At 60.2% G+C, this 230686-nt stretch carries 217 protein-coding genes, 6 tRNA genes and 1 pseudogene (2 of these 224 cut by a window edge); 110 read left to right on the top strand and 114 right to left on the bottom strand.

Going from position 1 to position 230686, the window contains the following annotated elements; translation table 11 throughout:
• Window positions 1-3335: the 3' portion of an Ig-like domain repeat protein gene (locus ACIX9_RS05635; protein ID WP_013579512.1), read on the top strand. Its footprint begins 3331 nt before the window's first position; 3335 of the gene's 6666 nt are visible here — the last part of the coding sequence; its start codon lies off the left edge, out of view; its stop codon occupies window positions 3333-3335.
• Window positions 3336-3356: 21 nt separating this feature from the next.
• On the opposite strand, the gene ACIX9_RS05630 is transcribed toward ACIX9_RS05635, so the two are convergent.
• The 3 genes from ACIX9_RS05630 to ACIX9_RS27885 form a co-directional block, all read right to left on the bottom strand.
• Window positions 3357-4460: a phosphatidylinositol-specific phospholipase C1-like protein gene (locus ACIX9_RS05630; RefSeq protein ID WP_013579511.1), complete on the bottom strand. Its 1104-nt coding sequence runs from the start codon at window positions 4458-4460 to the stop codon at window positions 3357-3359.
• 25 nt (window positions 4461-4485) lie between these two features.
• Window positions 4486-5421, bottom strand: a complete 936-nt coding sequence (locus tag ACIX9_RS05625; RefSeq protein ID WP_013579510.1) for a metallophosphoesterase family protein — start codon at window positions 5419-5421, stop codon at window positions 4486-4488.
• Between the two features lie 98 nt (window positions 5422-5519).
• A complete protein-coding gene (locus ACIX9_RS27885; protein ID WP_041597463.1) occupies window positions 5520-9047 on the bottom strand; it encodes a TonB-dependent receptor in 3528 nt (1175 codons plus the stop codon).
• A 251-nt stretch (window positions 9048-9298) separates the two neighbouring features.
• Between ACIX9_RS27885 and ACIX9_RS05615 the strand changes: the two genes are divergently transcribed.
• The 4 genes from ACIX9_RS05615 (at window position 9299) to ACIX9_RS05600 (ending at window position 12381) form a co-directional block, all read left to right on the top strand.
• The gene (locus tag ACIX9_RS05615) at window positions 9299-10771 is read left to right on the top strand and encodes a hypothetical protein (protein ID WP_198152162.1); all 1473 of its coding nucleotides are present in this window, start codon (window positions 9299-9301) and stop codon (window positions 10769-10771) included.
• Between the two features lie 209 nt (window positions 10772-10980).
• Window positions 10981-11055: transfer RNA gene (locus ACIX9_RS05610), tRNA-Gly, on the top strand.
• A gap of 82 nt (window positions 11056-11137) precedes the next feature.
• The gene (locus ACIX9_RS05605; RefSeq protein WP_198152161.1) at window positions 11138-11707 is read left to right on the top strand and encodes a TetR/AcrR family transcriptional regulator; all 570 of its coding nucleotides are present in this window, start codon (window positions 11138-11140) and stop codon (window positions 11705-11707) included.
• 89 nt (window positions 11708-11796) lie between these two features.
• Window positions 11797-12381: a hypothetical protein gene (locus ACIX9_RS05600; RefSeq protein WP_013579506.1), complete on the top strand. Its 585-nt coding sequence runs from the start codon at window positions 11797-11799 to the stop codon at window positions 12379-12381.
• Window positions 12382-12452: 71 nt separating this feature from the next.
• On the opposite strand, the gene ACIX9_RS05595 is transcribed toward ACIX9_RS05600, so the two are convergent.
• On the bottom strand, window positions 12453-14075 hold the full coding sequence (locus ACIX9_RS05595; RefSeq protein WP_041597461.1) for a S41 family peptidase: 1623 nt from the start codon (window positions 14073-14075) through the stop codon (window positions 12453-12455).
• A 359-nt stretch (window positions 14076-14434) separates the two neighbouring features.
• Between ACIX9_RS05595 and ACIX9_RS05590 the strand changes: the two genes are divergently transcribed.
• On the top strand, window positions 14435-16411 hold the full coding sequence (locus tag ACIX9_RS05590; protein WP_157477335.1) for a peptidylprolyl isomerase: 1977 nt from the start codon (window positions 14435-14437) through the stop codon (window positions 16409-16411).
• A gap of 99 nt (window positions 16412-16510) precedes the next feature.
• On the top strand, window positions 16511-17548 hold the full coding sequence (locus ACIX9_RS05585) for a 3'-5' exoribonuclease YhaM family protein (RefSeq protein WP_013579503.1): 1038 nt from the start codon (window positions 16511-16513) through the stop codon (window positions 17546-17548).
• Between the two features lie 178 nt (window positions 17549-17726).
• On the opposite strand, the gene ACIX9_RS05580 is transcribed toward ACIX9_RS05585, so the two are convergent.
• A complete protein-coding gene (locus ACIX9_RS05580; RefSeq protein ID WP_232298796.1) occupies window positions 17727-18356 on the bottom strand; it encodes a TetR/AcrR family transcriptional regulator in 630 nt (209 codons plus the stop codon).
• 144 nt (window positions 18357-18500) lie between these two features.
• Between ACIX9_RS05580 and ACIX9_RS05575 the strand changes: the two genes are divergently transcribed.
• Both ACIX9_RS05575 and ACIX9_RS05570 read left to right on the top strand, forming a co-directional pair.
• The gene (locus ACIX9_RS05575; protein ID WP_013579501.1) at window positions 18501-19301 is read left to right on the top strand and encodes an SDR family oxidoreductase; all 801 of its coding nucleotides are present in this window, start codon (window positions 18501-18503) and stop codon (window positions 19299-19301) included.
• 45 nt (window positions 19302-19346) lie between these two features.
• A complete protein-coding gene (locus tag ACIX9_RS05570; protein WP_013579500.1) occupies window positions 19347-19790 on the top strand; it encodes a hypothetical protein in 444 nt (147 codons plus the stop codon).
• 19 nt (window positions 19791-19809) lie between these two features.
• Here ACIX9_RS05570 and ACIX9_RS05565 read toward each other — a convergent pair whose 3' ends face one another.
• Window positions 19810-20808: a KpsF/GutQ family sugar-phosphate isomerase gene (locus tag ACIX9_RS05565; RefSeq protein WP_232298795.1), complete on the bottom strand. Its 999-nt coding sequence runs from the start codon at window positions 20806-20808 to the stop codon at window positions 19810-19812.
• A gap of 629 nt (window positions 20809-21437) precedes the next feature.
• On the opposite strand from ACIX9_RS05565, the gene ACIX9_RS05560 reads away from it, so the two are divergent.
• A complete protein-coding gene (locus tag ACIX9_RS05560) occupies window positions 21438-22109 on the top strand; it encodes a TlpA disulfide reductase family protein (protein ID WP_232298794.1) in 672 nt (223 codons plus the stop codon).
• Between the two features lie 2 nt (window positions 22110-22111).
• On the top strand, window positions 22112-22615 hold the full coding sequence (locus ACIX9_RS05555) for a protein-disulfide reductase DsbD N-terminal domain-containing protein (protein ID WP_013579497.1): 504 nt from the start codon (window positions 22112-22114) through the stop codon (window positions 22613-22615).
• Window positions 22616-22709: 94 nt separating this feature from the next.
• On the opposite strand, the gene gltX is transcribed toward ACIX9_RS05555, so the two are convergent.
• The 4 genes from gltX to ACIX9_RS05535 form a co-directional block, all read right to left on the bottom strand.
• On the bottom strand, window positions 22710-24194 hold the full coding sequence (gene gltX / locus ACIX9_RS05550) for a glutamate--tRNA ligase (protein WP_013579496.1): 1485 nt from the start codon (window positions 24192-24194) through the stop codon (window positions 22710-22712).
• Window positions 24195-24243: 49 nt separating this feature from the next.
• The gene (locus tag ACIX9_RS05545; protein WP_013579495.1) at window positions 24244-25095 is read right to left on the bottom strand and encodes an enoyl-CoA hydratase/isomerase family protein; all 852 of its coding nucleotides are present in this window, start codon (window positions 25093-25095) and stop codon (window positions 24244-24246) included.
• Entirely contained in the window at window positions 25095-25958 is an 864-nt protein-coding gene (locus ACIX9_RS05540) for a hydroxymethylglutaryl-CoA lyase (protein ID WP_013579494.1), read from the bottom strand. The genes ACIX9_RS05545 and ACIX9_RS05540 overlap by 1 nt, the downstream gene beginning before the upstream one ends.
• 183 nt (window positions 25959-26141) lie before the next feature.
• On the bottom strand, window positions 26142-27887 hold the full coding sequence (locus ACIX9_RS05535) for an acyl-CoA carboxylase subunit beta (protein WP_013579493.1): 1746 nt from the start codon (window positions 27885-27887) through the stop codon (window positions 26142-26144).
• Between the two features lie 82 nt (window positions 27888-27969).
• Between ACIX9_RS05535 and ACIX9_RS05530 the strand changes: the two genes are divergently transcribed.
• From ACIX9_RS05530 to ACIX9_RS05510, 5 genes are read left to right on the top strand one after another with little or no spacing between them, the layout of a single operon-like run.
• Complete coding sequence (locus tag ACIX9_RS05530) at window positions 27970-29532, top strand: glycoside hydrolase family 32 protein (protein WP_013579492.1); 1563 nt, start codon at window positions 27970-27972, stop codon at window positions 29530-29532.
• Window positions 29533-29575: 43 nt separating this feature from the next.
• Window positions 29576-29833: a ribbon-helix-helix domain-containing protein gene (locus tag ACIX9_RS05525; RefSeq protein ID WP_013579491.1), complete on the top strand. Its 258-nt coding sequence runs from the start codon at window positions 29576-29578 to the stop codon at window positions 29831-29833.
• Window positions 29830-30186 carry a type II toxin-antitoxin system RelE/ParE family toxin gene (locus tag ACIX9_RS24600; protein WP_083808395.1) on the top strand — a complete coding sequence of 119 codons (357 nt, stop codon included), beginning with the start codon at window positions 29830-29832 and terminating at the stop codon, window positions 30184-30186. The genes ACIX9_RS05525 and ACIX9_RS24600 overlap by 4 nt, the downstream gene beginning before the upstream one ends.
• Window positions 30183-30809 carry a bifunctional nicotinamidase/pyrazinamidase gene (gene pncA / locus ACIX9_RS05515; RefSeq protein WP_013579490.1) on the top strand — a complete coding sequence of 209 codons (627 nt, stop codon included), beginning with the start codon at window positions 30183-30185 and terminating at the stop codon, window positions 30807-30809. The genes ACIX9_RS24600 and pncA overlap by 4 nt, the downstream gene beginning before the upstream one ends.
• Complete coding sequence (locus tag ACIX9_RS05510; RefSeq protein ID WP_013579489.1) at window positions 30806-31165, top strand: hypothetical protein; 360 nt, start codon at window positions 30806-30808, stop codon at window positions 31163-31165. Before pncA ends, ACIX9_RS05510 begins: the two co-directional genes overlap by 4 nt.
• Window positions 31166-31240: 75 nt before the next feature.
• Here ACIX9_RS05510 and ACIX9_RS05505 read toward each other — a convergent pair whose 3' ends face one another.
• A complete protein-coding gene (locus ACIX9_RS05505) occupies window positions 31241-31840 on the bottom strand; it encodes an HD domain-containing protein (protein ID WP_232298793.1) in 600 nt (199 codons plus the stop codon).
• A gap of 220 nt (window positions 31841-32060) precedes the next feature.
• Here ACIX9_RS05505 and ACIX9_RS05500 point away from each other — a divergent pair, with 220 nt between their 5' ends.
• Window positions 32061-32594, top strand: a complete 534-nt coding sequence (locus tag ACIX9_RS05500) for a helix-turn-helix domain-containing protein (protein WP_013579487.1) — start codon at window positions 32061-32063, stop codon at window positions 32592-32594.
• A gap of 149 nt (window positions 32595-32743) precedes the next feature.
• The gene (gene uppS, locus ACIX9_RS05495; protein ID WP_013579486.1) at window positions 32744-33649 is read left to right on the top strand and encodes a polyprenyl diphosphate synthase; all 906 of its coding nucleotides are present in this window, start codon (window positions 32744-32746) and stop codon (window positions 33647-33649) included.
• Between the two features lie 137 nt (window positions 33650-33786).
• On the opposite strand, the gene ACIX9_RS05490 is transcribed toward uppS, so the two are convergent.
• Window positions 33787-34761 (bottom strand): aldo/keto reductase, encoded by a 975-nt coding sequence (locus tag ACIX9_RS05490; protein WP_232298792.1) that lies wholly within the window; start codon window positions 34759-34761, stop codon window positions 33787-33789.
• A gap of 94 nt (window positions 34762-34855) precedes the next feature.
• Between ACIX9_RS05490 and ACIX9_RS05485 the strand changes: the two genes are divergently transcribed.
• The 5 genes from ACIX9_RS05485 (at window position 34856) to ACIX9_RS05460 (ending at window position 40024) form a co-directional block, all read left to right on the top strand.
• Window positions 34856-35701, top strand: coding sequence for a phosphatidate cytidylyltransferase (locus tag ACIX9_RS05485; protein ID WP_013579484.1), 846 nt, complete (start codon window positions 34856-34858; stop codon window positions 35699-35701).
• 143 nt (window positions 35702-35844) lie between these two features.
• Entirely contained in the window at window positions 35845-36543 is a 699-nt protein-coding gene (locus ACIX9_RS05480) for a DUF3800 domain-containing protein (RefSeq protein WP_013579483.1), read from the top strand.
• Between the two features lie 13 nt (window positions 36544-36556).
• Window positions 36557-37717, top strand: coding sequence for a 1-deoxy-D-xylulose-5-phosphate reductoisomerase (gene dxr / locus ACIX9_RS05475; RefSeq protein WP_041596959.1), 1161 nt, complete (start codon window positions 36557-36559; stop codon window positions 37715-37717).
• Window positions 37718-37750: 33 nt separating this feature from the next.
• On the top strand, window positions 37751-39133 hold the full coding sequence (gene rseP / locus ACIX9_RS05470) for an RIP metalloprotease RseP (protein WP_013579481.1): 1383 nt from the start codon (window positions 37751-37753) through the stop codon (window positions 39131-39133).
• A gap of 357 nt (window positions 39134-39490) precedes the next feature.
• On the top strand, window positions 39491-40024 hold the full coding sequence (locus ACIX9_RS05460; RefSeq protein WP_013579479.1) for a dihydrofolate reductase family protein: 534 nt from the start codon (window positions 39491-39493) through the stop codon (window positions 40022-40024).
• 138 nt (window positions 40025-40162) lie between these two features.
• Here ACIX9_RS05460 and ACIX9_RS27650 read toward each other — a convergent pair whose 3' ends face one another.
• Window positions 40163-40498 (bottom strand): DUF3592 domain-containing protein, encoded by a 336-nt coding sequence (locus ACIX9_RS27650; RefSeq protein ID WP_083808394.1) that lies wholly within the window; start codon window positions 40496-40498, stop codon window positions 40163-40165.
• The gene (locus ACIX9_RS05455) at window positions 40495-41475 is read right to left on the bottom strand and encodes a hypothetical protein (protein ID WP_013579478.1); all 981 of its coding nucleotides are present in this window, start codon (window positions 41473-41475) and stop codon (window positions 40495-40497) included. The genes ACIX9_RS27650 and ACIX9_RS05455 overlap by 4 nt, the downstream gene beginning before the upstream one ends.
• Window positions 41476-41511: 36 nt before the next feature.
• On the opposite strand from ACIX9_RS05455, the gene ACIX9_RS05450 reads away from it, so the two are divergent.
• From ACIX9_RS05450 to ispF, 5 genes are all read left to right on the top strand, one after another.
• Entirely contained in the window at window positions 41512-42528 is a 1017-nt protein-coding gene (locus tag ACIX9_RS05450) for a CPBP family intramembrane glutamic endopeptidase (RefSeq protein ID WP_013579477.1), read from the top strand.
• 142 nt (window positions 42529-42670) lie between these two features.
• Window positions 42671-45481, top strand: coding sequence for a penicillin acylase family protein (locus tag ACIX9_RS05445; RefSeq protein WP_013579476.1), 2811 nt, complete (start codon window positions 42671-42673; stop codon window positions 45479-45481).
• Between the two features lie 156 nt (window positions 45482-45637).
• On the top strand, window positions 45638-47440 hold the full coding sequence (locus tag ACIX9_RS27310; protein ID WP_013579475.1) for a hypothetical protein: 1803 nt from the start codon (window positions 45638-45640) through the stop codon (window positions 47438-47440).
• A 135-nt stretch (window positions 47441-47575) separates the two neighbouring features.
• Window positions 47576-48310, top strand: coding sequence for a 2-C-methyl-D-erythritol 4-phosphate cytidylyltransferase (gene ispD / locus ACIX9_RS05435; RefSeq protein ID WP_013579474.1), 735 nt, complete (start codon window positions 47576-47578; stop codon window positions 48308-48310).
• Window positions 48307-48921, top strand: a complete 615-nt coding sequence (gene ispF, locus ACIX9_RS05430) for a 2-C-methyl-D-erythritol 2,4-cyclodiphosphate synthase (protein ID WP_013579473.1) — start codon at window positions 48307-48309, stop codon at window positions 48919-48921. Before ispD ends, ispF begins: the two co-directional genes overlap by 4 nt.
• Before the next feature lie 105 nt (window positions 48922-49026).
• On the opposite strand, the gene ACIX9_RS05425 is transcribed toward ispF, so the two are convergent.
• Window positions 49027-49905: an aldo/keto reductase family oxidoreductase gene (locus tag ACIX9_RS05425; protein WP_013579472.1), complete on the bottom strand. Its 879-nt coding sequence runs from the start codon at window positions 49903-49905 to the stop codon at window positions 49027-49029.
• A gap of 81 nt (window positions 49906-49986) precedes the next feature.
• On the opposite strand from ACIX9_RS05425, the gene ACIX9_RS05420 reads away from it, so the two are divergent.
• From ACIX9_RS05420 to ACIX9_RS05390, 7 genes are all read left to right on the top strand, one after another.
• Window positions 49987-50619, top strand: a complete 633-nt coding sequence (locus ACIX9_RS05420; RefSeq protein WP_013579471.1) for a TetR/AcrR family transcriptional regulator — start codon at window positions 49987-49989, stop codon at window positions 50617-50619.
• Between the two features lie 131 nt (window positions 50620-50750).
• Window positions 50751-51200 (top strand): MarR family winged helix-turn-helix transcriptional regulator, encoded by a 450-nt coding sequence (locus ACIX9_RS05415; RefSeq protein ID WP_013579470.1) that lies wholly within the window; start codon window positions 50751-50753, stop codon window positions 51198-51200.
• The gene (locus ACIX9_RS05410) at window positions 51197-52456 is read left to right on the top strand and encodes an MFS transporter (protein ID WP_013579469.1); all 1260 of its coding nucleotides are present in this window, start codon (window positions 51197-51199) and stop codon (window positions 52454-52456) included. Before ACIX9_RS05415 ends, ACIX9_RS05410 begins: the two co-directional genes overlap by 4 nt.
• A 121-nt stretch (window positions 52457-52577) precedes the next feature.
• Complete coding sequence (locus tag ACIX9_RS05405; RefSeq protein WP_013579468.1) at window positions 52578-52886, top strand: hypothetical protein; 309 nt, start codon at window positions 52578-52580, stop codon at window positions 52884-52886.
• Window positions 52887-52995: 109 nt separating this feature from the next.
• A complete protein-coding gene (locus tag ACIX9_RS05400; RefSeq protein WP_232298791.1) occupies window positions 52996-53640 on the top strand; it encodes an isochorismatase family cysteine hydrolase in 645 nt (214 codons plus the stop codon).
• A 253-nt stretch (window positions 53641-53893) separates the two neighbouring features.
• On the top strand, window positions 53894-55084 hold the full coding sequence (gene fdhA / locus ACIX9_RS05395; protein ID WP_041597452.1) for a formaldehyde dehydrogenase, glutathione-independent: 1191 nt from the start codon (window positions 53894-53896) through the stop codon (window positions 55082-55084).
• Between the two features lie 116 nt (window positions 55085-55200).
• Window positions 55201-56118, top strand: a complete 918-nt coding sequence (locus tag ACIX9_RS05390) for a bestrophin family protein (protein ID WP_013579465.1) — start codon at window positions 55201-55203, stop codon at window positions 56116-56118.
• A gap of 98 nt (window positions 56119-56216) precedes the next feature.
• On the opposite strand, the gene ACIX9_RS05385 is transcribed toward ACIX9_RS05390, so the two are convergent.
• Genes ACIX9_RS05385 through ACIX9_RS05360 form a run of 6 tightly spaced genes read right to left on the bottom strand, consistent with a single transcriptional unit; the run spans window position 56217 to window position 65526 of the window.
• Window positions 56217-61046 carry an Lhr family helicase gene (locus ACIX9_RS05385; RefSeq protein WP_013579464.1) on the bottom strand — a complete coding sequence of 1610 codons (4830 nt, stop codon included), beginning with the start codon at window positions 61044-61046 and terminating at the stop codon, window positions 56217-56219.
• A gap of 54 nt (window positions 61047-61100) precedes the next feature.
• A complete protein-coding gene (locus ACIX9_RS05380; RefSeq protein ID WP_013579463.1) occupies window positions 61101-61928 on the bottom strand; it encodes a CheR family methyltransferase in 828 nt (275 codons plus the stop codon).
• Window positions 61918-62592, bottom strand: coding sequence for a CheB methylesterase domain-containing protein (locus ACIX9_RS05375; RefSeq protein ID WP_013579462.1), 675 nt, complete (start codon window positions 62590-62592; stop codon window positions 61918-61920). Before ACIX9_RS05375 ends, ACIX9_RS05380 begins: the two co-directional genes overlap by 11 nt.
• The gene (locus ACIX9_RS05370; RefSeq protein WP_013579461.1) at window positions 62589-62963 is read right to left on the bottom strand and encodes a response regulator; all 375 of its coding nucleotides are present in this window, start codon (window positions 62961-62963) and stop codon (window positions 62589-62591) included. Before ACIX9_RS05370 ends, ACIX9_RS05375 begins: the two co-directional genes overlap by 4 nt.
• The gene (locus tag ACIX9_RS05365; protein WP_013579460.1) at window positions 62951-63448 is read right to left on the bottom strand and encodes a chemotaxis protein CheW; all 498 of its coding nucleotides are present in this window, start codon (window positions 63446-63448) and stop codon (window positions 62951-62953) included. The genes ACIX9_RS05370 and ACIX9_RS05365 overlap by 13 nt, the downstream gene beginning before the upstream one ends.
• Complete coding sequence (locus ACIX9_RS05360) at window positions 63445-65526, bottom strand: chemotaxis protein CheA (protein ID WP_157477332.1); 2082 nt, start codon at window positions 65524-65526, stop codon at window positions 63445-63447. The genes ACIX9_RS05365 and ACIX9_RS05360 overlap by 4 nt, the downstream gene beginning before the upstream one ends.
• Before the next feature lie 107 nt (window positions 65527-65633).
• Between ACIX9_RS05360 and ACIX9_RS05355 the strand changes: the two genes are divergently transcribed.
• Both ACIX9_RS05355 and ACIX9_RS05350 read left to right on the top strand, forming a co-directional pair.
• Window positions 65634-66056, top strand: coding sequence for a cytidine deaminase (locus tag ACIX9_RS05355; protein ID WP_013579458.1), 423 nt, complete (start codon window positions 65634-65636; stop codon window positions 66054-66056).
• A gap of 39 nt (window positions 66057-66095) precedes the next feature.
• Complete coding sequence (locus ACIX9_RS05350; protein WP_013579457.1) at window positions 66096-67451, top strand: thymidine phosphorylase; 1356 nt, start codon at window positions 66096-66098, stop codon at window positions 67449-67451.
• A gap of 200 nt (window positions 67452-67651) precedes the next feature.
• Here ACIX9_RS05350 and ACIX9_RS05345 read toward each other — a convergent pair whose 3' ends face one another.
• Genes ACIX9_RS05345 through ACIX9_RS05335 form a run of 3 tightly spaced genes read right to left on the bottom strand, consistent with a single transcriptional unit; the run spans window position 67652 to window position 69836 of the window.
• The gene (locus tag ACIX9_RS05345; RefSeq protein WP_041596958.1) at window positions 67652-68068 is read right to left on the bottom strand and encodes a hypothetical protein; all 417 of its coding nucleotides are present in this window, start codon (window positions 68066-68068) and stop codon (window positions 67652-67654) included.
• Window positions 68069-68093: 25 nt separating this feature from the next.
• Window positions 68094-68834 carry an SDR family oxidoreductase gene (locus ACIX9_RS05340; protein WP_157477330.1) on the bottom strand — a complete coding sequence of 247 codons (741 nt, stop codon included), beginning with the start codon at window positions 68832-68834 and terminating at the stop codon, window positions 68094-68096.
• A gap of 48 nt (window positions 68835-68882) precedes the next feature.
• Window positions 68883-69836 carry a catalase family peroxidase gene (locus ACIX9_RS05335; RefSeq protein WP_013579454.1) on the bottom strand — a complete coding sequence of 318 codons (954 nt, stop codon included), beginning with the start codon at window positions 69834-69836 and terminating at the stop codon, window positions 68883-68885.
• A gap of 154 nt (window positions 69837-69990) precedes the next feature.
• On the opposite strand from ACIX9_RS05335, the gene ACIX9_RS05330 reads away from it, so the two are divergent.
• Window positions 69991-71229: a NupC/NupG family nucleoside CNT transporter gene (locus ACIX9_RS05330; RefSeq protein WP_013579453.1), complete on the top strand. Its 1239-nt coding sequence runs from the start codon at window positions 69991-69993 to the stop codon at window positions 71227-71229.
• Between the two features lie 101 nt (window positions 71230-71330).
• Entirely contained in the window at window positions 71331-73253 is a 1923-nt protein-coding gene (locus ACIX9_RS05325) for a Vgb family protein (protein ID WP_013579452.1), read from the top strand.
• A 49-nt stretch (window positions 73254-73302) separates the two neighbouring features.
• On the opposite strand, the gene ACIX9_RS05320 is transcribed toward ACIX9_RS05325, so the two are convergent.
• The 4 genes from ACIX9_RS05320 to ACIX9_RS23565 all read right to left on the bottom strand — a co-directional run bounded on the left by ACIX9_RS05320 (window position 73303) and on the right by ACIX9_RS23565 (window position 76608).
• Complete coding sequence (locus ACIX9_RS05320) at window positions 73303-74067, bottom strand: SDR family oxidoreductase (RefSeq protein WP_013579451.1); 765 nt, start codon at window positions 74065-74067, stop codon at window positions 73303-73305.
• Between the two features lie 80 nt (window positions 74068-74147).
• Window positions 74148-74444: a ubiquitin family protein gene (locus tag ACIX9_RS05315; protein ID WP_013579450.1), complete on the bottom strand. Its 297-nt coding sequence runs from the start codon at window positions 74442-74444 to the stop codon at window positions 74148-74150.
• Window positions 74441-75556, bottom strand: a complete 1116-nt coding sequence (locus tag ACIX9_RS05310) for a WD40/YVTN/BNR-like repeat-containing protein (protein ID WP_013579449.1) — start codon at window positions 75554-75556, stop codon at window positions 74441-74443. The genes ACIX9_RS05315 and ACIX9_RS05310 overlap by 4 nt, the downstream gene beginning before the upstream one ends.
• Before the next feature lie 284 nt (window positions 75557-75840).
• Window positions 75841-76608: a hypothetical protein gene (locus ACIX9_RS23565; protein ID WP_198152160.1), complete on the bottom strand. Its 768-nt coding sequence runs from the start codon at window positions 76606-76608 to the stop codon at window positions 75841-75843.
• 362 nt (window positions 76609-76970) lie between these two features.
• Here ACIX9_RS23565 and ACIX9_RS05300 point away from each other — a divergent pair, with 362 nt between their 5' ends.
• The 3 genes from ACIX9_RS05300 (at window position 76971) to udk (ending at window position 79229) form a co-directional block, all read left to right on the top strand.
• A complete protein-coding gene (locus ACIX9_RS05300) occupies window positions 76971-77609 on the top strand; it encodes an NAD(P)H-dependent oxidoreductase (RefSeq protein ID WP_013579447.1) in 639 nt (212 codons plus the stop codon).
• A gap of 37 nt (window positions 77610-77646) precedes the next feature.
• Complete coding sequence (locus ACIX9_RS05295) at window positions 77647-78495, top strand: purine-nucleoside phosphorylase (protein ID WP_013579446.1); 849 nt, start codon at window positions 77647-77649, stop codon at window positions 78493-78495.
• A gap of 74 nt (window positions 78496-78569) precedes the next feature.
• On the top strand, window positions 78570-79229 hold the full coding sequence (udk, locus tag ACIX9_RS05290; RefSeq protein ID WP_013579445.1) for a uridine kinase: 660 nt from the start codon (window positions 78570-78572) through the stop codon (window positions 79227-79229).
• On the opposite strand, the gene ACIX9_RS05285 is transcribed toward udk, so the two are convergent.
• Window positions 79222-79989 carry a lysophospholipid acyltransferase family protein gene (locus ACIX9_RS05285; protein WP_013579444.1) on the bottom strand — a complete coding sequence of 256 codons (768 nt, stop codon included), beginning with the start codon at window positions 79987-79989 and terminating at the stop codon, window positions 79222-79224. The two genes, udk and ACIX9_RS05285, sit on opposite strands and share 8 nt — an antisense overlap.
• Window positions 79990-80094: 105 nt before the next feature.
• Here ACIX9_RS05285 and ACIX9_RS05280 point away from each other — a divergent pair, with 105 nt between their 5' ends.
• Window positions 80095-80598 carry a DUF2062 domain-containing protein gene (locus ACIX9_RS05280; RefSeq protein WP_041596956.1) on the top strand — a complete coding sequence of 168 codons (504 nt, stop codon included), beginning with the start codon at window positions 80095-80097 and terminating at the stop codon, window positions 80596-80598.
• A 64-nt stretch (window positions 80599-80662) separates the two neighbouring features.
• Here the strand turns inward: ACIX9_RS05280 and ACIX9_RS05275 are convergent, their stop codons facing one another.
• Together ACIX9_RS05275 and pncB are read right to left on the bottom strand one after the other, a co-directional pair.
• Window positions 80663-81601: a S1/P1 nuclease gene (locus ACIX9_RS05275; protein ID WP_013579442.1), complete on the bottom strand. Its 939-nt coding sequence runs from the start codon at window positions 81599-81601 to the stop codon at window positions 80663-80665.
• 45 nt (window positions 81602-81646) lie between these two features.
• Entirely contained in the window at window positions 81647-82978 is a 1332-nt protein-coding gene (pncB, locus tag ACIX9_RS05270; protein ID WP_013579441.1) for a nicotinate phosphoribosyltransferase, read from the bottom strand.
• Between the two features lie 97 nt (window positions 82979-83075).
• Between pncB and ACIX9_RS05265 the strand changes: the two genes are divergently transcribed.
• The 6 genes from ACIX9_RS05265 (at window position 83076) to ACIX9_RS05240 (ending at window position 87751) form a co-directional block, all read left to right on the top strand.
• Entirely contained in the window at window positions 83076-83486 is a 411-nt protein-coding gene (locus ACIX9_RS05265) for a hypothetical protein (protein WP_013579440.1), read from the top strand.
• Entirely contained in the window at window positions 83479-83673 is a 195-nt protein-coding gene (locus ACIX9_RS05260) for a helix-turn-helix transcriptional regulator (protein ID WP_013579439.1), read from the top strand. The genes ACIX9_RS05265 and ACIX9_RS05260 overlap by 8 nt, the downstream gene beginning before the upstream one ends.
• A gap of 247 nt (window positions 83674-83920) precedes the next feature.
• Window positions 83921-84988, top strand: a complete 1068-nt coding sequence (locus ACIX9_RS05255) for a 1,9-bis(guanidino)-5-aza-nonane synthase (RefSeq protein WP_013579437.1) — start codon at window positions 83921-83923, stop codon at window positions 84986-84988.
• 201 nt (window positions 84989-85189) lie between these two features.
• The gene (locus tag ACIX9_RS05250) at window positions 85190-86923 is read left to right on the top strand and encodes an ATP-binding response regulator (protein WP_013579436.1); all 1734 of its coding nucleotides are present in this window, start codon (window positions 85190-85192) and stop codon (window positions 86921-86923) included.
• 42 nt (window positions 86924-86965) lie between these two features.
• On the top strand, window positions 86966-87340 hold the full coding sequence (locus ACIX9_RS05245) for a response regulator (RefSeq protein ID WP_013579435.1): 375 nt from the start codon (window positions 86966-86968) through the stop codon (window positions 87338-87340).
• 90 nt (window positions 87341-87430) lie between these two features.
• Complete coding sequence (locus ACIX9_RS05240; RefSeq protein WP_013579434.1) at window positions 87431-87751, top strand: Hpt domain-containing protein; 321 nt, start codon at window positions 87431-87433, stop codon at window positions 87749-87751.
• A gap of 44 nt (window positions 87752-87795) precedes the next feature.
• On the opposite strand, the gene ACIX9_RS05235 is transcribed toward ACIX9_RS05240, so the two are convergent.
• The 3 genes from ACIX9_RS05235 to ACIX9_RS27305 form a co-directional block, all read right to left on the bottom strand.
• A complete protein-coding gene (locus tag ACIX9_RS05235) occupies window positions 87796-89016 on the bottom strand; it encodes a glycoside hydrolase family 88/105 protein (RefSeq protein WP_157477328.1) in 1221 nt (406 codons plus the stop codon).
• A gap of 63 nt (window positions 89017-89079) precedes the next feature.
• Window positions 89080-90849 (bottom strand): collagen-like protein, encoded by a 1770-nt coding sequence (locus tag ACIX9_RS25385; RefSeq protein ID WP_013579432.1) that lies wholly within the window; start codon window positions 90847-90849, stop codon window positions 89080-89082.
• On the bottom strand, window positions 90819-91703 hold the full coding sequence (locus tag ACIX9_RS27305) for a DNRLRE domain-containing protein (RefSeq protein WP_013579431.1): 885 nt from the start codon (window positions 91701-91703) through the stop codon (window positions 90819-90821). Before ACIX9_RS27305 ends, ACIX9_RS25385 begins: the two co-directional genes overlap by 31 nt.
• A gap of 131 nt (window positions 91704-91834) precedes the next feature.
• Between ACIX9_RS27305 and ACIX9_RS05225 the strand changes: the two genes are divergently transcribed.
• The 3 genes from ACIX9_RS05225 to glgA all read left to right on the top strand — a co-directional run bounded on the left by ACIX9_RS05225 (window position 91835) and on the right by glgA (window position 94466).
• Window positions 91835-92797, top strand: a complete 963-nt coding sequence (locus ACIX9_RS05225) for a polyprenyl synthetase family protein (protein ID WP_013579430.1) — start codon at window positions 91835-91837, stop codon at window positions 92795-92797.
• A 143-nt stretch (window positions 92798-92940) separates the two neighbouring features.
• A complete protein-coding gene (locus ACIX9_RS24565) occupies window positions 92941-93084 on the top strand; it encodes a DUF3309 family protein (protein ID WP_013579429.1) in 144 nt (47 codons plus the stop codon).
• Between the two features lie 74 nt (window positions 93085-93158).
• A complete protein-coding gene (gene glgA / locus ACIX9_RS05220; RefSeq protein WP_013579428.1) occupies window positions 93159-94466 on the top strand; it encodes a glycogen synthase in 1308 nt (435 codons plus the stop codon).
• Between the two features lie 9 nt (window positions 94467-94475).
• Here glgA and ACIX9_RS05215 read toward each other — a convergent pair whose 3' ends face one another.
• Window positions 94476-95345: a cyanophycinase gene (locus ACIX9_RS05215; RefSeq protein WP_013579427.1), complete on the bottom strand. Its 870-nt coding sequence runs from the start codon at window positions 95343-95345 to the stop codon at window positions 94476-94478.
• A 204-nt stretch (window positions 95346-95549) separates the two neighbouring features.
• On the opposite strand from ACIX9_RS05215, the gene ACIX9_RS05210 reads away from it, so the two are divergent.
• The 5 genes from ACIX9_RS05210 (at window position 95550) to ACIX9_RS05190 (ending at window position 101065) form a co-directional block, all read left to right on the top strand.
• Window positions 95550-96749: an FUSC family protein gene (locus tag ACIX9_RS05210; protein ID WP_013579426.1), complete on the top strand. Its 1200-nt coding sequence runs from the start codon at window positions 95550-95552 to the stop codon at window positions 96747-96749.
• Between the two features lie 776 nt (window positions 96750-97525).
• Entirely contained in the window at window positions 97526-99271 is a 1746-nt protein-coding gene (gene rimO / locus ACIX9_RS05205) for a 30S ribosomal protein S12 methylthiotransferase RimO (protein WP_013579425.1), read from the top strand.
• Between the two features lie 4 nt (window positions 99272-99275).
• Window positions 99276-99503: a DNA gyrase inhibitor YacG gene (locus tag ACIX9_RS05200; RefSeq protein ID WP_013579424.1), complete on the top strand. Its 228-nt coding sequence runs from the start codon at window positions 99276-99278 to the stop codon at window positions 99501-99503.
• A gap of 17 nt (window positions 99504-99520) precedes the next feature.
• Window positions 99521-100018, top strand: coding sequence for a phosphatidylglycerophosphatase A family protein (locus ACIX9_RS05195; RefSeq protein WP_013579423.1), 498 nt, complete (start codon window positions 99521-99523; stop codon window positions 100016-100018).
• An 18-nt stretch (window positions 100019-100036) separates the two neighbouring features.
• Entirely contained in the window at window positions 100037-101065 is a 1029-nt protein-coding gene (locus ACIX9_RS05190) for a cell surface receptor IPT/TIG domain protein (protein ID WP_013579422.1), read from the top strand.
• Here ACIX9_RS05190 and ACIX9_RS05185 read toward each other — a convergent pair.
• Window positions 101048-101563, bottom strand: coding sequence for a hypothetical protein (locus tag ACIX9_RS05185; protein WP_198152159.1), 516 nt, complete (start codon window positions 101561-101563; stop codon window positions 101048-101050). The genes ACIX9_RS05190 and ACIX9_RS05185 overlap by 18 nt on opposite strands.
• A gap of 99 nt (window positions 101564-101662) precedes the next feature.
• Here ACIX9_RS05185 and ACIX9_RS05180 point away from each other — a divergent pair, with 99 nt between their 5' ends.
• The 3 genes from ACIX9_RS05180 to ACIX9_RS05170 are packed head-to-tail and all read left to right on the top strand — an operon-like array spanning window position 101663 to window position 104559.
• A complete protein-coding gene (locus ACIX9_RS05180; RefSeq protein ID WP_013579420.1) occupies window positions 101663-102931 on the top strand; it encodes a competence/damage-inducible protein A in 1269 nt (422 codons plus the stop codon).
• Between the two features lie 27 nt (window positions 102932-102958).
• Window positions 102959-103570: a glycerol-3-phosphate 1-O-acyltransferase PlsY gene (plsY, locus tag ACIX9_RS05175; RefSeq protein ID WP_013579419.1), complete on the top strand. Its 612-nt coding sequence runs from the start codon at window positions 102959-102961 to the stop codon at window positions 103568-103570.
• A complete protein-coding gene (locus ACIX9_RS05170; RefSeq protein ID WP_013579418.1) occupies window positions 103567-104559 on the top strand; it encodes an NAD(P)H-dependent glycerol-3-phosphate dehydrogenase in 993 nt (330 codons plus the stop codon). The genes plsY and ACIX9_RS05170 overlap by 4 nt, the downstream gene beginning before the upstream one ends.
• Before the next feature lie 23 nt (window positions 104560-104582).
• Here the strand turns inward: ACIX9_RS05170 and ACIX9_RS05165 are convergent, their stop codons facing one another.
• Window positions 104583-105128: a Uma2 family endonuclease gene (locus tag ACIX9_RS05165; RefSeq protein WP_013579417.1), complete on the bottom strand. Its 546-nt coding sequence runs from the start codon at window positions 105126-105128 to the stop codon at window positions 104583-104585.
• Window positions 105129-105203: 75 nt separating this feature from the next.
• Between ACIX9_RS05165 and ACIX9_RS05160 the strand changes: the two genes are divergently transcribed.
• A complete protein-coding gene (locus ACIX9_RS05160) occupies window positions 105204-105425 on the top strand; it encodes a hypothetical protein (protein ID WP_041596954.1) in 222 nt (73 codons plus the stop codon).
• A 15-nt stretch (window positions 105426-105440) separates the two neighbouring features.
• Window positions 105441-106457, top strand: coding sequence for a signal recognition particle-docking protein FtsY (gene ftsY, locus ACIX9_RS05155; protein WP_013579416.1), 1017 nt, complete (start codon window positions 105441-105443; stop codon window positions 106455-106457).
• A gap of 11 nt (window positions 106458-106468) precedes the next feature.
• On the opposite strand, the gene ACIX9_RS05150 is transcribed toward ftsY, so the two are convergent.
• Window positions 106469-106897, bottom strand: a complete 429-nt coding sequence (locus ACIX9_RS05150) for a DUF6249 domain-containing protein (RefSeq protein ID WP_013579415.1) — start codon at window positions 106895-106897, stop codon at window positions 106469-106471.
• Window positions 106898-107004: 107 nt separating this feature from the next.
• On the opposite strand from ACIX9_RS05150, the gene ACIX9_RS05145 reads away from it, so the two are divergent.
• Together ACIX9_RS05145 and ACIX9_RS05140 are read left to right on the top strand one after the other, a co-directional pair.
• Window positions 107005-107550: an RNA polymerase sigma factor gene (locus ACIX9_RS05145; protein WP_013579414.1), complete on the top strand. Its 546-nt coding sequence runs from the start codon at window positions 107005-107007 to the stop codon at window positions 107548-107550.
• A complete protein-coding gene (locus ACIX9_RS05140) occupies window positions 107547-107885 on the top strand; it encodes a hypothetical protein (protein WP_013579413.1) in 339 nt (112 codons plus the stop codon). Before ACIX9_RS05145 ends, ACIX9_RS05140 begins: the two co-directional genes overlap by 4 nt.
• 17 nt (window positions 107886-107902) lie before the next feature.
• Here ACIX9_RS05140 and ACIX9_RS05135 read toward each other — a convergent pair whose 3' ends face one another.
• The 3 genes from ACIX9_RS05135 to ACIX9_RS05125 form a co-directional block, all read right to left on the bottom strand.
• Window positions 107903-108679, bottom strand: coding sequence for a hypothetical protein (locus ACIX9_RS05135; RefSeq protein ID WP_013579412.1), 777 nt, complete (start codon window positions 108677-108679; stop codon window positions 107903-107905).
• A 316-nt stretch (window positions 108680-108995) separates the two neighbouring features.
• Window positions 108996-110129 carry a citrate synthase gene (locus tag ACIX9_RS05130; protein ID WP_013579411.1) on the bottom strand — a complete coding sequence of 378 codons (1134 nt, stop codon included), beginning with the start codon at window positions 110127-110129 and terminating at the stop codon, window positions 108996-108998.
• A gap of 127 nt (window positions 110130-110256) precedes the next feature.
• Window positions 110257-111297 (bottom strand): NAD(P)/FAD-dependent oxidoreductase, encoded by a 1041-nt coding sequence (locus tag ACIX9_RS05125; protein ID WP_013579410.1) that lies wholly within the window; start codon window positions 111295-111297, stop codon window positions 110257-110259.
• 143 nt (window positions 111298-111440) lie between these two features.
• On the opposite strand from ACIX9_RS05125, the gene ACIX9_RS05120 reads away from it, so the two are divergent.
• Window positions 111441-112283, top strand: a complete 843-nt coding sequence (locus tag ACIX9_RS05120) for a hypothetical protein (RefSeq protein ID WP_013579409.1) — start codon at window positions 111441-111443, stop codon at window positions 112281-112283.
• A 276-nt stretch (window positions 112284-112559) separates the two neighbouring features.
• On the opposite strand, the gene ACIX9_RS05115 is transcribed toward ACIX9_RS05120, so the two are convergent.
• Window positions 112560-113330: a CPBP family intramembrane glutamic endopeptidase gene (locus tag ACIX9_RS05115; RefSeq protein ID WP_083808390.1), complete on the bottom strand. Its 771-nt coding sequence runs from the start codon at window positions 113328-113330 to the stop codon at window positions 112560-112562.
• Window positions 113331-113364: 34 nt separating this feature from the next.
• Between ACIX9_RS05115 and ACIX9_RS05110 the strand changes: the two genes are divergently transcribed.
• Together ACIX9_RS05110 and ACIX9_RS27300 are read left to right on the top strand one after the other, a co-directional pair.
• Entirely contained in the window at window positions 113365-114543 is a 1179-nt protein-coding gene (locus ACIX9_RS05110; protein ID WP_013579407.1) for an acetyl-CoA C-acetyltransferase, read from the top strand.
• Window positions 114498-115340 (top strand): class I SAM-dependent methyltransferase, encoded by an 843-nt coding sequence (locus ACIX9_RS27300; protein ID WP_332308625.1) that lies wholly within the window; start codon window positions 114498-114500, stop codon window positions 115338-115340. Before ACIX9_RS05110 ends, ACIX9_RS27300 begins: the two co-directional genes overlap by 46 nt.
• Here ACIX9_RS27300 and ACIX9_RS05100 read toward each other — a convergent pair.
• Together ACIX9_RS05100 and ACIX9_RS05095 are read right to left on the bottom strand one after the other, a co-directional pair.
• Complete coding sequence (locus tag ACIX9_RS05100; RefSeq protein ID WP_013579405.1) at window positions 115337-116836, bottom strand: L-serine ammonia-lyase; 1500 nt, start codon at window positions 116834-116836, stop codon at window positions 115337-115339. The genes ACIX9_RS27300 and ACIX9_RS05100 overlap by 4 nt on opposite strands.
• Before the next feature lie 75 nt (window positions 116837-116911).
• The gene (locus ACIX9_RS05095) at window positions 116912-117847 is read right to left on the bottom strand and encodes a HEAT repeat domain-containing protein (protein WP_013579404.1); all 936 of its coding nucleotides are present in this window, start codon (window positions 117845-117847) and stop codon (window positions 116912-116914) included.
• Window positions 117848-117940: 93 nt separating this feature from the next.
• Between ACIX9_RS05095 and ACIX9_RS05090 the strand changes: the two genes are divergently transcribed.
• Window positions 117941-118888, top strand: a complete 948-nt coding sequence (locus ACIX9_RS05090) for a YifB family Mg chelatase-like AAA ATPase (RefSeq protein WP_013579403.1) — start codon at window positions 117941-117943, stop codon at window positions 118886-118888.
• 68 nt (window positions 118889-118956) lie between these two features.
• Here the strand turns inward: ACIX9_RS05090 and ACIX9_RS27645 are convergent, their stop codons facing one another.
• Both ACIX9_RS27645 and ACIX9_RS27295 read right to left on the bottom strand, forming a co-directional pair.
• Window positions 118957-120171: a TniQ family protein gene (locus ACIX9_RS27645; protein WP_083808389.1), complete on the bottom strand. Its 1215-nt coding sequence runs from the start codon at window positions 120169-120171 to the stop codon at window positions 118957-118959.
• A 169-nt stretch (window positions 120172-120340) separates the two neighbouring features.
• Complete coding sequence (locus tag ACIX9_RS27295; protein ID WP_083808388.1) at window positions 120341-120559, bottom strand: helix-turn-helix domain-containing protein; 219 nt, start codon at window positions 120557-120559, stop codon at window positions 120341-120343.
• A 179-nt stretch (window positions 120560-120738) separates the two neighbouring features.
• Between ACIX9_RS27295 and ACIX9_RS05080 the strand changes: the two genes are divergently transcribed.
• Genes ACIX9_RS05080 through ACIX9_RS05070 form a run of 3 tightly spaced genes read left to right on the top strand, consistent with a single transcriptional unit; the run spans window position 120739 to window position 124063 of the window.
• The gene (locus ACIX9_RS05080) at window positions 120739-122280 is read left to right on the top strand and encodes a recombinase family protein (RefSeq protein WP_013579401.1); all 1542 of its coding nucleotides are present in this window, start codon (window positions 120739-120741) and stop codon (window positions 122278-122280) included.
• Window positions 122277-123143, top strand: coding sequence for a plasmid partitioning protein RepB C-terminal domain-containing protein (locus tag ACIX9_RS05075; RefSeq protein WP_013579400.1), 867 nt, complete (start codon window positions 122277-122279; stop codon window positions 123141-123143). Before ACIX9_RS05080 ends, ACIX9_RS05075 begins: the two co-directional genes overlap by 4 nt.
• 2 nt (window positions 123144-123145) lie before the next feature.
• Window positions 123146-124063 carry a plasmid partitioning protein RepB C-terminal domain-containing protein gene (locus tag ACIX9_RS05070; protein WP_013579399.1) on the top strand — a complete coding sequence of 306 codons (918 nt, stop codon included), beginning with the start codon at window positions 123146-123148 and terminating at the stop codon, window positions 124061-124063.
• Window positions 124064-124097: 34 nt separating this feature from the next.
• Here the strand turns inward: ACIX9_RS05070 and ACIX9_RS05065 are convergent, their stop codons facing one another.
• The 5 genes from ACIX9_RS05065 to ACIX9_RS05050 all read right to left on the bottom strand — a co-directional run bounded on the left by ACIX9_RS05065 (window position 124098) and on the right by ACIX9_RS05050 (window position 128850).
• On the bottom strand, window positions 124098-125108 hold the full coding sequence (locus ACIX9_RS05065) for an HNH endonuclease (RefSeq protein ID WP_013579398.1): 1011 nt from the start codon (window positions 125106-125108) through the stop codon (window positions 124098-124100).
• Window positions 125109-125319: 211 nt separating this feature from the next.
• Entirely contained in the window at window positions 125320-125676 is a 357-nt protein-coding gene (locus ACIX9_RS27640; protein WP_083808387.1) for a DUF3761 domain-containing protein, read from the bottom strand.
• A gap of 53 nt (window positions 125677-125729) precedes the next feature.
• Complete coding sequence (locus ACIX9_RS05060; RefSeq protein ID WP_013579397.1) at window positions 125730-126806, bottom strand: HNH endonuclease; 1077 nt, start codon at window positions 126804-126806, stop codon at window positions 125730-125732.
• Between the two features lie 51 nt (window positions 126807-126857).
• A complete protein-coding gene (locus ACIX9_RS05055; protein WP_013579396.1) occupies window positions 126858-127799 on the bottom strand; it encodes an HNH endonuclease in 942 nt (313 codons plus the stop codon).
• Between the two features lie 250 nt (window positions 127800-128049).
• Entirely contained in the window at window positions 128050-128850 is an 801-nt protein-coding gene (locus ACIX9_RS05050) for a hypothetical protein (protein WP_013579395.1), read from the bottom strand.
• Window positions 128851-129038: 188 nt separating this feature from the next.
• On the opposite strand from ACIX9_RS05050, the gene ACIX9_RS05045 reads away from it, so the two are divergent.
• The 4 genes from ACIX9_RS05045 to ACIX9_RS05030 all read left to right on the top strand — a co-directional run bounded on the left by ACIX9_RS05045 (window position 129039) and on the right by ACIX9_RS05030 (window position 135607).
• On the top strand, window positions 129039-130280 hold the full coding sequence (locus ACIX9_RS05045) for an SIR2 family protein (RefSeq protein WP_041596952.1): 1242 nt from the start codon (window positions 129039-129041) through the stop codon (window positions 130278-130280).
• On the top strand, window positions 130241-132595 hold the full coding sequence (locus ACIX9_RS05040; RefSeq protein WP_083808386.1) for a DUF4020 domain-containing protein: 2355 nt from the start codon (window positions 130241-130243) through the stop codon (window positions 132593-132595). The genes ACIX9_RS05045 and ACIX9_RS05040 overlap by 40 nt, the downstream gene beginning before the upstream one ends.
• A gap of 55 nt (window positions 132596-132650) precedes the next feature.
• The gene (locus ACIX9_RS05035) at window positions 132651-134693 is read left to right on the top strand and encodes a tetratricopeptide repeat protein (protein ID WP_013579394.1); all 2043 of its coding nucleotides are present in this window, start codon (window positions 132651-132653) and stop codon (window positions 134691-134693) included.
• Window positions 134694-135043: 350 nt separating this feature from the next.
• On the top strand, window positions 135044-135607 hold the full coding sequence (locus ACIX9_RS05030) for a recombinase family protein (RefSeq protein ID WP_013579393.1): 564 nt from the start codon (window positions 135044-135046) through the stop codon (window positions 135605-135607).
• A 468-nt stretch (window positions 135608-136075) separates the two neighbouring features.
• Here the strand turns inward: ACIX9_RS05030 and ACIX9_RS27635 are convergent, their stop codons facing one another.
• From ACIX9_RS27635 to ACIX9_RS05010, 3 genes are read right to left on the bottom strand one after another with little or no spacing between them, the layout of a single operon-like run.
• Window positions 136076-137143, bottom strand: coding sequence for a TniQ family protein (locus tag ACIX9_RS27635; protein ID WP_157477322.1), 1068 nt, complete (start codon window positions 137141-137143; stop codon window positions 136076-136078).
• Window positions 137133-138023 (bottom strand): TniB family NTP-binding protein, encoded by an 891-nt coding sequence (locus tag ACIX9_RS05015; RefSeq protein ID WP_013579390.1) that lies wholly within the window; start codon window positions 138021-138023, stop codon window positions 137133-137135. Before ACIX9_RS05015 ends, ACIX9_RS27635 begins: the two co-directional genes overlap by 11 nt.
• A complete protein-coding gene (locus tag ACIX9_RS05010) occupies window positions 138020-139891 on the bottom strand; it encodes a DDE-type integrase/transposase/recombinase (RefSeq protein WP_013579389.1) in 1872 nt (623 codons plus the stop codon). Before ACIX9_RS05010 ends, ACIX9_RS05015 begins: the two co-directional genes overlap by 4 nt.
• A gap of 147 nt (window positions 139892-140038) precedes the next feature.
• Between ACIX9_RS05010 and ACIX9_RS25380 the strand changes: the two are divergent.
• Window positions 140039-140365: pseudogene (locus ACIX9_RS25380) on the top strand (ATP-binding protein); the annotation flags it as partial.
• 46 nt (window positions 140366-140411) lie between these two features.
• On the opposite strand, the gene ACIX9_RS24540 reads toward ACIX9_RS25380, so the two are convergent.
• Window positions 140412-141995 (bottom strand): ISL3 family transposase, encoded by a 1584-nt coding sequence (locus tag ACIX9_RS24540; RefSeq protein WP_013572755.1) that lies wholly within the window; start codon window positions 141993-141995, stop codon window positions 140412-140414.
• Window positions 141996-142059: 64 nt separating this feature from the next.
• Here ACIX9_RS24540 and ACIX9_RS05000 point away from each other — a divergent pair, with 64 nt between their 5' ends.
• The 3 genes from ACIX9_RS05000 to rho all read left to right on the top strand — a co-directional run bounded on the left by ACIX9_RS05000 (window position 142060) and on the right by rho (window position 144580).
• On the top strand, window positions 142060-142491 hold the full coding sequence (locus ACIX9_RS05000) for a magnesium chelatase subunit ChlI family protein (protein WP_041596949.1): 432 nt from the start codon (window positions 142060-142062) through the stop codon (window positions 142489-142491).
• Window positions 142492-142910: 419 nt separating this feature from the next.
• Window positions 142911-143141, top strand: coding sequence for a hypothetical protein (locus tag ACIX9_RS04995; RefSeq protein WP_013579388.1), 231 nt, complete (start codon window positions 142911-142913; stop codon window positions 143139-143141).
• A 188-nt stretch (window positions 143142-143329) separates the two neighbouring features.
• Window positions 143330-144580, top strand: coding sequence for a transcription termination factor Rho (gene rho, locus ACIX9_RS04990; RefSeq protein ID WP_013579387.1), 1251 nt, complete (start codon window positions 143330-143332; stop codon window positions 144578-144580).
• A gap of 75 nt (window positions 144581-144655) precedes the next feature.
• Here the strand turns inward: rho and ACIX9_RS04985 are convergent, their stop codons facing one another.
• The 4 genes from ACIX9_RS04985 to ACIX9_RS04970 form a co-directional block, all read right to left on the bottom strand.
• The gene (locus tag ACIX9_RS04985; RefSeq protein ID WP_013579386.1) at window positions 144656-145318 is read right to left on the bottom strand and encodes a riboflavin synthase; all 663 of its coding nucleotides are present in this window, start codon (window positions 145316-145318) and stop codon (window positions 144656-144658) included.
• Between the two features lie 14 nt (window positions 145319-145332).
• Window positions 145333-146454: a bifunctional diaminohydroxyphosphoribosylaminopyrimidine deaminase/5-amino-6-(5-phosphoribosylamino)uracil reductase RibD gene (ribD, locus tag ACIX9_RS04980; RefSeq protein ID WP_013579385.1), complete on the bottom strand. Its 1122-nt coding sequence runs from the start codon at window positions 146452-146454 to the stop codon at window positions 145333-145335.
• A gap of 176 nt (window positions 146455-146630) precedes the next feature.
• Window positions 146631-147368: a hypothetical protein gene (locus ACIX9_RS26320; protein ID WP_013579384.1), complete on the bottom strand. Its 738-nt coding sequence runs from the start codon at window positions 147366-147368 to the stop codon at window positions 146631-146633.
• Window positions 147369-147525: 157 nt separating this feature from the next.
• Complete coding sequence (locus ACIX9_RS04970) at window positions 147526-147969, bottom strand: MarR family winged helix-turn-helix transcriptional regulator (protein WP_013579383.1); 444 nt, start codon at window positions 147967-147969, stop codon at window positions 147526-147528.
• Window positions 147970-148042: 73 nt separating this feature from the next.
• Between ACIX9_RS04970 and ACIX9_RS04965 the strand changes: the two genes are divergently transcribed.
• Window positions 148043-149158: an FAD-dependent oxidoreductase gene (locus tag ACIX9_RS04965; RefSeq protein WP_041597437.1), complete on the top strand. Its 1116-nt coding sequence runs from the start codon at window positions 148043-148045 to the stop codon at window positions 149156-149158.
• 12 nt (window positions 149159-149170) lie between these two features.
• Here ACIX9_RS04965 and ACIX9_RS04960 read toward each other — a convergent pair whose 3' ends face one another.
• Complete coding sequence (locus tag ACIX9_RS04960) at window positions 149171-149494, bottom strand: hypothetical protein (RefSeq protein WP_013579381.1); 324 nt, start codon at window positions 149492-149494, stop codon at window positions 149171-149173.
• Window positions 149495-149709: 215 nt separating this feature from the next.
• Window positions 149710-150285 carry a DinB family protein gene (locus ACIX9_RS04955; RefSeq protein WP_013579379.1) on the bottom strand — a complete coding sequence of 192 codons (576 nt, stop codon included), beginning with the start codon at window positions 150283-150285 and terminating at the stop codon, window positions 149710-149712.
• A 75-nt stretch (window positions 150286-150360) separates the two neighbouring features.
• Here ACIX9_RS04955 and ACIX9_RS04950 point away from each other — a divergent pair, with 75 nt between their 5' ends.
• Together ACIX9_RS04950 and ACIX9_RS04945 are read left to right on the top strand one after the other, a co-directional pair.
• The gene (locus tag ACIX9_RS04950; protein WP_041596948.1) at window positions 150361-151569 is read left to right on the top strand and encodes a cysteine desulfurase family protein; all 1209 of its coding nucleotides are present in this window, start codon (window positions 150361-150363) and stop codon (window positions 151567-151569) included.
• Between the two features lie 42 nt (window positions 151570-151611).
• Window positions 151612-152646, top strand: coding sequence for an LLM class flavin-dependent oxidoreductase (locus ACIX9_RS04945; RefSeq protein ID WP_013579377.1), 1035 nt, complete (start codon window positions 151612-151614; stop codon window positions 152644-152646).
• A gap of 6 nt (window positions 152647-152652) precedes the next feature.
• Here ACIX9_RS04945 and ACIX9_RS04940 read toward each other — a convergent pair whose 3' ends face one another.
• The 3 genes from ACIX9_RS04940 to ACIX9_RS04930 form a co-directional block, all read right to left on the bottom strand.
• Window positions 152653-153309 carry an alpha/beta hydrolase gene (locus ACIX9_RS04940; protein WP_013579376.1) on the bottom strand — a complete coding sequence of 219 codons (657 nt, stop codon included), beginning with the start codon at window positions 153307-153309 and terminating at the stop codon, window positions 152653-152655.
• On the bottom strand, window positions 153306-154271 hold the full coding sequence (locus ACIX9_RS04935) for a ring-cleaving dioxygenase (protein WP_013579375.1): 966 nt from the start codon (window positions 154269-154271) through the stop codon (window positions 153306-153308). The genes ACIX9_RS04940 and ACIX9_RS04935 overlap by 4 nt, the downstream gene beginning before the upstream one ends.
• Window positions 154272-154345: 74 nt before the next feature.
• The gene (locus tag ACIX9_RS04930) at window positions 154346-156226 is read right to left on the bottom strand and encodes an APC family permease (RefSeq protein ID WP_013579374.1); all 1881 of its coding nucleotides are present in this window, start codon (window positions 156224-156226) and stop codon (window positions 154346-154348) included.
• Between ACIX9_RS04930 and ACIX9_RS26315 the strand changes: the two genes are divergently transcribed.
• The 7 genes from ACIX9_RS26315 to mnmA all read left to right on the top strand — a co-directional run bounded on the left by ACIX9_RS26315 (window position 156164) and on the right by mnmA (window position 162283).
• The gene (locus ACIX9_RS26315; RefSeq protein WP_198152230.1) at window positions 156164-156343 is read left to right on the top strand and encodes a hypothetical protein; all 180 of its coding nucleotides are present in this window, start codon (window positions 156164-156166) and stop codon (window positions 156341-156343) included. The genes ACIX9_RS04930 and ACIX9_RS26315 overlap by 63 nt on opposite strands.
• Before the next feature lie 22 nt (window positions 156344-156365).
• On the top strand, window positions 156366-156917 hold the full coding sequence (locus ACIX9_RS04925; RefSeq protein WP_013579373.1) for a glutathione peroxidase: 552 nt from the start codon (window positions 156366-156368) through the stop codon (window positions 156915-156917).
• A 137-nt stretch (window positions 156918-157054) separates the two neighbouring features.
• Entirely contained in the window at window positions 157055-159025 is a 1971-nt protein-coding gene (locus ACIX9_RS04920; RefSeq protein WP_013579372.1) for a M61 family metallopeptidase, read from the top strand.
• Between the two features lie 110 nt (window positions 159026-159135).
• Window positions 159136-160242 carry an alpha/beta fold hydrolase gene (locus ACIX9_RS04915; RefSeq protein ID WP_013579371.1) on the top strand — a complete coding sequence of 369 codons (1107 nt, stop codon included), beginning with the start codon at window positions 159136-159138 and terminating at the stop codon, window positions 160240-160242.
• A gap of 146 nt (window positions 160243-160388) precedes the next feature.
• Complete coding sequence (locus ACIX9_RS04910; RefSeq protein ID WP_232298787.1) at window positions 160389-160760, top strand: type II toxin-antitoxin system RelE/ParE family toxin; 372 nt, start codon at window positions 160389-160391, stop codon at window positions 160758-160760.
• Window positions 160761-160768: 8 nt separating this feature from the next.
• A complete protein-coding gene (locus ACIX9_RS04905) occupies window positions 160769-161125 on the top strand; it encodes an XRE family transcriptional regulator (protein WP_157477318.1) in 357 nt (118 codons plus the stop codon).
• A gap of 18 nt (window positions 161126-161143) precedes the next feature.
• Window positions 161144-162283: a tRNA 2-thiouridine(34) synthase MnmA gene (mnmA, locus tag ACIX9_RS04900; protein WP_013579368.1), complete on the top strand. Its 1140-nt coding sequence runs from the start codon at window positions 161144-161146 to the stop codon at window positions 162281-162283.
• A gap of 13 nt (window positions 162284-162296) precedes the next feature.
• Here the strand turns inward: mnmA and ACIX9_RS04895 are convergent, their stop codons facing one another.
• Window positions 162297-163013: a hypothetical protein gene (locus ACIX9_RS04895; protein WP_013579367.1), complete on the bottom strand. Its 717-nt coding sequence runs from the start codon at window positions 163011-163013 to the stop codon at window positions 162297-162299.
• Between the two features lie 206 nt (window positions 163014-163219).
• The gene (locus ACIX9_RS04890; protein ID WP_013579366.1) at window positions 163220-163606 is read right to left on the bottom strand and encodes a YtxH domain-containing protein; all 387 of its coding nucleotides are present in this window, start codon (window positions 163604-163606) and stop codon (window positions 163220-163222) included.
• Between the two features lie 307 nt (window positions 163607-163913).
• Here ACIX9_RS04890 and ACIX9_RS04885 point away from each other — a divergent pair, with 307 nt between their 5' ends.
• The 7 genes from ACIX9_RS04885 (at window position 163914) to ACIX9_RS04855 (ending at window position 172416) form a co-directional block, all read left to right on the top strand.
• Window positions 163914-165044 carry a BON domain-containing protein gene (locus ACIX9_RS04885; protein WP_013579365.1) on the top strand — a complete coding sequence of 377 codons (1131 nt, stop codon included), beginning with the start codon at window positions 163914-163916 and terminating at the stop codon, window positions 165042-165044.
• 116 nt (window positions 165045-165160) lie between these two features.
• Window positions 165161-166921 (top strand): 1,4-alpha-glucan branching protein domain-containing protein, encoded by a 1761-nt coding sequence (locus tag ACIX9_RS04880; protein WP_013579364.1) that lies wholly within the window; start codon window positions 165161-165163, stop codon window positions 166919-166921.
• A gap of 19 nt (window positions 166922-166940) precedes the next feature.
• Window positions 166941-167834: a hypothetical protein gene (locus ACIX9_RS04875; RefSeq protein WP_013579363.1), complete on the top strand. Its 894-nt coding sequence runs from the start codon at window positions 166941-166943 to the stop codon at window positions 167832-167834.
• Window positions 167831-168466, top strand: coding sequence for a class I SAM-dependent methyltransferase (locus ACIX9_RS04870; protein ID WP_013579362.1), 636 nt, complete (start codon window positions 167831-167833; stop codon window positions 168464-168466). Before ACIX9_RS04875 ends, ACIX9_RS04870 begins: the two co-directional genes overlap by 4 nt.
• A gap of 124 nt (window positions 168467-168590) precedes the next feature.
• The gene (locus tag ACIX9_RS04865; protein ID WP_013579361.1) at window positions 168591-170714 is read left to right on the top strand and encodes a M1 family metallopeptidase; all 2124 of its coding nucleotides are present in this window, start codon (window positions 168591-168593) and stop codon (window positions 170712-170714) included.
• 23 nt (window positions 170715-170737) lie between these two features.
• The gene (locus tag ACIX9_RS04860) at window positions 170738-171811 is read left to right on the top strand and encodes a hypothetical protein (protein WP_013579360.1); all 1074 of its coding nucleotides are present in this window, start codon (window positions 170738-170740) and stop codon (window positions 171809-171811) included.
• A gap of 50 nt (window positions 171812-171861) precedes the next feature.
• Entirely contained in the window at window positions 171862-172416 is a 555-nt protein-coding gene (locus ACIX9_RS04855; RefSeq protein WP_013579359.1) for a SixA phosphatase family protein, read from the top strand.
• Here ACIX9_RS04855 and ppx read toward each other — a convergent pair.
• On the bottom strand, window positions 172368-173930 hold the full coding sequence (gene ppx, locus ACIX9_RS04850) for an exopolyphosphatase (RefSeq protein ID WP_013579358.1): 1563 nt from the start codon (window positions 173928-173930) through the stop codon (window positions 172368-172370). The two genes, ACIX9_RS04855 and ppx, sit on opposite strands and share 49 nt — an antisense overlap.
• A gap of 257 nt (window positions 173931-174187) precedes the next feature.
• On the opposite strand from ppx, the gene ACIX9_RS26310 reads away from it, so the two are divergent.
• Window positions 174188-176371: a glycosyltransferase family 39 protein gene (locus ACIX9_RS26310; RefSeq protein WP_013579357.1), complete on the top strand. Its 2184-nt coding sequence runs from the start codon at window positions 174188-174190 to the stop codon at window positions 176369-176371.
• 133 nt (window positions 176372-176504) lie between these two features.
• The gene (locus tag ACIX9_RS04840; protein ID WP_013579356.1) at window positions 176505-178322 is read left to right on the top strand and encodes an ArnT family glycosyltransferase; all 1818 of its coding nucleotides are present in this window, start codon (window positions 176505-176507) and stop codon (window positions 178320-178322) included.
• Window positions 178323-178376: 54 nt separating this feature from the next.
• On the opposite strand, the gene ACIX9_RS04835 is transcribed toward ACIX9_RS04840, so the two are convergent.
• Window positions 178377-179564, bottom strand: coding sequence for a glycosyltransferase (locus tag ACIX9_RS04835; RefSeq protein ID WP_013579355.1), 1188 nt, complete (start codon window positions 179562-179564; stop codon window positions 178377-178379).
• A gap of 39 nt (window positions 179565-179603) precedes the next feature.
• Entirely contained in the window at window positions 179604-180026 is a 423-nt protein-coding gene (locus ACIX9_RS04830) for a MerR family transcriptional regulator (RefSeq protein ID WP_013579354.1), read from the bottom strand.
• A gap of 75 nt (window positions 180027-180101) precedes the next feature.
• Here ACIX9_RS04830 and ACIX9_RS04825 point away from each other — a divergent pair, with 75 nt between their 5' ends.
• Entirely contained in the window at window positions 180102-181118 is a 1017-nt protein-coding gene (locus ACIX9_RS04825) for an SDR family NAD(P)-dependent oxidoreductase (protein ID WP_013579353.1), read from the top strand.
• 66 nt (window positions 181119-181184) lie between these two features.
• Here the strand turns inward: ACIX9_RS04825 and ACIX9_RS04820 are convergent, their stop codons facing one another.
• Window positions 181185-182264 carry a YCF48-related protein gene (locus ACIX9_RS04820; protein ID WP_013579352.1) on the bottom strand — a complete coding sequence of 360 codons (1080 nt, stop codon included), beginning with the start codon at window positions 182262-182264 and terminating at the stop codon, window positions 181185-181187.
• Window positions 182265-182443: 179 nt separating this feature from the next.
• A complete protein-coding gene (locus ACIX9_RS04815) occupies window positions 182444-183304 on the bottom strand; it encodes an intradiol ring-cleavage dioxygenase (protein ID WP_013579351.1) in 861 nt (286 codons plus the stop codon).
• Between the two features lie 114 nt (window positions 183305-183418).
• On the opposite strand from ACIX9_RS04815, the gene ACIX9_RS25635 reads away from it, so the two are divergent.
• Complete coding sequence (locus ACIX9_RS25635) at window positions 183419-183715, top strand: hypothetical protein (RefSeq protein ID WP_013579350.1); 297 nt, start codon at window positions 183419-183421, stop codon at window positions 183713-183715.
• Between the two features lie 160 nt (window positions 183716-183875).
• Here ACIX9_RS25635 and ACIX9_RS04805 read toward each other — a convergent pair whose 3' ends face one another.
• Window positions 183876-184727, bottom strand: a complete 852-nt coding sequence (locus tag ACIX9_RS04805; protein ID WP_198152158.1) for a hypothetical protein — start codon at window positions 184725-184727, stop codon at window positions 183876-183878.
• A gap of 306 nt (window positions 184728-185033) precedes the next feature.
• On the opposite strand from ACIX9_RS04805, the gene dnaK reads away from it, so the two are divergent.
• From dnaK to ACIX9_RS04780, 7 genes are all read left to right on the top strand, one after another.
• Window positions 185034-186950, top strand: coding sequence for a molecular chaperone DnaK (gene dnaK / locus ACIX9_RS04800; RefSeq protein WP_013579348.1), 1917 nt, complete (start codon window positions 185034-185036; stop codon window positions 186948-186950).
• Window positions 186951-187256: 306 nt separating this feature from the next.
• Window positions 187257-187427: a hypothetical protein gene (locus ACIX9_RS26305; protein WP_013579347.1), complete on the top strand. Its 171-nt coding sequence runs from the start codon at window positions 187257-187259 to the stop codon at window positions 187425-187427.
• A 3-nt stretch (window positions 187428-187430) separates the two neighbouring features.
• Window positions 187431-188108, top strand: coding sequence for a hypothetical protein (locus ACIX9_RS04795; RefSeq protein ID WP_013579346.1), 678 nt, complete (start codon window positions 187431-187433; stop codon window positions 188106-188108).
• A gap of 5 nt (window positions 188109-188113) precedes the next feature.
• Window positions 188114-188917, top strand: coding sequence for an Fpg/Nei family DNA glycosylase (locus ACIX9_RS04790; RefSeq protein WP_013579345.1), 804 nt, complete (start codon window positions 188114-188116; stop codon window positions 188915-188917).
• A gap of 44 nt (window positions 188918-188961) precedes the next feature.
• Complete coding sequence (locus ACIX9_RS24525) at window positions 188962-189240, top strand: type II toxin-antitoxin system RelE/ParE family toxin (RefSeq protein WP_013579344.1); 279 nt, start codon at window positions 188962-188964, stop codon at window positions 189238-189240.
• Window positions 189206-189589, top strand: coding sequence for a HigA family addiction module antitoxin (locus ACIX9_RS04785; RefSeq protein ID WP_013579343.1), 384 nt, complete (start codon window positions 189206-189208; stop codon window positions 189587-189589). The genes ACIX9_RS24525 and ACIX9_RS04785 overlap by 35 nt, the downstream gene beginning before the upstream one ends.
• Before the next feature lie 12 nt (window positions 189590-189601).
• Window positions 189602-190852, top strand: coding sequence for a DnaJ C-terminal domain-containing protein (locus tag ACIX9_RS04780; protein ID WP_013579342.1), 1251 nt, complete (start codon window positions 189602-189604; stop codon window positions 190850-190852).
• A gap of 19 nt (window positions 190853-190871) precedes the next feature.
• Here ACIX9_RS04780 and ACIX9_RS04775 read toward each other — a convergent pair whose 3' ends face one another.
• From ACIX9_RS04775 to ACIX9_RS04720, 10 genes are all read right to left on the bottom strand, one after another.
• Entirely contained in the window at window positions 190872-191825 is a 954-nt protein-coding gene (locus ACIX9_RS04775) for a type II secretion system protein (RefSeq protein ID WP_013579341.1), read from the bottom strand.
• Between the two features lie 6 nt (window positions 191826-191831).
• The gene (locus ACIX9_RS04770; RefSeq protein ID WP_013579340.1) at window positions 191832-192503 is read right to left on the bottom strand and encodes a hypothetical protein; all 672 of its coding nucleotides are present in this window, start codon (window positions 192501-192503) and stop codon (window positions 191832-191834) included.
• Window positions 192500-193195 carry a hypothetical protein gene (locus ACIX9_RS04765; protein WP_013579339.1) on the bottom strand — a complete coding sequence of 232 codons (696 nt, stop codon included), beginning with the start codon at window positions 193193-193195 and terminating at the stop codon, window positions 192500-192502. Before ACIX9_RS04765 ends, ACIX9_RS04770 begins: the two co-directional genes overlap by 4 nt.
• Complete coding sequence (locus ACIX9_RS04760) at window positions 193192-193986, bottom strand: PilN domain-containing protein (RefSeq protein ID WP_013579338.1); 795 nt, start codon at window positions 193984-193986, stop codon at window positions 193192-193194. Before ACIX9_RS04760 ends, ACIX9_RS04765 begins: the two co-directional genes overlap by 4 nt.
• Window positions 193986-195206, bottom strand: a complete 1221-nt coding sequence (locus tag ACIX9_RS04755; RefSeq protein WP_013579337.1) for a type IV pilus biogenesis protein PilM — start codon at window positions 195204-195206, stop codon at window positions 193986-193988. The genes ACIX9_RS04760 and ACIX9_RS04755 overlap by 1 nt, the downstream gene beginning before the upstream one ends.
• An 8-nt stretch (window positions 195207-195214) precedes the next feature.
• Entirely contained in the window at window positions 195215-195457 is a 243-nt protein-coding gene (locus ACIX9_RS04750; protein WP_013579336.1) for a hypothetical protein, read from the bottom strand.
• Between the two features lie 5 nt (window positions 195458-195462).
• Window positions 195463-197100, bottom strand: coding sequence for a GspE/PulE family protein (locus ACIX9_RS04745; protein ID WP_013579335.1), 1638 nt, complete (start codon window positions 197098-197100; stop codon window positions 195463-195465).
• 314 nt (window positions 197101-197414) lie between these two features.
• Window positions 197415-197858 (bottom strand): hypothetical protein, encoded by a 444-nt coding sequence (locus ACIX9_RS04735; RefSeq protein ID WP_013579333.1) that lies wholly within the window; start codon window positions 197856-197858, stop codon window positions 197415-197417.
• Between the two features lie 324 nt (window positions 197859-198182).
• On the bottom strand, window positions 198183-199382 hold the full coding sequence (locus tag ACIX9_RS04725) for a type II secretion system F family protein (protein ID WP_013579331.1): 1200 nt from the start codon (window positions 199380-199382) through the stop codon (window positions 198183-198185).
• Window positions 199383-199512: 130 nt separating this feature from the next.
• Window positions 199513-199896, bottom strand: coding sequence for a HesB/IscA family protein (locus tag ACIX9_RS04720; protein WP_013579330.1), 384 nt, complete (start codon window positions 199894-199896; stop codon window positions 199513-199515).
• A gap of 181 nt (window positions 199897-200077) precedes the next feature.
• Between ACIX9_RS04720 and ACIX9_RS04715 the strand changes: the two genes are divergently transcribed.
• Together ACIX9_RS04715 and ACIX9_RS04710 are read left to right on the top strand one after the other, a co-directional pair.
• The gene (locus tag ACIX9_RS04715; protein WP_157477311.1) at window positions 200078-200248 is read left to right on the top strand and encodes a hypothetical protein; all 171 of its coding nucleotides are present in this window, start codon (window positions 200078-200080) and stop codon (window positions 200246-200248) included.
• 242 nt (window positions 200249-200490) lie between these two features.
• Window positions 200491-200766 (top strand): hypothetical protein, encoded by a 276-nt coding sequence (locus ACIX9_RS04710; protein ID WP_013579328.1) that lies wholly within the window; start codon window positions 200491-200493, stop codon window positions 200764-200766.
• A 209-nt stretch (window positions 200767-200975) separates the two neighbouring features.
• On the opposite strand, the gene ACIX9_RS04705 is transcribed toward ACIX9_RS04710, so the two are convergent.
• From ACIX9_RS04705 to ACIX9_RS04650, 12 genes are all read right to left on the bottom strand, one after another.
• Window positions 200976-201239, bottom strand: coding sequence for a type II toxin-antitoxin system Phd/YefM family antitoxin (locus tag ACIX9_RS04705; protein WP_013579327.1), 264 nt, complete (start codon window positions 201237-201239; stop codon window positions 200976-200978).
• Window positions 201240-201289: 50 nt separating this feature from the next.
• On the bottom strand, window positions 201290-202249 hold the full coding sequence (locus ACIX9_RS04700; protein ID WP_157477309.1) for a hypothetical protein: 960 nt from the start codon (window positions 202247-202249) through the stop codon (window positions 201290-201292).
• 59 nt (window positions 202250-202308) lie between these two features.
• Window positions 202309-203274 (bottom strand): DGQHR domain-containing protein, encoded by a 966-nt coding sequence (locus tag ACIX9_RS24520; RefSeq protein ID WP_013579325.1) that lies wholly within the window; start codon window positions 203272-203274, stop codon window positions 202309-202311.
• Between the two features lie 212 nt (window positions 203275-203486).
• On the bottom strand, window positions 203487-203747 hold the full coding sequence (locus tag ACIX9_RS25630) for a type II toxin-antitoxin system VapC family toxin (protein WP_157477307.1): 261 nt from the start codon (window positions 203745-203747) through the stop codon (window positions 203487-203489).
• Window positions 203748-203875: 128 nt separating this feature from the next.
• Window positions 203876-204145 (bottom strand): hypothetical protein, encoded by a 270-nt coding sequence (locus tag ACIX9_RS25625; RefSeq protein ID WP_013579322.1) that lies wholly within the window; start codon window positions 204143-204145, stop codon window positions 203876-203878.
• Between the two features lie 96 nt (window positions 204146-204241).
• A complete protein-coding gene (rpoC, locus tag ACIX9_RS04680) occupies window positions 204242-208432 on the bottom strand; it encodes a DNA-directed RNA polymerase subunit beta' (protein WP_013579321.1) in 4191 nt (1396 codons plus the stop codon).
• A 222-nt stretch (window positions 208433-208654) separates the two neighbouring features.
• A complete protein-coding gene (gene rpoB / locus ACIX9_RS04675) occupies window positions 208655-213136 on the bottom strand; it encodes a DNA-directed RNA polymerase subunit beta (protein ID WP_013579320.1) in 4482 nt (1493 codons plus the stop codon).
• Between the two features lie 690 nt (window positions 213137-213826).
• Window positions 213827-214198 carry a 50S ribosomal protein L7/L12 gene (gene rplL / locus ACIX9_RS04670; RefSeq protein WP_013579319.1) on the bottom strand — a complete coding sequence of 124 codons (372 nt, stop codon included), beginning with the start codon at window positions 214196-214198 and terminating at the stop codon, window positions 213827-213829.
• A 149-nt stretch (window positions 214199-214347) separates the two neighbouring features.
• Window positions 214348-215085: a 50S ribosomal protein L10 gene (rplJ, locus tag ACIX9_RS04665; protein ID WP_013579318.1), complete on the bottom strand. Its 738-nt coding sequence runs from the start codon at window positions 215083-215085 to the stop codon at window positions 214348-214350.
• 87 nt (window positions 215086-215172) lie between these two features.
• Window positions 215173-215883: a 50S ribosomal protein L1 gene (rplA, locus tag ACIX9_RS04660; RefSeq protein WP_013579317.1), complete on the bottom strand. Its 711-nt coding sequence runs from the start codon at window positions 215881-215883 to the stop codon at window positions 215173-215175.
• Between the two features lie 121 nt (window positions 215884-216004).
• On the bottom strand, window positions 216005-216613 hold the full coding sequence (locus tag ACIX9_RS04655) for a Uma2 family endonuclease (protein WP_157477305.1): 609 nt from the start codon (window positions 216611-216613) through the stop codon (window positions 216005-216007).
• A 14-nt stretch (window positions 216614-216627) separates the two neighbouring features.
• The gene (locus ACIX9_RS04650) at window positions 216628-217224 is read right to left on the bottom strand and encodes a Uma2 family endonuclease (RefSeq protein ID WP_013579315.1); all 597 of its coding nucleotides are present in this window, start codon (window positions 217222-217224) and stop codon (window positions 216628-216630) included.
• Between the two features lie 72 nt (window positions 217225-217296).
• Between ACIX9_RS04650 and ACIX9_RS04645 the strand changes: the two genes are divergently transcribed.
• Window positions 217297-218376: an SPL family radical SAM protein gene (locus tag ACIX9_RS04645; protein ID WP_013579314.1), complete on the top strand. Its 1080-nt coding sequence runs from the start codon at window positions 217297-217299 to the stop codon at window positions 218374-218376.
• Window positions 218377-218439: 63 nt separating this feature from the next.
• Here ACIX9_RS04645 and rplK read toward each other — a convergent pair whose 3' ends face one another.
• The 20 genes from rplK to ACIX9_RS04545 all read right to left on the bottom strand — a co-directional run.
• Window positions 218440-218874, bottom strand: a complete 435-nt coding sequence (rplK, locus tag ACIX9_RS04640; RefSeq protein ID WP_013579313.1) for a 50S ribosomal protein L11 — start codon at window positions 218872-218874, stop codon at window positions 218440-218442.
• A gap of 157 nt (window positions 218875-219031) precedes the next feature.
• Window positions 219032-219712, bottom strand: coding sequence for a transcription termination/antitermination protein NusG (gene nusG, locus ACIX9_RS04635; RefSeq protein WP_013579312.1), 681 nt, complete (start codon window positions 219710-219712; stop codon window positions 219032-219034).
• Between the two features lie 32 nt (window positions 219713-219744).
• On the bottom strand, window positions 219745-220002 hold the full coding sequence (gene secE, locus ACIX9_RS04630; RefSeq protein WP_013579311.1) for a preprotein translocase subunit SecE: 258 nt from the start codon (window positions 220000-220002) through the stop codon (window positions 219745-219747).
• A 40-nt stretch (window positions 220003-220042) separates the two neighbouring features.
• A tRNA-Trp gene (locus tag ACIX9_RS04625) sits at window positions 220043-220118 on the bottom strand.
• 40 nt (window positions 220119-220158) lie between these two features.
• A complete protein-coding gene (gene rpmG / locus ACIX9_RS04620; protein ID WP_013579310.1) occupies window positions 220159-220308 on the bottom strand; it encodes a 50S ribosomal protein L33 in 150 nt (49 codons plus the stop codon).
• Between the two features lie 205 nt (window positions 220309-220513).
• A complete protein-coding gene (locus tag ACIX9_RS04615) occupies window positions 220514-221140 on the bottom strand; it encodes a Uma2 family endonuclease (RefSeq protein ID WP_013579309.1) in 627 nt (208 codons plus the stop codon).
• Between the two features lie 94 nt (window positions 221141-221234).
• Complete coding sequence (gene tuf / locus ACIX9_RS04610) at window positions 221235-222422, bottom strand: elongation factor Tu (RefSeq protein ID WP_013579308.1); 1188 nt, start codon at window positions 222420-222422, stop codon at window positions 221235-221237.
• Window positions 222423-222524: 102 nt separating this feature from the next.
• A complete protein-coding gene (locus ACIX9_RS04605; RefSeq protein WP_013579307.1) occupies window positions 222525-222857 on the bottom strand; it encodes a hypothetical protein in 333 nt (110 codons plus the stop codon).
• A gap of 49 nt (window positions 222858-222906) precedes the next feature.
• Window positions 222907-222981: transfer RNA gene (locus ACIX9_RS04600), tRNA-Gly, on the bottom strand.
• Between the two features lie 29 nt (window positions 222982-223010).
• Window positions 223011-223085, bottom strand: a tRNA-Thr gene (locus ACIX9_RS04595).
• A gap of 244 nt (window positions 223086-223329) precedes the next feature.
• Window positions 223330-223416 (bottom strand) — tRNA-Tyr (locus ACIX9_RS04590).
• A 183-nt stretch (window positions 223417-223599) separates the two neighbouring features.
• Window positions 223600-223675: transfer RNA gene (locus ACIX9_RS04585), tRNA-Thr, on the bottom strand.
• A gap of 143 nt (window positions 223676-223818) precedes the next feature.
• Window positions 223819-224766 carry a hypothetical protein gene (locus ACIX9_RS04580; protein WP_013579306.1) on the bottom strand — a complete coding sequence of 316 codons (948 nt, stop codon included), beginning with the start codon at window positions 224764-224766 and terminating at the stop codon, window positions 223819-223821.
• A gap of 41 nt (window positions 224767-224807) precedes the next feature.
• Complete coding sequence (locus ACIX9_RS04575) at window positions 224808-225692, bottom strand: hypothetical protein (protein WP_157477303.1); 885 nt, start codon at window positions 225690-225692, stop codon at window positions 224808-224810.
• Between the two features lie 187 nt (window positions 225693-225879).
• Complete coding sequence (locus ACIX9_RS04570; RefSeq protein WP_013579304.1) at window positions 225880-227352, bottom strand: PQQ-dependent sugar dehydrogenase; 1473 nt, start codon at window positions 227350-227352, stop codon at window positions 225880-225882.
• A gap of 157 nt (window positions 227353-227509) precedes the next feature.
• Entirely contained in the window at window positions 227510-227956 is a 447-nt protein-coding gene (locus ACIX9_RS04565; protein WP_013579303.1) for an MmcQ/YjbR family DNA-binding protein, read from the bottom strand.
• A 133-nt stretch (window positions 227957-228089) separates the two neighbouring features.
• The gene (locus tag ACIX9_RS04560) at window positions 228090-228497 is read right to left on the bottom strand and encodes a helix-turn-helix domain-containing protein (protein ID WP_013579302.1); all 408 of its coding nucleotides are present in this window, start codon (window positions 228495-228497) and stop codon (window positions 228090-228092) included.
• Window positions 228498-228680: 183 nt separating this feature from the next.
• The gene (locus ACIX9_RS04555; RefSeq protein ID WP_013579301.1) at window positions 228681-229523 is read right to left on the bottom strand and encodes a rhomboid family intramembrane serine protease; all 843 of its coding nucleotides are present in this window, start codon (window positions 229521-229523) and stop codon (window positions 228681-228683) included.
• Window positions 229524-229542: 19 nt separating this feature from the next.
• Window positions 229543-230043, bottom strand: a complete 501-nt coding sequence (locus ACIX9_RS04550; protein WP_013579300.1) for a hypothetical protein — start codon at window positions 230041-230043, stop codon at window positions 229543-229545.
• A 96-nt stretch (window positions 230044-230139) separates the two neighbouring features.
• Window positions 230140-230686, bottom strand: partial view of an MBL fold metallo-hydrolase gene (locus tag ACIX9_RS04545; protein WP_013579299.1) — the 3' portion only. The gene runs 494 nt beyond the window's last position; 547 of the gene's 1041 nt are visible here — the last part of the coding sequence; the start codon falls outside the window, past its right edge; its stop codon occupies window positions 230140-230142.

Below are 230686 nucleotides of genomic sequence, written 5' to 3'. Positions count from 1 at the left end.
GGCTCGGAACCACAGTCAACATGAGCCCGCAGAAGATTTCGCTTGACCCCAACGGCAACCTCTACATCGCAGACTCCGGCAACAACGTCGTCTGGTTTGAAGATGGACGCACGGGTTACACCAGCCTTCTCGTAGGTGGGGGTACGGCTTTCACATGCACCGGTTCTGCGATCGGCGATGGCTGCGTCGCTACTCAAGGGATCGTCGGTTCAAATGGCGGCAATGGCTTCGGCATCGGGCTGGACGGGAAGGGCAATCTCTACGTCTCAGACTCCACCAATCTCCGCATTCGGAAGGTCTTAAACAACCTCCGCTTCCCAGGCGGTCCTGTCGGCGCGGCCATCGCGCAGACAGTGAAGTTCCACTTCCTGCCCGGCGATACCCCGGCGACGCTGGCCGTCAGTTCTTCAGAGTTCGCCCTCTCCACTGGCAACTGCATCGCCAACAAGACCGACACCACCACAGACTGCACCTACAGCGTCACGTTCACTCCAAAGGTCGCCGGACTTCGTACCAGCAGCCTCGGCGTCGCCACCAGCTTGGGCAACCCAGGAACCCTGGGCCTCTCCGGCAATGGAGTCGGAGCAGGAGCGACGCTCGATCCCGCTACTCAACTTAGCTTCGGTACGAATGTAACGCCGAATGCCATTGCGATCGACAACAGTGGGAACGTCTTCGTCGCAGACTCCGGCAGCGAGACCGTTTTGGAGTATGCAGCGGGCTCTGCGTCGCAGGGTTCCGCGGCAGTCGGCAAGACCGTGCAGTCCTTCATGAATCCCGCCGCACTCGCAACGGACTCCATGGGCAACGTATACGTCGCCGATGCCACGACCGGTTTCATCACGGTCCTATCTCCGAACGGAACCTCCAGGACGCTCAGCACCTCCTTCTCCGCTCCACGTGGCCTCGCCGTCGATGCCCTGGACAACCTGTACGTCGCGGATGCCGGAGCAAAAACGCTAACGGAGATCGGGGTCAACGGAGTTGCTGCACGAACGCTCGTCACTGCGGGCCTGACCGCACCGGGTGCCCTGGCAGTCGATTCAAACTCCAACGTCTTCGTTGCCGATAGCAGCGCCGGAGCGGTCTATCGGATTGACGGACAGACGCTCGCCAGTTCCACCGTCACAACCGCCGCCACCGCCCCTCGCGCGTTAGCAATCGATGCTGCCGGAAATCTGATCATCGCCGACAGCTCCTCCAACCAACTGCTCGCCATCCCCGCGAACACCGCAAGCGCTCCCTTCGCCGTTGCCACTGGCCTTCCTGCCAATGCACTTGCAATGGATGGCGCCGGCAACCTCTACACCGCATCCGCGACCAACCAACTTCTTGAGCTCCTGAGAACCCAGGCAACCACAACCTTCAACGGCACAGCCGCGGCACCCGCCACAGTCTCACTTCTCTCCACTGGAAACGCAATCGCGAACCTCGCACTGACCAGCCCGGATCAGACCAACTTCGCGCTTGCCTTCAGCACTTCAAACGGCTGCAGTGGAACGGCTGCAGCTATCGTCGTCACGACGGGAAGCACCTGCCAGTTCACCTCCACCTTCACCCCGTCTTCCCGCAACAACTTCACCAACACGGCGACCCTGGCCGGCAACGCGGCCAACGCAGCTCTTGCCACGCCGCCCACGCTGGAGATCATTCAGACCGGCAACAATGCGCCCTTTCCAGTCGCACTCACCTTCGGAAGCTCCGTCCCGGCTTCCCCGGTTGTCGGCGATACGATCATGCTGAACGCAAGCATCACTTCCATCTATGGAACGCCCAGTGGGACGGTAGTCTTCTCCGTGGATGGCAACGCGCTGCCAGCCTCGCCAGTCAGCAACGGAGCAGCTTCCACGACGGTGTCGGGCCTGACAGCAGGTAACCACAACGTCGCCGCCACCTTCACGAGCAGTGACCCAGCCTTCGCGAACGCCTCTGCAACAGCGGTCGTTCTCACCGTGCAGAAAGCCTCCGCCAACGTGATGCTCTCCATCGACAACGCCTCGCAGATCTACGGCGCGGCCAACTCTGCCACCGTCACCATCGCCACAAGCTCCGGCACGCCGACAGGCACGGTTCAGTTCCTCATCGACGGAGTCAACTCCGGCACGCCCGTCCCTGTCTCCGGTGGCATCGCAAAATACGCGCTCCCAACCCTGACCGCGGGCAAGCATGTCATCACCGCCGCATACTCCGGAGACAGCTCATTCGCCTCCGCCAACGCTGCCGGAATAACTGTAACGGTCAGCCAGGCGACAGCCGCCGTCGCACTGACAACAAATCCCTCCACGGCCAACACCGGTGCGTCCATCATGCTCACGGCCAACGTGACCTCCTCCGCAGGTGCGCCGAGTGGGACCATCCAGTTCTTCACAGGAAGTACCGCTCTCGGATCACCCGTCCAGTTGACTGCAGGGATCGCAACCCTCTCCACAACAGCTCTCCCCTCCGGCCGCGATAGCGTCACAGCTACCTACTCCGGAGACACCAACTTCGGCACCATCACCTCCCTCGCAACCACGGTGATCGTAAAAACACTTCCAACGCTCGCGCTTACCGTAAGCCCTGCAATCCCCGTCGCTGGCGAGCCACAGGGGCAGAACGAAACCTTCACCGCAACCTTGTCCAGCGCAAGCTCTGCCACTGGAACGGTGACGTTCCTGGACGGAGCTTCACCGCTCGGTGCGGCCGTGGCTTTGACCAATGGCTCGGCAACCTTCAGTACAAATGCCTTTGCTGTCGGCACCCATAGCATCACGGCGCAGTACTCGGGCGACACGCTCAACGCCGGCGCAGCCAGTACTCCTCTGACCTTTACCACCTTGTCGTCACTGCTTCCCGGCTTCGCCGCTTCGTCGGTCTCCTCGCTCACCGTTGCCGCCGGTGGAAGCGCCACCGGCACGCTCACCCTGACACCGGGCACGCTGTACGGCGGAACGATCACCCTCTCCTGCGCCAGCCCTTCGGCGACGCTGACTTGCAGCATGAGCCCCGCGTCGCTGACCTTTTCAACATCCACCTCTATCCCGCAGACTGCAGCGGTCACCGTAACTGCATCCGCCAACCAAGCGCGCCTGGGCTCACCCTTTCCTGGAGACATGGGAATCCGCCTGGCCGCGATCTTTGGCCTGCCCGGTCTCGCCATGTTGGGTCTGCGGCGTCAAAACCGGAGCAGGCTCATGCTCCTTCTCTTACTCGCAGCAGCCACATGCGGCCTGTATAGCGTGACCGGGTGTGCAGGATCAGGAGCCAACGCAAGCGGCAACGTCATTCTCGTCATCACCGCAACCGACGGAAAGAACAGCCAGAACATCCCGGTCTACGTCACTGTGACTCGATAGAATGGCCGACCGCGCAATCCGCTAGTTCTTAGGATCGGCTTCCAGGGATGACTCGCAGTCCTTGGGAGCGTTGATCGGGTTGCAGCGAGCCACAGCGTGGTTCGGCAGAGCGACGCTGAAGTTCCCAGGCCAGCGAGCGGGCTCATTGGCAGGATAGTCAGTGCTGAGAAGCTGCGCTCCGCTGGACATCATGGCATCGCGCAGTGCGGTGTCATTGGTGCGGGCTTGTTTCGTGTCGGCGTCGGTGCGCGCGCGGATGAGGTAGCCCTGCTTCACCAACGCCTCGATCTCCGAAGCCGGACCTTCATTGCGTTCGAGGAAGGCAGCGTCAGGCTGACCGGGATCTGAGTTGGTGAAGATCACACGTCCACGCAGCGATGGATGACCTTCCAGGTAAACGGGCGTGACCGGATGCTGATCCATCAGGAAGACGACCTTGCCCCGTGCGCTGGCGAGCGCAGGCCAGCCACCAGCAAGGACGGCCTCGTTGAGCGTCTTGTGTTTCCCGCGGACATCATCCGGAGTGATGAGCTCCGAAGCCGGAAACACGGAACGAATCTCAGCATCCAGCGCGTCAAAGGTCGCAGAGGTAAAGGTCTCGGGCTCAGTGAGCTTCAGTTCCCCGCGCGGCTTGCCCTGCTTGGTTTCAACCAGAATGAAGATGGGGACGTGCCTGGGGTGAGCATGAGACCACTGACGCACCTGCTCCAGGCATGCGGTAAAGGGCTGGCAGGTGCTGCGGTAGTCGACGTCCTGGACATGCATCACCTTGAAGCCAGGCTTGGCCATGATGCCATTAGGGTCGAACTCCGGATCTGCCGGAAGGTGAGCGGCGGCAGTCATCGTTGGGCCGGACGGGTGCGCATAAAGGCCGCCCTTGGTATCCGCATACACGTCGAGTTCGATCTGGCGTACGCCCGCGTCGAACTGGTCAGGCAGTGGCTTGTGCTGATAGTCGAGACCCTTGTACGCATCAGCGTACTTGGCCTGCCAGATCTTGCTCTCGTTGGGGGCGATACCGGCGTGGTAGCTGTTATGCGTGCCGATCACCTGGATCTGATTGAGCTTCAGCGGTGCCTGAGCGGCGGCGGTGGTTGCAAGGAGGAGGATCAGAGGCAGACGCATGGAGGTGTCCTTTGAATGCTGAAAGTCAGGCGCGATAAGGCTTTGCATAGTGTGTGGACCACTCTACGAGTGACTCGTTCATGAAGCGCCAGGTGTTGGCCTTGGTGTCCACTTCCATGAGCATGTATGCGTTGGGGTCATAACGGGTGGCAGCCATGGTGTAGTGCTGCGGGCCATAGGTATGGGCACTGTCAATCCACTTATGTTTGTGGCCGGAGACAACAAGCTGAATCGTATCCTTGTACTTCTGCAATAGGGGATAGAGTCCATAGTCCGCAAACTCGGTCGGCTGATCGAGGTCCAGCGGATAGTGAATGAAGACGAAGGTCGGCTTATGCTGCTGAAGCTGAGCCTCAAACCAGTGAAGCTGGGTCTCACCAAGCGAGCCGCGGCGCGGATCGAAGTCAGCGGCGGTGTTGTCCTGCGTGCTTCCCAGGAAGTTATTCAGGTGGATGAATTTGTAACCTTTATAGTCCAGAACTGAATAGGGCTCGGCGTTGAACTTGGCCTTGAAGAGGCGATTGCTCATCTCCCGTGGGACGCGGTGTACATCATAGTCATGGTTGCCGAAGCCAAGGTGGACGGGCATCTTGAAGCCGTCAGTGATGGTCTTGGCGTGGTCCAGGCGGGTGGTGTTCTTGAAGTAGAAGTCGTAGTCGGTGGAAGGGTAGTTATGGAAGTAGTCGCCGATGAGGAAGACCTGCTCGATGGCGGGATTGAGCGAGTTGATGAGATCGCGAGCGGAGACAAGGCGCGGAGTGGTGAGGAGGATGCTCTCGTTGTCTTCCACTCCGTTCTCAGAACCCTTCACATAGAAGTCGTCGATGATATGGCTGTCCGCGACAAGAGCGAAGTAAAACTTGTTGGGGTCTTTGCGAGCCTGCTGCGCCCACAGGCGCTGCGTGAGGAGCGAGGCTGCGGTGGCGGTTCCGAGCGTGGCGAACTGGCGGCGGTTGAGCATGATGTTCTCCCTTGGTGCTAACGGCTGAGAAAGAAAAGGTACTCAGGCGTCACCCTCAACGGAGTGACGCCCTTTCGCATCTGGCTAACTGGAGCAGCTTAGAAGATCACCTTGCCTGCGAACTGAAGGATACGCGCGGGGAAGGTGCCGGCGGAGGTAAGAACGCCGAAGGAGGTGGAGCCGGGGCTGTAGGTCGTGCTTGAGGGTGTTGCGTAGTTGACCTTGTTGAAGACGTTGAAGGCCTCTGCCCGGAAGTCAAAGTTCACACGATCACGATACACAGCGAACTGTTTGTGAAGGCCAAGATCCGTCTGATAGAAGGGGTCCAGACGAACCGAGTTTCGGCCCTCGTTGCCATAGGTCTGGTTGACGGTGGGCAATGAGAAGGAGGCAAGGTTGAAGACGTTCAAGCCCTGGTTCCCGGCCGTCTTCGTGCGTTGCGACTTCGGCAGCAGCGCCGGTCCGTTCTGGTTAGGCCGGACATTCAGAATGGTAGACACCTGCTGGGCGCTGTTCGGAGAGTAGATGACGTTGATGGGCAGACCGCTGTTGATGTCGTTGATGAGGGTCAATTGCCAGCCGCCGAGGAGTTCCTGCATAGCGAACGGCGCATTGGCACCAAAGCTGCGTCCCTTGCCATAAGGCAGGTCGTAGACGATGGAGAGGGTCTCACTGAGTGGCTGGTTGTAGCCGGAGACACCGCGCTCACCGAGCGAGTTGGCCAGGTTGATGCGGGAGTTATCGCCGGAGTTAGTGTCGAGGTGACCGCTCGCATTATCGAGCGCACGCGACCAAGTGAAGCTATTCAGGACGTACAGGCCGTGACCGGTGCGATGCTCGAACTTGGTCTGCAGGGCGTTGTACGAAAGGAAGCCCTGAGGCAGGGTCTCTTCAATCGTCGTGAAGCTCTGCACGGGCCGGCGTTGGGCGACCGTAAGGCAGCCACCCGTGGAGCCCGGAAGACCTGAGGCATTGCAGGTTGCAGTAACGGGATTGCTCGGAGCCTGGTTGTAATCAGCCAGAACCTGCAGCTTCACACCATGCTCACCAACGTATGCGACCTCAAGCGAAGTGGAAGGACCAAGCTGACGTTGCACCGTGAGATGGTAGCTCTGCACGTAACCGGTGGGCAGATTCTTCGGCAGATAGCGAGCCTGAGTATTGAGGTTCGAAGCCGCAGTCACATTCGCCGGGTTCGCCAAGTTGGTGGGATAGCCTTGGGTGGAGGTGCGGAAGCACGGCGTAGGGTTCGTGGGATCGTACACAGCGGTGACCTGCGTGGCGTTGCAGACGGCGAGCCTTGCCTGCGAACCGGTAACGCCGGGGTTGGCGTTGATGGGTGCCTGGACGATGTTGGTATTGACCACGGCTGGGAGGTTATAGACCAGAAGGTTCTCGCCGCCTTCACGGTTGAACTGCGCGTAGCCCAGACCGTAGCCGGCGCGGATGACGGTCTTATTGTCCACCGAGTAAGCCAGGCCAAAGCGCGGGGCAAAGTCCAGCTTGGGCATGTTCACTAGGGCGCGGTTATAGATGGAACCGGAGGTCGCCTTGATCAGAGAGTTCGTGCCAGGATCAAAGTTGGCAAGCAGGTTATTGGACTCCCACTGCGGCGTCACAAGCTCATACCGCAGACCGGCATTGATGGTCAGCTTGGACGAGACGCGAATGTCATCCTGTAGATACAGGTAGTGCATGCGCTGGTTGAGGTTGACGATGACGAAGTTGTTGAGCTGATAGGTATCGCGTGCACCGAAGATGAAGTCAGAGAGTGACGCCGCTTCCTTGGTGCCTGTATCGCTGGCAGAGAGAGCGGAGGCGGAGGCGCCGTTGTAGCTGAAGTTGCCGTTGTAGGTGTCCTGACCAAACGACGGGTTGAAGTCATTGATCGTCGTAAAGATGGACTGGTACTCATAACCAGCCTTATACGTGCTGCGACCGTGAATCCACGTGTAGTTGATCTTCGGATCGAACACGTAGGGGTTCTGGAACTGCGGGTTCGAACCCAGGTTGCCGAACTGCGAGTAGTTGGCGACCGACTGAACGTTCAGGCTGCGAACGGTCAGAGGGTTCGTCGGCAGCCCGGGGATACCGGTTTCCAGCGACGGCAGGTTGCCTCCGTATGGGCTCTTGCCACCGTCCGTGCGGGTGAACGCAAAGCGTGCATCCAGGATGGAGTTCTGCGTGAAGGTGTGGGTGACGCCACCGGCAATCTGCTGATTGAAGATCTTGACGAAGCCGTTACTGTTACCACCGGCCGCTCCTTGGATCACGGGCGGCGAGAGGATATTGCCCTGGTGTTGTGAGTAGCGAACAAACGCGGTGGTCTTCGCGCCGAAGACGCCGTCGACACGGGCGTCGCCCTTGTTGTCGTCGAGGGTGCCGGCAGGGAGCGAGGCGTAGTTGTTAGCGACCGGTGAACCGGCGACGTTTGCGTTGGGCAAAGCGCCAAGGATGCCTTTGGCAAATGGGGAGATGCTGGGGTCGGAGAAGGGGATGACGCCGTTGGCGTAAACCTGACCGGTGAGCGGGTTGCGAATAGAGACGGGGTTCCCCGCATCGGCACCGTTGACGGCACTGAGGAAGGTATATCCGCCGTTGCTGACCGCAAGTGCGCTGGTACCGTTCTGGTTGGCGGTGGGCACGGTGGCCTGGTTGATGTTGTGCGTGATCTGACGGGTGCCTTCATAGTCTCCGAAGAAGAAGAGCTTGTCTTTGCGGAGCGGTCCGCCAAGCGTTGCACCGAACTGGTTGCGGATGAGAATCGGCTTCTGCGCCGCGCTGGTCAGCGGGTTGGTGGGCGGCGTGAAGGGTCCGATGGCATTGAAAACCGTGTTGCGGATATAGTCATACGCCTTGCCGTGGAAGGCGTTGGAGCCGGAGCGGATGGAGACGTTGATGACGGCGCCAGCGGAGCGTCCGTACTCGGCGGAGTAGTTATCGGTTTGAACCTTGAACTCGGAGATCGCATCCGGCGACGGAGGAATGGACTGGTTCGAGAAGCCCTGGTTCGAGGTTCCATAGGCGTTGTTATCGAGACCGTCGAGGAGGAAGTTGTTGAACTCGGAGCGCTGGCCGTTGACGTTGAAGGTTGCGTCGCGGCTGGAGTCGCTGCTGTTCTCAAGCAGGTTCCGGCGCACACCCGGGACCAGCGCAGCAAGATCCGCATAGGCGCGGCCGTTCAGCGGAAGGTTCTCGACCTCGCGCGTGCCGATCACCTGACCCCGCTCGTTCGATTCCGTCTCAAGCAGTGCCGCGGAGTCGGTCACGGTCACGGCGTCGGCCGCAGATCCAATCTTGAGCGAGACGTCCACGCGCTGGCGTGCGTTGACCTGGACCGCGAAGGGGGCCGTCGCTCCGTTGCTGAAGCCCTGCGCGTCGGCGTCGACTTCATACTGGCCGATCTTCACGTCCGTGAACTGGTAAGCGCCCTGGGCGTCAGTCTTCACCGTGACGGTCACCTTGGTCGCGACATTGACCAGCGTGACATTGGCACCGGCAAGCGCGGCACCGGAAGAGTCATGAACATAACCAAGAACGGACGCCGTTTCAAACTGCGCGGAGAGCGGCGCGATGCTAAGCGCAAGGAAGCAGACAGTAGCTGCTGAGGCGAGAGAGCGTTTCACAAAGGACTCCAGACATACATAGAGAGGATTGCGGCGACGTGGCTGGGGAGCGACTCGGCCCAGCTCGGAGAAGAAGCCACGTTGGCTGCGTGAAATGATCATGGCGTTGTCTTCGCGAAGAAAGAAAGGGTGCCAGGGCTCGTACCCCGGGTGCATACCCCTGCCTCACCCCTCCGTCTTTCCAGCGTTTCCCCATGTTTTGCTCCTCTCCGATTCACAGAACTTTCATGCATCCCAGCTATGCTGAACCCATGCAAAGCGGTCGTGGAGGGCTGTACTTGGATGTCCCGTCCGGGACGCATGAGGGGTCGATCCTTATTGCGACCCCGGAGATCGCCGATCCAGACCGCGCCTCCCTCCTCCTGCGCGAGCCTTCCTCGATGCTGGAGGATCAGCTACGCTTCAGCGCCGAGTGGCAGCTTGCGTTGCGCATCGCAGCCAGCAAGGGGCTCAGCAAGTCCGAGTTCCTACCGCGCTTTCTCCTCTACGTCTGCGAGCAACTTCTGACCGGCTCCGCCAGGGAGATGACAGAGCAGCACCTGGGCACCCAGGTCTTCAATCGCCCTCCCGGTTATAACCCCGGCGAAGACAATATCGTCCGCAGCTATGCGCGCATGTTGCGCAAACGCCTCGACGAATTCTTTGAGGGCGAAGGCCAGAACGAGCCCCTGCGGCTCCATATCCCGCGTGGCGGCTATGTCCCTGTCTTCCACACGCATCAGGCCATCGAGAGTTACGTCGTGGAAGCCTCTGCCGCAAGCGATGTGGAGCCCCCTGCGCAGATTAAGAACCGGTTGCCCGCCCCAATCGTCATCAGTCCACCTGCTCCAGCCAATCCACCTACGCTGAGACGTACGTTGCTTTTTAGTCTGCTGTCCCTGCTCATAGGGGCTGCAGTGGCATCCGGTGGATGGTTGGCTGCTCATTCCATTGACGCAAAGAAGCAGCATGCAGTAGCTCATGCGCTTTGGCTTCAGCTCTTCAGTAACGATCGCAACACCTTGATCGTCCCCGCGGACAGCGGACTTGGCATCCTGGAGAACCTCACCGGCCATCTGGTCACGCTCGATGAATACACCAACGGCACCTATCTTTCAGAGATCAAGGCTCCGCCCGGCGTCGGTCTGGAGAACTTCAACGATCTCCGTCAGCAGCGTTATACCAGCGTCGTCGATCTCAACATCACATCCACCCTGACCCAACTGCCGGAGTTCAATCCTGTGCGGGCTGAGATTCGCTACGCACGGAGCATCACGACAGAGGACCTCAAGCACTCCAACGCCATCCTGCTGGGTTCCACCCACAGCAACCCCTGGGTCTCCTTGTTCGAAGGCAGGATGAACTTCGTCCTGCAGTACACCCCGGCGATCAATCAATCCTTCGTCGTCAACAGGCAGCCCGAGCGCAGCGAGCAGGCGACCTACAACAATGGAGATGGAACAGCCGCAAACAAGACCTACGGCCTGGTCGACTATCTGCCCAGCCTGGACGGAGAGGGCCACGTCCTGATCATCCAGGGACTCAACATGGCCGCGACCCAGGCTGCGGCAGACACTCTCGCCAATGAAACCATGATGGAACCGATCCTTCAGCAGGCACGCAGGCCGGATGGTTCGCTCTATCCCTTCGAGCTGCTGGTGCAGACCAGGAGCATCGGTGCCAGCGCGCCGGAGTCCCGCATCGTCGGCAGCCGCATCCACCGCGAGGAACAACACCCCGGCTAACACCGGCGCAAAGAATTCCCTTCACCCTGATATACTTCAGCAAGTCGGCGTTACGTTCCATGTTTGCGACCTGCCTGGCATGAGTGGGCTTGGTCGGGTCTCTGTCGAGAGGATTTCAGGTTGTTTACAACCACATCTCCCGATCCTCAAAGTGGAAGGTACTTCGGTCAATACGCCCCGTTCAATCCGACACCGGATTGAACTTATGGGCGGGAGTAGTTCAGTGGCAGAACGTCAGCTTCCCAAGCTGAATGTCGCCGGTTCGATCCCGGTCTCCCGCTCCAATCTTTTTACAAATAAATTCACTTCCCTGCATCCAACCGCCCAACTTGCTCATCTACCAACTAGTCGGTTATACCTATGAAGATGCCAAACTCCACCGCAGATAAAATCCTCGACACCGCTCACGCCCTCATCGCGGACCGAGGCTACGCGGCCTTCAGCTACGCCGACATCTCCAGTGAGGTCAAGGTGAGCAAAGCCACAATCCACCATCACTTCCCCTCAAAGGAGATCCTGGTCGTATCCGTACTGAGGCAGCATCGTCATCGTCTGGGCGAAGGGATTGCTTCGTTGAACGACGCCGTCGCGAACCCCCTGGAAAGACTGAAGGCTTATATGAGCCACTGGGAGTCTTGCATAGAAAAAAAGACGGAGCCATTCTGCATCGCTGCTCTGCTTGGTGCTGAGTTGCCGTCGCTGCCATCGGAGGTCGCGGCGGAGGTCAGGCTGCACTTCGTTGATCTGCACCGCTGGCTTCAGCAAACGTTAGAGGCTGGGGCAAAACAAAAGAGCATCCACCTCACACAGACTGCCTCCGACGAAGCAGAGTTCATGATGGCCACCGTACATGGCGCAATGATCTCTGCCCGTGCCTACCAATCCCCCAAAGTATTCGCGCAGATCGTAAACGCGACACTGCAACGGCTTTCCTGAGGCGAACCAACATCGCCTCAGGTATTTTTTGAACTTGATATCTACCAACTAGTAGATAACTAATAAACCAGAAATGCAGGAGCGCTCTCATGACTACGAACCAAGCCACCTTCAACCCCTCAACCGCAAACCATTTCCTTCGCAACCTTTACCTCAGCCGGACAGTAGTCCAGATCGTGTGGGCCGCCACCGTCCTCGCAACAGCCTCCACCTCGCCTAACCTCGCGGTAGCCCTCGTAGTCCTGTATCCCCTGTGGGACGTCGTATGCACCATCCGAGACATTCGCTCGAATCCCCAGCCGGAATCGCGGTCGCTTCTGCTCACGAACGCCATCCTCGGCACCGCAACCGCGATCGCCGTCGGCATATTGGGCAGCGTGCAGGTGCGGTATGCCGTCGCTCTCTTTGGCCTATGGGCTCTGTTGGCAGGACTTCTGCAGCTTGGCGTCGGCATCGCCCGCCGCCGCTCTGCGAAGGGCCAGTGGGCCATGATTCTGAGCGGCGCTCAATCGACGCTCGCAGGAACGGCATTCCTCATCAGAGGCCTGCAGGAGAAGATCCATGTGAAAGATCTGGGCGGCTATGCCATCTTCGGTGCCGTCTACTTCCTGATCGCGGCCCTGTTACTGAGCCGGAAGGGCTCTACCCCGGACACCGCTCTTCACACCGCATAAAGCTCACTCCAAAAAATAAAAGGGCCGGAAAGGATCTCTCCTCTCCGGCCCTTCTCATGTTTTGAATCGATCTACCGGCTGGCAGTCGTCGTAGCAGCCGCCTTGCCCTTCGGGTTATCGAGCAGTGCCTGCGCCTGCGGCAGGAACCCCAGCGCCTTCTGGATCTGCGGGTCCCACTCCGCCCTCACCTTCAGGCCTTCCATCTGCCCAAACTGTGACGTAAACAGGTCGCTTTTGATCGAGTCCTTGATCCATGAAAGGTTCGCCGTAAAGTCCGCTTCCGTGTAGTCCACATTCTTAGCCTTCAGGAACGCCTTGAAATCCGTCAGCGTCGCGTCATCCACCTCAAAGTCCTTTGCGACCGAGTGCGTCGAAAGGTACTTCTTGGAGAAGTTGAAGAACGCATAGTGCTGCAGCAGGGTGTTCTCAAAGTGATTGCCCTTGATCTGGTCGATGTGATCGTCGGGCGTAATCCCGCCGCCGCCGTAAACCGTACGTCCGGCGTCGGTCAGCTTCACCTCGCGGTTGGCATTGCTCTTCGGGTTCGAAGCATCGCGCACATAGTAGTAGTCGTACAAGCTCATGTTGTCGTACGGCCTCTGAATCAGACGTCCTGACGGCGTGTAGTAGTGGAAGGTCGTCAGCGCCAGCCCGGTGTTCTGGCTCACGTTGAACACCGTCTGCACCAGTCCCTTGCCGAACGTCGTCTCGCCCACAATCAACGCACGGTCATGATCCTGCAGCGCGCCCGAAACGATCTCAGCCGCAGAAGCCGTATTCCGATTCACCAGCACCACGACCGGATACTCAGCTCCCTGCTCACCGCGCGAGACCGTATAAACCTGGTCCTGCGCCACGCGCCCGTGCTGTGACACGACAATCTGCCCCTTCTTCAGAAACTTGTCCGCCATATCGACAGCCTGGTTCAGCAGCCCGCCCGGATTCGCCCGCAGGTCGATCACAAGTCCCTTCAGCGGAGCGCTTGCCTGGAACTTGTCCAGCGCATCGCCAACCTCACGCCCGGTCGTCTCCTGGAAGTTCGTGACGTGCATGTAGCCCACGTTCGGACGGATCAGGAACGCCAGATCGACCGAAGGCCGCGGAATCTCATCCCGCACCAGGTCGAACTGCATCGGCTTATCCTTACCCTCGCGCATCATCGTCACCAGCACATGCGTGCCGCGCGGTCCCTTCAACATATTCGCCACCGCGGTCGAGTCCATCCCGTCCGTCGTCTTCCCGTCGACAGAAAGAATCATGTCGCCCGGCTTGATCCCCGCCTTGAACGACGGCGTCCCCTCAAACGGATACAGCACCAGGATCTTCATGGAGCCGTCGATCAACTGTGGCTGAATCGTCATGCCCACGCCGTAGTAGCGTCCATGCTGATCCTCGCGCATCTGCGCATAAGCCTTTGGATCATAAAAATTCGAGTGCGGGTCCAGCGTATGCAGCATCCCAGGGATCGCGCCGTCGTAGATCGCCTTATCGGTACGGTCCGTATCCATCTTCTCGGCGTAGTTCTGCTCCACCACGGAGTACACGCTGGTAAAGCTCTTCAGCGAGTCGCGCAGTGTGCTCTCGTCCCCCGCAGTCTGCGCTGAAACCTTCTGGCTGATAAACGAGCCCGCAATCCCGCAGGTAGCCAGGAAGACGGTGACGGAAAAGAGAGTGCGGCGTGTCGTTGGAGCCATCAGGTCGGTTTCCTTGAAGTACAGCGTGAAGAACAGAATCCAGGCAAACAAAGAGCGTACAAATCCCGGCGTTTAACCACGTCCGGTGTTGGACGGAGTATAGCAGGCAGGGGTTAGCCGGTACACGCCCACCCGGAACTCGGCACCCGTATTCCACCCACGCGACTTCCACCTCACAACACAGGTAGAATAACGTCACCGGATACCATCCGTAGGCTCCCCTGCGTCTAAGCAGCGGCGACTCAGCGGCCGGACAGCACATCAGCACCACCGCAACACGGGTTTTCCCCATTGAAGGAAGCGAGAGAGCTTTGACCTTGAACGAGAAAAGATTTGATTTCGGCAGGCGCTGCGGCACCTTGCGCATCGCTGTCTTTGCCGCTGCATTCGCAGTATCCAGCCTCACGGCAGCCTCCGCCCAGATCGTCAAGGCTCCCCGCTACCAGGGCAGCGGAGCCGTGGAAGCGCCGGTCAAGCAGATCAACCTTCCGCCGCTTCCCCCAGCCATATCCCCCCACGGCGTCGTCGTGGAAAACGTGGTCGCCCGCGTTAACGACCAGATCATCAGCCGCAGTGACGTCGATCGCTCCGAAGAGCAGCTTGAGCAGGAGTCCGCCCAGCAGAATCTCAGCCCGGCCGATCTCGCCTCCCGCCAGAAAGACATGCTGCGCGACATGATCGACCAGCAGCTCCTCCTCTCCAAGGCCAAGGAGCTAGGCCTCAACGCCGACGCAGAAGTCATCCGCCGCCTCGACGACATCCGCAAGCAAAACAAGCTCGATTCCATGGATGACCTTGAAAAGGCCGCGCGCCAGCAGGGCGTCAGCTTTGAGGACTTCAAGGCTCAGATCCGTAACCAGATCCTCACCCAGCAGGTCGTGCGTGATGAAGTCGGCCGCCGCCTCCAGACCACCCAGGCAGAGCAGGCCAAGTACTACGAGGCCCACAAGAAGGACTTCGAGCAGCCCGAGCAGGTCCGCCTCAGCGAGATCCTCGTTCCCCTTCCAGACACCGCATCCCCTGCAGAGATCGAGCAGGCCGAGACCAAGGCCAACGGCCTCAAGTCCGAACTCATGAAGGGCGGAGACTTCGCTGAAGTCGCCAAGAAGAACTCCGGAGGCCCCACCGCCGCCCAGGGCGGAGAGCTCGGCCTCTTCAAGCGTGGAGCCCTCGCCAAGGTCATTGAAGACCAGACCTTTGCCCTCGCGCCGGGAGAATCCACCCAGCCCATCCGCACCCGCCAGGGCTTCGTCATCCTCAAGGTCAATGAGCACCAGGAGCCCGGTGCCGCCCCCATGAAGGACGTAGAGCCGCAGATCCAGGAAGCGCTCTACATGAACGCCATGCAGCCCGCCCTGCGCGCCTACCTCACCAAGCTTCGTGAGAACGCCTACGTCGACATCCAGCCCGGCTTCATCGACTCCGGCGCCAGTGCCAAGGAGAGCAAGCCCGTCTTCACCGCCTACGCTCCCCCCGTCGTCAAAAAGAAGAAGGTCAAGAACAAGGCCCGCTTTGATCGTCACGGAGCCTTCAGCACCGCGTCTGCCGCCGCTCCCGCAGCTGCTGCCTCCAAGCCTGTCGTCTCGTCCCCTGACACCACCGGCGGCCGCACCCTCACCGGAGCGGAAGCCGCGCCAGTCGACCAGAAGACCGGTCTCGCCGTCATCCCCGCTAGCTCCAAGCCAGGCAAGAAGCAGAAGGGTGCCAAGCGCGAGAAGGTACGCTTCGGACAAGCTCCTCGCACCGCCCTTGCCGGCAACGAGCAGGCGGAGACCACTCCCGCAGCCACCACCCCTGCAACCCCGGGCTCCGGCGCAGGCGGATCGGTAGCTCCCGGCGCCGTCATGGCCTCGGACAGCAACTCTCTCAGCACCAGCGGCCAACCCGCCGACACGGACGCCAATCCGCTCGAAGCCAAGGCAGGCCCCAAGACCAAGACCCGCTTCGCCGCCCGTGCCGTCGAGCACAAGGAGAAGAAGGTAGCCAAGGTCAGCGCCAGGGAGAAGGAAAAGGTAGCCGCCCAGGCAGCTCCCATGACCGACGAGGAAAAGGCCGCAGCCCAGACCCAGGCCACCCCCCTCGGGCTCTCCGGCGACACCGGCCCCAAAAAGAAGGTCAAAAAGGTCAAGGTCAAGAAGGTCAAGGGAGCACCCAAGGAGCCCAGGCAGCCGAAGAAGCGTCTCGAAGAAAAGAAGCCCGAGGCACCTCCACCGCCGCCCGATATCGCTCCCACGGCCAACCCGGCCCTCGCCCCCACCGCCGCAGCCGGCGAAGGCAAGGCCAAGCCAACCCAGCCAACGCCACCCCCAACCACTCCCCCGAACCCGCAGCCCTAAGAGCTACTTCAGCGCAAACAAGGATGCGAGAGCCGCAAAGCTCTCGCATCTGCATTTAACCCGCCTTTTCCACCCAAGCCCCATTGCTATCCTGAAGCGGTGAAAGACTTCTACGTCAAGGACGCCGCCCGCTTCGATAACACCGCCGTCACCACCTACTTCTGCCTCAACCAGATCCAGGTCCGCGACCGCAAAGGCGGTGGCCAGTACCTCGCCCTCACCCTCTCCGACAAGACCGGCACCCTCGAAGCCCGCATGTGGGAGGACTTCGCCGAGGCCTTCCAGACCTGCGGCGAAGGCTGCTACGTCAAGGTCCAGGGCCAGATCTCCAAGTACCAGGGCAAGTTCCAGATCACCCTCACCAAGCTCCGCAACGCCGCAGAAAACGAGATCGAAGCCGCCGACTTCCAGCCCGTCTCCGCCTTCCCCGCAGCAGACATGGACGCCGAACTCCGCGGCTACATCGCCGCCTTCAAAGACCGCGACCTCCAGCGCCTGATCCTCGCCTTCCTCGACGACCCAGAGATCGGCCCAGCCTTCCGCATTGCCCCCGCCGCCAAGCTCCTCCACCACGCCTGGATCAGCGGCCTCCTCGAGCACGTCCTCTGCCTCGTCCGCGTCTGCCTCGCCAACGCCCCCTTCTATCCCGTCAACCCGGACCTCCTCGTCACCGGCGCCATCCTCCACGACATCGGCAAGATCCGCGAGCTCTCCTGGAAGACCAGCTTCAACTACACCCTCGAAGGCCAGATGATCGGCCACATCTCCATCGCCCAGGGCATGCTCCGCGAGAAGGTCCAGCAGCTAGCCCCCTTCCCGGAAAAGCTCCGCATCCTCGTCGAGCACATGATCCTCTCCCACCACGGCAAGTACGAGTACGGCTCCCCCAAGCTCCCCATGACGCCAGAGGCCATGCTCCTCAGCGCCCTGGACGACCTCGAAGCCAAATTCGCCGCCACCCACCGCGAGTTCGCCGCCGCAGAAGACGCCGGTAAGCGCCCAGACGAACTCACAGACTGGGTCCGCAGCATGGAACGCCCCCTCCTCAACTCCGCCCGCTGGCTAGCCGATGGCGTCGCTCAAGAAGAACCAGAACCCACCCAGCAACCCGAGCCAACGACCCTCTTCCCTTCTTAGAAGCAGCCGTCATTCTGACCCTGTAAGGGGAAGAACCCCCGTATTTGCTTTTGCGGTTGCTCTCGCCGTTGCCGTTGCCGTTCGGATTAGAGGGGGGCTTCAGCCCCCCGTCACCAGCCCAAAGTAAAAGGGCTTTAGCCCCGGGCCGCGGCTCTTGCCTTTGCTTGGAAAACCGCACTCAAGCCCGCTTCTCCCCAACCCGATCCAGCCCCAAAACCAGAAGAATCGCCTCATTGATAAATCCCTTACGCAGAGGCCCCTGCACGCTCGTTTCCTGCAGCGAAAGACCAGTCGTCAACCCCATAATGATGTCGGCCAGGTCCTTCGGAGCGCTCGGTGGAGTGCGGGCCAGCTTGGCAAACAATTTGACGACCAGACCGGCCATCGTATCCCGGTGAGTCCGGTGCAGCTTGGCATACGTCTTCGCAAACGTCTTATCGCGGCAGGCCTGCAGTTGAAACTCCGCGGAGAGCAAGCCAATCCGAAAATCGGATCCACGCCCGCTCTCACCGCTGCGGATCAAAGACAGCAGCTCTGAAGCCGGAATATCCTGCGCCAGGAGCGCGGCCAAAGCATCGATCTCCCGCCGCTTATGGATGTCGAGAAGCTCCAGAAAGATCGCTTCCTTGCTCTCAAAATTCGAGTAGAACGCGCCCTTGGAGTAACCCGCACTCTCTGCAATCAGATCGACCGACGCCCCCTCATACCCGCCCCGCGCAAATAACTGAGCCGCCGACTCCAGAAGCTTCGTCCGCGTCTCGAGCCGGCTCTCCTGCCGGGTCAATCTCTGCTTGATCGCTTTAGCCACGTCTTCAGCATAGCGCACGCAAACTATTTGCAACTCAAATACCGATTGGTATATCTATACCATCTAGAATGACGAAAGACCCAGTCGCACATGCCGCAAGCTCGGCGTGACTGAATGAGACAAACAACGAACGCGAGGAGTTTGATGACGAAGACAATTTTGATCACGGGTACTTCCAGCGGCATCGGTCGAGCTACCGCACTTTACTTCGCCGAACAAGGCTGGAACGTAGCCGCAACCATGCGCGATCCGCTCAAGGCAGACCCTGTCCTGAAGCATCCGCAAATCACCCTCTTCGCAATGGATGTGACGAATGCTGACTCCATCGCACAAGCGATCGCCGATACCTTGGATCGCTACAAGAAAATTGACGTGCTGCTGAACAACGCAGGCTACGCCCTGTTCGGCCCCATTGAGGCACTTGCGAGTCAACAGATTCAACAGCAGTTTGCCACGAATCTCTTCGGCCTCATCGGCGTGACCCAGCAGGTTCTTCCCATCATGCGGCAAGCAGGAAGCGGCCTCATCATCAATATCTCGTCCATCATCGGCCGTCTCGCTCTGCCCTACGCCTCGTCCTACATCGCGACAAAATTCGCAGTAGAAGGATTGAGCGAATCCATGCGATATGAGCTGGAGCCGTTTCACATCCGCGTCAAACTCATCGAACCCGGCAGCATCAGCACAGAGTTCGGCAAGGGCAGCATGCAGATGGCGGTCAGCGCCCCCTATCGAAAAAGCATGGATAAATTCCTGGGCGTCTTCAACAAAAGTAACGCCGCAGGAGCCAGCCCGGAGCAGGTTGCGAAGGTCATCTACCGTGCCGCGAACGATTCAAGCAACCGCCTGCGTTACCTCACCAAACCCGGCCCGTTCTTTTGGCTGAATCGAATACTGCCTGATGTACTGTGGCGCCGCCTGCTGATGAAAGCAATGGTCAACTAGTCAGAACGGATAAACCGAAAAAGATCCCCCAACTGGAATAACCCCATGACAAATATCGCCACCGCAATGACTCCGGACACGCTCTACAGACTTGCACCCCCACTCATCGCCCTTCAGTTCGCCGCCTTCGGCTGGCGCGTCAATCGGGAGATCAATCTCGGTGACGCCGCCAGAGCCACCTGGATCCCCATACCGGACGTCCTCAACATCATGAGCCTCTTCGCAACGGTCCTCTGCCTCATCGTCTTGCCCATCGCGACAGACTCGTATCTCTGGCTTTCGCGCATGGTCCTCGGAGCCGGATACATCCTGATTGCCTTCCACCCATTCACCATGGCAGCGCACTACCGCCTCTGGAGCAAAGAAGGCAGAAGCAAATACATCACAGACGGCAAAGCCTATCCCTATGCCACCCGCGAAGAACTCATCTCATCATCGCTCTCCGTCGTCCTCGCAGCCTTGGCTGCCGCCTACATCGGAACCCACTAGACGAGACAGGCCTCCCCACCTACCCCTTCATCTCAAACAGATCATGCAGATGCACCACCCCCACCACATCCTCACCATCCACCACCACCAGCGCAGTGATCTTGCGTTCCTCCATCAGCACCAGAGCATCCGCCGCCATCATCCCGCTCGGAATCGTCACCGGCGACCCGTTCATCACCTCACCCGCAGTCTTCCCAAACGACTCCGCCCCCGCCTTCTCCAGCAACCGCCGCAGATCCCCATCACTCACAATCCCCGCCAGCCCACCGCCCGCACCCAGCACCACCGTCATCCCCAGCCGCTTACGCGACATCTCATGAATCATCTCCGGCATCGACGTCTCCACGGACACGGTAGGAAGCGCCTCCCCGGAATGCATCAACTCCCGTACCCGAGCCAGCCGCCGCCCCAAACGCCCTCCCGGATGCAGCCCCGCAAAGTCCACCGCCGCGAACCCTCGCCGCCTGCTCAACTCCAGCGCCAGCGCATCCCCCAGCGCCAGCATCACGGTCGTTGAAGCCGTAGGAGCCAGGTTCAAGCTGCAGGCCTCCTCAGAAACACTCACATCTAAAACCACTGCCGACCCCCTCGCCAAAGTCGAGCTCGAACACCCACAAAAACTCACTACACCAACCCCCAGCCGCTCAAAAGCCGGCAGCAGCCGCAGCACCTCCTCCGTCTCACCCGAGTACGAAAGTGCCACCACCACATCCCCCTTCGCCGCCATCCCAAGGTCCCCATGCAGCGCCTCCGCCGGGTGCAGATACGCCGCCGCCGTCCCGGTCGAGCACAACGTCGCCGCAATCTTCCTTGCAATAATCCCCGACTTCCCAATCCCCGTACAGATCACCCTTCGCCCGCCCGCAGCGCAACCCTCCAGCAGCCCGAGCGCCCGCTCCACCGCCACCCCCATCTCTCCATCCAGCCGCTCCGCCAGCCCAGCCAGCGCCGCCGCCTCCACCCTTACAAACTCCGCAACCCCAGCCTCGTTCATGAACACCAGATCCTCACGCATCATCTTCGCACCATAAAACTCGAAACTCGAAACTCGCGACTTGAAACTCTTCAATCCCAAGCCCTTGCACTCGCTCAAGCTGATAGCTCATAGCTGACAGCTGACAGCTGACAGCTGGAAGAAAAGTAAAGTAGCCGCACAGCCTCCACCCCGATTACCGTCCCGCCGCTGCACTTACCTCTGGGCAATCAGCCCGCTTCCCAAATCGGAATAAAAAATATCCAACTATTTTCAGAAATTCCACCCAAAACACCCTCAAAAACACCAGCAAATTCACTTGTCAAGCCCCTGCGCGCCTAACTCATAGATTCTAAAAGACATGCACTGCCGGACCACTAATTTCAATCCGATATAATTGAAATAGAGTAAAAAGTTACGAGTCTCCGCACAGGCGGATCGAGTCGAAACCCATAAACCATTTATTTTGAATACTTTACGGATTTCACACCAATAGAATCAAGACCTTGCGCCCTATCTGCGTACGAAGTCCAAACCTAAGTCCTTTGGAATAAAGACTTTGTAACGAAATGGGTGGGGTGGGAGTCCAACCAGTTTCGTAGATTTCAGCTCCGCTGCAATCGCAGGTAAACTTGAACACAGGCCGCCAAGCGCTGCCGAGAATGAGGAACCAAGTGGAAATCCAGACCGCTCCCGCACCCGCAGCCAGCCGCTCCCGTAGCGCCGCCATCCTCGTCGGCCTCGTCGTCGTCGTCACCGTCCTCATCTGGGCAGGAGTCCACAACGCCCGAGAGCGCCGCCTCGCCATGCAGAGCCTCCAGGCCCAGCAAGCCTCCCGTGTCGCCCTCATCCCGGAGGCCGCAGGCAAGGGCGGTGCCGCTGAAAACCCCGACGCCCCCAAGATGCAGGGCAAAGTAGCCCCCGGCTTCTCCCTCGTCGATCTAGACGGCAAAAAGGTCTCCCTCGCCTCCTTCAAGGGCAAGCCCGTCCTCATCAACTTCTGGGCCACCTGGTGCGCCCCCTGCAAGCTTGAAATGCCCTGGTTTGAGGAGTTCCACCAGAAGTACGCCTCCCAGGGACTCGTCATCCTCGGCATCGCCGCAGACGAAGCCGGCAAGGACGTCATCGCCTCCACCGCCAGGAAGCTCGGCGTCACCTACCCCGTCCTCCTCAAGACCGACGAAGTAGAAACCGCCTACGGTGGCGTCGACTACCTCCCTGAATCCTTCTACGTCGATAAAACCGGCAAGGTCTTCCTCGAGACCGCCGGCATGAACGACGACGCAGGCGGCAAGGACGAGATCGAAGCCAACATCAAGAAGCTCATCGCCGCAGGCGGCCAGTAACCATGCGCCTTCTGCTGCTCGCGATGGCCCTCGCTGCCCCACTGCACGCCCAAACCCTAAGCGGCCAGGACTTCAGCAACTTCGACAAGCCCCAGGAGTCCCCCGCCAAGCGCCAGCAGGTCACCTACATCGCCGAGCAGCAGATCGTGCAGGCCAATAAGCCCGCCGTCCTCGAACTCCGCTTCCAGGTCCGCGAGGGCTACCACGTCAACTCCCACAAGCCCCTCTCCGAGCTCCAGATTCCAACCGAGCTCACCCTCGATGCCGCACCCGGCCTCAAGCCCGCCGCACCCGAGTACCCCGCCGGCAAGCCCTACAAGATCGGCTCCGGAGACCTCGCCGAAACCCTCGACGTCTACACCGGAGACTTCACCATCCGCCTCCCGGTCCAATCCACCCCCGGCCCCCACACCGCCGCAGCCACCCTGCGCTACCAGGCCTGCGACCGCGCAGCCTGCTATCCACCCAAAACCCTGAAGCTGGAAGTCCCCTTCACCGCAAAATAGAAAACGGCACCTTGAAAGATGCCGCTATCAATGAAAAGGTCGTCATTCTGAGCGAAGCTCAGAACCTCCGTATTGGTCTTGGCAGTTGCCTGTCTTACCGTCTTCCACCAGCAATCTTCTTCTGCCCATCCACAAACCGCCTCACCCGATCCAAAGACCGAGCCTTACCAAACACCACCAGACTCTCCAGCAGCGGCGGAGAAGAAGTAGAGCCAGTCAGGATAGCCCGCAGCAGCATAAAGCTCTCCTTGACCGACCACTCCTTAGCCGTCCCCACCCCACGCAGCGCCGCATCCAGTGCATCGTGGCTCCACTCACAGCCTTCGAGCACCGCCAGCATCTCACCGGTGAACGCCATCGTCTCCTCCAGCGTCCGCTTCTTCGGCACAAACACCTCCTGCGCCGGAGTCACGTCGTCTCTGAAGAAAAAGTCGGCCAGATCGCCAAACTGACCCAGCGTCTCGATCCGCGTCTGCACCAGCGGAGCGATCGCCCGCAGCACCTCGTCAGAGAACACCACGTTCTTGAGCTGCAGGAAGAACTCCTCGCCGGGAAGCGCCCGCAGATACTCGCCATTCAGCCACTTCAGCTTCACCAGGTCGAACACCGGTCCACCCAGCGCAATCCGGTCGAACTTGAACTCGTCCAGCATCTTCGGCAGCGTAAAGATCTCCGCCTGCACAGCCTTGTCGGTCCCCGCCGGCATACCACCGCCCATCAACCCTAGAAAGTTGAGAACAGCAGCAGGCAGAAACCCAGCCTGTCGGTAATAGATCAGTGAAACCGGATTCTTCCGCTTGGAGATCTTGCTCTTATCCAGGTTCCTCAGCAGAGGCATATGCCAGAACTTCGGCAGCTCCCAGCCAAACGCCTGGTACAGCAGCACATGCTTCGGCGTTGATGAGATCCACTCCTCCGCACGAATCACATCCGTAATCTTCATCAGATGGTCATCGACGACGTTCGCCAGGTGATACGTCGGGAACCCATCCGACTTCATCAGCACCTGATCGTCCACGTTGTTGTGGCTGAACTTGATCTCCCCCCGCAGCTCATCGCGGAACGCAGTCTCACCTTCAACCGGCACCTTCAGCCGCACAACATAGGCCCGGCCCTCAGCCTCAAACGCCGCAATCTGCTCCGCCGTCAGCTCTCGATGCGCGCCGTTATAGCGAGGAGGCAGCTTGGCAGCAAGCTGCGACTTCCGCATCGCCTCCAGCTCCTCGGCATTCTCATAAGCCTTGTAAGCCGTGCCGTTCGCCAGCAGCAGCTCCACATGCTCCCGATAGATCTCCGTCCGCTCCGACTGCCGGTAAGGCCCATACGGCCCACCAACATCGGGCCCCTCATTCCACTCCAACCCGAGCCAATGCAGCGAGTCGAAGATCTCCTGCTCACTCGTAGCCACAAACCGCGCCCGGTCCGTATCCTCGATCCGCAGCACAAACTGCCCACCCCGCTGCCGCGCATAGATGTAGTTCAGCAGCCCGATATAGGCGGTGCCAACGTGAGGATCGCCGGTCGGCGAAGGCGCAATACGTACACGAGTAGGAGCGGAAGCGATCAAGGTATCTGTCATAAGCCAAGCCCCAGTTTACCAGCCCAAACAGCCGGTAGTAATGGGGTCGTCATTCTGGCGAAGCCAGAACCTCCGTATTTGTACTTGCAGTTGCTGTTGCTTGTTCTTGCACTTGCGCGATATCAGAGACACTCCAAACCGGCTTCCGCTTCTCCAGAAAACTGGCGATGCCTTCCTTGAAGTCAGCCGTCTCTCTCACCCGCCCATTCATCAGCACAGCCGCCTCAATCGCCTCATCCAGCCACGCCCTGTTCGACCCCACCAAGAGCTCCTTAGTCCGCGCCATGGAGCCAGGCGAGTTCCCCACCAGCGCCCCACACAACTCCACCACCCTCGCTGCCATATCGGAAGCCGCCACAACCTCCGTCACCAACCCCAGCCGATACCCCTCCTCCGCCCCAAACAGCCGCCCCGTCAGCAGCAACTCCCGAGCCCGCTTCTCCCCCACCTGCAGCGTCAGGTAAGCCGAAACCAGAGCCGGCACAAACCCAATCCGCACCTCCGTATACCCGAACTTCGCCCCCGGCACCGCCAGCGTGAAGTCACATAGCGTAGCCAACCCCGTTCCCCCGGCGACAGCATGACCATTCACCGCCGCAATCGTAGGTACCGACAGCTCATAAAGCACCCGGAACATCCGCGCTATCCGCCGCGCATCCGCCTCATACTCCGCCGCGCTCAGCCCCGCCATCCCCTGCAACACGGAAAGGTCCAAGCCCCCACAGAACCCCTCACCCGCCCCCGTCAGCACCACCACCCGAACGCTATTATCCTTAGCCACCGCCTCCATCGCCGCAATCAACTCCAACTGCATCTCCGGCGTAAGCGCATTCCGCCGCTCCGGCCGATTCAACGTCAGCGTCCTCACCCCACCCGCATCTTCAATCAGCACGGTAGCCATTACTGAACCACCGTTCCATACCGCTTCTCAATCTCCCTCGCAGCCGCCAACAGCCCATCCAGCGGACGCATATCCGGCAACTCCGCCCCCAGCCTCTTCAGCTCCGCAATCAGCACCTCCGTAGGCACATTCCCCACCAGCGCATCCTGTGCAAATGGACACCCGCCCATCCCGCCAATCGCCGCATCGAACCGCCTGCAACCCGCCCCGTAAGCCGCCGCAATCACCTCCGCAGCCATCTCTGGCCTCGCATGCAGATGCACCCCAATCTCGATCCGGTCATGCACCGCCATCACATCGCTCAACACATCCGCCACCATCCTCGGCGTCGCCAACCCCACCGTATCCGCCAGCGAGATCTGCTTCACTCCACAGTCCACCAGCAAGTCGCACGCATCGACGACCTCATCGATCGACCACGCATCTCCATAAGGATTCCCGAACGCCATCGAGAGATAAGCCACCACCTCCAGCCCCCCCTTGTACCCAATCGTCCCCACCGCCTCCAGAGCCTCCAGCGACTCCTCCGGCGTCTGATTCTGGTTCCTCTGCAGGAACCCCGGCGAGATCGAATATGGAAACCCCAGTGTCTGCACCGCACCCGACTTCACGGCACGCTCCGCCCCTTTTTCATTCACCACAATCCCAATGATCTCGACATCATCCGGCGGGTCCAGATACTCCAGCACCAGCTCCGAGTCCGCCATCTGCGGCAGCGCCGTCTTCGAAACAAAGCTCACCGCATCGATATGCTTGAACCCCGCCGCAATCAAAACCCGCAGATAATCCGCCTTCACCTCCGGCGCCATCACCTTCGGCAACCCCTGCCAAGCATCCCGCGGACATTCAATGATCTTTACCATCTAGGAATCCTAAACTGCCTCTCCTAATGTATGAAACCGCTATGCACGGAGCGGTCACTTCGTGACTCGTAACTGCTCCTCATGGTTCTCCTGCTAGTCGAAAATTAGACTGTGCCGAGCAACGCGAGAACCACGCGAAGCCCAATAGAAGTCACGAAGTGACCGCCGTTCGCGAAGGACGCACTAAGTCTGCATCACCCCCACATTCCACTTCGCCACCTCCGGATTCAAAGCACAAGCCTCCAGCGCCACCATCAGCACCTCCCGAGTCTCAACCGGATCAATAATCGCATCCACCCACAACCTTGCAGCCCCATACCGAGGATCAGCCGCCGCATCATACCCCGCCTTGATCTCTGCCCAGAGCTCCTGCCTCCGCTCGTCCGATACAGTCTCCCCCGCCCGCTCCATCTGCTTCGCCTTGATCTCCGCCAACGTATTCGCCGCAGCCGCGCCACCCATCACCGCATACCTCGCAGTCGGCCAAGCAAAGATAAACCGAGGATCATAAGCCTTCCCACACATCGCATAGTGCCCCGCCCCAAAGCTCCCCCCAACGATCACCGTAATCTTGGGCACCACGCTCGTACTCACAGCCGACACCATCTTCGCCCCCGCCCTGATAATCCCACTCCACTCCGCATCCTTCCCCACCATGAACCCATTCACATCATGCAGAAAGATCAGCGGCACCAGGTTCTGATTGCAGTCCATGATGAATCGAGCCGCCTTCTGCGCGGCCTCCGTATAGATCACCCCACCCACCTCAATGCGCTTCGTCCCCGCCATCGGCCCCATCGCGACAGTCTGTGTCTGATTCAGCTTCTGATTCGCCACAATCCCCACCGCCCTCCCGTCAATCCGCCCATACCCACAGATCACCGTCCGCCCAAACTCCACCTTGTACTCATCAAACTCACTCCGATCCAGGACCCGCGCAATCACCTCATGCATGTCATAAACATTACTAGCCCCCGAAGCCGGATCGAGCAGCCCATACAGATCCTCTGCCGCAAACTTCGGCGCATCCGCAACCGCATCGAACTCCGCCCGAGAAAACGGAGCCTCCGCCCGAGCCCCAATCATCCCCACTAGCGACCGCATCCGCTCCAGGCAAGCCGGATCATCCGCCTCCTTGTAATCCACAGTCCCAGAAATCTCCGCATGCATCGCCGCCCCACCCAACTCCTCCGCCGGAGTCTTCTGCCCGATCGCCGCCTGCACCAGCGCAGGCCCCGCCAGAAACAACCCCGACCCCTCCGTCATCAGCACCGTATCGGTCATCACCGGCAGATACGCCCCGCCCGCGACGCACATCCCCATGATCGCCGTCATCTGCGGCACGCCCAAGCTGCTCATCACCGCGTTATTCCTGAACACCCGCCCAAAGTCATCCTGATCTGGAAACACCTCCTCCTGCAGCGGCAGAAACACCCCAGCCGAGTCCACCAGATACAGCGTAGGAATCCGGTTCTCCAGCGCAATCGCCTGCGCCCGCAGCACCTTCTTCGCCGTCATCGGAAAGAACGCACCCGCCTTCACCGTCGCATCGTTCGCCACGATCATGCACAGCTTCCCTTGCACCCTTCCCAGCCCGCAAACCACCCCCGCCCCCGGAGCCCCACCCCACTCCGCGTACATCCCATGCGCCGCCCAAAGCCCCAGCTCCAGGAACCCTGCGATACCGAGTGCCCCATGTCCCGCTTCTGGGACATGGGTTTCCACCGAATCCACCAAAAGACCAATCCGCTCCCGAGCAGTAAGCCGCCCCTTAGCCCGTTGCGCCGCAACAGCCTTCTCCCCACCACCCGCACGAATCCCTTGCTCCTGCTTCCGAATCTCCGCGATCAGTTCCTTCACAGCCGCAGCATTCTTCGCACTCTTGCCAGTCACCTTCAACTCCGTCCCAATCACACGAGAAAACGCCATCGTCACCCTTCCCAAAGCACCCGTTCACGATACCCTTTCTCGCTAACGATTAGCATCACATCAGCAGTACGGAGCGATCGCAATGTCCCGCTTGGCCCTCATGCTCGTCTTAGCAGCCCTCCCCGCCGCAGCCCAAAGCCCAGCCACGCCCCTCGGTCCCGCCTACACCGAACCCCTCCGCCCCCAGATCCACTTCTCCCCCCGCGAGCACTGGATGAACGACCCCAACGGCCTCGTCTACTTTGAGGGCGAGTACCACCTCTTCTTCCAGTTCAACCCGCAGGGCGACACCCCCGGCCACATCTCCTGGGGCCACGCCGTCTCCAAAGACCTCCTCCATTGGCAGGAGCTCCCCGTAGCCATCCCCGCCATCGCCGGAGATCAGAACGAGCTCGTCTTCACCGGCTCAGTCGTCGTGGACGATGAGAACTCATCCCGCCTCTGCGCCAACAACAAGCCCTGCCTCGTCGCCATCTACACCGCCCACCACGACAAGTCCGGCACCGAGACCGAGAACCGTGAAGCCCAGGCACTCGCCGTCAGCCAGGACCGCGGCCGCACCTGGCAGCGCTTCGCCGGCAACCCCGTCCTTGACGTCGGCCTGCCCGAGTTCCGCGACCCCAGCGTCTCCTGGTCCGAAGAAAATCACGCATGGCTCATGGCCGTCTCCCTCCCCAACGAGCACCAGGTCGCCTTCTTCACCTCACCCAACCTCAAGCAGTGGTCGCGCCTCTCAACCTTCGGCCCTGCCGGTATCACCAACCAGCACAACCCCAAAGCCCAGTGGGAGTGCCCTGATCTCCTCCACATCCCCGCCGACAGCGGCAAAGGCCCCGGCACCTGGGCCCTCAAGGTCGGCATGAACCCCGGCTCGCCCCAGGGCGGCTCAGGCGAGCAGTACTTCCTCGGCAACTTCGACGGCCGCACCTTCACCCCCAGCACCCTACCCGGCGCCCACGGCTGGACAGACTACGGCAAGGACAGCTACTGCGCCATCAGCTACAACAACCTCCCCCAGACCGAACAACCCACCCTCATCGGATGGATGGACAACTGGCAGTATGCCGACAAGCTCCCCACCATCCCCTGGCGAGGCCAGATGACCCTCCCCCGCCGCGTCACCTGGCTCACCGACTCCGCCGGCCAGTCCCTCAAGCAAGACCCCGTAGTAGCGCCCCTCCGCATCGGCAAACCCACTGATATCTCCCGCACCCTCAAACCCGACCAGGCCCTCACCCTCCCCAGCCTCACCGTCCCCGCCGAGCTCACCCTCAACATCCAACCCAACAACGCTCAGACCACCGGCCTCCGCCTCTACTCCGACTTCGACCACTACACCGAGATCGCCTACAACCTCACCACCCACCAGCTCTACACCGACCGCACCCACTCCCTCGAAGCCGCCACCGCCCCACCCGACTTCCTCGCCCGCACCGAAGCCCCCACCGCCCCCACCCGCCCTTACGACCTCCACATCATCCTCGACCGCTCCTCCATAGAGGTCTTCGCCCAGGACGGCACCATAGCCATGACAACCCTCGTCCTCCCCAGCACCACCAAACTCCGCGTAGAGCTCTTCACCCGAGGCAACACCCAACCCACCCAGATCACCGGCAAATCCTGGCAACTCCAACCCATCTGGTAGCAATCACCCTTGAACCTTCCCAGTGAGAGTGTCATCCTAAGATATGGCGAACACGATCAGCATTACCCTTCCCGATTCGATAAAGGCCTACGTCGACGCGCAGATTGAAGCTGGCTTCTTCGGTAATCTCAGTGACTACTTTCGTGAGCTTGCACTTGACGATCGTGACCGCCATCTCGCTCGACTGGAAGACCGTCTCGTGGAAGCGATTAAAAGTGAACCCATCACCTTCACAGACGAAGAGTGGGAGAACGGTGATCTCATCGCTCTAGGTAGAGAGCGCTTGGCCCGGCTCAAGTGACCAGTTCCAAGCGTTCTCTTGACATAGCTCCAGTAGTCTTCGAGCAGATCGAAGACCAGTCAATCTACTATCGAGAACATGCGGCTGAAAGTATGGTCAGTCGCTGGAACGAAGCTGTTCAAGCCGCAATGCGCTCCCTGCGCACAATGCCCCAACGCGGTGCTCTCTGCAACTTTAGCCGTCGTTCTCTTCGTGATCTTCGTCGTCTCCGCATCGACGGCTTCCAAAACCATATTCTGCTGTATCGCTTCGATCCTGATTCGGACGTCGTATCGGTCCTCGGAGTGATACATGCCTCCCGGGATCTCGAAGCCGCCCTGGTCCGCATCCCTCCTCCGGGGGAACAGCAGTGACCATCAACCAACAAACCGACGCCCTCCTCCTCATAGACCTACAGCCAGACTTCATGCCCGGCGGCCCACTGGCAGTAGCAGGCGGCGACGAGATCCTCCCCACCATCAACGCCCTCGCCCGCCGCTTCGACCATGTCCTCCTCACCCAGGACTGGCATCCCCCCCAGCACATCTCCTTTTCGAGCAGCCATCCGCAACGAAAACCCTACGAAGTAATCCAAGCCCCCTACGGCCCCCAGACCCTGTGGCCCGACCACTGCCTCCAACATACCCCCGGCGCAGCCCTCCACCCCGCACTCGAAATCCCCCACGCCGAACTCATCCTTCGCAAGGGCTTTCGCCGCGAGATCGACAGCTACTCCGCCTTCCTCGAGAACGACCACATCACCCCAACCGGTCTGGCAGGCTACCTCCGCGAACGAAACCTGAAGCGCCTCTTCATAGCCGGCCTCGCCTACGACTTCTGCGTCCGCTTCTCCGCCATCGACGGCAAAGCCCTCGGCTTCGAAACCATCGTCCTGGAAGACGCCAGCCGCCCCGTCAACCTCCCCAACTCCGTAGCCGAAACCAACACAGCTTTCGCCGCCGCAGCCATCCCGCGCATCTCGTCAAGCGCCCTATGACGCCCCCACAGTATGACGACTGGATCGCCACCTCCGCCACGGTCACCACCTGCCGCTTCCAGTTCGCCCGTATGAACACCTTCACCCTCGGCATCCAGACCCAGGACAAGTTCCGCATCACCTTCGACTACTACGCCCACGGCCGCCTCTACTCGGACGAGTTCCAATCCCCCAAGGCCATCCCCCAGAACACTGAAATTCCCATCCTCTACAACCCCCACGCCCCCGAGCAGAACAACCGCACCTCCGGCCCCACAGCCACCCCCACCCGCACCCCCATCATGGCCGTCGGTATAGCCGGCTCCATCATCCTCTCGTTAGCTTGGCTCCTCATCCTCCGAGGCTGCCACCCATAAAAGAATCCGCCTTGATCGCTCTTATCCCTTTTTATCTCCGTAGTCTGTTTGCTCATCAAGCCGATGTACTCAACCTCAAGCCACAATCCCACCCAACCCCAACTCCCCCGCCTTCCCCTGCATAGCCCCCAGACAAACCCCAACATGCTCCTCCAGGCTGACCCCCAGCAACTCCGCCCCCTGAGTCATATCCTCCCGCTTCACCGCCCGCGCAAAACCCTTGTCCTTCATCTTCTTCACCACGCCTTTGACTTCTACATCGTGGATCGACTTCGTAGGCTTCACCAGTGAACAAGCCGTCAAAAAACCAGCCAGTTCATCGCAAGCAAACAGCACCTTGTCCAAGTAACTCTCCGGCCGAACACCCGAGTAATCCGCATGCGCCAAAATCGCGTGCAAAATCTCCGCCGGCCATCCCGCCGCCCTGAGATAAGCCACCCCCACAAACGGATGCTCCTCCGGCGTCGGGTGCCGTTCGTAGTCGAAGTCATGCAGCAACCCCGCACAGGCATACGAATCCACCAACTCCTCAGCAGCCTCCCTACTCAATCCCAAACGAGAAGCCTCAAGCCGCCCATAAGCCTCGCAACAAAACGAAACCGACAACCCATGCTTCCGCAGGCTCTCCCCCTGCGTCCACTGCTCCATCAACTCCAGTGCTTCCTCTCGCCTCACGCTGAAACCCTCCAAAACCTCATCCTAAACTTGAACTCACCCGGCCCCACTGTTTACTACCGTGGTTCCACTTTGGTTTTCTTCGGGTATCTTAGGGTATCGCCGGTGATTCCCCTTGACGCACCGGCTTGTCCAGTGTCACTCTAGGCACATCCCAAGCCTCCGTTATCGGACGCATGGGCTGCGGACCTTGCTCTGGCCCCCGCCCGCTACACACAATATGGCAACCATGATGGCACCGGTCGAACAACGTGAGGTCCTGCGCTGTGACCACTGCAGCCTCGTGCAATTCCGCACAGCAACCGCCGCCTGCCGGCGCTGCAAGAAGTCACTCGAGGTCGAAAAGCCTGTGCCCGCCCCGGCGCCACTCGCTCTCGTCCCCGCACTCAAAGCCGCCGACCAGGGCATTCAGGTCGCAACCGCTGTCCGCGATCTGCGCCACGTACGCAATCTCAGCCAGCGCCAGCTCGCCGCCCGCATGAACGTTCCCCGCACCTACATCTCGAAGATCGAGAACGGGAAGGCCATGCCCACGCTCAGCTCGCTGGATCGTCTCGCCAGGGCTCTTGAAGTCGATATCTCGGCCCTCCTGCGCGACGCCCCCACCCGCCACTCCAATGAGACCGCCATGCTCGTCACAGACCCGTTCCTGGCTGAGATCGCAGCCTACACCTCGCAGCTTGATTCCCTGCAGCGCTCCATCTTCCTCAATCACGTTCGTGAACTCGCAGCAGGCCGCCGCCGCACCGCATAGGCAGGCCATAGCAAACGTGTAAAACCCTCCAAGAGCCGCACTCGCCAGAGTGCGGCTCCTCTCCTCGCCCGTCTTCTACTCCCTGTTCCCTACTCCCTATTCCCTGCTCTTCCCGGTATGCTAGTTTCAGTACCTGCGAGGCAGTCCTTTTGCACCCAAACACCCCCAGCCGCCTGCACGAGCTTTCTTCGGAAGAAGCACTCGTCTACAGCCAGCTTGATCCATCCCGTATCCCCCGCCACGTCGCCATCATCATGGACGGCAACGGCCGCTGGGCAGGCAAGCGCACCCTCAAGCGTTTCAAAGGTCACCAGCAGGGCGCCGAGTCCGTCCAGTTCGTCGTAGAGACCGCCTCCCGCATCGATCTCCCCTGGCTCACCCTCTACGCCTTCTCGCTTGAAAACAATCTCCGCCGCCCAAAATCCGAAGTCAGCTTCCTGATGACCCTCCTCAAGAGCTACCTCGTCGGCAACGTCAAGCGCATGAACGATAACAATGTGCGCATGGCCTATATCGGCCGCACCCTCGGCCTCCCGCAGGAGATCCAGGACACCATGCAGTGGGCCAGTGAGGAGACCTCTAAGAACACCGGCACCACCCTCACCCTCGCCCTCAACTACGGCTCCCGCTCGGAGATCGTAGACGCCACCCGCTCGCTCGTGGAGAAGTTGATCGACGAAGCCCACCACCGCGGCATCTCCCTCGAAGACCTCCTGCAGGTCGACTCCCTGGACTCCCGCATCGACGAAGCCCAACTCTCCGCCAACCTCTACACCGCCCATATGCCGGACCCTGACCTCGTCATCCGCACCTCAGGCGAGCAGCGCATCTCCAACTTCCTCCTCTGGCAGATCGCCTACTCGGAGATCTTCGTCACAGACCGCCTCTGGCCCGACTTCCGCGGCGTCCACTTGCTAGAAGCAATAGAAAACTTCCAGCACCGCGAACGCCGCTACGGCGGCCTCGGCGAGGGCACAGACGAGCACCTAGAAGGTAAGGACGATGCCCTCGAGACCCCCGAGAGCATCGCCGCCGAACTACTAGCCAGGAAGTAGCAACCTCATACGAGAATGCATCAGAACCAAAGTCGTGTGCCCCATGCTCAGGACAGTTTCACCGTCCTTAGCGTGGGCATCGGCGAAGCCGGCCTTCCACAGCACCCGTCAAGCCTCATAACTCCAGTGCCTACCGTTTACGCATTCCCAATCTCATTCGTTTTAACAAACGAATCGATCTCAGCAATCTCCTCGCCCGTAAGCCGGAACGTCAATGCCTTCGATGTCCCCTCGACCTGCTCAGCATTCCGCCCGCCCACAATCGCCGCAGTAATCGCAGGATTGTTCAACGTCCACGCGACAGCCACGACCCCCGTCTCCACCCCATGCTTCTTCCCAATCTCCCCCAGCAGATCAGCCAGCGATAGATTCTTAGAAAGCTTCGGCTCATTGAAGTTCGGGCTCTTCTTCCGCCAGTCGTCATCCGCCATCTTGGAGAGCCGTTCCGCCGTCATCTTCCCCGTCAACAACCCGGACACCATCGGCGAGTAGTTGATCACTCCAATCCCGTTCTCAAGGCAGAACGGCAGCACCTCCGCCCCAACCCTGCGGTTGATCAGCGAGTAAGGCGGCTGCAACGAAGTAATCACCCCAATCCCCTGCGCCCGCTTCATCTGCGCCACGGAAAAGTTCGAAACCCCCGCCCACCGGATCTTCCCTTCTTCCTTGAGCTTCTGCATCTCCCCCCAACCCTCTTCGATCTCCGCATCCGGATCAGGCCAGTGAATCTGGTACAGGTCGATCGTCTCCACCCCCAGCCTCTTCAAGCTCTGCTCGCACTCCCACCGAACCCCCTCCGCCGTTAGACTCCGGTAGATCTCCCGCTTCTCATTCCAGCGCATCGAGCACTTCGTAAACACATAAGGCTTCTTCCCACCGATCTCCTTCAGCGCCTGCCCCACAACCTCCTCAGAGTGCCCCAGCCCATAGATCGCCGCCGTATCCACCCAGTTCACCCCCAGGTCCACAGCCTTCCTGATCGCGCCAATCGAGTCCGTATCCTCCTGCGAACCCCAACCAAACGCATAGTCCGCCCCGCCAATCGCCCACGCGCCAAACCCAACCGCCGTCAGCGCCATATCAGAATTTCCAAGAACCTTCGTAGTCATCATAGTGACTAGGATGCCACGAGAACCCGCCTGGTAAGCCCCAATCCGCACCCCGCCCGTCCAACCCATATATCCTCAACATTGGTACAGAAAGCCCATGAAGCGAATCCTCACAGCCATCGTCCTCATCGCCGCCGTCGTCGCCCTGGTCTTCTTCGGCCCCCTCTGGTCCATCAGCCTCTTCGCCGCGGTCTGCGCCGGCCTCGCCGCGTACGAGTACCGCGCCCTCGCGCATGAGAAATCCGTCTACATCCCTCTCTGGTGGATCATCCTCTCCATCGCCATCCTCTTCGCCCTTACCCTCCCCGGCGTCCCCCGCGAGCTCGACCTCCCCGCCTACGCCCTCCTCACCTTCATCCTCTTCACCTGGTCCGGCTTCCGCGCCCCCCTCAACCGCGTCCTCCTAGACACCGCCCTCGGCCTCTTCGCCCTCGTCTACGTCGCCTACCCCCTGACCCTCCTGCCCCTGATCAAGGCCCACGAAGACGGCACCGGCCTCCTGCTCTTCCTCTTCGTCTGCGTCTGGGCCGGCGACATCTTCGCCCTCTACATCGGCAAGAACTTCGGCAAGCGAAAACTAGCCCCCAGCCTCAGCCCCAACAAGACCTGGGAGGGCTCCATCGCCTCCGTCATCGGCTCCGTCGGCTGCGGCATGGCCCTCTACTACCTCGGCGAGCGCCTGGCCCTCACCCGAGACTTCACCGCCCTCCACATCACCACCCCCGCCTGGCAGATGGTCCTGTTAGCGATCCTCCTCAACGTAGCCGCGCAACTAGGCGACCTGCTGGAATCAGCAATCAAACGCGGAGCAGGCGTAAAAGACTCCGGCACCCTCCTCCCCGGCCACGGAGGCATCCTGGACCGCATTGACGCCCTACTCCTGGCCGCCCCCGTCCTCTGGTATGTCCTGTTACTCAAGGACTGGCAAGGCCTCTTCCGCTGATCTCATCCTGGTACCGGATCGCATAGTGATATGCTTGAGAAGGTCAGGTGCGCTGATCCTCTTTGCGGTGCATAGGATTTTTATCCTCCTGGCCGACCTCTTCGAAAGGCCGCAGCAATCTGCGGCCTTTTCCCTTGGTGAGTATGCACCTTCTCTACGCAGACGAGTCCGGTTCGATCAGTGACCCCAGTCAACGCTTCTTCGTCCTAGCCGGAGTCGCTGTCTTTGAACGGAGTACTCACTGGGTAGAAGTAGAACTGAACCAGATCGCTGCTCGCTTCAATCCTGCCGAACCCCACGAAGTTGAACTACATGGTTCGCCCATGCGCACCGGGAGCCATGGTTGGAGCGATCACGGGCAGGCCCTTCGAAAGCAGGCCATCGTCGATGCATTGAGTCTTGGTGTCGCAAAACACCATCCCCGCGATCTGAGACTCTTCGCAGCCGTATTGGAGAAGAACAACTTTGCCGGACAAGACATCGCCCAGATTGCTTTCGAGCAGCTCAGTAGCCGCTTCGACCAATATCTCGGCCGGCTCTACAGAGAAAAGGGCGATAAGCAACGCGGCCTCATCCTCTTTGATAAATCCTCCACGGAGCGGCGAATCCAGACATTGGCTCGTGACTTCAAGCACACCGGTCATTCTTTCGGCATTACCAGAAACTATGCCGAAGTTCCGGTCTTCCTCGATTCACGCGCATCAAGGCTGATACAGCTCGCAGATTTAGTCGCTTATGCAATCTTCCGCCATCACGAGCATGGCGATTCCACTTACTACAACGCGTGCTCCCACTGCTTCGACGCTGAAGGTGGCGTCGTACACGGGCTGTACGTGCGATAAGGCTACCCCTCACGTGAAGAAGATAGCAATCCTAGGCAGCACCGGTTCCATCGGAACCTCCACCCTCTCCATCTGCGAGCAGTTCCCCCTCCGCTACACCCCCATAGCCCTCGCCGCAGGCTCAAACATAGAAGTAGCCTTCGCCCAAGCGAAGCAGTGGCGTCCAAAGCTCATCTCCATAGCCACGGAGCCACTCGCAGACGCCTTAAAGCTCCGCCTCCGCACAGAGGGCATCACCGGCATAGAAGTCCTCTCCGGCATCCCCGGCACCATCGCCGTGGCCACCCATCCAGAGGTCGAGTTCGTAGTTTCCGCCATCGTAGGCGTAGCCGGTCTGGAAGCCACCTACGCAGCAGTCCAGGCCGGAAAAACCATAGGCCTGGCAAACAAAGAGTGCCTGGTAGCCGCCGGCGACCTCATCATCTCAGCAGCCCGCGCAAAAAACGTAGCCCTCCTCCCCATAGACTCCGAGCACAACGCCGTCCACCAGGCCATGCGCGGAGGAACCCCCGCCGAAGTCAAGCAAATCTGGCTCACAGCCTCCGGTGGCCCCTTCCGCAACACCCCGCTAGAGCAGTTCCAGCACATCACCCCGCATCAAGCCCTAAAGCACCCAACCTGGGTCATGGGCCAGCGCATCACCATCGACAGCGCCACCATGATGAACAAGGGTTTCGAGGTCATCGAAGCCTGCCGCCTCTTCGACCTCCCCGCCGCCAAGGTCCGCGTCACCGTCCACCCCCAGTCCACCGTCCACTCCCTCGTGGAATTCATAGACGGCAGCATCCTGGCCCAGATCTCCGTCACCGACATGCGCCTCCCCATCCTCTACGCCCTCGCCTACCCCGAGCGTCCAGCCTCAAACCTCACCTTCGACCTCGCCCAGCTCTCCCAACTCGACTTCTCCCAGCCCGATCTCGCCAAATTCCCCTGCCTCCGCCTCGCCTACGAAGCCGCCGACGCCGGCCCCTCCGCCTGCATCGCCCTCAACGCCGCTGACGAGATCGCTGTAGCCGCCTTCCTCGCCGGCCATATCCCTTTCCTCGGCATCCCACGTACAATCGAGCGTGTCCTGGAGCTCACCCCAGCGGCTAACCCCACGTCTATTCAAGGGGTTCTCGCCGCCGACCAGGCCGCCCGCACCTGCGCACGCGAAGTCATAGCCCGCGCATAGAAAACCAGTCTCAGCCCCAAAGAGGTTCAATCGTTGCTCTCCGGATCGTCGCTCGCCGCTCTTCCTGAACTCGCCATCGTCCTCGGCATCATGGTCCTCGTGCACGAGTTCGGCCACTTCGCCGCCGCCAAGCTCTGCGGCGTGCGCGTGGAAGCCTTCGCCATTGGCTTCGGCAAGCGGCTCTTCGGCTTCATCCACGACGGCACCGACTACCGCATCAACCTGCTCCCCCTCGGCGGCTACGTCAAGATGGCCGGCGAAATGGGCCCCACCGGCGAAGACCAGGTCCTCACCAACGATCCCGGCGAGCTTCAGAACCATCCCCGCTGGCAGCGCACCATCATCGCCCTCGCCGGCCCCGTCGCCAACTTCATCCTCGCCTTCTTCCTCATGATGGGCGTCTACATGGCCCACAACGAGGTCATGGAGTACTTCTCCCACACCGCCACCATCGACTACGTCTCCCCCAACTCCGCCGCTGCCCGCACCGGCATCCAGGCCGGAGACAAGATCGTCCACTTCGACACCCTCGAGAACCCCACCTGGGAGGACGTCGAGGTCCGCGCCCAGCTCAACCTCAACCAGCCCACCCCCTTCTCCTACCTCCACGACGGCCACCGCGTAGACACCAAGATCCTCGTAGAAAACAAGGGCCGCCCGGACGAGTTCGACTTTGAAAAACTAGGCCTCGTCCCCGTCAAGCAGCAGACGCCCCCTGCCGTCCTCTCCGTCTCCGACAAGCCCAACATGCCCGCCGCCCGCGCCGGCCTCCAGCCCAACGACCGCATCGAGTCCATCGACGCCTTCCGCCCCCACTCCCTCGCCGCCCTCATCGCCTACCTCCAGGACGCCAACGGCAAGCCCGCCCACCTCATCATCGGCCGCGGCACCCAGACCTTCCCCGTAGACGTCACACCCGAGCAGGGCGACAACCCCGACGGTACCAAGGCCTGGCAGATCGGCTTCCGCGCCCAGCCCTCCCCCACCATCATCGAGCACTTCTCCGTCGCCAAAGCCGCCGCGGCCTCCTGGGAGTTCAACAAGAAGAACTCCCTCCTCATCAAGGACGTCCTCCACCGCCTCTTCACCCGCCAGGTCTCGGTCAAATCCCTCTCGAGCCCCATCGGCATCGGCGTCCAGGTCCATGAAGCCTTCGACCTCCCCGGCTGGGTCCCCATCATCGGCACCATGGCTCTCATCAGCCTCAACCTCGGCATCTTCAACCTCCTCCCCATCCCCATCCTCGACGGAGGCATGATCGCCTTCCTCGCCATCGAGAGCCTTATCCGCCGCGACATCAACCAGCAGCTCAAAGAGCGCGTCTACCAGGTCGCCTTCGTCTGCATCGTCCTCTTCGCCGCGGTCGTCATCTTCAACGACATCACCAAATTCATCCCCACCCACATCAAGTCCTAGCGACAAAAGCCCCAACACGGTGCCCCATGATCACCGCCCCTAAGCAAAGCCGAGGCGAAGTCATCGTGGGGTTCGTCTCTACCTTCCCCACCCCGCCCAAACCATCGTCATTCTGAGCGAGCTCAGAACCTCGGTATTTCGCCGTTGCCGTTGCCGTTGTCACTGTCATTGTCGTTGTCGTTGTCTTTGCCGTATCCGCCGTCCGTGCTGTTGCCCCTTTGTTTGTCATTCCCGTAGGGAATCTGCGGTTGCCGTTGTTCTTGCTTTTGTTTGTCATCTCCAGCGCAGCGAAGGGATCTGCATCTCCTCAAAGCCGTCCGCATGCGCTATCCTCAGAAACCTGAGAAAGAGAGCGCCATGGCGAAACTCATCTACGCCCTAAACCAATCCCTGGACGGCTACGTCGACCACCTCAAACTAGGCCCACCCGGCCCCATCGTCTTCCGTCACTTCGTAGAGCACGTAAGCAGCCTCACTGGCATGATCTACGGTCGCCGCATGTACGACATCATGCGTTACTGGGACGAAGACCTCCCCGACTGGAACACAACCGAACGCGACTACGCGGCAGCATGGCGCAGCAAGCCAAAATGGGTCATCTCACGCTCCCTCACGTCGGTAGGCCCCAACGCCACCCTCATCGCGGATGACATCGAGACAGCAATCCGCAAGCTAAAAACTGAGCAGACAGGCGAGCTTGAAATCGGCGGCCCAGACCTGGCCCAAAGCCTCACCCAGGCCGGCCTCATCGACGAATATCAAATCTATCTCCGCCCCGTAGTACTAGGCAGCGGCAAGCCCTTCTTCACCGCTCCCCCACCACCCCTCCGCCTCATAGCCAGCGATCCACTCGGCGAAAACATAATCCGCCTCACCTACGTTCCCGCCTAGTACCCATCCGCCGCATCAGCAACCAAGCATTGCGTGTGCCCCACTCTCACGACGGCTTTATCGTCGTTAGGGTGGGCCTCGGCGAGAGCCGACCTTTCCAGAGAACTCCACCTCACCCAATAATCTAGGCCTACCTCATCACTGCCGATGTTCCAGCCAGAAAAAAAATAGAAGAATCACGCCGCCCATGACCCAGCCAATAGCCCTCGCCCAAAATAACCCATAGTATTCCGATCCCGTGTTCTTACTTGGATGGTGAGGGTCATAGAGGATCTCTAAAGTTTTTCCCTCCTTATGGAAAGTTCCAGCGTAATACCAGCTTCGATAGGTTCTTCCATCAACCTCGTACGAAAACGTAACGACGTACTCGCCAGCAGTACCGACCTCAGCATCCCCAGTCCGAGACCAGCTTCGTCGGCAGCTTCGAACAACCGCTCTTACAGGGAGCCAATCGTCGTTTGATGAAGTCTTCACCCAGCCCGCAACTCCGCCACAATCCCCAGCGCCACTTCCCTGCCCCTCGCCTCCTCATCCGCCCCAAAACTAATAGCCCCCACCCGAGCATGACCCCCACCCCCAAACCGCTCACAAATCTCCGCCAGATTAACTAACTCGGCAGAAGGCTTAGTAGTCCAGGGATTAGTCCCCACAGAGATCTTCGTCCTGAAACTAGATTTCATCAGCCCAATCGTATAAGTCGCCTCCGGATAGTAGTAGTAAGGAATGAACTTACTAATCCCCTCGGTCACCCGATCCGTAATGTCGTAGTAGATCACTCCATCACGAAACTCCATCCGCTCCTTCAGCAACTCCATCGCCGCCACATGCTTCTCCCAAAGCGGCCCCACCGCCTCCTGCACAAACGCCTGATCCAGCACCTCCTGAAGCGACATCTCTGTCAGCAGCGGAATAATCCGCGGAATAAACCCATCCGCCGCATTCTCAATGCAAAGAGTCAGCTTCATCGCCGGAGCATCCATCTCCACCGCAGACTTCGCCGATTCATACCGAGCCCCATCCACAATATCCGCCCACTTCAGTAACTCCCCCAGCCCTGAAGTATCAAACCCGAACTTAGCCTTCCCAATATCCGCAATCAGACCAGTACAAGAAACATAAGCCGGATCGAAAAACTCCTGCAAAGCTTTAGGCCCCGAGAGCCCAGCCTGCCCCGCCTCAAAATCAGCACGATCCTCCGCAGTCATAAAAGCACTCTGATGATGATCGAACCACCAAGTGACCTTCGGCGACCTTGAGTATTTGAAATCAACAATCGCATTCTCCCCCGGCCCAAACACGCCATCATCGAACGTCCCACCTGGCCGATGCGCCAGCCCGACATACTCATACCCACTCGCCCCACCCACGCACTCCCGGTGAAACTTCGTAAACACCGCAGCCGAACAAGCCCCATCGAAACACCGGTCATGATGCAAAACACGAAACGCCATTTGATCCCTCACCCATATACGATAAGCCAAACCCACATGGAACCCATCGAACCCAACCAAGCCCCCGCCATCACCACCCCCGAGCCCCCCACCCTCCGCCGCCTCTTCCTCGGTGACGACGGCCTCCGCGCTGGCTGGAGCTTCGCCCTCTACCTCCTACTAGTCGCCCTCATCGCCTTCTCCCTCAAGGCGGCCATTCTGCACTTCCATCTCCTGCCCACCCCCACCAAAAACGCCGCCCCTCACGACATGACTCCTCGTTCCGCCATCATCGGCGACGGCATCAACTTCGCCGTCATGGCCCTCGCAGCCTGGCTCATGTCCTTCATTGAGCGCCGTCCCTTCAGCCGTTACGGCTTCAGTCTTCGTCGAGCCCTCCCGGACTTCCTCATCGGCATCCTCTGGGGCTTCGCCATGCTCTCCGCCCTCGCAGGCACCCTCCTCCTTACCCACCATCTCGCCTTCGACGGCATCCTCCTCCACGGCCACGCCGCCGCCATCTACGCTGCCAAATGGGCGCTTGGCTTCCTTCTAGTCGGCTTGTTTGAAGAGTTCGGCTTCCGCGGCTACTTCCAGTACACCATCGCCCGGGGCGTCTCCGGCATCGCCCGCACCATGTCCCCCAACTTCCGCCACGCCCACGCCGTCGGCTTCTGGGTCTCCGCCTTCATCTTCTCCATGGTCCTCTTCACCCTCACACACGTCGGCAACTCAGGCGAAACCCTCGAAGGCATCCTCGCCGTCGCCGGAGCCGGTGCCGTCCTCGTCTTCTCCCTTTACCGCACTGGCACGCTTTGGTGGGCCATCGGCTGGCACGCTGCCTGGGACTGGGCACAGACCTTCTTCTACGGCACCCCGGACTCAGGCCTCCACGGCGTCGGCCACCTCCTCGGAACCCACCCCACCGGCAGCACCTTCCTCTCCGGCGGCTCCGCCGGCCCGGAGGGCAGCCTCTTCGTCCTACCCACCCTCGCCCTCACCGCCCTCGTCATCCACCTCACCCTCCCCCGCCGCACCTACCCCCTAACCCCCGACCAATCACCAACCAGATAGCAACCATTTCGTGTGCCCCATCCTCATCGACAGTTTCATCGTCGATTAGGGTGGGCCTCGGCGAAGCCGACCTTCCCAGAGAACCTTCCGAAGCAAGCCGCCTCAGGCCACCTCACCCAACCATTTAGACTCAACCACAAGCATGAGTCTCTTCGACCCCAAAAACAGCACCCCAGATCCAAACCTCATCCCGTTCCACGAATCAGACGAACCCCGCCTGGCCACCCGCCGCTCAATAGAAGACGAAAAAGACCCGCACCATCCCGCAGCCATAGCCGCAGGCCTCTCCGACCCCGTACTCCCGCGCCCCCAAAAGCGCCCTTTCCTGCACCCCACCAACATCCTCAAGCTCTTTTTCATCACCTTCCCCATAGTCCTCATCCTCATCGTTATCGCCTTCTTCGCAGCCCAGCACTTCGTCCGCTCCGCCACCCGCGCCAACCTCCCCCAACTCGACGGCTCCCTCGCCATCCCCGGCCTCTCCGCCCCCGTCACCGTCACCCGCGACCCCCACGGCGTCCCCCACATCACAGCCGCCACCACAGACGACTTGATCCTGGCCCAGGGTTTCATCACCGCGCAAGACCGCCTCTTCCAGATGGATCTTCTCCGCCGCCACGCCGCCGGCGAGCTCGCCGCCATCTTCGGCACCGCCGCCCTTGACCACGACCGTCTCCAGCGCACCCTCCAGATCCGCGCCGCCGCAGACCGAGCAGCCACCCAGCTCCCCACCGATCAACTCCACCTCCTCGACCAATACGCAAAGGGCGTCAACGCCGCCATCACCGCCCAAACCCCTCACCTCCCAATCGAGTTCCGCGTCCTCCACTACACCCCCGCCCCCTGGACCCCACGCGACTCCATCCTCGTCTCCCTCGCCATGTTCCAGGACCTCACCAACGCCTTCCCCACCAAGCTAGCCCGAGAGTCCCTCACCGCCCGCCTCCCCGCAGACCTGGTCCCAGACCTCTACCCCGTAGGTTCCTGGCGCGACCACCCCCCCACCACCCCCGAGCCAGACCTAACTATCCCCGGCCCACCCATAGAACAAGTCCCCCTGGACGAATCCCAGGCATCGTTGCACCTACCCTCTGTTCCCTGGTCCCTGATCCCCGATCCCTGCCCTTCCTGCACCCCCGGCAGCAACAACTGGGTCGTCTCCGGCGCCCACACCATCTCCGGCAAGCCGCTCCTCTCCAACGACATGCACCTCAATCTCACCGTCCCCGGAACCTGGTACGAAGCCAACCTCGAAACCTCCGCCTCGACAGACCCCATCCACGTCTCCGGCCTCTCCCTCCCCGGCATCCCTCTCATCGTCGTAGGCCAGAACGCCCACCTCGCCTGGGGCTTCACCAACCTCGGCGCAGACGTCCAGGACCTCTACATAGAGACCACCCGCAACAACGACGCAGAGTTCCAATCCACCGACGGCACCTGGCAGCCCATCACCCACATCTCAGAACACATCGTCGTCCGAGGCGGCAAAGACGAAACCCTGGACGTCACCGCCACCCGCCACGGCGACACCCTCACCCCCATCCTCACCCCCGCCATCCGCAACGAAAAACGCCAGATCTCCCTCCGCTGGACCCTCTACGACCCCACCGTCATCAATCTCCCCGTCCTCGCCATAGCCCAGGCGCATGACTGGTCCACCTTCCTCGCCGCCTTCTCCACCTATGGAGGCCCCGCCCAGAACGTCGTTTACGCAGACGACGAAGGCCACATCGGCTACCACGCCGTCGGCAAGATCCCTCTCCGCGGCCCTGCCCGCAACCCGGACATCGCAGAGCCCCTCCCAGACACCATCGCCTCCCCCGAGCCCACCCGGTCCAACACCCAGACCCCCGTCATCGCCGCCACCCCGGACCCCCTCACCCAATCCCCCCTCGCCACTCCCAAACCCGCCGCAGCCCCACTCCTCAGCGGCCCATTAAGCTCCATCCCCATCACTCCAACCGCCGCATCCGAGTGGTCCGGCTACATCCCCTTCGACAAGCTCCCCCAGGTCTTCGACCCCGCCGACGGCGTCATCGCCACCGCCAACTCCCGCGTCGTCGCAGACGACTACCCCTACCCCATCACCCAGAACTGGGCCGCCCCATACCGCAACGAGCGCATCTGGCGTCTCCTCGCCCACAAAACCACCCTCAAACCCGCCGACCTCCTCGCCATCCAGTCAGACATCTACTCCGACTTCGACCACGTCCTGGCCCAACGCCTCGCCTACGCCGTAGACCACTCCCAGCTCGTCCACAACTCCAAACCCGGCGAGCGCGCCCAGCTCCTCCAGGCCGCCGACCTCCTCCGCAACTTCGACGGCCAGATGACCGCCGACTCCTCCGCCGCAGCCATCGTCGCCTCCGCCCACGCCATCCTCTGGAACGTCCTCCTCGCGCCCCACCTCGGCAAGCAGCCCGCGGAAGACCTCAACCAGACCTACCTCTGGGGAGAGCGCGACTACGCCCTCGAGCAGATCATCATGCACACCCCGCCCCGCTGGCTCCCCCCCAACTACGCCTCCTGGGACGACCTCCTCGCCGCCGCCCTCGACCAGGGCCTCCAGAAAGCCAAGGCCCCCGCAGACCTCACCAAATGGCACTACGGAGCCATCCACACCGTAGACCTCGAAAGCCCCATCTTCTCGAACTCCCCCTTACTCACCCGTCTCATCGGCATCCCCACCGGCACCGGCTCCAAGCCCCAGTCCGGCGACACCACCACCGTCAAGCAAGTCGCCAAAACCTTCGGCCCCAGTGAGCGCTTCACCGCAGACCTGGCCGACCCCAACAAATCCACCCTCAACATCGTCCTGGGCCAATCCGGCAACCCCGCCAGCCCCTGGTACATGGACCAGTTCCCCACCTGGTACCACGTCACCACCTACCTCTTCCCCTTCACCCAAACCGAAGCCACCCACACCCTGACCCTAACCCCTGCATCACGCTGAGGCCACGTTTTGAAAGGGCGGGACTTCAGTCCCGCCGCTGACCGCACAAGCAAGAATCCGGCTTTAGCCGCTGAGGGAATGCCAAAAGAACTCCATCGATGCTGTTCAACGGCACGTCGCTCACGGGCTGCGGTAGGTCACAAGTAAACTCTCTCCATGCCCAGCCGCGCACACCGATACCTCATCCCGCTGGCAGCCTTCCTGGCAATCCTCCCCATGCTCATCCACGGCCCATCCTGCGGCCACGACTTCGACTTCCACCTCCTCAACTGGCTCGAGGTCAACACCCAGCTCCACCATCTCGTCTGGCCCACCTGGGCCTTCACCCCCGCCTACAACGCCGGCGAGCCCCGCTTCCTCTTCTACCCACCCCTCTCCTGGCTCCTCGGCGCAGCCCTGACGGCAATCCTGCCTTTCCACTACGTTCCCATCGCCTTCACCTGGCTCGCCCTCACCCTCTCCGGCCTCACCCTCCACCGCTTCGCATCGCCTTACACCACACCCGCCGCCGCAACAGTAGCCTCCATCCTCTACCTGGCCAACCCGTACATGCTCTTCACCGCGTACGAGCGCACCGCCTACGCCGAGCTCCTCGCCGCCGCCTTCATCCCCCTCCTCTTCGCAGCCATCCTCACCCCCCGCCCCAAAATAGTCGCGATAGCAATCCCCCTGGCCCTCCTCTGGCTCACCAACGCCCCCGCCGCCGTCATGGCCAGCTACACCCTGGCCGTCCTAACCCTGATACGCCTAGCCACCCCCCCTTTCGTCGAAGCCAGGAAGGAAGCCCGGACCAAACCTCGTGTGCCCCATCCTCATCGCAGTCTCTTCGCGATTAGGATGGGCATCGCGCGAATGCGCGACCCCGCCACAAATCTCCACTTAGCCCTAACAGTCTTAACCGCCACAACCCTAGGCCTGGCCCTGGCAGCCTTCTACATCCTCCCCGCCGCCCTCAACCGCCGTTACGTCCAAATCAGCATGGCCGTCATCCCCGGCATGTCCCCCGCCGACAACTTCCTCTTCCACCACACCCCGGACGCCGACCACGACGTAGTCCTCCACACCGCCTCCCTCATCGCCTGCATCCTCATAGCCGCCACCACCGCGGCCTTACTCTCAACTTACGGCTTACGACTTACAGCTCGTAGAAATTCCCCCACCACAACCCCCACCCCAGCCACGACCAGGCTGGAAGCTCATAGCTGGAGGCTGATAGCTGGAAGAAAAACCCTCCCCACCCTACCCCTAACCCTACTTGCCATCCTCATAGCCGCTCTCCTAACCCCCATCTCCCTCCCCATCTGGACCCACACCCCCCAACTAGCTTTCCTCCAGTTCCCCTGGCGTCTCTTAGCCCTGCTAGCCCCCATCTGCGCCGTAGCGATCGCCATAGCCCTCAAACCCTACCCCCGCGCCATCCTCTGCACACCGCTCCTCGCCATCCTCATCCTCCCCGCCTGGCACACCTTCCAGCAGTCCTGCGACACCCCCGACACCCCCGAGTCCCGCGCCGCCCTCTACCACTCCCCCCTGGGCACCGAGCCCACCGACGAATACACCCCAACCGAAGCCGACCCCGAAGCCCTCCATCCCGAAGATCCACCCTACTGGCTCACCCCCCAAACAAAAGACCAAACCGCCTCCGCCGACACCCCCGCCCCAACCAGCCTTCCCCCCGGCCCAGCCCCAAACCACTTAACCCTCACCCCTACCACCCCGCAGACCCTCATCCTCAACCGCCGCAGCTTCCCGCTTTGGACGGTCGAGCTCAACCACCACCCAGCCCCCATCCTCGACCGCACCGACGGCCTCATCGCCCTCGCCATCCCCGCCGGCACCGACACCATCGACCTCATCCCCACCCACCCCTACTACCAGCCTCTCGGACGCATCATCTCCCTCCTGGCCGCCCTCATCCTCCTCTGCCTCTTCATAAGAAGGAGCCCCTCAAGCATATGAGCCCGAATCTGGACCAGCCGCAGCCTCATCAACACCCAAACCCCTACACCAAAGCCCATTAAAGCCGGCCCCATGGCCTGATACCTGGGCCCTAAGCCCTGGTCCCCGATCTCCCCTTGGTATACTCCATCAGCTATGCAAGTCTTCGTAATCCTCCCCGCAGCCGGTATCGGCACACGCATGTCCTCCGGTGGCGATAAGCCCGCAGCCGCCAAGCAGTTCGTCACCATCGCCGGCGTCCCGGTCCTCGTCCACTCGCTCCGAGCCTTTCTCGCCGTCGATTCCGTCGCCCAGATCCTCGTCGCCGTCCGAGCTCCAGAGGTTGAGCGCGTCACCGAGCTCATCCACCGCTTCTCCCTGGACGCCAAGGTAAAGGTGGTCGAAGGCGGCGAGCACCGCCAGGGCTCCGTAGCCAACGCCCTCGCCACCCTCGACTGCGCCCCCGACGATATCGTCCTCGTCCACGACGCCGTCCGCCCCCTCATCGAGCCCGCCACCATCGAGCGCACCATCGAGGCCATCGCCAAATACGGCGCAGCCATCGTCGGCATGCCCGCCGTGGACACCATCAAGCAGGTCGAGCGCACCGCCGACGGCGCAATCGTCTCCTCCACCATCCCACGCGAGCGCGTCGTCCACGCCCAGACCCCCCAGGGCGCACGCTTCCACCTCCTCAAAAAAGCCTTCGACGAAGCCGAAGGCGACGAGTTCTCCGGCACCGACGAGTCCAGCCTCCTCGAGCGCTCCAACGTCCAGGTCCACGTCGTCCCAGGCTCCGCACGCAACTTCAAGATCACCCAACCCGGCGACCTCGAACTAGCTGAGTTCTACCTCGCCCACACCGACATCAAGACCGGAGGCACCCGATGAGCATGCGCATAGGCTTCGGCTTCGACTCGCACTCCTTCAAGGCAGGCGTCCCCCTCGTCATCGGCGGCCTTGAGATCGACCACACCGAAGGCCTCGCCGGCCACTCGGACGGCGACGTCCTCCTCCACGCCATCACCGACGCCCTCCTCGGCGCAGTCTCCGCCGGCGACATCGGCACCTTCTTCCCCCCCAGCGACCCCCGCTGGAAGGGCGCAGCCTCCAGCCTCTTCCTCCGCACTGCGCTTGAAGAGATCCACTCCGCCGGCTACAAGATCGTCAACGTGGACACCGTCCTCGTCATGATGCGCCCCAAGATCGTCCCCATCGCCAACGAGCTCCGCGAGCGCGTAGCCGAACTCCTGGAGATCAAACCAGGCGAGGTCGGCATCAAGGCCAAAACCCCTGAAGGCCTCAATCAGGACGGAGTCGCAGTAGCCTACGCCACCGTCCTGCTCGAAAGCCTCGCCAGCGGCGAGGGCTCCAGCAAGATGGCCGCCACCGCCGACATAGAAGACGTCAACGAAGTAGTAGAAAGCCTCGTAGTCGGAGTCCGCGACACCTCCGCCCTAGGCCGCAAGGTCCCCGCCTTCGACACCGACGACCTCACGTAAGAGAGGGCCAAAGGCCCGGCACATAACAGCCTAGGCCGAAGGCCTAGGTAAGACCACCCAAAATCTCAAGGGCTGAAGGCCCGGCACATAGTGCCGGGCACACCTTTATTTCGCCGCCCCAATCCCATCCAACTCCGCGATCATCTCCTCCGGCAGCGCAATCTCCGCAGCCTCGAGATTCTCCCGCAGATGCCCAATCGACGAAGTCCCCGGAATCAACAACACATTCGCCGACCGTTGCAGCAGCCACGCCAGCGCCACCTGCATCGGAGTAGCCTTCAGCTTCGCCGCCGCGCCATCCAGCTCGGAGGCCTGCAGCGGAGTGAATCCGCCCAGCGGGAAGAACGGCACATACGGTATCCCCTGCTTCGCCAGCAGGTCGATCAAAGCATCGTCCTTACGATCAGCCAGGTTGTACTGATTCTGCACGCACACCACCGGGGCGATCGTCTGCGCCTCCGCCACCTGCTCCGCGGTCACATTGCTCAGCCCCAGGTGCTTGATCAACCCCTGCTGCTGCAGCTCCGCAAGCACGCTGAAGGGCTCCGCAATCGACCCCGGCTCAGGCCCCGTCCGGCCCCACGCCCGAAAGTTCACCACATCCATCGCATCCAACCCCAGGTTCCGCAGGTTGTCATGCAATCCATCAATCAATTCCTGCCGCGAGTTCGCCGCATTCCAGCTCGCGTCGTCCCCGCGCTTCGCCCCCAGCTTCGACACGATCACCAATCCATCCTTGTAAGGATGCAGCGCCTCCTTGATGATCTGGTTCGTCACATGCGGCCCATAGAAATCGCTCGTGTCGATGTGATCCACCCCATCCTCGATCGCCTCGCGCAGCACCCCCACAGCCGCAGCCCGATCCTTCGGCGGTCCCCAAACATGTGGACCCGCAAGTTGCATCGCGCCATAGCCCATGCGCTTCACCGTCATCGTCGTTCCCGGAAACGTAAAGCTCCCGCCCAAACTCAATCGATTCGTCATCTCGTCATCCCTCTCGTCTCTGCAGGCCTCTCGGCCGTACCTGTGGTTAGATGAAGAAAGCTTCAGGTTAGGAGTTCGCATTTGCCACGCACCCCGGATACCATCTTTGAACCCCGTAAATCGCCCGTGCAGGCCCGTTCTGCAGCCAGCGTCGACGCCATCCTTCAAGCCACCATTCAGGTTTTACTCTCTCTCGGCAAGGACCGTCTCACCACCACCCGCGTAGCCCAACGCGCCGGCGTCTCCGTCGGAACACTTTACCAGTACTTCCCGAACAAAAGTTCCCTCCTCCAGGCCGCCCTCCGCAACCACCTGGAAGACGTCACCAGCTCCGTCGAGCAGGCGAGCCTTCAACAAAGAGGCCAGCCCCTCGCCCAGCAGATCTCCGCGCTCATCACTGCCTTTCTCGCCGCCAAGATGCGTCACCCCAAAACCAGCGTAGCCCTCTACGCCGTCAGCTCAGACCTTGACGCCGCAAAGATCGTCCGCCAGATCGGCGACCGCTCCAACAAGGCCATCGTCGCCATGCTGGAGTCCTCCTCGGACCGCCTCACCTCCGACCCCCAACTCGTCGCGCTGATGCTCCAGGGCGCCATGAACGGCGTGAGTCGCCGCCTCCTCGAAACCCCGTCCCCGGAGAAGCGCATCGACGCCCTCCGCGCCGAACTCATCTTCTTCGCCACCTCCTACCTCAAAGCCTGCTCCACAACCTGACAAGCCACGACTGGGTGCCCCATGTCCCGCCTCTGGGACATGGGTTTCCACGCTGGTCCGACTGCTTGCACACAACAAGCGATAAACAGCAAAACTTGCAAGCCTACCTGTCTATTTTGTAGAATCGCTTCATGAGCAGCAAAGCACCCGGCAAAGCCTTTGACCGAGACATCGCCGAGTTCACCCAATCCATCGGTCTCCTCGTCCGCCGTTCGCGAGCCGCGGCCGCCTCCCACGAGCTCTCCTGGACCGAAGCCCGAGTCCTCAATCGCCTCGCCAAAGACGGTCCCGCCACGACAGCGGATCTCGCCCGTGTCGAAGGCATGCGCCCGCAGTCCATGCGCCCCATCATCGCAACCCTCGAACAGGGCGGCATGATCGCCCGCCAGCCCCACCCCACCGACGGCCGCCAGGTCAACCTCGTCCTCACCAGGAAGGGTGAAGCCACCCAAAAGAGTGTGCGCGAGGCGAAACGCACCTGGATCACCCACGCCATCGCGCAGCTCGACAAACAGGACCAGCAGACGCTCTTCGCGGCCGGCAGGATCATAGAGCGCCTGCTTGAAAGCAACCAGCCATGAGCTCCTTCTCCCACGCCTGGCGAGCCCTTCGCCACCGAAACTTCCAGCTCTTCTTCTTCGGCCAGAGCATCTCCGTCATCGGCACCTGGATGACCCGGCTCGCCACCACCTGGCTCGTCTATCACCTCACCCACTCGGCCCTGCTGCTCGGCGTCGTCACCTTCTCCGGCCAGATTGTCTCCTTCCTCCTCGGCCCCTTCGCCGGCGTCTGGGTAGAGCGCTTTGAGCGCCGCCAGCTTCTCATCTGGACCCAGGCCGCCGCCGGCATCCAATCCTTCGCCCTCGCCGCCCTCACCCTCGCCCACATCATCACCCTCCCGGAGATCATCGCCCTCACCGCCCTCCAGGGCGTCATCAACGCCTTCGACATGCCCGGCCGCCAGTCCTTCCTCGTCCAGATGGTGGAAGACCGCAACGACCTCAGCAACGCCATCGCCATCAACTCCTCCATGGCCAACGGCGCACGGCTCATAGGCCCCGCCATCGCCGGCGTCATCGTCGCCGTCTACGGGGAAGGCACCTGCTTCCTCATCGACGGCCTCAGCTACTTCGCCGTCATTGCCTCACTCCTCCTCATGCACATCAAGCCCCTCAACCTCTCTCGCAGCAAGGCCACCATGTGGGAGCAGATGCGAGAAGGCTGGGACTACGTCAGCACCTTCCGCCCCATCCGCACCATCCTTCTGCTCTTCGCGCTCATCAGCCTCCTCGGCTACTCCTGGTCCGTCCTGCTCCCGCTCTTCGCCGCCCAGGTCCTGCACGGCGGAGCAGCCACCCTCGGCTGGCTCATGGGAGCATCAGGAGTAGGCGCACTCACCTCAGCCCTCTCGCTCGCCTTCCGCAAGACAGTCGTTGGCCTCACCCGCATGTTGCAGGTCGCCTCCGCCATGCTTGGAGTGGCCCTCATCCTCTTCGGCCTCTCCCACACCTTCTGGCTCTCGATGGTCCTCATCGCACTAGTCGGCTTCGGCATGCTCCAGGCCGCCTCCGTCAGCAACACCGTCATCCAGTCCCTCGTCCCGGAAGACAAGCGTGTCCGTGCGATGAGCTACTACACCATGGCCTTCTTCGGCGCGTCGCCCTTCGGCAGCCTCTTCGCCGGAGCCCTCGCCGACCGCATCGGCGCACCCCACACCGTCATGATCACCGGAGCCCTCTGCCTCGCAGCCTCCCTCTGGTTCACCTTTGAACTCCCCAAGATCCGAGCCATCATCCGCCCCATCTACCAGCAGATGGGCCTCATCCCCGCCACATAACCCTGATCCCCATCCTCAAGACTGGGTGCCCCACATCTCGATTCTGAGATGTGGGTCTCAATCCACCTGGACCCTCGACCAATCACCACACCATCCGCACCCCCAACCAAAAGAGGCACTCATGAACTCACATCACTACCTAGCCGCCTTTTTCGCCGGCCTCTTCCTCGCCAACGCCGTCCCTCACTACGTCGCAGGAATCTCCGGCAACCGCTTCCCCACCCCCTTCGCCAAGCCACCCGGCAAAGGACTCTCCTCGGCCCCCATCAACACCGTATGGGCCCTCGCCAACCTAGTCGCCGGCTTCCTGCTCTTCCGCGTAGCAGCAATCACCATGGGCGACACCACAACACTCCTCGTCTTCTTCACCGGAATCGCAGCCATCAGCATCCAGCTCAGCATGCACTTCACCCACAAGCACGCCGCCTGAGCCCGTCCTTCATAGGTAGGCACGCGTTACAGGCAGGTGCACGTCATAGGTGGGTACGCGTGTAAGAAGAGCCGTCATTCTGGCGAAGCCAGAACCTCAGTATTGGTATTTGCAGTTGCAGTTGCAGTTGCAGTTGCAGTTGCAGTTGCAGTTGCAGTTGCTTGTAGAGCTGTACACACCCTGGACACAAAGGACCGCCATGCCCCTCACCCAACTAGACCCACACGCCGCCCTCATCGTCATCGACCTCCAAAAAGGCATCGTCGCTTACCCCCTCGCGCACCCCGCGGAAGACATCATCTCCAGGTCAGCCGCCTTAGCCCAAGCCTTCCGCACCCGAAATCTCCCCGTAGTCCTCGTCAACGTGACCGCCGCAGCCCGCGGCCGCACCGACATGGGCCCACGCAACCTGGCCTTCCCTGAAGGCTGGGACCAGCTGATCCCGGAACTCAACCAGCAGCCCACCGACATCCTCATCACCAAGCAGCGCATAGGAGCCTTCATCGGCACCAACCTCCACGCTGAACTCCAGCAGCGCGGCATCACCCAACTCTTCCTCACCGGCATCGCCACCGGTTCAGGCGTAGAAGCCACCGCCCGCAGCGCCCACGACCACGGTTACCACGTCGTCCTCATCACAGACGCCATGACCGACCGCACCCTCGAAACCCACACTTACAGCGCAGAAAAGCTCTTCCCCAAACTAGGTGAAACCACCACCACCGAAGAAGTCCTCAAGCGCCTCGAAGCGTAACGAAAATCGCCACACCAATCGCGAGAACGACACTGCGCTTCACTTACGAGAGAGGACCTTAACCCCCTCTCACATAAGTGGTTGCGCCGCAGCTTCGACGAGCAGCCGAGGCAAACGTAAAGACGGCATAGGTCCATACCACCTTTCAATGGCATCTTAACCAATGGGTCTCGGCAGCGCCCAGGCAGATCGTGCCCGCTCCCGTTACATCGTTGGACCCCACAACGCACTTGAATCGGATAAGGACTGTGCAATGGCTGAAAATCGTGGTGTCGTTTACTTAGGACAGAACAAGGTGGAAGTGCAGTCAATCGACTTCCCCAAGATGCAGAACCCCGCCGGAAAGAAGATCGGACACGCCGTCATCCTCAAGGTGGTCTCCACCAACATCTGTGGATCGGACCAGCACATGGTGCGCGGACGCACCACAGCACCCACCGGAATGGTCCTCGGCCATGAGATCACCGGCGAGGTCATCGAGCTCGGCTCAGACGTCGAATACATCAAGAAGGGTGACCTAGTCACCGTGCCCTTCAACGTAGCCTGCGGACGTTGCCGCACCTGCCGCATGCAGGAGACAGGCGTCTGCCTCAACGTCAATCCCGGCCGCGCCGGCGGTGCCTTCGGCTACGTCGACATGGGCGGCTGGGTCGGCGGTCAGGCCGAGTACGTCATGGTCCCCTACGCCGACTTCAACCTCATCCCCTTCCCTGACAAAGACCAGGCCATGTCCAAGATCAAGGACCTCACCATGCTCTCGGACATCCTGCCCACCGGCTTCCACGGAGCCGTCAATGCAGGCGTAGGCGTAGGCTCCATCGTCTACGTAGCCGGCGCAGGTCCAGTCGGTCTCGCAGCAGCAGCCTCCGCACACGTACTCGGTGCCGCAGTCGTCATGATCGGCGATATGAACAAGGAGCGCCTCGCCCACGCGGAGAGCATGGGCTATGTGCCCCTCGACCTCACCACCAGCGACAACCTCACCGATCTCATCGAAAAAGCCATCGGCCAGCGTGAAGTCGATGCCTCCATCGACGCCGTAGGCTTTGAAGCCCGCGCCCAGGGCAAGGACGGCGCAGAGGCTCCCGCAACCGTCCTCAACTCCCTCATGACCGTAACCCGGGCCGCCGGTTCCATCGGCATCCCCGGCCTCTACGTCACGGAAGACCCCGGCGCACATGATGATGCCAGCAAGACCGGCAACCTGAAGATGCGCTTCGGCCTCGGCTGGGCAAAGTCGCACCGCTTCTACACCGGCCAGACCCCGGTCCTCAAGTACAACCGCCAACTGATGCAAGCCATCCTCTACGACCGCCTGCCCATCGGAAAGATCGTCAACGCCACCGTCATCCCCCTCAGCGAAGCAGCCAAGGGATACGCGGACTTTGACAAGGGCGCAGCCAAGAAGTTCGTACTGGACCCCCACGGCCTGCTCGGAGCATAACTCTTCACGGAAAACAACGAGGGTTCAGCCAACTGGCTGGACCCTCTTCGTTTCTAGGCATCCGCAAAGAGGCTCGCCGACTCCTCCTTGCGTAAACTGGCACCAGAGGCTCATCCATGATCGTCCGCCCGCGCCCCAAAGCCTGGGAGCTCCCCTTCATCATCCGCCAGTCGATCCTGCCCCGCGTCGCCCCGCAGATCATCGCCGTAGCCCTCTTCTCCTGCGTCGTCATCTGGATTGAGCGCCGCTTCCCCGCCCCCTTCCACACCTGGACCGTAGCCCCCTTCACCCTCCTCGGAACCGCCCTCTCCATCTTCCTCGGCTTCCGCAACAACTCCTGTTACGACCGCTGGTGGGAGGCCCGACGCCAGCTCGGCGCACTCATGGGTGAGACCCGCTCCTTCGCCCGAACCCTCCTCACCCTCCCTTCCCTCAGCAGCATCCCGGTAGATCAAGCCCGCCGCCAGCGAGCCATCCGCGGCCTCATCGCCTACACCTACGCCCTCATGGCCTTCCTCCGCGGAATCCCCATCCCAGCACAGGTCGCCCGATACGGAGCCGAACCCGCTCCAGGTCTCCGCAGCATCCCCGACGCAATCCTTCGCACCATCGCCGCCGAGTACGGCGCTATGCTCGCCGCCTCTGAGATCGACACCCAGATCTACCGCGACCTCGACGACCGCCTTCTCGCCGTCACCGCCATCCAGGCCTCCTGCGAGCGCATCCGCTCCACCCCCACCCCTTTCGCTTACACCCTCATCCTCCACCGCACCGCCTACGTCTTCTGCTTCCTGCTCCCCTTCAGCCTCGTCACCACCCTCGGCTACGCCACCCCCTTCTTCTGCGCCGCCGTCGCCTACGCCTTCTTCGGCCTGGACGCGCTCGGGGATGAAATGGAAGAGCCCTTCGGCACTCACATCAACGCTCTCCCACTCGACGCACTCGCCCGCATCATCGAGATCAGCCTCCTCGAAGCTCTCGGCGAAACCACCCTCCCGGACCCCATCGCACCCGTGAATTTCGTCCTCACATAGCCCTCAAATAAAGTGCGGCCCATGATCCGCCCAGAGCCGGAAGTCCAGACTTAACCCACCTCTTTTGAAGACTTTGGATACTTTTACTCCGGTAGGGATCAAGGGGTCGATTTCGGCAGCGCAGGCAAAATCCGCCGCACATTGAACCCCATCGGCGCAGCCATAAACCCCGCCTCCAGGAGCGCCCTCGCAGCCCAATGCTCATGCACCGAAGTCCCGTTGAGGCTGGTAATCAGCATCCCCGCATCATGCGAGTGCGCCCGCGCCACCAGAAACTCCCCCAGCGCCTTCGCACTCTGCGTCCGCTGCGGCTCCTCCTCCGGCAGGAACACCTGCAGGTTAGGATTCCCCCGCCGCATATACGCCAGCAGAGCCCCATCGCACAGGATCACCCTCGCCCCTGCACTCCGCTGCAGGCTAACCCCCTCACCCGCAGCCGGCCACCGCAGCAGCGCCCCGTAAGGGTTGGCTGGGTCGGTCGCCGCCAACTGCACCATCTCCGCCTTCTCCCCATCGCGCACTACTCGCAGCGACCTCAGCAGATCCACCGCCGCCGGCATGGCGAACTGCGTAGCCCCCAGGTCGGCCGCAAAGTACCCCCGCCGGAGCTTCCCACTCTCCTCCATCACCTTCAGCACGTCGTACACCGCCGAGAACCCCCCAGGCAGCCCCTCCGCATGAGCCGTCTCCCGAAACACCACCCCATACCGCCCCAGCAACTGCTGCGCCACAGCATGACTCCACTCCGTCCCGTTCCTGCCCTCCTCGAACGCCACAGCATTGAGCGACCAACGCCCCTGCGCCGTAGGAGGAGTCGTCCGCCGAGACCGAAATCCAACCTGGTTATGCACCCGCCGGGCAGGCTTGGACGAAGCCGCAGGCCGCTCACAGTAAGCCCGCAACGCATGAACAGCATCATTGGTCAGCAGCCCTCGCCACACCAGGTTCCAGATAGCCTCAATCGTCTCCCCCGGATACCCCCCACCCGTACCATCATGCAACTGCTGAAAGAACGAAGCCCCATTCGCCTTCAGGTACTCCACAACCTTCCCCTCCCGCTCAGCAGTTGGCGAACTGTCTGATCCCTGACCCCTGTCCCCTGATCCCTGCTCCGGCCGAACAGGCCAGAGCAACGGCAGCTTCTCCGCCAGATAAAGCGCCACCCGCCCATCCCTCTCCCCAATCGCATCCAGCCCACACCACACCACCTCCCCAGCAGCCACCAGCGTATCCAAATCCGCAGGCTTATACCCCAGTATCCGAGCCGGCAGAACCTCCGTCTCCAGCACCGAAGCGGGGATAGGTGCCCCCTGCAAATTCTCAATCACATCCAGCAGCGCATCGAGCCCCCGCCGCGGTTGCACCACCCCCTGCCACCGCGTAAACAACCGAGCCAGCGTAGCCTGCTCAACCGGCTCAACCTCCTTCCGCAGCTTGGCGAGCGACTTCCGCCGAATCGCCCGCAGCACCTCATGGTCACACCACTCCCGGTGCGTCCCCCCCGGCCTGAACCCACCCTCAACAATCCGCCCCAAGCCCACAAGCCTGTTGAGCACCCCCTCCGCTGTCTCGAGCGCAAGCCCAAACCGCTTCGCCACCTCAGCAGTCGTAAACGGCCCATGCGTCCGCCCATACCGCCGCAGCAGGTCGAGCGTCGCATCCGGCACCGCCACCTGAAAAGCCGACGGCAACCCCGGAGGCAGCGGCACCCCCAGCGCATCCCGGTACCGCCCCGCATCCTCCACCGCAATCAGCCTCTTCTCGCCCCCAATCCCCACCTCTAAAACCCGAATCGCCTTCCGCAACCGCTCCACCGTCAGCGCAATCTCAGGCGAAACGCACCGCACCAGCAACTCCGCCCGCGATAGATCCCCCAGCTTCAGCAGCAGATCATGCACCCCATCCATCGACCGAGCCCTATACGTCTCCGCCAGGCACTGAAGCTGCTCTTCCGTCTCCTCGATAGCCCCCAGATCCAGCAACTCCCGAAGGTCCGCATCCCCCATCAACTCCCTGAGCTGATCCTGGTCGATCGAAAGCGCCTGCGCCCGTCTCTCCGCCAGCGGAGCATCCCCGTCATAGATGTAATTCGCCACATAACTAAACAGCAGCGCCGCAGCAAACGGCGAAGGCGTCCGCGAATCAGCCGTATGCACCCGCAGCGACCGATTCCCAATCGCCCGCAGGATCTCCATCAGCGCAGGCATATCGAACACATCCCGCAAGCACTCGCGATAAGCCTCCAACAGTATGGGAAACGAAGCATACCGAGAAGCCACACTCAGCAGGTCATAAGCTCGCTTCCTCTGCTGCCACAGCGGAGTCCGTCCATCCGCCCGACGCCTCGGCAACAGCAGCGCACGTGAAGCCGACTCCCGAAACTTAGCCGCAAACAGCGCCGTAGACCCAAGCTGCCGCAGCACCAGCTCCGCAGCCTCCTCCGGCTCCATCATCAGGTGGTCGATCGTCGGCGGCGTATCCGACTCCGGAAACCGCAGCACGAACCCATCCTCGGACCACATCGTCTCCACCTCAGGCCCGCCATTCGCGCGTATCCGAGCCGTCACCGCCATCGCCCACGGCGCATGGATCTTGCTCCCAAACGGCGTCAGGCAGCACATCCGCCAATCGCCCAGCTCATCCCTCACTCGCTCGATCACGATGTTCCGGTCATCCGGCACCACCTCCGTCGCAAGCTCCTGATCCGCCAGATACCGCATCACGTTCTCGGCCGCCTGCGGGTCCAGATCGTGGTCCGCAGTCAACGTCGTAATCGCCACACTCCGCGGCGTCTCCCGCAGCCCCCTCACCAGCGCACCGATCCTCCGCCCGAACTCCAGCGGCCTGCCCGCCTGATCCCCATGCCAGAACGGCATCTTCCCCGGATCACCCGGTGCCGGACTCACCAGCACACGGTCATGCGTAATCTCCTCTACCCTCCACGTCGAAGCCCCCAGAATGAACGTATCGCCCGTCCTCTGCTCGAACACCATCTCCTCATCCAGCTCACCCACCCGTATAGGCTTCCCCGACGCAGTCCCAGCCAGGAACACCCCATACAGCCCCCGGTCAGGAATCGTCCCGCCATTCAGAATCGCAATCTTCTTCACGCCCTGCCGCGGCGTCAGCCAGTTCCTCTGCCGATCCCACGTAATCCTAGGCCGCAGCTCCGCAAACTCATCGCTCGGATACCTGCCCGCCAACATATCCAGCACGCCATCAAAAACGGCCTGCGTCAGCCCCGCAAAGTTCGCGCAAGACCTCACCAGCCCCAGCAGCTCGTCATACGAGATGCCCGTAGCCTCTTCCTCCTCCGTCACCTCCACCAGCGGAGCTTTCTTGCCTTTCTTCAACGGAGGCAGCTCTGCGGGAGGACGAGCGATGATCGCCACCATCTGCTGCGCCAGCACATCCAGCGGGTTCCGCAGAAACCGCGTCGACTCTACATGCCCCTCATGCATCGCCCGAGTCACCGCCGCACAAGCCACCAAATCCGCCCGATACTTCGGAAAAATAATCCCGTTCGAGGGCTGCCCAACCTGATGCCCCGCCCGCCCAATCCTCTGCATCCCACTCGCCACACTCGGCGGTGCCTCAATCTGGATCACCAGGTCGATCGCCCCCATATCGATCCCCAGTTCCAGCGACGAGGTACACACCAGCGCCTTGATCTTGCCCGCCTTCAGCAGCTCTTCAATCTCCGTCCTCTGCGCCGCCGCCAGCGATCCATGATGCGCCCGGGCAAGCGGCTCGCCTGCCAGATCATTGATCGCCCCTGCCAGCCTCTCCGCCACCCGCCGGGCATTCACGAAGATCAGCGTAGAGGTCCGCCCGCGAATAATCTCCAGCAACCGCGGATGAATCGACTGCCAGATCGAAGTCCGCTTAGGCCCTTGCGAAGCCGGCCCACTCGGCTGCTCCTGGATCTCTCCCAGCTTCGCCATATCCTCAACCGGCACCTCCACCCGCAGGTCCAGCACCTTCCGCGCACCCGCATTCACAATCGTCACCGGCCTGAAACGAGGCCCACCCGTACTCGCCTCCACCTCATCCCGAGCCACCTCCATCAAAGCCTGGGGCACTTCGCCTTCAATATTGGCAACCAAACTGGGTGCCCCATGTCCCGATTCTGGGACGTGGGTTACAACCATCTCCGCTCCCCCCAGAAACCTCGCCACCTCCTCCAGCGGCCTCTGCGTAGCACTCAACCCAATCCGCTGGATCTTCCGCCCCGTCCCACCCTGCGCCACCAGAGCCTCCAGCCGCTCCAGCGACAGCGCCATATGCGCCCCCCGCTTACTAGGCACCAGCGCATGAATCTCATCCACAATCACCGTCTCAACGGTCCTGAGCTGTTCCGCAGCCGCACTCGTCAGCATCAGGTACAAAGACTCCGGCGTGGTAATTAGAATCTCCCCCGGATGCCGATTGAACCTCGCCCGATCCTTCGCCGGCGTATCCCCCGTCCGCACGCTGATCTCCGGCAGATGCACCGGCACACCCTCGCGCCTGGCAAAGTTCGCAATCCCCGCCAGCGGCGATCTCAGATTCCGTTCAACGTCCGCAGCCAGAGCCTTCAGCGGCGAAAGATAAACCACCCTGCACCCACGCTCCACCCCGGCGCTGACATCCCGCAGCATCAACTTATCCAGGCACCAGAGAAACGCGGTCAGAGTCTTACCCGTCCCAGTCGGAGCCAGGATCAGCGTCGATTCCCCCCGAGCAATCGCAGGCCACCCTTCAATCTGCGGAGCCGTAGGCCCGTCAAACACCTCACGAAACCACCGCGCAGTCACCGGATGAAACAGCGCCAGCGCAGCATCCGCCCCACTCACCTCAGCCACAGCCTCCGCAGCCGTGGCGAGCTTCTTCCCCACCTTCTTCACTGCCGCCTTCGCCGCCTTCTTCGTCCCAACTGCCGCCATCATCCGCCCGCCCTATGCAGCATACGATGCACACAGCGCACACAGCAGCCCTCACGGCTAAGACGTTGCCACAGGACGATAAAAATAGCACTCCGAAGCAAACTCCACACCAAACAGCTCAGTCGAGTCCTCCGCCTGCTCCGCATTCCCCAGCAGCAGATACCCCCCCGGCGTCATCTGCCGGTACACCCCCTCAAACACCGCACTGCGCCCAGCCGAGGGAAAGTAAAGCAGCACATTCCGCAGCAGCACCAGGTCGAACACCGGCAGCTTCAGCAGTGGCGCACACAGGTTCACGCACTTGAACTCGCACATCGCCCTGATCTTTTCGCTGATCTGCCACTCGTCCCCCTGCCGCTCAAAGTACTTCACCAGCATCCGCGCCGGCAGCCCCCGATTCACCTCCAGCCGCCGATACCGCCCCGCCTCCGCATAGTCCACCACCTGCCGCGAGATATCCGTCCCCACAATCCTCACATCCCATCGCCCCAGCTCCGGAAAGTGCTCGCACAGCAGCATCGCCAGGCTGTAAGCCTCCTGCCCGGTCGAGCTCGCCGCGCTCCAGATCCGCAGCCTCCGTTCGCCTTCCTTCTGTTCGATCAGCCTCGGCAAGATCTCCGTCCGCAGCGCCTCAAACGGCCTCGCATCCCGGAAGAAGCTCGTCTCATTGATCGTCATCGCCTCCGCCACCGCCTGGTGCAATTGCGTCGTCCGGTCGACCCGCAGCATCCCCACCAGCGCCTCCAGGTTCGCCGCTCCCGCCATCCGCGCAATCGGCGTCAGCTTCGTATCGAACAGCGCATTCCGTGATGGCTCAATCAGGTTCGCCGACTGCGTCAGCACCACATCCCTCAAAAATTTGTAGTCCAATTCGCTAACTGCCATAAAACCTCTCCTGCCGGCGCTCGACCGATACGACCGACGCCTCTTCCTGTCCTTGACCCACAACCCGCTTCATCAGACCCGCAGCCAACTCGTCCAGCCCCAGCGCAGCCTCTGCCAGTCCCGCCTGCATCACCCGCCCCGGCATCCCCCACACTGCGGAGCTCGCCTCATCCTGCACCAGCACCCTCCCACCCGCATGTCGCACCGCACGCGCACCCTCCAGCCCATCCGCGCCCATGCCCGTCATCACCACCGCAACCGTCCCTGCGCCCACCACCTCAGCCGCAGACCGAAACAGATAGTCCACAGAGGACCTGCAGGAGTTCAACATCGCCTGCTGGTGCAGCGACACCGTAAGCCCATTGAATCCACGCGCAATCTCCATATGCGCATCCCCCGGCGTAATCCAGATCGTCCCCGCCTTCACCTCAACGCCACCGCTCGCCTCCCGCACCCGCAGAGGACAAAGCCGGTCCAGCCTCTCCGCCAGCGAGCCTGTAAACAGCCTCGGCATATGCTGCACCACCAACACCGGCGCAGGAAAATCCTTCGGCAGACCCGGAAGCATCACCTCCAGCGCAGAAGGCCCGCCAGTCGATACGCCAATCACCACGATCTCCAAAGCACCCGGAGTCTTCCTCCCATCTCCCGCCGAGATCTTCATGAAGCCGCCTCAAACCCCAGCAGCAGCAGCTTCTCCTTCAGGCTCTGCGGCGTAAACGGCTTCATCAGGAACTCGTCCGCCCCATACTCCAGCGCTTCGTTGATGAAGTGGTGATCCGCCTCCGTAGTCACCATCATGATCTTCATCGGTTCGCACAGCCCCGTCTCCTTCAGCCGCTTCAGGCACTCCAGCCCGTTCATCTTCGGCATGTTCAGGTCGATCAGCATCAGCTCAAACTTCCCGTCCGTCATCAACACCGCCAGCGCATCCACGCCGTTCCCCGCCTCCGTGCACACCGCTCCCATCTTCTGCAGCAGTTGCTTCGTATACTCCCGGATAAAATTCGAGTCATCCACAATCAAAGTCCGCATCCCGCCTCCCTCTCTTCATCCCAAATCAAACCCGAATCCCGCAGCCGCACCGGCCACAACCGGCTCACATCCAACCGCACCATCAACCCCGCATCCACCCGGAACGCCCCATCGAACACCGCCCTGCTCCGCGCATCCAGCGTCGCAGGATTCGCCACTTCACTCTCCACCCTGAACATCGCAACCCCTCCCACCTCATCCACCATCAGCCCAAACCGTCCATCCTCGTTCTTCGCCCCCACACCTCCATCGATCACCATCACAAACCCGTCGCCCTCCGCATCCTCCAGCCCCAGCACCGCCCGCAAACTCACCGTCGTCAGCACCTCTCCGCGATACGGCACCACACCGCCCAAGAACTTCGGCGCTAACGGAACCCGCTGCACCGGCCGTCGCCCCAGCACCTCGCACACCTGGCGCGTATCGATCCCGAACGCCCGCTCCCCGGCATACACGCAGCAAAGCGAAACCTCCTCCTCACTCACGCCACGTTCCTCCCAAACTCCCTCAACCCCCGCATCTCCAGCAGTCCATCCGGCACCAGCCCGGCCTTATCCTCATGCACCGAGGCCAGGCGCCCCTTCACCAATACCAGCCCCGGCTCGCCCCCAGGCACAGGCTCACCCCGCGTCACATCCAGCACCCTTGCCACCACCAGCCCATATCGCCTGCCCGACCCATCCGGCCTCCGGCATACCAGCACCGTCGCCATCTCCCCGTCCCTCAATCCACCTTCATCCTCCAGGCCCATCAAATCCCCGCGATACTGCATCACCGCCCGCCCGCCGATGTACTCCACCTCCGCCACCCGGATGCGCTCAATCCTCTCCACCAGCCCCAGCGGCATCGCCCCACGCTCCATCCGCCCTTGGACCACCTGCTCAAACACCAGGAACTCGGCCATCGGCATCGCCTCGGCCACCGCCGCCAAAGTAACCTTGCCCATCCCTTTCACGCCGGCCCTCACCGCCACCGCTCCCACATCCAGAATCATCGCCAGCATCCCGTTCCCCAGCACCGTGGCTCCTGAGAACAACCCCACATCCCGCAGCACCGCAGAGAGCGGTTTCACCACAATCTCCTCCGGCGTCGTCAACTCATCCACCGCCAACCCGTACCGGCGTCCATCCGTCTCCAGCACCGCGACATAGAACCCATGCGCCTGCCTCTGCTGCGGCACCCGCATCACCTCATCCAACCAAACCAGCGGCAGCAACTCATCTCGCAGCCGATAGAGCTGCGCCCCGCCCATCCGCTCGATCCCCCTCGCCGCCTGCATGCTAGACACATACACCAGCTCCATCACCGCACTCTGCGGCAAGCACAGGCTCTGCCCCCCACTCCGCACCACCAGCGCCGGCACAATCGCCAGCGTCAACGGCACGCGCATCCTCAGCACCGTCCCCCACCCCTCACGCGACTCCACCTCCACCGTCCCGCCCGCCTTCTCCACATTCGCCCGCACCACATCCATCCCCACCCCCCGCCCCGAAACGGTCGTAACCTCCGCCGCCGTAGAAAACCCCGGCAGAAAGATCAACTGCAGCGCATCCTCGTCCCCCATCCCCGCAACCTGTTCTTCACTGATCAGCCCCCGCTCCAAAGCCTTCCCAATCAACCTCCGCCGGCACATCCCCGCCCCATCGTCAGAGAGTTCGATCACCACCGCCCCACCCTCTTGGTAAGCCTCCAGCCGGATAACCCCCTCCGCCGCCTTACCCGCCGCCACCCGCTCCGCCGGCCCTTCGATCCCGTGATCCACCGCATTCCTCACCGCATGGGTCAGCGGGTCCTTGATCGCCTCCAGCAAGCTCTTGTCCAGCCCCGTCTCCAACCCCGCAAACTCGATCCGCACCTTCTTCCCACACGTCCTCCCCAGCTCCCGCACCAGCCGTGAGAACTTCCCGAACACATGCCCCACCGGCTGCATCCGAGCCCGCATCACAGACTCCCGCAGCTCCGCCGTCACAGAATCCAGCCGCCGAGCCAGCACCCCAAACCCCTCACCCTCGCATGGCCTCTGCACAATCTGGTTCCGAGTCAGCACCAACTCCCCCACCAGATTCATCATCCGGTCGAGCACCTCAACATCAACCCGCAACGTCTTCTCCGCCGCCCCAAACACCTCCACCCCTCGCCGCGCACCCACCCCTTCCGCCGCAGCCCCACTCTCATTCAGCGCCGTCAACTCCGCAATCAGCACCAAATCCCCATCCGCACCCTCAGCCCCGGTCGCCTCGATCAGCCCCAGAATCTCCCTCAGCCCATCCAGCAACCGCAGCAGCCCGCTGATCAGTTCCTCATCCGCCCTCACCCGCCCATCGCGCAAGGACCCCAGCAGCGTCTCCCCCGCATGAGCCAGCCGCTCCAGCCGCCCAAACCCCAGGAACCCCACCGTCCCCTTGATGTTATGCACCGCCCTGAAGATCTCCCCCACCAGCTCCCCATCCCCCGGCCTCACCTCCAGCTCCGTCAGGCACAACTCCATCCGGTCGAGCCCCTCCCGGCTCTCCGCCAGAAACTCCCCAATCAATTCCTCTCCGGCACTCAGAAGCTCGTCCATATCTCCTGTATCGACCCCGCCCATCACTCCATCAGTTCCATCCTGATTCCCACCCATTACCTCCGCTTGTCTTCCCCCGCGCAAGCTTCTACTCTCGTCAGACACCCATGACGCCCACAGAACTAGCCCCAACCCAGCTCGCCGAACTCACCCGCCACGCCGAAGCCGTAGCCTCGAACGCCTACGCGCCCTATAGCAACTTCCAGGTTGGCGCAGCCCTCCTGCTTGAATCGGGAGAGATCGTCACCGGCTGCAACGTAGAAAACGCCTCCTACCGCCTCACCTCTTGTGCCGAGCAGGCCGCCATCGCCGCCGCCGTCGCCACCCACGGCCCCGCCATCCGCATCCGAGCCGTCGTCGTCGTCAACCTCAACGGAGCCGCCTGCTCTCCCTGCGGAGCCTGCCGCCAGACCCTGGCTGAGTTCGCCGCCCCTGGAACCACCATCGTCTTCCCCACAGAAACCGGCACCACCACCTGCACCATGGCAGACCTACTCCCCAACGCCTTCACCCAATCCTCCCTGATCTAAAGCTCTAACTGATCCCTGACAGCTGTTCCAAAGGAACCCATGATCCACCCTCTCGACGTCATCATCCACAAACGCGACGGCCTCACCCTCACCCCCGAAGAGATCCAAGCCGTCATCACCGCCGTCGTCACCGGCAAAGGCATCACCGAAGCCCAGATCGCCGCCTTCCTCATGGCCGTCTTCCAGCGCGGCCTCAACACCGACGAACTCGCCGCCCTCACCAAAGCCATGCGTTACTCCGGCGAGACCTTCGACGCCTCCCCCCTCCAAACCTTCACCATCGACAAGCACTCCACCGGCGGTGTAGGCGACAAGACCTCCCTCCTCATCGCCCCCATCCTCGCCGCCGCCGGCCTCGCCCATCCCACCCCCCACGACACCCCAGGCATCTGCGTCCCCATGATCAGCGGCCGCTCCCTCGGTCACACCGGCGGAACTCTCGACAAGCTCGAAACCATCCCCGGCTTCAACACCCAGCTCTCCCTCACCCGCTTCCTCGAAGTCCTCCGCACCTGCGGCGCATCCCTCATCGGCCAGACCCCCACCATCGTCCCCGCCGACCGCATCCTCTACGCCCTCCGCGACCACACCGGCACCGTCGAAAGCCCATACCTCATCACCGCCAGCATCATGAGCAAGAAGCTCGCAGAAGACCTCAAGGCCCTCGTCCTCGACGTCAAAACCGGCAGCGGTGCCTTCATGAAGAAGTACGAAGACGCCAAGTTCCTCGCCAAGCTCATGGTAGAAACCGGCGAAGCCTCCGGCACCCGCACCGTAGCCCTCCTCACCACCATGGACGAGCCCCTCGGCCGCTACTCCGGCAACTGGATTGAAGTCCTTGAGTGCGTCGACATCATGCAGGGCCGCCGCCACCCCATGTCCGCCGACCTCATCGAGCTCTCCAACATCCTCTCCGGCTGGATGATCTATCTCGCCGGCGGAGCCGAAACCCCAGAAGCCGGAGCCCGCATCTCCGACCACATCCTCGCCACCGGCAAAGCCTACGAGGCCTGGCTCAGAATCGTAGAAGCCCACGGCGGCGACACCGCCATCTTCACCCACCCCGAAACCTTCCACAAACCCCTGGCCACGCGCATCCTCACCGCAGAAACCACCGGCTACCTCTCCACCATCGACTGCACCGAAGCCGGCTGGGCCGTCCAGCGTCTCGGAGCCGGCCGCACCAAACCCGGAGACCCCGTAAGCGCCCACGCCGGCCTGGAAGTGCACGCCAAACTAGGCCAAAAAGTAGAAGCCGGCCAACCCCTCCTAACCCTCTTCGCCGAAGAAGAATCCCTCCTAGCCGAACCCCACGAAATGCTCCGCGCCACCTACCGCATCACCCCCGAAAAACCCACCCTAAACCCCCTCATCCGCGAGATCATTCAACGCTGATCCGCTCCGTAGTCGCTGTTGCCTCTTTTGTTGTCATCCCCGAAGGGGATCTGCGTTGCCGTTCGGATTAGAGGGGGCCTTCAGGCCCCCGTCAACGGCAGAAATAAAGAGGGGCTTTAGCCCCGGGCTGTCCCAAACAACCGCAATAAACTCGACCTATCCAACAAACACAAACACCGTCTCCTGCCTAACTTCAGAACTTATGCCGGGATCGTCATAATAGCCTCGTGTTTGTAGAGTTCAAGGTCGTCGGTGAGCCATACCTCTCCCGGACGGCTCTGATGAAAGCGAACAGTCGCTTCACCCTTAGCGACCGCGATGATGATCATAAAGTTCTCTCCGCCAAGTGAGCGTAAGGACCGGCGAATCCCCGCAATATACTCAAACACCCTTGTCAGGGCTTTCTTTCCTCGGCCCACTCTGTGGTGGGTATGGTTTATCAGGCATTCGTACCCCGTACGATCCGGGAATTGCTCTAACCTGATTGCCTTGCAATTGGCGCACACATCCGCAAGAAATACGCATCCGTCAATCAAGATGATCTCCGGGGCTTGTCCAATAACTTCCTTCAGCTTCTCGCCGGGATCAATCTCAAGCTGTTCCAATAGCTTCTTCATTCGCGTATTACTTCTCATTTACCCCTCACCCCAAAGTCCTCCCCCCATTCACCGCAATCTTCTGCCCAGTCACAAACCCCGCCCCATCCCCAGCCAGAAAAGCCACCACCCGCCCAACCTCCGCAGCATCCCCCATCCGCCCCAGCGGCACGCCCGCAACATAAGCCGCCATCTCCCCCGCCGTAGCATCCACACTCCGCTCCGTAGGAATCCACCCAGGAGCCACCAGATTCACCGTAATCCCACTGGCCCCCAGCTCCCGAGCCCAGGACCTCGTCTGCCCCAACTGAGCCGCCTTAGCCGCCACATAGTTCGCAAAGCGCGGGTTCCCCAGTTCAACCACCTCACTCCCAATCTGGATCACCCGCCCAAACCCACGCTCCCGCATCCCACCCAGCACCGCCTGCACCAGCAGCAGCGGAGACTTCACAAAGAACTCCATCTGATCCAGATAATCCTGCCAAGTCTGTTCTTCAATCGAAAGCATCGGCTGATGCCCCGTAGCATTCACCACCAGCACATCCACCGGCCCCAGCGCACCCGTAACCTCACTCACCAGCCGGGCGACATCCCCCTCCGCCCGCACATCACCCTGAAACGCCGCCGCCCTCAACCCCCGGCCGGTTAGCGAGCGGCACAACTCCACCGCCCGCCCCTCGCTCGTCATGTAGTTCACCGCGACAGCAAACCCAGCCTCAGCCAGTGCAATCGCCATCGCCGCGCCCAACCCACGCGAAGCCCCGGTCACCAGTGCAGTACGTTGCATAGCCACCAGCATATCCCGGCGGCTATGCAGCCCATCAAGCAGCCGAGCCTACTCCGCCTGCGTAGCCGCCCGCCGCCGCCGGCCGCTCAGCAGATAGATCGCCGCCCGAAGCTCCAGCAGCGGATCGTCACTCGGCTCGATCCCTGCACACCGCGGAATCGGATCGAAGATGATCTTCTGCTGCTCGGCCGCATCATCCGCCACCACCGCATCCAGCACCACCGTCCCCAGCGAGATCACAGGCCTCTCCACCGGCCAGTGGATCGTAGCATCGTCCACCACATCGCCCGGCCCAGCCACCTGCAGCTTCACCTCGAACGCCACCGGCCCCGCCGCAACCCGCTCCTTGATCTCGTCAAACGAGTAGTTCGGGCCCTTCGCCTTCACCTCGTCATCGGACAGCCGAGCCACCCCAGCCTTCGGCACAATCTGGTAGCGGCCAAACTTCACCTCTCCCGCCTCGCTCGTAAACTGCATTGCCGTCACGCCAAAGTAGTCTTCCGTCCCAAAGCTCACCGGAAACGGCTTCGGCGTCTGCACGAACTTCAACGCCGCCGGATGCCCGCCCAGAAACACCTCGATCGGCTTCGGCGAAGGCGTATCCGGCCCGCTCGTCGCCACAGCCTTCAGGAACTCCAGAAACTCCCCGCCCGTCCGAGTCGGAAACCCATCGGTCGAGTGCGCCACGATATCCGTATGCACATGCTCGCCCAGGTTGAACCGGATCGCCATCCCCCGCGGGTTCGCATTCCCATCCGTATCCGGAATCTGCGGCAGCCCCGTCGAGTCCGAAAACCGCACCGTCACCGGCGTAGCCTGCTGCACAAAATGCGGCGCAGGTGCCAGCGCCTTGGCCTCAGCCGTAGGCATAAACGTCCCTGTCAGCAGCACCCCCTTCGCATGCGCCGGGCGAAACCCCGGATGCAGCCCAAAGATCCCGTCAAACGCCTTGATCAGTTCGTTTCCCAGTTCAACCAGCTTCTCGTCACTTGGCAAAGGCATCGTCAATCTCCTCAGGCGCGTCGCGTCAGCGCCGTTCCCTCACTCTAACCTCCCTACCCCTCCTGTCAACACTCGAAAGGGCTAATCCCAAAACACGTTACACTCTGTTCACAAAGACATAAGCGTTCACATAGACAAAGCAGGAGCGTACGCCTTGGCCCGATTCACCGGACTGCTCGGACTCATCACCTTCCTCTCCCTCGCCTACGCCTTCTCCACCGATCGCCGCGCCATCCGCTGGCGCACCGTAGCCTGGGGCCTCAGCCTCCAGGTCGTCTTCGCCTTTGCCGTCATCAAATGGAACACCGGACAGGTCATCCTCAAGTCCGTCTCGGACTTCATCACCGGCCTCCTCGCCCACTCAGCCGATGGCTCCGGCCTCGTCTTTGGCTACCTCGGCATCCCGTCCAACCCCATGGCCGTCTTCGCCTTCTCCGTCCTCCCCACCATCATCTTCGTCTCCGCCTTCTTCGCCATCCTGTATCACATTGGCCTCATGCAGCAGATCATCAAGGTCGTCGCCTTCATCATGCAGTTCACCATGGGCACCTCGGGCGCGGAGTCCACCAACGTAGCCGCCAGCATCTTCATGGGCCAGACCGAAGCCCCCCTCACCATCCGCCCCTTCCTGGCCGGAGCCACCCGCTCCGAACTCATGACCATCATGACCTCCGGCATGGCCCACGTCTCCGGCGGCATCATGGCCGCGTACATCCTCTTCGGCATCAACGCCAAGGACCTCCTCTCCGCCGTCATCATGACCGCCCCCGGCACCATTCTCGTCGCCAAGATGCTAGTCCCTGAAACAGGCGTCCCCGCCACCGCCGGCACCGTCAAGATGCCCCCCAGCGAGGAGCACGCCAACGAGAACTTCATCGCCGCCATCGCCCGAGGCACCATCGACGGAGGCCAACTCGCCTTCAACGTCGCCATCATGCTCCTCTCCTTCGTAGCCCTCGTAGGCCTCTTCAACGCCATAATGCTCGGCATCTCCAACTTCACCTGGGCCCACGGCCACATCCCCTTCCCTCACTCCCTCAACAACGTCCTCGGAGTCGTCGGTGCCCCCGTAGCCTGGCTCATCGGCATCCCCTGGCGAGACTGCCACGCCATCGGCAACCTCCTTGGCACCCGCACCATCATCAACGAGTTCCTCGCCTTTAACGAGCTCGGCAAACTCAAAGCCACCCTCGATCCCCGCACCTTCTCCATCGCCACCTTCGCCCTTTGCGGCTTCGCCAACGTAGGCTCCATCGGCATGCAGATCGGCGGCATCGGAGCCCTCATCCCCTCCCGCCGCAACGACCTGGCCCAGCTAGGCCTAAGAGCCATGCTCGCCGGAACCATGGCCAACCTCATGTCCGCCAGCATCGTCTCCATGCTCCTCAAATAAGCCCCGTCCAACACGCATCGCACTCGTTGCGAATCGCATAAAACCGCGCTATCCTCCTCACGTCAGCGGACGCAGGCGTGCCGCTGACGTCTGGAGCACCCATGACCTTCCCCCTGAAGATTTCCCTTCTCCTCCCCTTCTGTCTCCTGGCCGCCGGCTGCTCCGTTCAATCCACTCCCACGCCTCCGACAACTCCCGTGCCCGTCCCCGTCCCCCCAACCACCTCCGGGCAGATCGATGGCAAAGTCCTCGCCGGCCAGCAACCCCTCTCCGACGCAACCATCCAGCTCTTCGCCGCCGGAACCTCAGGGTATGGGACCGGTGCCGTCTCGCTCCTCTCCACCCCGGTCACAACCGCCCAGGACGGCACCTTCTCCCTCATCGGCGACTACACCTGCCCCTCCGCCTCCAGCCAACTCTACGTCCTCGCCACCGGAGGCAATCCCGGCCTCACCTCCAGCACCAGCAACTCTGCCAGCGTCATGATGGCCGCCCTCGGCCCCTGCACCCTCTTCGGCTCAACCTATACCCTTGACCCCAACGCCTACATCAACATCAACGAAGTCACAACCGTGGCCTCCGTCTATGCTCTTGCAGCCTTCATCAACCCCACCACCTTGCAGGTCGGCACCTCATCCACCAACGCCACCGGTCTCACCAACGCCTTCCTCACCGTCCCCAACCTCGTCGATATCTCCACCGGCCAGGCCCGCACCGCCACCCTCGCCGCCAACGGCACAGTCCCCCAATCGACCATCAACTCCCTCGGCAACACACTTGATCTCTGCATCAAGTCCAACGGCACCGGCACCCCATGCTCCACCCTCTTCGCCGCCGCCACTTCCACCGGAGCCACAGCCCCCACCAACACCCTCCAGGCCGTCCTCAACATAGCGACCCATCCCGCATCCCAGGCAGCTGCTCTCTACCAGATCGCCACCACAAGCACCTCCTTCTCCCCAGCGCTCACGGCCGCGCCCAACGACTGGACCCTCTCCGTCCCCTATAAAACCAGCAACAGCCTGCAAACCCGCGTGGCCCTCGACGCCGACGGAAACGTCTGGATCAACAACACCGTCAGCGGCGCAGTCCTCGGCCGCTCAGGACCGTACAGCTCCGTCTTCAAACTGAGCAACCAGGGCGCGTTCCTATCCCCCGCCATCGGCTACTTCGCCAACGGCTTCAACGCCCTCTCAGACCTCGCCGTCGACCCCACCGGAAACGTCTGGCTCACCGACAGCGCCGTCTCCAGCGTCTACAAGCTCAGCACCTCCGGCACCGTCCTCGCCACCGCCCAGACCGGCATCTCCGTCCCCAACGCCCTTGCAATCGACGGAGCCGGCAACGCCTGGATCGCCAACAACAACGGCACCCTCGCCGCCCTCTCCAACTCAGCCGTCAAGCTCCCCGGCTCGCCCTTCACCGGCAGCACCCTCCCCTATCCCACCGGCATGGCCATCGACCCCTCCAGCAACATCTGGATCGCAGACTACTCCGCCACCCTCGCCTTTGGCCTCGCCGCCTTCAACAACGCCGGAACCCAGCTCCCAGGCTCCCCTTACCTCGACACCAACCTCATCCAGACCCACCACATCGCATCCGATAGCGCAGGCAACATCTGGCTCACCGCAACCCAGTCCAACACCCTCCACAAGTTCACCCCCAACGGCGTCCCCACCCAGCCCGGAGGCTACACCGGCGGCGGCCTCAACGGCCCCGCCTCAGTCGCCATCGACGGAGCCGGCAACGCCTGGGTCGCCAACGGCGCAGACTCCAAAAGCATCCCCCACATCGTAGAGTTCAGCAACGCCGGCCTCCCGCTGTCCGGCTCCACCGGCTACGCCTCGTCCCCGGTCAGCCTCATCGGAGCCACCCCCGCCGACGACCTCGCCATCGACAGCTCCGGCAACGTCTGGACCCTCCCCGGCGGCTACTACATCATCGAGTACATCGGCACCGCCACACCCGTAGCCACCCCATTCTCACTTGCCATCAAAAACAACAAACTAGCCCAGAAACCATAAAAAAGGGGCCGAGCCGAAGCCCGCCCCCCATACGCATCCGCACAACCGGCTAGCTCTTATGCCCCGCGGCCGTCATCATGTCGTTCATCTTCACCACAAACTCATACTCATTCGGCCCAACGTTATTCCGCAGCGGCTTCACCCGTTCCGTCAGCACCTCATCAGCGTCCGTGCCCAGCACCTTGATCGTCTCGTCGATAAACTCCTTCAACGGCATCGCCCGAGGATCGTTCAACTGCTGATCCCCACCCAGCTCCGTCTGCACATAAGGCGGAGCGATCTCCAGCACCTTCACGCTCGTGCCCTTCAACTTGTACCGCTGGCTCAGCGCATAAGAGTGAATCGCAGCCTTCGTCGAGTTATAAACCGCGGCCATTGCCAACGGCGTAAACGCCAACCCGGACGTCACATAGATCACCGCAGCCGCATCCTGCCCCTTCAAATGTTCGATCAGCGCAGAAGTCATCCGCAACGGCCCAAACACATTCGTCGTCACCGTCGACACCAGCACCTCATCGTCAAGCACACCCTCCGCCGTATCCACGCTGAAGATTCCCGCGTTATTGATCACCACATTCAGCTTCGGATACTCAGCAATCAGCTTCGCCGCGACGCTCTTGATACTCTCCGGGCTGGCAATATCCAGCTCTACAGACTTCATCCCCGGATTCGCCTTCGTCACCTCATCCAGGTGTCCCTTACGCCGCCCGGAGATGATCACCTCGTTCCCCAGTCCATGCAGCGCCTCAGCCAACCCACGCCCAATGCCAGAACCGCCACCCGTAATAAAAATCGTGTTTCCCGTCAGCTTCATCCCAGAATCTCCTCGCCCGTCTCAGGCCACCTCAACAGATTCCCCAACCCCACACAAGTTGCAATAAATCCTCATAACACTCAGAGACCACCAGCAATCGCACCAATCACCAGCAGCGCCTCATCCCCTCGCGCCACCGCATCCGGCAGAGCCTCATCAGACCGCATCGCAGAGATATCCTCCTCCCCGGCAAAGAACCGCAGATAAGCCCGCCGCTCCCCCGTCGCATAGTCCCTCACCGCCCCACGCAGCGCAGGATACTGTTCCTCCAGCGCATCCATAACGCCACCCAGCGTAGCCACCCTCACTTCGAGCGTCACCTCCCGCTCGCACCCCGCCAACCGGCACAGCGGCGCCGGCAACTCCACCCGGATCATGGCAGCGTCTGCACCTCGACAGAAAGCACCGCCGGCAAATCCCTCACCACCGTCCGCCACGTCTCGCCCCCGTCAGCCGAGCAGTAAACCTGCCCACCCGTCGTCCCAAAATAAACCCCGCACTCCTCCATCCGATCCACCGCCATCGCATCTCTCAGCACATTCACATAGCAGTCGCTCTGCGGCAGCCCCTTCGTCATCGCCTCCCACTCATCCCCGCCGCTCTTGCTCCGATAAACCCGCAGCCGCCCATCCAGCGGAAAATGCTCCGAGTCGCTCTTGATCGGCACCACGTAAATCGTCTCCGGCTCATGCGCATGCACGTCGATAGCAAACCCAAAGTCCGTCGGCAGATTCCCACTCACCTCCCGCCAGTTCTCCCCCGCGTCGTCGGTCCTCATCACGTCCCAGTGCTTCTGCATGAACAGCGTCTGCGGCCTTGCCGGATGCATCGCCAGCTTATGCACACAGTGCCCCACCTCCGCATCCGGCTTCGGAATGTACTGCGACCTCAACCCCTTGTTCACCGGCTTCCACGTCACCCCGCCATCGTCCGTCCTAAAAGCCCCAGCAGCCGAGATCGCCACAAACATCCTTCGCTCATCGCTCGGGTCGATCACGATCGTATGCAGACACATCCCACCTGCCCCCGGTTGCCAGTCAACCGCAGTCCCATGCCCTCGCAGCCCATTCAGCTCCTCCCACCTCACCCCGCCATCCACAGACCGGAACAGCCCCGCATCCTCCACCCCTGCATACACCACATCCACCTCGCTCAGCGAGGGCTCCACATGCCACACCCGCTTGAACTCCCACGGGTGCGGACTCCCGTCATACCACTGGTGCGTCCCCGTCTTCCCTTCATACCCAAACAGATTCCCCACCGCCGCCCACGTCTTCCCGCCGTCGTCGGAACGCTGCATCACCTGCCCAAACCAAGCACTCGACTGCGAGCAATAGATCCGCTCCGCATCCACCGGCGACCCCGCCACGTGATAGCACTCCCACCCCGCAAAGAACGGCCCTTCGATCGTCCAGTCCACACGCCCGCCATCCGCCGTCAGCACAAACGCACCCTTCTTCGTCCCCACCAGCAACCTCACTCCGCTCATCCCATCCTCCCGCACAAATCCAATCCGAGAGCATCATAGGCCCGAAACACCCCACCTCCACAAAAAATCAAACGGCCCCAGTCTCCCAGGGCCGCCTAACCACAACCATCCAGCTCACACCGCCGACTCCAGCTCACGGACATACAATACTCATCGAGCGCATTGGACTGTTGTCGTCAGTTGAGACGTCTGGGCGCATTTCTCCCCCTAAATCAGTTTGCGTTCACCTGCAGCGCACTCTCTGGATCGCTTTCGGGACTGAGAGATTGGCTGGGCAAACCAGATCAGGCGGAGCGTTTGGGAGCTTGCAGACAGAGGATCGTTGCAATCGGGAAGAGTAGGTATACGCAGCAAGCAGAAATCCAGTAGCCTGCGTTTCCGTAGTTCTTGATTCCCGCGCCCCCAAAGAACACGAAGACGAAGTATGTTGTCATGAGGATAAAGACACCCTGCAGAACAGGCTCTGTTCCGAATAGGAAAGACGCCGCCTGAGGTAGTATTCGCGCCAAGAAGTGCCAGATTGCAAGGGCGAAAGGTATCCCCAGACCCAGCGCAATCACCCATGGCGAGACTTGCAGGCCCCGCACGACTGTGAACATATCGGCGTGCGATGCGAACGTCCTTACTGGCACATAGGACAGGAAGTTGCCGACGCTCATCACTCCGATCCAGAAATAGAACATTGCCCAACGTCGCTGGTACTGCGAACTGGCGCGCTCGTATAGCAAGCGGCTGGCCAGATACGAAAGCCCATTGCCGATCAAGACCCCGGCGACCGCAATGAGTGCTGCCACATGGTTCCGGCCTTCGGCAAACAACGGCGCGTAGTCCACATTCTCATCAATATCGCTGAGAAATAAGAAGTTTTCGAGATTCGTCCTGCCGTAATCGAGCGCAAGGGGATTTGCTTTCGCATGACAGAACCAGGCAATAAAGCTGTGTGCGTATTCGTGGACCATATAACCAATAGCGTGAGCAAGCCATAGCTGAAAGATAGCCAGGAGCCAGATGAGCGCAGACTTCGGACGCATAGTAAATCCATTATTGCTCACGGAGTGATTTCACCACGGCAACAGCGTGGACCCGTCAATTTCAAGTCTTCAGGAGCGGGTTTACAAGATGGATGCGTTGGATTGGTGCAAACTCGCCAACGCACTCTCCGACACCCGGATGACTACTGCAAAGTAGGCTTCTCGAAACCAATGATCCGCAATGGTTCCAAAAAGTCTCGTTACCAACCTTTATCAGAGCCAATTACTAGAGACCCAGGCTCCTCGTGTGACTTCTAGAATAACGCGTCAAAACGCCTTCACCCGCCCCCGTTCTTTCGAACCCTCCGCAGGACCTCAGCATCTCATCCCACTAGCGTCACCGACGCTGCCTGCAACGAGCCCCCACCCATAAGGAAACCAGATTGACGACCGTAACCGAAAGACTCGCGTGGCGCTATGCAACCAAGAAGTTTGACGCAACGAAAAGCGTCCCCACCGAAAAGCTGGAACGCATCATCGAAGCCATACGTCTTGCCCCCACCTCCAGCGGCCTGCAACCCTTTCAGCTCTTCGTCATCACCAACCCGGACATCCGCGCAAAGATCCGCGCCGTCTCGTGGAACCAGGCGCAGGTCACAGACTCTTCGCATCTGCTCGTCTTCGCCGCGTGGGATAACATCACGCCAGAGCGCGTGCATATGATGTTCGACCTCACCAACGACATCCGTGGCTTCAAAAATGAGGGTTGGGAAAGCTATCGCCAGCAGTTGCTGGGCATCGTCGCCGCACGGGGAACGGAAGCCAACTATCAGGCCGCCGCACGCCAGGCCTACATTGCCCTTGGAGCTGCCCTGATCGCCGCAGCCTTTGAAGAGGTCGACGCCACTCCCATGGAAGGCTTCGACCCCGCAGCCGTAGACGAGATCCTGAACCTGAAATCGAAGAACCTCCGTAGCGTCGTCATGCTCCCGCTTGGCTACCGCGCAGCAGAAGGCGACTGGCTAGCGAACCTCAAGAAGGTCCGCCGCAGCCGAGAGAACTTCGTCACGGAAATAATCTGAACGAGCTATCATTCACCTTCACCAACAAAAGGCGCCCATGACCTCCTTACCAGACCTCTACACCCGAGCCCAATCCGCCGCCGCCTACATCCGCACCCTCACCCCCCTCGTCCCGGCCGTCGGCATCATCCTAGGGTCAGGCCTCGGCTCCTTCGCCTCCGCGGTCGAGAACCCCGTCACCATCCCCTACGCCACCATCCCCCACTTCCCCCAGTCCACGGTAGAAGGCCACTCCGGCAACCTCATCCTCGGCACCATCGCCGGAGTCCCCGTAGCCGTCATGCAGGGCCGCGTCCACGCATATGAGGGCTACACCATGCCGGAGGTCACCTTCCCCACCCGCGTCCTCGGCCTCCTCGGCTGCAAGACCCTCATCGTCACCAACGCCGCCGGAGGCATCAAGCCCACCTACAAGCCCGGCTCCCTCGTCGCCATCTCAGACCACATCAACCTCACCGGCACCAACGCCGCCCTCGGCCCCAACGAGCCCCGCTTCGCCACCAACGAAACCTCCGGCTACCGCTTCTTCGACATGACCACCGCCTACCCCGCCGCCCTCCGCGCCATCGCCGTAGAGGAAGCCGCCAAACAGGGCTACATCTTGGAAGAAGGCGTCTACCTGGCCGTCCTCGGACCCTCCTACGAGACCGCCGCAGAGATCCGTGCATTCCGCACCCTCGGCGCGGACCTCGTCGGCATGTCCACCGTCCATGAGGTCATCATCGCCCGCCACATGGGCATCCCCGTCCTCGGCCTCTCCCTCGTCACCAACCCCGCTGCAGGCGTCTCGAACGAAGTCATCCACCACGAAGAGGTCATGGACATCGGCCGCCAGGTCGAATCCCGTTTCTCCGCCCTCCTGACCGCCATCATCCCCCGCCTCTGAAATCGTGGTGAAGTTTGTGGTGCGTTTGTGGTGATTTGTGGTGTCGTTGTGGTGAGAAAAACGCATGGTTTATCGTGGGTGTATTGACTGACTCCGCCCAGCTCACCTTCCCCCGCAAGCCCTTCATCCTGGGCATAGCCGGCTGCTCAGGCTCCGGCAAAACCACCCTCGCGCGCGAGCTCGCCTCAGAGCTTTCCGCCACCCTTCTCACCCTCGATCTCTACTACCATGACCTCGCCCACCTCTCCCATGAAGAGCGAGCCACCCAAAATTTCGACCACCCAGACTCTTTAGAATCAACACTTTTGACCGAGCACGTCCGCCAGCTAGCCGCTGGCAATCCCATCCAGGCCCCCACCTATGACTTCGCCACCCACACCCGAATCCCCGACGCCGAAGAGACCATCCGCCCCACCGATTTCATCATCGTAGAGGGCATCCTGGCCCTCCATTACGAGCCCCTGAGAGCCCTCTACAATCTCAGCATCTACGTCGACGCCCCCCACGAAGTCTGCCTCATGCGCCGCATCCACCGCGACGTCAAAGAGCGCGGCCGAACGGAAGAAAGCGTTAGGAATCAGTATCTTGAGACCGCCCACCCCATGGCAGAGCAGTACGTCCTCCCCTCCGCTCACCACGCCACCCTCACCGTGGAAGGAACAGACTCCCTCGACTGGTCCGTCGAACAGGTCCTCAGCACCCTCCGCAAACACGGCTATACCCGAGCTAAGTAGCTGTATTCACAAACGTTCCCGCCAACTCCAGCACAGCCTCCCGAGCCTCCCGCGCAGCCCCTTTCCGGTCCTTCACCCCGCACCGGAACGCAATCGGCCCATCCCCAATCCGCACCCGCGCATGGCATCCCTGCAAACCCAGGAACCGGAAGATGTGTTTCAGCATATTCACATCCCCCCAGTAAGCCACATCGTCTGAGACACTTACGCCCTCCCCATTCTCCTCATCCAGCGAGTAGCTCAGATAGGCCCCGGTAATCGGCTCCTCCGCCCCGATCGCCTGCGCCAGCAATCCAGAGTGAAACGCCAGCACCTGCTCCCCGTTACTCGTTGTCCCTTCAGGAAAAAACACCACCGGCAACCCCGCCTCCGCCGCCAGTTTCATCTCCCCACCCGCCTTAGCCGCCGACCCACCCCGCCCGCGATCCACATAGACGGTCCCCGCCATCGTCGTCATCCACCCCAGGATCGGCCAGTGCTTAATCTCCGCCTTGGAACAAAAAACACAAGGCGACATCGCCGCAAACACAATGATGTCCAGGTAGCTCAAGTGGTTTGAAATCAACGCCCCACGCGCCGGAAACTCCCCCTCCACCGTCAGCTTCACATCGAACCCACGCAGCGCCGCCGCACAGAATCGATGCAGCCAATCCGCCCTAGCCTGCCGTGTCGCCGGCCGCCGAATCAGAAGCTCCAGCCCAAACCAGGTGAAATAACCAATCAGCTTTGCCGTACGAAGAAGCGCGCGTAGAACGTGCATGAAACCCCTAAATTGATGAGTAGGCCGAAGAGTAAGCATCTGATGAAAAGTCCGGGCATAGCGACACCGTTCGACCACCTCAGTCTATCCTTACCTCAATCCCGCATGGCAGCTTCTCTCACCGCATCCATCTCGCTTCTCTTCCAACGGCACATCATCTCGCCGGTCATGCATCTGCTGCGCGTCGGAGCCTCCCCCCGCCGCCTCGCCTGGTCGCTCGCGGTTGGGGTAGCCGTCGGCATCAATCCGCTGCTCGGCTCGACCACCCTCCTCTGCCTTGCCGTGGCCTTCGTCCTGCGTCTGAACCTGGTAGCGTCCCAGATCTCCAACCACCTCGTCTACCCGCTCCAACTCGCCCTGTTCTTCGTCTTCATAGACATAGGCGACCGCATCTTCCACACCGGCAAGCTCCCTTTGGACCGTGAGGCTCTCCTCAGCGCCATGCGTCACCACCCCCTCGCCACCACCCGCATGCTCTGGTCGTGGGAGTGGCACGCCCTCATCGTCTGGACCCTCTTCTCCGCCGCGCTGATCCCTCTCGTCGCCCTCATCCTGCGCCCCGCGCTGGAGCGTCTCCTCCTCAAGCTCCACACCGAAACCCCAGCCTAAGCCTCCCTGCCGTTACTGCCTTTCCACTGCCTCATCACTGCCTTATCACTATTTTGTCACTGCTCTACTGCGCCCCCTTGTACTCCTCAACCGGATCACCGCTCCGCACCCAAGCCGTGTAGATCATGTCCCGCAGTTCGATCACTCCAGCCGCAATCCGCTCCTCCGTAAACGCCTTTCCCGCAGGCGTCCCAGCTCCATCAAAAGCCCCAGCCTTATCCAATTGATAAAGCTTCTCCACCTGCCCCTCAGATGTCCTTAGATAAGTCAGGTAGTCGCTCCACTCATCCGTCATCAGCTTCGGTGTAGAAGCCGCAACCAGTGCCGCAATCTCCACCCGCGGCACATTCGCACTCACATAGGTCGATTCGAACTTCGCGTGAATCTTGTGTTCTGTCGTATAGCCGTTCGGGTTGGGCCCCGTCCACCCGTTGTATTGAATCGAGTCATGCAGCGGCTGCGATCCATCCGCCACATAGTGCCCCAGCCACCCAGCATAGAAAAGGATCGCCTTCTTATCCGGCCCCGTATCCGCATTGGCTGCAACCAGCTTCCGGTACTCCCGGAACGCCACCTTCAGCCGCTGATAGTTCTCCTCAACCTCCCACGGCTGAAACCCGATCTTCTCCGCCGTCAGCTTCAACTCCGGATGCGCCGGCGCAATCTTATCGACCTCACGGATGTAGTCGTACCGCCGCTTCGGCAGCGTCCCCACCAAGTCCGCCCACTCCATGTCGATAAAGTGATCCGGAGACTGCGTCGCGCTCAACTCGCTCTCCGCCCTGTTCTTCCACCGATCCGGCTCCGGCCCCAGGTACTCCAGCGTGTCTTGCGCCTCGCCATTGCGCATAAACGCAGGCACATCCGCCGGCAGATACTGCGCGGCCAGCCGATTGATCATGCGATGCCCATCGGCACCCCACGCAGCGCTACGCTGAACGAAAACGAAGGGGACAAAAGAGAGTGCAACAGCAACCTTGGCAACCGGGTGAAGCTTCATCATGCAGAAAGTATATCGAGCCTCGAGCAACGCGAGATGAACCCTTTACTAAACGATCACCGCAGCCCCCGTCTCCGCCTCACTCCCAAACACCCGTCGATACCTCGCCACAAGCTCTACCGGCCCCGCCGTCTTCCTCGCGTTGTCGCTCAGCTTCACCGTAGGGATCCCGTTCGCACTCGTCAGCTTGCAGACCAGGCTCAGCGGCTCCAGCGTGTCCTCACCCCTCGGATGGCAGCCGCGGAAGTCGTTCGTCAGCAGCGTCCCCCACCCGGCTGAAAACCGTATCCGCCCACTGAAGTACTCATGCAGCTTCACAATGTCATCCACATCCAGCCCATCGGACGCGATCAGCCTCTTCTGCCGCGGATCACGCCCCCGGCTCTCCAGCCACGCAACATACTCATCCCCGGCGACATACGGGTCCTTCGAGTCCACCCGCTGCCCCGTCCAGTCCGCAGCAAACTCCGGCGCATGCTCCAGGAACTGCGTCGTCCCGAACGTATCCGGCAGCATGATCAGCAGCGACCCCCCATAGCTCCTCTGCCAAAGCTCCAGCACCCGATACTGCGAGGCCCGCAACTCATCATCGCTCCCAACAGAGGCGAGCGCCGCCATCGCCATCGGCAGCTCATGCGCGTTCGTCCCAATCGCCTCCAGATCATGCTTGTACGCCAGCGCCGTATTGGACGTTCCACCAAATCTCTTCCCCAGCGAAGCCCTCAGTGCCTGCACCGCGTACTCCTGCCACAAGAACGAGTGCCGCCGCCGCGTCCCAAAGTCCGAAAGCTGCAGCCCTTCCACATCCCGCAGCTTCTCGATCTTGTCCCAAAGCCGAGTCTTAGCCCGCGCATACAAAACATCCAGTTCGAGCTCACTCAACTCCGCCAGCGCCGCCCGAGTCTTCAACTCGCTCACGATCGCCAGCGCATAAACCTCCCACATTGTGACGGCAGTCCACAACCCGCTGAACCGAAGCGTCAACTGCCCCGCATGAGCCGGATCGTCCGACTCCTGCTCCGCAATCTCGTAGTCCGAAAGCGCAAAGTCCTTCTCCAGCCACTCCAGAAACGCCGGCTCAAAGATGAACCTGACTCCATAGAACGTATTACCCGCCAGCCAAACCAGCTCAGACCGCCGAAACCGCAGCCCCCGCACATGCTCCATCTGCTCCCGCAGCGCCGCCATCCCCACCCGCTCGGCCAGATGCACCCGTACCGTACGGTTCACCACCTCGCTCGTCACCTGCACCTGCGGAAAGTTCTTCCAGATGAACTGCAGCATCAGCAGCTTGTAAAAGTCCGTATCCAGCAGCGACCGCACAATCGGGTCCAGCTTCCAGTTGTGGTTATGCGCCCGCTCCGCAAAGTTCACATTCATGCAACAAGCCTAACAAGCAAATAAACATGACAAGCACCCTTGACATCTTTAAATACAAGAGTAAAGTTAATTTGTCATTGAGTAAAGGAAACACGACATGTCAAACCATTCACCCGCAGTAGCCCGTTACCTGCGTCGCATCGCAATCGCCAGTGCGGCATACGTCCTCACCGTCTTCCTTACCTTCCACGTCTTCTATCACGGACGCCTTCCCCTCCCGGCCGCCATCGGGCTGGCAACGATCCCGTCCATCCCCATCATCGCGATGATCGTCATCGTCGCCCTCTACCTCAAGGAAGAAAAAGACGAGTTCCAGCGCGAGCTCTTCATCCAGTCCCTTCTCTGGGGAGCGGGGTTCACCCTCGCACTCACCTCGTTCTGGAGCTTCGTGCACCTCTTTGCGCACTTCCCCCCAGTCGATGGCTTCCACGTCTTCGTCATCTTCTGGATCATCGTCGGCATCTCCGACTTCTTCCTACGCCTTAAGTACAGGGCCGGCAATGAATAACCGCCTCCGTATTCTCCGTGCAGAACGCGCCTGGTCTCAGCAGGATCTAGCGGACCGTCTTGAGGTCTCACGTCAGTCCGTCAACGCCATAGAAACCGGTCGATACGACCCGTCGTTGCCGCTGGCCTTCCGCATCGCCCGTCTCTTCGGGGCCTCCATTGAAACCATCTTTCTCGACGAAGCATGACATCTGTCACCTCGCTTTGCTGACAACGCTCCCTGGCTCCGGGCGTTGTCAGCAGGCAACATAGCCATAGATCAACAGGAGACTCTGTTATGCGCTTCCCACTCAATCTGCTTCAATACGTCGCTTCCGTAGTCCTCGTGATCGCCGGCATCGTGCTTCTCTGTACGCCGCTGCCCGTGTGAAATTCTCACGAACCCGGCCCAATCCCGCGCCCGTCCAGCATGAAACTGATATTCTTATCCCTGCCATGCCCACAAAAGAAGAACTCCTCAAAGCCCCCATTCAGCACGTCGACATCAAGCAGCACAACGTAGTTCCGCTCGTCGAAGCCATGGCCCACATGGCCTACTCCGCACGCGACACCGCGCGCGCAGCCGATATCTACGACATGATGCTCCGTGACACCGACTGCGGCGTCATCCTCTGCCTCGCCGGCTCCCTCATCTCCGCCGGCCTCAAGACCCTCTTCGTCGACCTCATCCGCAACAACATGGTCGACGCCATCGTCTCCACCGGAGCCAACATCGTCGATCAGGACTTCTTTGAAGCCCTCGGCTACAAGCACTACATCGCCGGTGACGAGTACAAGTACGGCGCAGGCGACGCAGATCTCCGCGAGCTCATGATCGACCGTATCTACGACACCTTCATCGATGAAGCCGAGCTCCGCGTCTGCGACGACACCATCCGCGAGATCACCGACTCCCTCACGCCCCGCGCCTACTCCAGCCGCGAGTTCATCCAGGCCATGGGCAAGTACCTCGTAGACAAGGGCCGCACCCCCGCCGCAGGCAACGACGACTCCATCATCCTCGCCTGTTACGAAAAGAACATCCCCATCTTCGTCCCGGCCTTCTCGGACTGCTCCGCCGGCTTCGGTCTCTGCGCCCACCAGCACGCCCGCCAGGGCAAGCCGGTCGTCTCCATTGACTCCGCCAAGGACTTCTACGAGATCACCAAGCTCAAGATCGCCAATCCCGTCACAGGCCTCTTCATGGTCGGCGGCGGCACACCCAAGAACTTCGCGCAGGACATCGTCGTAGCCGCGGAGATCCTCGGCGACGACGCCCCCATGCACAAGTACGCCATCCAGATCACAGTCGCGGACGCCCGTGACGGCGCGCTCTCCGGATCGACCCTCAAGGAAGCAAGCTCCTGGGGCAAGGTCGATCTCACCTATGAACAGATGGTCTTCTCCGAAGCCACTCTCGCCCTCCCGCTCATCGCCGGATACGCCTTCCACAAGAAGGGGTATCTAGCCAGACAAGGCAAGAACTTCGCTGAGATCCTCGACCAGGTCGCCGTCTCAGCGTAATCTGGAATTGAAATTAGGCCGTTGCCCATAGAGGCAACGGCCCTGAACCACCTTTTCTCTCCTGACTTACTTCCTTGGCTCAACATCAAGACGATCGGCCCAGTAGCCCTAGATCGCCGTTGACCTTCAGCGTTCGGCGAGTTACAAAAGCCTGAAATCCAATCGGGCTTCGCCATGCGTTAGCATTAAGCATCCCTAACAATGAGCTTGGCGACCCTATACACTCTCGGCAGCATCGGCTCTTGCGTCCTCATCTGCGTTTTCCTGGGCGTAACGCTTCTCCGCGCCAAACGCGAGATCAATCGCCTGCGCAGTGAACTCCAGGAGGCCTCGGAGCAGCAGCGCAGCAAAGACTCCCTCCTCACCCAGCGCTCAGAACTCGACACCATCAAGGACGAGTTCATCTCCACCGTCTCCCACGAGCTCCGCACCCCGCTCACCAGCATCCGCGGAGCCCTGGGCCTGCTCTCCGCCGGCATGATGGGGGAAGTCGATGCCAAGGCCCAGAACCTCCTGCGCATCGCCGTCACCAATACAGACCGTCTCATCCGTCTGATTAACGACATACTCGATCTTGAGCGCATGGAATCCGGCCGCGCTCCCCTCCACGTCCGCCGCTGCTCCCTCCGTGACCTTGTCCAGCAGTCCGTCGAGACCATGACCCCCATGGCCCAGACCGCACAGGTCGAACTTACCCTCGCCCTGCTCTCCCCGCCTGAGGGCATGTACTTCGATGGCGACCCGGACCGCATCCTCCAGATCCTCACCAATCTCCTCTCCAACGCCATCAAGTTCTCCCCCGCCCAGAGCATCGTCACCATCCAGGTTGAAGCCGACCTAGACTCCGTTCTCGTCCGCGTCGCCGATCAGGGCCGCGGAATCCCGCTTGAAAAGCTCGACACCATCTTCGATCGCTTCCAGCAGGTCGAAGCCTCGGACGCCCGCCAGAAAGGCGGCACCGGCCTCGGTCTCGCCATCTGCCGCACCATCGTCCTCCAGCACAACGGCTCCATCTGGGCGGAATCGAACGAGTCTCACCAGCGCGGCCCCGGCGCCACCCTCCTCGTCTCGCTCCCCCGCACCAGCCGCGCCCAGGACGGCGCAGCCACTCCCCGCCAGATCACCACCTCTTCCCTCCCGCCCAGCGGCGATGGCATGATCATCCTCTGCGACGACGACGCCCACATCCGCGCCATCGTCGGCGAGCACCTCAGCCAGCAGGGCTACTCCGTCCTCGAAGCGGATTGCGGCGAAAAAGCCATCGAACTCGCCGCCGCCAACGATGTCTCCGCCATCCTGCTCGACCTCAACATGCCCGGCATGAGCGGCTGGGAGACTCTCCAGCGCCTCAAGCACTCCCCAGCCACCGCCAACGTACCCGTCGTCATACTCTCCGTGCTCTCCTCCGGAAGCTCCCCCGCTGGTGGCCACAAGGTTTCCGCCGCAGCTCAGGGCTGGGTCCAGAAGCCCTTCAACGAGCACATCCTCCTCGCGGAACTCTCCCGCGTCCTCCACACCGGGGAAGGCCCTGCCCACGTCCTCCTCGTTGAAGATGACCTTGACCTCGCCGCCGTCGTCATCGCCGGCTTTGAAGAGGCCAACGTCCGCGTCGACCACGCCAGCACCCGCCAGCAGGCCATGGAACACTGCCAGCTCTCGCGCCCCGATCTCCTCATCCTTGACCTGCACCTGCCCGACGGCAGCGGCTTCTCCCTCGTCGACTGGCTCCGCCAGCAGCCCGAGCTCAGAAGCCTCCCCCTCGTCGTCTACTCCGGCCAGGAGGTCTCGGAGGGCGAGATGTCCCAGCTCCGCCTCGGCCCCACCCAGTTCCTCACCAAGGCCAAAATTCAGCCCAAAGAAGTCGAGCAGCTCGTCCTCAGCATCGTCCAGCGTCTTCGTGTACCAGATGAAACACTCCGCGAAGTCTTCGACTAGGCACAGTCAACTTCACCTCCGCCGTGAGAGAATCGACCGCATATGCGCCGTGTGCTGATCATTGACGATGAAGATGACATCCGCGAAGTGGCGGCGCTTTCGCTCGAAGCAACCGCAAACTGGACCATCCTCACCGCCAGCTCCGGCCGAGAAGGCATGGCGGTCGCCGCAGCGGAAAAGCCCGATGCCATCCTCATGGATGTCATGATGCCCGGCATGGACGGCCCCACCACCTTCAAGCAGCTTCAACTCAACCCTCTCACCGCCCGTATTCCCGTCGTTCTCCTCACCGCCAAGGTCCAGGGCGTAGATCAGCGCCGCTTCGCCGGCCTCGGTGTCGCCGCAGTCCTCTTCAAGCCATTCGACCCCCTCACCCTCGCCGCACAAATCTCAGAAGCACTGGGTTGGCAGGAATAACTTTAGGGTTTACACTTTGCTTCCCTGAATTTGTCGGGCACCCCTGCCGATAAAGAGGGAGAACTCAACTTCGTAAAACAGGGAGAATGCATGTCACCAGCCATCCAAGCGCAGACAAACTCCCTCCTCACAGGAATGTGGAACCGCAACATCCCCCTGATGCGCGCTCGCCTTGAAACCCTCGATCGCGCCGTAGAAGCCGCCCGCTCAGGCTCGCCCGATCCAGCCCTCTACCAGAGCGCAGTCGATATAGCCCACAAGCTCGCCGGCTCCCTCGGCATGTTCGGCTTCGCCCGAGGCACAGACCTCGCCCGAGAGCTCGAAGCCGCACTAGAATCCCACGCCGCCTCCACCCAGCGCCTGGAACTCCTCGTCTCCGACCTCCGCGCCACCATCTTCCCCAACTCCTAGCCTCAAGCTGGCAGCTCATAGCTCGCAGCTGGAAGAAAATTTCTCTACCGCCCCATCTCCGCCCGCGCATGCCTCATCTCCGACCCCGCCAACAAATAAGCCCCCACTCCCTTAGCGTCGTTATCCCCCACCGCCTCCCCCACATAGTACTCATACGTCCCTGACCGATAAGGCTTGCCCCCCAGCCCCGCCGCCTTCACCGTCGTCGTCAGCACCACATGCCCGTCCGCCTCCGGACGCACAAAAGCCTTCTGAATCCCCTGCCACCCCTTCAGAGCCGCAGCCTCATAAGGCTTCGCAGGCAGATACCCCTTCCGCACCCCACGCTCCAGCGCATACACAAACATGCACGACGCCGAAGCCTCCGCAAAGTTCCCCTTTGCCCCACCCTTATCCATCACCTGCCACCACGTCCCGCTCTCATCCTGGTACTTCACCACCGCCGCCATCGTCCGGTTCAGATCGGCCACCAACGCCGCCCGCTTTGGATGATCCTCCGGAAACCACTCCAGCGTATCCACCAGCGCCATCGCATACCAGCCCAGCGCCCGAGCCCAAACCTCCGGGCTCAGCCCCGTCTGTGGATCGGCCCACGGCATCTTCTTCGATTCATCCCACCCATGCCGCGGCAGCCCCGTCTTCGGATCGCGCATATGCTCGTCCATCAACAGGAACTGCTTCGCAATATCCCCAAACTCGTGCTCGATCCCAAACGTAGCCGCATACTCCGCCCGAAACGGCTCCGCCATATAAGCCCCATCGAGCCACATCTGATTCGGATAGATCTGTTTATGCCAGTACCCGCCGCTCGCCGTCCTCGGCTGCACTGCAAGCTGCTCGTGCAGAAACTCCGCCGCCCTCTGGTACCTCAGCTCATGCGTCGTCCGATACACCATCAGCACCGCCCGCCCCATTTCAATGTTGTCCAGCGTATGCCCCCCAGTCTCGAACACCGCCCCACTCGGATTCACATGGATGACCCCATCCGCGCTGACATACTTGTCCACCGCCGCCTTGATATACGCAAAGTCCTTTGCGTCCTTGCTCTGCCGCCACTCCGCAGCCATCCCGTCGAGCACCACCCCCTCCTCATACGTCCACGCCCCCGGCGACTTCAGCGTAGTAATAATCCCATTCGGCCACTCCGCCCTTACCGTAGCCGCCATCGCCGCTGTCTCCTGCGCCGCCCTCTTATCCGGCACCTCAGCCCCCGCCACCACGCACGCCATCACACCCAACACCCACCATTTGCAGCCCATATTCATCTCTCCAATCGACTTAGCAGATCGCGACCTCCAGCATAATCTGCCCGCACCCATCCGTGGCTCCTAATTGCAACTCACCGCGCTCCAAACCGGAGAAGGCGTCCCATCCGCCTGCGTCACCATCAGGTCCACGAACCCGCCCACCGGCACCGTTGCCAACCCATTCGCCGTGCAACTCTGCCCCTGCCCCACCGTGCAGCTCAAGCTCGTATTCGCCATCGTTGCGGGCGTTGCCCCCGCCCTGAGCGTCACCGCAATCGTCCCGCTTTGCTCAGAAAACACCGTCAAGGTCGTAGCTGAGCACCCCCCCGGACTCCACGAAAGCACCGCCGCCGTCTCCGTAGCGGCTTGGCTCCCGTTATTCACCGAGTAGTACAGCGCCGCATATGAAACCGAGTGATACATCGAAGCAAACGGAATCCCACTCGTCGAAGCCGCCGCACTCCCACCGCCACCGCCGCCCGACCCCGAAGCCCCCTGCGGAATCACAAAGTTCAGCACCGCCGCAGAGCTGGTCCCGGAGTTCATCACACTCGCCGCCGTCCCCGCAGCCCCCGTCGTCACAGTCCCCACCTGAACCGTAGCCCCCGCCCCCGCAGGCCCGGAAGCCCCGGTAGCCCCCGCCCCACCCGCAGCAGCAAGCACCGCCCAAACACTCGCATCCGCATCCGGCTCCACATTCATGCTGCTCGATTGCGCCAGATAGGTAGCCCCCCCAAACGTCACACCATCGTTCACCGAATAGTGCGTCCCACCATTCCAACCCCCACGAAAGTTGATCCCCGCCGCCCCTGCAATCCCGGCAGGCCCCGCCGGCCCAATCGCCCCCGCAGGCCCCGCCACCCCCACCGACCCATCCTTACCACTCGCACCCGTAGCCCCAACCGCTCCAGCCGCCCCCTGCGCCGACAGCACCCCCCAGAAGGCCGGAGCCAGCGAAGGCGTATTCCCCGTATTCCCCGCCGCCAGCGAGATGTAACTCCCACCCAGATAGCTCACCGCATCGTTCAACCCGTACGTATGCGCGGATGCATATCCCCCCTGATAAACCAGCCCCGGCGACCCATCCTTCCCCGCAGCCCCAGCCGTCCCCTGCGCCGCAATCGCCTGCCAGTCATCCGGGCTCAACCCGGGCGTATTCCCATGATTGCCCGCCACCAGCGACACATACGTCGCACCCCCATAATTCACCGCATCCGCCACCGCATAGTTCGCCGTTGACGAGTACACCCCCAGGTAGTTCAGCCCCGCAGGTCCCACAGGCCCCGCGACTCCAGCCACACCCGCCGCCCCCGTAAACCCCTGCTGCCCCTGCTGCCCTTGCGGCCCCACCGGTCCCGCCGGACCAGCCGAACCCGCAGCCCCCACACTCCCCCCAGCCGCAAACAATCCCCACGCCTGCGGACTCTGATCCGGAGTATTCCCATGGTTCGAGCTCACCAGCGACACATAGCTCGCCCCCCCATAGGAAACCCCATCCGCCAGCGCATAGTTCGTCACAAACGAGTAGCTCCCCCGATAAGTCACTCCCACCGGCCCCGGAACCCCCTGAGGCCCTGCCGGCCCGGACAACCCCTGCGCCCCCGTCGCACCCGTCAGACCCTGCGCCCCAGCCTGCCCCGCGATCCCCTGCAATCCCTGATCCCCTCGCTCGCCCGGCGGTCCCACCGGCCCCAGCAAACCCTGCGCCCCCACAGGCCCCTGCGGCCCCGCGACACCCGCCGCCCCTTGCGGCCCCGGCGCAGTCAGCACCCCCCAGAAAGCGGGACTCGCCCCCGGAGTATTCCCATGATTCGCCCCGGTCAAAGACGCATAGCTCGCCCCCTGAAACACCACAACATCCCCCAGCGCATAGTCGTAGTCGAACCATAAGCCCCCTGATAGACCAACCCCGGCGCACCCGCAGCCCCCACAGGCCCAACCCCTCCAACCGGCCCCGAAGGCCCCGCAACACCCTGCGCCCCCGCAACTCCCGCCGGTCCCACCGGCCCTATCGCCCCAACCGGTCCCGCAACTCCAGCCACCCCAGGCAGACCCTGCGGTCCCGCAACCCCCGCCAGCCCCTGCAGCCCAACCGGCCCAGCAGGCCCCACACTCCCAGCCACTCCTTGAATTCCCTGCGGCCCCTGCGACACAATCCCGATCTCCAACGCAGCCCCATGCGCCGTCAGATCATTCTCCTTCGAATCAAACTGCACCGCAGCCGTCCCCGCCGTCAGCGCAAACCCAAAATTAGTCACCGGAGCCGACACCCACCCCTGCACCAGCGCCGTCACATCCACCGCCACATACGCCCCCGCCTGCGAGACCGTAAACACCTGCGCCGCGCTCCCCATCCCCGGCACCGTCTGGTACGTCACCCCATACTCCGCCCAGCCGGAGGTCAGCGGCTGCAGACTCACTAGCCCGCCCGTCGTCACCTGGTTCACATAAAGCCGCAGCACCGCCCGTGAGATCTGCGCGGAGGTAGTCCCCACCGGCAGCAGACTCAGATCGAACTGAAACAACCCCGTATACCCGCCCCCCACATTCACATTGGAGATCGCACCGCTATTCACCGCCGGACGAGCAGCATTCACATGCGCATCCGCGACCAGCGTCGCCTGTGCCCCATGCGCAGCCCTGCTCCCCACTACAAATAGCACAACCAACAGCCCGAGCCAGCAGCCCCAGCCCATACGCCGCATGGACACTCCAAATCAATCTCTGTGATTCGCTCCAGTAAACCTTCCCAACCTCCGCCCCGCAACTCCTTTGCATCGCCCCGCGCCGCTTTTCCCGATATGGGAACAAACAACACCCGTTATCATCAAAGGTGATGGACTCCCACACTGACGTAAAGCATCTCCTCAAGGCCGGTGCCACCCTCACCGACGCCGCTCTCGAGCGCCTCCTCCCCGCACCCGACACGCTCCCCCACTCCATCCACCGCGCCATGCGCCACTCCACCTTCGCCGGCGGCAAGCGCCTCCGGCCCATCCTCGCCCTTGAAGCCGCACGCATGGTCTCCGGCGGCACCCTCACCCCCGCACTCGAAACCGCCGCCGCAGAGCTAGGCGCGGCCCTCGAGATGATCCACACCTACTCCCTCATCCACGACGACCTCCCCGCTCTGGACAACGACGACCTCCGCCGCGGCCAGCCCACCTGCCATGTCGTCTTCGGAGAAGCCACCGCCATCCTCGCCGGCGACGCCCTCCAGACCCTGGCCTTCCAGACCATAGCCAACCTCCACGCCCCCGCAGCAACCGTCGTCTCCATCCTCCGCGAAGTAAGCGCAGCCGTAGCCACCGGCGTAGGCTCCGTAGGCGACCTCCACACCTCCCTCCCCCCCGGCATGATCGGCGGCCAGGTCATGGACATCGAATCCGAAGGCGTCAAGCCCACCGCCGAGTTAGTCGAAGCCATCCACCGCGCCAAAACCGGAGCCCTCATCACCGTCAGCGTAGTAGCCGGTGGCCTCCTCGGCCTGGGCGATCAACCCTCGACAACCCACGACACCATAGCCCGCCTCCGCACCTTCGGCCAGAAGGCCGGCCTCGCCTTCCAGATCGTAGACGACGTCCTCGACATGACCCAGGACTCAGCCCAACTCGGCAAGACCGCCGGCAAGGACACCGCCACCGACAAGGCCACCTGGCCCGCCGTCTTCGGCATCCCCCAATCCATCCACGACGCAGAAGAACTCATAGCCGACGCCTTCGCCGCCCTGGCCCGTTTCGCCGAAACCGCAGCCCCCCTCAAGGCCCTCGCCAATTTCCTAACCGAACGCAAAAACTAGCCCGTCTCTCCTTAGCCCTTAGCGCCCTTTGCGGTTAGCTCTTGACCCAACACACATTTTTCATCACACTTTCATTTTGTTCGCATCATACCGAGCAGCGCCGCAGCAACAGGCCGCAACTCAAACTCTCGGAGTACGACAAAATGCTTATTCTCCTCATCATTCTCATCATCGTCTTCGGCTTCGGTGGTTTTCGCATGGGCCCCGGCCTGGGTTACTATGGCGGCGGCGGTCTCTCACTCATTCTCACCATCGTTCTCATCCTCCTCCTGCTCAAAGTCATCTAGCTACAGGTAGGAAAGCATCAGACCGCCGGAAGCAGACTCAATCTGCTTCCGGCTCACTATTTTGGAGACATTAAATGCGCGTAGGCCTCATGACCCGCGAGTACCCACCAAACGTCTACGGCGGAGCAGGCGTCCACGTCGAATACCTCTCCCTTGAACTAGCCAAAAAGATCGAAGTCGAAGTCCACTGCTGGGGCACCCAGAACGAAGATTCCGGCAACCTCCACGTCCGCGGCGACGAGCCGCCCCCCCAGATCACCGGCGACACCAAAGCCAAGTTCAAAGCCGCCATCGACGCCTTCGCCCTCAACCTCTCCCAGATGAAGTCCCTCGCCGAAATCGACATCGTCCACACCCACACCTGGTACGTCTCCATGGCCGGCTTTCTGGCCAAAAAACTCTATGGCATCCCCTTCGTCCTCACCACCCATTCGCTCGAGCCCCTCCGCGCCTGGAAGGCCGAGCAGCTCGGCTCCGGATACGCCCTCAGCTCCTGGATGGAGCGCACCGCCATCCTCGATGCCGACGCCATCATCGCCGTCTCCAACGGCACCAAGGCCGACATCATCACCGCCTACCCCAACGTCGACCCCGCCCGCATCCACGTCATCTACAACGGCATCGACCTCAACCAATATCAAAAGACCCCCAACACCGAAGCCCTCACCAAGTACGGCGTCGACATCACCAAGCCCTACGTCCTCTTCGTAGGCCGCATCACCCGCCAGAAGGGCGTCACCCATCTCGTCGACGCCATCCGTTACCTTCCCCCCGGCACCCAGGTCGTCCTCTGCGCCGGAGCCCCGGACACCCCTGAAATCGCCGCCGAGATGCGTGCCAAGGTCGAAGCCCTCCGCCGCGAAACCCCCGGCAGCCACCCCACCGGCAAGGAAAATCACACGCCCCCCGGCGTCGAGCCCGAAGGCCACAGCATCGCCACCGGCGACCCCACCGGCACCGGCCACAACGTCGTCTGGATCGAGCAGATGGTCACCAAAGAAGAGGCCATCCAGCTCTACAGCCACTGCGCCGTCTTCGCCTGCCCCTCGGTCTACGAGCCCTTCGGCATCATCAACCTGGAAGCCATGGCCTGCAAAGCACCCGTAGTGGCCACCGCCACCGGAGGCATCCTGGAAGTCGTCGTCGAAGGCGAAACCGGCCACCTCGTCCCCTTCAAGCCCGACCCCAAGACCACCTTCCCCATAGACGAAGACCAGTTCGCAAGAGACCTCGCCGCCCCCATAGCCGCTCTCCTGGCCGACCCCGCCCGAGCCAAAAAACTAGGAGAAGCCGGCCGCAAGCGAGTAGAAGACCACTTCGCCTGGTCCGCCATAGCAGACCAAACCATAGCCCTCTACGAAACCCTCATAGCCAAAAAGTAGCCCTCGCCGCTACTCCCCCGGGTGCGCCACCACCGTAGCCACCCGGGTCACCGTATTCAGCTTGTCCCCCGTCCGCAGATGGTAATACCCCTTCCCGTCGTGGTCCTTCCCATCCCAAACCGCGACACGCTTAGGCCCATTCACCGTCACCGTATCCCCATGCACCGTGATCGACGTAGCCTGATCCAACCCAAAGCAAAGCAGATCCGGATGCGCCTTGATGACGACGGCCATATCGTTCTCTCTGTGCCGCACATCCACATGCTGATCGAACGTCACATTCGTCATAAACCCAAACCCGATCTCATGCCCCGGCGCCATCATGATCGTGTTGTCATCCGGCACCGCCGACCCCCTCACCATGTACGAGCCCTGAATCGTAGCCCCAGCCGACCCGCCCCCAACAACACCCCCACGCTCGAGCACCCCAAAAAACTCCTTCAGCGTCAGCGTGTCCAGGTAAGCATCCGCAATCCGCCAATGCCGCCCACCCACAAACCAAACCCCCGTCGCAGTCTTCAGCGGAGCAACAAACGCAGCCGTATTCGCCACCGCCTTATCGTTCGTATACAGCACCGTGCAGGGCGCCCCCGGAAACGCCGCAAACGGACTCTTAGCCCCGCAATACTCCTCCTGCAGCACCGCCTGCTCCGTAGGCTTCGTCACGGAAGCATTCGGAATCACCACGATCTTCGCCTTCGCCCCACCAGCCATCTCCACCAGCCGCTGATAGTCCCGAGCCTCCGTAGCCCCACCCGTCACCAGCAGAGACCCCTTAGCCGGCCCATGCGAAGGCACCTGCCCCAACGCAGCACTCGCCATCAAACCAGAGCAAACGAAAGAAAGACGCACCATACCGCTCATCCAGCCAAAGCTCATAAGGTTTCTCCTGTATGCAAATGAGACGAAGTTCAAGGCGCATGAGACGCAAATACGACGGAATTGCGATCCGCTACTCAAGATCACCGGGGTAACCTGCAACCTTTACATGCTTGAGTCCAGAACTCCACGGTTCACCCTCCGCCCACACAGACCTGCAACAATCAAGACACAGCCTCGGCCACACCCACCATCCAACCACCCGTGCCCTCGTCCCCCACCAATCCCGACGCCCCAACCCAACCCGGCTACTTTGCAGACCTCTACACCTTCCACTGGCGAGAGATCTCCCTCCAGACCTCCCTCATCGCCATCGTCGCCGTAGCCGTCTCGCTCGTCGGAGGAGTCCTCATCGGCCACCCCGCCGCCGGCCTCATCAGCGGCGGCGGAGCCATGACCGTAGGCTTCGGCCTCAACCAGCGCATCTCGGACTCTCGTCTCTGGCCCATGATCTGGGCCACCCTGGCCATGGCCGCCTCCACCTTCATCGGCATGCTCGCCGGCCATGAAGGCTACGCCCTCATCTTCCTCTCCGCCGCCTGGGCCTTCGGTTACGGCATCCTCACCGCCCGAGCCGCAGGCGTCGCCTGGGTCGGCCAGCAAGCCGCCGTCACCCTCCTCGTCACCTCCGCCTTCCCCGCGGACGCCCGCCATGCCTTCCAGCGAGCCCTCCTCACCCTCCTCGGCGGCACCCTCCAGATCCTCTTCACCAGCGCCTTCCTCCGTCTCCTCCCGGAGCTACAGGCAGACCTCCTCGCCCTCCCCAGCTACGGCTTCGACGAGGCCACCCACCTCCGCCACATCTTCCGCTTCGGCCGCATCCTCCGCCGCCTCCGCGGCTTCCCCCGAGCCCTCCCCCGTATGTGGGCCGCCGGCCATGTCCCCTACGCCCTCCGCCTCGCCCTCACCGTAGCCGCCGCCACCGAAGCCTACCGCTGGCGCGGCGTCCAATCCGGCTACTGGATTCCCATGACCGCCCTCCTCGTCCAGAAGCCCCTCTTCGCGGAAACCCTCAACCGAGCCCTCATGCGAGTCCTCGGCACCCTCGCCGGAGCCGTCCTCTGCACCTTCTTCCTCCTCCGAGTCCACCCCGACCCGATCACCCTAGCCTGGCTCGCCGTCTTCTTCTGCTTCTGCGCCTTCATGGCGAACCCCGTCAACTACGCCTTCTTCTCCGTCTTCCTCACCTCCTACATCGTCTTCCTCCTCTCCCTCAACGTCCTCCCCGGCCCAGAAATCGCCCACCGCCGCGCCTACGCCACCGCCGCCGGAGGCCTCATAGCCCTCATCATCCATATAGACGCCTTCCTCCTCCGCCGCCCCAAACCGAGCACCTCATCCCCCACAAAGGGGGTCAGCAAAACAACAAAGGGTCATTCTGAGCGCAGCGAAGAACCTCAGTAGCGGCAGTTGCGGTTGCCGTTGCGGTTGTCGTTGCTCGTTTCGGCCGTCATTCAGAGCGAAGCGAAGAATCTCAGTAGTTGTCGTCACGTTTGTCGTTGCCGTTGCCGTTCGGATTAGAGGGGCGCTTTAGCGCCCCGTCAAGGGCCTAAAAGCATCTGGGCTTTAGCCCCGGGCCGTTGCCGTCGTCTGTTCTCACGCAGTCATTCAAAGAACTTGTCCTCACCGCCTCGGCTAAACCGCCAAGCCCACCCCAACCAGAGCGCTGAAGGCGCGGCATATACCAGCCCAGGGCGCAAGCCCTGGGTAACCTCCCCACCAAACCCCAGAGGGCTGAAAGCCCGACACATGCCTCTTTTGCTCTCCCACCCACCGCCACCACGGTCACCCGGTGCAAACCCCGGCCTTCAAACCAACCACACAACCCAAGCCCCATCAACAACTTACAACTATTTTCACAAAAAACACCCCTAAATTCACGTGTCAAGCCCCAGCAACCTCCCAAAATCCCATAACCCATACAATCAATGACACTTACAGCCCAAAAATAAATGGCGTATTCCCCCCGTGCACCTTGGTAAAATGGAAGTAGAGCAAAAATCAGGACGATCCACCGTCGTGATCCCCATAACTCAATAAAATCAAGACTTTACAAGCACCACCTACTGAAAACAAAGACCTTACCAAGCAAGTCCAGGACTAACTTCAATAGAATGAAGACTTTAGATACTTTCACCGGGGGTAGGGGGACCCACCGCAACCTGTTAGAATGAAGGGTGATGCCTTCAGCCGTCTTAGATCCCGCCATCTCCGCCCCCAGCAAACCCAAGGTAGGCTTCGTCTCCCTCGGCTGCCCAAAAAACCTCGTCGACTCAGAGGTCATGATGGGCCTCCTCCACCACAACGGAGCCGAACTCACCCCCCGGGCCGAAGACGCCGAGATCATCGTCATCAACACCTGCAGCTTCATCGACTCCGCCAAGCAGGAGTCGGTCAACACCATCCTCGAGATGGTCCAGCACAAGCAGAAGAACGGCGGCAAAGCCCAGCGCATCATCGTAGCCGGCTGCCTGGTAGAGCGTTACCGCGACGAGATCCAGAAGAACATCCCTGAAGTGGACGCAGTCGTCGGAACCGGCGAACTGGAAGCCATCCTCGCCGCCGCTGGCCTCACCCCCACCAGCAACTCCCCCTTCAACATCCTCCCCCAGGACTTCAACCAGCCCTCCATCGAGTCCCACACCCAAACCGACCGCGCCCTCCTCGAAGGCAACCTGGTCAACGAGACCACGGTCACCCAGCAACTGGTCCACCGCGCCCCCAGCGCCGTCAACCAGCACTCCCGCCCAGAGGTAGAGGGCCACATAGCCCCTCAACTCCGCATCGTCCAGTCCCTCGCCGAAACCGGCACCACACACGGAGACGAGCCCCTCGCCCACACCGGCGACCACATCCAGCGCGGAATCGACCCCGGCAACACCAGCCGCCCCGAAGGCGACCTCCGCCAGCAGCAGGGCCGCTTCTCCCGCGAGTCCTGGGACGGTGCCACCGCCGCCCTCCCCGAGTACCTCTACAACGACGCCACCCCCCGCATCCTCACCACCCCCCGGGCCTCCGCCTATATAAAAATCGCCGAAGGCTGCGATCACCCCTGTAGCTTCTGCATCATCCCCCAGCTGCGCGGCAAGTTCCGCTCCCGCCGCATGGGCAGCATCATCGCGGAGGCCCAGAACCTCATCGCTCAGGGCGTGCGCGAGATCACCCTCATCGGCCAGGACACTACCTGCTACGGAGAAGACCTCGGCCTCAAGGAAGGCTTGGCCCAGCTACTCGACGGCCTCGCCGTCCTCCCCGGCCTCCGCTGGCTCCGCTTCCTCTACACCTACCCCAACAAGGTCACCACCCGCCTGTTGGAGACGATGGCCCGCCACGACACCATCTCCAAGTACCTGGACGTCCCCCTCCAGCACGCCAGCCCCAACGTCCTCAAGACGATGAAGCGCGGCGGCAACGCCCAGATCTTCCTGAACCTCATCGCCAAGGCCCGCCAGATCGTCCCCGGCATCGTCATCCGCACCAGCTTCATCGTAGGCTTCCCCGGCGAGACCGAAGCCGACTACAAGCTGCTCGAAGACTTCGTCAAAGCCGCCAGGATCGACTGGCTCGGCGTCTTCACCTACTCCGACGAAGAGGGTGCCAAGGCCTTCGAGCTCCCCGATGACACCAAGGTCCCGAACCGCACCATCCAGGCCCGCCGCCGCAAGCTGATGAAGCTCCAGCAGAAGATCAGCACCACGGAGAAGCTCAAGTGGGTAGGCCGCGAGATCGACCTCCTCGTCGAAGGCCCCTCCGAAGAGACCGACCTCCTCTGGGAAGGCCGCACCAGCCTCCACGCCCCGGAGATCGACGGCAAGGTCTTCATCAACGACTTTGGCCCCCACGAAGAGCTGGTCCCCGGCACCTTCTACCGAGCCGAAATCACCGAATCCCACGACTACGACGTAGTCGCACGCATCCTGGAATAACGTCATGCCCAATCCCAAAGCCCTCTTCTGCCCCACCTGTCGCAAGGTGGTGTTAGCCACCGACCCCGACTTCCCATTCTGCTCCGACCGCTGCCGCATCCTCGATCTCGGAAAGTGGGCCTCCGGAGGCTACGTCATCTCCTCCCCCGTCCACGACCCGGACCTCCTCGACGAACTCGAAGGCCTCCAGCACCGCGGGCAGTCGAGCACCAACGAAGACGGCGACCGCTAGTGGCAAAGCAGACGCCGATGAACCTCCGCGCCCTCGAGGGCAAAAAGACCCTCTGGGCATGGGCAGTAGGAACCTTCTTCGGAGCCGGCCTCATGAAGCCCGGCCCCGGCACCTACGGCTCCGTCGCCGCAGCCATCCTCTGGTTCGGCTCGATCCACCTGCTGCACCCGAGCCCGCTGCACCAGACCATAGGCACGCTCATCGCCGCCCTCGCAGCCACAGCCATCGGCATCCCAGCCGCGACGATCGTAGCCCGCGAGTCCGGCCGCGAAGACCCCGGCCACGTCGTCATCGACGAGGTAGCCGGCCAGATCTTCGCCCTCATCGCCATCCCGGCCGACTGGCCCCACGCCCTGCTGGCCCTCCTGCTCTTCCGTCTTTTCGACATCACCAAGCCACCACCCGTCCGCAACCTGGAACGCCTCCACGGCGGCACCGGCATCATGCTGGACGACGTAGCCGCCGGTCTCATTGCCCTGGCCATAGGCCATGCCGCCCTGCTCATCTATCCTTAGGAAGGAGAAACCGACACCATGCCGACCCTGACCCAAGCCGCCCCGCACGCCGTCATGCCCGGCGGCGAACTCCACCTCACCGGCAACGATCTAGGCCCCGGAGTAGAAGTAGAGATCGCCGGCGTCACGGCCCACGTAGAGCTGGCTCGCTCCACGCAGGTCATCGTCCGGGTTCCCGAAGGCATCCTTCCCGGCCAGGTCTTCGCCACCAAGGACGGCATCCACTCCAACGCCCTGCCGGTCCGCATCGCCGTCCCCATGGCAGAGAACCTACACCCGGTCGCCAACCCCACCGTAGACGCCACCGGCACCGTCTACGCCACCCTCTCCGGCTCCCGCGGCCAGCAAACCCCCGTCTCCATCTTCCGCATCCCCCCCGCCCCGGAGGGCAAGACCCACGAGCTCCGCCCATACGTCCGCAACATCCTCAACCCCACCGGGCTCGCCTTCGGACCGGACGGTCTCCTCTACGTCAGCTCTCGCGCCGACGGCATCATCTATAAGGTCGGAAGCTCTGGTGTCGCCCAGGTTTATGCAGAGGGGCTCGGCATCGCTACCGATATAGTTTTTGACCGGGTAGGCGACCTCTATGTCGGAGACCGGTCCGGCACCATCTTCAAGATCCGCTCGGCCTCCGAAGGGCGTAGCCAAGAGACCTTCGTCTTCGCTACCCTGGAGCCGTCCATCAGCGCGTACCACCTCGCCTTCGACAGCAAGGGTACCCTTTACGTCACCGGCCCCACCACCGCCTCCCACCAGATCATCCACGCTATCGACCATGCGGGCAGCGCCTCCGTCTTCTATCGCGGCCTCGGCCGAGCCCAAGGCATGGCGTTCGACACAGGAGACAATCTCTACGTCGCAGCATCGCTTGCGGGCAATCGCGGAATCGTCCGTATTACACCTTCTGGAGCTGCGGACCTGGTAGTTAGCGGAGCCAATCTGATCGGACTTTGTTTCCTGCCGGATGGACGAGCCGCGCTTGCCACACGCGACGCGATCTACGAGGTCGAACTCGGCATTCAGGGGCTAGCGCTTCTCCCCTGAGGCCTTTCCAGCCAGCCCGGCACTTCCGCGAAACTGCTCGATAAGCGAATGCGCCACTGCGGGCCACTGCATGTCCGGCTGCCCTGTGTAAATCTCCGCCCAGATCAGATCGCCTCGCTCTCCCCCGTGGGCGGGGCCGTACACCCGCAGCGTAGCCAACTCCGCGCCCGAGGGTCCAATGATCACCCCGCCCAAGTCGCGCTTCAGCAAGGAAAATGTAAGATCAGCTGCTGCGCCTTCCCCAGCAACTGTCTTTCCAATCTTCGCGACCAACTCCGTCAGTTGGCCGGACACCATCCTGCTTACAGGCACCGACTCCACCCCAATGACCTTCGCCGCACTAAGAGCTTGCCGGAAGGCACCCCGATCGCAGTGGTAGGTCTCCTTCGCCAGAGTACAGGCAGCCGGTGAGGCCGCATCCTGTGCATGAACAGCTGCAATCGGCAGGAGTGCCAACCCACAGAAGAAAGCAATTCGTATCCCATAAAGCTTGACCATGTTCGTTTGATGCACCAAGCTTTCCCACGTACGCGGCTCCATCGGCAAAAGACTTGCAGTGACCAGTGCTATCACCCTCCCTCAAGCATCCAATTGAGAATGATCGCAGAGATAATTGCCGCCGGAAGCGAGATGCTGACCCCCTTCCGGCAGGACACCAACTCCCTCTACCTGACTGAGGGCTTGAACGACCTGGGAGTAACCGTTGCCTTCAAGACGATCGTCGGGGATTCGCTCGACCACCTGACCGAAGCCGCCCGCAATGCTCTCCAACGTGCCGACATCGTCATCTTCTCCGGCGGTCTTGGCCCGACGGAAGATGATCTGACGCGCGAAGCCGCAGCCGCCGCTCTGGGCCTGACGCTTCATCCTGATCCCGCTATCATTGCCGCTCTCTATAAGCGCTTTGCCGAGCGCCGAATCGCCATCACGCCGAACAACGCTAAGCAGGCCGACATCCTTGATGGAGCTATGCTGCTTGAGAACAAGAACGGCACGGCCCCAGGCCAATTCTTGGTTACAACCTACCGAGGCAAGAAACGGTATGTGGCTCTCTTGCCTGGGCCTCCCAAAGAGCTAAAGCCACTCTTTGATGAGCAGGTCAAACCGCGGCTCGCAGCGCTCCTCCCCACGCGCTTTCTCGCCAAGCGGTTATTGCGTATGGCGCTCATACCAGAATCTCAGGTTGACGCCCGCACCTCCCCGATCTACAAGTTGTATGAAGACGTGGAAACTACGATTCTGGCAGGCTCTGGCGAGATCCAACTCCACTTTCAATGCGTCGCCGCGACCTTAGCCCAGGCGCAGGCGCGCGTGGATGAACTTGCCGAGCGCATTGAGCGTGAGATGGGGGACGATATCTTCTCGTCTCACGGCGAATCGCTCGACGAGGTGATCCTGCTCATGCTCGGAATGCGTCACCAAACCCTGGCAACTGCCGAAAGCTGTACCGGCGGGATGCTGGCACAGCGTCTCACCGCTATCCCTAATAGTTCACGCGCCTTCATCGGCGGTGCGGTCACATACAGCGCGTCGATGAAAGCGCTCTTCTGCAACGTTCCGCCAGAACTGATCGAAAGCCAGGGGGCAGTCAGCGAACCCGTTGCCCGTGCCATGGCAGAAGGGATTCAAACCACGACTGGGGCTTCTTACGGCATTGGAATCACCGGCCTGGCAGGCCCCGGCGGCGGGTCGCAGGGGACAGACGAGGGGAAACCAGTGGGGCTCGTTTACATAGGGATCACAGACGCAACCGGACCTGAGCCAGTCACACAGATCAAGCAACTCCAACTCATGGGTGACCGGGAACGCATCCGCTGGTGGGCTACCCAGCACGCACTTGAACTCTTCCGCCGCCAACTTCTTTAGGTCTTGGTAGACTCCTCTAGATCACTTATGAATCCTTGGCTTATCTCCATACCGCTCGCCTACTTACTAGGCTCGATTCCATTCGGCTATCTTCTCGTCCGTTTTTTCCGCAAGCAGGATATTCGTGAGACGGGTAGCGGCAATATCGGCGCGACCAACGTCGCTCGCTCCGGTGCTAAGGGTCTAGGACTGCTGACCTTGGCGCTCGATCTGCTCAAAGCATTGATCGCAGTCAAAATCGCAACCCACTTGGTGCCCGCAAATTTTGATGTTGCGGTCGGCGCCGCCATTGCAGCCATCGTTGGACACATGTTCCCTGTGTGGCTCGGCTTTCACGGTGGAAAGGGCGTTGCCAGCGGGCTCGGAGTTTTCCTCGCTTTGGCATGGAAACCGAGCCTTGTCATGTTTGGCATCTTTCTGGTGATCGTTTTCGCCACCCGGTATGTCTCTCTCGCTTCTATGATTGCGGCCTCAACCTATCCGATCCTGGCGTGGTTGTTTCATCATCAGGAGACAGCTTTCACGGCTTTCGGCTATGTCATCATTCCGGTCCTGATTATTGTGAAACACCATTCCAACATCCGCCGCCTGTTGGCTGGCACAGAAAGCCGTTTCGGCTCTAAAGAGGTATCAGCATGAGCCGTATTGCAGTTCTTGGCGCCGGGGCCTGGGGTACGGCGCTTGCCATCTCTTTGGCTCGCCGTGGAGGACACGATCTCACCCTGTGGGCACACTCAGCAGCTTTATCAGAGCAGTTAATCGAGTCCGGTGAAAATGTCCCCTATCTTCCAGGGTTCACGCTTCCTGCCGACATCCAGATTACCTCTGACCTTCCAGCCGCAATCTTTGAAGCGGATATCCTGCTCTCGGTGACGCCGTCCCAGCATCTACGCGAGACCATCGCGCACATCGCACCACTCCTGACGCCGAATCAGATTATTCTCTCCGCCAGTAAAGGCATAGAGGACAAGAGTTTTCTACGGATGACCCAGGTCATCGCGTCGATCACAAATAATCCCTGCGGCGTTGTCAGCGGGCCATCGTTTGCGCAAGAGACTGCGGCCGGTCTACCTACGGCAGTTGTCATCGCATCCAGTGTTCCGCAAGTCGCGCAAACCGTCCAGCGTGAGTTCTCGTCTCCGAGCCTGCGGCTTTATACAAATGATGATGTCACTGGAGTGGAGTTGGGTGGGGCCTTGAAGAATGTCATCGCTCTCTCGTCAGGAGTGATCCATGGGCTGGGATTGGGGGCTAATACCTCCGCTGCCCTCATCACGCGTGGAATCGCCGAAATCACTCGTTTGGCAGTCGCGTGCGGGGGACGACGGCAGACACTCGCCGGCCTCTCTGGAGTTGGTGACCTCGTGCTGACATGTACGGGTAGCCTCAGCCGCAATCGCCAGGTTGGAGTGGAGTTAGGCAAAGGACGCAAGCTGCCTGAGATCCTTGCCGGAATGAATGGCAAGGTTGCCGAAGGCGTGCGCAGCACTGCGGCTGCCTTGGGCCTAGCTGCGCGGTATGGGGTGGAGATGCCGATTGCGGAACAGATGGACGCCGTACTGCATCGGGAAAAATCACCGCGGGACGCAATCAAGGACTTGATGGCTCGCCCTGGACGCGAAGAGTAGGCGCGGGATGCTGAATGTACTCGCTATCCCTTCGCGCCTTCCAGTTCATCAAGTTCCGAAAACATCTCCGCCAAGGTAATAACAATCGGCGTGCCTGGAACAATGAGCTTCTCCCAATGCCGTTCCATCGTACGTCCTGCGCGGGCCAGGTGAGCATCCCGGCGCCGGGGATCGATCACCCAGACTGCCGTCGCACCCATCTGAAGGTAATCGTCGACCCGCAACTGTATCTCGCTCATCTTGTCTTCGCGTGAGAGTATTTCCACGCAGAGCAAGGGTGCGGTTCGGACAACCGGTTCCAAGGGCACGGTTCGCGATACGACACAAAGATCGGCGATAAGGAAGTGCTCTTTGGAGGTCTGGACTCTCTGCTCCGGAAACGCCCTGATCTGCCACTCAATCCCACGATTACGGAAGATCTGTGTCAGAAACCCCTGAACGCTGGCGTGCGACTGCTCCCCGACGTGGCGCTCTCGGACTTCACCAGCGATCCAGTCCCGGTCAGGCCGGTATGCGGTCTCCAGGTATTGTTGGAGCGGCACTGCCACGTTCGTCGGATCATCAGCCATTCAAGGTCCCCTTCTTTCCATCATACCGGCATCATCAAATGCTGACTGCTGGTTGGATATCGCATCTTACGGAAGATGAAAAGTGAAGTTCCTCAACAAACTGATTCAAGCAAGGCGAAAAATCCCAACTTTGGCGTTGTTGTTGCTTCTGCTGCCGCCTTTCTGCTCATCGCATTGGCCTTTGCCATATTCTTTCTCCATCGTGATGCGAAAAAGGTAGACCCCCACGGCCCCAGCCCGACGCCAAACTCGATGATGGTCCCACTGCATCCGGAGCGCATGACCGTCACAGGTTGATAGACTGGAGCGAGTATGGCATTCTCGTTCTTCGGCAAACGCAACCAGCAGCAGGAATCCGAGCAGCAACCGGAAGAGCCCACGCAGACACCAGCCTCCGAGGAGATAGACCCTCCCCGGCGTGGTCTGTTTGACCGCATGCGCCAGGCGGTCACCCGCACCCGGGAGTCTTTCTCCGACTCGATTGGACAAGTGCTCGCCCTGACGCGCGAGGTCGATGAGTCGACGCTCATCGACTTAGAGCCCATTCTCCTCGCAGCCGACATCGGGAGTGCCACGACTGCCATTGTCCTTGAAAACCTTCGCCAGCGTGCGCTGCGTAAGGGAATCGAAGGTGGCAGCGAGCTTAAAGAACTTTTGCGCGTTGAGCTGAAGTCGATTCTGGATGGTGTGTCCCAGCAAACTATCCCTGCCGTCGCTGCTCCCGAAGTGATCATGATGGTGGGAGTGAACGGCACCGGCAAGACAACTACGACCGGCAAATTGGCTGCGTATTTTCGGCGTCAGAATCGAACGGTGCTGCTTTGCGCCGCAGATACCTTCCGCGCTGCTGCAATCGAGCAGCTAGAGGTTTGGGCGACGCGATCCGACGTCCCCATCATAAAAACTAAGCAAGGTGGCGATCCCTCAGCCGCCCTTTACGATGCCTGCACAGCAGCTAAGGCTCGCGGAACACAGGTCCTGATTGTCGATACGGCCGGCCGTCTCCACACAAAGTCCGACCTCATGAAAGAACTGGACAAGATGCGCCGCACCGCCGAACGGCTTGTGCCGGGCGCACCCCACCAGACCTTTCTAGTCATGGATGCCACCACAGGCCAGAATGGTCTGCAACAGGCTCGCCTCTTCACTGAGGCTGCCCGGGTCACTGGCATCGTACTGACGAAACTCGATGGAACAGCAAAGGGAGGGATCGTCCTCGCTATCGCTACTGAGTTAAAACTACCGGTGGTCTACGCGGGTACAGGTGAGAAGATTGACGATCTCATTCCGTTCGACAGCAGTACATTCATCGACTCTCTCCTGGATTAGGGTCGCAAAGCTTAACCAATCTCCAAGCCGAAGCGGGCCATCTCCCGCTTCTGCAGTTGATAATCGACAACGAATCCAAGGCCGATGGCGAGCGGAATAAGACCGATCGCCGCTCCTGCCATGACATCTCGCTCATGAAGAATGAAACTGATCACCGCAAAGAACAGCATAAGACCTAAACCGCTGGAGATAAGAACGACAGCTGTGCGGCGCGCATTTCCCAGTGAACGCATTGGATCCTTGACCGGCCGCTCTTCCTCATCCTTCGCAGTCTTAAGAACGGCTTCAATCTCCACGAGCGGAATTCCTCGTGCCAGCATGGCCATCCGCTGATCGGCTTTCACCCTTCTTGCGTGAGCTTGACTGAAGAGTCCCCCGGCGATGGCGACGATCGCCACCAAAAACGCTCCCAACGGCACGACAAACGGGCTAAATAACATGATCGTTTCTCCTTTTCTGCCCGCGTTAGACCAAAGATGGAAGTGAAAGTTTCATTAACTCCAATGAAACTTTCGATCTATTCTCAGGTCTAAGCCCGTGAACCCGCATGCCCTCCGAACCCAGCTTCGAGCAAATCGTCCAAGACCATCAAGCTATGGTCTTCCGCACGCTCGTGCGTCTCACAGGCCGGACGAATGACATAGAAGACCTGGCCCAGGACGTCTTCTTACGGCTCTTTCGAGCTCTCCCATCCTTTCGCGGCGACGCTCTCGTCACCACCTATCTCTATCGAATCACCGTGAACGTGGCGCAGGACGAGTGGAAGAGACGCCGTCGTGAAGACCGGCGTCACGTTTCGATCTCAGACGATACCGAAGGCTGGGACGACCGACTTGCAGATCCTAATCCAAATGCCATGGAACAGCTTGAGGAGACCCAGTTTGCTGATCTGGTCAACGAGCAGCTCAACCAACTCAGCCTAATCGAGCACACCATTCTGGTTCTCTATCACCAGGAAGAACGCTCTTACGATCAGATTGCAACGGTCCTTGGCATGCCGATTGGTACGGTACGCACTCATCTTCACCGTGGGCGCAAGAAGATTCGTTCCGGCCTCCAGACCTCAACCGCTAAAATGAAAGTGACAGTATGAAGATCAACAGTGAAGGCCGGTATCCCGAGATGTCAGACGCTCTTGACGCCCGGATGACCCGTGCTCTTGAACAAAGCCCGACTTTCAGTATTCCCGAAGGGTTCGCCGCGCGCTTAGCCGCGGCGAATCCGCCGCGCGTTGCTCCGCGAGCTATTGCCACCAACATCGGCCGCTCGATGCTGTTTGTGGCAATAGCCGTCCTGCTCCTCGTGATGGTGGCGTTGGCTCCCGCTGCGCTTCGAGCCTCCGCTCCGTCACTCGCTCTGGAGTTCTCCTTCGCAGTGGAGTTTGTCGTCCTCGTCTGCTACGTAAGCCTCAAGCCATCCCTGCGCTGACGATTGCTGTTCGAGCCTCAGCGAACGACATCTGCTGGTGGAGAGCGCAGGAGGAAGGTCAGCGAAAAGCCCGCGGTATCGATCTTCGAGCGAAGGCTCCGATTATAAAATCCCGATACCACAACGTGGCCGTTGAGCGGTATATCGAGCGTGTTGAGGAAGCCGTTATCTTCCGTTCCGCCGGTGTGTGCAGATGTCGTAACCTTCTTCTTGCCCCTGCCCGTCGTTGAATAAACCGTACCTGCATCCAGCGGAAGCTCCTCGTACGCTTCGGCCTCAAAGTTCATATTGTGGGTGAGGGCGATGGAGGCACCAGCTTGAAAGTGTGCCAGCGTCCCGACGGCGGTGTAACTCTTTCGAACGCGATCACCGACAAGTTGAGAAGAGTCGCCCAAGCCGATCTCAACATCTGGCGAGATGATTCCGAATGCTCTCTCAAAGTGGTTATTAAAATTGTACGTAACCTGGCCGGCCCCAAGACCATCGTCCTGACTACCGCTAGGAAGGCCCAAAGTAGCGGTCAGGTTGTAGTCGAGGAGATTGAAGCTGGTCTCGTAGTGACTATTGAGGGCCGCATCGCCCGGGGTGAACTTCTCATTCGCGAAGACATAGACCGGTCGCGCCTTGGTGCCTTTATTCTGCTGAACGTTGATGTACGTGTAAATGGGAACCGTGGCGTCAGCGGAAAAGTGAGAGTTGAAACGCCATGCGACATCGGGAGTTATCAGAGAAGACCAGCCATTGGAGGAGTCATGCTGTGAGCTGGTGCCAATGGAAATGTTCAGCCCCTTCACATAGGGGACGATACCCGCGGGCCCTTCGTCGTTCGTAGTAGCAGAAGCGGTCGTGCTTCCAGCGTCCTCGGCCGCCGGTTTGGCTTGGGCGAGAAGAGGCGTCGTAGTGAGGAAGAACAGCAGAGCAGAAGTTCGGAATCGATTGAGGTTAGGCAGACAAACTCCAAGGCATTGCAGGCGAGCGATTAGATCCCGAGGTTACGTATGTGGACACGACTCGGCAAGTAAAGTTTTGTAGGCATTGAACTTACGATCCAGACGCAAACAAAAACGGCCGCCTGCTTTCGCAAACGGCCGTCCGTGTTACTCAGTGAAGCTAACGACTTTCAATCGGGGTATACGGCGCAGGATAAGCAGGCCCAGTGTATTCGGCACGCGGACGGATCAGCCGGTTATCGTCGTGCTGCTCGATCACATGAGCGGCCCATCCGGAGATACGTGAGATCGCAAAGATTGGCGTAAACAGATCGATGTCGATGCCAAGCGTGGTGTACGTGCTCGCAGAATAAAAATCCACATTCGCATTGAGCTTCTTTTCGGATTTAACGAAGGCTTCGATCTTCTGGCTCATATCGAACCACTTGGTATTGCCCGCAGCCGCGCCCAGTTCACCGGACATGCGACGAAGATGCGTCGCCCGGGGATCTTCCGTGTGATAAACGCGATGGCCGAAGCCCGAGATCTTCTGTTTGGTCGCGAACATGTTGCGGACGTATTCGACTGGATCTGCACCAGCCTCGTCAATGGCGTAGAGAAGCTTCATGGTCGCTTCGTTCGCACCACCATGCAAGGGCCCTTTGAGAGCACCGATGGCACCGGTAATCGCCGAGTGCATGTCGGACAAGGTGGCAGCGATCACTCGTGCGGCAAAGGTGCTGGCATTGAGCTCATGATCTGCGTGGAGAATGAGGGCAATGTCAAAGGCGTTGGTGGCAGTCTCCGAAGGCTTTTCGCCATTCAGCATCCAAAGGAAGTTCGCAGCATGTGAAAGGCTCTTGTCGGCTTCGACAATCTCCTTCCCTTTGCGTATCCGATCGAAGAGAGCGACGATCATCGCGATTTGCGCGGTGAGACGGAAGGACTTGCGAACATTGGCGTCGTGGCTGGAGTCTTTCTCGTCGACGTCGTAGATCGATGCGAGCGAAACTGCCGTACGAAGGACCTCCATTGGGGAAGCAGACGTCGGAACAGACTTGAGGAGATCGATAATCTTCGGGTCCAGCACGCGGGCTGCGGCCAGCTCAGCGGAAAAGGCTTTCAGCTCCGATCCAGACGGAAGTCTGCCGTTCCACAAAAGATAGGTCGTCTCTTCGAACGTGGACTTTGAAGCCAGTTCATGGATATCGATACCGCGGTAGGAGAGGACGCCTGCGTCGCCATCGATCCAGCAGATAGAAGAGGTGGTGGCGACGATACCTTCAAGACCCTTAGGCGCAACGACAGTAGACATTTACACTCTCCGACGGATAACAGAAACCTATCCAATAAGTAACTACGGTTATAGACCAGCGGAGAAACTGTTGTCACCGGTTTCGTGCGAATATCGGAGCTGTTGTGCGATTTGAGGGATAAGCAAGCTAAAAGCGGCCAGGATCGAAGGGAGCAAGATCCACATCTACGTTCTCTCCCATGAGGAGTTGCGCGACGACGTGAGCAGTAGCAGGTGCAAGAAGGATTCCGTTCCGGAAGTGGCCATTCGCGAGCACGTAACGAGGCTGACGCGGCGAGGGACCAAGGATGGGTAAATCATCGCGCGTCGCTGGACGCAATCCTGCCCACGACTCAACGAAAAGGGCCTCAGCCAACTCAGGCAGCAGTGCCGTAGCCTGTGCGTTGAGCGTGAGGATGTCTACCGGATGGACCTTGAGGTCGTAACCCGCATTCTCCACCGTTGCGCCAATGATTGCGCGGCCCGCGTTCGGACCATCGGTACGAGGAACGATATAAATCTTTTCCGTGCGGATCACAGTTTTTAGCGGCAGACTCTTCGGGAGGGTCACAGCCAGCATCTGTCCCTTCCGGGGTGCGACCGGCGCGGGCGACCAGGCACCCATGCAATCAACGAAATAGCCAGCACTCAAGGAGCCGGCAGGCGTCTCCACGCGAACCGACGCAGGTCCGGCAGCGATACGGGTCAGGGGAGTATTTTCACGTAGGTCGATCCCTCTACCCTCAATCTTCCGCGTGTTGCGAACGGCCATTAGGAGAGCCTCAGCCAACTGCCGCGGATCAACGGAACGCTCGTCCAGAAGCGAAAAACGATGCGAGCCAGGCTCTAGTTGCGGCACCAGCGCCTTCGGATCACTGAGAAAGTCGGCATCCGGAGAGACCGCCTGCAAGGTGGATGCGGTTTGAAAGGGGATACGAACCCCAGAAAGGTCTGAAATGTGGTCGAGGAAGCCTGGGTACAAAGACGTGCTGACTTTGGCGAGCGCATGCAGCGCGATTGGATTATGGGGGTCGTCAGCCGCTAACATTCCAGCAGCGGCGGTACTCGCCTGCGCCATGGGCGTGCCGGCTTCGAGAACGACGACGGAAGCTCCGCGGCGATGCAACTCAAGCGCAAGCGAAAGCCCAATAATTCCTGCTCCAGCGATAACGTAATCCGGTTCAGCCACTCGTCTATTTTAGAGGCTTTCTCAATGCAGGTCCGGCACACCTAATTTGTTTGAAGCGGACGAAGGCAAGATAGCGTAATTTGATCGAGACACGTTTTGTCTTGGTAATTGTCTAAATGCCAGGCAAAGCGAAGGAGAAAACAATGAGCGGTCAGTACGAGACAAACGGAGCGGAGCGCCCGCTGCCGATGGCGGTAAAGGCGAGCCTCGGGGCGGCAATCTTGCTCGCTCTTGGCGCGCTGATCTGGTGCTTCGGCCTGAGCAATCATCTGAGTGTCGCCGAAAAGCAACTCGCAGCGGCGGAACAAAGAAACTCGGAACTTGCTCAAAAGCAGGATGCGCTGAGTGCCCGGCTGCGCGCGACTACGGAGACTCTTGGGAACAGCGTCGGCATGACGCAGAAGCAGATCGATCTCAAGACCGCCAGCCTGCTTGCAGCGCAACAGGCGGCCGTACGGGCACAAACGGCACAGACCGCGAAGCTTGAAGAGCAACAGGCTGCAGCATCGAAGCAGATCGGTGCCGTCGCAAGTGACGTCTCAAACGTAAAGACGGATGTAGGGGGAGCCAAGGCGAGCATTGCGGAAACCCAAAATGATTTGAATACGACCAAGGCGCAGTTGCAGCGCACGATGGGTGACGCCGGCGTCATGAGTGGGTTGATCGCACGGACGCACGATGATTTGGAGCTTCTGAAACATAAAGGGGACCGCGCTTACTTTGAATTCACACTGCGCAAAGGCGACAAGCCAACATTGCTTTCGTCAATCAAACTGCAAGCAAAGAAGGTCGATGACAAGCATTCCAGGTACACGATGATCGTGAGTGCGGATGATCGCAACATTGAAAAGAAGGATAGGAGTCTCGATGAACCGGTGCAGTTTTACTCAGGAAAAGATCCCGCGCTGTACGAGATCGTCGTGAACAATATCTCGAAGAATACGATCTCCGGCTATCTTTCAACACCGAAGGGATCAGCACAGTGAGAAGCGCAGACTGATTGCTCTCGGTGAACGCTATGACGCAAAACGGGGGACGCTGAGAGCGTCCCCCGTTCTGCGTTTGCCTTGTGTTTCTTTGCCTTGGGATGGTGCGCCTCACGGCTGACCTTTGCCTATTCTCCCTGTCGAAGTTTCTCGACTCTGCATGATGCTTCGTTGCAGCTAACGAAGGTATAGATTTGCGAGAAAACAGTGTCAAGAGAAAAACGAATCGTATGCAAAATTCTTTTGTGTATTAAATGTGCAGAACGCGTCCGCAATTCAATGCTGCATCCGGTAGTGCTCAAGCATGGGACGTGCCAGTGCAAGGACGGCGACGAGAAAGTCCTGCAGCGTATGAGCGACGATGACGGCGCGAATATCTCCTTTCAGAGATCGCACGATGAAGCCATACACCAGCGCAAGCGCCGCCAGAGGCAGAATGGCTGCAAGACCTTCGTACAAATGTACAGACCCAAAGAGGAGTGAAGACAAAACAAGCGCGAGAACGGGCCGTCTGATCCACGCAGTAAATTGTTGCGTAAGGTAGCCACGAAAGATGAGCTCCTCACAGATTCCAGCGGTAAGCGAGAGCGCAAGCCAGAGCGCAAACTGTGATGTCGTCCGCGGAAGCATCGCCAGCATCGCCGCTGCATTCGTCTTGGTGCCAAGCGGTGTGAAATGAATGGCAATTGCGACAATCGCAATGGCAACAAAACCCAGACAATATGCCGCGATGCCATTTCCTAACGATTGCAGCCATGTACTGCTTCGACTGCGAAAAGCCTGTAGCAAGAACGCTTTGCGGTTCCGAATCCTAGCCAGTACAAAGCCAAGCAGGAGCCACTCCAAAACGATAGAAGATCCGTAACGGAAGGGGATGGAAGGGTGATGTGCGAACGCGAGCAAGCGGCGGTGCCCGGTAAAGGTGCTCAGCGCCAGAATCATAAGCAGGCCCATGGTGTGAAGCCATGGCGCTATTGGGCTGGGATGAGTCTCGGGAAAGGGTGGAGGAGGGATCGCAGTATGCGTCAGTGTCAAATCTTCCTGCATGAGACGTATACTACGGCGTTGATTGGAGTATGCAATGCGTGATGTGGTGATCGTTTCTGCGGTTCGTACGGCCGTCGGCAAGTTCCAAGGTGCATTGAGCGAATTATCCGCGACACAACTCGGTGCTTATGTCGTTCGTGAGGCGGTGCTTCGTGCCGGCCTTCCGCCGGCAGAGGTGAATGAGTGCATCATGGGGTGCGTGCTGCCCGCAGGACTCGGACAGAATCCCGCGAGGCAGGCCGCACTCGGCGGAGGTCTTGCGGATAGCGTTGCGGCGCTCACGATCAACATGGTTTGTGGAAGCGGATTGAAAGCCGTGGCACTCGGTGCCCAGGCGATCATGCTCGGGGACGCAGAGATCGTGGTCGCAGGCGGCATGGAATCGATGTCGAATGCCCCCTACCTCCTGCCGCAGGCCCGCAAGGGCTACAGGATGGGCGACGGAAAGGTCGTCGACTCCATGGTCAAGGATGGTCTCTGGTGCGCCTGTGACGATCAACACATGGGAATGACCGGCGAACTAGTGGCGGACAAACACTCGATCACCCGCGAAGAGCAGGATGCCTACGCGGTGGAATCACACCGGCGTGCGGCGAACGCCTGGGCAGAAGGAAGATTCGCAGCCGAGGTCATGGCGATCGAGACCCCGGGCAAGAAGGGGACGGTAACCGTCTTCGATCATGACGAGAGCATAAGACCGGACACGTCGCTGGAGTTGCTCGCGGCCTTGAAGCCTGCTTTCAAAAAGGACGGCACTATCACTGCGGGAAACGCTCCGGGTGTGAACGATGCCGCCGCCGCCTTGGTGCTCATGTCTGCTGAGAAGGCGAAAGCACTGGGGCTGAGGGTGCTGGTCAAGATCAAGGCACAAGCGCAAAGCGGCGTCGCTCCAAGATGGGTGATGCTCGCTCCAGTGCTTGGTGTGGAGCGCGTGCTGAAGAAGGCTGGCTGGAGCAAGGATGGGGTTGACTTGTTCGAATTGAACGAAGCATTCAGCGTTCAAGCTCTGGGCGTGACCAGGGAGCTCGGGTTGGACCTGAACAAGGTGAACGTGAATGGAGGAGCAGTGGCCATTGGGCACCCTATTGGGGCGAGCGGAGCTCGCGTGTTGGTCACTCTGATCCATGAGATGTTGCGACGTGATGTACATCGAGGCGTCGCTGCCCTATGTCTGGGTGGAGGCAACTCGGTCGCCTTGGCGGTGGAACGATGACACAGCATGCAGAGCGCTTTACAGGCAGGGTCGAGGAATATGTGCGATTTCGATCTCGTTACCCGCGACAGGTGCTCGATGTCTTGCGGGAACGATGTGGGCTAACGCAAAGCGATCTCATCGCAGACATTGGAGCCGGCACCGGCATGCTGTCAGAGCTCTTTCTTGAGGCAGGCAACCCGGTCATTGCTGTCGAGCCCAACTCCGAAATGCGCGCGGCCTGCAGGATGCTCGCGGCGCGATTCCCGAAGCTGAGCATCTCAGACGCATCAGCCGAAGCTACGGGGCTCACGAAGACCTCCGTTGACCTCGTAACTGTGGGACGTGCCTTCCATTGGTTCGATCAGGAACGAGCTTTGGCTGAGTTTCACCGTATCCTCAGGCCTGGGAAATGGGTCACCCTGGTCACAAACAGGAGGTCACAACGCGGTTCTGCACAGGCTGAGGAGTATGAAAACATCCTGCTCGAGTTCGGTAAGGACTATGAGCAGGTTCGAGGCTCTTATCGAAGCTTTGAAGGTCTCAGGCCTTACGGAGGGGCAGAAACATTCGAGGTCAAGATGCAGGCAGACGAGCAGATGACCCTTCAGGAATTCGTAGGCCAGACACAGTCTTTGTCAGTCGCGCCACTGGTTAGCGAACCCGGGTTTGAAGAGATGCAGAGGGCTCTCGAAGCATTCTTCCTGAAGCGAGCAACGAAGGGTCTGCTAACGCTGGAGACGGTCTGCGAGGTTGTGGGGTGGAAGACGCCCGGCGATTCCGAACGTTCCTTCCCTGAGCAGTCAAACCATATCTAACACTCAATAATGTTCAATGCGAGACCGGCCTGACTGGTCTCCTTGTAACGGCTCTGCATATCCATGCCTGTTCGATACATGGTCTCGATGACCTGGTCGAGCGAGAGTTTGTGCCCTTCTGTCTCATGCATCGCCATGCGACAGGCATTGACTGCCTTTACGGCTCCCATGGCATTGCGCTCGATGCAGGGGATCTGCACCAGACCACCAATCGGGTCGCAGGTCATACCCAGATTGTGCTCCATGGCGATCTCTGCAGCGTGTTCAATCTGGGCGTTGGTACCGTTCAGCGCCGCAACCAGTCCCCCCGCAGCCATTGAACACGCAACACCGACCTCCCCCTGGCAACCCACCTCCGCGCCTGAGATGCTCGCATTCTCCTTGTAAAGAATGCCGATCGCGGCGGCGGTCAAAAAGAAGCGAATCAGCGAATCACGCTTATCATCGTCTGATTTCTCAGTGTCGATGAAGCGCATGTAGTAATGCGCGATCGCCGGGATGACGCCGGCCGCTCCATTGGTGGGCGCAGTGACAACACGCCCACCCGCCGCATTTTCTTCATTGACAGCGATAGCATACAGAGAAACCCAGTCAAGCGGTGCCAGCGGGTCCCGGGGCTTGCCGGAGTGATCGAGAGCCTGGATACGCTCATGCAGACGTGGCGCTCGACGACGCACGTTCAGGCCGCCAGGAAGAATCCCCTGGGTCGCGATCCCTCTCTCCATACAAGACTGCATCGTCCCCCACAGGGCCAATATGCTCTCTTCAACCCGCGCCTTGACGCCGATGCCATTCCCACCCGAGAGCAAAGGACGAGAGATCGGCTTCAAGTCTTGGTTGGCCTCTTCGGCCTCCAGCAACGCACACTCGTTCGCCAGAATGAGCTCAGCGATAGTGAGTCCACTCCGCTCGGCTACTGACAGTAGTTCAGCGGCGCTTGAAAACGAATATGGAACCTTGCGTGGCGATACAGACTTCTCCTCTGGATTCGGGGCCAATTCAGACGCCGAAAGAATAAAGCCACCCCCAACGGAGTAGAAGATCTGCTCAAAAACGACCTGGCCTTCTACAGCGAGGGCAGTAAATCGAAGACCGTTGGGATGCGAGGTAGCGGCCTCTGATCCCGGCGGATACATCTGATCGCGATGGAAGATGAGGTCCGTTGATTCCGTGAATGCGATCCTGTGCGTACCACCTACAGAAAGAATTTGAGAGCTGCGAATCTGCTCCAGGGTGGCATCGATCGTCTCGGGATCGATCGTATCCGGCGCCTCTCCGCTGAGCCCAAGGAGAACGGCTCTGTCAGTCCCGTGGCCAATTCCGGTGAAGGCAAGAGATCCATACAACTCAGCACGCAGGCGAGCCGTCTGGGAGAGGCGTCCGGACATAGCATCGAGTTCACGTACAAAGCGGAGAGCGGCGCGCATTGGACCCACTGTGTGTGAGCTTGAAGGTCCAATGCCAATCTTGAAGAGTTCGAAGAGACTTGTATTCATAGTGTGAAGCGGCTCTGCTTAGAGAGTGTTAGAGTCCGCTTCTTGATTGTAGGCGTTGACTCCAGAAGCAAGAGCTCATGAGACCTTGTGGCTATGGCTCCTGGCGGACGACTTCGGCGAAACAATCGCGGAACCCGTATTGATCAGATAAGCCGCAGCGGCAGTCAGTCGAACCGGAGCGCGACCGTCCGGGAACTGATCCGCCAGGGCTATCGCGACTTCAGGCTCGTGGAATGTCGCGAGTGCTTTCGCAGCCGCGACTCGAACCGTTGCGTCCTTGTCGGATAAGGCCGCTATGAGCTTTGTGCGAATGGGCGCAGTATGGTTCTCCGCAATCTGTTCCACGGCTGTTACCCGGGAGAGATTCCCTCCATTCTTGCGCATGTATTCCAAAGCAGTAATTCCCATCCCAAACGGTCCCAGAAGCATGCCGGCACCTTGCATCGCTCCGAGCTTCGCCAGCGTAGAAGGATGATGGAGATCGCGGTTCATCGTATGCATGGTGCCATTGACGAGCCCGGGGTTCGCACTACGTTCTCCATCAACGACCGCTACCAGAATGTCCTCTCCAGACCGGTCATTCATCTTCCACAGCGTCGTAGCAGCCGCAAAAGCAACCTGCGGCTCTTTGTCATCAAGCATCCTGCGAAGATCCGCAGCGACGTCAGGCGATTTGGTTTGTCCCGCCGCCAGAATCGCGGCAGTCCGAAGATCGACATCAGGATCATTCAGGGTGTCAAGGATTAGCTTCAGAGAGCGGGGGGTACTGCCTAAGATCCCCAGGGCAGCCAGCGCCTGCACCCGTGTGTCCGGATGCTTGGTATCGTTCAACGCGGTCGTTAGCATGGACCACGCCCAATCCTTATTTGCCGCAACCGAGTTGTCCGGGGGGAGGGAGGCGGATTGCCCCGTCGACGAAGGCTCAACCTGCTGTCCTAGACAAGGCTGAGAAGGCACCAGAAGCAGCGTTGCAAGAAATGTAGGTGCGACAAAACGCAGTGAAGTCATCATGAGAGGTCTCTGAATATAAAGTGGCGCGGCTTGATTGATTGTAGATGCTATACTCCGGGAACTTTCCGCCTCAAGGGATCACCAGGCAAACACATGCTCTTCAAGGCACTCAGCGCAGCTGTCTACGGTATCGACGCGCACATCATTGATGTAGAAGTCGACTACTCCGGCACCATCCAGGAGAAGGCGGAGTTCAGCACGGTAGGTCTTCCGGATGCGGCCGTCCGGGAGAGTAGGGACCGCGTCCGCTCCGCCATACGAAACTCGGGCTTCGACCTCCCTACCACTCGAATCATCATTAACCTCGCCCCCGCAGACATTAAGAAGGAGGGGTCTGGTTTTGATCTTCCTATAGCGGTCGGAATCCTGGGCGCCTATGGTGGGCTGCACCTCAAAGACCTGAGCGACTTTCTCCTGGTGGGAGAACTTGGACTGGATGGTTCACTGCGCTCAGTTCAAGGCATGTTGCCCATCGCCATCGCCGCCCGCGCCCGCGGGATCAAGAATCTGGTCATTCCGGCTGGAAACGCACGTGAGGCCGCCGTGGTCGAAGGCGTCAACGTCTATCCAGTCAAAACATTGCTTGAGGTGAGAGATCTTCTCAATACGGCTGCCTTTGGTGCCATCACGGCTGTTCCATTGAGGGTAGAGACCACCGCCCTTCTGAACGAGATGCAGCACTTCCCCGCCGACTTCAAAGACGTGCGCGGTCAGCACGTCGCCAAGCGCGCTCTGGAGGTAGCGGCAGCAGGGGCCCACAACATTCTGATGATCGGGCCGCCCGGTTCGGGCAAGACGATGCTGGCAAAGCGCCTACCGTCCATCCTCGCCCCCATGCGCTTTGAAGAAGCGCTGGAAACCACGAAGATCCACTCAGTCGCCGGCGTCCTCAACGCTGATGAAGGGATGGTCGCGCACAGACCGTTCCGAGCGCCACACCACACTATCTCCGACGCCGGCCTGATCGGCGGAGGAGCTGTGAGTAACAGAAGTAATGCTAACTATTCACAAGGAGCGCTAACTGTGCGGAAGTATCCATAACCGGGTCACGTGTGAGTTCGAGGGGGAGTGATCGATACTCGAAGGGGTGACGCAGTTTTGAGGTGCGATTAGTACTTTAGCGTACGTTTACTTAGATCTGAACATATTTGCGGCTTCACACTGTGATTGGGAGATGTCGGTCCTGAAACCGAACTCCTGACCTTCTGAGCTAAGGAAATCCTAAATGGTCCGCGGTTCGGGAGTTCAACACTGCAGTCAAGAGTCGGTAGAACCCAATTAGGCAGCTTTGAACGCGAGTCTCTCAGTGAAGATCGAATTCCCGCGAAGTGTGTTGCGAGCTCCCTCAAATTTACTGGCCAACGTCCGAGCATCTCGGCGCAATTGGAAAGCAGCTTTGCGCGCGTCACAGCAGTAAGCGATTTAAAAGACGCACGCAAGTGAAGCGGGCCCAAGTCCTGCACCTCGCAATCCTCTGTGACCTCTCGCAAGAACCGTACAGGAGCCTGCGACATCCAAAGTACCTCGGATCGAACGGGTCTCGCCTTCCAGTTCCCGTTCAAGAGTTGAGAGTTTATTGCCCAATGCAAAATCGCAAAGTAGTCCGATATCTGATCAGAGTTGTCATGACGGTTTAGGGCCAAAGAGAGATGATCATCCTGCAGCTGCAGAATCGACTGCATACTATTCGATGAGAGGCCCTGGACCTCGTCAATGGATCCACCTCGAAGATCTCCTTCACAGTACTTGCAGCGAAGATGAAGACGAACATCCGCACAATCCAAAAACTGCGCCGGTTTTGCGGTATCCACTGGGGCTATGCAGTGCGGACAGCGGTCAGATAGAACGCGTTTATGAAGACTGCACACTGTCACAAAGGAAAACCTCCACGATATGTGCAGGTACGGATCGGCTTGATCAAGGCATAAGGGGCAATATTGTCCCCCACCCTGAAAATGGCTCCCGCGGAAATGTCCGCCTTTGCCCGAAAGCAGCTTGGGCCGAGGGAGCAACCATTTCGTGATTTCTGACTGATGTGGTTCCTGGAACTTCTCGGAGAAACGTACGAGACTGGCCTTCAGCAAAAAGTCTGGTGAGAAACTCAGGTTATCGGCAAGACAAGCAATTAGAGCAGGTGGGAGTAGTTGATCGAAGTCTGAGCTGTCGAAGGAAGGATATTCATCGAAAGCCTTTACTGAGCCCATGAACTGTCTCACCGAAAGTCGATAGAGTTGAGCTAATCGAAACAAGTAAGAGTTCAACGACTCATCAAAGTAAGGTCGAGGCCGAACGGACAGTCGTTGTGCGTACACTCGATTGGTCATAAGCCTGACGGTCCCTAACTTCGTCTCTGCTGCTTGTCCCTGAGTTGATCAGGCCCCGAAATGTTCACGATTGTCCTATACACAAGTCACCGAGCGCGGTGGGGGCTGCAGCATGTTAACTCCTGAACCTTGCCTGCGCAGAGAGATGCTCGAGAAGGGGCAACGCCACCTACAGGAAGTAGCTCAGGGGAACTTTGTAGAGAGCGGCGAATGTCTGGAGCTCAACGAAATCGACGCGCCGCTCACCAGACTCACACTTAGACACAAAAGATTGAGGCTGTTGAAGAGACTTTGCGACCTCCAGCTGAGTCAATCCGGCGCCGAGGCGGGCTTCTTTTAATCGAACTCGGAAAGCCGCATAGGCTTTTTGATAGACAGCGTTGTTCAGGGCACAGCCTCATCAGCACGCCCCTAATAAATAGATTCCTCTCGCTCTATATCCCAAAATCGGATATTGTAGATGCCGTTGTAAATGCAGGTACCCTGCCGTTTCGAACGTCGGCCCGATTCATATTCCAATGAGAAATTACAGCGGCGCAGAGTGCGTCCGCTCAAGGCGGTCCGATCGTGGCTTTAGCTTCTTTGCATTCCGCAGGTCGAGCAGCCACCTATGTTCGAATGTCGACCGAACATCAGCAGTATTCGACAGAAAACCAGGCGGACACAATCGAGAAGTATGCCGTTAAGCACAATCTCGCCATCGTGAAGCGCTTTGTCGATCATGGGAAAAGCGGGCTTACCTTAGCCGGACGGGTGGCCCTTCGAGACCTCTTGTTGGAGGTGGAATCCGGCACGGCAGACTTCGAAAGAATCCTCGTGTATGACGTCAGCCGCTGGGGAAGATTTCAAGATAGCGATGAGGGTGTTTTCTACGAATACCGCTGCAAACTCGCGGGGGTCACTGTCCACTATTGTGCAGAACAGTTCGAAAATGATGGAAGCCTTAGCTCGAGTATTCTCAAGACCATCAAACGGTCAATGGCAGCGGAGTATAGTCGTGAGCTTTCGGTCAAGGTTTACGCTGGGCAATGCCGCCTAATCGAATTGGGGTATCGCCAAGGAGGACCAGCAGGATTTGGGTTGAGGCGACAGCTTGTTGATCGTGATCGGGTGCCGAAGGCGATTCTCGCTACCGGTGAGCAAAAGAGCTTGCAGACCGATCGAGTCATCCTCATTCCCGGTCCAGACGCCGAGATCTCAATCGTTCGAGAGGTGTATAAGCTTTTTACGGTCGCGGGTCATTTAGAACGAGAGATTGCCCAAATCCTAAATTCGCGAGGTGTCGTGACAGATTTGCGACATCCTTGGACGAGGGGCACGGTTCACCAGCTTTTGACGAACCCTAAATACATTGGTTCGAATGTGTTCAACCGCCAATCCTTCAAGCTGAAAAAGAAAAGGGTCAAGAACCCTTCCGATTTATGGGTCCGCCGAGACTCTGCTTTCGAAGCTATCGTTCCACTGGATCTGTTTGTCCGAGCCCAGGAGATCATACAGGCCCGTCATTATCGTCTGCCAGACGAGGAGATGTTACTCCAACTGCGTCGACTGTGGGAGCGGGTGGGAAGCCTCTCGGGCTTTCTGATCGATGAGGATGACAACATGGCCTCGAGCGGTGCATTTCGCTCCCGATTTAAGAGTCTCCATCGGGCTTACCGTTTGATCGGCTACAAACCAGAACGAGATTTCAGCTACATCGAAGTCAACCAGCGTTTACGGGAGCACCATCGCGAGGTTTGTGACGGGATCGTGTCGCAGCTTCGTTCCCATGGAGCAGCGGTTGAGAGCCGCCTGAGTGGCATGTTGCTAATCAATGGGCAATTCACGGTGTCTCTCGTACTGGCGCGATGCCAAGAGTTGCGAGGTGGCGCAAACCGCTGGCGAGTGCGCCTGGATACTTCCGAGCTGCCGGATATCACCATCGCTGCACGTCTAAGACCAGGAAATGCAGAAGTCTTGGACTTCTACCTTCTGCCTAGCTTGGATCGGCTCTCGCATAAGTTGGCGCTTGCCGCCGAGAACCCGTTTGCCTTGGATGTTTACCGCTTCGATACACTCGACTTCTTCATGAGCCTGAGCCATAGGCGCGTACTTTGGGAGGCTGCATGAAGATTTCTGAAGTTCCTACGGTCCCGATCGCTGAAATCAGGATTATCAATCCAAGGGTCCGAAGTCGGATGACGTTTGATCAGATCGTCGCCAGTATCGCAACACTGGGTCTCAAGAATCCAATTACTGTCTCGAACCGCCACCTCGATGCCGACGGCACTCGTTACGATCTGGTCTGTGGTCAGGGCCGCATTGAAGCCTTTCTGGCACTCGGGCGTGTGAGCATTCCGGCTCTAATCGTTGACGTTTCCAGGGAAGAGCAGTTCCTGATGAGTCTCGCAGAGAATATCGCCCGAAGAGCACCTTCCGATCTTGGCTTGCTAAAAGAGACGAGGAGCCTCCTCGAGCGAGGTTACGGCCTTGAGGAAATTGCTCTCAAGCTGGGTCTAAGTCGCCAGTACGTTGCAACCATTATGGTCCTGCTGAAGAACGGGGAAGCAAAGCTCATTAGCTTGGTCGAGAGTGGCAAAATACCCATCACGGTCGCTACTCAGATCGCCACTGGCACCTCAGCGGATGTGCAACAGGCACTCACAGAGGCATATGCAACAGGAGATTTGAGAGGGCCGGAGTTGAGAGCGGCTCGGCTTCTGATCAAAAAACGTCAAGCGGGGCAAAGGCCTGGAGGTCCAAATCGAAAGCCGAAGGTCCCGCTCACCAGTCAGGCTGCCGCTAAAGAGTACCGCGAGCAAACGCAGATACAGCGGAACCTGATCAAGAGAGCGAGCATCGTGAGAGAAAGACTCGCGTTGGCTGCTGCCGCCTGTACCCAGCTCTTCGCTGATGAGAACTTTCAAACGTTGCTGCGGGCAGAGGGCCTGACGTTTCTCTCGGACAAGCTTTTGGACAAGACAAAGGGGTAAGCATGGCTGCTGAATCGGTGAAGATCGCATTTATCCAAGAGGTTCTGGAAGTTCCTCTTGAAAGTCTGAAGGCGCTAAAAGAGACGACTGCAATTGTGATGGGATGCCGTAAATACAAGCAAATCAAAGCATCGCTGGAGCATATCGGGATGATTGAACCTCTTGCTGTCTTCCCTCAAAAGGATGGAAGCTACCTAGTTCTGAATGGAAACCTACGGCTACACATCCTCAGGGAGCTAGGACACACCTCCGCCCGTTGCATCGTGGCGCTGGACGACGAGTCCTATACATACAACAAGAGAGTAAACGCGATGTCTCCGATCGCCGAACACTACATGATTTTGAAGGCAATCGCGAATGGAGTCACCGAAGAACGATTGGCAGTGGGACTGAGTATCGATATAGAAGCAATCCGGAGGCGCAGGAATCTCCTCGATGGAATATGCCCGGAGGCCGTAGACATGCTGAAAGACAAGCGCATCAGTCATGACACTTTTTCATCCTTGAGAAAGATGAAGCCGCTCCGTCAGATCGAGGCAGCGGAGCTGATGATTTCCGCTTCGAATTACACCTCACCATTTGCCGCTGTCATTCTAAGTGTCACTAAACCCGAACTGCTGGAGAAGCCGCCCAAGAAGTCAACACGAGCAGATCCGCCGCACGCCAGCTCTCTCCTTGAGGAGACAACAGACTCTCTCATCAGTGATTTGGCCCACGTTCGCAAGACATATGGGATCGACGTTCTCTCGTTGACGGTCATCTGCCGGTGCATCGAAAGTCTGATCGAGAACCGAGCCGTGGTTCGATATCTACAGCTGAATCACACCGACATTTTTGAGGAGCTAAAGCGTCTGGTTGATCAATCGAATGCAGATCGAGCGCACTTGGCCCCGCATGAAACCTCTGATGAGGCAGCTTGATCTATCTTCTTTTAGAAGGCTGAGTAAATTCGACTTAAGAAGACCCACTCACTGCTGCTCGCAGGAGAACAGAATTCCTGTGGTACTCGAGGAAATGATGCTGCCCTTCGGTAAACGTCCCAACATTTAATCGGCCGTGCGTCGCCACTCCCATGCGCTCTAGCGAGGGTAAATGGGCTACAGGAGAGATAATAAGAAGACCGGACTGCTCAAAGCTGATGAAGCCTCGATCAAAGAGGTGGTCGATCGATGGGGTCAGCAAGAGCCCGTTTTCACCATTTAAGCGCTCTTCGTTATTCGAATCTCGCCAAGGCTTGCAATGACTTGCGCGGAGGTGGGCCGGGTTCTCAACGTGGGTAATGCGGCATCGCCTCTCCACCTGCGATACGCGCTGCTTGAATAAGCCTTGACCTCTTCGTGCGATGATCAACGATTGCCGATCCGTCTCGGGGATGTCCGGAGCCGTTTCGATTGTTTGTTCGATGTGGTGTTCCCAGATTTCGAGATCTGACTTGTAGGACTGAGCCTCGGGCGGCCCGAGCTCTGTCATGGCGGTCCGCGCTATATCCTCAGCCTGGATGCCAATAAGACCCATGAGTGCCTGTGCCATCAACTCGGGTACACGGGTAAGATAGACCCCTTGGTTTCCATTGCCGGAGTCCTGAAGAGGCGAGTATCTCAGCGGAAGCGTCGTCCGGAGTAGATCGATGTGATCCTTAGGGCGAACCTCTCGTTGTAGGCGGGTGAAACGAACACTAGCGCGCCAACCGACCGCCTCCCAATTCATACCAATTCGGCCGAACTCTGCGGGCTTTGGACTTTCCTCGCAAAAGGAAGCGACAACACCGATCGCGGCAATTCTGGTGTCGACAAAGGAGAAGACTAGATCTCCGGGGGCCAGCTCCCTCATGAATTCGTAGAAGGGGTTCTTTGATCCAGACGCGCTTCGCTTCGGAGACCATAGATAATGACCCTCGAGTTCTTGGCGGTATGTCTGATTTTGGTTGACCCACCAGTAGCGCATCTTCGCAACCTCGTGCATCATGACGTGCAATCTCTGCAGCGTGAGTCAAGCGAATGTAGCAGATCCTTGGAGCCTGTTCTTCCGCACCTTGAAGCCAGCCACAATGATGAGAAGATCTACTTTGAGCGTATCTGCGTTTTGCCGAAAGGCCGCTCTGCTTCTCCATAAAAAGAGCGTGCATATCGCACCTTTAGGGCATTCCCGAAGGAGCAAAGGACCTTCGTTTTGATCCCTAAAGCCACTGCGAGACACCTCCGTGATGGGAGCATGTCCCCTGATGATGCTGGCTGAAGCTGTAGGACCCATCCCGACACTGCGCCGAAGCTCCTTGCGGTACGGTGGACGACTTTGCTGGAGAATGGACCACATTCCCATTACTGTTCACATAGTGATGATCGTTGCTGAGGATGGCCGGAGTAGGTGTCACCCGTGCCGCAGCCGCGGGCCGAGTCACCGTTACAGGAGGAGTGCCATAGTGGATGACGGGCGCGGGGGTGGGAGTCGTCGCTTGAGTTTGCTGAGCTGTGGCTGGAGCTTGTACGAAAAGTGAAACTAAGGCGATGAAACAAAGTCGAGCAAAACGCTTCATGGTGTTCCTCAAACGGCTTAGGGTCCGTGTGCGCATCCTACACCTCGGTCAAGTCAGGAGGAAGCATTTCCCACAATGCCCTCATTCGCAGAGTCGGGAAAGGCGTTCCGCCACGCCGGGGAGAGGGGGCCAAGGATGTCGCCATGCATCCAGGTCAGGCCCTTCGCGTCTTCCGTCTGCGCATAGGACCAGTAGGCGACACTGTTCGCACTCTTCAGATCGCACACCACGCGACCTGCCATGGCGCTCGCCAGTCCGTCGCCGTCACGCCGATTGCGATCGGTCCAGCGGTCCAGGTGGTCCGCATGCGCGATACGGTCTCGCTTCTTACTGTTACAGCGACGGTCGGCGAGAACGAGATTGTGGACCAAATCTGCCGGGTACCTTGACCAGGGAATAAAGTGATCGACCTCCGCCCGAACCTCTATAAGTGCTCCGGCACAGTAAAAGCATCGTCCGTCCTGAAGCTCCATTAACACCGGCTTGGCCGCTGTAAGTGCACTTCGTTCTGCTCCGAAGAGGAAATCCCGCAAGTCGGTGGGCTCTCCTATAAATTCGCCGTTCAGCCGACGAACATCCCGCAGCCACGCGGCACGAACGAGGTCCTGCACCAGGGTAAAGAACTGGCGGAAGCAGTAGGCGATGCCGTGCCTCAGCTCAATATCCTTGGTCCCGCTTCGTCCATAAAGGAAGTCCAGAGTCTCTAATCCGACGACCTGCAGCCGCCAAAGAGGTTGCTCGCGGAGCGTCGGCACAACACTTCTCACCAGCGCATTCCATGCTCCCGGCAAACGCATCATGCTCGCAAGCGAAACTCCGTGGCTCTGGCGAGCTTCGCTGACAAGGCGGATGATGCGAGCCTGGCTTCCGGTACTTTGTTGTAGGACACGTGTCTCCTGCCCTCCGGCATATGGCGTCGCATGTCGCCAGTAGTACTCGACAAGCTTTTCAGCGATCGCGAACAAAGAGAACACGAGCGGCTCACCGGAGTCATCGCCATGCTCGACCGAGAGGTCCGCAAGTGCAGCTAACAATGCGTACTTATAAGTAGCCGTGAAAGATCCCTCAGCGAGCAAACGCTGCAGGTTGGTCAGGAACTTGATCTGCTGAGCGGGTGTTGGAGGAGGCACGGGATCTCGATCTTGGAGATAAGTCTACTGCCCAGCACGGGGCAGACCGCGCTACTGGAAGATGTTGTACGCGTGAAATTCGAGGTTCTCGAGGGTGGGACGCGCCCAGACCTGTGTCGGCTCTCGAACTAACTGGCCTTCGAGCTTGTAATAATCTTTTCCGTTGTCGAATTCCTCGCGGATGCGGGAACTGACAAGGACGCGCCGGTCCTTTGGGTCAAGGGTCATGTATCCCTCGTCAAACAGTCGATGCAGGTCACTGCGCATCAGCAGGCCGTTGGAAAGTTCATGCCGCTGAACGACAGCATAGGGCTTGATGTGCGCCGCCTCGAGAACCGGGAGGGTGCGCTCCCCGCTGATCGCACATCGCCGTTCGTAAGCGTCGGTAAGCAGGACGCGGAACAGGCCTTGGCCCAGCCGGGGAAGAGTGATCTGTGGTTTTCCAAAGCCATTTGACTCGATCGCGGCGAGCGCCGCCGTCCCTGGTTGGAGGCTCGCAGGTTGGAAAAGTTCGATTCTCTGGGCAACCTCCTCCCAGAGCGCTCTGCCTGTGCCCAGTTCCGAGTCGTAGCCCTTGCCTTGCACGGTATTCAGTCTGAAGTCGGGAGGAGAGGGGATCCACGCCTCGCGTGGCCAGAAGAAAGGCTCTGCGAGCATGACGCAGCCAATCGTGGGGTTCTCAGACGGCAGCATGAGCGTGCGTCGATAGAAGCCGATGCGTTCCCGCATGTCATGTAGCGATCGAACGCCATTTGCCTCGCGAAACGAATCCCAAGCCAGGTTGACGGGGATCTGCAGGAATTTGGTGAAGAAACCGCCACCAGCAATGAAGTTGTCCGGGGCATGCAGCTTGAAGAGCAGCAGTTCGCCTGGCTGCAGGGCCTTGAAGGTTGCATCGGGGGAGGGACGCCAAAAGTTGACCTCGTCGACCTGGGACTTGGACGCATGGAGACCAAACCATTCGCTATCGGTGACTGCAACAAAGAGACGCATCGGTGTAGCCCGAGTGTACGTGAGGAAGGAGCCCTGGGAAGGCGTCGCACGTCCGAGAACTGGACGTTCTCAGGCGCTAACGTTTTACCTAGTTTCCAGCAAGCAACAACATGGCTTCGTATCATCTGACTTCGCCGGAGGCCACACATATGTCCGAAATCACCACTATGCCCTTTGGGACAGAGGTACACTTCTTCAACGTAGCCGAGTGTGAGCTCTCGCCGGCCTCGACACGGTCTCACACTTCCCGTTACAAGGGCAATGATGTTCGTGGTGAACGAATAGGTAGAGCGAAGTGATAGTTTGGATCGAGTCCCTGACTGCGCGCGCGAAAACTCCCCAACCTGGGCGCGAGCTGTTCCCAAATCTGCGTCGACACTGCATCACAGGCTCGAATCATCGTACCTTGCAGTGTGTTCTTATCTTTGTCGGCCGAGGCATATACAAGCGCGGTTCGCGGCGGCAGCAAGTTGGCACCGTAATATCCAACCTTGCGGGTGTTGATCTCACGGTGTTGGCCCAGTTCGCTATCGACAATGATAGCCAGGCGCTCGTCGTCGTGGCGAAAGCGAGGTAGATAGTTTTGCAGGGTCAAGTGCCAGCCAATCCGTTCCGGGTTCACTCCCTCCGCAACAGTGCTAATCAGGAACCCGCCGAGTGGAAGCCATGGGATCTGTCCGTGGTAATGGTTGAGGGGCTCTGGCACGTGATAGGAAGCGCAGATACTCCAGCGAAAACCCTTAACTATGTGAGTATTCGTATCGACCGCGATGACTCTGTCAAAGTCCAGGAGCGCCTTTGCGGAGGTGAAGCGACTGAGACCGAACGTAGGAACAGATGAGACAACTTTGGGCTTACCACTGGATCTGAGATAGCTGGTTTCGGTGCGAGTTGACCCGGGCTCCGCACCTTCTATTTCAATCTCGTCGCGCAATGGATCGTAGTGTACTGTTAGCTGCCCGTCTGTAGCGTCGACCGTGCCGTAAACTGAATCGCTGCGCTTCTTGCTGTAGCCTTGATCCGAATTATCTTCAGGCGGATTCTGAATCATATTTGCTTCCTATAGTCTTAAGTACCTGCTTCTTAGCCGCGGATTCAAGGATACGAGACATGTGACGATTTCAGAACCACTGTTCATGACAGAGCGGTCCGGCATGAGCTAATTTGGGCTGCTACTCTAGGTAATTAACGAGGATTTTGTTCTCTACAGGTCAAGATGATTTTAGCTGAGCGGCAACTATGAAACTTCTCGACGTAGATATGCCGCAGGCGATAATCGATGCTCACAAGCGAGGTAAACTCGTCATCTTCGCGGGAGCTGGAGTGTCGATGGATGCTCCGGCGAACTACCCAAACTTTGCCAATCTCGCAGACGAGATTGGGGGAGCCGCTCATCCAAAGCTCGAGAACGAACTGATTGATCGATATCTCGGTCGGCTAGAGCAAGAGGGTCTTGCTGTTCATGATCGGGTCAAGCGCTTGTTGTCCGATCCGGATTCCCGTCCTAACCACCTGCATGAATCGGTAATCCGGCTTTTCGGTACGTCACAGCGGATTCGAGTGGTCACGACCAACTTCGATGATCACTTCAGAGGCGCAGCTGGTCGCATCCTTGGCAGCGACCCCCAAATCTATCGCGCCCCCGCACTTCCTCTCGGAAATGACTTCGAAGGCATTGTTCACCTCCATGGCTCAGTCCTAGAAGACGCGAAGAAGCTAGTGCTCACGGACGCGGACTTTGGGCGGGCATATCTAACGGAAGGCTGGGCTCGCCGTTTTGTTCAGCGACTCTTTGCTGAGTTCGTTGTGCTATTCGTTGGTTATAGCCATCAGGATTTGCCTCTCCTATATCTGGCACGAGGTATTTCTGCAGCCGAGGGAGGCCCGGGTCGGTATGCGTTGACCGAACCATCGATCGATAGCTTCTGGTTCAATTTGGGAATCACCCCGGTACATTATCCACTACGTGATGCCCCACTTCCCCGGCACGGCGCGTTGGGGGATTGTTTAGCGAAGTGGTCCGAGCTGGCAAATCTGGGGGCTCTGGGCACAGAAGCGGAGATTCGGCGAATCGTCACCTCGGGTCGTCCTGAGAGTCTAGAGGAATCAGACTTTATAAAGCAGGCACTCCTTGAACTGAGTTCGGTGCGGTATTTCACTCGCCATGCTCGTGACCCACATTGGCTGGAATGGATATCCGAGCACCCTGATTTCAGCGCGATCTTTGCTCCCGGCGCATCGCTCAACGAAAGGTCTGGCGAACTTTCGTTCTGGTTTGGTGAGTATTTCGCAATTCCGCACTTTGTGCCGCTATCGAGGTCGTCCGGGAAAAGGGAGAGACGCTATCTCCCAATCTCTGGCACAACATCGCCATTGCCTTCCACCGTCACTCGACCGCCGGCGAACCATTGCGCTTTTGGACACCAATCTTATTGGAGACAATGCCGAGTAACGCTCAGTCGGATTTTTTTGCTTACATGATTGGGCACTGTACCCTCCCGGATGATCAGCCCGCTGCTCTACAGCTCTTCCGAAAGCTTACCGCGCCTAAGCTTGGCCTCAAGCGACGCTTTTTCCCGCCGAACGAGGGGGAACTTCAGAAGCCGGACGCCGAAGTCACACCGATCGGTAGCGATCATTGGGTAACTCACGTCTACCAGACCAATCTACGACCACACCTCGCCTCATTGGCCAATGAGCTTTCCCTTATCGTGACTTCGAGCTTCGAGGAAGCTAGGTCGCTGTTGTCGATGTATGGAAAGACGGGACAGAACTGGGACCCAATCAGTTCCTCGCGAGGATCTACGGCCTCCCGAATGCAGGATCATCTGCGTAACGCGTTCTCTGTGCTGATTGACATCGGAGTCGATGTTCTCCTCTGGGCCAACGAGAATAGACCGGTGTTCGCTTCTGCTCTGATCGGACGGTGGATTGATTCGGAAGCTCCGATTCTCCGCAGACTCGCAATTACGGGCATGACCCATCATTCGGGGCCGAGTCCAGATGAGAAGCTGCGGTGGGCTTGCTCGAATAAACTGGTAGATAGTTTCGATCTTAAAAACGAGTTGTTCGCGTTATTGGCAGATGTTTATGGACGCTGTGGGGAGGAGGAGAGGAAGGCGTTCCTCACCCAAGCGGAAGCCAAATATCCCCCGAAGGGGGAAGACTATGAGCAGTACGAGATGTTCAATCTTCTGTCATGGCTTCATAAGCACGCGCCTGAATGTGCATTAGTCGCCGAAAAGCTCCACAGGATCCGAGAGCTTCAGCCCAAGTGGACTGTAAGGGAACACCCAGATTTCAACTCTTGGATCGGTGGTGGGGTTCGGCAGCTCACAGCTAGTAGCCCAGTTCCTACCTCACGTATAGAGGAGATGAATCTGGAGATGCTCTGCTCCGAAACTAGGAGACTCGCCCTGATCAGAGACACGTTCGGTGATTCCCCGAACGAAGGTTTCCTACAGGAAGTAGCCCGCGCAGTGTCATCTAATTTCGCGTGGTCTGAAGGCATCGCTAAGGAGGCACTCGCGAACACTGAGGTTCCTCTCGAGATCTGGTCAGCTCTACTGCGGGGTTGGACCTCCGGCCATTCTGAAGCAGAGTGGAAGCTTCTGATTGCGATCGTGGCTCAATTAGGACCGATATACGACGACCTGCTCTATGAGCTAGCGTCGCTGCTGAAGGGGATTATTACTCAGAGTGAGGCTGGTCTCCCGAATACTTTGATCGTTGAAGCGCTACTAGTTGCAGATGAAACGTGGGAGACTTGCGCTCGCGTTGAAACAGCTTTACCTGACCCCACCGATAGTTGGGTCAATATTGCTATCAATCGTTCCAGCGGGTACTTGATCGAGTTTTATTGCGATTCGCTCAGGTCACTCTGGCCGGAACGCGAAGAGCACAAGGAAACAATCGTCCTGATCCTGAACAGGCTGAAGCATATGACGACTGGGAGCTCACCAGCCAGTGAGATTGCGCGGGTCCTCGTTCCGGCAAACGCAGATTTACTCTTCGCGCTTGCACCAGATTGGTATCAGGACCATGTTCTTCCCCTTCTTGCAGCACCCGCGTCAGATCGCTCATCAGAACAAAGCTGGGACGGGTTTTTGTTCTGGGGTCGGTGGACACAAGAGATGCTTCCGGGACTGCTGCCCGCCTATATTAGCCATCTTCCCCAAGCAACCCGTAACTCGGACGAACGCTCGCGCATGTACTGTGGCCACTTGGCCGGTATAGCGGTGTTTGGGGCAATCAATCCCATCGCCAACGGTTGGCTTGCCGAGTTCGTGAGCAGGGCCTCGCGCCGCGAGCGGTTGCACTTCGCCAGCGAAATGACTCAGGGTCTCCGAGGTGCCGACCAACAGGCAAAAGATGGCGCTTGGAATCGTTGGCTGAAGGTGTACATACAGCGCCGGGTGCAGGCAAATCCGCTTCCCCTCGATCCGGAGGAGGCAGGTTCGATGTGTGAATGGGCGCTAATTTTGCCCAATCGCTATGCTGAGATCGTTGAATTGCTCGTCGCAGGACCAGCACCATCCGTCAAAGGCCAGATGTTTTACTACCGGTTACGCGAGGACAATGTAGTTGGTCTAGCACCCTCGCTCACAGCGCGATTGCTGACGGCATTGCTTTCCAATGAGGATGGAAGTGAGCTTTGGGATTTGGATCAAGTCGACGCAATGACGTCACAGCTGATCGATTTGAATCCCGCTGAACCCGCATTGTTACCTCTCTGTGAAGAGCTCGGGAGGTTGGGATCGACGAGCGCTCTCGGCTTTTTAAACCGCCTCGGCTGACCGAAAGATCTCTGATTCAAAGCGCAGTTAAAACACGACGCCGAGAAGGAATAGCGTGAACAAGACACTTTGGGCAGTCGACGGCGAGCTCGATGAGGCGAAGTTTGAACGGCTTTGCGTCGACCTACTTCAGCGGCAAGGCTTCACCGATATCGTGCCAATCGAACCGCAGGATGGTGGCCGCGACGCGGAGGAAGTGCCGCGGAGGGGGAGCAGCAGGGAGGGTCATCCAACTTTCTTTCAATTCAGCAAAGAAGGCAATTGGAAAGCAAAGCTCCGCCGCGACGCGCGGAAACTGAGCACTCGAAAGACCGAGTTCGACACGTTCGTCTTTGTCACAAGTCGCAAGGCGCGTGGTGTCGACGTCGATGCGCTGAAGACCGAATTCCGCAACCAGTACGGCTGGACATTGATCGTTTTTGGACGAGAATGGCTGCGCCTACAACTAGAAGAGGTGAATCCTGATATTGCGGTGAAGTACCTTGGCCCGGATGTACTAAATCGGTACTTGGGGCCAAATGCAATCGTTCTACTAACAGAAGGCGGCGGCTTGTCTCTTAAGGAGATCAGTCAGCTCATCGATGGTGAACAAACGGAGGCTGCGATTCTCCAGCTTCGGCGCGTGCTGGAAGAGACGCCGGACCGCAGTGAAGCCCTGCAGTTACTGGCTTGGGCTTACTACAAGAGCCATCGCTATGAAGAAGCTCTTGCTGAAATCAACCGAGCAATAAGAAGAGTCGACAAACCTGAATATCGGTCCATTCGGGCGTGCATCCTTACAGAGAGGGGTATCCGGGAGGGGGACCGGTCATCGGTTGTTGCGGCGCGACAGATATTTGAAGAATTGCTTAGCTCAGGACCGATTCATACATGGCATATTTTTTACAACCTTGGAAACGTGCTCGGCGAGCTCGGAGACCACGACGCAGCGATTGCCCGTTATAAGCTAGCGATCGAACTCGATGAGAATCAACCGGTCATTTGGAAGAATCTCGCTAGCGCCTACCACCATGTAGGTCAGCACACCCAAGAAATGGAGTGCTTCGATAAGGCACTTGCGCTTGATCCTAAACAGCCTGAGGCACTCATCTCCAAAGCCACGAGTCTGATACTTGATTTCGACAAACCTGAAGAGGCGGTTCCACTTTTGGAGCTTGCATTCAGAATGAATCCCGAGACACTTGTCCGCTGGCCGCACGTTTGCTACTGGCTCGCTCTGGGATACGAAAGACTCAATCGGCTGGAGGAAGCGCTCGATAGTGTCGACCAGGGTTTGGCTCAGCGTCCCGGGGACTTTGCGACCAGAAGGCTGAAGTCGCATTTACTCATAAAGTTAGCGCAACATGATCCGGCTTTTCGCGATCGAGCTTTGTCCTTCTGGACTCTAGAACTGAAGGCGGAGCCGCTCAACTTCGACGCTCGACATCACCTGATCCGTGAGGCGCTCGCTTCTCAAGATCAGGATTCGGCTTGGAATCTAATCGACTCATCATTTCTTGCACTCGATATCACAGACACAATCTCGCTGCGTTCTTCAACCTTCATAACCGGATCATGTGTCTCGGCTTTGCGATATCTACCGGAATATGCCAACTTCCGTAGGCTTCAACCAGTGTCCGAGTATTGGGACGTCGGCGAGCCGCCATGTGAGCTACCCTTCGCTCCGCCGATTGATGACATTGTCGAAGCTGCATTTAAAACATATTTTCTAGTACCTTTTGCCAGTGGATGGAAGCATTTGAAGACAGTCAAAGATCCGAATCAACCCGAGGCACTCGGCACACTCTTCGACTTGGTGCGTGACGAACTTCGCATAGCAACCAGTCAAGCAGTTCGTTCGTTAGCAAGAATTGTACCCGGCAAAGAGACGGGGACTGAAGCCCTAGCGGTCAAAATGACCGAGATCATGGTCTTTGCGGCTCATACGTCACTGAGAGAGTTCGGGAAACAGCGCGGGTACATTATGGGCTGCTTTGCGGTTTCGCCCGATGCCTGTGAGATAGCTCTCGAATCCTATGATGAGGTGCGTCTGCATACTGATGTGCTTACTGACACGCTAAAGGTTCTGAACGAGGAACTGAAAATCATGCCGGAGTAAGCTCGCGGGTCTCACCATCGGATAAATGAGATCGTTGGGCGTTCGCGATCGCTGGCTATCGAGCAAAGACAATGCGTCGCGGCTCCGCAAAACGGGAATTTTCCGCATATGCGTAATCCTTTGGACAGAGTCCTTTGCGTTTTCGGACTTACGTCCAGTTGCGTAAGGAACACCATATCTGCAACGGTACCTTCTCTGGACTGCTCATGTAATCTGCCACATCACAAACGACCGTTTATGAAACGATTAGCAGCGCCGAAAATCCATTGGCGTATCGAGCCTTAAATGACATATAAACACGATGTCAAATTCAACATATCAGAAATAACCGTTTGTGATACTGTACTTTCATGATCGTAGGCTACGCGCGCACGTCAACAAACTCAGAGAACACGGACGCACAGCGTTCTGCCTTGCGGCAGGCCGGTTGTAAGAAGATCTACGAAGAAGTGCTCAGCGGTCGAACGATGGATCGGCCAGAACTTGAAAGGTGCCTCAACCGTCTTGAGAAAGCCGACACCCTAATAGTGTGGCGGCTTGATCGCCTAGCTCGGTCCCTACGTGATCTGCTGGAGATCATTAGCCGATTAGAGAAGAGCGGCATCGTCTTTGTGTCTCTCAAAGAGAAGTTGGATACAAGCGCAGCTTCGGGCTGGTTGATCTTCCATATCTTCGCCTCGTTGACGCAGTTCGAGCGCGAGCTGATCAGCGAACGCACGACAATGGGTTTAGCCGAGGCCCGAGCGCGTGGTCGAGTGGGCGGCCGCAAGCGACTGATGTCGGCACAGCAGATTCGAGCGATCAAGACTCTGTGGGCGAACCACGATCACACGAAGCAGTCGATTGCAACGCAGTTTGGAGTGTCCATCTCAACAGTCGACAGAATCGTAAGACCGAAAAGTCTGAAGGTGTGAAGGGAGCAGATGATGCATCCTGGATTAACAGTAAGGACGTATTGATCGGGGGGAATAGTCCATCCGAAGTTGCAAAATCTAGAATCAACAGGCGCGGGTGGCCTAGGTTTGCCAAAGCACGCTGGCAAACGGGTTGAACACGCGGACACCTGAAGGTATGTGAGCGTTCAGTGTAGCGCTTCTCGGTTGCCTACAATATGCGATAGTGCTGGCAGGAAGAGAAAGTATGATCGAAAAGAATCGGTTCAAGTGCACGCGTCTTCCCCGTCTTTCCTCCATCGAATTGGCTGAGTATCGGACGCGGCAAGAAGCTGTAATCGCGAATGGGGTTGCTCAAATTACACGGAACAATGAGGAGCTGGTTCGCAGGGGCATCCTTGATGCTGATTGGAATCTTATTGAGCCCTTTGGGCCGCTGGATGGCCCCTCATCGCGGAGGTAGATGATTCCTCGTGTACACCTAGAAAGCTAAGGGACCATGACCTGGTGGAGTACAAGCTCATTCTGGCGTGCAGGCAGATTGGCAGCTACGACGGCGAAACTCGTCGGCATACTGGGGAAGTCCCTCGTCAAGTCGGAGCCGCGTAGTCGCGCCGCGCATGCAAGATCGAGAAAGCGGCGAGGCCAGTCTTCTAACAGCCAATAAGCGGCACCGATAAAGACTCTTCTCACGTCTATTCGCATCGCATCGAACCCAAGAGAAGTTTCATCGTCTTTCTTCCAGGATTCGACGAGTGGACTCGGAATCGCAGAAGCCGCCAATGTCCGGAAAGGCGTCAGGCGGCTCCTACGGCTCGTGAGCATGAAAAGAAGATGCCGAAGAACGCTGAAGTACTCCATTGCTCTTGCTGCTTCGCATGGAGTTGCCGTCAAGAATTGATCCGAGGCACTTTCAGATTTCCAAAGCCAGAGATCTGTGAGAGTTGACGAACGCGCAGATCTGAGGTCGAACGAGCAGGCGCTGCACCTGAAAACGGCAGCGCTCGTGTATGGGTTCTTGCTTCCCATGTCGATGCGATGAGGTTGCAGGGGTTCGTGACAAACGGAGCAACCGTCGAGTAGCGGCCTCTTGTGAATGAGGCAGAGTGTTGCGAGTGAAAGCCTCCATCGACGCCGAAAGTAAGGTTCGCCCGTAGCCAAGCACTCTGGGCAGAATGAGAGACCAGTCCGCCTGAATCGGCGATGGAAAATGCCCAGTGGGAGCACCCAGGGGGTGTTTCCATTGCGAATAAGATCTGCAAACAGTATTCCTTTGTAGGCTGCGAGCGAATGCTTCTGCAGGGTCTGTAGGGGTGTAGCCGTGCAACGCGACAAGTCTTCCAGGAGGTCTTGGCTAGCGTAACGATCGATGGAATGGTTCCAAAAGCTCCGATTCGGCCACAATAGCTTGCAAAAGCTCTGGGGCTTCATGCCATTGCGTAAAGCAATGCGGAGGAGCCAAGAAGATATCAATTCGTCTGGGAGCGGCTTGGGGCGACATGCAAGCGTCTGCTCTGGCGATAATTCATCCTGGAAAGTGGACGTTCTAGATTTCACGGGCCACAAAGTTTCTTCGCTCTGACGGCTGCACCCAAGAAAGCCTCTCTAGTAATGCGACAGAGATGCGCTCGCTTTGATTTCTGATCGCTTCTTCGGTTGCAATTGAAAGCAACCTTGCAAGCTCCCCGATCGTACCCTCGCACATTGTCAACAGACGCGTGGCGAGCTGCGCATCGGTAAGCATCGACGGCAGTCGAAGAGGCAAAAGCTTCTCAAAGGCTTTGAGCAGGCCAAGATACTCAAGATTATGCTTCCACTCAGGGATAGCGATTGGAACAAAGCGATTAGCAAGTTGCGCATCGGCCTGCAAAGCAAAGAGAGCGTTGTCCGTTCCGAGAGCTACGATCGGGATTTGTAACTCATTGCTGATGTACTTGAGTACCTGCAGGAAAACTCTTTGCCTCTCGCGATTTCCCGCCAAAATGTGGTGTATTTCATCAATCATCAGCATCTTAACGCCGAGATTTGGCATGACAACGAGCAGCTGTTGCATCATTCGATCGGCCCGTTCGTTTGTTTTGTGTGGCACGCAAAGTTTGTCGAGGAGCACGGCATTGAGGCGACGTTCATCTGGCACCGGTGGTGCCTGCACGTACAGCACGGGAACGACGTCAGCGTCGGCGGAGGGTTCCTTTACTGGAGGATGCAATGAGAGGAACTCTTGTGCTATAGCACTCTTGCCGTTGTTGGTTCTTCCAGCGATCAGCAAGCAAGGCATCCGCTGGCGCTTTGGGTGATCGAGTAGATTCTCGAGTGAGGTCAGAATTCTTTTCGCACCGGTGTACGAGATGAATTGTTCATTCCTCGCGTACCGAATTCTCTCTGTGTCGCTGAGCATCAGTGCAGCTTTGGCAGAAGAAGACAAATGTTCGCTCATCGTTCTCTGACCTCAAACTCTGGAATCTCGTCATATTGAAACTCCTTGCTTTGCAACTCTGCCAGCACAAGATCGGCTGCAGGGCTCGGCAGGCTCTCTCGGTTGCCTTGAACTGCCTTGCGAGCTGACTCGCGGCGTGCTGATCGCGTTTTTTCAGCCGCCGATTTTACTTCCGCTTGGATTGATCGGTGCGCCTGAAAGATCGCATGCTCGTCTATCGTCTTCTTCCCATGAATCTTCAGTCGCTTCCTCGCCTCTCGAAGCTCCCAGAGGCTCATCGAGGGATGAGTGATGTTCCGGTATGAAATTGGGTGGAAAGTGTTCGTTGTAGGGTCCAAGAATTGGATCACTGATACGTCACGAGGATCGCGTTTAAACAGGAAAAGTCGTTTCTTTTTCCTGTCGTGCGGATCGGGAGCATTGATCCAAGGCCTCAAGATGTCGCCCCAGTAGTACACCTCATCAATTACTACCCCATATGACAGGATGCATCGTTCGATGGAAGGCATGAAGTCAATCCGTAGCCGATCCATATCCTCTGGAAGGCGCGGTGCTGATTTGCCTCCAGGCTCTGTGCCGAGGCGACCAAGTCGGTATTTCTCCAGGGGAGTCATGAGAATACCGCGGTGAATTGTCTGGTGGTAGGACCCCGTGAACCAGAGTGTCAGGATTCGCTCTGTTTCAGCAATTGTGAGGCATGCATTACCTTCAGAGTCGTATTCCCCTTTTTCGGCCACATTCGAGAAAGTAGAACCGGGCAGTGTGTGTACAAGTTGCTTCAACGTTGTTCCAATCAGACGCTCGATGTGGCCGCCGTAGTGGGGCTGGCGAACAGGCCTTCGTTTTAGAGTGATGCCATACTCTGCGGCTGCACGAGCGAGGGTCTTGCCCCTAAACTCCTTTGCATTATCCGTATGGATGGTATCCATCAGGCCGTGGCAGGACCAAGAAACGTCCAGGCCTAGTCTTTCTAGCCAAGGTTTTTTGGGCAGGATCGCGTGCACAAGGCAAAGTCCGGTAGAGAGATCCCCAGTGGGATCAAGCGAGACATAGAAGCCGGCGACCATCCTGCTAAATACGTCGATCGCAATGGTGATGTATGCCCTTCCAATAGATTTGCGGTGTTGCTCATCAACGAGTTGGACATCTAGCATGGTGTGGTCTATTTGGATGACTCCATACGGACCAGCAACTTCAGGGAAGCTTCCTATGGTCGGCTCAAATGATCGCTGCGCTCTCGCTCCTTGACGCCTTTTCGTGATCAACGCAGCGTCAATCCTACCTATGCGATTGCGAACTGTCTGAACAGAAGGTGGTCGAAGACCAGCCTCGAAGCATCGGTTCTTCAGCTCACGATGCACATTCTGCGTTGTCAACTTCTGTTTGTTGAGGTAGTGAGACTGTATGGTTTCGAGCAGGAGCGATTCGCGCTCGGGTGTGATCCGCGTTCGGCCTCGGCCGCCAGACCGATCCAGTGGCAGTAACGAACTCAGGAGCATAGTACTTTCATACCGATGGATCCAGACGTACAGTGGGCCGTAGCTGATGCCGAGCTCCTTGGCGCGACTACAAACCAGAGCCTTCGTCCTCTTTGGAAGATCAAGCAATGGGCGAATCGCATCGAGTCTTGTTTCCGCGATGGCCCAAACCTCCGCAGAAACCTGATTTAGGTCAGCTTTGATGTGGGATTCGCCGTCAGTACTTGGTCGACTTCGAAGCGAAGCAACAGGAACGGCGATTCGGCCGCCATCTCCCCGCAGCTCGACTATTGCCGTCTCAAGATCGAGAACAGCGACGATCTCGCAGCGTCGACCTTCAAAATACACTTCTTCGCCAGAACTGAGTCGCAGACCGCGTCCATTAGTCACTCATTTACCTCTCAGGGAGCGCTTCAGTCTAACCCAGTTAGCTCTACTTGCGTACAATTCGAAGAGCATCACGGGAGCGGTTACGCTGACTTCTACCTAGCGCGTCGCTTTTTGGCCGTGTGGTTAGGGGTTCTTCCGCTACTGACAGGAGCAATACCGCGCCCCGGAGAAGTCTCACTCGCGCACAACGGGCTTCTGTTTCTTGACGAGCTTCCTGAGTTCCCGAGAAATGTCCTCGAAGTGCTTCGACAACCACTCGAGGACGGCCACGTCACGATTGCGCGAGCGGCGATGAGCTTGAGCTTCCCTGCCCGCTTCATGCTGGCGGCAGCCATGAATCCGTGTCCATGCGGATACTTCAACGATAAGAGCCGCGACTGCTCCTGCACCCCGCCCATGATTCAGCGCTACGTCTCAAAGGTCTCCGGTCCATTATTGGACAGAATCGACATTCATATGGCTCTTCCGTACATTTGGTGAAGGATGGTTTAGTTGGGGCGGCTGCTCTTGGCCGCCCTGTTCAGGCGGTGTGAAGCACTCTGAGTCTGAGCAGGTCGAAGCCGGCTCTGCCATACATCTGGCGCTTGATGAGCTTGAGCCGATGGACGTGGCCTTCCACCTGGCCCTGGCTCCACGGGAGCTTGAGAGCCGCTTCAACCGCATCTCGATCTCTGGTCAGGTGGCTGGCGAAGCCGGCCAGTGCCGTTGTCTTCGCAGCCTCGAACCACGGTGTGAGGGCTGGAAGATCTCGCTGCGTGATGAGTCGGAAGAACTCCTTGGCCAGCTTGGCCGCGACAGACACCTCGGGTGAAGCCTGGTAGACCTGTTCAAGATAAGTCTGAGCGGAGGGCGTTTCCTTCAGGATGTGCCAGACCGTCTGCCGGACTGAGATACGTGGTGCAGCTCTGTGTGGAGCGGCTGCTGCCGAGGTCGGTTGATAGCCACGCCGGCAGCGAAGCCAGCGTCTCACGATGTTAAGTTGACCCGTGAAGCCTCGTTCCCGCAGTTCGCGCCACAGCCGGGACACGTTCCTGCAGCCCTGCTCAAGCCGTCGGTCGAGGTACTCGGCATAAGGATCGACGATGCCTGGACGTGGGCTCCGTTGCGCTTCGGGGAACGTCTCGGTTCTGAGGAACTTGCGTACGGTGCGATGATCGAGTCCCAGCTGTCGGCCGATCGCAGCATGGGACGCTCCTGTCTGGCCCAGCCGATGCACCTCTTCGTAGCGGCTGAAGCGACGCTCCCGGTTGCGGAGGCTGGCCCGTAACTCCCACGGCGGAACCGAAGGTTGCGGAGATGTGACGACGCCTGGAACCTCCCCCATGCTGCTTCTCGCTGCTTGTGTGAGCAGTCGATGATGCGGACTGAGCGCGTTTTTCAGTGCTTCGCTCAGGTTCCGCAACAGGTGCCAGCGATCCGCCACCTGTACGGCTCCAGGCGCGGCCAACCGTGTGGCTTGAGCGTAAATACCGCCTCGGTCCCGGCTCACGATCTCACTGCCAGGATGCTCCCGAAGCCACTCAGCGACAGTTCCAGCCTCCCGGTCCGGCAGCAGATCGATCACCCTACGGCTCTCCAGATCGCACAGGATAGTGCCGTAGCGATGGCCTTTTCGCCACGCCCAGTCATCGATACCGAGTACACGCGGAGCCACGACCGGCGCACATCGGGCGCGGCAACGAAGCTGCCGCAGTAAGGTGGAGCCACTGACCAGCAGGCCGAGACGACGGGCCAGCCGAGCTCCGGCCTGACCGCCGATCATAACCGTGATCCAGTCCAGAGCTTCACAAGAACGCAGCGTCCGCCGACTATAGCGGAGCACGGTGCCGGAAAGCGGTTCGGTAAAAATGCGCCGGCGGCAAGTCTCGACAACACAGAAGAACTTGCGGGTCTGAAGCAGGATCGAGACCGGAATACCTTCCCACGGCAGATCGCCCAGCCTGCGTAGATACCGGCTGTGAACCCGCCGCGAAGCCGTACCGCAGACAGGGCAGCAAGAGAAAGGGCGAGAGGTTCGAAGCTCAACCTCAATCAACCCAGTCCTGGGCCGCAAACAAACCAATTCAACTTCAGAAGTGCTCGGTAGCAGCGTCCCTCGAACCATCCGGAACCTCCAGCGTGCTACCTCCTTGCTACGCCTGCAAAGAGCCGCTGGAAAGAATCACCAAATGTACGGAAGAGCCATTCATATCGAGGTTCCTGCCGTGCAATACAAGGAGCTACGCTCCAGAACATCGGCTGAAGGGTCTGCGGAGATAAGGAACCGGGTACTGGCTGCCCGTGAGCGTCAACTCGCCCGCTTCACGCAAGGTGGAAGCGAAGAGCGGACGAGACCCACTGGAAAACACGCCTCGCAAGCTGTGTACGCTAACGCACAAATGACGACACAGCAGATTCGCCTCCACTGTGAGCTAAGCAGCGATGCAGAGCGAATTCTGGAGCGGGCAATGCAGCAGCAAGGTCTGAGCGCCCGAGCTCACGATCGCATCCTCAAGGTGGCACGAACGATCGCGGACTTGGAGGCCGCCCCCGATATCGCGGTCAAACATATCGCGGAGGCCATCCAGTATCGAACGCTGGATCGGACGTTCTGGTCTTGAATGTCTTGATTTGCCGCCCCAACGAAGTCCATTTCGGCAAGTAATATTCCCTTTTCTGGAATTTCTTAGGAAGTACATACTGAAATAAGTATTGACTCTAGGCGACCAAGCGGGTACTTTTCAGTAAGGGTCAGCAAAATAAGTCGGCTCAAAATCGACGTATTTTTGACGTTTCTCAGCATTGACCCGATAAGTCTTTATGGAAAACGAAAGCTGGTTTTCAAAATACTACGCAATTATGCAAAGGCAGGGAATCGTTCCTGAGCATAAGTGCGTCATATCTACTGAAGCCAAACCAAGTTGATTTGATCTGGTACACGAACTTCCCGGTCCGCTGAGCCGAAACGACCGACCCGATCCAAGAATGACCGGCGCGCGCAGACGTGACTGGGACAGAACGATACGAAGGAGAAAATTTTATGCGCTCAGATTTGATCTTTGGAGCACTTACGCATGTAACGAACCGCTATCAGCTTTGTCAGCTCGCCTCAAAGGCGACGCGCAAGCTGCACAAGCCCAATACTCGCTTGCAGGACACCACGAACGAGGTTTTAGACCGCTTCAAGGACACGATTCCCATGGACGACGCTCCGGAGCCGAAGGTTGAGAAGATCCATGCTGAGGATCGCCAGGAACGCCGCGCAGCTTAACGCGCGGCAGTTTCGCTTTTACTTGCTTTAGCGTTTCATGGTATCTTTCCTGCAGTAATCCCCTCCGCAATTTATTCTTCTGCACTCCCCGCTGGCCTTTGCATATCCGTTGCGTCACGCAGATCCCCGCTTGAGTTCCCTCCAATCCCCACCCCACCCCAAGAAATTCAGAAAAGAAGCGCATCCAAATGACAATTTCAGAGTTGAAAGAGCACAACATCGCCGAGCTGGGTAAGCTCGCGCGCGGACTAGACATTGGCGGCACCAGCGGCCTCCGTAAGCAGGATCTGATCTTCAAAATCCTGCAGGCGCAGAGCGAAAAAGAAGGTCACATCTTCGCTGAAGGCGTACTTGAGATCTTGCCCGACGGTTACGGTTTCCTACGTTCTCCTGACTACAACTACCTTCCCGGTCCCGACGATATCTACGTCTCCCCCTCACAGATTCGCAAGTTCGACCTGAAGACCGGCGATACGATCTCCGGCAACGTCCGTTCGCCGCACGAGGGCGAAAAGTACTTCGCACTCGTGAAGATTGAGGCGATCAACTTCGAGTCGCCTGAAGAGACTCGCAATAAGGTACTCTTCGACAATCTGACCCCGCTCTATGCACAGGAACGCGTCAAGATGGAGACGGTGCGCGAGCATATCTCCGGCCGCGTGATGGACCTGCTCACCCCGGTGGGCAAGGGTCAGCGTGGGCTGATCGTCGCTCCGCCGCGGACCGGCAAGACGATGCTCCTGCAGTCGATCGCCAACTCGATCACCGCCAATCACCCTGAGGTCGTCCTGATCGTCCTCCTGATCGACGAGCGGCCGGAAGAAGTCACCGACATGCAGCGTTCCGTGCGCGGTGAAGTCATCAGCTCGACCTTTGACGAGCCGGCAGCGCGCCACGTCCAAGTTGCGGAGATGGTGATCGAGAAGGCCAAGCGCCTTGTGGAGCACAAGCGCGATGTCGTCATCCTGCTGGACTCCATTACACGTCTCGCCCGCGCCTACAACACCATCGTCCCGCCTTCGGGCAAAGTGCTCTCAGGCGGTGTGGATTCGAACGCGCTGCAGCGTCCGAAACGCTTCTTCGGTGCGGCCCGCAATATCGAAGAGGGTGGTTCGCTGACGATCATCGCTACCGCACTCGTCGATACCGGCTCACGCATGGATGAAGTGATCTTTGAAGAGTTCAAGGGTACCGGCAACATGGAGGTCATCCTGGATCGCAAGCTTGTCGATAAGCGTGTGTTCCCGGCGATCGACATTCAGCGCTCCGGTACGCGTAAGGAAGAGCTGCTCATTCCGAAGGAAGATCTCCAGCGCACCTGGATTCTTCGCAAGGTCTTGAACCCGCTCTCACCGACAGAAGCGATGGAACTGCTTACGGATAAGCTCGCAAAAACTCGCAACAATCAGGAGTTTCTGCACAACATGAGCTCCATCTAGGTGCTTCGCACCGTACTGGGCTTCGCGTCGCTCCTCCCGTTGGTCGGCACTTAGATTTGTGCCGAACCAATGCTACTAGTAGCCGTTCGCAAGCAGATATTCTTCGGTCACAGTCCACCCGGGCTGTGGCCGATTCTCTTTTTGCGCCTCCGCGTACTTGCCTAGAACGTCTACTTCTATGTTGATGGGGTCGCTGGGGGCGAGGGTGTGGAGGGCGGTGGCCTTATAGGTGTGGGGGATGATGGCGATGGAGACGACGTCGTCCGTAAAGTCGGCTACCGTGAGGGAGATGCCTTCGACCGTGATCGAGCCCTGCGGGACGACATAGCGGGCGAGGGTCGCCGGGAGCAGCAGACGCAGACGCCAGTCGGATGTTTCTTCGTTGGTAGGATCGATGGGGTCAAGGGAGAGGAGGGTGGCTACCCCGTCTACGTGGCCCTGGACTACGTGGCCTCCCAGTGGGGAGCCGGCGGGGGTGGGGAGCTCCAGGTTGACGGTGGTGCCTGGTTGCAGGCGGGAGAGGGTGGTACGCTCGACCGTCTCCAAGGCGAGGTCGGCGGAGAAGTGGGTCTCGCTCAGGTCCAGGGCGGTGAGGCAGACGCCGTTGACCGCGATGGAATCGCCTGTTTCGAGACGGGCGGCGAGGGTGGGGCAGGCGACGGTGATGCGGACGGGACCGCTGGTGCTGTGGGTCACGTTCTCGATGGTGCCGGTGGTTTCGATCAGGCCAGTGAACATTGTTTTAGGTTAGCTCACTCCCAGGGATTTTGAAGCAGGCCGGAGACACAGCCATCCGGGCCGAAGGTAGTTCGTGTGACGTGGGTCATGGTTTGTTCGAGCAGGTGGGGGTTGGTGAGGTCTTCGGCGAAGGGGAGGGCTCCCTCCCCTAGTTCGGTGTCGGCGTAGAAGAGGATGGCGCGCTGGACGAGGTGAGCGGCTAGGAAGGCTCCGTTGAGAGACGGGCCGGCTTCGAGGAGGACGCTCAGGAGTTTGCGCTCGTGGAGAGTGCTGAGGATCGCGCGGAGGTCGAGGCGATCGGTTCCGGGGACCTGGTGGATCTCGGCTCCGGCGGCTTCGAGGGCTGTCAGCCTGTCTTGCGGAGCGTTCTGGTTGCAGAAGATGAGGAGGTCGTCTGCTGCCGATTCGACTAGTTTTGAGGCCACGGGGATGCGGAGGTGGGCGTCGAGGATAATGCGTTGGAGGGGGCGGCGGCGGGGTAGGCCGGTGCGGTCGGTGAGGGTGGGGTCGTCGGCCAGGACGGTGCCGATGCCGGTGAGGATGGCGTCGGAGGCGTGGCGGAGGCGCTGGACCTCAGCGCGGGATTCGGGGCCGGTGAGCCAGTGGGGCTCGGGGCGCTGCCGCTGGCTGGGCGGCGGGGCGAGCTTGCCGTCGACCGAGAGCGCGGCCTTGAGGGTGACCATCGGGAGGTTGTGGCGGATGGACCAGGCGAAGGCGTCGTTGAGGGTGCGGGCCTTCTGCTCGAGGACGCCCACGGTGACGGCGATTCCCGCGGCTTCCAATTTGGCTACGCCGTTGCCGCGGACGACCGGGTTCGCGTCGAGCGTGGCGATCACGCAGCGGCTGATGCCGGCGGCGATTAATACGTCGGCGCAGGGGCCGGTGCGGCCATGGTGGCTGCAGGGCTCAAGAGTGACGTAGGCGGTGTCTCCGGCGACGTCGATGCCGTTCGCCTCGGCTTGTTTGAGGGCGGCGATCTCGGCGTGGTCGCGGGCTTCGTAGAGGTGGAAACCCTCTGCAATTATTTTTCCGTCCCGGACGAAAACGCATCCAACCTGTGGGTTTGGGGATGCGAGGGCAGTGGTGGACTCGGCTAGTTCGAGTGCTCGCTGCATGAACTGCTGGTCCTGCGACATGCCCTCCCCCTCCCCCCTATTTAGTCTCAAAGTCTTCACAATAAAAGGCTTAGGTCCGGACTTCGGTATACCCCAGTCAAGATCAGTAGGCGTAAAAAGAGCCCGGCGGGGGTGCCGGGCTCTCGCTCGTTTCCTTACTCTATTATACAGGGCGTGTCAAGCGTTTTGGCTTTGGGCTACTTCTCGGAACTCACAAGCTGCACGGCGTCGATCTCGTTCTCACCAGGTATGAGGTTAGTGGCGAGCGTGATCTTGACGTGGCTGACCTTGTAGGTGGTTTTGGGAAAGGTGAGCATGAAGTAGTTGAGGGCCTTGGTGGGGTCGGTGCCGCTCCAGAGCGGATGGAGGTGGTTATCCTCGTCGATGAGGTCCACCTTGACGACCGCGCCTCCGTTTGCGCTTTCGCGGATGCGGACTCCGGTGGCCGGCATCGGCTTGGGGTAGAGGAGGTCTAGCCACTCGATTCCTCCGTCCGGGGTTTTGGGGTCCCAGGCGTTGGCGTTGTCGCCGGCCTGATCGACGTTGGGTACGCCGGTCGCCTGCCATGGGGCGAAGCGCTGCTGGTCCTTGGCGTCGTTGTAGGCGGAGGAGGCGGTGGCTGCGGAGGGCCACTGCCCGGACGGATCGTCCTTGATCTCACCTTGTTTGAGCGCCCACTCGACGGTTTTGCCGGTGCCGAGTGTCGACTGCGTGGTGACGCCGTTGGCCGTGACGGGGTCGGAGACGGTGGCTCCTGGCGCGGCTGCGGCCTCCGGAGTTGCAGCCGGGGTTGAAGCGGGCGTGGGGGCTGGGGTTGGAGCTGGTGCGGCCGCAACCGGAGCAGGAGCGGGTGGCGCAGGTGTCTTCTTGCAGCCGGAGAGGGCGAAGCTGAGGAGCGCGGCAGACAGCAAGGAGTGGGCGGAGAGAGTCTTCACTGGGTAAGGCCTTTCAGTGGATCAGGGTTTGGAAAGGGGCCCATGAGACGTGCGGAACGATCGGGGATTCGCAGCCAATGTATCTGACGCTGCGGGGGCGGTCAATTCAATTGTGATGCGCCGCGTTTCAAGTTTCGACGTGCTGACGACCAAGCAGTTACAGTCCGGGAGCTTCGGGATCGAGGTTCTTGACCACGCGCAGCAGGAGCTGGCTGAGGGTAGCGATCTCAACTTCCGAGAAGCCCGCGAGCGCGTCCCTGCTTCCTTCCAACAGGAGGCTCCGGGCCGCAGGCAGTTTGCCAAGCGCGAGTGGCGTCAAGGCGATCAGACTGCTGCGTTTGTCCTGTGGGTTGGGCGAACGGCGGATGAGGCCGTCGCGTTCCATGCGGGTGAGGAGTTGAGCCATGGTGGGCTGCTCGATGCGGGCGAGGGTTGCGAGCTCCGTCTGGGTCATGGAGTTGCCGCCCTTCAGCGAATACAGGACGGGAAGCTGGGCGATGCCGAGGCCGAGCGGTTTAAAGAGCTGCTCGCCCGCGCGCTGCAGGAGGCGGGCGCAGCGGGTGATGAGGTGGCCGGGGCGGCGAAAGATCTCTGCGTCCATAGTTTTAATAATTCTGCTTGTTTTATAGATAGTAGACTATGCTTATTACATAGCAGGCTATGCAATGGAGGTGATGATGGGAAAGCTAAGGATTGGGATTGTGGGTGCGGGGCCGGGCGGGCTGACGCTGGCGAGAATCTTGTACGTGAATGGGATTGAGGCGGTGGTGTTTGAGCGGGAGGCTTCAACGTCTGACCGTCCGCAAGGTGGGTCACTGGATATGCATGCGAAGTCCGGGCAATATGCGATTGCGTGTGCGGGGCTGACGACGGATTTCAGGCGGATTGCGCGGTATGAGGATCAGGAGTCGCGGATCTATGACAAGGATGGGAGGCAGGTGTTTCTGGAGGAGGATCTTACGGGCAAGGACCGGCCGGAGGTGGATCGGGGGCAGTTGCGGCAGATGCTGCTCGATTCCCTGCCCGACGGGGTTGTGCGGTGGGGGAGTGAGTTGGTGGCTGCTATGCCGTGTGTGGATGGCGGGTTTGAACTTGAGTTGCGAGGTGGAGTGCGCGAGCGGTTCGACCTGATTGTGGGGGCGGATGGGACGTGGTCGCGGATTCGGCCGCTGGTTTCAGACGCGAGGCCGGTTTACAGCGGGGTGACGTTTGTGGAGATGGGGATCGACGACGTGGACGTGGGGTTTCCGGAGCTTGCGAGGCTGGCCGGACGGGGGTTGACGTTTGCAGTGGGCGAGCGGAAGGCGATCATCGCGCATCGGGACTCGGGCGGGCATCTGGGGATCTATGCCTCGCTGCGGGTGCCGGAGGGTTGGACGGGGAGCGGCGATTTGAGGGCTTATCTGCTGGCTCAGTTTGAGGGGTGGGATGAGGGGCTGCGGCGGTTGATCGCGGAGAGTGGAGAGCGGATGGTTCCGCGGCCGATCTATGCTTTGCCCGTTGGGCACAGATGGGAGAATCAGGCGGGAGTTACGCTGCTGGGGGATGCGGCGCATGTGATGTCGCCGTTTGGTGGGGATGGGGCGAACCTGGCGATGTGGGATGGGGCTGATCTGGCTTTGGGGCTGGTCTCGGGCTCAGATTGGCGAGGGGCTGTGCGGGATTATGAGGAGAGGATGTTTGGGCGGGCGGAGGCTTGCGCTGCTGGGGCGGCGGAGGCGATTGAAGAGGTGTTTTCAGAAGATGGGCTGGAGCATATTGTGGCGGCTATGCGGGGGCATGGCGGGTGATGCTCCTCATCCTCAAGAGATCTCAAAGTGCTGGAGGCCGGGCGGCCAGACAACAATATATTGTTCCGAGGTGAGAGCTCGGTAGGCCGCTTTGAAGTTCTGATCAGGGAATCTGTCGGAGACAACGCTCTTTACCTGTTCAAAGAGCTCAGTAGGATTGCTCGTCAGGATGAATAGGTTGAACTCTTCCGCTCCCATATCGTGACCATCGACCTTAGCACCGCGGGGAAGGCGCTCGATGAGGAGGTCTTCAAGGGCGACCAGGTGGTCATAGTCTTCCAACTCGTGAGCTTCGAATTGAAGGACGAGTTGGAAGGTGTTTGTTGAGGAGGGCATAAGTACCTAGGCTAGAAAGCCCTCATTGTTGCATCGATGAAGAGCAAGAACATACAACTGCAAGAGCAACTACTGGGATTCTTCGCTTCGCTCGGAATGACGGTGGGGGTGGGAGTGAAGGTGAGGCGGGGGGGAAGGCGGTCATTTGCTTCCGCAAACGATACCCACCCTTTCGGGATGAAGCTCCGAAAGGATGGGGCACCCGCCATTGCGATTTATTTGGCGCTGGCGGGGGGGACTATGCCGTTCATGCGGAGGTACTCGACCATCTGGCCGTAGTGGTCGAAGCCGTGGGCTACTCCGTATGCGCCGAGGCTGGATTTGGTGTCGGCGTGGCCGGCGCGGAGGGTCATGTTGGAGTTCGCGGCGGTGAGGGTGGCGATGGCCTTGTGGGCGTAGGCGAAGGAGGCTGTGGCGGCGGCTACGATCTCGTCCTTGGACTTGAGGTTGCCGATGGCCTTGACGTCTACGTCCGGCTTGGCGCCCATGAGGCCGGCGTAGATGCTGTAGTTGGCCTGGGCGACGTGCGTGACCTCTTCTCCGAAGGTGCGGACGCCGTCAAACTTGGCTCCGGGGATGTTGAGGGAGGCGGGGGTGAAGCTGTACTTGTCGGCCGGCATGGCCTTGGCGGCGGCCATGAACTCGCCTTCAAAGTCTGTGAGCATGGAGTCGTCGGCCTTGGCGGGGTCGCCTGCGACGGCAGCGGCTGCGGGCATCTTCATGTTGCCCATCTGGGCGTGTGCGCCGAAGGTGGTGGCTGCGAGGGCAGCGAGGACGAGGATCTTGCGCATGTTGTTTCTCCGTTTGAGTTTAGTGAGCGAAACAAGCGTAGCAGAAGCAGCGGGGCGGAGGCGTATCCTTGAAGGATGCGCCGAGTATATATGGACGCGAATGCCACGACGCCGCTGCTGCCGGAGGTGTTCGACGCGATGCGTCCGTACCTGCTGGAACACTTTGGGAATGCGAGTTCGATTCATCAGCCGGGGCAGTATGCGCGGGCGGCGGTGGATCATGCCCGGGAGCAGATGGCTGGGTTGCTGCGGTGCCGGGCGTCTGAGATCGTGTTTACTTCCGGTGGGACGGAGAGCGATAACCTGGCGCTGTTTGGGACTCTCGGGTTTGAGCTAGGGGCCGGGCAGCATTTGATTACTTCGACCATTGAGCATCATGCGGTGCTCCATGCTGCGGAGGCGCTTGAGAAGCGTGGGGTCAGCGTTACGTTTCTGCCTTGTACGAGTGCGGGGCTGGTTGAGCCGGAGGCTTTGCGTTCGGCGTTGCGGCCGGAGACCAGGCTGGTGTCTGTGATGCTGGCGAATAATGAGACGGGCAGCGGGCAGCCTGTGGCGGAGTTGGCGGGGATCGCCAAGGCCTACTCGAAAGACATTCTGGTGCATACGGATGGGGTGCAGGCGGCGGGGAAGATGGCGATCGACCTGAGTGCGAAGGGGCCGCTGAAGGATGTGGATCTGCTTTCGATCTCCGGGCACAAGATGTATGCGCCGCAGGGGACGGGGGTGCTGTTTACGCGTCGGAATGTCAGGCTGGCTCCCCTGTTTCATGGCGGGACGCATGAGCGGCAGAGACGGGCGGGGACGGAGAACGTCGCAGGGATTGTGGCGCTGGGGAAGGCGGCGGAGATTGCTGCGGGGTGGCTGAGCGATGGGGCCGGGCCGGCGGAGTTGGCGGGGCTGCGCGACCGGTTCGAGCAGACGCTGCTGCGGGAGATCGCGGAGATGGGCGTGAATGGCGCGGGGACGGAGCGGACGCCGAATACCGCGAACCTCTACTTTGACCATGTGGAGGCGGAGGCGCTGGTGATCGCGCTGGATCTTAAGGGGCTATCGGTTTCGGGTGGGAGCGCTTGCCAGTCGGGCGCGACGGAGCCTTCGCATGTGCTGACGGCGATGGGGTTGGGGCCGGCACGGGCGAGGGCTAGTGTGAGGTTTTCGATGTCTCGGCTGACGACTGCGGAGGATGTCGATCTTGCGCTGGCGCTGGTGCCGGAGGCGGTGGGGCGGCTGCGGTCGCTTTCGCCTACGTGGAAGGCTCGGGAGCGCGGGCTGGCGGCGGTTTAGCGGCTTTGGAGTCCGGGGGTGGGTTCGGGTCATCTGATCTGCATGAGCTTGCTTCGACTTTCCGTTCTCGATCAGAGTCCTGTGCCATCCGGTTCCACGCCGGCGCAGGCGCTGCGTAACTCGATCTCGCTGGCACAGCATGTGGAGTCGCTGGGATTCAACCGGTTCTGGATGTCGGAGCATCATTCGATGGAGACGCTGGCTTGTACGGCGCCGGAGATCATGCTCGCGAGAATTGGGGCGGAGACGACGAAGATCCGGCTGGGGTCGGGTGGGATCATGCTGCCGCACTACACGGCACTGAAGGTGGCAGAGACGTTCCGGACGCTGCATGCGCTTTATCCGAACCGGATCGACCTGGGGATTGGGCGGGCTCCGGGGGGTGGGCCGCTGGAGGCTGCGGCTTTGCGGCGCAACCGGAACGTGCCGCAAGTGGATGACTTTCTGGATCAGCTCTCGGAGCTGATTGCGTTTCTGCACCAGGAGTTTCCGCCGCAGCATCCGTTTTCAAAGATCATGGTGACGCCGGAGATGCCGGGTGGACCGGATGTGTGGCTGCTGGGGTCGAGCATGTGGAGCTCTGAGACGGCAGCGCACTTTGGGCTGCCGTATGCCTTCGCCCACTTCTTCTCGCCGGACCCGACGCGGCGTGCGATCGAGAACTATCAGGCGGACTTTCAGCCGAATTTGTCGCTGGGGGTGCAGGCTCGGACGAGCCCGGAGGCGATGGCTGCCGTGGGGGTGATCTGCGCGGAGACGCAGGCGGAGGCAGATCGGCTGGCCCTGAGCGTGCGGCTGCTGCAGTTGAGAATTCGGATGAACGACCGGCGGCCGGTCGCGTCGCCTGAGGAGGCTGCTGCGGAGCTGCCACAACATGGGCCTGCGGCCCCTGAGACGGGGGAGTTTCCACGGTATGTGGTGGGGACTCCGGATGTGGTGAAGGAGCAGCTTACGGCGATGGCGGATGCGCTGAAGATCAAGGAGCTGGTCGTGAACACGATCGTTCACGACCATGCCGCGCGGCTCCGCAGCTATACCTTGCTGGCGGAGGCTTTTGCGGCGACCAAGGCTGCCTGATCGGCGTTACAGGTTGAAGTTGGCGATGGCGGTTTTGACCATCTCGGCTGCCAGGGCCAGTTCTTCCGCGGTGACGATGTGGGGGCGGCCGGGGTAGCGGTAGGTGGTGACGTCAGCGCCCATCGCGCGCAGGACGACGGCTGACTCTTCCACGCGCGGCCATGGGATGTAGGGGTCGGGATCGCCGCAGAACATCAGGGCTGGAGTGCCGGCGAGATCACCTTCGTGGGAGATATCGGTGCCGAGCGGGCCGAGCAGACCGCCGGTGAAGGTCATGAGGCCGGCGTAACGGGCAGGATGGCTGGCGACGAACTCGGTCGAAAGGCTTGCGCCCTGGGAGAAGCCGCCGATGAAGATGCGCTCCGTGGGGATACCAGCCTCGGCGGCCTCGGTAATGAGGCTGTTGATCTTACGCAGCGCCGAGGATAGATCCGGCTCATTCGTCTCGCGTGGTGCGAGGAAGGAGTTGGGATACCAGAGGTGGTTGGCCGCCTGGGGTGCAAGGTAGCAGAGACGCGGGTCATAGAGCGAACGGGCCAGCGAGAGGATGTCCTGGGCCGAGCCGCCGCGTCCGTGCAGCAGGATCATGACGCCGATCGCCTCCGAGAGTGGTGCGCCGAACTGGACGACTGATGCTTTTGCGTGGGGATCGAGAGAGTTCATGCGGTCACCTGTGCTTTCTGGAGAGATTTCTTGAGTTCAATGGGAGCGACGCGGGCTTCGATCTTCGCGCGTTGCGGTTCGACCCACTCCGGCAGGCAGAGGCGCTCGCCGAGGGTGTCGATGGATTCGTCGGTGGCGAAGCCGGGGTTGTCAGTAGCGAGCTCAAAGAGGACGCCGCCGGGCTCGCGGAAGTAGATGGAGTGGAAGTAGTCGCGGTCAAGGACCGGGGTGACGTCCAGGGTCTGCTCGATCAGGGCGCGCCACTCCTTCTGGGCCTCGTCATCCTTGGCGCGGAAGGCGATGTGATGGACGCTGCCTGCTCCGAAGTGACCGTACTTTGCAGCAGGGTCTATGACAAGGTCGATGTGATTGCCGAGGGCATCGCCGGGGGCGGAGAAGCGCTGGCGATTCCCTTCCTCAGCGACCTTGGCGAAGCCCATCATGTTGAGGACGGCGGCGGTCTTTTCCGCCGCATGCAGGAGCAGAGAGACGCCGAAGAAGCCGCGGATAGAGTGCTCGGCAGGTACGTCGGCGAAGCGCGGGGCCTTGGGTGCAATGACGTCTGCCGTGCCGACGAGTTCGATCTTCATACCGTCGGGATCGGCGAGGGTGAGGACCTCTTCGCTGAAGCGCTTGCCGGTGCGTTCGACGAGGACACCGAGACCGGTGAGGCGGGTATGCCAGTAGTCGAGCGAGGCGAGCGGGATGGAGAAGGCGACGTGCGAGGTCTCACCCACACCGGCCTGACCGCGAGCGGAACGCGGGCCGGGGAAGGTGGTCATGATGGTTCCGGGGGAGCCGGCGTCATCGCCGAAGTAGAAGTGGTAGGTGCCGGGATCGTCAAAGTTGACGGTCCGCTTGACGAAGCGGAGGCCGAGGATCTCGGTGTAAAAGTCCAGATTCCGCTGCGGATTGGAGGAGAAGGCGGTGACGTGGTGGAGTCCAACGATTGGCGAACGCATAAGTAAACCCTCACTGAAAGAGATTCAGGAGGGTCCACTTTGGATTCAATGTTGAAACATCGACCGCTAATTTGTTACAAGTACCAGGGAATATTAACGACCACGATGCGCTGATTGCCGCGCAACAGCAGGAGCAGCTTTAGCAGCTGAACGCGCTGGTTGTGCAGAGCGTTCTCCCACCAATGGCGGACGACGAGTTCCGGCAGCAGCACGGCGACCTTACGGCCGGGGTTCTCGGTCTCAAGCTGCAGGATGTAGCCCATGAGCGGCGCGATGATGAAGCGGAAGTTGGAGGGAATGGTGATGAGTTCGGGGTGCTGAAGACCCTTCTCGCGGATGGGAACCATGATCTTGGTCTCCCAGTCGTCCTCCAGCTGGTGCTCGCCTTCATCTTCAGAGTGGACGTGGACGACCTTGATATCAGGGCTCATCAGCAGGCCGAAGCGCATGGCCTTTTCCGTGATGCGGTTCCAGCCCGCCATGGGGATGACGACGATGGGCTGCTCCAGGTTATCGAGGTTCATGGGAGCCATGTCCTGCATCTCCGAATGAACGCGTGTGTAGTGCTTGCGGACGCCGAGCATGAGCAGGATCAGCGCCGGGATGAGCAACGCGGTGACCCAGGCTCCGTCCTTGAACTTCGTGACGAGCACTACGCAGGTGGTGATGCCGGTGGCCAGCGCACCCACGCCATTGACGAACATGTGCCAACCACGCCCGGCGTGCTTTTCTTCCTTCTTCCAATGGATGACCATGCCGGCCTGTGAGAGCGTGAAGGCCATGAATGCGCCGATGGCATAGAGCGGAATCAAGCGGTCCGTTACGCCCTTGAAGGCGATCAAGATGAAGGCGGTGAAGACGGTCAAAGCATAGATGCCGTGCGAGAAGAGCAGGCGGCGGCCGCGCAGGATGAAGACGTGCGGCAGGTAGTCCTTCATCGCAATGGCTCGGGTGAGCCGTGGGAAGTCCGCAAAGGCGGTGTTGGCGCTGAGCGCCAAGGCCAACAGCACGCTGCCCATGGTGACGTAGTAGAACCAGCCACGCCCGAAGACGGCCATCACCAGCAGGCTCAGGAGGCTCTGGAAGCCGGGCGCGTCCGGGTTCATCGCCATGATCTGATAGTGCTTGGCCAGCCAGGAGGTTCCGTAGAGAAGAACGATGAGGATGGCGATGATGACGGAGAGCGTCGCCTTGGCCTTCTTGGCGCGTGGCTCACCGAAGGCCATGACGCCGTTCGAGACGGCTTCCACGCCTGTCATTGCGGCGCAGCCGTTGGAGAAGGCCTTCAGGATCAGCCAGACGAAGGCGTAACCGAGGTAAGGATGGACCGCTTCAATATCCTGCGGAAGCGTCATGACCGGTACCGGATGTCCGCCCGCGGCGAAGGTCTTGAAGACACCGACGCCGATCAAGGTGAGCAAGGTCCCGATGAACATGAAGGTGGGAATGATGAAGGCGGTTCCGGTGTCCTTCACGCCACGAAGATTGACGACGACGAGGATCGCCAGGATCAACAGGCAGAGTTCCAGCGTGTGGGGCTGCAAGGAAGGCAACGCCGAGGTGAGCGCGGTGACGCCTGCCGAGATGCCCACCGCCGCCGTCAGGATGTAATCGATCATGAGGGCCGCGGCTGCCAGCAGGCCGGCTCCCGCACCCAGATTTTCCGTTGCCACCGTGTAGCTTCCGCCACCCGACGGATAAGCCGTGATCGTCTGCCGATAGCTGAAAAATACGATGACCAGGAGGATCAAAATGGCTGAGATGATCGGCAGAATATAGCCGACGCTCGCCATGCCCAGCGGAATCAAAAGCGACATGGCCGCTTCCGGGCCATATGCGGCACTTGTTAGGGCATCGAGACCAAAGATCGGGATTCCAGCTGCGACTCCAATATGCTCACCACGTTCTTCATCGGTGGCGAGCGGCTTACCAAAAACTACATCCTGAATGGCCATGTCGTTATAAAGAGTACACCTGTCAAGCACAATCGCTGCATCGATTTGAAGCAGGCTTCATCAAACGTTATTTATGCCTTCCTTACGGAAGTCATGCATGCTTTGAGCCGGGCGTAACCTCTCATTTATCCTTGAAGCTATGTCGACTCTCTTTGAAATTCCTCTCAAGACTCTCTCCGGTGAAGACTCCAACCTTGCGCCTTACGCGGGCCACGTCCTGCTCATCGTCAACACTGCGTCCAAGTGCGGCCTGACCCCGCAGTATGAGGGCCTCGAGCAGCTGTACTCCACGTACAAGGATCGCGGCTTCGACGTACTGGGCTTTCCGGCCAACGACTTTGCCGGCCAGGAGCCGGGGACCGCGCAGGAGATCCAGAAGTTCTGCACGCTCTCCTACAACGTGACCTTTCCGATGTTCGATAAGACTGTCGTCACCGGCGCGGAGAAGAGCCCGCTCTACACGCAGCTGATCGCGGCCCAGCCGGTCGCGCGTGTTGCCGATCCCAAGTTCAAGGATAATCTCCGCGGCTACGGTCTCACGGTGAATGAAGAGCCAGAGCTGACCTGGAACTTCGAGAAGTTCCTGGTCAACCGCAAGGGCGAGGTCGTCGCACGCTTTGCGCCGGATACGCTTCCCACCGATGATGCCGTGATCCAGGCGATCGAGCGCGAGCTCACCGCACAGGCATAGTCCCGGACGGTGCCCCATGATTCGCCTGCCGCGTATTATGGGGCGTCCCGCTTTCACTGTCATCATCCGGTGTTCCTGCAACTCCTGACCGCGGCCGAACGTCTCTTGCCTATCCCTGCAGCACACAGAAAGATCTCATGCAAAAGCTTGTTCCCTGCCTCCTTGCCGCGACTCTGTTTACCTCTGCCGCGTGTGCTCAGAAGACTCCCATCCGCATCACTGCAGACCTGACGGAGGCACCGCGCAAGCTGTACCACGCGGAGATCGATCTGCCGGTGAAGGCCGGCGCGATCACACTGATTACGCCACAGTGGATTCCGGGCAACCACGCCCCTACCGGGCCTGCCAGCCAGATCGTCGGCGTGATCTTCACTGCGGCTGGAAAAGACGGCCAGATCAAGCAGCTTCCGTGGCGTCGCGACGACGTGAATCTTTACGAGTTTCATCTTGAGATTCCTGCCGGCGTGACCAGCCTGCACGCGCACCTGGATGCCATTGTGGACTCCCGCGTCTCTCGCCAGATGGCGTGCCTGGAGTGGGAGCGGCTGATGCTCTATCCCGCGCATATCCCGGTGAAAGACATTGCGATTGAGCCTTCCGTGACCGTGCCTGCGGGCTGGGGCATCGGCACCGCGCTGACGCCGGTGGGTGCGCCTACACCACCGCCGCCGACCACCGGCATCATGGAGTCGGCACACACGCCGCTGCCTGGATCGACGACGACGCACTATGCGCCGACGGACGTCGAGCAGCTTCTGGATTCGCCGGTCATCGCGGGCAAGTATTTTCATGAGTTCCCGCTTGCGCCTGAGGTCTCGCCCAAGCACTACATCGATGTGGTCTCGGATAAGCCAGAGGACTCGAACCTGCGGCCTGAGCTGCTGGCCGAGATCTCCAACCTCGTCCGCGAGGCCACCACGGCCTACGCCTCCAGCCACTACAACGCCTACCACTTCCTGCTGACGCTCTCTGATGTTGCGGGCGGTGAAGGCCTGGAGCATGGGCAGTCGTCGGATAACGGCATCGGCGAGAAGGGCTTCTCGGATGAGTCGCATCAGGCGGTTGAAGCCGACCTGCTGGCGCATGAGTTTACCCACTCCTGGGACGGCAAGTATCGCCGCCCGGTGGAGCTCTACCAGAAGGACTTTGCCACGCCGCAGCAGGGGCAACTGCTGTGGGTTTATGAGGGCATGACGCAGTACATGGGCAACGTGCTGGCGGCTCGCTCCGGCCTGCGCAACCAGGAACAGTACCGCGACTTCCTTGCTATGTCGGCTTCGTCGCTCGATCTGGAGTCGGGGCGCAACTGGCGCTCGACCGAAGACACGTCCATTGCGAGTTCGATCGACCGTCATCCCACGCTGTGGGGCAACTGGGAGCGTGGGCAGGCCTACTACCAGGAAGGCGAGCTGATGTGGCTCGACGCCGATACGCTGATCCGCGAGAAGACGGGCGGCAAGAAGTCGCTGACCGACCTGCAGCGCATCTTCCTGGGCAAGGGCGGCAACACCGGCCCGCTCATCGTGACATACGACCGCAAGGAGCTGATCGCGGATCTCAACCAGGTGCTGCCGTACGACTGGGCGACGTTCCTGCACGAGCGCATCGATCTGCCCACGCCGCATACGGATCTTGCGGGTATCGAACGCGGCGGCTACAAGCTGGTCTATACGGACAAGCCCAACGCCAGTGAACGCAATGCGGCGCGGGTTTATCCGCAGTACTTCGGCGGCGCGGATGCATGGGCGTCGCTAGGGCTGCGCGCCGGGACCTCCGGTACGATCTCCGATGTGCGCTATGACGGGCCGGCTGATAAGGCGATGCTCTCGCCCGGGATGAAGATCATCGCGGTCAACGGCCAGGCTTACTCCGGCGATGCGGTGCGCCAGGCGCTCGACGATACGAAGGGCAACGATAAGCCGATCCGGCTGATCCTGCAGCAGGAGTCGGCGATCTCGACCGCTGAGATCAGCTATCACGAAGGCCAGAAGTACCCGACGCTGCAACGCATCGACGGGACTCCGGCACTGATGGATGAGATCACCAAACCGCTCAGCCCGGCGACCGTATTGCCTGCTCCGAAGGCCGGCAAAAAGTCTGAAGAGTAATCACCGAGCCCCCTGCAGGATATCGCTGTCCTGTCGGGGGCTTTCTTCTAATTGCATACTTAATGGGATTCAGGGCCGTCTGCATCAGCAACACCTTACAGGAGCCTCTTATGCCTCGCACGACCGCACGCCTCGCCTCTCTGCTGCTTGTTGCCTCCTCTGCGTTTACCGCGTTCGCGCAGGCTCCTGCCCATGTCAACAAGTGGGCGACGATCGCCAAGGAAGGCTTTTACACGATCCCGAACTTCAAGTTCGGCACCGGCGAGACGCTGCCTGAGCTGAAGCTGCAGTACCTGACGCTGGGCACGCCGCACAAGGATGCCGCCGGCCATACGGACAACGCCGTACTGCTCCTACACGGCACCGGCGGGAACGCGAGCACGCTGCTGAGCCCGGTCTTCTCGGATGTGTTGTTTGGGCCCGGGCAGCCGTTGGATATCACCAAGTACTACCTCATCCTGCCGGCTGATATCGGCATGGGTGAGTCGTCCAAGCCGTCCGATGGACTGCACATGAAGTTTCCCGCGTACGACTATGACGACATGGTTCGTTCCCAGCAGATCATGCTGACGGAAGGGCTGCACGTCGATCACCTGCGCCTGATCCTGGGGACCTCCATGGGCTGCATGCAGTCGTTCGTCTGGGGCGAGGCCTACCCCGAGTTCATGGATGCGCTGGCGCCGTTTGCCTGCCAGGCCGTGGAGCTCGCAGGGCGCAACCGCATGTGGCGCTACATGGCCATCCAGGGCATCAAGAACGATCCCGCCTGGATGGGCGGCGAGTACAAGACGGAGCCGATCCAGGGCATTACCTTTGCCAACGAGCTTTCGATCATCGCCGGCTCCGCGCCGCTGCAGATGCAGAAGAACCAGCCGACGCGTGAGCTGGCGGAGAAGTTCGTCGATCAGAGCCTGGCACGCAGCGTTCCGACGATCGATGCGAACAACTACATCTACTACGTGAACGCCAGCCGCAACTACGATCCCAGCAAGCACCTCGACCGCATCAAGGTGCCGCTACTCTGGATCAACTCGGCCGACGACTTCATCAACCCGCCGGAGCTTGGGCTCGCCCAGAAGCAGATCAAGGAGATCCCCAAAGGCCGCTTCATTTTGCTGCCCATCACCGACGCAACGCGCGGCCATGGAACGCATACTAACGCCGCCATCTGGAAGGATGACCTGATCCAGTTGATGAAGGAATCGGAGAAGAAATAAGCTTGGCGGGTTCAACGCTTGTGCAAGAAATCAATGACAGGCTTGAGCCCGGAATAGCTCTCATTCAGAGTTGCAATCTGCTGATGCCAGGGTGAAGTTGAAAGCTCGGCGTGACCCTTATGTACCGTATGAGGTACAATTTAGAAGTGAAATCCACTTCACTACCAACGATGAAGCGGATGGACGTGGTCTTTTTCCGCACCGCGGCTGGTGGTGAACCTGTACGCGAATGGCTCAGGAATTTGGAACCGGTCGAAGATCGGAAACGAATTGGAATGGACATACAAACAGTGGAGTTTGGATGGCCCGTCGGCATGCCCACTTGCCGTGCATTGAAAGACGGCCTATATGAAGTCCGCACGAATTTGACACATGGAAGAATCGCTCGCGTCTTGTTCTATATCGACTCACGAGAGCGAATGGTTCTGCTTCATGGCTTCATCAAGAAGACACAGAAAACACCGGATGAGGATATGGACCTTGCACGAAAGAACAAACGGCTGCACCAACAGAAATGAGATCCAAGATGAGTAAAGAGAAACAACCCGAATCCATCCACACCGGCTCGACTTTCGAGTCGTTCCTTGAAGAGGAAGGAATCCGAAATGAGGTTGAAGGTGCAGCTATCAAGCGCGTCTTGGCCTGGCAGTTCGAGCAAGCCATGGAGAAGCAAAAGAAGACCAAGCAGACCATGGCACGAGAACTGAAGACGAGCAGGTCTCAGCTTGACCGTCTGCTCGACCCCACCAACACTGCGGTTTCTCTGGAGACGTTGACCCGGGCTGCAAATGTTTTGGGAAAACGCCTCGTCTTCGAGATTCGCGATCATGCTCCGGTCAAGAAACCCCGGACGCATTCTGCCACTGCCACCATCGAAGCGTAACCTCAGTAAAGAATAGAAATGTCAGATCTCAGCCAAATACCCGAAACCATCGCCGTAGCCATGTCCGGGGGAGTCGATTCCTCTGCCGTCGCCGCCCTTCTGCATGAGCAGGGCTACGATCTCATCGGCCTCACGCTTCAGCTCTGGAATCAGCGCCGCCTGGCCGGGCATGAGGGTATGCCGGAGTCCGTGCAGGGACGCTGCTGCTCGATCGACGACGTCTACGACGCGCGGCGGGTGGCGGAGAAGATCGGGATTCCGTACTACCTCGTCAACCAGCAGGAGCGCTTCGAGGCTGACGTCGTCAAGCCCTTCGTCAGCGAGTATCTCGCCGGGCGCACGCCGATTCCCTGCACGCTCTGCAACAACCACCTGAAGTTCGACCAGCTCCTGCTGACCGCGCGGCAGGTGGGTGCGACCAAGATCGCCACCGGCCACTACGCGCGTAATCGCTTCGATGAGGCCACAGGCCGCTGGATCCTTTCGCGCCCCGCCGACCGGTCTAAAGATCAGACTTATTTCCTGTTTGGGCTCACGCAGGATCAGCTTGCCCATACCCTGTTCCCGCTGGGCGAGATGCAGAAGCCTGCCGTGCGCGTCATGGCGACGGAGGCTGGGCTCGATGTAGCCGCCAAGCCCGATTCGCAGGAGATATGCTTCATCCCCGGCGGCGACTACCAGACCTTCCTCCGCGCCTACCTGGATGAGCAGGGCGAGGAGCTTCCGGACAGCTCCGGCGAACTCGTGACCTCATCCGGCGAGGTCGTGGGTCGTCATACCGGCATCCACAACTTCACTGTAGGACAGCGCAAGGGACTCGGGTTGACGAGTGCGAATCCGCTCTACGTTCTGGCGATTCATCCCGACTCGCACCAGGTTCAGGTTGGCTCGGACGCGGAGTTGATGACGCGCGAACTGCGTGCCAATCGCCTCAACTGGATCTCCATCCCGGAGATTACTGAACCCATCCGCGTGCTGGCCAAGGTCCGCCATCGCCATGAGCCGCAGCCCGCCACCCTATCCTCCGGCGGCATCGGGCCGGACGGCGATCCTATCGCCATTGCCATCTTCGACGAGCCCCAACGTGCAATCACCCCCGGCCAGGCCGCCATCTTCTATCGGGAAGATGACGTGGTCGGGGGTGGCTGGATTATCTAAGCTTCGTTACGGTCTACAGGTCCAGATCAGACTTTTCGGCCCGCTCAAACGCTGAGGCCGCTGCCTTCACCTGCGCGGAGGTCGAGGACTCTGCCTGGTAGTAGGGATTGGCCGTCTTTACGACGACAGGCCCTGGCCGCCGAACCGGATTCGGCTTGATGCCTGCTCCGAAGCCGCGCGTCTTGCTGATCAGAGAATCGATGCCTGCCTTGAGACCGCTGACCACGCCTGCAATCTCCCGCGCCGGTGTGCGGATACCTTCATGAATCGTGCTCGCAAGCTCAGCGGTGGCGTTCAGCGCGGAGGTCACCATGCCGTTGACCCGGATGATCTGCTGATGCGTCTTCGCATTGGCGTCCTGAACGGTGGCGTTGGCAGCAGAAACGGTCGGCTCAAACTCGACGACCTTATCCTTGATGATGGTGGAGACCTGCTCGACGTTGGCTGTAATGGTCTGAATTTTGGGGGTGAGGTCAGCCATCAACGCCTGCGATTTCTCTACCAGGCCATGCGACTTGTCGATCAACGGCAAAGCCTTCGCGCGTACCTCTTCCACAATCTCCATAGCGCGTTTCTGCGCTTTATAACCGGCAGCCGCCACCACGATCACGGCAATCGCCTGCATCAGCAGGGCAAACGCCGCGATTCCAATGAAGATTTCCAACAGCTTCGTATGCCCGCTGTCGATTGAATCCTGCAACAGCCACACCGCCAAGCGCTTCGCGCTCATTGCAGAAGTTCCTGCCAAACCCAACGCAGTCACACCCATCATTGCCATCTGCCCATCTCCAAGGTCGCTCTTATGCCGGGTCTCAGCCTCGGCCACATGCCTTTATACCGCAAACAGTCTCTAACGCAGCGCAGGGGCGATACCCGACCCTCACGGATCGACCCGCCCCTGCACCTCACACGTACTACCCAAAGCTGAAGCTCTGACTAGCCTTCCTGCTCGGCGGTCTTGCTGGCATAGGCTTCCTTGCCTGCGTCGATGGCGGCCTGAACCTTGTCCTGCTGATCCTGCACGAGGTCCTTGCCCTTCTCGACATACTGGGTCCACTGCGAGCGGCCGCGCTCGTAGTACTCCTTGCCCTTATCGACGTACTCGCCGGCAACCTGCTTGCCCTGGTCGACGTAGCCGTTGGCGCGATCAACGCCCTGTTGTGCCAGCGCCGCTGCCTTTTCCTTTGCATCCTGCGCGCTGGCGATCAGATCGCTGCGCGTCTCCGAACCCGACTTCGGCGCATAAAGAACGCCCACGAGCGCACCGATGCCAAGTCCTGCCAAAAACCAACCAAGTCCGCTCGTTCCGTTATCTTCAGACATTTGAACTCTCCTGTTCGATCTCTTCTTCAAGATGCGAAGGCTTGCGCGATCGCTCGATATTACATCCACCGTTGAAACTCGGCCACGCTGACTTGCACACTGCGTTTGCGTATCGTGGCGCGTCAGTATGGAAGATGCCCCCCCATCCTATCGGGTTGCGCGAAGAGAGACTCGCACGAAGATTTAGTGGCGCTTTCGCGCCGCCGCGGCAGTCCAATGAGGAGGATTCTTCTGTCAGGAGACCCGATCGCTCTTAAGCGCACCGGCCGGCCTCTCAAATCCTGTAACAGTATGAAAGGATTGCACTATGTCTAATCTCACCTGCCGCACTCTCGTCCTGGCGACGGCCTTGGCCGCCGGCCTCAGCGGCTGCAAATCGAAGCCCACGGCCAGTGCGCCCGACGATGCTGCCCTCTCGTCCGCCATCAACGCCCAGCTCATCGCTGATACTGCCATCAACAACCAGCCCATCCAGGGCTCCGTGCAGGATGGCGTCGCCACCCTGACAGGCTCCGTCGCCAACGACGCGCAGAAGACCATTGCCTCCCGTGACGCGTCCAGCATCCAGGGCGTCCGCAGTGTGGTAAACAACCTGCAGGTCGGCGCTCCTTATGCCGGGCAGCCGGCAGCTCCTGCTCCGACCGCCACCGTCGTCGCCCCGCCGCCGCCGCCGCCGGCCCGCCTGGCTGAATCGCGCAAGCCCACGGCGATGGTTCCCCAACTCAAGCCGCAGCCGCGCCAGTCCGCTCCGGTCCAGCGGGACTTCCCCCAGGACGTCCCGATGCCGCCCGTCGCGTCCAACCAGCCGGCACCGGTCTTCACGGCGCCACCACCCCCGCCGCCACCGCCCCGGCCCACCTTCCGCGACGTCACCGTTCCCTCCGCGACCACGCTTCCCGTCCGCATTACCCAGACGCTGGACAGCGCTACCACCCAAGCCGGCGAGACCTTCAGCGGCACCCTCGCGGCAGACGTCATGATTGAAGACCAGGTGGTCCTGCCTGCAGGCACCGCCGTTTCGGGCCGCGTCGACGCAGTGCAGGAAGCCGCCCACTTCAAAGGCAACTCACTGCTGACCGTATCGCTGACCAGTGTCCGGCCACGTGGCGCCAGCCTGCCCGTTACCTCTGAGCCCTACTCCGTAGAGGGCAAGGGCCGCGGCAAGAACACGGCGGAGAAGACCGGCGGCGGCGCAGCCGTAGGCGCCATCCTCGGCGGCATCTTCGGCGGAGGCAAAGGCGCAGCCATCGGAGCCGTCACCGGCGGTGGACTGGGCGCGGGGTCAAACGCCATCACCAAAGGCCAGCAGGTTCAGATTCCGTCAGAGACCGTCGTCCGCTTCCATACAGACAGCCCGATTACCGTCCATGTGAGAGTCGGCGGCCCCCGCGGCAACGAGGACGTCGACCCATCCCTGCAGCACCGGCCCAGCAATTAGCAGGGCCGGTTTGGGAACTCCTTCCGTCCAAGGCGACTCAGGCCGGAAGGAACTCTGCCCCTGAGCCGTTCAGCCAGCCTCACGCATCCAAGTGAAAAAGGCAGGTCTCCGAGTTGATGAACCAATCTGAAAAGCCGCGGCCGGAAGGCTTCCTCACCCTGACCCTTCACGCGCATCTGCCGTATGTCGTCAACCACGGCACATGGCCCCATGGCCTGGAGTGGCTGCACGAAGCTGCCGCCGAGACCTATCTCCCGCTGCTCCGCGTGCTCGGGCGGCTGGAGAAAGATGGTATCGGCCTGCACTGCAATCTCGTCATTACGCCGGTGCTGATGGAGCAGCTTGCCCATCCGGTCTTCCTGGCCGAGTTCCCCAATTATCTGACCCGCAAAATCGTCGCCGCACGCGAGGACGAAGCCTTCTTCACCCAGTCCGGCGAGTCCCACTACGCCGAGACGGCACGCTTCTGGCATCGCTTCTTCACCCAGGCGCTCGACGACTTCAACACCCTGGACGGCAGCATCCTCGGAGCCTTCCGCCGCTTCCACGAAAAAGGTCTGATCGAGATCATCACCTGCTGCGCGACGCACGGCTATCTGCCCTTGCTCGGCACAGACGAGAGCGTCCGCGCGCAGATCCGCACCGCCGTCACAACCCATAAACGCCACATCGGCGAGCATCCCAAAGGCATCTGGGTCCCGGAGTGCGGCTACCGCCCCGCCGGCTACTGGAACTACCCGGTAAACAACCAGGACGGCTCGCACATCGCCGGCGGCTTCACGCGCATCGGCGTCGAGCAGGCGCTCTCCGAGTCGGACATCAAGTTCTTCTTCGTGGACACCCATCTCGTCGAGGAGTCCGCCCAGATCGATTCGCCCTACAGCGGCGGCAACCGCCACCTCGCCACCCATCCCCGCATCACCCCACAGGACCCTCGCTCCCTCTATCAGCCTTACTACGTCACACCCTATAACAACGAAGCCACCCAGAATACAGTCACCGTTTTCCCGCGCGACCCGCGCACCGGCGTCCAGGTCTGGTCCGGCGAAAGTGGATACCCCGGCGACAGCAACTACCTCGACTTCCATAAGAAGCGCTGGCCCGGCGGTCATCGCTACTGGCGCGTCACCGGTCCGCAGGTCGATATGGGCAACAAGGAGCCATACTACCCGCAGGACGCCGCGGCCCGCATCCAAAGCCACGCCTCGCACTTCGTTCACCTCATCCATGAGGCGTTGGCGGAGGCTCGGAAGGGTTCTGCTCCGGATGCTCCCCCGCCCATCCTCTGCGCGCCGTTCGACGCTGAGCTCTTCGGCCACTGGTGGTTTGAAGGTCCGCAGTGGCTTGAAGCCGTCGCTCGTACCCTGCACGACTACCCCACAGGCCTCGAGCTCACCACCTGCTCCACGTATCTCGACCAGTATCCGCGCGCCGGCTCTATCGCCATGCATGAAGGCTCCTGGGGCGCGGAGGGCACCAACGAGGTCTGGCTCAACCCCGAAACCTCCTGGACCTACACCCACATCTACCCGGCCGAGCTTTACGTCCGCCAGGTCTGCACCGGCAGCCAGTGGCGCAGCTCTGAACTCGCCACCCGCATCGTCCAGCAGCTGTGCCGCGAGCTTCTGCTGCTAGAATCCTCCGACTGGCAGTTCCTCATCACCACCGGGGCCGCACGCGACTACGCCGAGCTCCGCTTCATGACGCACAACGACCAGTACCTGGAGCTGAAGGGCATCTGGGAGGCCTACTCAGCGGACGGTCAGCTCAACGAACACCAGAGCGGTCGTCTCGCGGCAATCGAGCAACGGGACAGCATCTTTGCCGATCTCGACCCCGCCTTCTGGGCCGCCGGGGCGAGCGAACCTGGCGCATAACCAGGAGAGGGGCGCATCCATGACCACCATCGTCGATGCCCCCTCTCGAACCATCGCCCGGACCGCGTTTGAAGCTCCCCTGATTTACTGGCACCTGCTTTCGCTCGATGCCCCGACCGTCGCAGCCCTCTGGACGTGGTTCGTGGCACGCAGCGCCCATATCAGCCTGCCGTTGAGCTCCGTTGCGGCCATGTTCCTCGCGGTCTGGATTCTGTATGCGGCTGATCGTCTCCTCGACGCGCAGCAGCTTGAGAGCGCCGTGCCGTCCGATCTGGAAGCCCGCCACCTCTTCCATCACAAGCACCGCAAGCTCTTCCGCATCGTCATCCTCGTCTGCTCCCTGGCTCTCGCGCCCCTGCTCCTGACCATCCCCGCCGAGGCCATCCGGCTTTACCTCATCGCGGGAAGTCTCCTCTTCGCCTGGTTTGTCCTCATCCATGCCGCTCCCGTGCTGCATGGCGGAAAGCCCGGCCGCCTGCCCAAGGAGATCGCCGTCGGGGTTTTCTTTGCCGCCGCGACCTTCATCCCCACGGTCTCCCGCGCACCCGCGCTTCGGCTTTCATTGCTACTGCCCGCCATCCTCTTCGCCGCGCTTTGCAGCCTGAATTGCCTCTTCATCTACGCCTGGGAGCACCCCACGCCCAGCGTGACCGCGACCGCACACCCAACGACACGCGTTGCCCTTCACTCTCTCACGCTGCTTGCACCGATCCTCACCTTCGTCGCCTTTCTCCTTGCAGTCCTTCAGCACAACGAATTTTCGCCCCTTTTAATGGCCATCGCTCTCTCCGCGAGCTTGCTCAGGCTGCTCCATCAAACCCGCCCAGCCTCCCGCATAGCCCTGAGAGCCGCCGCAGACTTCGTCCTTCTCACGCCGCTCCTCTTCATCCCGTTCCAGCATTGGAAGGTATGACGAACGAGCCGAACTTCGACCTCCTCGCCCGCCCCTACCGCTGGCTGGAGTACCTCACGCTGGGACCGCTCCTCCAGAAGACCCGCCTGCACCATCTTCCGGCTCTCAAAGACTGCATCCGCGCCCTGATCCTCGGTGACGGCGACGGACGCTTCACCGCCGCGCTTCTGGCCCAGAACCTCCGCTTACAGGCTGATGCGGTCGATCTCAGCCCCGCCATGCTTGCGCTCCTCCGTAAACGCGCCCAACCCTTCGCCGCCCGCCTGACCACCCACCAGCAGAACGTCCTGACCCTCACCCCCACCGCCGCACCAGATCTCGTCGTCACGCACTTCCTGCTCGACTGCCTCACCCAGCCCGAACTCGACTCGCTCGTCCTCCGCCTCGTCCCCACCCTGCAACCCGGAGCCCTCTGGCTGGTCTCCGACTTCCGCATCCCACCCGGCCTCCTGCACTGGCCCGCCCGGCTCTACATACGCGCCCTCTACCTGGCCTTTCGCGTCCTCACCAACCTCCGCCCCACCCAACTCCCGGACTTTGCGCAAGCCTTCCAATCCGCCGGCCTCCACCGCATTGCCCAGCACCATCGCCTCTTCGGCCTCCTCACCACCGAACTCTGGACCCAACCCTGACTGCCTCACCACTGCACCACCACTGCCCGTCCCTGCCTCTCTCTGTCCTTCTGCCCCAAACGATGTACTCCCCATGTCGCACAAAACACTCCCCGAAACTGCGCTCCCAACATAGAATCGGCTCATGCGACCTCTCTTCACCGCCGCGACCCTCCTTTTCGTCGCCTTCGCAGCCAAACCCGGTCACGCCCAGAGCATCGCCACCAACTCTCCAACGCCTCTCTCCACGCGCGTCGTCGCCTACAATCTCGACGCCAAGGTGGACATGGACAAGAAGGCCCTGGACGCGACCGAGACCCTGACCTACAAGAACCTCACCGGCCAGCCCCTCACCACCTTCCCCTTCCACCTCTATCTCAACGCCTTCCGGCCTGAGTCCTCCTTTACGTCCGAGACTCACTTCGGCGGAGGCATCCGCGATTCCGAATCCGCCAATGACTATCCCGCGAAGAAGCTCGGGGGCATCACCATCGCCAGCATCGCGGCGGACGGCATGGGCGATCTCACCAAGTCCATGCACTTCACCGCTCCTGACGACAACAACCAGAACGACCACACCGTCGCTGAAATAGCTCTGCCCCGGCCCCTAGCACCCGGCGACTCCATCACCTTCCACATCGCCTTCCACGACCAGTTTCCGGAGTCCATCGCGCGCAACGGCTACAAGCGCGACTTCCTCATGGGCGGCCAGTGGTACCCCAAGCTCGGCGTCTTCTGGCACGGTGCGTGGAACTGCCACCAGTACCACTCCACCACCGAGTTCTTCTCGGACTTCGCCACCTTCAATGTCCGCCTGACGCTGCCGCGCCGCTTCACCGTCGGTGCCTCCGGCGTGCCCACCGGCGACCAGGCCAACTCCGACGGCACCAAAACCCTGAGCTTCTACGGCGAAGACATCGGCGACTTCGCCTTCGCCGCCAGCCCGCACTTCACGGTCACCGACGGCACCTTTCTTTCCTCGCTCGGCCCCGTGCAGGTCCACGTCCTGGCGCTTGCCGCCCATCCCGACGCCGGTCAGCGCTACCTCAAGATCCTCCTCGCCTCGCTCGACCAGTTCGACAAGCGTTACGGACCCTACCCCTACAAGGTCCTCACCCTCATCGACCCCGAACCCGACTCGCAGATCGGCGGCATGGAGTACCCCACGCTCGTCACCGGCGACACCAACGTCTGGGACCCAAGCCACGTCACCGAGCTCACCGCCGAGCATGAGTTCGGACATCAGTACTGGTACGGCATGGTCGCCACCAACGAGTTTGAGGACGCGTGGCTCGACGAAGGCATCAACTCCTACACCGAGGTCAACGTTCTCGCCGCGATCCTTGGCCCCCGCACCAGCTTCTTCCAGCACCGTTGGGCCAACGCCGGCGACGCCGAGCTCCAGTACCTGCAGTACATCAGCGAGCCCGACTACGACCCCGTCACCCGCCACGCCTGGCAGTTCCGCAACGCAGCCTCCTACGGCGGCGTGACCTACGGCAAGACCGCCACCCTCCTCAAGACGCTTGAAGGCATCGTCGGCCGCGACACCATGGACGAGGCCATGCGCACCTACTTCATGCGCTATCGCTTCACCCACCCCACCTCGGAAGACTTCCTCCACACCATCGAAGATGTCGCCATCAAGCGCGGCAAGGCCACAGCCCTGGCCTCCATTCCCGGAACCTCACCGACTGCAACCCAGCCCTCCACCCAGCTCTACGGCCTGACCGCGCAGCCCAACAGCCTCATCGGAGCCGGCGTCAACCTCGGCCAATACCAGGCCGTCATGAACACCCCCGGCCAGCCCAACATCAACGTAGGTTCCACCCTCCGGCCGTTCTTCAACCAGGCCGTCTACGGCACCCGCATCCTCGACTTTGCCGTCGACAAGGTCACCTCAGACCCCGCACAGTGGTGGAAGGCCGAGCACGGCCAGACCCAGTTTCTCGATACCGTCACCCTCCACCGGCTCGGGGACTTCCAGCTCCCCGTCACGGTCGAGATCGTCTTTGAAGACGGCACCAAGCTCCGCGAGACCTGGGACTGCACCCACGATATCAACGACCGCTGGCACACCTTCACCTACACCCGCGGCTCCAAAGTCCTCTCCGCCGAGCTCGACCCCGACCACACCGTCAGCCTGGACCGCGATCACTTCAACGACAGCTACACCACCAAGGCGAACCACGTTCCCGCCCACAAGCTGACCAACATCTACGCGAGCGCACTTCAGTTCGCCTCACAACTCGCAGGCTGGCTCGTCTAGTTCGCATCACCAGAGGAACCCCTATGGCGCAACGCCGTTCCATGCTTCTCCACGGTCTCCGTATCACCCTCAGCCGGCCCCGCGCGGTCGTCTGGACCTACGTCTTCAACCTGGGCCTCGCACTGCTCTTCTCCATCCGCTTCAACGCCGGCCTCAACGATATCCTCGGCCACTCCCTCGGCGCCCAGCGCCTCACCACCGCCTTTGACCTCGGCGTCGTCGCCGCCGCCATCGAGCGCGTCAACCGCGACGCACCCTCCACCGGCCTCGCCGGCATGATCGGCCCCGCCTTCTACGTCCTCATCTACTTCCTCCTGGTCCCCGGCACCCTCTTCTGCTACCAGACCGAGGCCCCCGCCCGCCTCTCCATCCTCCTCAGCATCGGCTTCCAGCGCTTCTGGCGCTTCGTCCGCATCGCCGTCTTCACGCTCATCGTCTCCGCCGTCATCCTCGGCCCACTGCTCGCCATCCAGACCGTCTGGTCCACCCACGTCGACGACACCACCGTAGGCGTCGCCGCTATCTACGAAAAACTTGCCGGCTGGCTCATCATCGCCATCGTCGCCGCCATCATCCGGCTCTACTTCGACCTCGTCGAGGTCTACACTCTCTTCCTCGGCGATCAGCTCCGCCCCACCGGCCGTCCCGACCGCCGCGTCCACCGCGTCCTGCTCCCCGCCCTCCGCACCCTCCGGCTCAACTTCTTCCGAGCCCTCGGCAGCTTCCTCAGCCTAGCCGTCGTCGGCTTCCTCGCCCTCTTCCTCACCGCCCGCCTCGCGATGCACATGCTGGCGCAGCCCCGTGTCTGGCCCATGTTCCTCGTCGCCCAGCTCGGCCTCTTCATCATGCTCTTTACGCGCTTCTGGCAGCGCGGCGCAGAGACCACCCTCGCCTTCGACCATCCCCTGCCAATCCCCAAGATCGCCGCTCCGCTGCCCCCACCCGTCTTCTTCCCGGACCCCGTAGACGATGAGCCCGACCCCATCCCCTACCCCGCGCCCCAGCACCTGGACGCCCAGCCCAACCCCGAGCCAGCGACGCCTTCGCTCGACGAGCCCGACCCCGGAGTCTTCCACCACGACCCGCCCACCACCTAGGTCATGTAGCTCGCAAGACCTCACGTCCGATTTATAATTGTTAACAGATTATGAATTTGTTTATCCTTCGGCATGCCAGCGCAGGCACCAAGCGCGTCAATCCTCTCCTCGATCTGAAGCGGCCGCTCGACAAGGAAGGCAAGCAGCACTGTCTCCAGTTGGCCCACACCCTCAACGCACTCAAGATCAACTTCGATCTCGTCGTCTCGAGCCCGCTCAAGCGCGCCCTCCAGACCGCGCAGCTCGTCGCCACGGAGACCGGCTACGAGGCCAAGATCCTGCTCTCGAATGGCCTCGCGCCAGAGGCCACCGTCGCTGACTTCGAGCGCCTGCTCACCGAGTGCCGCGGCCGCGAAAACCTACTCCTCGTCGGGCACAATCCGAACCTCCAGCAGTTCTTAAGCTCGCTCCTCGTCCGCCAAGCCGCACAACCGGCTCCCGGTCAGGAGACCGCACCCAAGATCCGCCTGCGCAAAGGTTCGCTGGCCCGCCTCTCCATCACCCGCGGCCCCGCCACCCTGCAGTCGCTGCTGGACCCCCGCACCATCCGCGCCCTCTACGCCACTTCGACGAAGAGCTCCCGCCGGAAGACCTCGCGAAAGTAGTTCGCCTCCTTCTTCAGAGCCCATCCTTCCAGCGCCGCGCCGCCGCGGCCTGGCAGGATATCCATGACAATCCGCTTCGGATAGACGGTCGTCTTCAGCCCCACTACCGCGCTCGCCCTGTCCTGATTCAGCGCAGCCGCCAGCCGCAGCAGAACCACCGCGCGCTGAACGTTCTGGTGCTCCTCCACCGGCAGCAGACGCATGGTGCGATCCATCGCATCCGGCCGCGTCTTGCCCAGGTATCGCGTAATCGCGCTCACAATCAGCCGCTGCTCCGGCGAAAACCCAAAGATCTCAGAGTTCGCCACAATATACTGCGTATGCCGATGATGCCCCTGGTGGTTCATGAACTTGCCCACCTCCTGCATCATCGCCGCCGCCTGCACCCACAGCCTGTACTCCATCGGCAGCTCATGCACCCGCTGCAGCGAGTCAAACAACTGCACCACATGCGCCCGCACCGGCTCCGCCTTCTTCTGGTCGATCCCGTACCGCTTGCAGACCTCCAGCACCCCGCTCCAGCGCTCACTTTCGATCTTGGCGTGAACCTCCGCACGCAGGTCCACCTCACCCAGCATCTGCGCCAGCATCCCGTCCCGAAGCCCCAGCGGCGAGTAGCGAAAGCCTTTGAACCCAAACCGCTCCAACAGCGTTGCATAGACCTGCGCGCCGCCCACAATGATCTCGCTGCGTCGAGCATTGATCCCCGGAACAGCAGCCCGCTGCGTGTTGTTCAGCTTCAGCAGCTTATCCGCCAGCCGCCGAACATCCTCGGTCGCCGCCTCCATCACCTTCACCTTCTCAAAGCCCTTCGGCACCGTCTTCTTCACCGGCACCTTGCCGATCCCCATCGCCACACTGGCCTCTGCCAGCGCCGCCGCCGTCCCGGAGGTCGCCACCACAAGCTGCACCTGCGGATGCCCCAGCCGCTTCTCCGCCCGCTTCAGTTCACGGTCGATAAACTGCTTCAGCCGCCCCACATCCTCCTTCGCCGGAGGGTCCTGCTGCAGAAACTCCTGCTGCAACCGCACCGCACCCAGCGGCAGGCTCACCATCTCCTTCACCCGGCCGCCATCGGACAGCGTCACCTCGCAGCTTCCGCCGCCCAGGTCGATCAGCACCACCCGCCCCTTGGCTCCCGGCTCGTACGTCACCACCCCCAGGTGGATCAGCCGACCCTCTTCCAGTCCGGAGATGATCTCCACATCCCAGCCCGTGGAAGACTTCACCCACTCCCGGAACGCCTGCGAGTTTCGCGCATCGCGCATCGCGCTCGTCGCCACTACGCGCACCTTGTCGCACACATGCGTCTGGCAGGCCTTGCGAAAGCGCTTCAGCGCCTTCACCGTATCCGCCATCGCCTCAGGCGAGATGACGCCCGTCTGGAACACGCTCTCACCCAGCCGCGTTACCTCACGATCCTCATGCAGCGTCTTCAGCTTGTGCTGCACCACCGACGCAATCTTCAGCCGGCACGAGTTTGACCCGATATCAATTGCAGCAAAAGTAGGCATACGTATCCGATGCTCCTGACTAAGAAAGCAACTCACAAACCCAACCTATTCAGCATACGTGCGCCCAGACCGGCACCCGCATCAATCAGCCTTGATCGCCTTGATCAATCCTTATCAACTCAATCCGTTCGTGAGGGAATCGCACCCCAGCCAATCAGCATCAATCCGTCTTAATCCGTTCCATCCCTCTTATTCCGCGTTACGCCTTCTCTACAACGCCCCCGCCGCCAAGGTATTCTGTCTAAGCATCAGCGGCCATGACCTCAGACCCTTCAAAGCCTCACTTCTCCATCCTTGCGACCTCCTTTGCCGGCGGCCCTCGCCCCCGCAACGCGGCCCTCATTCTCTCCGGCCTCTGGCTCCTCATCTTCTGTACCAGCCTCTTCACCCCGCCGCTGCTGGACGACGCCGACGCCACCCACGCCCAGGCCGCACGCGCCATGCTCGCCACCGGCGACTACGTCACCCTGCACGTAGACGGCATCCGCTACCTTGAAAAGGCGCCCCTTCCCTACTGGATCACCGCCCTCAGCCTCCGCCTCTTCGGCTTCAACACCTTCGCCGCGCACCTCCCGCTGGCACTCGCCGTAGCGCTGTTGGTTCTGCTGGGCCATCGCTGGGCCAACCAGGCCTTCGGCGCACGAACCGCCTTCTACACCTCCATTGCCACCCTCACGTCCTTCGGCATCTTCCTCTTCACCCGAATCCTGATCCCCGAAGTCCTGCTCTCCCTCTTCCTCTGCACAGCCCTCTTCGCCTTCCTGAAGTCTCTTGAGCCAAGCCCCTTGAATGAGAACAACCGGGTGCCCCATGTCCCGACTCTGGGACGTGGGTTGGAACCAGCACAGACCTCCCCGGAGACCGAACGCCCGTCCATAGCCTGGTACGCCGGCCCACACTTCTATCCCTACGTCATGTGGTCCGTCCTGGCTCTGGCGGTCCTGACTAAAGGCCTCGTAGCCCTACTCTTCTTCTTCGCCACCACCATCGCCTACCTCACCTTGACGGCGACGTGGTCCGACTGGTGCCGCCTCAAACCCTTCACCGGCTTGTTGATCTTCTTCGCCATCGCCGCCCCCTGGCACATCCTCGCAGCCTTGAGCAACCCGGCCACCGCCGACCATCAAGGCTTTCTTTGGTTTTACTTCTGGAACGAGCACGTTCTCCGCTTCCTCGGCCGCCGCTTCCCCCACGACTACAACAAGCTTCCCGGCTACGCCTTCTGGCTCCAGCACCTGGTCTGGCTCTTTCCCTGGAGCCTCTTTCTGCCCCTTGGCATCACTGCGCTCAACCGTCGATATAGGCATCAGGTGGAAACGCTGACCGGATACATACAGGTCTCCGCGACGGCTAAGACCTTTTTAATTGTCTGCATCGCACTCGGAGTTGGCGCGATTTTGGAAGTCGCCAGGGCATTCAGGCTTGATTCCTTCACCGCTGGAGCGTTGATCGTCCTGATCTTTTGCATTTTTTGGATTGTCACTCGACGTCAACGCGCCGATCTCCCTCAATCCCCGTTCCACCGCATCGACCCGCAGCAGCGTTCAATCCTGCTCCTCAGCCTCTTCGCCGCCATCGTCCTCCTCTTCTTCTCTCTTTCCACCAACCAGGAGTACTACACCTTCCCGGCCTACCTGCCGATCCTGCTCCTCATCGCCGCCACCATCACCCGCGCCGAGCAGACTTACTCCACCAACCCTGAGGCCCGGCGCTGGATCACCTTCGCCCACGCCAGCCTCACCGCGCTCGGCACAATCGCCGCCCTCGCCCTCTGCTTCGGCCTCTGGACCTCGCGCCACCTGCCCTACAACCCGGACATCGGCACACTCCTGGCACACCGCAACGTCGGCGGCTACACCCTCGCCACCTCTCACCTCTACGATCTCACCGGCTCCGCCTTCGCCGCGCTCCGCCTGCCCGCCGTCCTGGCCGCTCTGGCGCTCCTCCTCGGCCCACTCCTCGCCTGGCACCTCCGCATGCAGCGCCGCCACCTCGCCGCGACCACCACCATCTCCTTCACCGCCGCCGCCTTCCTCTTCAGCGCCAACCTCGCCCTCGCCCGCTTCGCCCCGCTCCTCTCTTCAGCCGACATGGCCCAGACCATCCAGCACCTCGAACACACCGGGAAGATCACCCCAGACACCCAGATCTTCCTCTACGGCGACCAGGCCTTAGGCTCCTCCATCCCCTTCTACCTGGGCCATCCGGTTGAGCTTGTCGAAGGCCGTTCCACCTCCCTGCTCTTCGGCAGCACCTTCCCCGACGCGCCGCATCTCTTCCTCTCCAACGCCGACCTAACAGCCCAATGGGGCCAAGGCCCCCGCAAGATCCTCTTCGTCCCCGCTGAACTCCAGTCCAAACTCCCCCACCTCTCAGGTGCCTTCCTCCTCCAGCAAACCAGCGGAAAACAGCTCCTCACCGACCGCCCACTTACACCCTGATTTGTCCGGTGGCTCATGATCGGCCCGGAGCCTGAAGTCCAGACCTAAGTCACCTCCTTTGAAGACTTTGGGTACTTTTACCCGGGTAGGGGTCAAGGCCACGAATACAATCACCCAGAGACCAAAACCACTCGTGAACGAACTAAAGATTCGCACCCGATCCATCGCCACCATCGTCCTCTTCTGGCTCATCCTCCAGGTCGGAGGACTCTTCACGCCGGGGCTCCTCGACGACGTAGACTCCGTCTACCTCGAGATCGCACGCGAGATGCTCCACCGCCACGACTACGTCACCCCTTACATCGACGGCATCCGCTTCTTCGACAAGCCCCCCCTCATGTACTGGATGGCCGCGCTATCGATGCGGGTCCTGGGAGAAACAGATTGGGCCGGCAGAATCCCCCTCGCCTTAGCCGTCCTCGCTCTCCTGTTAGCCGTCTACGCCCTGGGCCGCCGCCTCTACCCCGAATCCGACCGAGGTGCCTTCTATAGCTCCCTTGCCCTCGCAACCGCCATAGGCCCCTACCTCTACACCCGCTTCTACATACCGGACATCCTCATCGCCCTCTGGATGACCCTCTCCGTCCACCTCTTCCTCATCGCTCTGGATAGAGTGAAGACCAGCTCCGCCCTCATCCCGAGCCTCCTCTTCGCCGCCACGCTCGCCCTCAATCTCCTCACCAAGGGCCTCATCGGCATCGTCTTCCCCATCCTCTTCGTCCTGCTCTACCTCTTCCTTACCCGCCAGTTCCGCGCCCTCCCCAAGCTCCACCTCATCCCGAGCACCCTCGTCTTCGCCGCCATAGCCCTCCCCTGGCACGTAATGGCCGCCCTCCGCAACCCCGCCATCCCCATGCCTTCCGGCCTGGGCCTCCCGCAGAAGGCGGGGTGGGCCTGGTTCTACCTCTACAACGAACACTTCGCACGCTTCCTCGGCAAGCGCATCCCGCACGACTACGGCCAGACGCCCGTCTGGCTCTTCTGGCTCTACGCCGCAATCTGGATCATGCCCTGGACGACCTTTCTCCCCGGGGCCATCGCAACCATCCGCGAGCAACTCGGCCACCGCATCGAGGTCACCATCCGCCAGCGCGAGGCCGCCCTCACCGTCACCCTCTGGGCTCTCATCGTCCTGATCTTCTTCACCCTATCGAGCCGCCAGGAGTACTACCAACTCCCCGCCCTCCCAGCCCTGGCCCTGATGGCCGGAGGCCAGTTAGCCCGCAACACCCGCAGCAACCTAACCTGGCACGCCCGCTTCCTCGTGCCCCTGGCGAGCCTCGTAGCCATCATCTGCGCCTTCTACGCCCTCACAGCCCCCCACCCCGCCCCCCAGGCCGACCTCTTCACCGTCCTCACCCAGAACGTCGCCAACTACAACCTTTCGCTCGGCCATCTCTTCGATCTGACCGGCCCCGCGATGGGCTTCTTCCGTCTGCCCCTCGCCCTCACCGCGATCGGCATGTTGATCCTCGGTCCGGCGAGCTATCTCCTTCGCCGCAAGTCCCACTCCCACGCCGCAAACCTGACACTCGCAGCCGGAATGACAGTCGTCCTGCTAGCCGCGCACGAAGGCCTTGTCCGCTTCAACCCCATCCTTGGCTCCAAGGGCCTCTCTGAGGCAATCCTCACCGCCCAGCAATCCCCCAGACCAGACGACCTCATCCTGATCGATGGCGAACTTACCGCCGGCTCTACCCTGCTCTTCTACACCCGACAGCCGGTCCACCTGGTCGAAGGCCGCGTGAACGGTCCATGGTTCGGCAGCTTCTGGCCGGATGCCCCACCCATCTTCGAGACCAACCAGACCCTCCACACCCTCTGGAGCACCCCCCGTCGCCTCTATATCCTGACGTACAACCCCGCGCCTCGCACCCAGGAGCTATCAGCCTTCGGACCGGTTCACACCCTGGCCTCTGCAGGCGGCAAGACCATTCTGACCAATCACTAGATCTATTTCGCGACCAGCGGGAGCGCCGTGCGAAGCCCAGGACAGCACGAAGTGCTACTCCGGCGCCTCAACGCGTCCACCCGGCTTGAGCGTATAGATCTTCCCGCGATAGTAGAACTTTTCGCCACCATAGCTGCCGAGCCAAAGCATGCTGCCAAGCATATCTCGCAGCGGATAGATGGCCACGTTGCGCAGCCAGTCCGGATCGCCCATCACGCCAAGGATCGTCCCGGCCTGCAGCCAGCGGTTGACCACCAGGCCAAGCAGCCAAAGCACGCCGGCCAACGCATGCCCGGATGCCAGCCCCCACACCAGTCCGAGCAGCCCAAACGGCATCGCAAAAGTCAGCCCGCTCCCCAGGTGCCCCCAAGGCCGCGAGCGGCGCGTGCTTTGCATCCAGCGCAGTTGGTTCCGAAACGAAAGCCAGAACGGTGTGTCCTGCACCATCAGCTTGATGATGTGGGTCGCCATCTTGACGCCCTGCCCCTGCTTGGCCAGGCGGTTCCCCAACTCGAAGTCATCCGCATAAAACTGCCCTAACTCTGCAAATCCGCCCACCGCCTGAAAGCTCTTCTTCGGCACAGCCATCGTCGCCCCAAGAGCGAACTTCGTGCCTTCAAGCATGTCCGCCACCAGCACGCCGGAGGTCATCTCCACGCTCTTGCCCACAGCATCCAGCTTGGCCGCAAAGCTCGATCCCTCCCCGCCATAAGCTGTCCCCAGGTATACGCAGGAGGCAATGCCAAGCTTGGGGTCTTTGAGGTTCTGCACCATGCGCCGGAGGTAGTTCGGAGCAACGCGAACGTCGGCATCGCTCGTAATGTAGAGCTCATGCGCTGCGACCGAATCCAGCTTTTCCAATGAAAAGACCTTGGCGTTATGAAACTTCGGCATGGGCTCACCACAGGTCACGTACTTCGCGTTCACCTGCGGATAGCGCTGTCCCACCCGCTCCGCGAGTATCAATCCTTGATCTGTCGCATGACGAGCACAGAATAGGAGCTCGAAGCTGGGGTAGTCCTGCTCGAAGAACGTTTCCAGGTTGCGTTCCATGCCCGGCTCAGTTCCGTGCAGCGGCTTCAACACACTCAACGGAGGCAGGAAGTCCTCGGACGCACGCTCATCGCGCCGCTTACGCAGACCGAAACGGACGGCCGCAGCCACGACCATCAGACAGTAGATGGAAGACGTGACTGACCCAGCCAACGCCACATAGAACAGCACGCGCAACAACCAACCCATCGCAGACAAACCCTCAAGATGAGTCTACCGAACGCAGCCCTACTTCTTTTTGGGTGCCTTCAGAACATCTTTGACGGTGCCCTTGATTGGGACCAGCCCCGCCCGTCGCAATGGAACCAGGCCGGCTCCCGGATTCTGCTGCTGGTTGATTCTGGTCAGCATCTCTTCACGCACGTAATCGACGAAGCCCTGCATCTGCCGGTTCATCTCTTCCATACGCTCCCGCATCTGCAGGACGATGGCGATTCCGGCGATATTCACGCCTAAATCGCGGGCGAGATTGAGGATGAACTCCAGGCGTTCGAGGTCTTCGTCGGTGTAAAGCCTTGTGTTTCCTTCAGATCGGCTGGGCCTGAGGAGACCTTCGCGCTCGTACATGCGCAGGGTCTGCGGGTGAATCTCATACATCTCGGCCACCACCGAGATCATGTACCCGCCCCGTGATTTACGCTTGGTCGCCATATCCGTATGAAGAGAGCTTACTTCACCGCGCGGGATTCGGTCACCGGGTAAGGTGTGGGGCGCATCTCACTGAATATGAAGAAATCGACTGCCTTTTACGCTACGCAGATCATCGCGACCTCGCTCGCCGCTGCGGCGGCCTATGCGCTTATTCCTTCCGAAAACCGTTTGCGCTGGGGGCAGGTGGCGATTATTACTGGTGGATCGCGGGGTCTGGGGCTGGCGATCGCGCATCGTCTTGGAAAGGCAGGACTTAAGCTGGTTTTGGCGGCTCGTTCCGAGGATGATCTGGAGCTTGCTCGGGATCAGATTTTGCGTTCCAGGGATGTGACGGATGAGGACGATATTCTACTGATTGCGTGCGATCTTACTGATTCTAATCAGTGTGGGGCGCTGATTGACTCGGCAATCCGGACGTTTGGGCGGGTGGATGTGCTGGTGAATAATGCTGGAATTATTGAGGTGGGGGCGGTGGAGGATCAGACCATCGAGGCCTATGAGCGGGCTATGGCTACTAACTTCTTTGCTGCGTTGTACTTATGCCAGGCTGTGTTGCCGCATATGTTGGCAAGAAAGTCGGGGAGTATTGTGAACATTTCTTCGATTGGGGGCAAGCTGGCGGTGCCGCATATGCTGCCTTATTCGGCTGCCAAGTTTGCTTTGACGGGTTTCTCGCAAGGGCTTCATGCGGAGGTTCGGAGCAAGGGTGTGCGGGTGACGACGGTGTGTCCGGGGTTGATGCGGACGGGGGGCGAGGTGCATGCGCAGTTCGTCGGGGACGTGGAGAAGGAAAAGCAGTGGTTTCAGACTGCGGCTACAACTCCCCTGCTTTCAGTAACTTCCGAGTATGCGGCGAACCGGATCTTCAGCGCGGTGAACGCTGGACGGGCGGAGATCACGATCAGCCCGCAGGCCTGGCTGATGGCTAGGACGGCGGGATTGATGCCGGAGACGACGCAGTTTGTGAACTCTCTAGTGAACGAATATGTGCTGCCGGCAGCGGTCAAGGCTGCTCCAGAACCGGCTGTTTTGCATGTCCATCACAACGAATCTGACGACGAAATCAGCGCCGCAGATCCCTCCCCGAGTTGATGATTTTATGCACCACAAATCACCACACACTCACCACAAATTGACCACAAATCGACCACAAAAAAATCAGGGTTTGAGGACGCCGGCGCGCAGTTTCCCGATTCGACCCTTGGGGCCTACGGCGAAGGGTAGCGAGAGGGCGTTCCAGGAGTCGGCGGTGGGGCCGGCGACGGGCTTCCAGGTCTTGCCGTCATCGAAGGAGATGTCTGTGCCGTTGGGGCCTGCGGTGAGCCAGGACTGGGTGGCGCTATCGAAGACGACGGCGGAGCGGTAGCCGTGGGGCATGGTCGTGGCGGCGGTCCATGTCTTGCCACCGTCTTTGGACCAGGCTGCGGTGCCTGCGGTGGCGTCGGGCTTCTGGTAGTCGCCGCCTACGGCGACGAGGACGGCGGAGAGCTTACCGGACATGCCCGCTGTCGTTCTGCCCGCGATGGAGAAGGCACCGGAGGCGGAGTTACCGGCGGCGAGGGGCAGGCCGGTCTTCTGCCAGGCGAGAGGGCAGCTTGCTCCTTGTGCCGCGCCTGGATCGCACTTGCCGTAGGTGTTGTAGACGTGGGCGACGGCTGAACCGCCGGTAACAAAGTAGATGGTCGAGCCGACTGCGGTGAGGCCGGAGTTGCTGGCGGCGAAGCCTCCGTCGCCTTTGTCGGCTTCGCGGCCTGGATCATCGGCGATGCTCCAGGTGTCGCCACGGTCAGGGCTGAAGAAGACGGTGAACTGGCCGTCGACCTGGTCGCCCATCATGTACATCTGCTTGGAGGTGACCTTGTGGATGTTGTCGAAGAATCCCTTGGCGTCAGGGTTGGTAAAGACGCGCTTCCAGGTCTGGCATCCGTCGGTGGTCTTGTAGACGGCGCTGGCGGTGCCGGGCCCGCTGGCCATGGCGACGGCGGTGTTTGCGTCGAAGCCCTGGATGCCACGGAAGTCGAGCTTCTCTGCGCCCGTGGGGATGGTGCAGGGCTGCCAGAGATAGCCACCGTCTTCGGTGCGCAGGATGGTGCCGTTGGTGCCGCTGGCCCAGGCTACTCCGTCGCCGAGGGCGTCCACGCCGCGGAGGCTGGCGGTGGTGTGGGACTCTTCAAGGTCGAACTGGGCATGGGCTGCGGTGGCGGCCAGGAGGAGGCTGAGGGCTGCAATGAGTCTCATGGGGAGAGTCTAATCTGTGCTGATCCTCTTTTATTCGTGACTGTGCTGGCGAACGGCCTGAGTTGATCAAGATTGATAAAAGCGATCAAGGCTGATTGCCCCTGTGGCTGGTTGGGCGACAGGGGTCTACGGTGGGCTTGAGACAGGATGGAACTGTCTCTTTCTAGTCTCTGGGTGTTCTAGTCTCTGGGTGGTCGGGGGCCGCCGCCGGCTATGGGTTTGGGGGTGGCGGTGGGGTCGACCGAGATGCGGAGTTGGGCGTAGAGGCCTTGCTCGATGTGCTGGGGGTTGGTTTGGATGAGGTTGGCGATGGCTGCGGAGCCGTGCTGTTGGTTGAAGACGTTGTCCTCGCCTTCTGTGGTGCGGTGGATGTGGTGGTTGGCGTAGGGGGCGCGGGTCATGAGCTTGAGGTTCCAGAACTCGGGGAAGAAGAGCTGGCCGATGTGGGCGGTGTGGCCGGCGGCATAGGTGTCGCCCTGGCGGTGACCTTCGAGACGGACCTTGAAGTGGATGTGGTTGGTGCGGCCGTCGTAGAAGCCGGGGAAGATGGTCTCGAAGGAAACGGCACCGTCGTCTCCGGTGAACTGGATGCCGCGGAGGAAGGTTAGTTTGTCGGAGGGTTCCATTTGGGGTGGGCCGGCTCCGTCACGGTCTGGTGGGGGGCCGTGGTGATCGCCGAAGCCGGGAGGCGGGCCTCCGGGACCGCCGGGGCCACCTGGTCCGCCCGGGGGTGGGCCAGGGGAGGTTTTGGTGAAGCCGGAGTAGAGGCCCATGGCGTCGCAGTGCCAGAGATCGATGGCGGCGTTGCGGAGCGGGGTGCAGGTGCGGCTGTCCATGAGGATGAGCTTCAAGCGAAGGGGGACGCCGGTGCGGTCCTCTGCGATGCGGGAGCGGATGAGCTCGTCCGCGAGGTAGAAGGGGCCTTGCTCCTGCTCGGGGATGAGGGTGCAGGTGGTTTCTGCTACGGACTTGAGTGGGAGGGCTGCCACGGCTACGGCGGTGGAGAGGAAGCGGCGGCGGGAGAGATTTGGGAGCGGCATGTTGGGTTTGGCCCTCTGTTTTCTTTTACTTTACGGAGGGTTGGACGATTTTTCTTTTGGGAAGACTACGGGGCATGGAGGCGGAGGGCCCGGGGCTAAAGCCCAGTTGTTTTGTTGCCCTTTGACGGTGGGCTAAAGCCCACCTCTAATCCGAACGGCAACGGCAACGGCAGCGGCAACGGCAACAGCAACAGCAACAGCAACGGCAACTGCAACTGCAACTGCAACTGCAACTGCAACTGCAACGGCAAGAGTAAGAGCAACAACAACGGCAAAAGCAGGAGCGACAGCAACGGCAAGAGCGGAGGCAACAGCAAGAACAAACAACAACAACAGCAGCTACGGAGGTTCTTCGCTTCGCTCAGAATGACGGTTGGGGAGGAGGTGCGTTTGGTGGGATGGGCGGGCTGAATGAAGTGAAAAGGCGGTCGTTTGCTACCGCAAACGATACGCCACCCTGTCCGACGATGGGACCGTCGGCCGAGGATGGGGCACCCGTTGTGGCGGGACTAAGGCTGTGGAAACCCACGTCTCAGAAGCGAGACGTGGGGCACCCGGTTTTGTTGAAATGCTACTGCTTGGAGAAGAGGCCGGTGCCGTGGGCGGAACCACAGGCGCCGGAGATGGTCCAGTCGGTTACGGTGAGGATGGAGGCGTCGGCGTTGAAGGTGCCGTTGGCGACGACCGTGTTGGTCATGCCGTTGGCGGTCTGGGAGTAGGTGGTGGAGAGCATGCTGCCGGTGACGGTGGAGTCGACGATGGCGGGGCTCGTCAGGCAGGGATTGCCGGGGAAGGTGGCGTTGCCGGTGAGGTGATAGACGCCGTTGGCGTCCGGTGCGGTGGACTGGGTGAAGTTGCCGGAGACGGGAATGACATCTCCGTCCGAATCTGTGAAGTTTCCGGCGTAGGCACCGGTGATGGCGGCGTACTGGGTGGCGGTGGCGGCCACGGCGGCGGTTCCGGCGACGACCGGGAAGCCGCAGCTTCCGCCAGTGACGGAGTAGGTGGCGTTGGTAAGGGTCTTGCCGTCAGCTGCGAGGGTTCCCGTGAGCGAGAGGGTGCTGCCGTTGAAGGCGGCGCTGGTGAGCTTGAGATTGCCGTTGGCGTCCGTGGTGCCGGTGGCGGAGACGAAGGTGTTGGGGGCCATGCAGGCGTTGGCGGCGAGGGTGTGGAAGGTGGCGGTGACCGCACCGTTAGTGGTGGCGAATGCTCCGGCGATCTCCGGCAGAGTGACAGCCTGGGTTGCGTTGGTTTTGACCTCCCAGTTACCGGCGATGGCGGCTTTCAACGAGGTGGGGATGCCGGTGACGGCGGTTAGGGCGTTACAGCCTGAGAGAAAACCGGCGAGAACCGCCATTCCGAACAAACCGACAATATTCCTGACGCGCATTTCCGATACTCCCTGGGGCCCGACTGTTGCCATCGAAGTAAGTATCGGCTGGATGGGGTGGGAGTTTACATCCCTCCTTTGGGGCAACGGTGTGCCGAAAGGCGTAACGGGGAAAAGGCGGATAGGTACGGATAACAACGGATACAGCAGATTTGCGGTGGAGGCGGGGAGAGGAGATGCAGGTTCCTCCGCTGCGCTGCGGAATGACAAGAAAATGGGGCACGAGGAAGAGGCTAAGTTTTAGCTAAACTAAGTTGACAACAACTCACTCACATCGTAATCTAGAGAAGTCGTAAGAATATCCCGGGCCGAACGCCCGATACTCAGGAGCAATACCAGATGGCAAAGATTATTGGAATCGACCTAGGAACCACGAATAGCTGCGTTGCAGTCATGGAGGGCGGCGAGCCCAAGGTGATTGCGAACGAAGAGGGCGGTCGTACGACTCCGTCGATCGTGGCGTTTACGAAGTCCGGCGAGCGTCTTGTGGGCACCGTGGCCAAGCGCCAGGCGATCACGAACCCCGAAAATACGATCTTCTCCGTGAAGCGCTTTATGGGCCGCCGGTCGAACGAGATCAACGAAGAGATGAAGATGGTGCCGTACAAGGTTGTGGCCAAGGGCGACGGCGTAAACATCGTGGCGCAGGGCAAGGAGTACACCCCGCCCGAGGTTTCGGCGATGATTCTGCAGAAGCTGAAGAAGGCTGCGGAAGACTACCTGGGCACCACGGTGACCGAGGCTGTCATTACGGTTCCGGCTTACTTCAACGATGCACAGCGCCAGGCGACCAAGGATGCAGGCAAGATTGCCGGTCTGGATGTGAAGCGCATCGTCAACGAACCGACTGCGGCTGCGCTGGCTTACGGGCTGGACAAGAAGAAGGACGAGACGATCATCGTCTATGACTTCGGCGGCGGTACGTTCGACGTGTCGGTGCTGGAGGTTGGCGAAGGCGTGATTGAGGTGAAGTCGACCAACGGCGATACGCACCTGGGCGGCGACAATCTTGACCAGCGCATTGTGGACTGGCTCATCACCGAGTTCAAGTCCGACACCGGTCTGGACCTGACGGCGAAGGGCAATGAGATGGCGCTGCAGCGTCTGAAGGATGCGGCGGAGAAGGCGAAGATCGAGCTTTCAACGGCGCAGGAGTCTGAGATCAACCTGCCGTTTATTACGGCCGATGCCTCTGGACCGAAGCACCTGGTTCGGAACCTGACGCGTGCGAAGCTGGAATCGCTGGTGGATGATCTATTGCAGAAGTCGGTTGGCCCCTGCAAGCAGGCGCTGAAGGATGCCGGGATCGACGCGAGCAAGATCAATGAGGTTGTGCTGGTTGGCGGTCAGACTCGTATGCCTGCGATCCAGAAGCTGGTGAAGGACCTGTTCGGCAAGGAGCCCAACAAGGGCGTGAACCCGGATGAGGTTGTGGCGATCGGTGCTGCGGTTCAGGCTGGCGTTCTGGCTGGCGAAGTGAAGGATCTTCTCCTCCTTGATGTGACTCCTCTCACCCTCTCCATCGAGACGATGGGCGGCGTGGCGACGGGCATGATCACTCGCAACACGACCATCCCGACGAAGAAGACGGAGACGTTCTCCACGGCGGCGGATAATCAAACCGAGGTCGAGGTGCATGTGCTGCAGGGCGAGCGTCCGATGGCTGCGCAGAATCGTACGCTGGGCAAGTTCAAGCTGAGCGGGATTCCGACGGCACCGCGCGGTGTTCCGCAGATCGAGGTGACGTTCGACATCGATGCGAACGGTATCTTGAATGTGACAGCCAAGGACAATGCGACGGGTAAGGATCAGAAGATCACCATCACCAGCTCGAGCGGCCTCAGCAAGGAAGAGGTCGAGCGTATGGCGAAGGATGCCGAGGCGCACGCGGCTGAGGACAAGGAGCAGCGGGATTCGGTTGAGGCTCGGAACGGGCTTGATTCCCTGGTCTATAACGTCGAGAAGATGCTGAAGGATTCGGCCGATAAGGTTGAGGCTTCGGACAAGGTTGAGGTTGAGGCTGCGCTGGCTGAATCGAAGACGGTGCTGGAAGGCAGCCCGACTGCGGCTCAGATGAACGAGTCCAAGGAGAAGCTGACGGCTGCAAGCCATAAGCTCGCCGAGGCAATGTACAAGGCTGCGGCTGCCCAGGCTCCGACGGATGGCGCGGCGGCGAGCACGGGCACGGCGGATGAGGCACCCAAGCATGATGAGGGTGTGATCGATGCCGAGTATGTGGATGTGGATAAGAAGTAACGAATCAGGGCGGCGTGGCGAGGGAGTTGTATCCCTCGTCACCCGGCCTGGACGTGGTGGGGCTGTAACGTGACTGCGAAGTTGCCGATAGAGGCTTCGTAGGAAGAATGTTGGCAGGAAGAATAAAAGAAACCGATCTGCTTGCCGGTTCGTATTCACAGGAAAGATTCTGACTCCCGGGACTGTTAACGTGCGTCAAACGATGTGAACCGGTGTTGAAACAAGGCATGAGGAGTTGGGCCCCGAGTAGAGCTCCTGAACGACTGAGGTACGCGTAGTTCAATTTCATCTCCTGGAGGCAAACCGATGACAGACACCATGTGGAAATGCGATCAGCTTCGCGCCGGTCAGCTTTACAACCGGATGATGTTCGACAATGAAGCCGAAGCGGAACAGTTTGCCTTCAAGATGCGCCAGATGGAGCCCGATCAGACGATCTCGATCGAGGCCATTGAAGCATCGCAGTTCTGGAACTAGTGCGTGGCCGTTGACTGGGTGGCCGTGCAGGCCGTTGCGACCTCGATTCTGGTACTGACCAGCGTGGGCGCGATTGGATATGCGGGCCTCCAGCTTCGGCATGAACGGAACTATCGTTCGGTGGAGAATCTTGAGAAGCAGTTGAGCTTCTTCCTTTCTGAAAATTTTGTGGGGGCGCGACGCAGGCTGGCGCAGGCACGTCTGGATGTAAGCAACGAGGATCAGCCGGCGCTGTTGGCTTGGAGTCTTGAAGCGCCCCCGGTGAGTGTGTTTGAGGTGCTCGATTTCTATGAGCACCTTTCCTTGCTGGTCAAGAAGGGCCACCTGGACGTCTACGACGTCTGGCACACGTTCTATGAGTGGGCGCAGCCGGTGTATGTGGATATGCAGCCGCTGATTGAATCAGCCGAGTCCATGTATGCCGAGCACTACGACGATCTCGAACATCTGATGCGGCAGATGGATGAGATCCAGATCAACCGCATGCACAACCAGAAGGGCAACCACTGGGCTCTGTGGACGCCGGACCGGATCATCGAACACTATCGGTATGAGCTGGAGTCGGGTGGGCGGCCAAGACGGACGCGGCGGGTGCCGGCTCGTGAGGCTCGGGATATTGCGCGTGAGGTGGTGCGGGAGATTCAGCAGTCCGACCCTGATGCGGGACCGGTGAAGGAATAAACAAGATGCCTGAGGGAAATGAGCTTCATCGCTGGGCGAATCTGCACAACGAAGTGTTTGCGGGTAAGAAGGTGCGGGTGGATTCGCCGCAGGGCCGGTTCACGGATGCTCCGCTGCTCGATGGGCGCACGCTGGTGAAGGTGACGGCTGTGGGCAAGCACCTGGGATACGACTTCGGGAAGATTGAAGGCGAGCAGCGCATCCTGCACGTCCACATGGGACTGTACGGCGACTTCAGCGAAGGGCATCCGCCGATGCCGGAGCCTCGCGGCGCACTACGGCTGAGGATCTGGACGAAGACGGACTGGCTGGAGCTGCGCGGGCCTACGGACTGCTCGCTATGGAATGCGGAGAAGTGGCAGACGCTGCTGGACCGGCTTGGACCTGACCCGCTGAACCATGACAAGCCGGGACCCATGCTGGAGCGGATTGCGACGCGCAAGACCGACATTGGGCAGTTGCTGATGGACCAATCGATCCTGGCGGGTGTGGGAAATATCTATCGGGCGGAGCTGCTGTTTCGTGCGCGGCTGAGTCCTTTCAAGCCGGGGAATGAGGTGCCCCAGAAGACGCTGGAGGCGATCTACAAGGATGCCGTGAAGCTGATGCCGGATGCGATGGTGGATCGGCGGATCGTGACGACGAAGGCGAAGGATCGTCCGCATAAGACGGGTGAGGCGCTGAACGAGGAGGCGCACTATGTCTACAGGCGGACGGGGCGGCCTTGCTTTATCTGCGGCACGGCGATCAAGACGAAGATTGTGGCTTCCCGGAACCTGTTCTGGTGCCCTACGTGCCAGGCTGAGTGACGTTTGACTGGAAGCGTATAACGCTGAGCGTGTAAGCTGATGAAGTGATTCGAACGTTTGCAGATCGCGAGACAGAACGCATCTTCTCACGCGAAAGAAGCCGCCGCTTCTCTGGACTGGAGAAGGTCATCCTGCGGAAGCTGTCTGCGCTGCATGCAGTCCGTCTCCTTTCCGAGCTTGCAGTTCCCCTGGGCAATCATCTCGAAGCGTTGAAGGGTGACCGTAAGGGGCAGCATAGTATCCGAGTCAATCAGCAGTATCGAATCTGTTTCCGATGGGAGGAGCCGAATGCCTTTGAAGTCGAAATCGTCGACTACCATTAGTCCGACTCAAGAGAGGTCGAAGGGCCGGATTCCGCCGACGCATCCCGGCGAGATGCTGCGTGAGGAGTTCCTGATCCCCTTGAAGTTGAGCGCCAATGCGCTCGCCATGGCGATTCGCGTTCCAGCGACGCGCGTCAGCGAGATCGTGAACGAACGGCGTGGAATCACTGCCGATACCGCGCTCAGGCTGGCTCGCTACTTCCACATGACGCCTGAGTTCTGGATGAATCTACAGACCCACTATGACCTGGAGTGCGCACGCGACGCCAGCGACACGATCATTCAGCAGGATGTAAGGCCTGCCCCAATCGACAAGAAAACCGGAGCTCTCCGCTCGAACGCCGCATAAGGACGAACTGATATGGCAACACAGAACAAGGACTACTACGCCGCTTTAGGCATCAAGAAGGGCGCCACCACGGATGAGATCCGCAAGGCGTTCCGCAAGCTTGCACGCAAGCATCATCCGGACGTGAATCCCGGCGACAAGAAGGCCGAGGAGAAGTTCAAAGAGATCTCCGAAGCCAACGATATTCTGTCCGACGAGAAGAAGCGCAAGATCTACGATCAGCTCGGCTTCTACTCGGACAACATCGACCCTGCGGCGGCTGAGGCAGCGTCGCGTGGCGGATATGGGGGCAATCCGTTTGCAGGCGGCGCGCCTCCACGCAGCGGCGGACGCGGATCGTACGGCGGGCAGGAGGTTCCGTTCGACTTCGGCGGGTTCGACTTCACCGACTTCCAGCAGCAACCGGGAGGGGGCAGCGCGAAACAGAACGAAGGCGCAGGTTTCGGCGGATCGTTCAAGGACATCTTCTCCGGCATGTTCAACGGCGGAGGCGGAGGCAAGACCGCGCAGCGTGGTCCGCAAGCCGGTACAGACCTGGAGTATCAGGTGTCGATCGACTTCTGGACGGCGGTTCGCGGCGGGACGACTCGGCTGGAGATTCAGCGCCAGGAGGCCTGCCCGACCTGCAAAGGCAAGTCCACGACAGGCGGCGCGATGGAGTGCCCGGAGTGCAGTGGCTCCGGCCAGGTGACGCAGATGGGCGGGCGTATGAAGTTCAACATCCAGTGCCCGCGCTGCGGCGGCTCCGGCCAGGTGCAGAACTCCTGCGCGACCTGCGATGGGGCCGGCGTGGTGACCAGGCGCGAGCCGTTGGAGTTCCGGATCAAGCCGGGGACGCGGGATGGGCAGCGGATTCGGCTGGCGGGCAAAGGGAATGCGGGGATCAATGGCGGCGGGAACGGCGATCTGTTCCTGATCATCAAGATCGGCTCGCACCCGGTGTTTACGCGCACGGCGGACGATATCTACGCGACGATTCCAGTCACGTTGATGGAAGCCGCGCTGGGCGCGAAGATCGATGTGCCGACGATCGATGGCCGCAGCCAGCTTAGGATTCCGCCGGGTACGCAGAACGGACAGAAGCTGCGGCTGCGCGAGAAGGGTGTGCCGTCAGCGGTGAATGAAGGGCTGCGCGGCGACCAGATCGTGGAGGTCAAGATTGTGGTGCCGAAGATCCAGGATGAACGGTCGAAGGAGATTCTGCGGGAGCTGGCTAAGCTGAACCCGGATGATCCACGGGCAGAGATGCTGGAAGGGATCTAATCGGTTACGCCCGCGTTCCCTACTGGGGGGTAGGGGACGTGGGCGAGGTCGGGTTGGTCGGCGTGGTGGGACTGCCAAAACCGCTCGTTGGGCTGGTTGGGCTGCCGGTCGTTCCCTGCCCTGCGCTGCTGCTGCCTCCGAGCGAGCCCAGGGAGCCCGAGCTCGAGCCGGAGGAGACGCCGCCGAGCAGGCTGGACTTGGCGTACATCTGCTCGATGCGCGGATCGTAGAGGAACTCCCAGTCTTCGTAGTTGGTCTGCTCGTTGACGACGAGGATGGCCTCGCCTGTTTTGGCGGAGCCTACACCCATGAACGGGCCGCTTGAGCCGCCGAGCGAGGAGGCATCCTGGCTGCTTGCGCTGCCGAAGCCGCTGTTTGAGCCGAAGGATGAACCGGAGCTTGACCCGGTGCCTGTCCCGGTGCCAGTCCCAGTGGTGGTTCCTGAGCCGGAGGTGATTCCTGTGGTGCCTGAGGTGCCACCCAGACCACTGGCTCCGCTGCCGCTGCCGCTTGACGATCCGAAGGCACTCCCAGAGCCGAAGCCGGAGCCGGAGCTTGCGGCTGAGCCGAGGTTGGCTGCCGAGCCAAGTCCGCCAGCCAGGCCGGGAAGATCCTCGCCGAAGAAGCCTTTGACCTTGGTCTTGTTGGTGCCGACGCGGATGAGCCGCCAGTCGCTTTTGCCGGTGAGCGGGTCTACATATTCCTGGCGCAGGAAGCGGATGTTGTTGGATTTCTTCAGCGCTTCCATGGACGCGGGATAGTTGCCGAACTTCTTGTAGTACAGGCGGATGGCGCGGACATACTGGTTGGCGCGGTGTGCGGACTCCACCTCTCGCTCCCGCTGCAACTGCCTGGCGACACGCGGGGCGGCGACGCTGAGCGCGAGCAGGATGAGGAAGATGGCCACGACGAGCGCGACCAGCAGGAATCCATCCTCGCCTTGCGCCTTCGTCTTGTTCAGGGGCCTGTTCATGGCGTTTTAGTTGGTCAGCGGCAGCGTCTGCTTGTTGGTGTTGGGAATGTCCTCTACGATGATGGACTTTGCGGCGATCTCAACCACGCGGTAGCGGCGTTGCACGACGTCACCGGCGGAGGCGAGGAAGACGTCATCACCATGCAGCAGGAGGGCGCGGCGGGTTCCGTTGGCGGCGGTGGAGGTGCCGAAGAACTTGAGGTCGATGGGCGGCGGCGGCGGTGGGCCGGTGGGTTCAGCCGGACGGGCCGCAGCTATGGCTACCGGGATGGGGCGTGCGGGGGCCTTGGCTTTGGCGATGGCGGCGATCTCCATCTGCGACGGGCCGGCGGCGAAGATGTTTCGGCCCGTGCCGGTGTAGACCAGAGCCTCCGTGATGTGCATCGCCTCCATGTGCAGGGTGGGGTCAAGCTGGCCACCGCCGGTGCCGACCTTCTGCGCGATCTTGCCGCCGACCGCGAAGCCCGGGGGCGCTGAGACGGCCTTCCCCGGGGCGACCGTGCTGCTGCTGGAAGAGCCTGCGGGCGTGACGTCCTTAATGACCGGGGCGGTTACGGGCGGAGGGCCGGAGGGGCCCCCGAAGAGTTCGTTATAAAGCGGATAGAGGCATAGCAGTGCGACCGCACCGACGCCGCTAACCAGGTAAAGCTTCTTCTTGTCTTCTGTTCCGAGCTTCATCGCGCACCTCCTGCGACGGGTGCGGAGATGGGGACGACCGCTGGTGCGGGCGTCTTGGCGGCTTCGGTATCAAGCTGCACGCGTGCCATCTCCTCTGCCGAGCCGACGCCGCGCAGATAGGTGTTGATGCGGATGCGGAGGTTGACCTGGCCGGTCTGCTGGCCGGTGAGGGCGACGGCGCTGATGAGGAAGAAGACGCGGTCGCGTTCCAGGCCGTTGATGAAGGTGACGAGCGAGCGATAGTCGCCGCTAAGGCTGGCGTCCATCTGGACCTGGGTGAGCTGGCCGGCGGCATCGCCATCGACTGCGCTCTGGGCGTACTGGACGCGGGTGAGGCGGACGTTATCGGTCTTGGCGAGCTTGCCGAGCTCGCTGGCGACCTCCGAGTAGCTGATGGGGAGGCGCTCGAGGGCGAAGCGGTCTGCGTTCTGGCTGGCGTCCTTGAGCTTCGCGTCCAGGCCCTGGAGCGGGCGGGCGGCGATCTCGGCGGTCTTGAGCTCGACCTGCTGCTGCGCGAGCGCTTCCGCGTTCTGGCTGCTGGCGGTGCGCCAGGCGAAGGCCATGTGGATGATGAGATACAGGTTGACCAGGCCGAGCAGGCCCAGGCCGGCCCAGTGCAGGTTCAGCGGGCTGAGCCAATCCTTGGTCTGACGCTTGAGATTGACGGCCATGACGCGTGCGGGCGAGGTCATCGCTTCACCCCTTTCGGTGTCGCGGCTGCGCCTGGGACGGTGGGCTCATCGGCCGACGGCTTCTTTGGATGGCGATTATGAACGACGGTGGGCGCAGGCGGCAGGGACTGGTCCTGAGCTACGGATTGAGCCAATGACTTTGAAGACTTCGGAGAAGCGGGTTTGGGGGCTTGCAGTGGGTTGTAACCGCTGAAGATCTCAAACTCCACGCCGCTGCCGATGGGGGTGCCGCCGGCTGCGGCGCTGACGTTCTGCAGGCCGCCGAGAGCCTTGGCCTTGTCTGCTGTCAGGGCGGACTCGCCTGCGAGGCGTGGGCCGAGGAAGCGCTGCGAGGTCTCGAGGTTGCGGACGAGCTGGATGGCGCGGTCACGGTCGCCGCTGACGCGCAGGCGGATGTTCACGTCGCCTTCCTTGCTGATGACGGGCTCGATGCTGGTGACCTGGACGCCCTCGGGGAGGACTCGTTCCAGGTCCATCATGGTGGCGGTCCAGCTGAAGCTCTTATTGGCGAAGAGCTGGTTGAGGAAGAGCGAGCGATCCAGCACGGCCTTATTCTGCGGCTGCTTCATGCGGGCTTCATTGCGTGCGCGCTCGTTCTGGAAGTCGGCGGTGCTGGCCTTGACGCGATCCATCTGGGCCGTTGCGGCCTTGGCGCGGGCGGTGAGGACGTTGAGCCAGAGAGTGAAGCCGATGGCCAGGACAGCCAAGACGGCCATGGCCAGCCGAATCTTGGCGAAGAGCGGGCGGAGCTCGACGAAGGGCTTGCTCGCGAGATTGATGGAGATACGCATTAGCTTCTCAGGGCCCCCCGCACGCCGGCCATCCAGCCGGGCGGTACGCGCGTGGTGACGGCTCCGCCGGTGAGCATGGTTGCTTCCACTGTCTCGCGGACGCGGATCTCGTCAGCTCCGAAGCCGGCTTCGCGGAGCAAGCGGCAGAGGACGTCGGCGCCCATGGTTCCGGCGGCCAGGATCGTACCGGGCGAGGACTCCAGGGTGTCTTCAAAGTAGGCGGCGGCGACGCTGACTGCCTGCGTGACCTCACGCGCGGCTGCGGTCAGGCGAGCCTCTTCAATCTCCAGGCCGGTGAGGGCGATGGGCAGGACGGCAACGTGGTCCAGGCGCTCCAGCTCTGCGATCTCGGCGGCGGCCTCCGCCATGATGGTCTGGGCGAGGCGCTCGGCCTGATCGATGTGGTGGTCGTCCAGAACGCCGTAGCCGGTTACGGGCTCCTGCATGGCCCACTCTCCTGCGGAGGTTTCTGCGTCTACGAGCGGCAGCGCCAGCAGTTCAACGGGAACCTCAAGGACGGGAGCTACCGGGATGATTGCGGCAGCTTCAACCAGGTCGTGCATACCCTCCGCGGCGAGATCGACCGTGCGGTGCAGGAGTAGAACGCCGCCGCGAACGATGGCTGTGGTCACGGCCGATTCGCCCGCGTTGACGACCAGCGAGGCGGTATCGGCTTCAGTCATGCCGGCGAGGGCTGCGAGGGTGCTCGGCAGAACGGCGCCGGGCTCAAAGCCAGCCTCGCGGATGACGCCTTCGTACTCGTGCAGGACATCCTTCGGGACTGCGACCGCAAGGACCCGCACCAGATTGCGGCTGGTCGACATGACCTGGTAGCTCACCATGGCATCGTCGGCGTCGAAGGGCAGGAGCTTTTTGAGCCGGAAGCGGACGACGGGGAGAGCTTCTACCACCTTCGCGGGGAGCGCGTCGAAGTCCAGCAGCAGCACGCGCACGGCAGCGTCCGGGACGACCACGGTTACCTGCCGCTCCTTCAATGCAACGGCTTCAAGCGCTTTTTTGACTGCACCGATGACCGCCGTACGTGCGACCAGATTTCCGGGCTTCAACCCAGGTGCGAGCGTACCCTCCGCGAAGATGCCGTGCGAGACGGCCGACACCAGGGCCTGCGCGTCCTCAGCCCGCGCGGCGACGACGCCCTCCGGCCGAATCTCTACCGCGAGGCGCGGCCTGGTCCCTAAACTTGTCGGCAACAGTTCCATGTGTGTCTCTAGACTACCTTCCGCTCCGCATTTTTCCGAACTTCAGCCCTGCCCTGCCATTGCCGTACCGCTGCCACCAGCCAGAAGACCAACACCGCAATCCAGACGGCGAGAAAGGTGTAGGGTGCCCAACCCAGCGGCAGACCGGCAGAGCGGAACTCCCAGATGCGCCGCGCGTACCCGCCCCCCAGCAGCAGCGCCACCAGTATCCAAAGCACCGCGCGACCGAACACGAACTTTCCCATCTTCATCGTTCTTAACGTCCCGCCTCAATGAACGTCACCTTGTTGATCTCCTTCAAGGTGGTGACGCCTTCGCGCACGCGGTCCAGCGCTGAATCGCGCAGGAACATCATGCCCTTATCCTTGGCCTTCTTGCGAATCTCGCTGCCGGGCTTCTTGTTCAGCAGCATCTCGCGGATCTCGTCGTCGAGTTCCAGAAGTTCGTGGATGGCGGAACGTCCACGATACCCTGTTCCCGAGCACTCCATGCAGCCCGCACCTTCCTTGAAGACGACGCCGCGCCACTCATCCGGCACCAGGCCATTTTCCACCAGCTCTGCGTCTGTGTAATGAATCTCGCGGACGCAGAACTCGCAGATCTGGCGCACCAGCCGCTGGGCCAGGATGCAGTTGAGCGCGGAGACGAAGTTGTACGGCTCGACGCCCATGTTCAGGAAGCGGCCCAGCACGTCGACGACGTTATTGGCGTGGACGGTGGTGAAGACCAGGTGGCCCGTCAGCGCGGAGTTGATGGCGATCTGCGCGGTCTCGGCGTCGCGAATCTCTCCGACCAGGATCTTGTCCGGGTCATGACGGAGGATGGAACGGAGACCGCGCGCGAAGGTGAGGCCTTTCTTTTCGTTGACCGGAATCTGCGTGATGCCGCGGATCTGGTACTCGACCGGGTCCTCAATGGTGATGATCTTGTCTTCCTCGGACTTGATCTCATTGAGCGCGGCGTAGAGGGTGGTGGTCTTGCCGGAACCGGTGGGGCCGGTGACCAGCACCATGCCGTACGGCTCCTTGATATAGCGACGGAAGCGGGTCAGATCCTTCTCCGCAAAGCCCACCACGTCCAGCGAGAGCTTGGTGAACTTCTCCGACATCGACTCCTTATCCAGCACACGGAGGACGGCATTTTCGCCATGCACGGTGGGCATGATGGAGACGCGGAAGTCGATCAGGCGGCCCTTGTAGCGGACGCGGAAACGGCCGTCCTGCGGGACGCGGCGCTCTGCGATATCCAGCTCCGACATAACCTTGATGCGGGAGAGGATGGTCTGGTGATGCTCGCGCGCGATGGGCGCCATGGCTTGCTGGAGCACGCCGTCGATGCGGTACTTGACCAACAGCGAGTCGTCGAAGGTCTCGAGGTGAATATCTGATGCACGGCGTTCGAGCGCGGTGAAGATGGTCGTATCGACGAGCCGGATGATGGGCGAGATGTCGTCATCGGCCGTCAGCTTCTCGATCGAGATATTCTCGTCCGCGTTCTCCTCGTTGGAGAGCACGTCGAAGGCCAGGCCTTCGCTGGCTTCGTCGAGTACGCGCTGGGACTGCTCGGTCTTTTTGAGCAGGTCCGTGATCTGGCTGAGCGTGGCGACGCGGGTCACCAATCGCGTGCCGAGGAGGCCGGAGATCTCGTCCAGCACCATCAGCTTGCTGGGATCGGAGACCGCAATGGCCAGGCGGCCGCCGGCCTGCTCCAGCGGCACGAAGTTGTACCGGAACATCATGTCCACGGGCACGCTCTTGAAGAGCTCATGCTGGATCTTGAAGTTCTTCAGGTCGACGAACTCGGAGTGATAGCGCTTGGCCAGCGCGCGGGCCCGCTCGGTCTCATCCAGACCCATGTCGTTCACAGGAATTGGTATCGCTATCGGTGTCGCCATATGCAGTAAGACTCCGTTACTCGTTTTCCGTCAACGTCTTACTTTACCGGGAATTGTCGGCGACTTGCTCCGAAGGCTGTATCGGAATGAACTTTACGAGACCTTTGCCATCCTCGTCCGTGAGGAGAAGTGGTTCGTTCAACGCGAGGCAGCTGTCCAGAAACGCCTGCGTGTCTTCGTTTAGATCTTCATACCTAAGTTCTTTCATAAGATCACCCGGTACAAGTGTAATGCCGCGTAACCTACCCTCACCCGATGAGAGCAAAGCCCAAAGCATTGACTTTCCCAAAACGATCTTGCCTGGGACATACCCGTTATTGGCCGCCTAGCTCAATCTTCTGAGCCGCTACAGCCTTCCCACCGCTGACGAGGATGAATCCGCTCTTCGCGGCCAGTTCCCCGTGGGTCCAGCCGGCCGGGACCTTCAGGAGCATCTCCTGGTCGTTCGCCAACCCGAAGACCGGGAAGCCGGTGACGCTATCCAGTCCGAGCGCACGCTTGACTTCAGACTCGGTCGCCACATGCGGCACGTTAGGGTCAAGACGCCATTCCCCGGTGATTCGCTCTTCAAAGGCGTGGCCGGTTTTGGTCTCGTCCACCTTCAGCACCGGTTCCGTCACGCCACCCTGGGCGACGCCGTAGGTTCCGCGAAGGCTGACGGCTTTGGTGCCGAATCCCGCGGCGGTATCTGGCTTTGGACTACTTTGGCACCCGGCGAGGAGAAAACAGCCCACCAGCGCAAATCGACACATCTTCATACCTGAGCCACCTCTACAATCAACGCACCCTCCTGTGAACTGCACGCTTGCATGGGCATCGATGGTCGCTCAGGTTTCGCCCTAACAAGCGAAAAGCCCGGCGCCAACCGGGCTCATCTCTCACTAAGGAGGTTGCGTATGGACTCGGGAAAGTCCTGGTTACGCGTCGAAGTGATCGTCGATTGGAAATTATTCCTCTCAATGACACTCGGCGCGCTTGTCCTGTACTTGCTGGGCTAACGCTGTAAAAACCCGAGGCGGGTGGCAGACCCGCTTCGGCTCTTCTTCAGTATCGGCGTGAATCGGCGAAATTTCAACAAAAACCTAACCGCTCGACCCCGCGCTCAGCGAGAAGATCGGCAGGTACAGCGCGATCAGAATGATCACCACCACCACGCCCATGACAATCAAGATGGCTGGTTCGATCAGGCTCATGGCCGCCGTGAGGTTGGTCTGGACGTCTTCCTCAAAGAACTCGGCCACCGAGTTCAGCATCTGCGGCAGTGCGCCGGTGCTCTCGCCGACCTCGATCATCTCGATCGCAAGCTCCGGAAAGACCTTGGTTGCGGCCAGGCTGACGCTCAGGCCTTTGCCTTCGCGCACCGTTTCGACCGACTTGAAGACTGCCAGGCCAATCTGCTTGGAGTCGATCGCCCTTGCCGCCGTCTCGAGCGACGGCACCAGCGGCAGACCGCCTGTGAGCAGCGTCGAAAGAGTGCGCGAGAACAGCCCCACCTGGTACTTCACCCAGATGCCGCCGACGCCCGGCAGCGCGATGCGGATGCGGTCGACCGTGGTCGCGCCGGCCTCCGTCTTCATCCATCGATAGATCAGGTAGCCGACCAGCCCCACCACCGCAGCCACATAAAGCCCGTAGGTCTGGGCGTTTCGACCCAGGTCCAGCAGGAAGACGGTCAGGGCCGGCAGATGCGTGTTCAACTGGTCGTAAAGCTGCGCGAAGCGCGGCACCACGAACGTGATCAGGAAGATAAACAGCCCGATCACCATCACGATCAGCAGCGAAGGATAGATGAGGCTGGCCTTCAGCTTCTTGCGGAAGGTCAGCGAGACGCGCTGGAAGTCCAGGAAACGCTGCAGCACCTCTTCCAGGTTGCCGGAGCGCTCGCCCGCCAGCAGCGTCGTCGTATAGACGATGGGGAATCCGCCCTGCGCCTCAAAGGCGGAGGAGATGGATTCGCCCGTCTTCACGCGCGTCGCGACATCCTCAAGCTGCGCGCGGAAGTTCAACACCTTTTGGCGGCGTGCCAGTAGGTCAAGCGACCCGAGGATCGGCAAACCGGCCTTGATCAGGGTCAGAAACTGCTGGTTGAAGACCAGAAAGGTCTCCAGCTTGACCTTCTTCTTCTTGCCATCGCCGCCCAGCAGGCCCTTGGCCTTGACGGAATAGACGTAATACCCGGACTGCGTAAACCGCGCGCGCAGTTCTTCGGCGGTGGCAGCGGCGTGCGTCTGCTCCTGCACCTTGCCACGCTCATCCGCCAGCTTGACGACAAACTCAGTCAACTCGTAGTACCCCGTTCCATCCTAGCTCAGGCTGTTTCGGTTAGACGCGTGAGGCTGCGGAGTGTCTTCGCGAGCAACGGAAAAGCCCCACCCCGGCACCGGGGTGGGGCTTCGTAAAACCATACGAAAGCTAAACGCTGAACGAAGAGCCGCAACCGCAGGTGGACTTGACGGTGGGGTTCTCAAACTTGAAGCCGGCGGCCTCTAGCGTCTCGACGTAATCCACCACGCAACCGTTCAGGTACATGGCGGAAGTTGCGTCGACGAAGACCTTGAGGTCAGCGAAGCGTAGAACCTTATCCATCATGCCGCTCTGATTCTCAAACGACATGCTGTACTGGAAGCCTGAACAGCCGCCGCCCACCACGCCGATGCGCAGACCAGCAGGAATCGGATCCTGCGTCGCCATAATCTCCTTGACCTTGCCGATTGCGGCATCGGTCATCTTCACCGGCGTCGCCGGCGCTACGGGAGGAGCTTCAACAACTTCGGGGGTTACCTGGGCAGTCGCCATGAATCAATCTCCTTAAACCTATCTAAAACTGGCACGTAGTCCGAACTCGGACCAAAATGCTCCACGCTTCAAGTGTAGTCCTCACTTCAACCCACCCGCAAGCCTTGACTCTCGAATAGATGCACAAACAGGTGCCGGGATTCAACCTACCTGACCAAATGCCGGGCGCATAATGGACGGTATGCCCGTTCTCTACTTTCTCGCCGACACCTTCATCAACGTCTTCGGCATCACGCAGCCGACCGAGAAGACCCGCAAGCAGGCCGCCTTTTTCATTCTCGGCCTGGGAGTGCTGGTCCTGATCGCGGTCTCCATTGCCGGTTACCTCATCCACCTTTCCATGATCAAGTAGTCCGTTTCCGGGCGGCCCGCGCGGTTCGGGTCACACTTCCGGAACTTACTTCCGGGCGCAGGAAGCTGAACCAAAGATCAGCAAAGTTCCACGGATTTTCATGGCTTTCCGATTTCTCGCGGGAGTATAGTTCAACACCGTAGGACCGAGTTCCCCACGAGCCAGCTGCTAGAAAAGCTGACCCGCCCGGCACCCGGACCGGTACCCCAACGTTGAACCCCCTGCGGGGAGGAGAATCCATTATGAGCGTCAATCCTGTACTTCTGATCGTCTGGGCTGTCCTGGCGGCCTGCTTCATGGCTATGCTGATCTACCGCGGTCAGCTCACGCGCTACGAAGACGAGCAACTGTTCCTCAACGATGAACGCGACATCAACGCCCATGAGGAGCAGACCGAGATCGTCCGCAAGGTCACGCGGCTCGATCCCATCGTGCGCATCCTTGGCAGCGCTGCGGGTCTTGCTACCGCCAGCGTGATCGGGATCTATACCTGGCACGCATATCAACTCATCAAGTAGAGCGCCTGGTGGGAGGAAGACTCGCCGGACATGAGGCGAGATCGGGCTGGTGGGTAGCCCGATCTCGGACTTTTTGCCTGTGGTGGGGGCGAAGGGCAGGTCTGAGAAGCGTCTGGGCGTACTGGACGGAAATAGTTACAAGGGACTTTGCGGGAGCTTTTGGGATCGTTGGTGAGTTCAGAGGAAGGTGTGGGTGTCGACCAGAACTCTCATTCAGGGTCGCCGGACGCTGAGCCTTCGAAGAGCTTCTGGATTTCGAGGTTGGTTTCGTCCGAATCCCAATCGGGCGCGAGCCAGATCTTGCCGATGCCGGAGCCACGCAGGTTTTTGCTGGATTTGCAGGCGGGTGGAGCGACGGGGACCATCCTGACGACGGCTTTGCCGGCGCGGGCGATGATGACCTCTTCCCCGCTCTCGGCAGCGGCGATGAGCTTGGAGAGGTGGGTCTTGGCGTGATGGACGTTGACTTCCATGCTTTGAGGTTAGCTAAGTGGGATGGCTAAGGCAAGAAACTTAGTAACACCTAGTGAGCCTCGAAAGGCCAGATATTTCCGAACGATGTTGAGACCCGCTGCTCAAGAAATCTTTGTCTCATACGCGACCATCGAAAATCCCCATCAACACGGCTCAAAATATCTTTGTGAAGGGAATTCGCTACCAAAGACACGGCAAAGGCATTAAGCAAAGCTAATTTTACTAGGTACTCAGGGGAAGTTAGGGCTGCGACACCGGATGTAATCCGGTAAAGCTCGCTTTCAAAATCGTTGAGAAAGTCTCGGAAACTCATATCTTTGAGCCGTCTTACGTCTGCCGCGGTCTTTATGATGCCAACACTTCTTACCTCTCCGTACGCGTACCCCGGAATATAGTTGACATCATTTCGAAGATGGCTAGGCCAAGCCTCCCCCAGAAGGAATCCCGCCTCAACGATGCATTTCCAAAACCGATACTCGTCCAAAGAGGATGCTTTATTAGCGGAAGCGAGGACTCGCTTGGAAAGTAACATGGCACGATTCCAAACAGCCTCATGGTTATTCTTTCCACTCGGGCGGATCGTCACTTCAGCGTCGCCATTAAGATCAAGGCTGACGGTCATGAATTGCGTACCTGCTCCGGGTCGTCCTGATGATGTTTGTGCCAATTTCTCCATTGCGATGAGAGCAGTCTTATCCAAAAACCACGTGCTGTCCCCGGCAAGCCTCGTGAGAGCCAATACTGAAAAAAAAGACCAGTAGTAAGCAGTAACGAAGCTCCACGCGGGACTGCACCAACTTGCCTCCTCTATCGCCGCGTATAACGTCGCTTGATGCTCCGCAGCATGATCTAGTAGGAACTCGACATCTGTGAAAAATGCATTCCCAACTTCAGCACGTGATGCCCTGAGAACAATCTTCTTAGAATCTGAAGAGACGACAACATATGATCCTGCCTCCCGCCATTTTCTCAGCGGCAACGCACCTTTGAAATATATCTTCGTCTCCAAAGGGATGAAGCTTAGGGATTCCGCTCGTAAAGCCTGCCAAGCTGAGAATTTGGGAAGCATTAGAGCATGTCAACCGAAACTGCCAGGCTCTGCCGTAAAGATGACTGCATTGAGACAAGATATTCTTTCCTTGTCATCGACTGACCGGTAAAGTCCAACTTTGCTATTGTGCGAATAATTTCTTGTATTGAAGCTTGCTTTAGGTTCTTCTTTTTTCCCAAAGTTAGTCGAAGAGCTTCATCAAAAATGTCGAACATAGCTTCGAAATAACTTGCCCTCGTAAGGAGTTGCGAATCCTGTAGCTCGGCATCGAAAGCATTGATGTAGTTTCGCACGAGTTGGAAGAGAGGATCGGCCTCCAACCCCCGAACAAGTTCACTATCCAACGCACCGCCCAAGGCCCGATTGAATGCCACACGAGAGATTTTGGATGGAGATGGTTTTGCAGGGCTGAGTCTTCCGGCCAAAGAAGATTTGCCATCGGTATTCAAACGGTCGAACAGGACACGCATGATGTTCTCTTTCACACTTTCCATATCTGCCAATTGCTTTATGTCTAAGAGCAACGCCGCTGGTACACCACGCTGATTAGTATTGATGTCAATAAAGAGTTTGGCCTCCTCTGCTCTCGTTAGGCCCTGATAAATAGCCACAGGGACTCGATGCTTTCGAGTGCACTTGGAATAGCCCCACAAACGATGCTGGCCGTCGAGGACAAGGAAACTGCGCTCTACTTGTAAGAATGAAAGGGTTTTAGAACCAGCAATATACTTAAGCGAGGCGATCGGTTGTGCAGAGAGAACAACGTTTGTGGGAATAGACCCATTTCCAGCCGACAGATACCTCGCTATGTCATTCGCTCTGTCTTGTGAAAGAGTTCGCTGAAAGCCTTGGCTTGGGTCTTCCTGTCTTCGAGCGACAAAGCAGTATGGAAACAACTCATCTACAGGAATGGTGCTGAAGTAGAAGCGATGTTCGTTTTGAGTGAGGGGTAGCGCTTGAAATGATGATCTCGTTGGTGCCATTTAGGCAGGTATAGCTGTTCAGGCCTTTCTGCGCAAGAGAAAAGGACGGACTCTTGAAGAGTCCGCCCGTTTCGTGTTGCTGGTTGTGATGGTCGCTTACTCTGCGGCCATTTCTTCTTGTTCGCCTTCCATGCGCATCTGTTCGAGTTCGCGCTCTTCGGCTTCGATGGCTGCTGTGACTTCCTGCTGGACCTGAGCTGTGGTTGCTCCCATTACCAGATGGTCTGCACGTCATACTTCTTCATGTGTTCGTCCTTTGTGAGGATGGTAAGGCGGTGACGTTGAGCCTGAGCGATGTAGAGCCGGTCGAACGGATCGCCATGGATAAGGGGTAGTGCCGTAGCGGCTAGGACATCCGGTTGGGTAATCGGGAGGATGGTGCAGTCATATTTCCTAAGCTGTTCCAGGAGTTTGTAGACGTTCGAACCTACGAGCGGCAACTTATGGAATGCCGCCTTGTGGGAGATATCCATGATCGATCCCAGGCTGGCGAAAAGTCTGTTCGTTCTGTCGAAGATTAGGCTTGCGACGCTCGGTGAAAGACGTTCCGGCTCGTACATCGACCAGAGCATGGGATGTGAATCGAGCAGGAGGTCCATGACTATTCGGGTGGAAAGACTGGACCGTTGGTCATGATGTCGGCAAGCTCTTCGTCCATCTTCTTCCATTCCTCTTCAGACGGAACGATCATACGACCACGCAACGCACCCAGTACGCGTGGTCCTTCAGTTTCGGACTGCGCAGCTTTTGCTGAAACCACTAGCTTTATCGCCGATTTCTCAGGGCGTGCGATCTCTATTTCCTCGCCGTTGTCTACTGCAGATGCGAGTTCTTCGAGATGCTGAGTGGCGTATTGAAGAGAGACCTGCATTGCTTCAGCCTATTTGTGTACCTGACTTCCGTCAATAACAGAACGGGCGGACCCTCGAAGGGTCCGCCCGTTCTGTTTGATGGTTGTGATGGTCGCTTATTCTGCGGCCATTTCTTCTTGTTCGCCTTCCATGCGCATCTGTTCGAGTTCGCGCTCTTCGGCTTCGATGGCTGCTGTGACTTCCTGCTGGACCTGGGCTGCCGCTTCTTCGAGCTCTGGGGAGAGCTGGACGTTGCGGTAGTACTCCATGCCGGTTCCGGCGGGGATCAGACGGCCTACGATGACGTTTTCCTTGAGGCCGCGCAGGGTGTCGATGCTTCCGTTGATGGAAGCCTCGGTCAGTACGCGGGTGGTCTCCTGGAAGCTGGCGGCCGAGATGAAGCTGTCGGTCGAGAGCGACGCCTTGGTGATGCCGAGGAGGAGCGAGCGGCCGATGGCAGGACGTCCGCCGGTCATGAGGACGCGCTGGTTCTCTTCGTTGAAGCGGAAGCGGTCGGTCTGCTGATCGACGAGGAAGTTGGTATCGCCAACCTCTTCGATCTTGACCCAACGCAGCATCTGCCGAACGATGGTCTCGATGTGCTTGTCCGAGATGGTCACACCCTGCAGGCGGTAGACCTCCTGGATTTCGTTGACGAGATACATCTGAACGGCGCGCTCGCCGAGGACTTCCAGGACGTCGTGCGGGCTGCGGGGACCGTCGATCAGAGGATCGCCGGCGCGCAGACGCTCGCCTTCCTGGACGTTGACGTAGACGCCGCGGGGCACGGAGTACTCTTCTTCCTGCCCGTTGTCCGCCGTAACGTAGACCTTACGCTGACCCTTGGAGACGTCGCCGAAGCGGACGACACCATCGATCTTGGAGATGATCGCCGGGTCACGGGGCTTGCGGGCCTCGAAGAGCTCAACGACACGCGGCAGACCGCCGGTGATGTCCTTGGTACGGGTGGTCTCACGTGGGATCTTGGCGAGGATGTCACCGGGGTGAACCTCGTCTCCATCCTGGATCATGAGGTGAGCGCGAGACGGCATGAGGTAACGCTTGTTGCCCTGTGCCGACTTGATGATGATGGTGGGCTGACGCTTCTCATCGGGCGAGTCCGCGACGACGAGACGCGAGAGGCCAGTGACCTCGTCGACCTCTTCGTTGAGGGTGACGCCTTCCTGCAGGTCCTTGAACTGGACGGTGCCGGCGATCTCGGTGAGGAGGGAGAAGGTGTAAGGATCCCACTCGCCGAGGTAGTCGCCCTGCTTGACCTGAACGCCGTCTTCCACGCGGAGCTTTGCGCCGTAGACGATGGCGTAACGCTCCTTCTCACGGCCCTTTTCGTCGATGATGGCGATGGAGCCGTTACGGTTGAAGGCGACCAGGTGACCTTCCTTGGAACGGACGGTGACGAGGTTGATGAAGCGAACCGAACCGGCGTTCTTGGCTTCAAGGTGCGAAGCGTCCGAGACGCGCGATGCCGTTCCGCCGATGTGGAAGGTACGCATGGTGAGCTGGGTGCCAGGCTCGCCGATGGACTGGGCCGCGATGACGCCAACGGCTTCGCCCATCTCCACCATCTTGCCGGAGCCGAGGTTACGGCCATAGCAGAGGATGCAGCAACCACGCTTGGACTCGCAGGTGAGCACGGAGCGGATCTTGACCTTCTCGATACCGGCTGCCTGAACCGCGGAGGCCTTGTCTTCGTCGATCTCTTCGTTGATGTCAACGATGACCTTGCCTTCGAAGTCCTTGAGCTTCTCAAGCGAGACGCGGCCGATGATGCGGTCGCGCAGGGGCTCGATGGTCTCACCGGCTTCGATGATGGGGGTGACGTAGATGCCTTCGACGGTGCCGCAGTCGTTGTGCGAGATGATGACGTCCTGAGCTACGTCGACGAGCCGGCGGGTCAGATAGCCGGAGTCGGCTGTCTTGAGCGCGGTGTCGGCGAGACCCTTACGGGCGCCGTGGGTGGAGATGAAGTACTGGAGAACCGTCAGACCCTCACGGAAGTTTGCCGTGATGGGGGTTTCAATGATTTCACCGGAGGGCTTGGCCATGAGACCGCGCATACCGGAGAGCTGACGAATCTGCTGCTTGGAACCGCGGGCTCCGGAGTCGGCCATGATGTAGATGGGATTCATGGCGCCGTCCTTATCGGCCTGCTTCATGTTGTTGAACATCTCGTCTGCGACGCGCTCGGTAACCGTGGACCAGAGCTGGATGACCTTGTTGTTGCGCTCACCGTTGGTGATGGCACCGTCAAGGTACTGCTGCTGGACGTTGATGACCTGCTTCTCGGCTTCGGCGACGACGGTGTACTTGGAGTCGGGAATGACCATGTCATCGAGTCCGACGGAGAGGCCGGAACGGGTGGCATAGGTGAAGCCGAGATCCTTGACGCGATCGAGCGTTTTGACGGTGACTTCAAGGCCGAGGTTCAGGTAGCAGTAGTTGATGAGCTGCCCGATTCCCTTCTTCTTGAGGAGACCGTTGACGAAGGGCATGTCCTCCGGGAGCGCATCGTTGAGGATGGCGCGACCGACGGTGGTGGAGATGAACTGGTTCTTGTACTCCACCGGCTCCGTGTGGGTGAGGTCCTGGTCATCGTAGGCGGTGGTCATGTCGAGCACCATGCCGGTGTAGCGCAGACGGATAGGCGTCAGCGTTTCTACCTGCTTGGCTTCGAGGGCCATAAAGACCTCTTCGATGTTGGCGAAGACGCGTCCTTCACCCTTGGCGTTGACCTTGGCTTTTGTGAGGTAGTAAAGGCCGAGGACGAGATCCTGCGTGGGCACCGTGATGGGCTGTCCGGAAGCAGGAGACAGGATGTTGTGCGAGGCCAGCATCAGGACGGAGGCTTCAATCTGTGCCTCAGGGCTGAGCGGGATATGCACGGCCATCTGGTCGCCGTCAAAGTCCGCGTTGAAGGCGGTGCAGACGAGCGGATGGATCTTGATCGCCTTACCTTCTACGAGCACGGGCTCGAAGGCCTGGATGCCGAGACGGTGAAGCGTCGGGGCGCGGTTCAGCAGGACCGGGTGATCCTTGATGACCTCTTCCAGGATGTCCCAGACGATGGGCTCCTGCATCTCTACCATCTCCTTGGCCTGCTTGATGGTGGTGCAGTGGCCGGTCTGCTCGAGACGGTGATAGATGAAGGGCTTGAAGAGCTCGAGCGCCATCTTCTTGGGGAGGCCGCACTGATGCAGCTTGAGCTCGGGACCGACGACGATGACCGAACGGCCAGAGTAGTCGACGCGCTTACCGAGGAGGTTCTGACGGAAGCGGCCCTGCTTGCCCTTGAGGGTGTCCGAGAGCGACTTGAGGGGACGATTGTTGGCGCCACGAAGAACGCGGCCACGGCGACCGTTATCGAACAGTGCGTCGACGGCCTCCTGGAGCATGCGCTTTTCGTTGCGGACGATGACCTCAGGCGCGTGGAGATCCATGAGCTTCTTCAACCGGTTGTTGCGGTTGATGACGCGGCGATAGAGGTCGTTCAAGTCGGACGTGGCGAAGCGGCCGCCGTCAAGCGGAACGAGCGGACGGAGTTCCGGCGGGATCACGGGGATCACGTCGAGAATCATCCACTGGGGGAGGTTGTCGGACTTGCGGAAGGCCTCGACGATCTTGAGGCGCTTGGAGTACTTGAGCTTCTTCTGGAGCGAGGTCTCGGTCTTCATGCGCTCGCGGAGTTCAATCGAAAGCTCGATGATCTCTACGCGCTTGAGAAGTTCCTTGATGGCCTCAGCACCCATCATGGCCTTGAAGCCGGAGACGCGGTACTGGGTGTCGAGCTCGCGGTAGCGGGCCTCGTCCTTGATGACCTCGCGCTCCTTGACGGGCGCGTCGCCTGGATCGACGACTACGTAGGACTCGAAGTAGAGGACGGCTTCGAGCTCACGGAGCGAAATGTCGAGAAGATGTCCGATGCGCGACGGCAGGCCCTTGAAGAACCAGACGTGCGAGCAAGGGGAGGCGAGCTCGATGTGGCCGAGGCGCTCACGACGGACCTTGGACAGTGTGACTTCAACGCCGCACTTGTCGCAGATGACGCCGCGGTGCTTCATGCGCTTGTACTTGCCGCAGAGGCATTCCCAGTCTGTGATGGGTCCGAAGATGCGGGCGCAGAAGAGGCCGTCGCGTTCGGGCTTGAAGGTGCGGTAGTTGATGGTTTCGGGCTTGGTGACCTCACCGTGGGACCAGGAGCGGATCTTCTCCGGGCTGGCGAGCTGGATCTTGATGGCGTCGAAGTCGGCGATGGGGCCGGTCAGTTCAAAGGGGCTGGAGCGAAACATATTTTGCGTCTCCGTGTACAGCTCTTAGCTTTTAGCTGTTAGCTATAAGCCGGCTGCGGGTTTGTACGGTTCATTGCTGGGCGTTGGAAGAGTTACTTTAATTCTCATCGCCTTCTTCTATTCTGTGCCGGTGGCCTATTGGCCGGGCTCCCGTGAACATTGAGCAATATGCCTTGCTCAGAGGAGCCGCGGCCAGGGCCGGCGGGTGATGCGGCAACGCGCTTAGTCAGCGGCTGCGATCTGCGGCAGAGCGATCGTCTTCTTGTGATCGGCCTGCTTGATGAGTTCGACGTCGAGGCAGAGGGACTGGAGCTCACGGATGAGAACGTTGAACGACTCCGGCACGCCGGGTTCGATCGCGGCTTCACCCTTGACGATGGCCTCGTAGATCTTGGTACGGCCGAAGACGTCGTCGGACTTGGCGGTGAGGAGCTCCTGCAGGATGTAAGCTGCGCCGTATGCTTCAAGGGCCCAGACCTCCATCTCACCGAAGCGCTGTCCGCCGAACTGAGCCTTACCACCAAGCGGCTGCTGGGTGATGAGGGAGTATGGTCCGATGGAGCGAGCGTGGATCTTGTCGTCGACAAGGTGCGACAGCTTGAGCATGTAGATGTAGCCGACGGTGGCGGGCTGCTCGAACGGATCGCCGAGCATGCCATCGTAGAGCTGCGTCTTGCCCGAGCTGGGCAGGCCGGCGGACTTCAAGAGGGCCTTGATCTCCGTCTCGCGTGCGCCGTCAAAGACAGCCGTGCCGAACCAGATACCGCGCTTCATGCCGGCGGCGACGCGCATGGTCTGCTCATCGTCAAGGTCAAGAAGCTGGTTGAGAGCGGCGGTGCCTTCAAAGCGCGCCTTGAAGAGCTCGCGAACTTCGTTGGCCGACTCCATCTTCGAAGCAAGCTCCGCGATCTGTGCGCCCAATGTGTGAGCGGCCCAGCCGAGGTGCGTTTCGAGGATCTGTCCGACGTTCATACGGGACGGTACGCCGAGGGGGTTGAGGACGATCTCGACCGGCGTTCCATCGGGGAGGTACGGCATATCCTCTTCCGGCAGAATGCGGGCGACGACACCCTTGTTTCCGTGACGGCCGGCCATCTTGTCACCGACCGAAAGGCGGCGCTTCATGGCGATATAGATCTTGACCATCTTGATGACGCCAGGCGAAAGCTCGTCACCCTTCTGCATCTTGCTGATCTTTTCGTTGGTGATCTTGCGCAACACGTCGATCTGACGTGAGGTCATCTCCTCGATCTCATCGATCTGCTCGTTGACGCGGGGGTCCTTGTCGGCGTAGCGGATGCGCTTGAGGTTACGGGTGCTGATGAGCTCGATCATGTCGCGATCCAACAGCTCGCCCTTGTTCAAGAGCTTCTTGTTGGTGCGCTCGTCGTGCAGGTCGGCCAGGACTTCCTTCTTGCCGAGGATGGCTTCGAGGCGCTTGAGACGCTCATCCGTGAGAATGCGGATTTCGTCTGCAAGGTTGCGCTCCAGCTTCTCGATCATCTCCTGCTCGATCTGCTTGGCGCGCTCGTCCTTCTCCTGTCCCTTGCGGGAGAAGATGCGGACGTCTACCACTGTCCCCTCAATACCTGGGGGGCAGGTAAGGCTCGCGTCACGAACATCGCCGGCCTTCTCACCGAAGATGGCGCGAAGGAGCTTTTCCTCAGGTGTCAGTTGCGTTTCACCCTTAGGTGTCACTTTGCCGACGAGGATGTCGTTGTGACCGATCTTGGCGCCGATGCGGATGATTCCCGACTCGTCCAGATCACGCAGTGCGTGCTCGGAGACGTTGGGGATATCGCGCGTGATCTCTTCCGGTCCAAGCTTGGTGTCGCGGGCTTCGATCTCGAATTCCTCGATGTGAATCGAGGTGTAGTAGTCCTCGCGGACCAGCTTCTCCGAGATGAGGATGGCGTCCTCAAAGTTGTAACCGCGCCACGGCATGAACGCTACCAGAACGTTACGGCCGAGGCCGAGCTCGCCCTGCTCCGTGCAAGGTCCGTCCGCGATCACCTGGCCCTTGAGAACACGGTCGCCCTGACGGACGATCGGCTTCTGGTTGATGCAGGTGTTCTGGTTGGAACGCTTGAACTTGGTGAGCTGATAGATGTCCGAGCCGACCTCACGCGAGAGCTGCGTGGGGTGATGCTCGCCTTCTACACGGACGATGATGCGCTCTGAGTCGACGGAGTCAATGATGCCGTTGCGCTTGGCCAGGATGACGGCGCCGGAGTCGCGGGCGGTGACGCCCTCCATTCCGGTTCCGACGAACGGAGCCTCAGCCACGAGCAAGGGCACGGACTGCCGCTGCATGTTGGCACCCATGAGCGCGCGGTTGGCGTCGTCATGCTCCAGGAACGGAACGAGCGAAGCGGCGACCGACACGAGCTGCTTGGGGCTGACGTCAACGTAGTCCACTTCAGCCTTGTTGACGAGGACGAAGTTACCCTGACGGCGAGCATCGACGATGTCCTGAACGATGTTCAGTTGCTCATCGAGCTGGATGTTGGCCTGCGCGATGGTGTGACGATCCTCTTCCCATGCGGATAGATAAAAGGAGAAGGGCTCGAGATCCATGGTGCGCTTGCCGGCTGCGCGGAGCTCTTCGTTCTTCGCCTTGGACTCCTCGATTTCGAGGTAGTCGCCCTGGCGGAGGCCGGACTCACCGGCGTTGGTGACGGCTACGAAGTCAAGCGCACGGCCGTCTTTGACGCGACGGTAGGGGCTCTCGATGAAGCCGTACTCATTGATGCGCGCGAAGCACGAGAGCGAGCTGATGAGACCGATGTTCGGTCCTTCAGGGGTCTCAATCGGGCAGATGCGGCCGTAGTGGGTGGGGTGTACGTCGCGAACTTCAAAGCCGGCGCGCTCACGGGACAGACCACCAGGTCCGAGGGCGGAGAGGCGACGCTTGTGCGTGATCTCCGACAGCGGGTTGGTCTGGTCCATGAACTGCGAGAGCTGGGACGAACCGAAGAACTCGCGGATGGCGGCCATGACAGGCTTGGCGTTGATGAGGTCGTGCGGCATAGCCGTCGACATCTCCTGATAGACCGACATCTTCTCCTTGATGGCGCGCTCCATGCGGACGAGACCGATGCGGAACTGATTCTCCATCAGTTCGCCGACGGCGCGGACGCGGCGGTTGCCAAGGTGATCGATGTCATCCACTACGCCGATGTTCTTGCGCAGCTTGAGGAGATAACGGATGGTGCCGTAGAAGTCCTCGGGGGTGAGGGTGCGCTTGTCCAGACCGGCGGGCGACTGATCCTCATAGAGCTTGATGTTGAACTTCAGGCGGCCTACGCGGGAGAAGTCGTACTTGCGCGGATCGAAGAACATGCCCTCGAAGAGCGCGGTGGCGGTGTCGAGTGTCGGTGGGTCGCCCGGACGCAGCTTGCGGTAGATCTCAATGAGAGCTTCCTCAGGCTTGCGGACGGAGTCGCGGCGCAGGGTGTTGGTGATGATGTTGCCTACGTCGTCGCGCTCCGGGAAGAAGAGCTCGAAGGAGGAGACGCCGGACTGGAGGATCTTGTGCAGCTTGTCGGCGGTGAGCTCCTGGTTGGCTTCGTAGAGCAGCTCGCCGGTGGAGAGATCGACGACGTCGGAGGCGGTCATCGCGCCATCGAACTCGCTGGTCTCGACTTCGACGGTCTCGATCTTGGCAGCACGCAGTGCCTTGAGGACCGATGCGCTGATCTTGCGGCCAGCTACGCCGATCTCTTCCGCACCATTCTTGATGGCGGCGGTGGGACGTGTGCCGAGCAGGTTGGTGACGCCCTCTGCGGAGACCTTCCAGGTCAGCTTGCCTTCAGCCACGTTGATGGTGTCGACGGTATAGAAGGTCTTGAGGATCTCCTCATCCGTACGCAGGCCGAGCGCACGCAGGAAGATGGTGCCGAGGAACTTGCGCTTGCGATCGATGCGGACGTAGAGGGTGTTCTTCTGGTCGTACTCGAACTCAACCCACGAACCGCGGTACGGGATGATCTTGCCAAGGAAGTAGGTACGGTTGTTCGCCGTCTCAAAGAAGACGCCGGGCGAGCGGTGAAGCTGAGAGACGATGACGCGCTCGGTGCCGTTGACGATGAAGGTGCCGTTCTGCGACATCAAGGGGATGTCGCCGAAGAAGACTTCCTGCTCCTTCATGTCGCGGAGGCTCTTGACGCCGGTCTCAGGGTCCTTGTCGTAGATCTTGAGGCGGATGGTGACCTTCAGCGGTGCGCTGTAGGTCATGCCGCGCTCTTCGCATTCAGCCTGGTCGTACTTGAGCTGGAGGCCTACGGGGTCTCCGCACTTGGTGCAGAAGTCCGGGGTGTTCTTGTTATAGGTTCCGCAGAAGTTACAGAGCACGTCGCCCGGGTGGAAGGGGTCCGTGATGACCATGTGGCCGCAGGTGGTGCAGGCGGTGCGGAGGTGGTTGAGACCCTTGAGATAACCGCACTTGCACTCCCAGTTGCCGATGGAGTAATCGACGAACTCAAGCTCGGAGACGTTGCGGAAGTCCGTGATGGGGAAGACGGAGGTGAAGACGGACTGGAGGCCGTTGTCTTCGCGCTCCTGGGGGAGCTTATCCATCTGGAGGAAGCGCTCATACGAACGGCGCTGAACCTCGATGAGGTTCGGGATCTGGATGGCGGTGGGGATCTTGGAAAAATCGAGACGGCTGCGGATCGCGCGCATTTCGGTGGACTGATCGGACATGCTCTCTCCTGTGTTTCTGACTGCGAACGAGGTGAAGTGCCGGGGTTCGACGCTTCAAATTCTTCAGTGCGCTATTTCGGGGTTTGTCCCGGACGGCGGTTGTCCTCGCGTACAACCGTCCTCTGCGCATATTCTTTCCAGTCCGTGGATGAGACGGGCCTGGGTTTTCGTGACTTGATGTGTTCTTTGTATCTGCGCGAGGGACCCCGAAGCACTCTGAGATCACGCTGCGACCTGCCCGAATTGTTGCCTTGCCATGCTGCCCCCGCACGAAAGATGTACGGAGTTTTACTAAACTTGTGCTTTCAGAACTGCATCTGAACTGCTATAAAGACGGCGTAGCTTGATTTATGTGGGTTGAAACGACGAAATCGCCCACGGGGACATGGAATCCCGAGAGCGCAATAACCGACTTCCGCACTGAATCGAATTTGAAGTTAATGCCTGCCGCCGATTGAGGCTCGCCGTGCCCCAACATTTGCTGCCGCCTGCCTGTTTCACGCTATCCATCCGCCGCTTGACCGATAGCATGGCCGGCCCCTTAGCCTGATATTCGCGACGCGAAGAACAGGATGGCCCGGAGTAAATCCGTGGAAAGGTTTTGAGAGTCACAACTGCACGCATAGGCAGAAGCAATATCCCCAATGAAGAGGATACCGCGTTCTGCCTTTCCGTGCAACTTTCTGAAAACTACTTGATTTCGACGGTTGCGATGCCTTCGAACTTCTTGGCGATTGCCGCCGCGTCGTCCTTGGAGACACCTTCCTTCAGGGGCTTGGGAGCTCCGTCAACCAGATCCTTGGCTTCCTTCAAGCCGAGGCCGGTGACTTCGCGAACGGTCTTGATGGTCGAGATCTTGTTCGCGCCGGCATCCTTGAGGATGACGTTGAACTCGGTCTTCTCTTCCACCACTGCCGCTGCCGCGCCGCCGCCTGCTGCCGGGGCTGCTGCTGCTGCTGCTGCCGAGACGCCGAGGCGCTCTTCAAGCTTCTTGACCAGAGCCGATGCTTCAAGCAGGCTCAGGCTAACGATCGAATCTTCCAACTGCTGGATGTCCGCCATTGTGTTTCTCCTATAATTCGTTTTGAAAAGAACTTTTGTGGTGCTTTTTAGACTCCGAAGCCAACTTCCGCTTCGGCTGCCCACACCCATTTAGGGTTTCCGCTGCGCCCAGACTGGCGCACCCGAATGGATGGAGCGAAACTTGTGAATTAGCCTTCGACGGGGTCCGCGTTGGCCGCTTCGCCAGCCTGCGAGGCTGTACCGTTCTCGGGCTGAGCAGTCTCTGCGACTGCATCGACCTCTGACGCGGGGTTGGCTGCGATCGCCTCTTCCGGCGTGGGAGCCTCTTCCGCATGAGCGGCGGCAACCTCAGGCTCGGCAGCGGCGGCGGGAGCAGCAGCAACAGGTGCATCTGCACCGGCTGCGAACTTCTCCTTCTCGACGCCCTGGTTGATGACGACGGCGAGATCGCGTCCGGTCGCGTTGATGACCGTGGCGAGACGCTGCGCAGGCGACTGGATGAGGAAGAGAAGCTTCGAGAAGAGCTCTTCCTTGCCCGGCATGCTGGCAAGCTCGGTGATCTCCTGAACGTTGAGGACCTGACCGTCAACGATGCCCACCTTGAAGGTGAACTCCGAGTTGTCCTTGACCCAGGTGGAGAGCGCCTTGGCGAGAACGACGGGGTCGCCCGAGGTGTAAGCCACGGCCGAGACGCCCTTCAGGTTCTGGAGCGCAGCTTCGATCTTCGAACCCTGGCTGGCCTTGGCGGCGAGCTTGTTCTTGATCACGTGGTAGCTTCCGCCGGCTGCACGGATTGCCTTGCGCAGCTCGAAGTCCTTGGAGGCGGTGAGGCCCTTGAATGTGCCGACGATGGCGGAGGTAGAGGTCTCGAGTTCCTTCGTGAGGAACTTGACCTTCTCCGTCTTGGTTGCCCTGCTGATTGCCATAAAAACCTGACCTTAGCTGCCGGCCCCGATGGGCGGCTCGTATCAAAATAGTGCGCTGAATGCGCGGTACGTCGGGCCTAGCTGAAACTAGACCTTGCCTGCGAGATCGGAGACGCTGCTGTCGAGCTGTACGCCGGGGCCCATGCTGGAGCTGATGGTCATGCCCTTGATGTACTTGCCCTTGGCTGCCGAAGGCTTGGCCTTGAGAACGCTGGTGATGACGGTCATGGCGTTGTCGATCAGCTTCTGCGGCTCGAACGAGAGCTTGCCAACCGGAACGTGAACGAGTGCGGTCTTGTCCGTGCGGAACTCGACTTTACCGGCCTTGATCTCGCGGATGGCGGAGGCAACGTCGGTGGTGACGGTGCCGGTCTTGGGATTCGGCATCAGGCCCTTGGGTCCGAGCACCTTACCGAGACGGCCGACCGAACGCATCATGTCAGGGGTTGCGATGAGGGCATCGAACGCCGTCCAACCTTCCTTCTGGATGCGCTCTACGAGCTCTTCGCCGCCGAAGAACTCGGCGCCGGCAGCTTCCGCGGCCTTGATGTTATCGCCGGAAGCGATGACGGCAACGGTCTTGGACTTGCCCAGGCCGTGCGGCAGAACGACCGTGCCGCGGACCATCTGGTCGGCGTGGCGGGGATCGACTCCGAGGCGGAGGGTGATATCGACGGTCTCATCGAACTTCGCGTACTTCGCCTTCTGGAGAAGGGGAACCGCATCGACGAGTGTGTAAGGACGCGGCTCAACCATCGCGCGCGCCTTTGCAAGATTCTTGGAGATCTTCTGTGCCATATAGTCCTCTGTCTACCACCCTCATGTGCGTTGTCCTGCACCGGCGTGGTTCGACTGCCTTAACGGGAGTTAAGGCAACCTTGTAAGTATGCCGGAAAACTACCGGTTCCGCAAGTGTTCTTTAGCCCCAGATCCTTGCCATCACAAGTTCGAAGCCACTTACCAGCCCTGTTCCTTGCACAGAGCTTGGATCATGCAGAAGTTCGGGTTCCTCACCTGGACGGAAGATTGCAACGGTCCGGCTTTCCGTATCGATCAGCCAGACCAGCGAGACGCCAGATGGAAGCCACTGCTCGACGATCTTCTTTTTGACCTGAGGGAGTCGGTCGCTGGGCAAGGTAAGTTCAATGATGAAGTCCGGGCAGACTCCAAACCCATCCTGCTCTTCGCTGGTCATCGCATCCCACCGTTCATTGACGAGCCATGATGCGTCAGGTGATCTGACGGCTCCATTGGGCAGTCGAAATCCGGTACTTGAATCGAAGGTTACCCCACGTCCATCCTCTTCGGCCCAAAGACCAAGAATCATGCCAATCTTGTGATTCATGTCGCCCGTTCTGCTTCCCGTCGGCGTCATGATGAGGATGTCTCCGTTCTCTTCACGTTCCATCCTCAGCGGGCGATTCTCACGGCTGAACCGCATCAACTCAAGGTCGTTCATTGGCGTCCCAGGACGCAACCGAACGGGCAGCGGCAAGGAGGAAAGCGCAAAATTGATGTCGGTTTGCACGTTCGTTGAGTCGCTCATCCCCAGATCCTCGCCATGACCAGGTCAAAGCCGCGAACCGGGCCAGTTCCCTGCACCGAGGTGGGATTCTCGTGAAGCTCAGTCTCTTCAGCCATCCGATAGATCTCAACGACTCTTCGTGCGGGGTCGATCAGCCATGCGAGTTCGGCTCCGTTTGCAAGCCACATCTGCATTCGGTCCCGCACAGGCTCTAATCCATCGCTTTCGGAACGAACCTCAATCACAAACTCGGGACAGAACGGGGAATAGCCTTTCCGTTGATCTGCGGTGAGCGAGTTCAGACGCTCCCAGCTCACCCAGGCAGCGTCAGCAGCACGTATGGAGGAGTCTGAGAGGCGTACCCCTGTATTAGAGGCCAACATCCTGCCGCGTCCGTCCTGGCGTGCCCAGATTCCGAGCTCAAGCGCTACATCGGATTCAACAAATCCACCTTCGGTTCCGGTCGGTGACATCACGATGAGCTCTCCATTCGAATCGCGCTCTACCCGCAGGGGGTCATTGTCCGCACAGAAGCGCAACAACTCCTCGTCGGTCAGGGGAGACTCTGTCCGAAGGCGAATGGGTAGAGGAATATCTGTCAGCGACAGGTTCATGCGAGGAGTGTACTAAAAGCTTCTTGACCAGAGTGGAGATGAGGCCTATCCTCGATCCCAACAGGCGAATAAATGGCGAAAATAAACGACAATGGAAGTGAGCTCTTCCCGATTCTGCAACCGTCCACCTTGACCGGGTTGGCAAAGCTCGCCGCAGAGGCTGAGCATGTCGGCGATGGCCACCTCATCGAATTCCGCGCCATGGAGGTCCGTAGCGTTCTGAATAAGAGTGTCTCCAAGCGGCGGCTTTCACTGGCCTACAGCATCAACCCCTATCGCGGATGTGAGTTCGGGTGCCGGTACTGTTATGCGCGGTATACGCATGAGTTTCTGGCTGCGAAGAACAGGCCGGCCGATACTCCGGATTATCGCGACCCGGAGTTGTTTGAGCGGCTGATCTTCCTGAAGGAGAATGCGGCGTGGCTGCTCGAACAGGAGTTGCGAAAGATTGATCCGGCCGAGGAGATCGCGCTCGGGACCGCGACTGATCCTTACCAGCCGATCGAACGGACTGCCCGCATTACGCGTAGTCTGCTTGAGGTATTTGCACGCAAGAGCGGCTACCGCCTTGGGATTATTTCCAAGTCCCAGTTGATTCTGCGGGATATCGATCTGCTCAGCGAGATATCTAAACGCAACACTCTCGTCCTGCACACGACCATTACGACGCCCGACGCGAAGCTTGCGCGGGTGCTTGAGCCTCGCGCGCCCAGGCCGGATCTGCGCTTTGCCGCGGTGAAGGCGCTGCGGGAGGCGGGGCTGACCGTAGGGATTCTATGCTCCCCGCTACTCCCAGGAATTACGGACAACGAAAAGGCGCTTGATGCGATGGCTCGACGGGCCGCCGAGGCTGGGGCCAGCTTCTTCTCAGCGCAACCACTTTTCCTAAAGTCGTGCTCCCGTCCTACCTTCCTGAGCTTCGTTCAGGAGCACTTCCCTCACCTATCCGCCAACTATGCAAAGCGTTTTGCGGGACGTGACTTTGCCAGCGCCGAATATCGCGGCGAACTGTCTCATATGGTCAAGCAGGTCTGCGAACGGTATGGACTGGCGCCACGTTCGACCGATGCCCTGCTCACGCGGGACGTTGGGAACCCCAAGAAACCCGTACAGAACGTGGGTGCGGTGGTGCAGGAGAGGTTATTTGGATGAAAGGGGCCAGAAACACAAAAGCGGAGCCGCTTGGCTCCGCTTTCGGTTGAGGCTGGTAGAAGCTTATGCGGTGATTTCGATGCCCATGGAACGTGCGGTCCCGCGGATGCTGCGGGCTGCGGCCTCGACGGTGGTCGAGTTCAGGTCCGGCATCTTCTGGGTGGCGATCTCAATGATCTGCTTCTCGGTGACCTTGCCCTTCTTCTCCTTGTTAGGAGTTCCGGAGCCCTTCTCGATGCCGGCGGCCTTCTTGAGCAGGACAGCGGCGGGAGGGGTCTTGGTGATGAAGGTGAAGGTGCGGTCGCCGTAAACGGTGATGACGACGGGGATGGTCAGACCGGCCATGGAGGGCTCTTTGGTGCGGTCGTTGAACTGCTTGCAGAACTCCATGATGTTGACCTGTGCCTGACCGAGCGCGGGGCCGATCGGGGGAGCGGGGGTGGCCTTGCCGGCCATAACCTGGAGCTTGACGTAACCTGTGATCTTCTTCGGTGCCATGGTGAATCCTCTTTACGTTTCTTGCGGCGGGCTCGGAGCCTGCGGCTGAATTGGTGTTGCCTGTCTTCTCATCGTGCGAGAGACGCTCCGAGAAGCCCTTTCGGCGGTGCGTTTCTCAACTGCTTACTGCATTTCAGAAGCCGATAGATGGTGTGAACTACTCATCTTCCATCTTGTCGACTTTGGAAAACTCGATCTCGACCGGAGTCGAACGGCCAAAGATGCTGACCATAACCTTAAGCGTCTGCTTGTCCTCGTTGAGGTCGTCGACCACACCGGAGAAGTTGGCGAAGGGGCCTTCGTTGATGCGGACCTGCTCGCCCTTGGCGAACTTGATCTTCATCGACGGCTTATCCTTGGAAACGTCGGTGCGGAAGAGGATGGAGCTGACTTCCTGCTCGGACAGAGCGACGGGGCTGTCTCCGGTTCCGAGGAAGCCGGTGACGCGCGGGGTGTTCTTGATGACGTGCCAGAGGTCGTTGTCGAGTTCCATCTCGACGAGGACGTAGCCGGGCAGGAAGACACGCTCGATGGTGTACTTCTTGCCATTGCGAAGCTCGGTCACCGGCTCGGTGGGGATCATGATGCGGCCGATGCGGTTCTGCAGGTTGTAGGCATGGATGCGGCTCTCAAGCGACTCGCGCACCTTGCGCTCGAAGCCGGAGTACGCGTGAATGATGTACCACTTGAAGTTCTCGTTGACGGGCGGAGCAAGGTGCTCGCCTTCAGCTTCGACCGGGGGCTGTACGTCTGCCGCGCCGGGCGTCTCCGGGGTCTCGAGCGAGAGGTCTTCGCCCTCGTGGAGGAACTCTTCCGGATTCATCTCTTGTGCCGCCATTTGTCTTTGCCTTTGTGTTGCGGGAGCTGAACTTATTTAGCCAGGTGCTTGAAGAGCACGTCGATGGTGTGGCCGACCGCGAAGTCCACCAAGGCGAAGTATGCCGCGAAGATGAAGACCGTGATGATGACGACGATGGTGGTGGACTGAACCTCGTCGCGTGAAGGGGTGATCACCTTCTTCATCTCGGAGCGAACGTCGTGCAGGAACTCGCCCAGACGGGCGGGGCCGCTCTTGAGCTGCTGAAGTCCGGTGCTTGGCTGATCTACGACTGCCATTGTCTTGGCCATAACGCTGCCTCTTGAATCTTCTGACTGGGTAAAGATGAACTGGCGGGGGAGCTCGGATTCGAACCGAGAAGTTCGGTTTTGGAGACCGACAGTTTAACCGTTGAGCTTACTCCCCCGGCTTGCGGGGCGAGCTAAAAGCCCGGTCCCGCGTGAAAACTACTTGGTTTCCTTGTGATCCGTGTGCTTGCGGCACGTGTTGCAGAACTTCGAGAACTCGAGGCGGCCGGTGGTGGTCTTCTTGTTCTTGGTCGTCGAATAGTTCCGGTTCTTGCACTCGGGGCACTGCAGAGTGATGATTTCACGCATGGTTGATCTCCTGTACTTCTACTTCAAATTTGGCCAGCCACCTCGGCTGGCGAGCAGCGTGCTTGCCAAGGCTGGCACGCCGCGACGCAGGCTGGTAAGGGAGCCTGCAACCCTGAATCCTGATTGTAACGGAGGAAGAGCGGTCAGGCCACGCTCAACTGTTCTATTATCCACGAAAATGGCTGGAAATGCCACCCCCTCGGAGCTACTTTGCCCAAAGGCGTGAGGTTTCCAGTCGAAACCCCGCGACGACGGCATCCGCCTCCACCCAATCAGGCCGATCTAGCACCTCAACCGCAGAGTGAGGCCGGTAGACACTCACAGTCGCGCTGAAAGGATCAATCATCCACGCGAGCTGCGCACCATTTGCAATCCACATTTCCATCTTGGCTTGCAAGGTGGCGCGGCTGTCGGTTTCAGACAGGATTTCTACGAGAAACTCCGGGCAGAGTGGGGGAAAGCGGCGCCTTTCCGCATCAGTTAAAGCGTTGATACGGGCGTCCGAGATCCAGGAGGAGTCAGGACTCCTTACAGAAGAATCCGCCATGGTGAAGCCCGTGTCACAACTAACGCAAACACCGCCATGCTCTTCTGCCCAATTGCCCAGAACACGCATCACAAGAAGCTCGCGCTGACCTCCATCAAACCCTACCGGCGACATAATCTCCAACTCTCCGTCTGCATTACGCTCGATTCGATAGGGCCGGTTACGGCGGGAAAAAGCAATCAACTCCTCATCTGTCATGGGCTCCGGGAGACGCAATACCACAGGCATAGGCAAACCTGCCAGGGACGCCTGAATGAGTACCGGAGATTCCGCGAGTGCAGCCATGCTGCCTATTCTAAGCCCATCTTTTGTACGATCCACAAACACAAAGGCGGCGAGCCGAAGCTCGCCGCCTTTCACTGCATTTCGTTGCTCTTGATTACTTGATGATCTCCGAGATCGTTCCAGCGCCTACGGTCCTTCCACCCTCACGGATGGCGAAGCGCAGACCCTTCTCCATGGCGACCGGCGTGTGCAGCGTGATCTCAAGCTGGATGTTATCTCCAGGCATGCACATCTCGGTGCCCTCCGGCAGCTTGGCCGAACCCGTTACGTCCGTGGTACGGAAGTAGAACTGGGGGCGGTAGCCGTTGAAGAACGGAGTGTGACGTCCGCCTTCTTCCTTGCTCAGAACGTAAACCTCGCCCTTGAACTCGGTGTGCGGCTTGATCGAACCCGGCTTGGCCAGAACCATGCCGCGCTGAACCGCTTCCTTGGCAACGCCGCGGAGCAGGAGACCCGCGTTGTCGCCGGCCAGACCTTCGTCCAGCTGCTTCTTGAACATCTCGACGCCGGTGCAGACCGTAGCCTGCGTGTCGCCAAAGCCGACGATCTCGCATGCTTCGCCAACCTTGACCTTACCGCGCTCGATACGACCCGTGACCACAGTTCCACGACCCGAGATCGAGAAGATATCCTCGATAGGCATCAGGAACGGCAGGTTGATCGCACGCTCGGGCTGGGGGATGTACTGGTCGACAGCAGCCATGAGCTCGTCGATCTTCGCCTCCCACTGAGGCTCGCCGTTGAGCGCGCCCAGAGCCGAACCACGGATGATCGGGGTGTCGTCGCCGGGGTAGTCGTACTTCGACAGAAGCTCGCGAACTTCCATCTCAACCAGCTCGATGAGCTCTTCGTCTTCAACGGCATCGCACTTGTTCAGGAACACGACGATGTACGGAACGCCAACCTGACGCGCGAGCAGAACGTGCTCCTTGGTCTGGGGCATCGGGCCGTCGGTCGCGGCAACCACCAGGATTGCGCCGTCCATCTGCGCGGCTCCGGTGATCATGTTCTTGATGTAGTCGGCGTGGCCCGGGCAGTCGACGTGCGCGTAGTGGCGGTTGGCCGTCTCGTACTCGACGTGCGAGGTGGCGATGGTGATACCGCGCTCACGCTCTTCCGGTGCGTTGTCGATCGTGTCGAACGAACGGAACGTGTTGTTCGGGTTGTGCTTGGACAGAACCTTCGTGATCGCAGCCGTCAGCGTGGTCTTGCCATGGTCGATGTGACCCACAGTGCCGATGTTGACGTGAGGTTTAGACCGGTCAAACTTTTCCTTGCCCATGATGCTCTCCGTAATGCTGATTTGATAACTCTGAAGAAATCGTGCCGGGTGGAAGACCGGCTGCCTCTGAATTCGTAGCGGCTCAGGCCGCCAGGTGCAAACTCAGTAGTACGCGTACAACTTGAAAAACTTGTTTCGCAGCTCCGGGGAGACGCGCTCCAGGCTGGCGAGGTAGTACTCGCGAATCTGGCCCTGGTCTCCGTTGTCGAGCTGGTTGTACTCCGCTTTTGTGTTCACACCGAGGAGGCCTTTGCCAAGCACAGTCTCGAAGTCACGAATACGGAGTCCGCCACGATCCAGGGACTTCAGGAAATCAGGAACCCGGCCATTGGAAAACGACGCCTCAATGGTCGAGCGGACCGAGCTATACGCCTTGGGATCGCCGATGGGAAGGATGGGCTGCTCGTGCAAGCCATTGATGTTGGTGGTGCTCAAACGGAGACTCCTGACGGGCCGTGGCCTGAAGACGTGGCCTGGAAACTTATGGAGCGGGAGACGGGAATCGGACCCGCGACCAACAGCTTGGAAGGCTGTGACTCTACCACTGAGTTACTCCCGCTTGCGCTGCTAAAACAAGTCGAAAAATTATGGAGCTGACGGAGAGGCTTGAACTCTCGACCTCTCCCTTACCAAGGGAGTGCTCTACCACTGAGCTACGCCAGCCTGTGTTGCAAACAACTTTACTATCCTACCGCGAACTGAACCTTCCGAGTGCAACGCGGAAGGCAAAAAACGCCAACAGGATGAAAGTAAGTGACCTGTACCTGCCCGGCTCCATCGTAAAGTACACAGCGGCGGCCAAAGCTCCGAGTATTGCCAGCGCGACGATCATTCTTCCGCTGCCGGCGGGACTCAGATCCACAACCAACCTCAATCCTTACGATCAAACCAGACCGGTGAAGGTAAATGGTGCACAGGGGAGGATTCGAACCTCCGTAACTCGAAGAGTGGCAGATTTACAGTCTGCTGCCATTAACCGCTCGGCCACCTGTGCACATCCTGCAGCCTGTTTCGTACCGTGAACGTGCAGCCGCACTAACCGCTCAGGAGACTTTTAGGTCTGGAGGGAGAGTGAAGATGTTCGAGCCAGAAATGCGCTCGAGTTCGTAGCTTGAAACAGACGGCACAACCAACATCCGTGCTGTCCTGCTTTACTGCTTTTGCTGGCTGAGAAGACTGGAGCTGACGAAGGGATTTGAACCCCCGACCCTCTGATTACAAATCAGATGCTCTACCAGCTGAGCTACGCCAGCCCAAACAGCGCTCTTACAGTGTACCCAAAACTGACTCGCCAAGTGTATAGACGTGCCCGCGCTGAGTGCGCCGCAAGACTTGACTTTAGCATAGCCGGAGGGCGGAGGCAAGGCTCGCCGGGCAGCCGCCCATCCGCTTATTTCTAGTGCATGAAGGCGCTCATCAGCGCATCTCCTGGCAGAAGCGCCGTGATCTCCGCACGGCTCTTCTTCTGCTCGATCTTCACCGAATCCACAAACTGCTTGACCGCCTTATCCTCCGGCGTGCGAGCCTCCGGCTGCATCGCCTGGAACAACCCCAGAAGCTGCGTCAGGGCCGCTGCCGACTGCAGCGCGTCGCCGTCGCTGGCGGTGATCTCGTCGATCTTCAGCTTGAAGCCCTGCAGGCTTGCCACAAACGTGGCATCCGCGGGCACGGGCAACTGCATGCCCATGACCTGGATTCGCCCGCCCTCACTGAACGGCAAGCCGATCCTCCCGATGCCCCAGATACTTGAGAAAGCAGGCACCTCCGAGTAACGCGCAGACAGCAGCGAACTCCCCGCAAACGGGCTGGCCCCAGCACGCTCCCGATCCACGATGGAATGGATCTGCTCCGGCGTGGGCATATTGCTGGCGGCGATCATGTCGTACCCCAGCATTACGACCCTGAGGGTTCGCCCCTCCGATGGAATCGCGTAGATGGTGCGGTCGGCGTACGTCTCCTTGTTAGCCGCTGCCGATGCCAGGTACTTCGCCAGCCGGTCATGATCGAAGCGCCCTTCAAAGACCTCAGAGAAGGCCACCAGGCCATTGGCTCCGTTGGGATTGCTCATGCGGTGCAGGGCAAACGCAGCCGAGTCAAGATCCCGCTCCGCGACGATTCCCGTGGCATCGACGAACTGTTGATAGCTGGCCGATCTTGCCACGCTGGTGCGGTCGAAGTGCGTCGCCGCCCGCAGCGGCTTCAGGCTCACGTACACCATGGCGTCCGACTCCGGCAGCAGCCGCGCCACCTCCGGAGGAGCCTTCCAGCGCAGATAAAGCGCTACCGCCAACGCAACGAGAACGGCCAGAACGGCGAGCAGGGTGTAGCGGCTTTGCTTTCGCATCTCGCATGAGTCTTACAGAACCCGGGCCAAGATGGAAGAACCTACTTCTTGCCAACCTTGCGGTCGTCCTCGCTGATGGCGAAGGTGTAGATCTTGCCGCCGTTGGTGACGTTCCCCGTGCCCGGCGGCAGAACCCCGAACTCTCCGCCCGGCAGATCCTCCGGGAGACTAAACGTATACGTGTGCGGAGCCGTCTTCACCGCCTTGAAGGGCACCTCGTCCCGCTTGGCGCCGCCGGTGGAATGAAAGACTCCGCCGGTCAGCGTGCGGAACTCGCGATCCTTTGAGTTCAGCCGGAACTGCAGCAGATCGTATTCCTCCGACGTCACCCCGTCCGGCGTGTAGATGAGGAACTCCACCGGACGCGAGAGCAGGAGCTTCGACTCGCGTCCGAAGACGACGCCATTCATGTCCTTGCTGATAATGCCATAGGTGACGGTCGACTTGATGAAGCCGCCCGACTTCGAATGCACGAGCTCCGTCTCCATCAACGTCCAGCGTCCCTGCCGATCCTTGTAATACACCCCCGGCTCATTCACATCGGAGAGGACGACCGGCGCGACCGGGACGTTCGTAATCTGCCGCCGGGACTTGTTTGCGACGGCGTTGACCATCGACGAGATGACTTCTTCCGAGACGCCGGCCTGTTTGAGCGCGATCAAGGCGTCCGGCGTCACGTTGTAGTCGCCCGGCTGCGCGTTGATCGTCTGCAGGACCAGGCCGTCTCCCAACCCGGCCTTCACCATGCGGAGGACCGCGTCGTTATTCATCAGGGCAGGCTCAGGAGACTTTGCAAGGGCCGGTGCGGTGCCGATCGCCTGCGGGCCCTCCAGGATACCCGGGGCCTCGGCCGTGTGCTGCGGCGTCTGCGCGGTGCAGAGGGTGGTGATGGACAGGATCAGGGAAAGAAGCAATCTACGTTTCAAGGTCTACCCACCAGAGCACAGTGATTTCAAAGCAGCCGGATCGTGCCAGCCTAGCACGGCCCTTCCCTCTATTCGACGATTGCCAGCGCGATCCGCTTACATGCCCAGCAAGGAGCAAGGAAGATAGGCACAAAAGAAAACCCCACGTCCCGGAGGAGGGACATGGGGTTTCTTATTTGCGGCGAAGCTAGTTGCTGGCGGTAGTGGTCTTGCTGCCAGTGTAGGTGACGTGCCAGACGCTGCGGCTGCCGTCGTCGGTCACGAAGAGGCTGCCGTCCGTGCCGACGGTGACGCCTACGGGGCGACCCCAGACCTGGCCGTCAGGAGTGACGAAGCCGGTCAGGAAGTCCTGATAGGAACCTTCTGCTTTGCCTGCGTGGATAGGAGCCATGATGACCTCATAGCCACCACGGTGAGCGCGGTTCCAGGAGCCATGCTCGGCGGCGAAGATATTGCCGTCATAGCTCATAGGGAAGGCGGTGGAGGCGTGGATGGTCTTGCCGGTCCCTTCTCCGCCGGGGTAGAAGAGCATCTGGAGCGAGGCCATATGCGGCTGGACGAGAATATCCGGCGTGCTGACCTTGCTGGCGATGTCCTCACGCTTGCAGTCCTTGGCAGCGGCTTCATCGAGCGCGGGCGCCTGGTGATTCGGGCCGGTGCCGTTGGCGCAGGGGAGCGGGAGGCGCGGGTCACGGTGTCCGCCCATGTAATACCAGGGCCAGCCGAAGAAGCTGTCCTCCTTGACCGAGGTGATGTAGTCCGGGACCAGGTTATTGCCAAGGTTGTCGCGCTCATTGACGGAGCACCAGAGCGATCCGGTGACCGGATTGATGGCCTCTCCAACGCAATTACGAATTCCAGAGGCGTAGACCTTCACGAACTTGCCCTCGGGCGTGAACTCGAGCACGTCAGCACGGTGGAACTCGCGGGAGTGGGTATCGGCATCATCGACGTTCGAGCCTGAGCCGACTGAGATCAGCATGTGCTCGCCACCCTTGGTGAAGACGACATCACGGGTCCAGTGACCGCCGCCACGAAGCTGCGCGTAGCCGGGGAGGTTGGGAACCAGGGTCTCGGGCGCGCCAGTGGCCTTGAGGTCACCGGCCTTGTAGGCGAAGCGGACGACGGTGGTGGTGTCGGCGACATAGACGTACTTGGGATTGACAGCCGGATAGAAGGCGATGCCGAAGGGATGATCGAGCCCCGTCGCGTACTGGGAGACGACCTTGGCTTTGCCGTCGGGGCCGGTGCCGCGAAGGACGAAGACGGTTCCGGCGGCGGAGTCTGAAACGAACAGATCGCCATTGGGAGCGGTGCGGATCAGGCGCGGCTCCCGGAAGGTGCCTTCCGTGGCCGGGCCTACGACCTGTTTCTTGTTTGCGCTTTGGCTGAGGGAGTTATCGCCGCCCGCGTAGAGGGTGACCTTGAAGCCTGCGGGCGCGATGGGCCACGCGTTGGTCGGCTTCTCGACGAGGGTGGGGCCGTTATCGACGGATTCGGTGGGCTTGGGTTCAGGAAGATCCCCGACGGTAATCTTCCGGGACGCGCCGGGCTTCTGCTGGGAGTAATCGGCGAAGGCAGCCTGGCCGGTCACCGTCTGGGCTGCGGCGGGGAGGGTGGCTGCGGCGAGTGCGAGGAGGGCTAGGGAGTGGGTTCGCATGGTGTGATGAGTTTAGATCAAGGCAATGGCTGGCGGGTTGCCATTTCAGATATCAGAAACCAAGCGCCAAAGCCCAGCGCGCCCGGGTATGAAAAGACAAGGGTTGGCGACGACGGAACGATCAGGAACACGAATCCGCTTCCCTCCCCTCCGCCTTTTACTTCTTCGCTTTCGCCTTTGACTTCTCTGCGAGCACCTTGCGGCGCTCCGTGATCAGCCGTTTCTGGGCCGCCTTGCTCATGGCCAGCACGGTCTTGACCTTGGGCGGCATCTTCTCAAAGGTGATGGCGTGCGCCGCCACAAAGGCTTCTTCCCACTCACGATCCCGAAACGCATCCCACCGCTCCGCCGAGACCCACTTCAGCCGCGCGAGATAAGGCGCCGGGACGAATCCCTCCACCTCCATCAACTCCGCAAACCGTTCCGCACCCACCGGAACCGTCATCGGATGCTGCATCGGCACCACACCCTCAGGGTTCATCATGGCGAACATCTTGCCGCCGATAGCCTTATCGCCCACCCAGAAGACCAACCCACCCCACTGCGCAGTCTCCACCACATTCGGCAAACCCAGCAAAAACGTCCGTGCCCGCTCAGCATTCATGCAAAAAGTCTAAGCCACACCCACCCAATATCGACACACAAAACGGGTGATACTCAGCGACTTGCATCCGCCTTTATCCGCCTTGAATCCCTTCTATCCGCGTTACGCCTTCCGCCAGGACCAGCACCTAACTCTAAGTCAAAGAAGTAGAAGCGAACTTCCGCACCATCGCCAGCAGCAGTCTGCGGTCACTATCAGACAGGTGAGCCGAGTAGCGTTGCACCTGCGTCAGGAATCGGATCTCTTCCTCGCTCAAATTCAGCGTCGAGACCTCCTTCTGCACCTGGTCCTCCGCAAAGAACTGCGAAAGCTGCAGATCCAGCGCGCCCGCAATCTTCTGCAGCGTCTCAAGCGAAGGAACCGTATGGCCGTTCTCGACGCGCGAAAGATAGCACCGCAGAAGGCCGGTGCGCTTCTCGATGTCGCCCTGCGACATGCCTCGCTGCAACCGGTAGTCGCGGATCGTGGTGCCGATATTCATCGAGATGGACTTCACGGGAACATCCGCCTGCTGTGGGAGAACTATTTGCATGTCAGCCATTAGCCGTAAAGTAACCTCCCCACACACCACAGGCAAGCCCAATCTGTGGACCAACTCACGATTTCCGTACCCACGCTGGTTCCACCACCCCTAACCTTCAACCAACGCTTGAACCCCTGGCAACGCTTGAACCACGAGCTTCATTAGCGGATCAGTCAATAGGCGATCATCGGAGAAAGAAAGCTAACGCATGTTGGCGATGCCGTAGCCGATGGCGGCGAGCAGAAACGCCGCGCCGAAGAAGACCAGCCTCTGCCGCCCCAGATACCGCTTTCGCCCCGCGGTCATCTTGGCCAGCAATCCCGGTCCAAGCGCCAGGCCTGCGGCAAACCCGCCAATGTGCGCGGAGTTATCGATCCGGATCGACCCGCCAAACATCGTCGCGCCGCCGATCACGATATTGATCACCGCAAAGCGCACAACCGAGGTTCGCAGCCTCTTAAGCTCTGACCAGGGGATGGGAAGCCGCTTGTTGGAGAGTAGGATGATCAGGATGCCGGCGATGCCAAACACCGCCCCGGACGCGCCTGCGCCGACGCCGGCGACGGCCTGCAGCGGCATATCGTAACGCTGCGCCGTCCACACGTCCCAGAAGACCGACAGCAGATTACCCGCGACACCTGTCAGCACGTAAACCGCAATCAGGCCCAGGGGCCCCAGCAACGGCTCGCCCAGCAGGCCGAGGTTCCACAGACACCACATATTCGTGCCGATGTGAATGATCCCAATGTGTACAAAAGTAGCCGTCAGCAACCGGTACCACTCGCCATTCAGCACATAGACCGACTGGTTCGCACCAAAGTGCATCAACTGCTCGGAGGTAGGCGAAAGCCAGCTTACCCCGGACAGCAGCATCCACAGATAAACCGCCACATTCACAGCCAGCAGCGAGTAAGTCCCCGGCGCGGAACGCGGGTCCCACTCACTGCGCACAGGCGTATCCGCAGGCTCGCCGGGAGCGTAAGCCTCCGCTACATCCGTAGCCGTACGGGGAGCAAGAATCTCGGATTCAGGGTCGTGGGGCATAGTCCAACTACAGGTTAGCCTATGCGCGGTTCTGGGCGTGACGGCTGAAGCGCTGACGCAGATCCGACGGCAGCCGTTGCTGCACGACGCCGGTCAAATAGCCCGGCAGCGGCGTGGCCACGGCCACCAGAATCCAAAGCGCGGTTGAAACCACCAGACCCGCAATCGCCGCAGCTTCCAACGAAATAGCCACCGCAGTCTGCCGCAGATGCACATGCACGCTGTCGATATGGGTCAGGATCTCAATACGCCGGATGACGACGGCAGCCAACAGAAACGCCAGAATCGAAAGCGTACTGACCATCAGTAAAAGAACGTCTATCGTTCTCGCCGCGCGCTGCCGATGTTTACAGTGAGCGCACTCAAACAGGTGCTGCTCATAGTCCGTCCGCATCTCCGGCGAGATGCTCGAAATGTCATACCGCCAGCCCGCCAGAATAGCGCCCACCACGGGATCGGTACACGACCCCGCACGCGCCGCACGCGAACTCTCGTTCGAAATCTGTCTGTCAGGATTCATCGGTACCCCTATCTTACAATGTTTGACTCCGCAGGGTGCCGGAAAGGTTCAACCCTTTCTGCACGCGGGGGTTACCCTACCTCTGCAAAGCTGGCCCTAAACCTGGATCGGGTCCAGCGGAGCGGCCTGCAAGGCCAGCAAAACTCTGTTCCCCAGCAGCGTCATCCGGTCCCCGATCGCTCGTTCCGCCGTAATCCGCGCCAGCTCCGGCACGTTGTTGCTCTCGGACAGGTGTCCCAGCACGATATACGCCGCCCCGCCGTCGTAGTCAGTCGCCAGAAACTCCGCCGTAGCATCGTTTGAGAGATGCCCCACCCGTGAAAGCACCCGCTGCTTCACCGACCACGGATAAGGCCCATCCTTCAGCATCTCCAGGTCGTGATTCGACTCCAGCAGCAGTACATCCACATTCTTCAGCGCAGCCTTCACATTCGGCGGCATATAGCCCAAGTCCGTCGCCAGCGCCATCCTGACCCCGTCACCCAGCGACTCGAACACGAAGCCGCACGGATCGGACGCATCGTGCGGAATCGTAAACGGACAGATTTCGAGATCACCAATAGAAAACTGACGCCCCGCCACAAAGTACTCGACCGCCGGCAGGTAGGCGGGATCGGCCTTCACCTTTGCCGGAGTTGCTGGA

The organism is Granulicella tundricola MP5ACTX9 (genome assembly GCF_000178975.2).
Taxonomy (GTDB): domain Bacteria; phylum Acidobacteriota; class Terriglobia; order Terriglobales; family Acidobacteriaceae; genus Edaphobacter; species Edaphobacter tundricola.
This window is presented reverse-complemented; position numbering and strand designations above follow the sequence as displayed.

Coding starts and splice junctions, on each gene's coding strand:
- ACIX9_RS05630 (WP_013579511.1), bottom strand. CDS start 4,460: ATGCGTCTGCCTCTGATCCTCCTCCTTGCAACCACCGCCGCCGCTCAG.
- ACIX9_RS05625 (WP_013579510.1), bottom strand. CDS start 5,421: ATGCTCAACCGCCGCCAGTTCGCCACGCTCGGAACCGCCACCGCAGCC.
- ACIX9_RS05615 (WP_198152162.1), top strand. CDS start 9,299: ATGCAAAGCGGTCGTGGAGGGCTGTACTTGGATGTCCCGTCCGGGACG.
- ACIX9_RS05605 (WP_198152161.1), top strand. CDS start 11,138: ATGCCAAACTCCACCGCAGATAAAATCCTCGACACCGCTCACGCCCTC.
- ACIX9_RS05600 (WP_013579506.1), top strand. CDS start 11,797: ATGACTACGAACCAAGCCACCTTCAACCCCTCAACCGCAAACCATTTC.
- ACIX9_RS05595 (WP_041597461.1), bottom strand. CDS start 14,075: ATGGCTCCAACGACACGCCGCACTCTCTTTTCCGTCACCGTCTTCCTG.
- ACIX9_RS05575 (WP_013579501.1), top strand. CDS start 18,501: ATGACGAAGACAATTTTGATCACGGGTACTTCCAGCGGCATCGGTCGA.
- ACIX9_RS05570 (WP_013579500.1), top strand. CDS start 19,347: ATGACAAATATCGCCACCGCAATGACTCCGGACACGCTCTACAGACTT.
- ACIX9_RS05565 (WP_232298795.1), bottom strand. CDS start 20,808: ATGATGCGTGAGGATCTGGTGTTCATGAACGAGGCTGGGGTTGCGGAG.
- ACIX9_RS05555 (WP_013579497.1), top strand. CDS start 22,112: ATGCGCCTTCTGCTGCTCGCGATGGCCCTCGCTGCCCCACTGCACGCC.
- gltX (WP_013579496.1), bottom strand. CDS start 24,194: ATGACAGATACCTTGATCGCTTCCGCTCCTACTCGTGTACGTATTGCG.
- ACIX9_RS05545 (WP_013579495.1), bottom strand. CDS start 25,095: ATGGCTACCGTGCTGATTGAAGATGCGGGTGGGGTGAGGACGCTGACG.
- ACIX9_RS05540 (WP_013579494.1), bottom strand. CDS start 25,958: ATGGTAAAGATCATTGAATGTCCGCGGGATGCTTGGCAGGGGTTGCCG.
- ACIX9_RS05535 (WP_013579493.1), bottom strand. CDS start 27,887: ATGGCGTTTTCTCGTGTGATTGGGACGGAGTTGAAGGTGACTGGCAAG.
- ACIX9_RS05530 (WP_013579492.1), top strand. CDS start 27,970: ATGTCCCGCTTGGCCCTCATGCTCGTCTTAGCAGCCCTCCCCGCCGCA.
- ACIX9_RS05525 (WP_013579491.1), top strand. CDS start 29,576: ATGGCGAACACGATCAGCATTACCCTTCCCGATTCGATAAAGGCCTAC.
- ACIX9_RS05510 (WP_013579489.1), top strand. CDS start 30,806: ATGACGCCCCCACAGTATGACGACTGGATCGCCACCTCCGCCACGGTC.
- ACIX9_RS05500 (WP_013579487.1), top strand. CDS start 32,061: ATGGCAACCATGATGGCACCGGTCGAACAACGTGAGGTCCTGCGCTGT.
- ACIX9_RS05490 (WP_232298792.1), bottom strand. CDS start 34,761: ATGATGACTACGAAGGTTCTTGGAAATTCTGATATGGCGCTGACGGCG.
- ACIX9_RS05485 (WP_013579484.1), top strand. CDS start 34,856: ATGAAGCGAATCCTCACAGCCATCGTCCTCATCGCCGCCGTCGTCGCC.
- ACIX9_RS05480 (WP_013579483.1), top strand. CDS start 35,845: ATGCACCTTCTCTACGCAGACGAGTCCGGTTCGATCAGTGACCCCAGT.
- ACIX9_RS05460 (WP_013579479.1), top strand. CDS start 39,491: ATGGCGAAACTCATCTACGCCCTAAACCAATCCCTGGACGGCTACGTC.
- ACIX9_RS05455 (WP_013579478.1), bottom strand. CDS start 41,475: ATGGCGTTTCGTGTTTTGCATCATGACCGGTGTTTCGATGGGGCTTGT.
- ACIX9_RS05450 (WP_013579477.1), top strand. CDS start 41,512: ATGGAACCCATCGAACCCAACCAAGCCCCCGCCATCACCACCCCCGAG.
- ACIX9_RS05445 (WP_013579476.1), top strand. CDS start 42,671: ATGAGTCTCTTCGACCCCAAAAACAGCACCCCAGATCCAAACCTCATC.
- ACIX9_RS27310 (WP_013579475.1), top strand. CDS start 45,638: ATGCCCAGCCGCGCACACCGATACCTCATCCCGCTGGCAGCCTTCCTG.
- ispD (WP_013579474.1), top strand. CDS start 47,576: ATGCAAGTCTTCGTAATCCTCCCCGCAGCCGGTATCGGCACACGCATG.
- ispF (WP_013579473.1), top strand. CDS start 48,307: ATGAGCATGCGCATAGGCTTCGGCTTCGACTCGCACTCCTTCAAGGCA.
- ACIX9_RS05425 (WP_013579472.1), bottom strand. CDS start 49,905: ATGACGAATCGATTGAGTTTGGGCGGGAGCTTTACGTTTCCGGGAACG.
- ACIX9_RS05415 (WP_013579470.1), top strand. CDS start 50,751: ATGAGCAGCAAAGCACCCGGCAAAGCCTTTGACCGAGACATCGCCGAG.
- ACIX9_RS05410 (WP_013579469.1), top strand. CDS start 51,197: ATGAGCTCCTTCTCCCACGCCTGGCGAGCCCTTCGCCACCGAAACTTC.
- ACIX9_RS05405 (WP_013579468.1), top strand. CDS start 52,578: ATGAACTCACATCACTACCTAGCCGCCTTTTTCGCCGGCCTCTTCCTC.
- fdhA (WP_041597452.1), top strand. CDS start 53,894: ATGGCTGAAAATCGTGGTGTCGTTTACTTAGGACAGAACAAGGTGGAA.
- ACIX9_RS05390 (WP_013579465.1), top strand. CDS start 55,201: ATGATCGTCCGCCCGCGCCCCAAAGCCTGGGAGCTCCCCTTCATCATC.
- ACIX9_RS05385 (WP_013579464.1), bottom strand. CDS start 61,046: ATGATGGCGGCAGTTGGGACGAAGAAGGCGGCGAAGGCGGCAGTGAAG.
- ACIX9_RS05380 (WP_013579463.1), bottom strand. CDS start 61,928: ATGGCAGTTAGCGAATTGGACTACAAATTTTTGAGGGATGTGGTGCTG.
- ACIX9_RS05375 (WP_013579462.1), bottom strand. CDS start 62,592: ATGAAGATCTCGGCGGGAGATGGGAGGAAGACTCCGGGTGCTTTGGAG.
- ACIX9_RS05370 (WP_013579461.1), bottom strand. CDS start 62,963: ATGCGGACTTTGATTGTGGATGACTCGAATTTTATCCGGGAGTATACG.
- ACIX9_RS05360 (WP_157477332.1), bottom strand. CDS start 65,526: ATGGACGAGCTTCTGAGTGCCGGAGAGGAATTGATTGGGGAGTTTCTG.
- ACIX9_RS05355 (WP_013579458.1), top strand. CDS start 65,634: ATGACGCCCACAGAACTAGCCCCAACCCAGCTCGCCGAACTCACCCGC.
- ACIX9_RS05350 (WP_013579457.1), top strand. CDS start 66,096: ATGATCCACCCTCTCGACGTCATCATCCACAAACGCGACGGCCTCACC.
- ACIX9_RS05345 (WP_041596958.1), bottom strand. CDS start 68,068: ATGAAGAAGCTATTGGAACAGCTTGAGATTGATCCCGGCGAGAAGCTG.
- ACIX9_RS05340 (WP_157477330.1), bottom strand. CDS start 68,834: ATGCAACGTACTGCACTGGTGACCGGGGCTTCGCGTGGGTTGGGCGCG.
- ACIX9_RS05335 (WP_013579454.1), bottom strand. CDS start 69,836: ATGCCTTTGCCAAGTGACGAGAAGCTGGTTGAACTGGGAAACGAACTG.
- ACIX9_RS05325 (WP_013579452.1), top strand. CDS start 71,331: ATGACCTTCCCCCTGAAGATTTCCCTTCTCCTCCCCTTCTGTCTCCTG.
- ACIX9_RS05320 (WP_013579451.1), bottom strand. CDS start 74,067: ATGAAGCTGACGGGAAACACGATTTTTATTACGGGTGGCGGTTCTGGC.
- ACIX9_RS05315 (WP_013579450.1), bottom strand. CDS start 74,444: ATGATCCGGGTGGAGTTGCCGGCGCCGCTGTGCCGGTTGGCGGGGTGC.
- ACIX9_RS05310 (WP_013579449.1), bottom strand. CDS start 75,556: ATGAGCGGAGTGAGGTTGCTGGTGGGGACGAAGAAGGGTGCGTTTGTG.
- ACIX9_RS05295 (WP_013579446.1), top strand. CDS start 77,647: ATGACCTCCTTACCAGACCTCTACACCCGAGCCCAATCCGCCGCCGCC.
- ACIX9_RS05285 (WP_013579444.1), bottom strand. CDS start 79,989: ATGCACGTTCTACGCGCGCTTCTTCGTACGGCAAAGCTGATTGGTTAT.
- ACIX9_RS05280 (WP_041596956.1), top strand. CDS start 80,095: ATGGCAGCTTCTCTCACCGCATCCATCTCGCTTCTCTTCCAACGGCAC.
- ACIX9_RS05275 (WP_013579442.1), bottom strand. CDS start 81,601: ATGATGAAGCTTCACCCGGTTGCCAAGGTTGCTGTTGCACTCTCTTTT.
- pncB (WP_013579441.1), bottom strand. CDS start 82,978: ATGAATGTGAACTTTGCGGAGCGGGCGCATAACCACAACTGGAAGCTG.
- ACIX9_RS05265 (WP_013579440.1), top strand. CDS start 83,076: ATGTCAAACCATTCACCCGCAGTAGCCCGTTACCTGCGTCGCATCGCA.
- ACIX9_RS05260 (WP_013579439.1), top strand. CDS start 83,479: ATGAATAACCGCCTCCGTATTCTCCGTGCAGAACGCGCCTGGTCTCAG.
- ACIX9_RS05255 (WP_013579437.1), top strand. CDS start 83,921: ATGCCCACAAAAGAAGAACTCCTCAAAGCCCCCATTCAGCACGTCGAC.
- ACIX9_RS05250 (WP_013579436.1), top strand. CDS start 85,190: ATGAGCTTGGCGACCCTATACACTCTCGGCAGCATCGGCTCTTGCGTC.
- ACIX9_RS05245 (WP_013579435.1), top strand. CDS start 86,966: ATGCGCCGTGTGCTGATCATTGACGATGAAGATGACATCCGCGAAGTG.
- ACIX9_RS05240 (WP_013579434.1), top strand. CDS start 87,431: ATGTCACCAGCCATCCAAGCGCAGACAAACTCCCTCCTCACAGGAATG.
- ACIX9_RS05235 (WP_157477328.1), bottom strand. CDS start 89,016: ATGAATATGGGCTGCAAATGGTGGGTGTTGGGTGTGATGGCGTGCGTG.
- ACIX9_RS27305 (WP_013579431.1), bottom strand. CDS start 91,703: ATGCGGCGTATGGGCTGGGGCTGCTGGCTCGGGCTGTTGGTTGTGCTA.
- ACIX9_RS05225 (WP_013579430.1), top strand. CDS start 91,835: ATGGACTCCCACACTGACGTAAAGCATCTCCTCAAGGCCGGTGCCACC.
- ACIX9_RS24565 (WP_013579429.1), top strand. CDS start 92,941: ATGCTTATTCTCCTCATCATTCTCATCATCGTCTTCGGCTTCGGTGGT.
- glgA (WP_013579428.1), top strand. CDS start 93,159: ATGCGCGTAGGCCTCATGACCCGCGAGTACCCACCAAACGTCTACGGC.
- ACIX9_RS05215 (WP_013579427.1), bottom strand. CDS start 95,345: ATGAGCTTTGGCTGGATGAGCGGTATGGTGCGTCTTTCTTTCGTTTGC.
- rimO (WP_013579425.1), top strand. CDS start 97,526: ATGCCTTCAGCCGTCTTAGATCCCGCCATCTCCGCCCCCAGCAAACCC.
- ACIX9_RS05200 (WP_013579424.1), top strand. CDS start 99,276: ATGCCCAATCCCAAAGCCCTCTTCTGCCCCACCTGTCGCAAGGTGGTG.
- ACIX9_RS05195 (WP_013579423.1), top strand. CDS start 99,521: ATGAACCTCCGCGCCCTCGAGGGCAAAAAGACCCTCTGGGCATGGGCA.
- ACIX9_RS05190 (WP_013579422.1), top strand. CDS start 100,037: ATGCCGACCCTGACCCAAGCCGCCCCGCACGCCGTCATGCCCGGCGGC.
- ACIX9_RS05185 (WP_198152159.1), bottom strand. CDS start 101,563: ATGGTCAAGCTTTATGGGATACGAATTGCTTTCTTCTGTGGGTTGGCA.
- ACIX9_RS05180 (WP_013579420.1), top strand. CDS start 101,663: ATGATCGCAGAGATAATTGCCGCCGGAAGCGAGATGCTGACCCCCTTC.
- plsY (WP_013579419.1), top strand. CDS start 102,959: ATGAATCCTTGGCTTATCTCCATACCGCTCGCCTACTTACTAGGCTCG.
- ACIX9_RS05170 (WP_013579418.1), top strand. CDS start 103,567: ATGAGCCGTATTGCAGTTCTTGGCGCCGGGGCCTGGGGTACGGCGCTT.
- ACIX9_RS05165 (WP_013579417.1), bottom strand. CDS start 105,128: ATGGCTGATGATCCGACGAACGTGGCAGTGCCGCTCCAACAATACCTG.
- ACIX9_RS05160 (WP_041596954.1), top strand. CDS start 105,204: ATGAAAAGTGAAGTTCCTCAACAAACTGATTCAAGCAAGGCGAAAAAT.
- ftsY (WP_013579416.1), top strand. CDS start 105,441: ATGGCATTCTCGTTCTTCGGCAAACGCAACCAGCAGCAGGAATCCGAG.
- ACIX9_RS05150 (WP_013579415.1), bottom strand. CDS start 106,897: ATGTTATTTAGCCCGTTTGTCGTGCCGTTGGGAGCGTTTTTGGTGGCG.
- ACIX9_RS05145 (WP_013579414.1), top strand. CDS start 107,005: ATGCCCTCCGAACCCAGCTTCGAGCAAATCGTCCAAGACCATCAAGCT.
- ACIX9_RS05140 (WP_013579413.1), top strand. CDS start 107,547: ATGAAGATCAACAGTGAAGGCCGGTATCCCGAGATGTCAGACGCTCTT.
- ACIX9_RS05130 (WP_013579411.1), bottom strand. CDS start 110,129: ATGTCTACTGTCGTTGCGCCTAAGGGTCTTGAAGGTATCGTCGCCACC.
- ACIX9_RS05120 (WP_013579409.1), top strand. CDS start 111,441: ATGAGCGGTCAGTACGAGACAAACGGAGCGGAGCGCCCGCTGCCGATG.
- ACIX9_RS05115 (WP_083808390.1), bottom strand. CDS start 113,330: ATGCAGGAAGATTTGACACTGACGCATACTGCGATCCCTCCTCCACCC.
- ACIX9_RS05110 (WP_013579407.1), top strand. CDS start 113,365: ATGCGTGATGTGGTGATCGTTTCTGCGGTTCGTACGGCCGTCGGCAAG.
- ACIX9_RS27300 (WP_332308625.1), top strand. CDS start 114,498: ATGTCTGGGTGGAGGCAACTCGGTCGCCTTGGCGGTGGAACGATGACA.
- ACIX9_RS05100 (WP_013579405.1), bottom strand. CDS start 116,836: ATGAATACAAGTCTCTTCGAACTCTTCAAGATTGGCATTGGACCTTCA.
- ACIX9_RS05095 (WP_013579404.1), bottom strand. CDS start 117,847: ATGATGACTTCACTGCGTTTTGTCGCACCTACATTTCTTGCAACGCTG.
- ACIX9_RS05090 (WP_013579403.1), top strand. CDS start 117,941: ATGCTCTTCAAGGCACTCAGCGCAGCTGTCTACGGTATCGACGCGCAC.
- ACIX9_RS27645 (WP_083808389.1), bottom strand. CDS start 120,171: ATGACCAATCGAGTGTACGCACAACGACTGTCCGTTCGGCCTCGACCT.
- ACIX9_RS05075 (WP_013579400.1), top strand. CDS start 122,277: ATGAAGATTTCTGAAGTTCCTACGGTCCCGATCGCTGAAATCAGGATT.
- ACIX9_RS05070 (WP_013579399.1), top strand. CDS start 123,146: ATGGCTGCTGAATCGGTGAAGATCGCATTTATCCAAGAGGTTCTGGAA.
- ACIX9_RS05065 (WP_013579398.1), bottom strand. CDS start 125,108: ATGATGCACGAGGTTGCGAAGATGCGCTACTGGTGGGTCAACCAAAAT.
- ACIX9_RS27640 (WP_083808387.1), bottom strand. CDS start 125,676: ATGAAGCGTTTTGCTCGACTTTGTTTCATCGCCTTAGTTTCACTTTTC.
- ACIX9_RS05055 (WP_013579396.1), bottom strand. CDS start 127,799: ATGCGTCTCTTTGTTGCAGTCACCGATAGCGAATGGTTTGGTCTCCAT.
- ACIX9_RS05050 (WP_013579395.1), bottom strand. CDS start 128,850: ATGATTCAGAATCCGCCTGAAGATAATTCGGATCAAGGCTACAGCAAG.
- ACIX9_RS05045 (WP_041596952.1), top strand. CDS start 129,039: ATGAAACTTCTCGACGTAGATATGCCGCAGGCGATAATCGATGCTCAC.
- ACIX9_RS05040 (WP_083808386.1), top strand. CDS start 130,241: ATGCCGAGTAACGCTCAGTCGGATTTTTTTGCTTACATGATTGGGCAC.
- ACIX9_RS05030 (WP_013579393.1), top strand. CDS start 135,044: ATGATCGTAGGCTACGCGCGCACGTCAACAAACTCAGAGAACACGGAC.
- ACIX9_RS05015 (WP_013579390.1), bottom strand. CDS start 138,023: ATGAGCGAACATTTGTCTTCTTCTGCCAAAGCTGCACTGATGCTCAGC.
- ACIX9_RS24540 (WP_013572755.1), bottom strand. CDS start 141,995: ATGGTTCGAGGGACGCTGCTACCGAGCACTTCTGAAGTTGAATTGGTT.
- ACIX9_RS05000 (WP_041596949.1), top strand. CDS start 142,060: ATGTACGGAAGAGCCATTCATATCGAGGTTCCTGCCGTGCAATACAAG.
- ACIX9_RS04995 (WP_013579388.1), top strand. CDS start 142,911: ATGCGCTCAGATTTGATCTTTGGAGCACTTACGCATGTAACGAACCGC.
- rho (WP_013579387.1), top strand. CDS start 143,330: ATGACAATTTCAGAGTTGAAAGAGCACAACATCGCCGAGCTGGGTAAG.
- ACIX9_RS04985 (WP_013579386.1), bottom strand. CDS start 145,318: ATGTTCACTGGCCTGATCGAAACCACCGGCACCATCGAGAACGTGACC.
- ribD (WP_013579385.1), bottom strand. CDS start 146,454: ATGTCGCAGGACCAGCAGTTCATGCAGCGAGCACTCGAACTAGCCGAG.
- ACIX9_RS04970 (WP_013579383.1), bottom strand. CDS start 147,969: ATGGACGCAGAGATCTTTCGCCGCCCCGGCCACCTCATCACCCGCTGC.
- ACIX9_RS04965 (WP_041597437.1), top strand. CDS start 148,043: ATGATGGGAAAGCTAAGGATTGGGATTGTGGGTGCGGGGCCGGGCGGG.
- ACIX9_RS04960 (WP_013579381.1), bottom strand. CDS start 149,494: ATGCCCTCCTCAACAAACACCTTCCAACTCGTCCTTCAATTCGAAGCT.
- ACIX9_RS04955 (WP_013579379.1), bottom strand. CDS start 150,285: ATGCGCAAGATCCTCGTCCTCGCTGCCCTCGCAGCCACCACCTTCGGC.
- ACIX9_RS04950 (WP_041596948.1), top strand. CDS start 150,361: ATGCGCCGAGTATATATGGACGCGAATGCCACGACGCCGCTGCTGCCG.
- ACIX9_RS04945 (WP_013579377.1), top strand. CDS start 151,612: ATGAGCTTGCTTCGACTTTCCGTTCTCGATCAGAGTCCTGTGCCATCC.
- ACIX9_RS04940 (WP_013579376.1), bottom strand. CDS start 153,309: ATGAACTCTCTCGATCCCCACGCAAAAGCATCAGTCGTCCAGTTCGGC.
- ACIX9_RS04935 (WP_013579375.1), bottom strand. CDS start 154,271: ATGCGTTCGCCAATCGTTGGACTCCACCACGTCACCGCCTTCTCCTCC.
- ACIX9_RS26315 (WP_198152230.1), top strand. CDS start 156,164: ATGCTCACCACGTTCTTCATCGGTGGCGAGCGGCTTACCAAAAACTAC.
- ACIX9_RS04930 (WP_013579374.1), bottom strand. CDS start 156,226: ATGGCCATTCAGGATGTAGTTTTTGGTAAGCCGCTCGCCACCGATGAA.
- ACIX9_RS04925 (WP_013579373.1), top strand. CDS start 156,366: ATGTCGACTCTCTTTGAAATTCCTCTCAAGACTCTCTCCGGTGAAGAC.
- ACIX9_RS04920 (WP_013579372.1), top strand. CDS start 157,055: ATGCAAAAGCTTGTTCCCTGCCTCCTTGCCGCGACTCTGTTTACCTCT.
- ACIX9_RS04915 (WP_013579371.1), top strand. CDS start 159,136: ATGCCTCGCACGACCGCACGCCTCGCCTCTCTGCTGCTTGTTGCCTCC.
- ACIX9_RS04905 (WP_157477318.1), top strand. CDS start 160,769: ATGAGTAAAGAGAAACAACCCGAATCCATCCACACCGGCTCGACTTTC.
- mnmA (WP_013579368.1), top strand. CDS start 161,144: ATGTCAGATCTCAGCCAAATACCCGAAACCATCGCCGTAGCCATGTCC.
- ACIX9_RS04895 (WP_013579367.1), bottom strand. CDS start 163,013: ATGAGCGCGAAGCGCTTGGCGGTGTGGCTGTTGCAGGATTCAATCGAC.
- ACIX9_RS04890 (WP_013579366.1), bottom strand. CDS start 163,606: ATGTCTGAAGATAACGGAACGAGCGGACTTGGTTGGTTTTTGGCAGGA.
- ACIX9_RS04885 (WP_013579365.1), top strand. CDS start 163,914: ATGTCTAATCTCACCTGCCGCACTCTCGTCCTGGCGACGGCCTTGGCC.
- ACIX9_RS04880 (WP_013579364.1), top strand. CDS start 165,161: ATGAACCAATCTGAAAAGCCGCGGCCGGAAGGCTTCCTCACCCTGACC.
- ACIX9_RS04875 (WP_013579363.1), top strand. CDS start 166,941: ATGACCACCATCGTCGATGCCCCCTCTCGAACCATCGCCCGGACCGCG.
- ACIX9_RS04870 (WP_013579362.1), top strand. CDS start 167,831: ATGACGAACGAGCCGAACTTCGACCTCCTCGCCCGCCCCTACCGCTGG.
- ACIX9_RS04865 (WP_013579361.1), top strand. CDS start 168,591: ATGCGACCTCTCTTCACCGCCGCGACCCTCCTTTTCGTCGCCTTCGCA.
- ACIX9_RS04860 (WP_013579360.1), top strand. CDS start 170,738: ATGGCGCAACGCCGTTCCATGCTTCTCCACGGTCTCCGTATCACCCTC.
- ACIX9_RS04855 (WP_013579359.1), top strand. CDS start 171,862: ATGAATTTGTTTATCCTTCGGCATGCCAGCGCAGGCACCAAGCGCGTC.
- ppx (WP_013579358.1), bottom strand. CDS start 173,930: ATGCCTACTTTTGCTGCAATTGATATCGGGTCAAACTCGTGCCGGCTG.
- ACIX9_RS26310 (WP_013579357.1), top strand. CDS start 174,188: ATGACCTCAGACCCTTCAAAGCCTCACTTCTCCATCCTTGCGACCTCC.
- ACIX9_RS04835 (WP_013579355.1), bottom strand. CDS start 179,564: ATGGGTTGGTTGTTGCGCGTGCTGTTCTATGTGGCGTTGGCTGGGTCA.
- ACIX9_RS04830 (WP_013579354.1), bottom strand. CDS start 180,026: ATGGCGACCAAGCGTAAATCACGGGGCGGGTACATGATCTCGGTGGTG.
- ACIX9_RS04825 (WP_013579353.1), top strand. CDS start 180,102: ATGAAGAAATCGACTGCCTTTTACGCTACGCAGATCATCGCGACCTCG.
- ACIX9_RS04820 (WP_013579352.1), bottom strand. CDS start 182,264: ATGAGACTCATTGCAGCCCTCAGCCTCCTCCTGGCCGCCACCGCAGCC.
- ACIX9_RS04815 (WP_013579351.1), bottom strand. CDS start 183,304: ATGCCGCTCCCAAATCTCTCCCGCCGCCGCTTCCTCTCCACCGCCGTA.
- ACIX9_RS04805 (WP_198152158.1), bottom strand. CDS start 184,727: ATGGCAACAGTCGGGCCCCAGGGAGTATCGGAAATGCGCGTCAGGAAT.
- dnaK (WP_013579348.1), top strand. CDS start 185,034: ATGGCAAAGATTATTGGAATCGACCTAGGAACCACGAATAGCTGCGTT.
- ACIX9_RS26305 (WP_013579347.1), top strand. CDS start 187,257: ATGACAGACACCATGTGGAAATGCGATCAGCTTCGCGCCGGTCAGCTT.
- ACIX9_RS04790 (WP_013579345.1), top strand. CDS start 188,114: ATGCCTGAGGGAAATGAGCTTCATCGCTGGGCGAATCTGCACAACGAA.
- ACIX9_RS04785 (WP_013579343.1), top strand. CDS start 189,206: ATGCCTTTGAAGTCGAAATCGTCGACTACCATTAGTCCGACTCAAGAG.
- ACIX9_RS04780 (WP_013579342.1), top strand. CDS start 189,602: ATGGCAACACAGAACAAGGACTACTACGCCGCTTTAGGCATCAAGAAG.
- ACIX9_RS04775 (WP_013579341.1), bottom strand. CDS start 191,825: ATGAACAGGCCCCTGAACAAGACGAAGGCGCAAGGCGAGGATGGATTC.
- ACIX9_RS04770 (WP_013579340.1), bottom strand. CDS start 192,503: ATGAAGCTCGGAACAGAAGACAAGAAGAAGCTTTACCTGGTTAGCGGC.
- ACIX9_RS04765 (WP_013579339.1), bottom strand. CDS start 193,195: ATGACCTCGCCCGCACGCGTCATGGCCGTCAATCTCAAGCGTCAGACC.
- ACIX9_RS04760 (WP_013579338.1), bottom strand. CDS start 193,986: ATGCGTATCTCCATCAATCTCGCGAGCAAGCCCTTCGTCGAGCTCCGC.
- ACIX9_RS04755 (WP_013579337.1), bottom strand. CDS start 195,206: ATGGAACTGTTGCCGACAAGTTTAGGGACCAGGCCGCGCCTCGCGGTA.
- ACIX9_RS04750 (WP_013579336.1), bottom strand. CDS start 195,457: ATGAAGATGGGAAAGTTCGTGTTCGGTCGCGCGGTGCTTTGGATACTG.
- ACIX9_RS04745 (WP_013579335.1), bottom strand. CDS start 197,100: ATGGCGACACCGATAGCGATACCAATTCCTGTGAACGACATGGGTCTG.
- ACIX9_RS04735 (WP_013579333.1), bottom strand. CDS start 197,858: ATGAAGATGTGTCGATTTGCGCTGGTGGGCTGTTTTCTCCTCGCCGGG.
- ACIX9_RS04720 (WP_013579330.1), bottom strand. CDS start 199,896: ATGGCGACTGCCCAGGTAACCCCCGAAGTTGTTGAAGCTCCTCCCGTA.
- ACIX9_RS04715 (WP_157477311.1), top strand. CDS start 200,078: ATGCCCGTTCTCTACTTTCTCGCCGACACCTTCATCAACGTCTTCGGC.
- ACIX9_RS04710 (WP_013579328.1), top strand. CDS start 200,491: ATGAGCGTCAATCCTGTACTTCTGATCGTCTGGGCTGTCCTGGCGGCC.
- ACIX9_RS04705 (WP_013579327.1), bottom strand. CDS start 201,239: ATGGAAGTCAACGTCCATCACGCCAAGACCCACCTCTCCAAGCTCATC.
- ACIX9_RS24520 (WP_013579325.1), bottom strand. CDS start 203,274: ATGGCACCAACGAGATCATCATTTCAAGCGCTACCCCTCACTCAAAAC.
- ACIX9_RS25630 (WP_157477307.1), bottom strand. CDS start 203,747: ATGGATATCTCCCACAAGGCGGCATTCCATAAGTTGCCGCTCGTAGGT.
- ACIX9_RS25625 (WP_013579322.1), bottom strand. CDS start 204,145: ATGCAGGTCTCTCTTCAATACGCCACTCAGCATCTCGAAGAACTCGCA.
- rpoC (WP_013579321.1), bottom strand. CDS start 208,432: ATGTTTCGCTCCAGCCCCTTTGAACTGACCGGCCCCATCGCCGACTTC.
- rpoB (WP_013579320.1), bottom strand. CDS start 213,136: ATGTCCGATCAGTCCACCGAAATGCGCGCGATCCGCAGCCGTCTCGAT.
- rplL (WP_013579319.1), bottom strand. CDS start 214,198: ATGGCGGACATCCAGCAGTTGGAAGATTCGATCGTTAGCCTGAGCCTG.
- rplJ (WP_013579318.1), bottom strand. CDS start 215,085: ATGGCAATCAGCAGGGCAACCAAGACGGAGAAGGTCAAGTTCCTCACG.
- rplA (WP_013579317.1), bottom strand. CDS start 215,883: ATGGCACAGAAGATCTCCAAGAATCTTGCAAAGGCGCGCGCGATGGTT.
- ACIX9_RS04650 (WP_013579315.1), bottom strand. CDS start 217,224: ATGAACCTGTCGCTGACAGATATTCCTCTACCCATTCGCCTTCGGACA.
- ACIX9_RS04645 (WP_013579314.1), top strand. CDS start 217,297: ATGGCGAAAATAAACGACAATGGAAGTGAGCTCTTCCCGATTCTGCAA.
- rplK (WP_013579313.1), bottom strand. CDS start 218,874: ATGGCACCGAAGAAGATCACAGGTTACGTCAAGCTCCAGGTTATGGCC.
- nusG (WP_013579312.1), bottom strand. CDS start 219,712: ATGGCGGCACAAGAGATGAATCCGGAAGAGTTCCTCCACGAGGGCGAA.
- secE (WP_013579311.1), bottom strand. CDS start 220,002: ATGGCCAAGACAATGGCAGTCGTAGATCAGCCAAGCACCGGACTTCAG.
- rpmG (WP_013579310.1), bottom strand. CDS start 220,308: ATGCGTGAAATCATCACTCTGCAGTGCCCCGAGTGCAAGAACCGGAAC.
- ACIX9_RS04615 (WP_013579309.1), bottom strand. CDS start 221,140: ATGGCTGCACTCGCGGAATCTCCGGTACTCATTCAGGCGTCCCTGGCA.
- tuf (WP_013579308.1), bottom strand. CDS start 222,422: ATGGGCAAGGAAAAGTTTGACCGGTCTAAACCTCACGTCAACATCGGC.
- ACIX9_RS04580 (WP_013579306.1), bottom strand. CDS start 224,766: ATGCGAAAGCAAAGCCGCTACACCCTGCTCGCCGTTCTGGCCGTTCTC.
- ACIX9_RS04570 (WP_013579304.1), bottom strand. CDS start 227,352: ATGCGAACCCACTCCCTAGCCCTCCTCGCACTCGCCGCAGCCACCCTC.
- ACIX9_RS04565 (WP_013579303.1), bottom strand. CDS start 227,956: ATGAATGCTGAGCGGGCACGGACGTTTTTGCTGGGTTTGCCGAATGTG.
- ACIX9_RS04560 (WP_013579302.1), bottom strand. CDS start 228,497: ATGGCTGACATGCAAATAGTTCTCCCACAGCAGGCGGATGTTCCCGTG.
- ACIX9_RS04555 (WP_013579301.1), bottom strand. CDS start 229,523: ATGCCCCACGACCCTGAATCCGAGATTCTTGCTCCCCGTACGGCTACG.
- ACIX9_RS04550 (WP_013579300.1), bottom strand. CDS start 230,043: ATGAATCCTGACAGACAGATTTCGAACGAGAGTTCGCGTGCGGCGCGT.